General features: G+C 71.0%; 183 protein-coding genes, 1 tRNA gene, 1 other RNA gene and 4 pseudogenes (2 of these 189 running past the window's edge). 101 read left to right on the forward strand and 88 right to left on the reverse strand.

Features of this window, described 5'->3' with window-relative positions:
• Together WMF45_RS49005 and WMF45_RS49010 are read left to right on the forward strand one after the other, a co-directional pair.
• Positions 1-192 carry the 3' portion of an FtsX-like permease family protein gene (locus WMF45_RS49005; protein ID WP_437714090.1) on the forward strand. Its footprint begins 1,008 nt before the window's first position, so 192 of the gene's 1,200 nt are visible here — the last part of the coding sequence; the start codon falls outside the window, past its left edge; its stop codon occupies positions 190-192.
• Positions 189-1,547: a sensor histidine kinase gene (locus tag WMF45_RS49010; RefSeq protein ID WP_437714092.1), complete on the forward strand. Its 1,359-nt coding sequence runs from the start codon at positions 189-191 to the stop codon at positions 1,545-1,547. Before WMF45_RS49005 ends, WMF45_RS49010 begins: the two co-directional genes overlap by 4 nt.
• Here the strand turns inward: WMF45_RS49010 and WMF45_RS49015 are convergent.
• The 4 genes from WMF45_RS49015 to WMF45_RS49030 form a co-directional block, all read right to left on the reverse strand.
• Entirely contained in the window at positions 1,540-2,946 is a 1,407-nt protein-coding gene (locus WMF45_RS49015) for a sigma-54-dependent transcriptional regulator (protein WP_437714093.1), read from the reverse strand. The genes WMF45_RS49010 and WMF45_RS49015 overlap by 8 nt on opposite strands.
• 35 nt (positions 2,947-2,981) lie before the next feature.
• Positions 2,982-3,593, reverse strand: coding sequence for an NADPH-dependent FMN reductase (locus tag WMF45_RS49020; protein WP_437714094.1), 612 nt, complete (start codon positions 3,591-3,593; stop codon positions 2,982-2,984).
• A gap of 215 nt (positions 3,594-3,808) precedes the next feature.
• The gene (locus WMF45_RS49025; protein WP_437714096.1) at positions 3,809-4,336 is read right to left on the reverse strand and encodes an oxidoreductase; all 528 of its coding nucleotides are present in this window, start codon (positions 4,334-4,336) and stop codon (positions 3,809-3,811) included.
• On the reverse strand, positions 4,333-5,427 hold the full coding sequence (locus tag WMF45_RS49030) for a class I SAM-dependent methyltransferase (RefSeq protein ID WP_437714097.1): 1,095 nt from the start codon (positions 5,425-5,427) through the stop codon (positions 4,333-4,335). Before WMF45_RS49030 ends, WMF45_RS49025 begins: the two co-directional genes overlap by 4 nt.
• A gap of 31 nt (positions 5,428-5,458) precedes the next feature.
• Here WMF45_RS49030 and tam point away from each other — a divergent pair, with 31 nt between their 5' ends.
• Positions 5,459-6,229: a trans-aconitate 2-methyltransferase gene (gene tam / locus WMF45_RS49035; RefSeq protein ID WP_437714101.1), complete on the forward strand. Its 771-nt coding sequence runs from the start codon at positions 5,459-5,461 to the stop codon at positions 6,227-6,229.
• 18 nt (positions 6,230-6,247) lie between these two features.
• Here the strand turns inward: tam and WMF45_RS49040 are convergent, their stop codons facing one another.
• Positions 6,248-6,628, reverse strand: coding sequence for a hypothetical protein (locus WMF45_RS49040; RefSeq protein WP_437714102.1), 381 nt, complete (start codon positions 6,626-6,628; stop codon positions 6,248-6,250).
• A 217-nt stretch (positions 6,629-6,845) separates the two neighbouring features.
• On the opposite strand from WMF45_RS49040, the gene WMF45_RS49045 reads away from it, so the two are divergent.
• Positions 6,846-7,775: a hypothetical protein gene (locus WMF45_RS49045; protein ID WP_437714104.1), complete on the forward strand. Its 930-nt coding sequence runs from the start codon at positions 6,846-6,848 to the stop codon at positions 7,773-7,775.
• A gap of 19 nt (positions 7,776-7,794) precedes the next feature.
• On the opposite strand, the gene WMF45_RS49050 is transcribed toward WMF45_RS49045, so the two are convergent.
• Positions 7,795-8,079 carry a hypothetical protein gene (locus tag WMF45_RS49050; RefSeq protein WP_437714106.1) on the reverse strand — a complete coding sequence of 95 codons (285 nt, stop codon included), beginning with the start codon at positions 8,077-8,079 and terminating at the stop codon, positions 7,795-7,797.
• Positions 8,080-8,099: 20 nt separating this feature from the next.
• Between WMF45_RS49050 and WMF45_RS49055 the strand changes: the two genes are divergently transcribed.
• Positions 8,100-8,645, forward strand: coding sequence for an exonuclease domain-containing protein (locus tag WMF45_RS49055; protein ID WP_437714107.1), 546 nt, complete (start codon positions 8,100-8,102; stop codon positions 8,643-8,645).
• 178 nt (positions 8,646-8,823) lie between these two features.
• Here the strand turns inward: WMF45_RS49055 and WMF45_RS49060 are convergent, their stop codons facing one another.
• A complete protein-coding gene (locus WMF45_RS49060; RefSeq protein ID WP_437714109.1) occupies positions 8,824-9,321 on the reverse strand; it encodes a MarR family winged helix-turn-helix transcriptional regulator in 498 nt (165 codons plus the stop codon).
• Between the two features lie 50 nt (positions 9,322-9,371).
• Here WMF45_RS49060 and WMF45_RS49065 point away from each other — a divergent pair, with 50 nt between their 5' ends.
• From WMF45_RS49065 to eutB, 3 genes are all read left to right on the forward strand, one after another.
• Entirely contained in the window at positions 9,372-10,049 is a 678-nt protein-coding gene (locus WMF45_RS49065) for a DUF4336 domain-containing protein (protein WP_437714110.1), read from the forward strand.
• A gap of 79 nt (positions 10,050-10,128) precedes the next feature.
• Complete coding sequence (locus WMF45_RS49070; protein WP_437714112.1) at positions 10,129-11,541, forward strand: ethanolamine ammonia-lyase reactivating factor EutA; 1,413 nt, start codon at positions 10,129-10,131, stop codon at positions 11,539-11,541.
• Positions 11,542-11,580: 39 nt separating this feature from the next.
• Positions 11,581-13,791, forward strand: coding sequence for an ethanolamine ammonia-lyase subunit EutB (gene eutB / locus WMF45_RS49075; RefSeq protein ID WP_437714113.1), 2,211 nt, complete (start codon positions 11,581-11,583; stop codon positions 13,789-13,791).
• 226 nt (positions 13,792-14,017) lie between these two features.
• On the opposite strand, the gene WMF45_RS49080 is transcribed toward eutB, so the two are convergent.
• Positions 14,018-15,259, reverse strand: coding sequence for an ISL3 family transposase (locus tag WMF45_RS49080; RefSeq protein ID WP_437710533.1), 1,242 nt, complete (start codon positions 15,257-15,259; stop codon positions 14,018-14,020).
• A gap of 213 nt (positions 15,260-15,472) precedes the next feature.
• Between WMF45_RS49080 and WMF45_RS49085 the strand changes: the two genes are divergently transcribed.
• The 7 genes and pseudogenes from WMF45_RS49085 (at position 15,473) to tnpC (WMF45_RS49115) (ending at position 21,839) form a co-directional block, all read left to right on the forward strand.
• Positions 15,473-16,606, forward strand: coding sequence for a reverse transcriptase domain-containing protein (locus tag WMF45_RS49085; protein WP_437714115.1), 1,134 nt, complete (start codon positions 15,473-15,475; stop codon positions 16,604-16,606).
• Positions 16,491-16,817, forward strand: coding sequence for a helix-turn-helix domain-containing protein (locus tag WMF45_RS49090; protein WP_437719664.1), 327 nt, complete (start codon positions 16,491-16,493; stop codon positions 16,815-16,817). Before WMF45_RS49085 ends, WMF45_RS49090 begins: the two co-directional genes overlap by 116 nt.
• Positions 16,814-17,158: an IS66 family insertion sequence element accessory protein TnpB gene (tnpB, locus tag WMF45_RS49095; protein WP_437714117.1), complete on the forward strand. Its 345-nt coding sequence runs from the start codon at positions 16,814-16,816 to the stop codon at positions 17,156-17,158. The genes WMF45_RS49090 and tnpB (WMF45_RS49095) overlap by 4 nt, the downstream gene beginning before the upstream one ends.
• 145 nt (positions 17,159-17,303) lie before the next feature.
• Positions 17,304-19,295: pseudogene (gene tnpC / locus WMF45_RS49100) on the forward strand (IS66 family transposase); the annotation flags it as partial.
• A 109-nt stretch (positions 19,296-19,404) separates the two neighbouring features.
• On the forward strand, positions 19,405-19,746 hold the full coding sequence (gene tnpA / locus WMF45_RS49105) for an IS66 family insertion sequence element accessory protein TnpA (protein WP_437709629.1): 342 nt from the start codon (positions 19,405-19,407) through the stop codon (positions 19,744-19,746).
• On the forward strand, positions 19,743-20,114 hold the full coding sequence (gene tnpB, locus WMF45_RS49110) for an IS66 family insertion sequence element accessory protein TnpB (RefSeq protein ID WP_437709627.1): 372 nt from the start codon (positions 19,743-19,745) through the stop codon (positions 20,112-20,114). Before tnpA ends, tnpB (WMF45_RS49110) begins: the two co-directional genes overlap by 4 nt.
• A 42-nt stretch (positions 20,115-20,156) precedes the next feature.
• Entirely contained in the window at positions 20,157-21,839 is a 1,683-nt protein-coding gene (gene tnpC / locus WMF45_RS49115) for an IS66 family transposase (protein WP_437709625.1), read from the forward strand.
• Between the two features lie 1,239 nt (positions 21,840-23,078).
• On the opposite strand, the gene WMF45_RS49120 is transcribed toward tnpC (WMF45_RS49115), so the two are convergent.
• Complete coding sequence (locus tag WMF45_RS49120; RefSeq protein WP_437714118.1) at positions 23,079-23,969, reverse strand: AraC family transcriptional regulator; 891 nt, start codon at positions 23,967-23,969, stop codon at positions 23,079-23,081.
• A gap of 119 nt (positions 23,970-24,088) precedes the next feature.
• Between WMF45_RS49120 and WMF45_RS49125 the strand changes: the two genes are divergently transcribed.
• From WMF45_RS49125 to WMF45_RS49135, 3 genes and pseudogenes are all read left to right on the forward strand, one after another.
• On the forward strand, positions 24,089-24,739 hold the full coding sequence (locus tag WMF45_RS49125) for a glutathione S-transferase family protein (protein ID WP_437719665.1): 651 nt from the start codon (positions 24,089-24,091) through the stop codon (positions 24,737-24,739).
• A 123-nt stretch (positions 24,740-24,862) separates the two neighbouring features.
• Positions 24,863-25,879 (forward strand): aldo/keto reductase, encoded by a 1,017-nt coding sequence (locus tag WMF45_RS49130; RefSeq protein ID WP_437714120.1) that lies wholly within the window; start codon positions 24,863-24,865, stop codon positions 25,877-25,879.
• Positions 25,880-25,954: 75 nt separating this feature from the next.
• A pseudogene (locus WMF45_RS49135) lies at positions 25,955-26,668 on the forward strand (helix-turn-helix domain-containing protein); the annotation flags it as partial.
• A 33-nt stretch (positions 26,669-26,701) separates the two neighbouring features.
• On the opposite strand, the gene WMF45_RS49140 reads toward WMF45_RS49135, so the two are convergent.
• The 4 genes from WMF45_RS49140 to hisC (WMF45_RS49155) all read right to left on the reverse strand — a co-directional run bounded on the left by WMF45_RS49140 (position 26,702) and on the right by hisC (WMF45_RS49155) (position 31,776).
• Entirely contained in the window at positions 26,702-27,715 is a 1,014-nt protein-coding gene (locus WMF45_RS49140; RefSeq protein ID WP_437714121.1) for a zinc-dependent alcohol dehydrogenase family protein, read from the reverse strand.
• A gap of 233 nt (positions 27,716-27,948) precedes the next feature.
• Positions 27,949-28,761 carry an alpha/beta hydrolase gene (locus WMF45_RS49145; protein WP_437714123.1) on the reverse strand — a complete coding sequence of 271 codons (813 nt, stop codon included), beginning with the start codon at positions 28,759-28,761 and terminating at the stop codon, positions 27,949-27,951.
• A gap of 113 nt (positions 28,762-28,874) precedes the next feature.
• Entirely contained in the window at positions 28,875-30,446 is a 1,572-nt protein-coding gene (locus WMF45_RS49150; protein WP_437714125.1) for a DUF4832 domain-containing protein, read from the reverse strand.
• A 247-nt stretch (positions 30,447-30,693) separates the two neighbouring features.
• Positions 30,694-31,776, reverse strand: a complete 1,083-nt coding sequence (gene hisC / locus WMF45_RS49155; RefSeq protein WP_437714127.1) for a histidinol-phosphate transaminase — start codon at positions 31,774-31,776, stop codon at positions 30,694-30,696.
• A 221-nt stretch (positions 31,777-31,997) separates the two neighbouring features.
• Here hisC (WMF45_RS49155) and WMF45_RS49160 point away from each other — a divergent pair, with 221 nt between their 5' ends.
• The 5 genes from WMF45_RS49160 to WMF45_RS49180 all read left to right on the forward strand — a co-directional run bounded on the left by WMF45_RS49160 (position 31,998) and on the right by WMF45_RS49180 (position 36,161).
• Complete coding sequence (locus WMF45_RS49160; RefSeq protein ID WP_437547705.1) at positions 31,998-32,555, forward strand: glycine cleavage system protein R; 558 nt, start codon at positions 31,998-32,000, stop codon at positions 32,553-32,555.
• 174 nt (positions 32,556-32,729) lie between these two features.
• Positions 32,730-33,671 (forward strand): hypothetical protein, encoded by a 942-nt coding sequence (locus WMF45_RS49165; RefSeq protein WP_437714129.1) that lies wholly within the window; start codon positions 32,730-32,732, stop codon positions 33,669-33,671.
• Between the two features lie 443 nt (positions 33,672-34,114).
• Complete coding sequence (locus WMF45_RS49170; protein WP_437714131.1) at positions 34,115-34,561, forward strand: hypothetical protein; 447 nt, start codon at positions 34,115-34,117, stop codon at positions 34,559-34,561.
• Entirely contained in the window at positions 34,558-35,511 is a 954-nt protein-coding gene (locus tag WMF45_RS49175; RefSeq protein WP_437714133.1) for a hypothetical protein, read from the forward strand. The genes WMF45_RS49170 and WMF45_RS49175 overlap by 4 nt, the downstream gene beginning before the upstream one ends.
• 77 nt (positions 35,512-35,588) lie before the next feature.
• Complete coding sequence (locus WMF45_RS49180; protein ID WP_437714135.1) at positions 35,589-36,161, forward strand: hypothetical protein; 573 nt, start codon at positions 35,589-35,591, stop codon at positions 36,159-36,161.
• A 192-nt stretch (positions 36,162-36,353) separates the two neighbouring features.
• Here WMF45_RS49180 and WMF45_RS49185 read toward each other — a convergent pair whose 3' ends face one another.
• Both WMF45_RS49185 and WMF45_RS49190 read right to left on the reverse strand, forming a co-directional pair.
• Positions 36,354-37,742: an IS1380 family transposase gene (locus WMF45_RS49185; protein ID WP_437711387.1), complete on the reverse strand. Its 1,389-nt coding sequence runs from the start codon at positions 37,740-37,742 to the stop codon at positions 36,354-36,356.
• A 269-nt stretch (positions 37,743-38,011) separates the two neighbouring features.
• On the reverse strand, positions 38,012-38,797 hold the full coding sequence (locus WMF45_RS49190; RefSeq protein ID WP_437714136.1) for an HAD family hydrolase: 786 nt from the start codon (positions 38,795-38,797) through the stop codon (positions 38,012-38,014).
• 148 nt (positions 38,798-38,945) lie between these two features.
• Here WMF45_RS49190 and WMF45_RS49195 point away from each other — a divergent pair, with 148 nt between their 5' ends.
• Entirely contained in the window at positions 38,946-39,698 is a 753-nt protein-coding gene (locus tag WMF45_RS49195) for a Uma2 family endonuclease (protein WP_437714138.1), read from the forward strand.
• A gap of 54 nt (positions 39,699-39,752) precedes the next feature.
• Here WMF45_RS49195 and WMF45_RS49200 read toward each other — a convergent pair whose 3' ends face one another.
• The gene (locus WMF45_RS49200; RefSeq protein ID WP_437714140.1) at positions 39,753-40,517 is read right to left on the reverse strand and encodes an SDR family oxidoreductase; all 765 of its coding nucleotides are present in this window, start codon (positions 40,515-40,517) and stop codon (positions 39,753-39,755) included.
• Positions 40,518-40,621: 104 nt separating this feature from the next.
• Between WMF45_RS49200 and WMF45_RS49205 the strand changes: the two genes are divergently transcribed.
• The 3 genes from WMF45_RS49205 to WMF45_RS49215 all read left to right on the forward strand — a co-directional run bounded on the left by WMF45_RS49205 (position 40,622) and on the right by WMF45_RS49215 (position 43,655).
• Entirely contained in the window at positions 40,622-41,539 is a 918-nt protein-coding gene (locus WMF45_RS49205; protein WP_437714142.1) for a helix-turn-helix transcriptional regulator, read from the forward strand.
• 165 nt (positions 41,540-41,704) lie between these two features.
• On the forward strand, positions 41,705-42,817 hold the full coding sequence (locus WMF45_RS49210) for a M23 family metallopeptidase (RefSeq protein ID WP_437714144.1): 1,113 nt from the start codon (positions 41,705-41,707) through the stop codon (positions 42,815-42,817).
• 148 nt (positions 42,818-42,965) lie between these two features.
• The gene (locus WMF45_RS49215; protein ID WP_437714146.1) at positions 42,966-43,655 is read left to right on the forward strand and encodes an MgtC/SapB family protein; all 690 of its coding nucleotides are present in this window, start codon (positions 42,966-42,968) and stop codon (positions 43,653-43,655) included.
• A gap of 87 nt (positions 43,656-43,742) precedes the next feature.
• Here WMF45_RS49215 and WMF45_RS49220 read toward each other — a convergent pair whose 3' ends face one another.
• Positions 43,743-44,471 (reverse strand): helix-turn-helix transcriptional regulator, encoded by a 729-nt coding sequence (locus tag WMF45_RS49220; protein ID WP_437714148.1) that lies wholly within the window; start codon positions 44,469-44,471, stop codon positions 43,743-43,745.
• Between the two features lie 85 nt (positions 44,472-44,556).
• On the opposite strand from WMF45_RS49220, the gene WMF45_RS49225 reads away from it, so the two are divergent.
• A complete protein-coding gene (locus WMF45_RS49225) occupies positions 44,557-45,285 on the forward strand; it encodes a glutathione S-transferase family protein (RefSeq protein ID WP_437714150.1) in 729 nt (242 codons plus the stop codon).
• Between the two features lie 64 nt (positions 45,286-45,349).
• Here WMF45_RS49225 and WMF45_RS49230 read toward each other — a convergent pair whose 3' ends face one another.
• Entirely contained in the window at positions 45,350-47,857 is a 2,508-nt protein-coding gene (locus WMF45_RS49230; protein WP_437714151.1) for a beta-propeller domain-containing protein, read from the reverse strand.
• Between the two features lie 637 nt (positions 47,858-48,494).
• Between WMF45_RS49230 and WMF45_RS49235 the strand changes: the two genes are divergently transcribed.
• Complete coding sequence (locus WMF45_RS49235; RefSeq protein WP_437714153.1) at positions 48,495-49,337, forward strand: Uma2 family endonuclease; 843 nt, start codon at positions 48,495-48,497, stop codon at positions 49,335-49,337.
• Positions 49,338-49,423: 86 nt separating this feature from the next.
• On the opposite strand, the gene WMF45_RS49240 is transcribed toward WMF45_RS49235, so the two are convergent.
• The gene (locus WMF45_RS49240) at positions 49,424-50,065 is read right to left on the reverse strand and encodes a mannan-binding protein (protein WP_437714155.1); all 642 of its coding nucleotides are present in this window, start codon (positions 50,063-50,065) and stop codon (positions 49,424-49,426) included.
• Positions 50,066-50,633: 568 nt separating this feature from the next.
• Between WMF45_RS49240 and WMF45_RS49245 the strand changes: the two genes are divergently transcribed.
• Together WMF45_RS49245 and WMF45_RS49250 are read left to right on the forward strand one after the other, a co-directional pair.
• Positions 50,634-52,511, forward strand: coding sequence for a sigma 54-interacting transcriptional regulator (locus tag WMF45_RS49245; RefSeq protein ID WP_437714157.1), 1,878 nt, complete (start codon positions 50,634-50,636; stop codon positions 52,509-52,511).
• A 77-nt stretch (positions 52,512-52,588) separates the two neighbouring features.
• On the forward strand, positions 52,589-54,541 hold the full coding sequence (locus WMF45_RS49250; protein WP_437714159.1) for a protein kinase domain-containing protein: 1,953 nt from the start codon (positions 52,589-52,591) through the stop codon (positions 54,539-54,541).
• Positions 54,542-54,572: 31 nt separating this feature from the next.
• On the opposite strand, the gene WMF45_RS49255 is transcribed toward WMF45_RS49250, so the two are convergent.
• The 3 genes from WMF45_RS49255 to WMF45_RS49265 all read right to left on the reverse strand — a co-directional run bounded on the left by WMF45_RS49255 (position 54,573) and on the right by WMF45_RS49265 (position 58,140).
• Positions 54,573-55,667 carry a hypothetical protein gene (locus WMF45_RS49255; protein WP_437714161.1) on the reverse strand — a complete coding sequence of 365 codons (1,095 nt, stop codon included), beginning with the start codon at positions 55,665-55,667 and terminating at the stop codon, positions 54,573-54,575.
• A 245-nt stretch (positions 55,668-55,912) separates the two neighbouring features.
• On the reverse strand, positions 55,913-56,974 hold the full coding sequence (locus tag WMF45_RS49260; protein WP_437714163.1) for a tetratricopeptide repeat protein: 1,062 nt from the start codon (positions 56,972-56,974) through the stop codon (positions 55,913-55,915).
• Positions 56,971-58,140 carry a hypothetical protein gene (locus WMF45_RS49265; RefSeq protein WP_437714165.1) on the reverse strand — a complete coding sequence of 390 codons (1,170 nt, stop codon included), beginning with the start codon at positions 58,138-58,140 and terminating at the stop codon, positions 56,971-56,973. Before WMF45_RS49265 ends, WMF45_RS49260 begins: the two co-directional genes overlap by 4 nt.
• A 186-nt stretch (positions 58,141-58,326) precedes the next feature.
• On the opposite strand from WMF45_RS49265, the gene WMF45_RS49270 reads away from it, so the two are divergent.
• Positions 58,327-58,995 carry a hypothetical protein gene (locus WMF45_RS49270; RefSeq protein WP_044967360.1) on the forward strand — a complete coding sequence of 223 codons (669 nt, stop codon included), beginning with the start codon at positions 58,327-58,329 and terminating at the stop codon, positions 58,993-58,995.
• A gap of 18 nt (positions 58,996-59,013) precedes the next feature.
• Here the strand turns inward: WMF45_RS49270 and WMF45_RS49275 are convergent, their stop codons facing one another.
• Together WMF45_RS49275 and WMF45_RS49280 are read right to left on the reverse strand one after the other, a co-directional pair.
• The gene (locus WMF45_RS49275) at positions 59,014-59,868 is read right to left on the reverse strand and encodes a DUF4142 domain-containing protein (RefSeq protein ID WP_437714167.1); all 855 of its coding nucleotides are present in this window, start codon (positions 59,866-59,868) and stop codon (positions 59,014-59,016) included.
• A gap of 462 nt (positions 59,869-60,330) precedes the next feature.
• Positions 60,331-61,236, reverse strand: coding sequence for a class I SAM-dependent methyltransferase (locus tag WMF45_RS49280; protein ID WP_437714169.1), 906 nt, complete (start codon positions 61,234-61,236; stop codon positions 60,331-60,333).
• A 560-nt stretch (positions 61,237-61,796) separates the two neighbouring features.
• Here WMF45_RS49280 and WMF45_RS49285 point away from each other — a divergent pair.
• Positions 61,797-62,309, forward strand: a complete 513-nt coding sequence (locus WMF45_RS49285; RefSeq protein ID WP_437714171.1) for a hypothetical protein — start codon at positions 61,797-61,799, stop codon at positions 62,307-62,309.
• 85 nt (positions 62,310-62,394) lie between these two features.
• On the opposite strand, the gene WMF45_RS49290 is transcribed toward WMF45_RS49285, so the two are convergent.
• Complete coding sequence (locus tag WMF45_RS49290; protein ID WP_437714172.1) at positions 62,395-63,678, reverse strand: adenylosuccinate synthase; 1,284 nt, start codon at positions 63,676-63,678, stop codon at positions 62,395-62,397.
• 112 nt (positions 63,679-63,790) lie between these two features.
• A complete protein-coding gene (locus WMF45_RS49295) occupies positions 63,791-65,215 on the reverse strand; it encodes an ATP phosphoribosyltransferase regulatory subunit (protein ID WP_437714174.1) in 1,425 nt (474 codons plus the stop codon).
• Between the two features lie 285 nt (positions 65,216-65,500).
• On the opposite strand from WMF45_RS49295, the gene WMF45_RS49300 reads away from it, so the two are divergent.
• Positions 65,501-66,085, forward strand: a complete 585-nt coding sequence (locus tag WMF45_RS49300; RefSeq protein WP_231864596.1) for an RNA polymerase sigma factor — start codon at positions 65,501-65,503, stop codon at positions 66,083-66,085.
• A gap of 107 nt (positions 66,086-66,192) precedes the next feature.
• Here WMF45_RS49300 and WMF45_RS49305 read toward each other — a convergent pair whose 3' ends face one another.
• Positions 66,193-66,888 carry an HAD family hydrolase gene (locus WMF45_RS49305; RefSeq protein ID WP_437714177.1) on the reverse strand — a complete coding sequence of 232 codons (696 nt, stop codon included), beginning with the start codon at positions 66,886-66,888 and terminating at the stop codon, positions 66,193-66,195.
• A gap of 219 nt (positions 66,889-67,107) precedes the next feature.
• Here WMF45_RS49305 and WMF45_RS49310 point away from each other — a divergent pair, with 219 nt between their 5' ends.
• From WMF45_RS49310 to WMF45_RS49320, 3 genes are all read left to right on the forward strand, one after another.
• Positions 67,108-67,347, forward strand: a complete 240-nt coding sequence (locus WMF45_RS49310) for a helix-turn-helix transcriptional regulator (protein ID WP_437547733.1) — start codon at positions 67,108-67,110, stop codon at positions 67,345-67,347.
• 329 nt (positions 67,348-67,676) lie between these two features.
• Entirely contained in the window at positions 67,677-68,267 is a 591-nt protein-coding gene (locus WMF45_RS49315) for an RNA polymerase sigma factor (protein ID WP_437714179.1), read from the forward strand.
• Complete coding sequence (locus tag WMF45_RS49320) at positions 68,264-69,235, forward strand: hypothetical protein (protein WP_437714180.1); 972 nt, start codon at positions 68,264-68,266, stop codon at positions 69,233-69,235. The genes WMF45_RS49315 and WMF45_RS49320 overlap by 4 nt, the downstream gene beginning before the upstream one ends.
• 98 nt (positions 69,236-69,333) lie before the next feature.
• Here the strand turns inward: WMF45_RS49320 and WMF45_RS49325 are convergent, their stop codons facing one another.
• Positions 69,334-70,635, reverse strand: a complete 1,302-nt coding sequence (locus tag WMF45_RS49325; protein WP_437714182.1) for a glycoside hydrolase family 43 protein — start codon at positions 70,633-70,635, stop codon at positions 69,334-69,336.
• A 386-nt stretch (positions 70,636-71,021) separates the two neighbouring features.
• Here WMF45_RS49325 and WMF45_RS49330 point away from each other — a divergent pair, with 386 nt between their 5' ends.
• The 5 genes from WMF45_RS49330 (at position 71,022) to WMF45_RS49350 (ending at position 79,780) form a co-directional block, all read left to right on the forward strand.
• Positions 71,022-72,773 (forward strand): Ig-like domain-containing protein, encoded by a 1,752-nt coding sequence (locus tag WMF45_RS49330; RefSeq protein ID WP_437714184.1) that lies wholly within the window; start codon positions 71,022-71,024, stop codon positions 72,771-72,773.
• 3 nt (positions 72,774-72,776) lie between these two features.
• Positions 72,777-75,125 (forward strand): PKD domain-containing protein, encoded by a 2,349-nt coding sequence (locus tag WMF45_RS49335; protein ID WP_437714186.1) that lies wholly within the window; start codon positions 72,777-72,779, stop codon positions 75,123-75,125.
• Positions 75,122-76,531: a c-type cytochrome gene (locus WMF45_RS49340; protein ID WP_437714188.1), complete on the forward strand. Its 1,410-nt coding sequence runs from the start codon at positions 75,122-75,124 to the stop codon at positions 76,529-76,531. The genes WMF45_RS49335 and WMF45_RS49340 overlap by 4 nt, the downstream gene beginning before the upstream one ends.
• A 457-nt stretch (positions 76,532-76,988) precedes the next feature.
• Positions 76,989-78,329, forward strand: a complete 1,341-nt coding sequence (locus tag WMF45_RS49345) for a PAS domain-containing protein (RefSeq protein ID WP_437714190.1) — start codon at positions 76,989-76,991, stop codon at positions 78,327-78,329.
• A gap of 194 nt (positions 78,330-78,523) precedes the next feature.
• The gene (locus WMF45_RS49350; RefSeq protein WP_437714192.1) at positions 78,524-79,780 is read left to right on the forward strand and encodes a phosphatase domain-containing protein; all 1,257 of its coding nucleotides are present in this window, start codon (positions 78,524-78,526) and stop codon (positions 79,778-79,780) included.
• On the opposite strand, the gene WMF45_RS49355 is transcribed toward WMF45_RS49350, so the two are convergent.
• Both WMF45_RS49355 and WMF45_RS49360 read right to left on the reverse strand, forming a co-directional pair.
• On the reverse strand, positions 79,777-80,949 hold the full coding sequence (locus WMF45_RS49355; protein ID WP_437714194.1) for an aminotransferase class V-fold PLP-dependent enzyme: 1,173 nt from the start codon (positions 80,947-80,949) through the stop codon (positions 79,777-79,779). The two genes, WMF45_RS49350 and WMF45_RS49355, sit on opposite strands and share 4 nt — an antisense overlap.
• A 100-nt stretch (positions 80,950-81,049) precedes the next feature.
• Positions 81,050-81,796: a helix-turn-helix domain-containing protein gene (locus WMF45_RS49360; protein ID WP_437714196.1), complete on the reverse strand. Its 747-nt coding sequence runs from the start codon at positions 81,794-81,796 to the stop codon at positions 81,050-81,052.
• Positions 81,797-81,838: 42 nt separating this feature from the next.
• Between WMF45_RS49360 and WMF45_RS49365 the strand changes: the two genes are divergently transcribed.
• Positions 81,839-83,035: a cytochrome P450 gene (locus WMF45_RS49365; protein WP_437714198.1), complete on the forward strand. Its 1,197-nt coding sequence runs from the start codon at positions 81,839-81,841 to the stop codon at positions 83,033-83,035.
• Here the strand turns inward: WMF45_RS49365 and WMF45_RS49370 are convergent.
• On the reverse strand, positions 83,032-84,219 hold the full coding sequence (locus WMF45_RS49370; RefSeq protein WP_437714200.1) for a hypothetical protein: 1,188 nt from the start codon (positions 84,217-84,219) through the stop codon (positions 83,032-83,034). The two genes, WMF45_RS49365 and WMF45_RS49370, sit on opposite strands and share 4 nt — an antisense overlap.
• 478 nt (positions 84,220-84,697) lie before the next feature.
• Here WMF45_RS49370 and WMF45_RS49375 point away from each other — a divergent pair, with 478 nt between their 5' ends.
• Entirely contained in the window at positions 84,698-85,435 is a 738-nt protein-coding gene (locus WMF45_RS49375; protein WP_437714202.1) for a hypothetical protein, read from the forward strand.
• Positions 85,436-85,451: 16 nt separating this feature from the next.
• Here the strand turns inward: WMF45_RS49375 and hisC (WMF45_RS49380) are convergent, their stop codons facing one another.
• Positions 85,452-86,534, reverse strand: coding sequence for a histidinol-phosphate transaminase (hisC, locus tag WMF45_RS49380; RefSeq protein ID WP_437714204.1), 1,083 nt, complete (start codon positions 86,532-86,534; stop codon positions 85,452-85,454).
• A 130-nt stretch (positions 86,535-86,664) separates the two neighbouring features.
• Here hisC (WMF45_RS49380) and WMF45_RS49385 point away from each other — a divergent pair, with 130 nt between their 5' ends.
• The 5 genes from WMF45_RS49385 (at position 86,665) to WMF45_RS49405 (ending at position 95,456) form a co-directional block, all read left to right on the forward strand.
• Positions 86,665-90,615: a protein kinase domain-containing protein gene (locus WMF45_RS49385; RefSeq protein WP_437714206.1), complete on the forward strand. Its 3,951-nt coding sequence runs from the start codon at positions 86,665-86,667 to the stop codon at positions 90,613-90,615.
• A gap of 324 nt (positions 90,616-90,939) precedes the next feature.
• Complete coding sequence (locus WMF45_RS49390; RefSeq protein ID WP_012241528.1) at positions 90,940-92,310, forward strand: phenylacetate--CoA ligase family protein; 1,371 nt, start codon at positions 90,940-90,942, stop codon at positions 92,308-92,310.
• Positions 92,307-93,482 carry a glycosyltransferase family 4 protein gene (locus tag WMF45_RS49395; protein ID WP_437714209.1) on the forward strand — a complete coding sequence of 392 codons (1,176 nt, stop codon included), beginning with the start codon at positions 92,307-92,309 and terminating at the stop codon, positions 93,480-93,482. Before WMF45_RS49390 ends, WMF45_RS49395 begins: the two co-directional genes overlap by 4 nt.
• 277 nt (positions 93,483-93,759) lie before the next feature.
• A complete protein-coding gene (locus WMF45_RS49400; protein ID WP_437714211.1) occupies positions 93,760-94,428 on the forward strand; it encodes a hypothetical protein in 669 nt (222 codons plus the stop codon).
• The gene (locus WMF45_RS49405) at positions 94,425-95,456 is read left to right on the forward strand and encodes a hypothetical protein (RefSeq protein WP_437714212.1); all 1,032 of its coding nucleotides are present in this window, start codon (positions 94,425-94,427) and stop codon (positions 95,454-95,456) included. The genes WMF45_RS49400 and WMF45_RS49405 overlap by 4 nt, the downstream gene beginning before the upstream one ends.
• Before the next feature lie 128 nt (positions 95,457-95,584).
• Here WMF45_RS49405 and WMF45_RS49410 read toward each other — a convergent pair whose 3' ends face one another.
• Positions 95,585-95,794 carry a hypothetical protein gene (locus tag WMF45_RS49410; protein WP_437714214.1) on the reverse strand — a complete coding sequence of 70 codons (210 nt, stop codon included), beginning with the start codon at positions 95,792-95,794 and terminating at the stop codon, positions 95,585-95,587.
• Between the two features lie 517 nt (positions 95,795-96,311).
• Here WMF45_RS49410 and WMF45_RS49415 point away from each other — a divergent pair.
• Positions 96,312-97,340: a hypothetical protein gene (locus WMF45_RS49415; protein ID WP_437714216.1), complete on the forward strand. Its 1,029-nt coding sequence runs from the start codon at positions 96,312-96,314 to the stop codon at positions 97,338-97,340.
• Positions 97,341-97,435: 95 nt separating this feature from the next.
• Here WMF45_RS49415 and WMF45_RS49420 read toward each other — a convergent pair whose 3' ends face one another.
• The gene (locus WMF45_RS49420) at positions 97,436-98,923 is read right to left on the reverse strand and encodes a sigma 54-interacting transcriptional regulator (RefSeq protein WP_437714218.1); all 1,488 of its coding nucleotides are present in this window, start codon (positions 98,921-98,923) and stop codon (positions 97,436-97,438) included.
• A 248-nt stretch (positions 98,924-99,171) separates the two neighbouring features.
• Between WMF45_RS49420 and WMF45_RS49425 the strand changes: the two are divergent.
• The 4 genes and pseudogenes from WMF45_RS49425 to WMF45_RS49440 all read left to right on the forward strand — a co-directional run.
• Positions 99,172-99,489: pseudogene (locus tag WMF45_RS49425) on the forward strand (hypothetical protein); the annotation flags it as partial.
• Between the two features lie 213 nt (positions 99,490-99,702).
• On the forward strand, positions 99,703-101,490 hold the full coding sequence (locus WMF45_RS49430) for a glucosyltransferase-I (RefSeq protein ID WP_437719692.1): 1,788 nt from the start codon (positions 99,703-99,705) through the stop codon (positions 101,488-101,490).
• Between the two features lie 162 nt (positions 101,491-101,652).
• A complete protein-coding gene (locus WMF45_RS49435) occupies positions 101,653-104,721 on the forward strand; it encodes an nSTAND1 domain-containing NTPase (protein WP_437714220.1) in 3,069 nt (1,022 codons plus the stop codon).
• A 48-nt stretch (positions 104,722-104,769) separates the two neighbouring features.
• Entirely contained in the window at positions 104,770-105,759 is a 990-nt protein-coding gene (locus tag WMF45_RS49440) for a tetratricopeptide repeat protein (protein ID WP_437714222.1), read from the forward strand.
• A 48-nt stretch (positions 105,760-105,807) separates the two neighbouring features.
• Here WMF45_RS49440 and WMF45_RS49445 read toward each other — a convergent pair whose 3' ends face one another.
• From WMF45_RS49445 to WMF45_RS49455, 3 genes are all read right to left on the reverse strand, one after another.
• On the reverse strand, positions 105,808-107,073 hold the full coding sequence (locus WMF45_RS49445) for a DUF3237 domain-containing protein (RefSeq protein ID WP_437714224.1): 1,266 nt from the start codon (positions 107,071-107,073) through the stop codon (positions 105,808-105,810).
• Positions 107,074-107,151: 78 nt separating this feature from the next.
• Entirely contained in the window at positions 107,152-108,204 is a 1,053-nt protein-coding gene (locus WMF45_RS49450) for an alpha/beta hydrolase family esterase (protein ID WP_437714226.1), read from the reverse strand.
• Positions 108,205-108,425: 221 nt separating this feature from the next.
• Positions 108,426-109,619, reverse strand: coding sequence for a hypothetical protein (locus tag WMF45_RS49455; protein ID WP_437714228.1), 1,194 nt, complete (start codon positions 109,617-109,619; stop codon positions 108,426-108,428).
• A gap of 256 nt (positions 109,620-109,875) precedes the next feature.
• Between WMF45_RS49455 and WMF45_RS49460 the strand changes: the two genes are divergently transcribed.
• From WMF45_RS49460 to WMF45_RS49510, 11 genes are all read left to right on the forward strand, one after another.
• A complete protein-coding gene (locus WMF45_RS49460; RefSeq protein WP_437714230.1) occupies positions 109,876-112,110 on the forward strand; it encodes a substrate-binding domain-containing protein in 2,235 nt (744 codons plus the stop codon).
• A 124-nt stretch (positions 112,111-112,234) separates the two neighbouring features.
• The gene (locus WMF45_RS49465; protein WP_437714232.1) at positions 112,235-114,580 is read left to right on the forward strand and encodes a substrate-binding domain-containing protein; all 2,346 of its coding nucleotides are present in this window, start codon (positions 112,235-112,237) and stop codon (positions 114,578-114,580) included.
• A 43-nt stretch (positions 114,581-114,623) separates the two neighbouring features.
• Positions 114,624-115,724 carry a hypothetical protein gene (locus tag WMF45_RS49470; protein ID WP_437714234.1) on the forward strand — a complete coding sequence of 367 codons (1,101 nt, stop codon included), beginning with the start codon at positions 114,624-114,626 and terminating at the stop codon, positions 115,722-115,724.
• Between the two features lie 279 nt (positions 115,725-116,003).
• On the forward strand, positions 116,004-117,374 hold the full coding sequence (locus WMF45_RS49475) for a hypothetical protein (protein ID WP_437714236.1): 1,371 nt from the start codon (positions 116,004-116,006) through the stop codon (positions 117,372-117,374).
• 639 nt (positions 117,375-118,013) lie between these two features.
• On the forward strand, positions 118,014-119,102 hold the full coding sequence (locus tag WMF45_RS49480) for an SDR family NAD(P)-dependent oxidoreductase (RefSeq protein WP_437714237.1): 1,089 nt from the start codon (positions 118,014-118,016) through the stop codon (positions 119,100-119,102).
• Positions 119,099-120,391: a TIGR04295 family B12-binding domain-containing radical SAM protein gene (locus tag WMF45_RS49485; RefSeq protein ID WP_437714239.1), complete on the forward strand. Its 1,293-nt coding sequence runs from the start codon at positions 119,099-119,101 to the stop codon at positions 120,389-120,391. The genes WMF45_RS49480 and WMF45_RS49485 overlap by 4 nt, the downstream gene beginning before the upstream one ends.
• Complete coding sequence (locus tag WMF45_RS49490; protein ID WP_437714241.1) at positions 120,378-121,568, forward strand: glycosyltransferase family 4 protein; 1,191 nt, start codon at positions 120,378-120,380, stop codon at positions 121,566-121,568. The genes WMF45_RS49485 and WMF45_RS49490 overlap by 14 nt, the downstream gene beginning before the upstream one ends.
• Positions 121,559-122,758, forward strand: coding sequence for a CgeB family protein (locus WMF45_RS49495; RefSeq protein ID WP_437714243.1), 1,200 nt, complete (start codon positions 121,559-121,561; stop codon positions 122,756-122,758). Before WMF45_RS49490 ends, WMF45_RS49495 begins: the two co-directional genes overlap by 10 nt.
• A 69-nt stretch (positions 122,759-122,827) precedes the next feature.
• Positions 122,828-123,838: a UDP-glucuronic acid decarboxylase family protein gene (locus WMF45_RS49500; protein ID WP_437714245.1), complete on the forward strand. Its 1,011-nt coding sequence runs from the start codon at positions 122,828-122,830 to the stop codon at positions 123,836-123,838.
• Between the two features lie 126 nt (positions 123,839-123,964).
• Complete coding sequence (locus tag WMF45_RS49505) at positions 123,965-124,795, forward strand: DUF4328 domain-containing protein (RefSeq protein ID WP_437714247.1); 831 nt, start codon at positions 123,965-123,967, stop codon at positions 124,793-124,795.
• Positions 124,796-124,973: 178 nt separating this feature from the next.
• Positions 124,974-126,269, forward strand: coding sequence for a tyrosinase family protein (locus WMF45_RS49510; protein WP_437714248.1), 1,296 nt, complete (start codon positions 124,974-124,976; stop codon positions 126,267-126,269).
• Here the strand turns inward: WMF45_RS49510 and WMF45_RS49515 are convergent.
• From WMF45_RS49515 to WMF45_RS49540, 6 genes are all read right to left on the reverse strand, one after another.
• Complete coding sequence (locus tag WMF45_RS49515; RefSeq protein ID WP_437714250.1) at positions 126,245-127,303, reverse strand: AraC family transcriptional regulator; 1,059 nt, start codon at positions 127,301-127,303, stop codon at positions 126,245-126,247. The two genes, WMF45_RS49510 and WMF45_RS49515, sit on opposite strands and share 25 nt — an antisense overlap.
• Positions 127,300-127,983 carry a hypothetical protein gene (locus WMF45_RS49520; RefSeq protein WP_437714252.1) on the reverse strand — a complete coding sequence of 228 codons (684 nt, stop codon included), beginning with the start codon at positions 127,981-127,983 and terminating at the stop codon, positions 127,300-127,302. The genes WMF45_RS49515 and WMF45_RS49520 overlap by 4 nt, the downstream gene beginning before the upstream one ends.
• Positions 127,984-128,014: 31 nt before the next feature.
• Positions 128,015-128,611, reverse strand: a complete 597-nt coding sequence (locus WMF45_RS49525) for a DUF4291 domain-containing protein (RefSeq protein ID WP_437714254.1) — start codon at positions 128,609-128,611, stop codon at positions 128,015-128,017.
• A 77-nt stretch (positions 128,612-128,688) separates the two neighbouring features.
• Positions 128,689-129,534 carry an N-acetyltransferase gene (locus WMF45_RS49530; RefSeq protein WP_437714256.1) on the reverse strand — a complete coding sequence of 282 codons (846 nt, stop codon included), beginning with the start codon at positions 129,532-129,534 and terminating at the stop codon, positions 128,689-128,691.
• 118 nt (positions 129,535-129,652) lie between these two features.
• On the reverse strand, positions 129,653-130,156 hold the full coding sequence (locus tag WMF45_RS49535; RefSeq protein WP_437714258.1) for a tetratricopeptide repeat protein: 504 nt from the start codon (positions 130,154-130,156) through the stop codon (positions 129,653-129,655).
• A gap of 1,111 nt (positions 130,157-131,267) precedes the next feature.
• Entirely contained in the window at positions 131,268-132,218 is a 951-nt protein-coding gene (locus WMF45_RS49540) for a LysR family transcriptional regulator (protein WP_437714260.1), read from the reverse strand.
• 74 nt (positions 132,219-132,292) lie between these two features.
• Between WMF45_RS49540 and WMF45_RS49545 the strand changes: the two genes are divergently transcribed.
• A complete protein-coding gene (locus tag WMF45_RS49545) occupies positions 132,293-133,540 on the forward strand; it encodes an MFS transporter (RefSeq protein ID WP_437714261.1) in 1,248 nt (415 codons plus the stop codon).
• 109 nt (positions 133,541-133,649) lie between these two features.
• Here the strand turns inward: WMF45_RS49545 and WMF45_RS49550 are convergent, their stop codons facing one another.
• Positions 133,650-134,084, reverse strand: a complete 435-nt coding sequence (locus WMF45_RS49550) for a fosfomycin resistance glutathione transferase (RefSeq protein ID WP_437714263.1) — start codon at positions 134,082-134,084, stop codon at positions 133,650-133,652.
• Positions 134,085-134,756: 672 nt separating this feature from the next.
• On the opposite strand from WMF45_RS49550, the gene WMF45_RS49555 reads away from it, so the two are divergent.
• Complete coding sequence (locus WMF45_RS49555; RefSeq protein WP_437714265.1) at positions 134,757-137,201, forward strand: cellulose binding domain-containing protein; 2,445 nt, start codon at positions 134,757-134,759, stop codon at positions 137,199-137,201.
• A 58-nt stretch (positions 137,202-137,259) separates the two neighbouring features.
• On the opposite strand, the gene WMF45_RS49560 is transcribed toward WMF45_RS49555, so the two are convergent.
• Positions 137,260-137,463 carry a hypothetical protein gene (locus WMF45_RS49560; protein ID WP_437714267.1) on the reverse strand — a complete coding sequence of 68 codons (204 nt, stop codon included), beginning with the start codon at positions 137,461-137,463 and terminating at the stop codon, positions 137,260-137,262.
• A gap of 202 nt (positions 137,464-137,665) precedes the next feature.
• Positions 137,666-138,862, reverse strand: a complete 1,197-nt coding sequence (locus tag WMF45_RS49565; RefSeq protein ID WP_437714269.1) for an FAD-dependent monooxygenase — start codon at positions 138,860-138,862, stop codon at positions 137,666-137,668.
• Between the two features lie 194 nt (positions 138,863-139,056).
• Here WMF45_RS49565 and WMF45_RS49570 point away from each other — a divergent pair, with 194 nt between their 5' ends.
• Positions 139,057-139,641, forward strand: coding sequence for a hypothetical protein (locus WMF45_RS49570; protein ID WP_437714270.1), 585 nt, complete (start codon positions 139,057-139,059; stop codon positions 139,639-139,641).
• 88 nt (positions 139,642-139,729) lie between these two features.
• On the opposite strand, the gene WMF45_RS49575 is transcribed toward WMF45_RS49570, so the two are convergent.
• Both WMF45_RS49575 and WMF45_RS49580 read right to left on the reverse strand, forming a co-directional pair.
• Positions 139,730-141,112: an AAA family ATPase gene (locus WMF45_RS49575; protein ID WP_437714272.1), complete on the reverse strand. Its 1,383-nt coding sequence runs from the start codon at positions 141,110-141,112 to the stop codon at positions 139,730-139,732.
• A gap of 156 nt (positions 141,113-141,268) precedes the next feature.
• Positions 141,269-142,951 (reverse strand): DEAD/DEAH box helicase, encoded by a 1,683-nt coding sequence (locus tag WMF45_RS49580; protein ID WP_437714274.1) that lies wholly within the window; start codon positions 142,949-142,951, stop codon positions 141,269-141,271.
• A 227-nt stretch (positions 142,952-143,178) separates the two neighbouring features.
• On the opposite strand from WMF45_RS49580, the gene WMF45_RS49585 reads away from it, so the two are divergent.
• Positions 143,179-144,591, forward strand: a complete 1,413-nt coding sequence (locus tag WMF45_RS49585) for a CotH kinase family protein (protein WP_437714276.1) — start codon at positions 143,179-143,181, stop codon at positions 144,589-144,591.
• Positions 144,592-144,650: 59 nt separating this feature from the next.
• On the opposite strand, the gene WMF45_RS49590 is transcribed toward WMF45_RS49585, so the two are convergent.
• The gene (locus tag WMF45_RS49590; protein ID WP_437714278.1) at positions 144,651-145,817 is read right to left on the reverse strand and encodes a hypothetical protein; all 1,167 of its coding nucleotides are present in this window, start codon (positions 145,815-145,817) and stop codon (positions 144,651-144,653) included.
• A gap of 158 nt (positions 145,818-145,975) precedes the next feature.
• Positions 145,976-146,899: a nucleoside hydrolase gene (locus WMF45_RS49595; protein WP_437714280.1), complete on the reverse strand. Its 924-nt coding sequence runs from the start codon at positions 146,897-146,899 to the stop codon at positions 145,976-145,978.
• A 387-nt stretch (positions 146,900-147,286) separates the two neighbouring features.
• Here WMF45_RS49595 and WMF45_RS49600 point away from each other — a divergent pair, with 387 nt between their 5' ends.
• Complete coding sequence (locus tag WMF45_RS49600) at positions 147,287-147,601, forward strand: HEAT repeat domain-containing protein (RefSeq protein ID WP_437714282.1); 315 nt, start codon at positions 147,287-147,289, stop codon at positions 147,599-147,601.
• Between the two features lie 93 nt (positions 147,602-147,694).
• Here the strand turns inward: WMF45_RS49600 and WMF45_RS49605 are convergent, their stop codons facing one another.
• The 3 genes from WMF45_RS49605 to WMF45_RS49615 form a co-directional block, all read right to left on the reverse strand.
• On the reverse strand, positions 147,695-147,898 hold the full coding sequence (locus WMF45_RS49605; protein WP_437714284.1) for a hypothetical protein: 204 nt from the start codon (positions 147,896-147,898) through the stop codon (positions 147,695-147,697).
• 6 nt (positions 147,899-147,904) lie between these two features.
• On the reverse strand, positions 147,905-148,726 hold the full coding sequence (locus WMF45_RS49610) for a hypothetical protein (RefSeq protein WP_437714286.1): 822 nt from the start codon (positions 148,724-148,726) through the stop codon (positions 147,905-147,907).
• Between the two features lie 385 nt (positions 148,727-149,111).
• The gene (locus tag WMF45_RS49615) at positions 149,112-149,240 is read right to left on the reverse strand and encodes a hypothetical protein (RefSeq protein ID WP_437714287.1); all 129 of its coding nucleotides are present in this window, start codon (positions 149,238-149,240) and stop codon (positions 149,112-149,114) included.
• Between the two features lie 543 nt (positions 149,241-149,783).
• On the opposite strand from WMF45_RS49615, the gene WMF45_RS49620 reads away from it, so the two are divergent.
• A complete protein-coding gene (locus tag WMF45_RS49620; protein ID WP_437714289.1) occupies positions 149,784-150,158 on the forward strand; it encodes a mannan-binding lectin in 375 nt (124 codons plus the stop codon).
• Here the strand turns inward: WMF45_RS49620 and WMF45_RS49625 are convergent.
• Positions 150,091-150,342: a hypothetical protein gene (locus WMF45_RS49625; RefSeq protein WP_437714291.1), complete on the reverse strand. Its 252-nt coding sequence runs from the start codon at positions 150,340-150,342 to the stop codon at positions 150,091-150,093. The genes WMF45_RS49620 and WMF45_RS49625 overlap by 68 nt on opposite strands.
• Before the next feature lie 208 nt (positions 150,343-150,550).
• Between WMF45_RS49625 and WMF45_RS49630 the strand changes: the two genes are divergently transcribed.
• Complete coding sequence (locus tag WMF45_RS49630; RefSeq protein ID WP_437710533.1) at positions 150,551-151,792, forward strand: ISL3 family transposase; 1,242 nt, start codon at positions 150,551-150,553, stop codon at positions 151,790-151,792.
• On the opposite strand, the gene WMF45_RS49635 is transcribed toward WMF45_RS49630, so the two are convergent.
• Entirely contained in the window at positions 151,739-152,098 is a 360-nt protein-coding gene (locus tag WMF45_RS49635) for a hypothetical protein (protein ID WP_437714293.1), read from the reverse strand. The genes WMF45_RS49630 and WMF45_RS49635 overlap by 54 nt on opposite strands.
• 47 nt (positions 152,099-152,145) lie before the next feature.
• Positions 152,146-152,295 (reverse strand): hypothetical protein, encoded by a 150-nt coding sequence (locus tag WMF45_RS49640; RefSeq protein ID WP_437714295.1) that lies wholly within the window; start codon positions 152,293-152,295, stop codon positions 152,146-152,148.
• A 215-nt stretch (positions 152,296-152,510) separates the two neighbouring features.
• Between WMF45_RS49640 and WMF45_RS49645 the strand changes: the two genes are divergently transcribed.
• Positions 152,511-153,008 carry a hypothetical protein gene (locus tag WMF45_RS49645; RefSeq protein WP_437714297.1) on the forward strand — a complete coding sequence of 166 codons (498 nt, stop codon included), beginning with the start codon at positions 152,511-152,513 and terminating at the stop codon, positions 153,006-153,008.
• A gap of 28 nt (positions 153,009-153,036) precedes the next feature.
• Here WMF45_RS49645 and WMF45_RS49650 read toward each other — a convergent pair whose 3' ends face one another.
• Entirely contained in the window at positions 153,037-154,149 is a 1,113-nt protein-coding gene (locus tag WMF45_RS49650) for a hypothetical protein (protein ID WP_437714299.1), read from the reverse strand.
• A gap of 713 nt (positions 154,150-154,862) precedes the next feature.
• Here WMF45_RS49650 and WMF45_RS49655 point away from each other — a divergent pair.
• From WMF45_RS49655 to WMF45_RS49665, 3 genes are all read left to right on the forward strand, one after another.
• The gene (locus WMF45_RS49655; RefSeq protein ID WP_437714301.1) at positions 154,863-159,119 is read left to right on the forward strand and encodes an NB-ARC domain-containing protein; all 4,257 of its coding nucleotides are present in this window, start codon (positions 154,863-154,865) and stop codon (positions 159,117-159,119) included.
• Between the two features lie 132 nt (positions 159,120-159,251).
• Positions 159,252-159,431: a hypothetical protein gene (locus tag WMF45_RS49660; RefSeq protein WP_437714303.1), complete on the forward strand. Its 180-nt coding sequence runs from the start codon at positions 159,252-159,254 to the stop codon at positions 159,429-159,431.
• A gap of 388 nt (positions 159,432-159,819) precedes the next feature.
• On the forward strand, positions 159,820-161,016 hold the full coding sequence (locus WMF45_RS49665; RefSeq protein ID WP_437719666.1) for a glycosyltransferase: 1,197 nt from the start codon (positions 159,820-159,822) through the stop codon (positions 161,014-161,016).
• Positions 161,017-161,074: 58 nt separating this feature from the next.
• Here the strand turns inward: WMF45_RS49665 and WMF45_RS49670 are convergent, their stop codons facing one another.
• Positions 161,075-161,362, reverse strand: a complete 288-nt coding sequence (locus WMF45_RS49670) for a hypothetical protein (protein ID WP_437714305.1) — start codon at positions 161,360-161,362, stop codon at positions 161,075-161,077.
• Between the two features lie 424 nt (positions 161,363-161,786).
• On the opposite strand from WMF45_RS49670, the gene WMF45_RS49675 reads away from it, so the two are divergent.
• The 5 genes from WMF45_RS49675 (at position 161,787) to WMF45_RS49695 (ending at position 166,345) form a co-directional block, all read left to right on the forward strand.
• The gene (locus tag WMF45_RS49675; RefSeq protein ID WP_437714307.1) at positions 161,787-162,101 is read left to right on the forward strand and encodes a hypothetical protein; all 315 of its coding nucleotides are present in this window, start codon (positions 161,787-161,789) and stop codon (positions 162,099-162,101) included.
• Positions 162,102-162,265: 164 nt separating this feature from the next.
• Positions 162,266-163,474 carry a winged helix-turn-helix domain-containing protein gene (locus WMF45_RS49680; RefSeq protein ID WP_437714309.1) on the forward strand — a complete coding sequence of 403 codons (1,209 nt, stop codon included), beginning with the start codon at positions 162,266-162,268 and terminating at the stop codon, positions 163,472-163,474.
• A gap of 319 nt (positions 163,475-163,793) precedes the next feature.
• Entirely contained in the window at positions 163,794-164,690 is an 897-nt protein-coding gene (locus WMF45_RS49685) for a hypothetical protein (RefSeq protein ID WP_437714311.1), read from the forward strand.
• Between the two features lie 360 nt (positions 164,691-165,050).
• The gene (locus tag WMF45_RS49690) at positions 165,051-166,004 is read left to right on the forward strand and encodes an esterase/lipase family protein (protein WP_437714313.1); all 954 of its coding nucleotides are present in this window, start codon (positions 165,051-165,053) and stop codon (positions 166,002-166,004) included.
• Positions 166,004-166,345, forward strand: coding sequence for a hypothetical protein (locus tag WMF45_RS49695; protein WP_437714315.1), 342 nt, complete (start codon positions 166,004-166,006; stop codon positions 166,343-166,345). The genes WMF45_RS49690 and WMF45_RS49695 overlap by 1 nt, the downstream gene beginning before the upstream one ends.
• 319 nt (positions 166,346-166,664) lie before the next feature.
• Here WMF45_RS49695 and WMF45_RS49700 read toward each other — a convergent pair.
• A pseudogene (locus WMF45_RS49700) lies at positions 166,665-167,534 on the reverse strand (PA4780 family RIO1-like protein kinase); the annotation flags it as partial.
• A gap of 295 nt (positions 167,535-167,829) precedes the next feature.
• On the opposite strand from WMF45_RS49700, the gene WMF45_RS49705 reads away from it, so the two are divergent.
• Positions 167,830-168,330 (forward strand): VOC family protein, encoded by a 501-nt coding sequence (locus WMF45_RS49705; RefSeq protein WP_437714317.1) that lies wholly within the window; start codon positions 167,830-167,832, stop codon positions 168,328-168,330.
• Between the two features lie 40 nt (positions 168,331-168,370).
• Here WMF45_RS49705 and WMF45_RS49710 read toward each other — a convergent pair whose 3' ends face one another.
• Positions 168,371-169,627, reverse strand: a complete 1,257-nt coding sequence (locus tag WMF45_RS49710) for a PAS domain-containing protein (protein WP_437714319.1) — start codon at positions 169,625-169,627, stop codon at positions 168,371-168,373.
• Between the two features lie 219 nt (positions 169,628-169,846).
• Positions 169,847-171,685, reverse strand: coding sequence for a DUF459 domain-containing protein (locus WMF45_RS49715; RefSeq protein WP_437714321.1), 1,839 nt, complete (start codon positions 171,683-171,685; stop codon positions 169,847-169,849).
• 114 nt (positions 171,686-171,799) lie between these two features.
• Between WMF45_RS49715 and WMF45_RS49720 the strand changes: the two genes are divergently transcribed.
• Complete coding sequence (locus WMF45_RS49720) at positions 171,800-171,961, forward strand: hypothetical protein (RefSeq protein ID WP_437714322.1); 162 nt, start codon at positions 171,800-171,802, stop codon at positions 171,959-171,961.
• Between the two features lie 41 nt (positions 171,962-172,002).
• On the opposite strand, the gene WMF45_RS49725 is transcribed toward WMF45_RS49720, so the two are convergent.
• From WMF45_RS49725 to WMF45_RS49745, 5 genes are all read right to left on the reverse strand, one after another.
• A complete protein-coding gene (locus WMF45_RS49725; RefSeq protein ID WP_437714324.1) occupies positions 172,003-172,503 on the reverse strand; it encodes a hypothetical protein in 501 nt (166 codons plus the stop codon).
• 4 nt (positions 172,504-172,507) lie between these two features.
• Positions 172,508-173,023, reverse strand: a complete 516-nt coding sequence (locus tag WMF45_RS49730) for a hypothetical protein (protein ID WP_437714326.1) — start codon at positions 173,021-173,023, stop codon at positions 172,508-172,510.
• Between the two features lie 19 nt (positions 173,024-173,042).
• A complete protein-coding gene (locus WMF45_RS49735; protein WP_437714328.1) occupies positions 173,043-173,765 on the reverse strand; it encodes a hypothetical protein in 723 nt (240 codons plus the stop codon).
• A gap of 247 nt (positions 173,766-174,012) precedes the next feature.
• Entirely contained in the window at positions 174,013-174,936 is a 924-nt protein-coding gene (locus WMF45_RS49740) for a DMT family transporter (RefSeq protein WP_437714330.1), read from the reverse strand.
• A 61-nt stretch (positions 174,937-174,997) separates the two neighbouring features.
• Entirely contained in the window at positions 174,998-175,642 is a 645-nt protein-coding gene (locus WMF45_RS49745) for a DUF4291 domain-containing protein (RefSeq protein WP_437714332.1), read from the reverse strand.
• 400 nt (positions 175,643-176,042) lie between these two features.
• Here WMF45_RS49745 and WMF45_RS49750 point away from each other — a divergent pair, with 400 nt between their 5' ends.
• The 3 genes from WMF45_RS49750 (at position 176,043) to WMF45_RS49760 (ending at position 183,430) form a co-directional block, all read left to right on the forward strand.
• Complete coding sequence (locus WMF45_RS49750; protein ID WP_437714334.1) at positions 176,043-178,097, forward strand: beta-propeller domain-containing protein; 2,055 nt, start codon at positions 176,043-176,045, stop codon at positions 178,095-178,097.
• A gap of 38 nt (positions 178,098-178,135) precedes the next feature.
• Positions 178,136-179,065: a phosphatase PAP2 family protein gene (locus WMF45_RS49755; protein ID WP_437714336.1), complete on the forward strand. Its 930-nt coding sequence runs from the start codon at positions 178,136-178,138 to the stop codon at positions 179,063-179,065.
• 474 nt (positions 179,066-179,539) lie between these two features.
• Positions 179,540-183,430 carry a DUF4215 domain-containing protein gene (locus tag WMF45_RS49760; RefSeq protein WP_437719667.1) on the forward strand — a complete coding sequence of 1,297 codons (3,891 nt, stop codon included), beginning with the start codon at positions 179,540-179,542 and terminating at the stop codon, positions 183,428-183,430.
• Between the two features lie 263 nt (positions 183,431-183,693).
• Here the strand turns inward: WMF45_RS49760 and WMF45_RS49765 are convergent, their stop codons facing one another.
• Positions 183,694-185,499 (reverse strand): ATP-binding protein, encoded by a 1,806-nt coding sequence (locus WMF45_RS49765; RefSeq protein ID WP_437714338.1) that lies wholly within the window; start codon positions 185,497-185,499, stop codon positions 183,694-183,696.
• Between the two features lie 419 nt (positions 185,500-185,918).
• On the opposite strand from WMF45_RS49765, the gene WMF45_RS49770 reads away from it, so the two are divergent.
• The 5 genes from WMF45_RS49770 to WMF45_RS49790 all read left to right on the forward strand — a co-directional run bounded on the left by WMF45_RS49770 (position 185,919) and on the right by WMF45_RS49790 (position 191,159).
• The gene (locus WMF45_RS49770; RefSeq protein ID WP_437714340.1) at positions 185,919-187,907 is read left to right on the forward strand and encodes a methyl-accepting chemotaxis protein; all 1,989 of its coding nucleotides are present in this window, start codon (positions 185,919-185,921) and stop codon (positions 187,905-187,907) included.
• Positions 187,908-187,941: 34 nt separating this feature from the next.
• Entirely contained in the window at positions 187,942-188,940 is a 999-nt protein-coding gene (locus tag WMF45_RS49775; protein ID WP_437714342.1) for an FHA domain-containing protein, read from the forward strand.
• 56 nt (positions 188,941-188,996) lie between these two features.
• Positions 188,997-189,461 carry a hypothetical protein gene (locus WMF45_RS49780; RefSeq protein ID WP_437714344.1) on the forward strand — a complete coding sequence of 155 codons (465 nt, stop codon included), beginning with the start codon at positions 188,997-188,999 and terminating at the stop codon, positions 189,459-189,461.
• Between the two features lie 18 nt (positions 189,462-189,479).
• The gene (locus WMF45_RS49785; RefSeq protein WP_437714346.1) at positions 189,480-189,848 is read left to right on the forward strand and encodes a cupin domain-containing protein; all 369 of its coding nucleotides are present in this window, start codon (positions 189,480-189,482) and stop codon (positions 189,846-189,848) included.
• Positions 189,849-189,995: 147 nt separating this feature from the next.
• Positions 189,996-191,159 (forward strand): flavin reductase, encoded by a 1,164-nt coding sequence (locus WMF45_RS49790; protein WP_437714348.1) that lies wholly within the window; start codon positions 189,996-189,998, stop codon positions 191,157-191,159.
• Positions 191,160-191,191: 32 nt separating this feature from the next.
• On the opposite strand, the gene WMF45_RS49795 is transcribed toward WMF45_RS49790, so the two are convergent.
• From WMF45_RS49795 to rnr, 9 genes are all read right to left on the reverse strand, one after another.
• Positions 191,192-192,103, reverse strand: a complete 912-nt coding sequence (locus WMF45_RS49795; RefSeq protein ID WP_437714350.1) for a methylenetetrahydrofolate reductase — start codon at positions 192,101-192,103, stop codon at positions 191,192-191,194.
• A 40-nt stretch (positions 192,104-192,143) separates the two neighbouring features.
• Complete coding sequence (locus WMF45_RS49800) at positions 192,144-192,431, reverse strand: MSMEG_0570 family nitrogen starvation response protein (protein WP_437547865.1); 288 nt, start codon at positions 192,429-192,431, stop codon at positions 192,144-192,146.
• Positions 192,432-192,447: 16 nt separating this feature from the next.
• Positions 192,448-193,644, reverse strand: a complete 1,197-nt coding sequence (locus WMF45_RS49805) for an MSMEG_0565 family glycosyltransferase (RefSeq protein ID WP_437714352.1) — start codon at positions 193,642-193,644, stop codon at positions 192,448-192,450.
• Entirely contained in the window at positions 193,641-194,657 is a 1,017-nt protein-coding gene (locus WMF45_RS49810; RefSeq protein WP_437714354.1) for a sll0787 family AIR synthase-like protein, read from the reverse strand. The genes WMF45_RS49805 and WMF45_RS49810 overlap by 4 nt, the downstream gene beginning before the upstream one ends.
• Positions 194,657-195,163 (reverse strand): MSMEG_0567/Sll0786 family nitrogen starvation N-acetyltransferase, encoded by a 507-nt coding sequence (locus tag WMF45_RS49815; RefSeq protein ID WP_437714356.1) that lies wholly within the window; start codon positions 195,161-195,163, stop codon positions 194,657-194,659. Before WMF45_RS49815 ends, WMF45_RS49810 begins: the two co-directional genes overlap by 1 nt.
• Positions 195,060-196,391, reverse strand: a complete 1,332-nt coding sequence (locus tag WMF45_RS49820; RefSeq protein WP_437714358.1) for an MSMEG_0568 family radical SAM protein — start codon at positions 196,389-196,391, stop codon at positions 195,060-195,062. The genes WMF45_RS49815 and WMF45_RS49820 overlap by 104 nt, the downstream gene beginning before the upstream one ends.
• The gene (locus WMF45_RS49825; protein WP_012241613.1) at positions 196,336-197,364 is read right to left on the reverse strand and encodes a Nit6803 family nitrilase; all 1,029 of its coding nucleotides are present in this window, start codon (positions 197,362-197,364) and stop codon (positions 196,336-196,338) included. Before WMF45_RS49825 ends, WMF45_RS49820 begins: the two co-directional genes overlap by 56 nt.
• Before the next feature lie 14 nt (positions 197,365-197,378).
• On the reverse strand, positions 197,379-197,861 hold the full coding sequence (locus WMF45_RS49830; protein ID WP_012241614.1) for an MSMEG_0572/Sll0783 family nitrogen starvation response protein: 483 nt from the start codon (positions 197,859-197,861) through the stop codon (positions 197,379-197,381).
• 222 nt (positions 197,862-198,083) lie between these two features.
• Positions 198,084-200,456 (reverse strand): ribonuclease R, encoded by a 2,373-nt coding sequence (gene rnr / locus WMF45_RS49835; RefSeq protein WP_437714360.1) that lies wholly within the window; start codon positions 200,454-200,456, stop codon positions 198,084-198,086.
• Positions 200,457-200,559: 103 nt separating this feature from the next.
• Between rnr and WMF45_RS49840 the strand changes: the two genes are divergently transcribed.
• Together WMF45_RS49840 and add are read left to right on the forward strand one after the other, a co-directional pair.
• Complete coding sequence (locus tag WMF45_RS49840; protein WP_437714362.1) at positions 200,560-201,948, forward strand: vitamin K epoxide reductase family protein; 1,389 nt, start codon at positions 200,560-200,562, stop codon at positions 201,946-201,948.
• A 57-nt stretch (positions 201,949-202,005) separates the two neighbouring features.
• Positions 202,006-203,199, forward strand: a complete 1,194-nt coding sequence (gene add, locus WMF45_RS49845) for an adenosine deaminase (protein WP_437714364.1) — start codon at positions 202,006-202,008, stop codon at positions 203,197-203,199.
• Between the two features lie 85 nt (positions 203,200-203,284).
• On the opposite strand, the gene nadE is transcribed toward add, so the two are convergent.
• Complete coding sequence (nadE, locus tag WMF45_RS49850; protein ID WP_437714366.1) at positions 203,285-205,204, reverse strand: NAD(+) synthase; 1,920 nt, start codon at positions 205,202-205,204, stop codon at positions 203,285-203,287.
• A gap of 11 nt (positions 205,205-205,215) precedes the next feature.
• Positions 205,216-206,202: a hypothetical protein gene (locus WMF45_RS49855; protein WP_437714368.1), complete on the reverse strand. Its 987-nt coding sequence runs from the start codon at positions 206,200-206,202 to the stop codon at positions 205,216-205,218.
• Positions 206,203-206,431: 229 nt separating this feature from the next.
• On the opposite strand from WMF45_RS49855, the gene WMF45_RS49860 reads away from it, so the two are divergent.
• From WMF45_RS49860 to WMF45_RS49870, 3 genes are all read left to right on the forward strand, one after another.
• On the forward strand, positions 206,432-207,295 hold the full coding sequence (locus WMF45_RS49860; RefSeq protein ID WP_437547884.1) for a Crp/Fnr family transcriptional regulator: 864 nt from the start codon (positions 206,432-206,434) through the stop codon (positions 207,293-207,295).
• Positions 207,296-207,491: 196 nt separating this feature from the next.
• A tRNA-Leu gene (locus WMF45_RS49865) sits at positions 207,492-207,574 on the forward strand.
• 277 nt (positions 207,575-207,851) lie between these two features.
• Positions 207,852-208,562 (forward strand): DciA family protein, encoded by a 711-nt coding sequence (locus tag WMF45_RS49870; RefSeq protein WP_437719668.1) that lies wholly within the window; start codon positions 207,852-207,854, stop codon positions 208,560-208,562.
• Here WMF45_RS49870 and WMF45_RS49875 read toward each other — a convergent pair.
• From WMF45_RS49875 to purD, 4 genes are all read right to left on the reverse strand, one after another.
• Positions 208,453-209,301: an FHA domain-containing protein gene (locus tag WMF45_RS49875; RefSeq protein ID WP_012241622.1), complete on the reverse strand. Its 849-nt coding sequence runs from the start codon at positions 209,299-209,301 to the stop codon at positions 208,453-208,455. The two genes, WMF45_RS49870 and WMF45_RS49875, sit on opposite strands and share 110 nt — an antisense overlap.
• A gap of 3 nt (positions 209,302-209,304) precedes the next feature.
• On the reverse strand, positions 209,305-210,183 hold the full coding sequence (locus tag WMF45_RS49880) for an FHA domain-containing protein (RefSeq protein ID WP_437714370.1): 879 nt from the start codon (positions 210,181-210,183) through the stop codon (positions 209,305-209,307).
• A 199-nt stretch (positions 210,184-210,382) separates the two neighbouring features.
• Positions 210,383-210,832, reverse strand: a complete 450-nt coding sequence (locus tag WMF45_RS49885; protein WP_437714371.1) for a hypothetical protein — start codon at positions 210,830-210,832, stop codon at positions 210,383-210,385.
• Between the two features lie 9 nt (positions 210,833-210,841).
• Positions 210,842-212,176, reverse strand: coding sequence for a phosphoribosylamine--glycine ligase (gene purD, locus WMF45_RS49890; protein WP_437714373.1), 1,335 nt, complete (start codon positions 212,174-212,176; stop codon positions 210,842-210,844).
• Positions 212,177-212,456: 280 nt separating this feature from the next.
• Here purD and WMF45_RS49895 point away from each other — a divergent pair, with 280 nt between their 5' ends.
• Complete coding sequence (locus WMF45_RS49895) at positions 212,457-212,897, forward strand: deoxycytidylate deaminase (RefSeq protein WP_437547892.1); 441 nt, start codon at positions 212,457-212,459, stop codon at positions 212,895-212,897.
• A gap of 89 nt (positions 212,898-212,986) precedes the next feature.
• Here the strand turns inward: WMF45_RS49895 and WMF45_RS49900 are convergent, their stop codons facing one another.
• The gene (locus WMF45_RS49900) at positions 212,987-214,507 is read right to left on the reverse strand and encodes a sigma 54-interacting transcriptional regulator (protein WP_437719669.1); all 1,521 of its coding nucleotides are present in this window, start codon (positions 214,505-214,507) and stop codon (positions 212,987-212,989) included.
• Between the two features lie 378 nt (positions 214,508-214,885).
• On the opposite strand from WMF45_RS49900, the gene WMF45_RS49905 reads away from it, so the two are divergent.
• Together WMF45_RS49905 and WMF45_RS49910 are read left to right on the forward strand one after the other, a co-directional pair.
• Positions 214,886-219,253 carry a protein kinase domain-containing protein gene (locus WMF45_RS49905; protein ID WP_437714375.1) on the forward strand — a complete coding sequence of 1,456 codons (4,368 nt, stop codon included), beginning with the start codon at positions 214,886-214,888 and terminating at the stop codon, positions 219,251-219,253.
• 56 nt (positions 219,254-219,309) lie between these two features.
• Positions 219,310-220,779 (forward strand): hypothetical protein, encoded by a 1,470-nt coding sequence (locus WMF45_RS49910; RefSeq protein ID WP_437714377.1) that lies wholly within the window; start codon positions 219,310-219,312, stop codon positions 220,777-220,779.
• Between the two features lie 80 nt (positions 220,780-220,859).
• On the opposite strand, the gene ffs is transcribed toward WMF45_RS49910, so the two are convergent.
• Positions 220,860-220,949: signal recognition particle sRNA small type (gene ffs, locus WMF45_RS49915), an RNA gene on the reverse strand.
• A 337-nt stretch (positions 220,950-221,286) separates the two neighbouring features.
• On the opposite strand from ffs, the gene WMF45_RS49920 reads away from it, so the two are divergent.
• Positions 221,287-222,075, forward strand: coding sequence for a hypothetical protein (locus tag WMF45_RS49920; RefSeq protein WP_437714379.1), 789 nt, complete (start codon positions 221,287-221,289; stop codon positions 222,073-222,075).
• A 91-nt stretch (positions 222,076-222,166) separates the two neighbouring features.
• On the opposite strand, the gene WMF45_RS49925 is transcribed toward WMF45_RS49920, so the two are convergent.
• The gene (locus tag WMF45_RS49925; protein ID WP_437714381.1) at positions 222,167-223,090 is read right to left on the reverse strand and encodes a hypothetical protein; all 924 of its coding nucleotides are present in this window, start codon (positions 223,088-223,090) and stop codon (positions 222,167-222,169) included.
• Between the two features lie 104 nt (positions 223,091-223,194).
• Between WMF45_RS49925 and def the strand changes: the two genes are divergently transcribed.
• Complete coding sequence (gene def, locus WMF45_RS49930) at positions 223,195-223,770, forward strand: peptide deformylase (RefSeq protein ID WP_437714383.1); 576 nt, start codon at positions 223,195-223,197, stop codon at positions 223,768-223,770.
• Between the two features lie 168 nt (positions 223,771-223,938).
• Here def and WMF45_RS49935 read toward each other — a convergent pair whose 3' ends face one another.
• The 3 genes from WMF45_RS49935 to dnaK all read right to left on the reverse strand — a co-directional run.
• Entirely contained in the window at positions 223,939-224,364 is a 426-nt protein-coding gene (locus WMF45_RS49935) for a TraR/DksA family transcriptional regulator (protein WP_437714385.1), read from the reverse strand.
• Between the two features lie 225 nt (positions 224,365-224,589).
• On the reverse strand, positions 224,590-226,617 hold the full coding sequence (locus tag WMF45_RS49940; RefSeq protein ID WP_437714387.1) for a hypothetical protein: 2,028 nt from the start codon (positions 226,615-226,617) through the stop codon (positions 224,590-224,592).
• 235 nt (positions 226,618-226,852) lie between these two features.
• On the reverse strand, positions 226,853-227,544 hold the end of the coding sequence (dnaK, locus tag WMF45_RS49945) for a molecular chaperone DnaK (protein WP_437714388.1). It continues 1,228 nt past the right edge of the window; only the last 692 of its 1,920 coding nucleotides appear in the window; the start codon falls outside the window, past its right edge — the gene reads right to left on this strand; its stop codon occupies positions 226,853-226,855.

The raw sequence follows: 227,544 nt of genomic DNA on the forward strand, positions 1-227,544 counted from the left end.
GCCGCCGGCGCCGTCGCCCTCGCGGGGCTCCGGGCCGCGGCGCGCGCCGCGGCCCCCGAGCTCGACGTGCCCCTCGAGCCGCCGACGGCCCTCCTGGTCGCCGTGGCCTTCTGGCTCGCGGGCATGGCCGCGGCGCTCGTGCCCGCGCTCCGGGCGAGCGCTGTTTCCCCCGCGGAGGCGTCGCGATCATGACCTCCTTCCACGCGTGGCCCCGCGCGCGGTTCCGCGTGCCCCTCCAGGTCCGCCTCGCCGCCGTGGTCGCCCTGACCGCCGCCGCCGCTTGCGCCGGGAGCCTCGCCGCCGCGCGAGCGCAGGCGTCGCTGCCCGTGTCCGCCCTTGCGGGGCTCGGGCTCGCCCTGGTCGCCGGCGCGCTCGCCTCCCGCGCGCTGCTCGGGCGCGCTGTCGGCCTGCTCCGCGCGGTGACCGACGGCCTCGCGAGCTTCGCCGAGTCCGACTACACGCAGCGCGTCCGGCACGACCGCCGGGACGAGCTCGGGGATCTCGTCGAGCGCCACAACCGCCTCGGCGACGCGCTGCGGGCGCAGCGCGACGACCTCTACCAGAAGGAGCTCCTGCTCGAGACGGCGCTCGACGCCACGCCTGTCGCGATGGTGCTCCACGACGAGGCGGGCCGGATCGTGTACGGCAACGGCGCCGCGCGCGCCCTCTTCGCCGCGGGCGAGCGCATCGGCCAGAGGACGCTCTCCGCGCTGCTCGCCGGGGAGCCCGAGGAGCTCCGCGCCGCGATGATCGCCGGGCGGGACGCCCTCGTGTCCGTCGAGCGCCGGGGCGAGATCGAGACGCTGTACGTCGCCCGCCGCGCGTTCCGCCTGAACACCCAGGCGCACGTCCTCGTCTCGGTCCGGTCGCTCACGCGCGAGATCTCGCGCCGGGAGGCGGAGCTCCACAGGAACGCGATCCGGTTGATCAGCCACGAGCTCAACAACTCGCTCGCGCCGATCTCCTCGCTCCTCCACTCGGGCCGCCTCCTGCTCGAGCGTCCGGAGCAGCGGGAGCGCCTCGGGGTCGTCTTCGACACCATCGAGGAGCGGAGCGCGCATCTCGCCCGCTTCCTCGCCGCGTACGCCGAGCTCGCGCGCCTCCCGCCGCCCGCCCCCGAGCGGGTCGCGTGGCGCCCTTTCCTGGAGCGGCTGCGCGGGCTCGCGCCCTTCACGCTGGGCGACGCGCCGGACGAGCCAGGCTTCTTCGACCCCGCGCAGATCCAGCAGCTCCTCCTGAACCTGCTCAAGAACGCCGTCGAGGCCGGGAGCCCGCCCGACCGGATCGAGGTCTCGGTGCGGCGCCTCTCGACCGGCGAGCTCGCGCTCACGGTGGCCGACCGGGGCCACGGCCTCCCGGACGACGCCCCGGGCAAGGCGCTCCTGCCCTTCTACTCGACCAAGCAGCAGGGCCGCGGGCTCGGCCTCGCGCTCTGCCGCGAGATCGCGACAGCGCACGGCGGCGCGCTCGCGCTGCGGCGCCGCGAGGGGGGCGGGGCCGTGGCGGAGTGCCGCCTGCCGCCGCCGCCGGACGAGCGCGCTACTTGAGCTTCCGCTCGATCTGGATCCCGAGCCGGTCCATGCGCCTGTAGAGCCCCTGCCGGCTCAGGCCGAGCGACGCAGCGGCCTTGGCGACGACGCCCCGCGCCTCGACGAGCGCGCGCTCGATCTCGAGGCGCTCGGAGGAGGTCGCGGAAGGCGCGGACGACGCGGCGTGCGCAGCTGGCGCCGGCGGCAGGCGCGCGACCGCGTCGAGCCCCAGGTCGTGCGGCTCGATCGTCTCGCCCTTGCGCACAAGCGCCGCGCGCGTGAGCCGGTTCTCCAGCTCGCGGACGTTGCCCGGCCAGTCGTGCTCGGCGAGCGCGTGGCGCGCGCGCGGGCCGAGCGTCACCCGCTCGCCGCCCGCCGCGCGCGCGGCGAGGCCATCGAGCAGGTGGCTCGCGATCGGCACGATGTCCTCGGGGCGATCGCGCAGCGCGGGGATCGTCAGCTCGATGACGTTGAGCCGGAAGTACAGGTCTTCGCGGAAGGATCCCTCGGCGATCGCCCGCGGGAGATCTCGGTTGGTCGCGCTCAGCACGCGCACGTCGGCCTTGCGGGTGACGCTGCTCCCGAGGCGCTGGTACTCGCCTGTCTGGAGGACGCGCAGCAGCTTCTTCTGGCCGTTCAGCGACAGCGTGCCGATCTCGTCGAGGAAGAGGGTGCCGCCGTCGGCCTCCTCGAAGCGGCCGGCGCGGAGGCGGGTCGCGCCGGTGAACGCGCCTGGCTCGGCGCCGAACAGCTCCGCCTCGACGAGCTCGTCGGGGAGGGCGCCGGCGTTCACCTTGACGAACGGCCGGTCCCGCCGCCGCGAGTTGGCCTGGACGATGGTGGCGAGCAGCTCCTTCCCGGTGCCGTTCGGCCCCGTGATGAGGACGGGCACGTCGGCGGGCGCGACCTTGACGGCGAGGCTCACGACCTCGTGCATCGCGTCGCTCGCGTACACGAGCCCGGCCAGGTCGTGGCGCTCGGCGAGCCTGTGCCGCGCGCGCCCGCGCTGGGCCAGGAGGCGCGCGTTCTCCTGCTCGAGCGCCCGCAGCCGCGCCAGGTTGCCCACGGTGGCGACGAGCTTCTGGTCGTCCCACGGCTTGGGCACGTAGTCGCTCGCCCCGGCCTTGATCAGCTCGACCGCGCCCGCGATCGACGTGAACGCGGTCATGGCCACGACGGGCAGCTCGGGGTCGACGGCCTTGATCCGGCGGAGCAGCTCCATCCCCTCTTCGCCCGAGGTGGCGCTCTGCCGGAAGTTCATGTCCTGGACCACGGCGCCGAGCTCGTCGCCGAGCACCGCCGCCATCGCCTCGTCGGGCGTGGCGGCGACGCGGACCTCGTGCCCGTGCAGCTCGAACAGCGTCGTCAGCGCGACGCAGACGGCGGGCTGATCGTCGATGACGAGGATCTTCGGCACCCGGCGAGACTAGCGTGTTCGCCGCCGGGGGCCCGTCACATCCCGTAAGGGTACTTGGCCAGATCGATCGCGCCGCTCGCGCGGACCTGCTGCAGGGCCTTTCCGTACTGGAGGAGCATGCCCAGCGCGTAGCGGAGCCGCTCGCGGATGCGCTCGTCGTCCGGGGATTGCGGCGCCTCCGGGTCGTTGAGGAGGCCGCGGACGTTGCGCACGATCACGTGGTCCGGGATGTAGCAGAGGTACGTGTTCTTGTAGCTGCTCATGCGCAGCTCCGCGATCGGGTAGGCGCCGCCCGAGCTCGCGGAGACCCCGACGATGAGCGCGGGCTTGTGCGCGAGCTCGCCCCGGGAGCAGAGGAGGAAGAAGTTCTTGAGTCCGGCGGGGACCATGCCGCCCCACTCCGGCGCGATGACCACGAAGGCGTCCGACGTCTTCAGCTCTGCGGAGATGGGGCCCCAGACGCGCTCCCATTTCTCGGACGGCTGCCATACCTCCGGATCCCAGAGCGGAAGCGGGTTGTCGGCGAGATCGAGCGTGTACGTCGAGGAGACGTCCGCCGACGACGACAGCTGTTGCTGCACGTGGCGGGCGATCTTCCCCGATTCGGAGCCGTTGCGGTGACTGCCTGAGATGACAGCGAGCTTCATAGGGTATTGCGTGCGGCCGGCGACGGATCGCGCGGCGCTCCTCGGTGATCGGTGGATTGCGGGCGGCGCGATGCTACCCCGCGCTCGCGCGGCGGGTCGAGGAGTTCGTCGGCGCGGGGGACCCCCTCGGCCCCGCGCCGCGCAGCGAGAGGCGCCGTGGCGACAGGCGCCTCTCGCGTCGAGCGCCGCGGCCGGAGCCGCTTGAGGAGGACCATTTACGAAGGCTGGAAGGGGACGGGCCGGCCGCGGCGCCAGCCGCGCCCGAGGAGCCGCTCGATGAGCCCGATCGCCATCGCCGAGGCGAGCGTCAGGGCGGCCGTCTCCGCGCGCGCGGCGGTCAGCGCGGCGAGGAGCGCGCCCGCGGCGAGGACCCAGGGGCGCACCATCGTGAGCGGGCCCAGGATCGTCACGCTGGCGAGCACGCGCGCCTCGTGGATGGGCAGCGCGTAGGCGAGCAGGGCGGTGCAGACGAGGGCGGCGTAGGCGCCGTAGACGAGGATCAGGCGCCGTCCGGCCGCGAGCAGATCGATCCAGAGGCCCGCGGGGTCGGGCGCGAGCCCGAGCACGGCGAAGGTGAGGGCCGCGAGCGCGGCGATAGCGAGGAGCCCTGCGAGGGCGCCGCGGCGGACGGCGCGGAGGAAATAGGCGCGCTTTTCAATGCGCGGGTTGCGGCCGGCGGCGTCGCGAAAGCCGCAGAACGCCGCGTCGACAAGGGCGAGCAGGGTGAGCAGCGCGGGGATCACGTGAATGCCCCGAGCCGGCGGACGGCGCGCGGGCCGAGCTGCTCGAGCTGGTCGACGAAGCGCGCGCGCAGGTCCGGGCGGAGTCCGATCACCGCGTGCATGATGCGCAGGACGGGAAAGGGCCCGACGTGGCCGTCGAACAGCGCGGAGGAGAGGCCCTCGGCGCCGGCGCGCGCCGCCGCGAGGAGCGCGTCGCCGGCGTGGGCGCGGAGGGCGGAGAGGACGCCGTCGTGGCGGGAGAGCGGCTCGCGCATGCGGGCCTGGTGGAATATCCAGGCGCCGAGGGGAGACAGGTGGCTCGGCTTGATGTCGAAGTGGATGAACGCGAGGGCGCCGGCCCTGGCCTGCTCGCGGAAGAACGACACGAGGGCGTCGCCGCGGAAATGGTGGACGACGCCGGTGGACAGGAAGACGGTGGCTGGCTCGCGCAGCGTGAACGCGTTGGCCACGTGGAAGCGGCACGGGAGGCCCTCGTCGCTGGCCGCCGCGCGCGCGGCCTCGATCAGCGCGCGGTTGTAATCGCAGCCCACGAGCTCGACGTCGGCGCCCAGCGCCCCGCGGGCGGCGAGCCAGCGGACGACGTAGCCGAGCCCGCAGCCCACGTCGACGACGCGCAGGGGGCGGGGCGCGCCGGCGGCGCGCAGCGCGTCGAGCAGCGGCGCGAGCACGAAGCGGACGCGCGCTCCCTGGTCGAACTCCTCGGACAGGCGCTGCAGCTCGGCGTGGACGCGGAGCAGGAGCGCGTCCACGGCGGCCTCGTCGAGCAGATCGTCCCGCGCCGGGAGCCGCGCGGCGAGCCGGGCTGCGCCGGGGCGGCCCGCGGCGCGGAGGCGCTCGACAACCGCGCTCCGGCGCACGGGGAGGCGCGCGAGGGTGTCGGGATCGTAGTCGACGAGGAGATCGGAGATCTCCGGAGCATCCACCGGCGCGAGGGTGCCGCTCCCGTGCGGGGATGTCCAGCGCGGCGGCCTCGGCGGCTCCTGCGCTGTCGCGGGGGCGAGCGCCGCCGGGGGCGCCCCCGGTTTCTGCGTCGACAGGCGCGCCCGGATCTGCTGGAAGTAGGGAAAGCAAACGGCGGCGGGTGGGCTCACGCTCTGCCGCGCTGGATCGGTGGAGGGCGTGATGGCGGACTGGGATCCTGCGCAGTACCTGAAGTTCGAGGACCAGAGGGCGCGTCCTGCGATTGACCTGCTCGGCCGGGTCGACCTCGCCGCGCCGGGCGACATCGTCGATCTCGGGTGCGGGGCCGGCAACATCACCCGCCTCGTGGCCCAGCGCTTCCCGGGCCGGGGGATCCTCGGGGTCGACAGCTCTCCGGAGATGCTGGCGCAGGCGCGCGCCGCGCTGCCCGGGGCGCGGTTCGTCGAGGGCGATATCGCGCGCTTCGCGCCGTCCGCGCCGCCCGCGCTGATCTTCAGCAACGCCGCGCTGCACTGGCTCGACGACCACCAGGCGCTGTTCCCGGCGCTGCTCGGGCGGCTCGCGGCCGGTGGCGTGCTGGCGGTGCAGATGCCGAGGAACCACGGCGCGCCGTCGCACGCGGCGATGGTGGAGGCGAGCCGGTTGCCTCGCTTCCGCGACAAGCTGGCGGCGGTGGTGAGGGAGAGCCCGGTCGCGGCGCCGGCGGCGTATTACGGGATGCTCGCGCCGCACGCGGCGCGGCTCGACATCTGGGAGACGGAGTATCTGCACGTCCTCGAGGGCGCGAATCCGGTCGTCGAGTGGACCAAGGGGACGGCGCTGCGGCCGCTGCTCGCGGCGCTCGATGAGCACGAGCGGGCCGAGTTCCTCGAGGAGTACGGCGGGCGGGTGGCGGCGGCGTATCCGAAGGCGGCGGACGGGAAGACGCCGTTTCCGTTCCGGCGGTTGTTCCTCGTCGCCACGGCGCGGTGAGCGCGGCCGCCGCGCGGATCAGCGCGTGTACTCGATGGCGCCGACGCCTTCGGCTTCGGGCAGCACGGTCACGAGCGCCTGCGCTCCGACGGAGGCGGACGAGAGCGACGAGCGGACGGCGACGAGCCATGTCCGGTCGCTCCTGCGCGCGACGAGGATGGCGCAGCGCTCGCCCTGAGGCGTGCCCGCGCGCGCCTCGGCCTCCTGGACCACGCGCGCCTCGGAGGCGTCGCAGCCCTCGACGTCGAACTTGCGGTTCAACAGCGCGGTGAGCGCCATGCTGGCGGCCTTCTTCGCGGTGACCTCTTCGGCCGTCGGGGCCGCGGGGGGCGGCGCCGGGGCGCACCCGGCGGAGAGCGCTGCGAGGAGGGGTATCCACCGTGCGATGGTGCGTGTCACGGCGCTGTCTTATCGCGGCGGCGCGGCCAGGGGAAGCCCTCGTCGCGCGGGGCTGCTCGGCGCCGGCCTGCACGGTTGAGCCGCCGCGTGTGGAGCGACACGGCGACTTACGTGGTTGCACCATGGTTCATTTCGCTCATTTACGCTCATGGGAGACATGGCTGGAGGCGTGCGCGCAGCTTGCCCACCTCATGTAGGTGGCAGTAGCGTGCTGCCCATGCCGACGCTCGAGCACAACGGTTTCGTCGACATGTTCCGCGAGAATCCGTCGCTCGCGCCTCATTTTCTGGAGATCCTCTTTCACCTGGATCTCCCGCCGTATGCCACGGTCGCGGTCGTCGAGGCTTCGCTGGACCAGCTCCTCCCGGTCGAGTTCTGCGCCGACCTGGTGCTCGAGCTCCGCGACGGGGCCGGTGCGCTGGTGCTCTCCATCGTCCTCGAGGTCCAGCGCGACATCGATCGGCGCAAGGGCTACTCATGGCCTGTCTACGTTGCGGTCGTGCGGGCCCGGAAGGAGTGCTCGGCTGTCGTCCTCGTCGTCGCGCCCGACGCGGAGGTGGCCGCCTGGGCCGCGCAGAAAATCGATCTCGGGTTGGGGCTCGGGACGCTCCAGCCGCTGGTGCTGGGGCCGGCGAGTGTGCCGGAGGTGACGGATCAGGCCGAGGCGGAAAAGGAGACGGAGCTCGCCATTCTCTCGGCCGTGGCGCACGGCAACGGACCGAACGGCCTCGCCGTGGTCCAGTCTGCGCTGGGGGCGCTCGGGCGGCTCGACCACGAGCACGCGGCGGTGTACTTCCAGATCGTCTACAATGCGTTGCGTGAACCCATGCGGAGAGCCCTGGAGGCGCTGATCATGGAGCGGCAGACCGAAGGCAAGGCAACTTTTCCCCCGTTCGCCCAGCAGCTCATCGAGCGTGGCCGGATCGAGGGCATCCGGGAGGGCAAGCTCGAGGGCATCCGGGAGGGCAAGCTCGAGGGCATCCTCGAGGCCAAGCGCGACGCATTGCTCCGGCTGGTGGCGCGCGCCGGGATCGCCTTCACCGCCGACCATCGCGAGCGCATCCAGGCGTGCAAGGACCCTGCGATCCTCGATCGGTGGGTCGACAACGCACTCGAAGCAAAGGACGCTTCCGAGGTGCTCTCCTGACGAGCGGCGCTGCGCCCGATCAGCGCGGCGCGAGCCGCTCTCCTCGCCAGAGGAGCTCTTCGTCCTCGATCCGCCGCGCGATCTGAAGCGCTCGCGCCCGCGCCGCCGCCCCCTCCTCCTCGCCCAGGATGCGCGTAAGGACGAGCAGCGCCATCGCCCGTAGCCGGACGAAGCCGCTGTCGCCCGCGTGACGGCACGCCGACTCGGCGAGCGCGAGCGCCGCCGCGCGGGCGAGCCCGTTGAGGTGGCGTGTCCGGAATCGTGTCCGGGTGCTCCGGTCCTCGCGACCGCAGACTACCCGCAACGAATTCAAGGAGAACGCCGATGTCTTCCCTCACTCACTACCTGGTCATCGATCTCGAGGCGACCTGCAGCGACGACCCCGCCTTCCCCCGCGACGAGATGGAGATCATCGAGGTCGGCGCCGTGCTCGTCGATGCCGGCACCCTGCGACCCGCCGCCGAGCTGCAGTGCTTCGTGCGCCCGATCCGACACCCGCGCCTCTCGGCGTTCTGCATGCGGCTGACGAGCATCCGCCAGGCCGACGTCGACGCCGCCCCGCGCTTCCCCGCGGCGGCGGCGCGGCTGAGAGAGCTGGTGCGCGGGAAACAGGCGCTCTTCTGCTCCTGGGGCGGCTACGACAAGCGGCAGATCGAGCGCGACGCCCGCCGCCACGGGGTGGCGCTGCCCTTCGGCGGCGATCACCTCAACCTCAAGCGGGCCTTTGCCCGCCGCCTCGGCGCCGAGCGCGAGCTCGGCGTGGGGCAGGCCCTGCGCCGCGTCGGCCTCTCGTTTCAGGGGACGCAGCACCGCGCCATCGACGACGCGCGCAACATCGCGCGGCTCCTGCCGCACGCGCTGGGCCTCTAGAGCGGCGGTCACCCGCTTCGGATACGGGCCCATCTCGGCGTTTTCGGTGCTCAGCGCACAGGAGTGCGCTTGCGCGCCGAAAACGCCGATCTGGACCCGTCTCCTGTGCGGGAGACCGCCGCTCTGCGGCGGGTGTGCCCGTGGCGGGTGTGGGAACCGCTCCCCGCCGCGCCGGCGCTCACCGGCCCTCGGGCGGCGTCTCCGGGGCCTCCAGCGCCGCGAGGAGCGCGGTGAGCCCCTTCTTCAGCGAGGCCATCTGCTTCTCCCCCAGGGCTCGCGTGAGCTCGTCCTCCAGCTCCTGCAGCACCCCGAGCCCGTGGAGGAGCATCTTCAGCCCGTGCGGCGTGAACCGCACCCGCTTCGCCCGCCGGTCCTCCGGATCGGGCGTCCGCTCCACCACGCCCGCCGCCTCGAGCTCCTCCACGAGCTGACCCACCGCCTGCTTCGTCACGCCGGCGCGCTCCGCCAGGTCGATCTGCCGCGTGCCCTCGAGGTCGATGTACGGCATGAGCGCCGTGTGCGCCCGGCGCACCCCGGTCGCGCCGCGCCGGGCGACGCGCGCCACCGCCCGCTCGTCGAGCAGCCGCGCCGAGCGGAGCAGGAGCTGCCCGAGGCTCACGCGCTTGCGCCGATCGAGCTCGGCGACGTCGCATGGATCGAGGTTGTGCTTGGTCATGATAGTCAACTTGCTTGACCAAATGGTCAAGCTGGTTTACCAATTGGAGCATGCTGCGACGGCTCGATCAATCCCTCTGGGTTGCGGAAGACACGTTGAAGGTGGGGTTCCTCCGGTTTCCGGTGCGATCTCCGGTCGTGCGCCTCGAGGACGGCGGGCTGCTGCTGTTCTCGCCGCTCCCGAGCGTGGAGCGGGAGGCGGACGAGATCCGCGCGCTCGGCGAGGTGCGGGCGATCGTGGCGCCGAACCTGCTGCACCACCTCGGCCTCTCGCCGGCGGCGCGGCTGTTCCCGGGGGCGCGGCTCTACGGCGCGCGGGGGCTCCGCGAGAAGCGCCCTGACGTGACGTTCACCGGCGCGCTCGACGGCGCGCCGGACCCGCTCTGGTCCGCGGAGATCGACCAGGTGGCGGTCTTCGGGATGCCGAAGCTCGAGGAGACGGTCTTCTTCCACCGGCCGAGCAGGACCCTCTTCGTCTGGGATCTCTGCTTTCACATCGCGCGGAGCGAGCACCTCCCGACGCGCCTCTTCATGCGCCTGAACGGCGCCTACGGGAGGTTCGGCCCGTCCCGCATCGCGCGCTCGATGATGCGCGATCGCGCGGCGGTGCGCGCCTCGGTGGAGCGGATGCTCGCGTGGGGGCCGGAGCGCATCGTGGTGGCGCACGGCGACGTCATCGAGCGCGGCGGTCGAGACGCGCTGCAGGCCGCGTTCGAGCGGGTGCTCTGACGCCCCTGACGGGGAGCGGCGCGCGGGCGCCGGTGCGGTAGGACTGGGGCCTGGCCATGAAGATCAGGACGGTCCGGTGATGGGCGCCCAGGTCACCCTGCTCGGCCTGGATTTCGGCTCCACCACGAGCTGCGCCGTGGCCGCCTCGGCGACGCTCACGCGCGCCGCGGGCAGCGGCCGGGTGGAGCTCGGCGCGCTGGAGGAGCGGTACCGATCGGAGATGGCGCTCACGCCCCTCGCCGGCGACGCGCTCGATCTCGACGCCGCGGCGGCGCTCCTCGATCGCTGGCTCGCCGAGGCGGGCGTGGCGCCCGGGGCCCTCTTCGGCGGCGGGGCGATCATCACCGGCCTCGCCGCCCGCCGGAGCAACGCCGACGCGCTCGCGGCGCTGATCCGCGCGCGGGTTGGGGACGCGCTGCTCGCCGTCACCGAGGACCCCTGCCTCGAGTCCTGGGTGGCCTTCATGGGCAGCGCCGCTCCCCTGTCGCGCGCGCGCCCCGGCGAGCCCGTCGTCAACCTGGACATCGGCGGCGGCACCACGAACCTCGCGCTCGGCCTGGCCGGCGAGGTGCAGCGCACCGGCTGTCTTCTCGTGGGCGCGCGGCACGTCGCGCTCGATCCGCGCTCGCGCCGCCTCCGCGCGCTCTCGCCGGAGGCCCGCGCCGCCCTCGACCACCTCGGGCTCCACCGCGGCCCGGGCGAGGTGCTCTCGCAGGCCGAGGCCGAGGCCGTCGTCGCCTTCTACGTGGAGCTGCTCGAGGCGGCGATCGCGGGGCGCGCCGGCGCCTTCGACACACCCGCGGCCGCGCGCCACGTGCAGGTGCCCTTCGCGCTGCCGGAGGGGCTCGCGGCGCCCACCCTCACGTTCTCCGGGGGCGTGGGCGAGCTGATCTACGCCGGTCTGGCCGGGCGCCCCCTGCCCGAGCCGGCTCACCACGGCGATCTCGGCGTGGACCTCGCCCGCGCGATCCTCGCCTCGCCCCGGCTGAGCGCGCGGGTGGCGACGCCGGCCAGCATGGGCCGGGCCACGGCGTACGGCCTGCTGCGCCACGCCACCCAGCTCTCCGGCGCGACGCTGTTCCTCGCGCGCCCCGAGCGCTTGCCCCTGCGCGACCTGCCCATCCTGGCGCGCCTCTCGCCGGCCTCTTCCGACGCCGAGCTCGATCACGCCGTGGACCTCTTCCGCCGGAGCACCCGCGGCGGCTCTCTGGAGATCGCCCTCGACGACGTCTCGGCGGCCACCCTCAAGCGCCTCGGCGCGCGCATCGCGGGTGCGCTGCGCCGCGCCGGACCGATCCCCGAGCACCCCCTCGTGCTGCTCACCGCGCAGAACGCGGGCAAGACGCTCGGGGGCTACGTGACCGGCTGGGGCGCGCTGCCGATCGACCTCCTCGTCATCGACGAGGTGCAGGCGCACGGCGCCCGGTTCGTCCAGGTCGGCCGCCTGTGCGATCAGGTCCTGCCCGTCTCGTTCTACGGGATGACGCCATGACGTCGCTCGGCGAACCTTCCGTGAAGGGAGGAGCGCGCCGTGAAGGAACCGACCCCGCTCGATCGGATCGAGGTCCCTCGCCCCCGGACCGACGTTGTCTACGCGGCCCGCCTGCCTGGGCACGGCGGCTCGTTCCGCGGCTTGAAGCGGCTCCTCGGCGCCGCCGACTGCAGCAAGGCGGGCGATCGCCAGGCAGGCCTCGCGGCGAGCGACGACGCGGCGCGGGAAGCCGCGCGGGAGCTGCTCGGCGACCTGACCCTGGAGCACCTCCACGATCACCCGCTCACCGACGCGCGGGGCGAGATCGACGCGGTGATGCGCGTCAATTACGACATCGACCGAGACGCCTTCGCCCGGATCGCCTCGCTGCGCCTCGGCGAGCTCAAGGACCACCTGCTCGGCGCCCCCGGCCCGGAGGTGGCGCGCCTCGGCCGCGCCCTGACCGGGGTCATGGCCGCGGCGCTCGCCAAGCTCTGCGACGTGCACGAACTCGTGTATCTCGCCCGCAAGATCAGCCGCCCGACCCGCGCCCGCACGCTCCTCGGCGCCCCCGGCACGCTCGCCTCGCGCCTCCAGCCGAACCACCCCACCGACGATCTCCGAGGGATCACCCTGCTGCTCTACTGGGGCCTTTCCATCGGCGCCGGCGACGCGCTGCTCGGCGTCAACCCCGCGTCCGGCACGGTGGAGACCACCGCCGCGATCCTCCGCCACCTCGACCGCATCCGCCGCGCGACCGGCGTCCCCACGCAGATCTGCTGCCTGTCGCACCTCAAGGTGCAGCTCGCCGCGCTCGACCAGGGCGCGCCCGTGGAGATCCTCTTTCAGAGCCTGGCCGGCACCGAGTCCTGCTGTGTCACCGAGTTCGACGTCACCGTGGATCTCCTCGACGAGGGCTATCGCCGCATGGCCGCGCGCGGCCCGCTCGCGGGCCAGGCCGAGCAGTTCATGTATTTCGAGACCGGCCAGGGCAGTGAGCTCACGTACGGCAAGCACGAGGGCATCGACATGGCCACGGCCGAGGCGCTCTGTTACGGCCTCGCCCGCCGCTGGGACCCGTTCATGCTCAACAACGTCACCGGCTTCATCGGCCCGGAGACGCACCTCGACGACCGCGAGATGATCGTCGCGAACCTCCAGGACCATTTCATGGGCAAGCTCCTCGGCGTGCCCATGGGCATGGCCCCTTGTTACACCCTCCACGCCCACGTCACGCTGGAGGGCCAGCAGATGGCGACGCAGCTGCTCACCGCGGCGGGCGCCAACTACTACATGGATGTCTGCCTCAATACCGATCGCATGCTCGCCTATTTCGACACGAGCGGGCATGACGTGCAGACGTTGCGGGAGATCCATGGCCGCGCGCCCGGCGGCGAGTTCCTGGAGTGGGCCCTCGCGCGGGGCATCCTGGCGCGCGCGGGGGAGGGGCAGGGCGAGGCGGGCGCGATCACCCGCGGGCCGTGCTTCGGCGACGTGCGGCAGTTCTGCCCGGACGAGGCCGAGCTCGCCGAGCTGCTCGCTGCCACGCCCGCCGCCCACGGCTTCGCCACCGCCGGCCCGCGCCCGGCCAACGCCGTCAGCCGCCTCGGCCGCCGCGACGAGGCCATCGCGCGGGGGGCCCTCGAGAGCGAGCTGCGCGAGGAGGCGCTGGCCCGCGTCGCCGCGTTTCGGGTCATCACCACGACGGCGGTCAGCAAGGACGAGCACCTCGGATCCGCCGACGCGGGCGCGCGCCTGTCCGAGGAGAGCGCCGCCCGGCTCGCGCCGGAGGACGCGCAGGTGCAGATCGTGGTGTCCGACGGCCTGAGCGCCGAGGCGGTCCACCACAACGTCCCCGACCTGCTCCCGGTGCTGCTGGACGGCCTTGCGGCGCGCGGCGTGACCGTCGGGCGGCCGCTGCTCGCGCGGTACGGCCGGGTGAAGCTCGCCGAGGCCGTCGCCGAGCGGCTCGGGGCGCGGCTGGTCGTGATGCTGCTCGGCGAGCGCCCGGGCAGCGGCGAGCTCGCCTCGCGCAGCCTCTCGGCCTACCTCGCCTACCGCCTCACGCCCGGTGTGGATCAGGAGTCTGCCGCCGCCTTCAGCGGCAATCCAGCGATCGGCTTCGAGTACACGGTGATCGCCAGCATCCACGCCGGCGGGCTGCCCGCCGCGGAGGCGGGCGGGGTGCTCGTCGAGAAGGTCCTGCAGGTGCTCGCGCGCCGCGCGGCCGGCAACCGGCTGGAGGCGCTGCTCGCGGGCGACGCTGCGTGAGCGGCGCCTCCGGCTTGCCCCTGCGCCTGGGGTGTAATAGTCTCAAGATGCTGCGCCGGACGGAACGCTTAAGAAGCTGGTTGTTGTTACGCAACCAACATCGCATCAATGTCGCCTCACTGAGGCCCACCGCGTTTCGCGCGCGGTACTCCAACGTAGGGGGCAGAGGAAAACGTACGACGGCGCAGCGTTTTTACTATGCCCTGGAGACCTTTACGGCTCTCCTTTAGGTTTGGTGGATGCGTGGCCAGGTGTGAACCGGTTGCAGTGCGAGACCTGAACAGCAGAGGTGAATCAGCGCGATGAGGGAGGAGGCGCCGTGAAGGCCGTACGACCGTCGCGTAATGGTGCGCACCTTGCCATTGGTGCCTTCCGAGCGTGCGTTCGACAGCCCGCTTGCGACGTAGGCGACGATGCCATCGAGATGGCGACCAATTGTTCGCGCCGCTTTGGCGAAGGGCTTGAGGCCCGAGCGCGTCGCCCACGATATCCACTCTTCGAGCTTCGCCAGTGCGACATTCGGTTGACGCCGATCGAGAATGGCAGCGAACGACTCCTTGAGCAAATAGGCGCGGTAGAGCGTCGCATTCGCCTTCGGCAGTTCGGTCAGCTTCGCTCGCTCGATTCCAGTCAGGTTCCAAGGGTTTTTCTGCAGCGCGAATCGGGTGTGCTTCAGCGCGCTGCGCTCTTCTGGATCTTCGATCGTTCTCACCTCTGCACGGCGTACTTCGTCGAGCGCGTCATGAACCAGCCGCTGGACATGAAAGCGGTCGAAGATGATCTGCGCGTTCGTCGCCGACTCCGAGACCGCCGAGATGTACGCGTTCGACATGTCGATGGTGACCGCCTGGAGGAGCGCGCACCGCTCCGAGCCGAGCTCTTGGAAGAAGGTCCGGAGCGTGTCGGCGTTCTTCCCCTCTCGCGCCCAGACCACGCGCCCGGTGACGTGGTCGACCACGATGGTCACGTACTTGTGGTGTTTCCTGTAGGAGAGCTCGTCGACGCCGATGTGCGTGAGCCCGTCGAGGATGTCGTGGGGCAGCCGTCGCTCGACCACGCGACCGATGATCGCGCCGACCGTCGCCCACGCGACGCGCATCATCGCCGAAACGACGGTCTTCGAGGCCATCTGCGCCAGGTACCCGACCGTCTCCTCGAAAGCGTGCGTGAACCAGCTCATCGGGTCGGCCCAAGGCACCATCTCGGTGGTCACTCCGCACCGCGAGCAACACAGCCGCCGCGGCGAGTACTGGAGCTCCAGCGACATGCCAGCGAGGTCGAGGTGACGCCAGCGACGCGGTTTCCGCTGGTCGTACACCTTCCTCACCTGGTGACCGCACCCTCCGCAGCGAGGGATCTCCGTGGTCGGCTCGACGTCGCAGACCAGCCCGTCCGCCGTGAATTGCGCGCCAGTGACGCGAGTGAACTTGATTCCGAGGACATTGTTGAGCAAAGTGGTGGCGCGCACGGCCGATCGGGCTCCATGGGTTGGTGTGGTAACCCCCGAGGTAGCCCGTCGGCTGTGCGCGTTCCATCCCCAATCGCACCGTGCCCCTCCTGAGCCGGGGCCGCCTGCAACGCCGCGGGCGCCAGGGCGAGGTCACGCCGCCGCGCATCCACCAAACATCTCGGAGAGCCACCTTTACCTACCCAAGTCGCCCAGTTTTGCTCGATGCGTACAATGGCGGACGTTGCCTCGCTCCTTGGCACGAGCCCCGGATCGTTGGCGCATCAACTGTATGTACGAACTCCCTCTTATCAATGTTTCTACATTCCGAAGAAAGCGGGCGGCTCTCGAGAGATCAATGCTCCACAGGAGCCGATAGCGACCTACCAAAGAATAATCGCGAGCATTATTTCGGCGATTTATAGACCGCATCGGGCTGTGCACGGGTTCTGTCCGGATCGGAGCGTGGTCACCAACGCTCGACGTCATGTTGCCCGTCGCCTGGTTTTAAATTTCGATATACGCGATTTCTTTCCTTCGATCCCTTTCGGCAGGGTCCGTTGGGCGCTAATGCGACCTCCATTGGGATTAAATTCGCGGGTTGCTACCATTGTTGCGCAAATTTGCTGCTTTCAAGGGCGGCTGGCGCAGGGAGCGCCATCATCGCCCGTTCTCTCGAATCTCGTGTGTCGGAGGCTGGATCATCAGCTGTCGCGCCTGGCCGTCTTGGCGGGGTGTTCATATACGCGATACGCAGATGATTTGACACTGTCAACTCGGGATGCATCATTTCCAGCTGCGATTGTCGCTAATTCCGGGACTACGCCGCCAACGTTGAGCGCTGAGATCGCCGAGATCCTCCGGCAAAGCGGCTTTCACATAAATCCGGAAAAGACGAGGATCCAGGGGCCGGCCACGCGCAAGGTTGTGACCGGGTTGATTGTCAACGCGCGCCCTAATGTTCCTCGTGCATATGTTCGCGAATTGAGGGCAGCTCTGCACTCGTGGCGACGACATGGTGAATCGGCGGCCGATGCTCGCTTTGCAACAGTGTATGCCTCTGTAGCCGCTCCGCAGACCGCGTCTTTCCCCTGGCCAGATTCGGTTACACGCTACGCGACGCCAGATGAGGGCCGTGCCCTCGCCGAGCGAAGAGGAGCGAGCGATGCCAGGAAGCAGGGAGCTGGTACAGCTGCGTGCAGAGCTGTCGAGGTATCGAGAGCAGAAGAGCCGTGGGAAATTCCCGAGCGAGCTGCGGGAGCGAGCCGAGGCCTACGCCAAGGCGCGCTCCCGCTCGGGGGCAACACCGACCGAGATCGCCACGGAGCTCGGTGTCCACAAGATGACTGCCGACCGATGGGTGGCTGACGGTGAGCGCGCAGACGAGGGTGCGTCGCCAAGAGCCCCCAAGGCGGCTCAGCAGGTTCCGTTCCTACCCGTCGTGGTGCGCCCGGAGCGCCGCGAGGCGCCCCCTTTGCGGCTCAACGTCGCGTTTGCCGATGGGACGCGGATGCAGGTATGTGGGATAGGCGCGCGCGAGCTCGTGGAAGCGATCGAAGCGTTGCGGAGGGGACGGTGACCCCCGCGACGATTGCCGTCTATCTGGCGGTCGGTCCAGTGGACTTGCGTGGCGCGTTCGACCGGCTCGCCGCGATCACCCGGCAGGTGCTTTGCCTGGACCCGGCCAGCGGCGCGCTGTTCTTGTTCCTCAACAAGAGGCGCAACCGGCTCAAAGCCCTTTGGTGGGATCGCAATGGATACACGATCTTGTATAAACGTCTCTCGAAGGGTGCATTTGCTCTGCCTTCGTTCACCGAGGCCGACGGCAAGTGTATCGAGCTGTCAGCACAGGACTTCGCGCAGCTGCTCGCCGGTCTGCCTGTAGATGAGCTGGCAAGCCGCCGCCGGCTGATCCACTGAGGCGTCTGCGCCGGCGCTCGTTCACCGCGCTGCCGGCGCCAGCGCGGCCCGATGGCGGCCGGCGCAGCCCGATGCGGAGATGGAGCAGGGCGCGCGCTGCATCGCGCCCGAAGACCTCGCGAGAGCGCGCCGCCGATGGCGCACCATGGCGGTCCTGCATTCCCGTCTTCGACGAGAAATTCTCATCAAAACCAGCGAATTTTCTCTGCACAAGGTACTTGTCAAGAGCAAGCGCAGGGGGCATCCATGGCGCGCCTTGACCTCGACGACACGCCCCGGTGAGACCGCGCTGCCGCAGTCGGCGGAGACAGAGCGCCTTGACGGCGCGGCGCTCGTGCTCGGCTATCTCCAGGCCAGGGGACAAGGACAGGGGAGCCCCGCTGGCCCCGCGTCGGTGGTCGACGCGCTGCTCCGGCGGGTGCAGGAGCTCGAGGCGAGGCTGGCCGAGCTCTCGACGGCGGAGCAGCAGGCCCAAGAGCTCGCTCGCAGCGTCGCGTCGCTCAAGGCGTACAATCAACAGCTGCAGGAGACGATTCGGACCCTGGAGATCGGATTCCGGCGCCACGTCTCCGAGCAGGTCTCGCCTGACCAGCTGCGGCTTTCGCTGGCCGGGGAGCCAGGTGCCTGTCCGGCTCCGACTTCGTCGCAGGCCGAGAGCATCGACGCCGCGCCCGAAGCGGACCCGGGCGAGGCCAGCAGCCCGCCGCCGGGCTCCGCGAGCCCACCGGAGCACGCGGGGACGGCAGAATCCTCCTCCGGCTCCGATCCCGGAGGTGGCAAGCCAGTCAAGCGCCACGAGCACGGGCGCCGCCGCATCGGTGTCATTCCGAGGGTGATCATCGAGTCGCTGCCGCAGGAGGTGCTGCTCAAAGGCCTCGAGCGCTTCGAGCGTGTGGGCGCCGAAGACAGCTCGAGCATCGGCTACCGGCGAGGCGGCCTCCTCGAGCTCGTCACGCGTCGCCTCAAGTACGTGGCCAAGGCGGAGGCACCGGCGGCGAGCAGCGCAGCTGAAGAGGAGCCAGCTCCTTCGCCAGCCGCCGGGCCGGTCTTGAATCACAAGCGCGGCGAGCCGCTCGTCGTGCAGGAGCACGAGCTCCTGGGGATCCCCGCGGACACGTCCTTCAAGCAAAGCCCCTTCGTCGACGGCGTCCTTGTACGCTACACGCCCGAGTCGGACGCTGCGGAGGACAGCGGACCGGTGAAGATCGCGTCGCTGCCGGAGCGCCCGATCGACAGGTGTCTTGCCGATCCGAGCCTCTTGGCCCATCTGTTCGTCCACAAGCTCGACTACCACACGCCGTACTATCGGCAAGAGGTGGAGTCGGATCGCCACGGCTTCCGCATCGGCCGCGGCAACATGACCCGCTGGCAGTACGAGTGTGGCGGCATCGCGATGCGCATCGCCGATGCCATCTGGAGCGACGCCCTCTCGCGGTCGTGGTTCGCCATGGATGCGACGGGCACCGCCATCCGGGCCAAGGACAAGCACCGCTATGGGCATGTCTTCGTCCTGGTCGCGCCCGGCGATGGGGTGCTGTTCCGCTATACACCGACGTACGACGGCCCCACCGTCGCGAAGCTCTTCGGCGGCTACCAGGGGACGCTCGTCGCCGATGCCTCGGCCAACCACAACGTGCTGTTCGGGCCGGGCAAGGCGCGCGAGGCCGGCTGCTGGAGCCATGCACGAAGGCGCTTCTTCAAGGCGTTCAAGGCCGGGGCGGGCAAGGAGGCGGCGTTCGCGCTCCAGACCCTCCAGGCGCTCTTCCGCGTCGAGGAGGAATGCGCCCTGTGCAGCCCGGACGAGCGCCTCGAGATCCGGCAGCGCAAGTCCGCACCGCTGATTGAGAAGCTCTTCGCCTGGGTCGAGGCGCAGCGGCAGGTCGTCCCGGAGCATTCGCCGTTGCGCGAAGGGCTGGTCTATCTGCACAACCAGAGGGAGGCGCTCTGCGAGTTCCTCTCCAACGGGGAGATCCCCATCCACAACAATGCCTCCGAGAGGGCACTGCGCCGCGTCGTCAAGGGACGGCGCAACTGGCTCTTCCACGGCAGCGACGAGCACGCTGTCCGGTCTTGTGCCATCTCGTCGCTCATCGCGACCTGCCAGATGCACGGGCTCGACCCCGAGCTCTACTTGCAGGAGATCCTGACCGTGGCTCCGAGCTATCCGCTCAGTCGGTATCCGTTCGGCGACCTGCATGCTGTCCTGAGGCCCAAACGCTGCGTAAAACCCTGCGCCGGAGGTGTCGATGGACGAAAGCAGAAGCACCTGGCGCGATCGAGTGACGCGCTGGCACAAGAGCGGGCACTCAGCCCGCGTGTTCGCGGAGCAGGAGGGCGTCAACGCCGGGACGCTCTACTCCTGGAGCCGCCGACTGGGGATGAAGCGGAGCGAGTGCCGGCAGCGCCCAGACGCGGCGAAGCTGCCTTCATTCCTCCCGGTGGTGGTAGCCTCCCCGGAGGCGACGGCGCTCTCCTCGGGCGCACCGCTTGAGGTCGTCCTGCCCGACGGCGCGGTCGTCCGCGTCCCGCCGTCGTTCGACGAGGTTACGCTGGCGCGCGTTGTTCGTGCGCTCGGGGGGGCGCGATGATCCCTGGCCGCGTCTCGATCTACGTTGCCACCGAGCCGCTCGATCTGCGGCGCTCGTTCGATGGTCTCGCTGCCGTCGTGCGCGAGGTGCTGCGACAGGACCCGCTCTCCGGAGCCCTGTTCCTCTTTTTCAACCGGGCGGCCGACCGCTGCAAGGCCCTTTGGTGGGACCGCAGCGGGTACTGTCTACTTTACAAAAGGCTTGAGCGCGGGGCATTCCGAGCCCCGCGTGCCGTCACTCCGGGAGCCACGAGCGTCATCATCGACGCCGCCGAGCTCGCGAAGATCCTTGAAGGCATCGCCCTTGCGCCTTCGAAGTTGCGGAGAGCGGTCCCGTTCGCCGAGACCGCATCGCCTCCGGCGCTCTGATCCCACCTGACAGCTTCGCACGCTCCCGGGTAGCACCCACGGTTGCATTGCATCGAGCGGCGGAAATTTTCCTCAACAAGCCCCTTCAAAAAGCAGGAGCTCACGAGTACTTACAGCGCCGTGAGCAAGCCGGTCGAAGAGCAGATTCGCGAGCTCAAGGACAAGCTCGCACGCGCTGCCCACGAGCGGGACGAGTACCGCAAGCTCTACGAGCTCGCCAGCATCGAGCTGGAGCGGTTTCGCCGGCACATCTTCGGCCAGAAGGCCGAGCACGTCGACCCAGCGCAGATGCAGCTCGCCTTCGACGCGATCTTGCAGATGCTCGCGGGCGCCGGTGCGCAGCCGGACGCGGGCGCGACCGGCTCGCCAGACGGGCGCGATGGCGCGGCGCCGAACGGCTCCTCCGGAAGCGGGGACAAGGGGCGTCAAGCCCGCCCGCACGGGCGGCAACGCCTGCCCGAGCATCTGCCGGTCGAGCGGATCGAGCTGTTGCCGCCGGAGGCGCAGGACGAGCGCGCAACCGCGCTTGTCCGCATCGGCGAGGAGGTATCGGAGACGCTCGAGTGGCGGCCCGCGAGCTTCGTGCGGCTGCAGATCGTGAGGCCGAAGTTCGCGGTCAAAGGTGAGCCCGAGCAAGGCATCACGATCGCCGACGTCCCCGACAGCCCTGTTCCGCGCAGCCTCGCCGGTCCGGGTTTGCTCGCGCACGTGCTGGTGAGCAAGTACGCGGATCACTTGCCGCTTCACCGGCTGGAGAAGATGTTCGAGCGCTGGGGCCTTCACCTCTCGCGCTCGACGCTGTGCGGCTGGGTCGAATCGTGCGCCAACAAGCTCGCGATCCTTGTCGGGGCGATGGCCAAGGACGCCCTGAACGCGCACTGTATCGCCATCGATGCCACCGGCGTGCTCGTGCAAGCAAAGGACAAGTGCCGGCGGGGCCACTTCTGGGTCTTGGTGGCGGACCGAGAGCACGTCCTGTTCCGATTCACGCCGCACCACAACCAGGATGGCCCGAAGGAGTTCCTTCGCGGCTACAAGGGCTATGTCCAGGCCGACGCCTCGAATGTCTACGAGCAGCTCTTCCGCACCGAGCAGGTGACCGAGGTCGGTTGCTGGGCGCATTGCCGGCGGAAGTTCTTCGAGGCGATGACCTCCGACCGGGAGCGCGCGACGGTAGCCATCGGCTTCATTCGCAAGCTCTACGCGATCGACAAGGCGACGAAGGAGCTGCCTCCGAGCCGTCGAACCGAGCAGCGCCGAACGGATGCCGAGCCCGTGCTCGTGGCCTTCCGCGTGTGGCTTGAGACAGAGGACCTGCTCGTCCTGCCGAGGAGCCCCATCGCTGGCGCCATCGGCTATGCGCTCAACCAATGGACCGCGCTCAATCGCTTCCTCGAGGATGGTCGGCTCCGCCTGGACAACAACCGGAGCGAGCTTGAGCTCCGCCGTGAGGCCGTGGGCAGGAAGAACTGGATCTTCGTGGGCAGCAAGGACGGTGCCGAGTGGAACGCCACCATCGTGTCGCTCATCGCCTCCTGTGCGCTGCACGGTATCGAGCCCTGGGCCTACTTGCGCGACGTGCTGATCCTGCTGCCCACCTGGCCGCCTGAGCGGATCATCGAGCTCGCTCCCAAGTCCTGGAAGCAGACCCTCGAGAACGCCGACGCTCGGCAGCGGCTCGCGGCCAGTCCGTGGCCCCGGGCGCCGGCCGCGGCGCCCAGCTGATCGCAGCTCAGCGTCGCCGTCCGATGTGGCGGGCACGGACGCCACCTTGCCGCCCGCCGGGCGCGCCGCTCGCCGGCTTTGGCGCGCTGGCGACGCCTCGTCGATGCTCGCGCGGTCGACGCGTGGCTTCCGGCGCCTTGTCGACGACTCGGCCGAGGCATCGGTGGCACGTGGCTTCGCCGCGGCGCGCTTGCGGGCGACGTGCACGCGGGCGGCGACCTCGGCGTCGACCGCCGCTTCCTCCGCTCGCTGCTGGGTCCAGCCACCCTTCCTCGCAGGCCGCTCTTGCTCTCGCATCGCGCCGCGAATCTACGGCGACGGCGCGCACCACGCGAGGATGGGGTCTACAGAACGCATACCTCAGTCGCATCCTCGACCTGAGTCCCAAGAACTGGGTCGCGACGCGACAACGCCTCATCGCCGAGGGGCGGCTCAAGTACCTGGACCTGGCTCGGATCACCGGCTCGCGGCTCGCCTTCCGCGACCGCTGATCGCGCCGCGTCGCCCGCTTCCGTCGCGCCCACAGCGCTCGTCGCGTCCGGAGCGGCCGAGACCGGCGCGCGTCCTTTCCGCGCCGAGGTGCGTCGGCTCGTCGAGCCGGTGCTGTCGTCGCTTCGCCCGGCCGCCGTCGAGCTCGTCCTGGCGGGGCCCCTTCGGGTCGCATCGCTTCGGCGCTGCTTGTCCGCGTCTCGCGTCGGCCGCCGTCCGCTCACCTCCTCTGCGGACGGCTGGGCGGCGCTCTTGCGGCGCCGCACGCCGGCGGCCTCCGTCGCTCCCGAGCGCTCCTGCTGCCCGGCCGCGCGACGCGGGCGCCCGGTCGCGCGGCCGGGGGCGTCCTCGCGGCCTGGCCACGCGACGTGCGGCGCAGACAGCTTCAGCACCGCCGTCGTCAGGCTCGGGACTTCGACGCCTGCGTCCCCGCTCCGTCGCTCCGTCATCGCACCGCGACTCTACGCACGGGGCCGCCTTCCACAAGCACGCTTCGGAACGCGTTCTGCGGAGCGGCTACCGCCGAGGTGCGGGAGCGCGTTCTCACGAGCGCCAACCTTGACGAGCTGGATCGCTGGATCCCGTGGCGGCGGTGGTAAGTGAGTGTTCGCGCGCCTCTCGGCGACCCAGCGACCCGACGAGAGCTGGCGGATCGGGGCGGAGGTGAAGCGCGCCGGAGAGATCGGACCTCCTCGCCGCCCGCGCCGCCCGGCGCGGCCGCGCCGGAGGTGGCGCCCGAGGGCGCGTCTCTCACCGGGCAACACCGCGGGTCAGAGATCCTGCCGGGATGTCGTGCTTCGGCGATACGCCGAACTTGCGCGTGTAATCGCGGCTGAACTGCGCCGCGCTCTCGTAGCCGACGTCGAACGCCGCCGCGGAGACCGAGAGCGTGCCGGCCCGCAACAGGCGGCGGGCCTCGAGGAGCTGGAGGCCCTTTCGATACTGGAGCGGTGACGACGCCGTGATCGCCTTGAAGTGCTTGTGAAACGAGGACGCGCTCATCCCGACGCTGCGCGCGAGCTTCGGGATCTCGACCGGCGATCGAAAGTCACGCCGCAGCTGTGCGATCGCGCGCGCGATGGCGCTGGCGTGGCTGTCACGGCGGATCAGGTCGCGCAACATGCCGCCAAACGGCGCTGTCGCGAGCCGGTAGTGGATCTCGCGCGAGACGAGCGGACCAAGCACCGCTGCGTCCGTCCGCGCGCCCGCGAGCGCGAGATAGCGGTGGAGCGCGTCGACGAGCCTGGCATCGCAGGTGTGGACCGCGATCGAGCGAGACTCCGCGGCGGAGGGAGGCGAGTCGGCCATCGCCTCGTATAGGTCGCGCAGCGTCTCCAGCTCGACATCGAAGAGCAGCACGAGGTACGGGGCCTTCGTGACGCGCGCGATCACCGGAAGGTCGTGGCTGATGAGCAGGCACTCGCCAACGCCCATCGGAAACGAATCGGCTCCCAGCACCGTTTCTTTTCGCCCCTGGAGCACAAGACCCATGACCGGCTCATAGACCGCGGCTTCGAACGATGTCGGCCGGTGGTGCCGGAGGATGCCGAGGCTCTTCAGCGGTCGCACGTACTGGCTGGCGCGGTCCTTCGGGCGAGGGAGCTGGCTTGCAGCGAGCTCGGCGAGCGCCGCCAGGTTCATGCGGAGAGCGTAGCACCATCACGCCTTCTTGTCCCCGTGAGAGGATCGAGCAAGAAGCAGAGAGCTACCGGCAAGCACCCCGCGACGTGCGGTCGTACAGTGGGCTCATGGCGAACAACATGCTGACGGTGCACCACCTCGGGCGTTCCCAGTCGGAGCGGATTGTCTGGCTCTGCGAGGAGCTTGGGCTCGACTATGCGCTGAAACGGTACGAGCGCCGGAAGGACAACAGGATGGCGCCGCCGGAATACAAGGCGCTGCACCCGATGGGGACGGCGCCGATCCTCACCGACGGGCAGCTGGTGCTCGGCGAATCCGGCGCGATCGCCGACTATCTGATCGCGACCCATGGCGAGGGGCGGCTCGCCGTACAGCGCGGCCAGCCTGGATTCGCCGACTATCTCTACTGGTTCCACTTCGCCAACGGGACCTTGCAGCCGGCCGTCCTGCGGGTGTGGTCTCTGGAGCGCGTCGATGCGTCCGAGAAGAGTGCGGCGCTGCAGGCGGCGAAGGAGCGGTTCGACCTGATCTTCTCCACGGTGGAGAAGCGTCTGGGTGAGGCGCCTTATCTCGCCGGTCCGGAGCTGACGGCGGCGGACATCATGACGGTGTTCTCGCTGACCACCATGCGGCTGTTCAAGCCGTACGATCTCTCGCCGTGGCCGAACATCCTGGCTTATCTGCAGCGGATCGGCGCGCGCCCCGCGTATCGGCGCGCGATGCAGAAGGCGGACCCGGACATGACGCCGTTGCTCGGGGCCACTCCATGATCGAGGGGGCCGTCGGCCGCGGACCCGATCCGCGGGCCTGGTGCCCAGTTGGAGCGAAACGCCGGGTCCCCGAATGTCCGGTTTCTCCAATCGGAGGCCGTGGGCGCGTGGCATGAACACCCCATGACCCACCTCGACGCCACGATGAGCCGCTCCCCGCTCCGATCGACTCCGCTGGGCAAGACCGGGCCCAGCGTCTTTCCCGTCGGCCTGGGCTGCATGGCGATGTCCGGCGCCTACGGCCCGGCCGAGGACGCCGAGAGCGTGGCGACGATCCGCCGCGCCATCGAGCGAGGGATCACCCTGATCGACACCGGAGACTTCTACGGCAACGGACACAACGAGCTCCTCATCCGGCGCGCGATCGAGGGGGTGCGCGACAAGGTCCAGCTGTCGGTGAAGTTCGGCGCGATGCGCGGCCCGGACGGCGCCGCGCTGGGCATCGACACCCGCCCGGCGGCCGTGAAGAACTTCGCGGCGTACAGCCTGCATCGGCTGGGCGTGGAGGTCATCGATGTGTACCGCCCCGCGCGCCTCGACCCTCAGGTGCCCATCGAGGACACCGTCGGGGCGATCGCCGACCTCATCAAGGCCGGCTTCGTCCGGCATGTCGGGCTGTCCGAGGTGGGGGTCGAGACGATCCGGCGCGCGAGCAAGGTGCACCCCATCGTGGACCTGCAGATCGAGTACGCGATCGCGACGCGCGGGCCCGAGGCGTCCATCTTCCCCGCGCTCGCAGAGCTCGGGATGAGCGCGACGCTCTACGGGGTCTTTGCGCGGGGGCTGCTCACCGGCAGCAAGCCCTCGGGAAAGGGGGACTTCCGGCAGTACATGCCGCGCTTCGCAGGCGAGCAGGGGGCAAAGAACGCGAGTGTCGTCGAGAAGCTCCACGCCTTCGCCGGCGAGCGCGGGATGACGCCGGCTCAGGTCGCGCTCGCGTGGGTGCTGGCGAAGCAGCCCACGCTGGTGCCGATCGTCGGGGCCCGCACGCGAGCCCAGCTCGACGACGCCCTCGTGGCCCTCGACAAGCCGCTGTCGGCAGGCGACGTCGCGGCGCTCGAGGGCATCGTGCCAGCGGACGCGATCGGCGGCACGCGCTACCCCGCCCAGCACATGAAGGTTCTCGACAGCGAGCGGTAGCCGATCGACGCGGCCACCCGCGTCGGCTTGAACGGCCGCACGAGAGGCGTAAGAGTGACGAACGTGGCCGCAGCGATGGATCTCCCCACCCTCACGCTCCCGCGCTTCGTCGAGGACGTCCGTGATATCGCGGCACCCCCCGGTCAGGTGTTCGACGTCGCGTGGCTTCCCGACGGCAGAACGGGCCTCTATTTTCGAGCGCTCGAGGGGGGGCGCGAGGGGGACGTGTGGGTCGCGGGCCCCCGAACGCACGCGATATTCAAGAGCAAGACCGGCCTCGCGCGGACGGTCACCCTTCGGTTCAAGCCTGGCTGGTCGGTTCCGCTGCTCGGCGTGGCAGCGAGCGAGCTCACGGACCGGATCGTCCCGCTGGAGGACGTGTGGGGCCGCGCGGGGCGCGAGCTCGGCGGTGAGCTGCTCGCCGCGAGGAGCCGCGCGGACGTGATCGACCGCGTAGCCCGGGCGCTCGCCCTTCGCGCCGGCCAACCCATCGAGACGGCATCGGGGCAGCTCGCCCGTCGTGCGGTTTGCCTGCTCGAAGGCGGCGAGGTCCGGGTGGAGCGTGTCGCCGATCGGCTCGGCGTCACGGCGCGGCATCTTCGCCGCGCTTTCACCGAGAACGTCGGCATCGGCCCGAAGGAGTTCGCGCGGACCGTCCGCCTGCAACGCGCTGTGCGAATGGCAGCGACCTCGTGCGACTGGGCGCGTATCGCCGCGGACGCGGGCTATTATGACCAGGCCCACCTCATCGCCGACTTCCGTCAGCTCGTCGGGCTCACCCCGGGCGCGTTCTTCAAACGCGCGGGCGGCTGGGTGAGCCCGTCATCCTTCTGCGATATCGATCACGACCCTGCCCGCGGCGGAGCGCGTCGCGATCGCCTCGTGGGCGTCGTGAGCGGTCCCCAGGGTGAAGCGACGGGGATCCAGCAGCGGCCTCAGCGCGCCGGCCTCGGCGAGGCTGTTCGCCTGGCGCAGGATGTCGCCGTGATGGGCTCGCCCCTTCCCGGTCAGCAGCGGCAGCAGCGTGAAGACGCCCGAGTAGGTCGCGCCGCGGAATGACAGCGGCGCGAGCGCGTGGGTCCCCCATCCCAGGCAGCTGACGACGTGGCCATGATAGCGGCGCACCGCATGGAACGAGGCGTCGAGGACGGCGCCGCCCACCGTGTCGTAAATGACGTCAAAGCCTTCACCGTCCGTGTGGGCAGCGACGTAATCCTCCACCGAGCTCGTGGCGTAGTCGATCGCCGTCGCGCCGAGCTTCGAGAGGAGCTCTCTCTTGTCCGCCGAGCCGGTCGCGAACACCTCCGCTCCGCGCGCTCGGGCGAGCTGGACGGCGACATGGCCGACGCCGCCAGCCCCCCCATGAATGAGCACCTTCTGGCCCGTGCGGACATTGGCCCGATCCACCAGGCCTTCCCAGGCGGTGATGAACACCAGCGGAAGCGCGGCCGCTTCGCGGAAGGTGAGGTTGGCCGGCTTGATGGCCAGGAGGTCGGCGTCCACCGCGGCAAACTCGGCGAGGGAGCCCTGAAGCCCGCCGACGCCGCCTGTCATCCCGTAGACCTCATCCCCCGGCTTGAAATGGGCGACATCGGGCCCCACCGCCTCGACGACGCCGGCGAGGTCGATGCCCAGCACGGCCGGCAGCGGCATCCTCGCGTGCGCCGCCTGGCCCGCTCGGATCTTGAGATCGAGCGGATTGACCCCGCTCGCCTTGATCCGCACCAGCACCTGGCCCGTGCCGGCGACGGGGCGGGCGACGTCGGTCCGTCGGAAGGGGGAGCCGACGCCGTCCAGAACGAGCGCATGCATCAAGGAGGTGTTCACGGTCGTCATTAACGATGTTCCTCGCGGTGGGTGGAGCTGACGCCTGTACGATAGATCGAACGAAAATGAACCGAAACACGCGATATCGCACGTGCGCCGCGCGGTCGTCCTCCTGGCGCAGGACGGCGGGGTCGTTGCCCGTGGGCCCGCCGCGAGCGCCGTGGCCGTGCTCGGCTGCGGCGCCGGAGGGCTCGTCGCCCGCCGGCGGCGCCCGGTGAGCCGAGCGCGCAGGCCGGATCGCGCTATCCCAGGAGATGGAACCGCAGGAACCCCAGGAGGCTCCTGATCGTCTCTCGCGAAGCCCCGCTGTCGTCGAGCAGATCGAACGCGTGCGGCGCCGCGGCGTGGTTCACGAGCGTCACGGGCAGGTTGCGGGCCAGCGCGCCGGCGACGAAGTCATCGATCGTTTCGTTGAGGTGAGGCATCCTGTCCTGTCCTGCCCTGGCGATGAACAGGGGCAGGTCCGGAGGGAGGTCGTCGATCGACTTCCCGGCGCACGGGTTGACGAACCGGAACTGCGCCGCGGCCTCCGCGACGCGGGTGGACGCACCGAGATCGAGCATGAAGCCGTAGCAGAGGGCGGCGCACCGCAGCGAGCCGCTCGGTTCCCGCATCAGCGCCGACAGGGCCATGGGGACGTTGCCGGAGCAGGCCCACAGGCCGATCCGGCCCTCGTCGATCCCGAGCGTGGCGGCGTTCTGCCGGAGGTGCTCGAGCAGCGCGTGGAGATCGGACGGCTCCCGGTTCGTGTAATTGATGCCCACGAGGCCGGATGCGGCCACCAGCCGTGCCCACGAAATGGACTGCCCTATCTCCTTGCGTTTGCAGCCGAACACCGACTCGAACCCCGGATCCGGATATCCGGACACGAAGACGACGGCTGGCGCCCGCGCCACGGCCACCGAGGTTGGTGGAGCGTAGAGGTCGAAGGTCAGGGCGCCTGCGTCGGTCGCCTGGTACGCGATGTCCCTGCGGAGGATGACGGCATCCATGCCGGGGATCTCGAGGACCGCCGTCCTCTTCATCATCTTGTCTCGCTCGGATTCCTGGCTCATCTGTGCCTCTCCCTTGCTGCGCTCTAGCACGACGAAGCTCAGCGCTTGACGGCCGCCGGGTCAACCTGGGCCGCGGGGGCGGACGCTCGCGCGCGGCGGAGCCCCCTGGCCGGTCACTCGACCACCCGGACCGCAGCGTCGAGCCGGTTGACGCCGCTGGCGCCGTCCCACGACGCGCCGCTCGAGAGCCGGATGGCGTAGCGCGGGTCGTCGCGCAGGCGCTCGGATGCGTCGGGCAGCCACAGGCCGAGCTGGTAGTCGCCCGGCGGGAGATCGGCTGGAATCTTCGCCTCCAGGCACATCTCGCTCTCCTCGCCGGGAGCCCAGCGGCGCGGATCGGCGTCGATCTGGACCACGCGCCGCGCTTCGCCCTGCTGGAGCACGAGGTAGACCGGTCGCGGGTTATAGGCCCGGGCGTACCCGTCGTTGAACACGCGCAGCCGGAGGGACAGCGGCTGCCCGCGCGCGACCCGCTCGGGCGACTCGTGCTCCATCACGACGAAGCGGTACCCGAGGCGGCAGGCGATCGTCTCGAAGCAGCCCCCGGATCGCCAGTCATCGAGCACGTCGGGATGATAGTCGGTGTTGATGAAGCTGAAGTGGTGCGCGGACAGCTCGGCGAGCGCCGAGGCGCACTCGCTGCGCGGCGGGTTGCGGCCGCAGGTCTCGCCTCCGACGGGCGTGAACGCCGAGTCCGCGGCGGCATAGGCCTTCTCGCCGGGGAGCTGGTAGGTGCCGACGTCATCTTCGCTCGCGAGGAAGCAGTCGTTCAGGTGGCCGACCCGCGAGAGCGGCGCTCCGGAGAACGCCGTCTCCTCGGTCAGCGGGCCGCCGTACGCCTCGAGCTTGTGCGAGGGGCGGCGCGCGAGGGTCATCCGGTTCGCGGGCAGCGCCTGAAGCAGCGCGTCGAAGATCTGCTTGCGGCTGTCTGGACGGGTGAGATCGTTCGTCGAGGAGTGCCACTCGCCCCAGGCGCCGACGAAGCCGGGGTGCAGCACGGCGATGACGTCGGCGTTCGCCTCCAGGACGGGCTTGAGCTGGTCGATGTGGGACAGCACGCGGCCGAGCGGCGCGTCGTCCTCGCCGATGTCCGTCGCGTAGTAGAAGCGGGGGAGCACCTTGAGCCCCGCCGAGCGCACGGCGGCGAAGCTCTCGTTGAGCTGGTCGATGAGGGGCTGGTCGATGTCCCGCGCGCGGTAATCGTCGATGAGCGCCTGACCGTAGATCAGCGTGTATCCCTCGTCCCGGAGGCCAGCGACGGATCCGAGGCTCCGAAGATCCCTGAAATGGAAGACGCCGCGCTCGGGGTTGAGCACGCCCTGGCACTCGGCATCACCGGAGGGATCCGCGCCCGTCGCGAACAGCCTGGGCGCGTAGGTGCGCCTCACGATGGCGCCGCTCGCGCCGCAGCTGCCCGGCGGGGGGACCGCGCCGCCGCCGCTGCCGGAGCTGCCGCCGGCGGCACCGCTGCCGGAGCTGTCGCCGGTGCCGCTGCCGCCGCCGCTGACGGAGCCTTCCGCTGCCGCGCTGGACGTCAGCGAGTCGACCGGGCTGCCGCCGGAGCCAGCGCCGCATGCCGTCGCGAGCGCCAGGGAAAGACAGGGGGCGCCGCCGCGAAACAGGCGCGACAGGACATGGGATGATGACCGGATGCTCTGGTGATGCTGGTGACGCTGGTGACGCATAAGCAATCTCCTCTCCCGCCGTGAATCGACGAGGCTTCATGGCCCGACCTCTGGGGCACGCTGTCCAGTGAAGGGTCGAGGGGATTGCAGGGCCGATGCCACCGGCCCGGCCCTCCGGCGCGCGCGGCGCCGAGGCCAGGGGCTGCGCAAGGATCGTACACGTGCGCACGAAGCGGACGGCGCGCGAGGGCGCATGGCGCCCCATCCGCCACGGCGGCTCAGCTCATGATGCGCTCGCGGCGCGCCATCACCGCGCGGCGCGCGACAGCTCGTCGATCGCGCCGAGCAGCGCGTCGTTCTGCTCCGGCGTGCCCACCGTGATCCGCAGCCTGTCCTGGATGCGCGGCGCGTCCCAGTAGCGCACGAAGATCGCGCGGTCGTAGAGCGCCCGGTACATCGCCTGCGCCGACAGCCCTCCTCCCGGCGGACTCGCCAGGACGAAGTTGCTCTGGCTCGGCGCCACCGTGAACCCCTTTTGCCGGAGCGCCCCCGTGAGCCGGGCGCGCTCGGCGATCACCTTCTCCCAGCTCTTCCTCGCCTCGTCCCGCGCGGACAGCGCCGCGGTGGCCGCGGCCTGCGAGAGGATATCGGTGTTGTAGCTGTCGCGGGCCTTGTCGAGCGTCTCGATGAGCCGCGGGTGCCCGAGCCCGTACCCGAACCTGAGCCCCGCGAGCGAGTACCCTTTGCTCAGGGTCCGCAGCAGGAGCACGTTGTCGAGCCCCCGCGCCGGGTCGAGCAGCGGCGTCGCGTCGAACTCCGCGAAGTCGACGTACGCCTCGTCGATGAGGAGCACGCCGCGGAACGCCCGCGCGACGCGCTCGAGCTTGTCGAGCGGCTCCTGCCGCCCCGACGGCGCGTGCGGGTTGACGAGGAGCGCGAGCCGGCAGCCGTGCTCGTTCAGGCGCTGCGCGAAATCCTCAGGGACCGACCAGTCCTCCGCGAGGGGGACCTGGGTGATCGTCGTGCCGTGGATCTCCGCGAGCACGTCGTAGAGCGAGTAGGTCGGGTACGTCTCGCCGATGCCGCGGCCTCCGGGCTCACAGAACACCGTCATGGCCATGCGAAGCAGCTCGTCGCCGCCGTTCGTCGCGATCACCTGCTCGGGCGACAGGCCATGGAGCCGCGCCGCGGTCTCGCGGAACTGCTGCGCCCGGGGCGGCGGGTACCGGCGGAGCTGATCGGCCGAGACGTCCCGGATCGCCTCGAGCACGGCGGCCGGCGGCGGGTACGGGTTCTCGTTCGTGTTGAGCTTGACCACGTCGGCCCGCTGCGGCTGCTCACCGGGCGTGTAGGGCGTGAGTCGATGGATGTTGTCGCGTTCGTACAGCATGGGGATGGCCGTCTCTCGCCCACTGGCCCGCCGGAGACAAGCGCCTCGTCGCCGGCATGACGCACGCGGACGCGCGCGCGGCGCTCGATCCCGCCGCTCTCGGGGGAGCTCGGCCGGAGGACACGGACGGCGTTGCCCGGGCGCTCGTCGTCCGGGACGCGCACCTCGCCGCGCGCGCGGCGAGGTGCGCTGGCTGCGCGGATCGGACTAAGATGCGCCGCATGACGACGACGCCCGCGCCTGAAGTCTTCCTGGTCCTCTCCTGCCTCGGCCCTGATCGGACGGGCATCGTCGCGGAGGTGACCCACTACCTGACGGAGCGTGGCGCCAACGTGGAGGACAGCCGGATGGCGGTGCTCGGCGGCGAGTTCGGCATTCTCCTGCTCGCGTCGGGGCCCCCCGGCGCGATCGAGGCGGTCGAGCGCGAGACGGAGTCGCTCACCCGGGCGACGGGGCTCACGGTGCAGAGCCGCAGGACCAAGAGCCCCGAGTCGCACCGGCGCGCGGCGACCATCCCTTGCGTCATCTCCGTCGACGCGCTCGATCACGAGGGCATCGTGCGCGCGGTGTCGCGCGCGCTCCACGGCGTCGGCGTCAACATCGTCTCGCTCGAGACCTCGGCCTACGAGGCGCCCGTCACCGGCTCGCAGCTCTTCCGGATGGAGGCCCGCGTCGACGTCCCCGCCGGGGTGACCGTCACCCAGCTCCGCAAGGCGATGGATGCGGTCGCGGAGACCGAGAACCTCGACATCGACGTCCGCTCGCTCATCAAGGGCTGACCCGGCGAGGGCGGCGCCGCCGAGGGCCGGCGCTCCGGGCGGGGCGCGGCCATGTGCCGGCCGGGCGCGATCCGCCCCGGGGGCGTCTCCGGGCCCGCCTTGCGAGAACGCTGGCCCCGCGCCCGGTGAGAACGCTGGCCCCGCGCCGCGCGAGAACCGGTATCCTCGCGGGCCATGCCCTTCAGCAATCTGAGCTCCCCCCGCAAGGTGCACGGCCTGGACGCGGAGATCCGAGGCGCCGCGGTCCTCGCGAGCCCAGGGCTCGTCGCGATGATCTCGACCGATCCGGTGCGCCTCGGCGTCTGCCCGGTCGGCGGCTCCGGCGCGAAGACGACGAACCTGTCGCTGTCCTCGGCGCACGACGTGGCGCTCCTGTCGAAGGACGTCGCCGTGGTGCGGAGCGGCGACGACGCGGTGTGGGCGCTGCTCGGCATCACGCACGGCCCGAAGCTCGATCAGGTCGGCCGGGACGCGCGGCAGCTCGCCACGCGGCCGTCGGGCGAGACGGCGCTCGCGCTCGGCTGGGACGGCAGCGCGACGGAGCTCAAGCTCGACAAGACCGAGGTGAACGGCCGCACGTTCGCCGTGCGCGGCTCCGCGCGGGCGTTCGATCTCACCGAGACCGAGGCGCATGTCGTGATGGACGGCGCGGGGGAGGGCGGCGAGCTCCGCGTTCACCCCGGCGCGACGCCCGAGCCGGGCCCGACGCTCCGCGCCTCGTTGCCGCGCGCGGCCCAGAACCTCGATCGCGTGCGCGGCGGCGCGAAGCTGACGGCGGTGTACAAGCGCGGCGCGAGCGCGGTCTGCGCGGTCGTGAGGTCGTCGGGCAAGCTCACGGCCAAGATGCTCGCGTTCGCCGATCCCGTTGCCGACGTCGCCGTCCTCGAGTCGAGCCTCTTCGCGGCTTTCGCGGACGGCCGCGTCGCGCTGTTCGACGGCGCCGCCATCGAGGCCGCCTCCGGCGCGCCGCTCGCGCCGACCGCGAGCGTCACGCTCGGCGCCCGCGGCGAGCCGGCGGTGCTCGCGGTCGCCGGCAAGGGATCGCCGAGCCTGTGGGTCGGGACGAGCGCCGGGGAGATCTGGAGCCTGGCGATCGTCCGCAAGCAGGGCGGCTGAGGGGCGGCGCCGCTCCGGTACCGGGGCGTGGCGAAGGGCTGCTGGACCGGAGCAGCGCGGAATGTGGCGAGACTTGTCATCGACATTCCGAAGTTGCAGGTCCTAGCACTACTGCGGGAGGTCGCCCTGAGAAGCGAACCGCCAAGGCGCCGAGGGCGCCAAGAAACCAGGGAAATAGGAGGGGGAATGCCGGGACGGCCCTCCCCCTCTTCTCTTGGCGGCCTCGGCGCCTTGGCGGTATTTTTGCTGATCCGGGGCAACTTCCCGCAGTAGAGCTAGCGATCAGCGGCCTCTGTCTCCGGCGTTGTGCGGAGCAGCCGCGTAAGGGCACAGTTCACCTTCGGGGATACGAGATAGCTCGTGTGGAGCTGCGGCCGATCGACGAGAGTGTGAGCATTGGCTGCGGTGGCCTACCGATGTTAGATTTGTGATATAGTAGGGGCATGGTACCGTTCTTGCTGAATTTCGCTACCCCTGCGCCTGCTGGCGCCACAGCTCGACTCATTTACGTTCCAGAACGCCGGCTCAATCTCATTCTTTCTGGAAGTCCAAGAGGCGATGGAACCCTGATCACGAAATCTCATGAGGCGGCCGATCAGTCGGAAATCGCCGAAGACCTGCATGCAGCAACATCATGCGAAGGGACGTTGCTCACCTGCACTCGAGAAGCATCCGACTACTCCGAGGTCGTCGAAGACCTGCACGCAGCAGCATCGTCTAGCGGAACGCGGTTTGATGAACTGGCGGCTCTGTTGGGTACGAAGAAGACGGGGGCTGGGGAACAGAGCGACCCTTCTGATGTGGTCGTTGAAGACTACGCCGAAGACGTTCATCTTCCCATTCTTATTAGCATCTCGCCTTGGCCAGTGACGCGGTTAACTTTCGCATGATTGCGCTACTCACTCGGCAGCATGACCTCACGGCCGATTTGGTCGTCAATCGACTAGTTGAATTAGGGCGTGAGTTTGTTCGCATTAACGTTGATCAGCTGCTTAGCGGTTGTTGGTTGGAGGTCGTTGACTCCAAGCTGATCTACTGTGATGAAGCAGGTCAACAATGCGATCTCACCAATGTCAAGTCAGTCTGGTACCGTACGCATGAGCGCCCATTGACGAGCCCCGGAACGGACCATTCGTCAAAAGTTTTCGCCGGACGTGAGGCTCTTGCACAGCTCTTCGGATCGATGCTTGCGACAAGTGCGCGGTGGGTCAATCATCCTGCTAATTCGTGGTCGGCGTCGCAGAAGCCTTTTCAGCTGCATGTAGCTAGGCGGTGCGGACTTGCCGTGCCGCGCACCCTTATCACGCGACGTCCCGACGCTGCGCGCGATTTCGTGCGCGGAGCACCTGGACATGTCGTGGCAAAGCCGGTTTCGCACGGCCTCGTAGAAGAGTCAGGAGTGCGCGACCTGGCGATCTACACGACTCGAATTCCTTGTGGGCAGCAAGATTATGATGCTGTCGCGCTTGCGCCGCTGATCTTGCAGTATGAGATTTCTAAACGGACTGATGTGCGCGTGACGATTGTGCGAGATGAGATTTTCTCGGTCGCCATCGACTCTCAGGCGCAGCCAGAGACTACGACTGATTGGCGACGTTCAGCGGAGCGTGAACCTGCGTTGAGTGTCGTTGAACTGCCGGAGGCTGTTCGACACGGCTGCGTTCGTCTTCTTCGCGAATTAGGCTTGACCTTCGGGGCCATTGATCTCGTTCAATCGGATTCGGACGAATATTTCTTTCTCGAAGTGAATCCGACTGGTCAATGGGGATGGCTGGAGGTTCAGCTCGGTCTGCCAATTTCTAGGGCTATCATCTCAGCGCTGACTGATGGAGCGTGCTAGTGCCCGCGAAGGTACGGTCGATTCGTGGTATCTTTAGAGGCTTTGGACACCTCGCTCCTTCTCGAATAGACCGAGCGTTGCGTGGTAGCACCTTTGAAGAGCCCAAGCTTATTTATTATCAAACCAAAGATATCAATGAATTGCTTGAGCAGGCTGAGCCTTTGCTTAAAGAAGAAGTCTCGCGCGCAGAAGAAACGCGAAAGCGCAGCGACCAGCTTCTCACGCGCATTATTGTAGTGGCTCCGTTTTTGGTGGGAATCCTGGTTGTTGCGCTGCGTAACCCGCGATCATCGCTCAATGTTATTGGACTCGTGGGCTCATTCTTTGCAATTTGTTTTCTATTGGTATCTCTTTTTGCGATTCTTGGAAATCTGGGCAAGGAAATATTTTACCAGCCCATCGCAGTGTCGGATCTTATTCAAGGGTCGAATGCTGCACCTATGCCGCTTGGGCGCAAAGTCGCAGAGACCTTTGCGTCCATCCGGGACAGAAGTCAGCGGAATGAAGATGCTATCGATCGTTTGCATACATCCTACGCTGCCGTTGTAGTGGCGATAATCCTTGGACTGATTGCTGGCGCCTGTGTATTGGCCGTACCTCCACCGCCGGCGCCGCCTACTACCTCGGCGGGTCGTTGCACTCAGGCGTAACCTACGTACGAAGGCGCCAAGGTTTGGTCTCAGCGTGGATTTCGCGCCCACGGGGCACCAGTGGTGCCGACGGCGACGCGCGAGCGGCGTTCCGCCGACGAATGCGACGCCAATTACAACTGCGCGTTCCCAACGCGTCGCGAAGGCACACGCCCCCCTTACCCCCCGCAATGACTTTGGCTGGTTCCAAGCTCAATTGAGCTGGCGAGCGAGCTGCGAGCGCTCTGGCACGTGCAGGGTCGTGCCCCGACCCGACCGGGCCAACCTTCCCGGGACGAGGATCAGCGCGCGGCGCAGCCACGGCGTTCGCCAGCTCGCGAGGTGCGGAACATGGTCGAGCACATACCGGCGCATCAGGTTGGCGGTCAGGAGCTTCAGCAGCAGCGCGGCATGATTGGCGTTGAAGCTGTGGCTCGGCACGCGGCCGCAGCCCCACCCATGCTTGAGATCGCCGATGAGCGGCTCGATGCCCGCGCGCAGGTCATACCGCGCCGCGACGTCTTCCGGCGCTTCGACCGGCTCGTTGGTCAGGAAGACCTGCACCGTGTAGTCGAGGTCCTCCCAGAGGTAGATCTGCTTGCCATTGTACCGATCGCGTGTTCGTACGGCGATCACGCGGACGCCATCCGGCCAACCGCTGCGCCGGAAGGGGACCTCGGCGACCTGTCGTCGAGGACGACCATCGGCATCCCAGTCGATGGTACGCCATCCGGTGGCGTAGGCGACCATGCCCACCAGATCGGGGCTCATCCGCGCCTTGGTCAGGAAAAAGCATCCCTTCGCGGCGACGGCGTGCATCAAGGCGCTGCAATCCCCCGCTCCGTCGATCCGCACGTAGATGGCCGCGCTCGGCGCTGCGGCGCGCGCCCGGTCGATGCACTGCTCGACGAAAGGCACATCGGCTTCGCCGAAGCTCGTGTCACCCGGTCGCAGCTTGGCTCCGACGACGGCGTCGGCCTCGGCGATGCGCGCCAGGATCGGATGATAGCTCGGCCGGCCGTGGTATCGCGGGTTCGGGCCTGGAAGCGCCCCCTCCTGCATCCCGAAGAGCGGCTCCACGGTCGTGTCGACGTCGAGGTGCACGAATCGGTGCTTTCGCCGCGCAATGAGGGCGAGCCCGTGGTCGACGACCATGCCGTGCAGCGCTTCAACCGCCTCCTCATCGAAGCGGCACAGGTCCCGGTAGACGGTGTCGATGCTCGGGACGACCCCGCCGGCGAGGCGTACGAAGAGCGGATCGACGGCGAGCGCCTCGATGCCGAAGACGCGCTCCTCGCCGGCGAGCGCGCTGTCCATGAGCAGGCGCATCTGCGCGGCCATCGGGTAGATCACCGAGCGGCCCGTCTTCAGCCGGGAGAACCTGCGCCTCAAGGCCGCGTCGACGCCGAGCTGCCGGATGAAAGCGCCGAACGGGGCAAGCCCTGCGACGCCGGTCAGGTTCTTCTCCGTCGGTTCGACGTGGATTCTGCATGGGTCTGGCCGCCGGATTCGCTCCTGGTGCCGCCCGTCGCCTTTCCTCTTGAACCCGAGTTCGCGCCGGCGCACCTTGCAGGTGCTCGGCGTGTGCCTTCGTTTGGTCATAGCAACCCGGACGGGTCGCCACGCCGAGCCTTTCTTTCAAGGCGTTCCGTTTACGGCGTCGAATTTCTCACGCCTCGGACCGGCATCGTAGGCGCGAAATCCACGCTCAGAGCGATCGGAATATCGATGCATGAGAGGAGCTGCAGCATTGCTGGAGTGTATCCGTGCGGCGAAGGACGTCTGGCCGTCGCTTGCCGGTAAGCGACGGCCAGACGTCCTTCGCTGCACGGATTCCGTCCGCCACTCTCTCGCCGCCAGCCGCGCAACCCTCACGCCGCGCGTGCCGCGATCCGCCCCTCGACCAGCGCGTCCGGATCGAGCTGATCGAGCGTCGTCACGACGCGATCCGCCCCCGCGGCCGCCAGCAGCGCCTCGTCGGCGAGCCGCGCCACGCCGATCGAGGTCATCCCGGCCGCCTTCGCGGCCTGCACCCCGGAGGGGGCGTCCTCGATCACGAGGCAGCGCGGCGGCGGCACGCCGAGCGCGCGCGCGGCGGCCAGGAACAGGTCCGGCGCCGGCTTTCCGCGCGCCACCGCGGCGCCGCAGAGGTCGGCGTCGAACAGATCGAGCAGCGTCGCGCCCAGCGCGACCGGCGCGCGGCGGGGGTTCTGGTGCTCGACGAAGGCATCGACGCGGATCCTGCGGAGGAGCTCGCTCGCGTTCCTGGACGACGACGCCGCCGCGAGGAGCACGCCGCGCGCCTTGAGCTCCAGGATCAGCCGGGTCGTGTCAGGGAACACGACGAACTTCCCCGCCGCGATCTTCCGGAGCAGCACCTCCTGCTTGCGCTCGGCGTAGACCCCGGCGCGCTCCGCCGCGTCGGGCACGCCGAAGTGGTCGAGCGCTGCGCGCGCGCCGCTCTCGCGCGCCTTGCCGGCGACCTCGCTCTGGTAGACGGCCGTCGTGAACCGCTCGGGCGCGTAGCGTGTCTCGGGCGCGATCGCGCGCCACTCGTTCGCCATCAGCGCCTCCAGCGCCTCCTGCCAGGCGCGCTCATGCGGCGAGTCGACGACCACCCCATCCACGTCGAAGAGCACTCCCCCGAGAGAACGCATGCCGCCGACATGGCGCCCGCGCGCCGGATCGGGAGCCCCACGGCGACGCCGCGCGCGGTCGCGCCCGCCTGTGGCTCCCGCCGCTCCGCTCGGGGTGCTACCGTGTGGGCTCGTGCTGCCTGCCCGTTCCGGAGCCGCTCCCCCTGCGATGCGCCTGCCGCGCGCGCTCGTCGTCCGCGACCCGGAGCCCGAGGAGCTCCGCGCGACCATCGACTGGTCGGACTGGTACCTGGACGACGCGGACGGCATCGGCGCGTGGGGCGAGCACGACGAGATCTCCCGCCTGCTCCTCTCCTCGATCGCGCAGCTCGCGCGCGAGCGGGGCTGGACCGACCACCACGCCGGCACGGATCGGTTCTTCGCCTGGGTGCGCGAGGAGCCGCTCGTGCGCGTCTCGCCGGACGTCTACCTCCTCGATCACCGCCCCGCGCCGCCGCTGCCCAAGCAGTGGCAGACCTGGCTGCCCGGACACCGGCCCCCGCGCTTCGCCCTGGAGATCGTGGCGACCGACTGGCAGAAGGCCTACGAGGACGTCCCGCTCAAGTACTGCCAGCTCGGCTGCCCCGAGCTCGCGATCTTCGATCCGCTGGCCGCCACGCACCGGCCGCCGGCGGGGCGCGTGGCGCTCCAGGCCTACCGGCGCGACCCCGACGGCGCGTTTGTCCGCGTGTACGCCGGCGCCGGGCGCGTGTGGAGCCCCGCGCTCGACAGCTGGCTCTGCGTGATCGGCAGCGGGGCCGAGTCCCGGCTCCGCCTCACGCGCACCGGCGGCAAGGGTGAGCTCGTGCCCACCCAGGAGGAGGCCGCGGCGATCGAGGCCCGCGCCAGGGAGGCGGCCGAGGCGCGCGTGCGCGAGCTGGAGGCGCGCGTGCGCGAGCTGGAGCAGCTGGATCAGGGGTAACGCATGGCGCGCGTCACGGCGCCGCGAGCGTCTCCGGTCGCGAGGAGGCGCCGGTCACACCTGCTGGGTCGGCATGATGGTGACGTGCGCCAGGTTGACGTGCCGCGGGAGGCCGGCCGTGAAGGCGATGGTGCTCGCCAGGTCGTCCGCCGTGAGCCACGTGATCTGCTGCCTCGCCTCGGCGATCCACGCCTTGGCGGCCTCGTCGGTCATGTGGCTCTGGAGCTCCGTGTTGACGAACCCAGGCTCGATGACCGAGACGCGGACGTGCTTCGGTCCCAGCTCGGCGCGCAGGTTGCGCGAGAGGTGGGTGACGGCGGCCTTGGTGGCGCAGTACACGGCGAACGTCGGAAAGACGCCGTGCGCGGCGATCGACGAGATGTTGATGAGGTCCGACGGGCCGCCCCGCTTCGCGGCCGCGACCAGCGGATCGACGAACGCGTCGACGATCCGCATCGCGCCGGTGAGGTTGACCTCGATCATCTGCTCGAAATCGGCGATCCGGTGCTCCTCGACGCCGGACGGCAACATGACACCGGCGTTGTTGATCACGAGGTCGACGGCGCCGAGCTCGGCGGCGATCGACCGAGCGGCGCCGGCGACGGCGCTCCTGTCCCTGGCGTCGACGGCGAGCGCGAGCGCGCGCCCGCCCGCGGCGCGGATGCCTTCGGCCAGCGAATCGAGGCGGTCTTTGCGGCGCGCGATGAGCGCGACGGCGGCGCCCTGCGCTGCGAGCTTGCGCGCGGTGGCCTCACCGATGCCGCTGGAGGCCCCGGTGACGACGGCGATGCGACCTGCGAGAGGAAGATGTTGAGACATGGTGCCAGCTCCTGGTTGGGTCCCCGGTCGGGGGTGCCCGCAATCTGGAGCTCCGCGTCGAGGTTAGGCAGACGTGCCGCGAACCTAGGATTGGCAATCCCTGGATGGAGGAGCGCGAACAGCGCATCTTTCGACGCGTGCCCGGGGCGCGCGCGATCGTGAGCGACAGGCGGAGCGAGCTGGCGGATTTCCTCCGAGGGAGGCGCATGCGCGCGGCGCCCATCGCGGGCGGCGCGTTCGCGGGGAAGCGGCGGCGCACGCCGGGCCTCAGGCGCGAGGAGATCGCGCAGCTCGCCGGGCTCAGCGTCGACTGGTACACGCGGCTCGAGCAGGGGCGTGACGTGAACCCGTCGCGCGAGACGCTCGAGGCGATCGCGCGCGTGCTGAAGCTCGACGACGACGAGCGAGGTCACCTGTTCTACCTGGCGCGGCCCGAGCCCGCGCGGGCCGCGGCGCGCCAGGAGAGGGCCGAGCCGGCGATGGCGCGCGCGCTCGAGGCGATGCGCGTCCCGGCGCTCGTCTTCAGCCCCCGGTTCGACGTGCTCGCGTGGAACGGCGCCGCGCGCCGCCTGCTCGTGGACTTCGGCGACGTCTCCCCGCGAAGGCGCAACCTGCTCTGGATGACCTTCCGCCATGCGGCCTACCGCGCGCGCTACGCGGAGATCGGCGTGATCGAGCGGGAGGTCGTGGCCGCCTTCCGCTTCAGCGCGAGCTCCCACGTCGGAGATCCGGAGTTCGACGCGCTCGTCGCCGAGCTGCTCGAGACGAGCGAGGCGTTCCGGGTGATCTGGGCGCGCCACGAGGTCCGCGCCAAGGTGAGCGGCACGAAGGCCTTCCGCGTGGAGGCCGAGGGCGCGGGTGGCCGCGACGAAGGCGGCGCCGGGCCCCTCGTGCTCGAGTGGCACACGCTCGCCTCGACGACGTCGAGCCGCCAGCAGCTCGTCTACTACACGGCGCGCGCGGCGGGCGGACCCGAGGACGAGCGCCGCCTCGCGGCGCTGTGCGGGGCTGACAGCGGATGATGAGGGGCGCGCCGAGCCAGCTGCGCCGGCCGCTGAAGTACCCGGCGCGCGGGGCGACGCGGCCGAGGTTGACGCCGAGGGACGCTCGCGCATAGCGTCCGCATGTCTCGTGCCCCCGTCACTGCCGCCAAGGCTCGCCGGCGCCATGGCGCAAGGTGATCTCTGATGCCCGGTGGAAGCCTCAAGCGACCCGAGCCCTCTTCCGACGGCTGGTCGCCCCGCACCGAGGCCTCGGTGTGGCTCGGGCTAGGGCTGCTTGGCGTCGGGGTCCTGTGGTTCACGGTGCGCGCCATCGAGATCGACAGGTCGCTCGGCGCCGCGAGCCGGCAGCTCGCGAGCGCCGGGCCTCCGGACGCGCCGCCGCCGCCCGCGCCGGCTCCCGACGCGGGCGCAGAGCCGCACCTCGCGCTGTCCTGGACCGTGGGAGCCCCGGGCGAGCCGGCCGAGCCGCTGGCGAGCGTGCGGCGGGCAGCCGAGGAGCAGCTCGCGCGGCGCCTCCCTCGCGGGCTCCGTCGCGGGGCGGTGATCCGCGCCGTGGCCGAGGCCGCCAGGGCGCCGGACGAGCCTCGTGTCCTGGCGCTCGCCGTGCGGGCGGCCGGTCAGCCGGACGCCCGCTTCTACCGGTTCGACGGCGACGCCACGGGGCGGCTGGTCGACGAAGACGGACGCGAGCCGGTGCCGAACCCGTGGCAGGCGCCGCTCGCCACGCTGCGCCGGACGTCACCGTTCAACCCCAAGCGGATGCACCCCGTCTTGCACCGCGTGAGGCCGCACGAGGGCACGGACTACGGCGCGCCGTCGGGAACCCCGGTCTATGCCGCGCTCGAGGGCAGCGTCTCCTGGGTGGGGCCGCATGGGGGGCACGGCAACTGGGTCGCGATCCAGCACGACAACGGGGTCGAGACGGGCTACGCGCACCTCTCGAGGTTCGCGGCGGGCCTGAAGCGCGGGGACCACGTGGCGACCCATCAGCTCGTCGGCTACGTGGGGTCGACCGGGCGCTCGACGGGGCCGCACCTGCACTTCAGCGCGAGGCGCAACGGCGTCTACTTCGACGCGGAGACGCTGCTCGCGATGCGCCTGCGGGAGCTCCCCGCCGATCAGCGCGATGCGTTCCGCACCGAGAAGGGCGAGCTCGATCGCGAGCTCGACGACATCGAGGAGCCCCTCCCCGCCGTGTCGCGGCCCGGAGGCGGGGACGAGCCGGCGTCGCCGGCGAACGATTCGGTGTCGCAGCCGCGCGCGGCCGCGTCGGGCGCCCAGCGCCAGCGGCGGTGACCGCCGGCGAGGCCGCCCGGCGGCCTTGTCTCCCCCTGCGCGCCGGCGAGCTCTATGTAGGGGGACGCGTCGCCACGCGACCGGCGAGGACGCGCGCGGGCGCAAGCGCGCCGCAAGCCTCGGCCACCCTCGGGAGGTGCAAGCACAGATGGACACCATGCACGTCGACCTGTTGATCCGGATCGTCGTGGGCGCGGCGCTCGGGGGCGTCATCGGATACGAGCGCGATCGCCACGGCCGCCAGGTCGGGCTCCGGACGCACCTGCTCGTCTCGATGGCCGCGGCGACGTTCATGGTCATCTCGGTGAAGTTCGTCTACTTCCAGCATTACGGAAAGGAGGATCTGGTCGCCGTCGACTCCTCGCGCATCGCCGCGTCGATCGTCGCCGGCATCGGCTTCCTCGCCGGCGGCTCCATCCTGCGCACCGGGACCACGGTCCAGGGCATCACGACCGCGGCGGGCCTGTGGCTCGTGACGGCGATCGGCATGTGCTCGGGCGCGGCGATGTACGTCGAGGCTGTCGTCGTCACGCTCCTCGGCGTGCTCGCGCTCACGGCGCTCCGCCGCTTCGAGGACAAGGACGACCGCAGCACCCGGCGGCGGATCGCCCTCGTCCTGGGCGAGGAGTCGGCCGGCGTGGCCGACATCATGAAGGCGCTCGAAGCGCTCGGGGCCGTCGTCTCGGACATGGATTACGATCGCCGCCTCGACGACAAGCGGCGCGTCAACCTGACGCTCGACGCGAGGATCCCGAACACGATCGGCGTGGAGACGCTGATTGACCAGCTCGCAAAGCTGCCCGGGGTCCGGCGAGTCCACGTCCAGGCGCCCACGTGATGGAAGCCGCTCTGCGCACGGTCGCGCGCCTCGCCCGGCGGCCCCTCGCCGTCGACCGGCTTTCTGGCGGAATTGCTGACGGCGGATCTAGCGATTCTTGATCGACATCGCGTCGGCGCGCTCTCGCAGCTCGCCACGCGCGCGCATGTGCGCGCGCCACCGCGCGCGGAGGGCGCTCGGCTTCTCGGCGTAGCGCTCGTCGAGGAACCTGGCGCCTGTCACGCGGTCCGTGCGGAAGTGGCGGAAGTCCTGGCGGAGCTCGCACCACGCCGCGAGGAGCCGCGTCGACTCGCGATAACCCACGATCACGGGCCACACGATGCGCTCGCTCTCGCTCCCCGTCTCGTCGCGGTAGCGAAGCGCGATCTTCGTGCCGGCGCGGATCGACGCCCGCACCTCGGCCAGGTCGAGCGCGTCGGGCGCCTGGTCTTCCCCGACCGGCACGCCCGTCGCCGGCTCGAACACGAAGGGCCGCAGCCGCTCGGGGACCGCCGCGGCGATCTTCGCGATGAGGTCCTTCGCCGCCCGCTGCAGGGCGACGTCCCCGCGGTGGGCGACCCACTGCGCGCCGAGGACCGCGACCTCGATCTCGTCGGGCGTCAGCATCAGCGGCGGCATGTCGAAGCCGCGATCGAGCACGTACCCCGTGCCGGCCTCGCCGCGGATCGGGACGCGCTGGGCCAGGAGGTCCGCGATGTCGCGGTACACGGTGCGCTTCGACGTCTCGAGCTCCTCGGCCAGCGCCGCCGCCGTGATCGGCGCCCGCTGCCGGCGCAGGATCTGCAGGATCTGGAACAGCCGATCGGCGCGTCGCACGGGGATGCTGACACCAGGTTGTCAGCAGGGCGGGGCTACATCAAGCGCGGTCCACGGCGCACCCACAACCGCTCGGAGATTGCACATGATCACGCTCCACAGCTTCGGCCCCCTGTTCGGCTTGCCCGAGGCCAGCCCCTACGTCACCAAGACCGAGGTCCAGCTCAAGCTGCTGGGCCTGCCCTACACGAAGGAGCGCGCCCGGCCCGATCAGTCGCCGAAGGGGCAGCTCCCCTTCATCGACGACGGCGGCGCGCGCATCGCCGACTCGCACTTCATCCGCGAGCACCTCGAGAAGAAGCACGGCAAGGATCTCGACGCCGGCCTCGACGCCCGGCAGCGCGCCGAGGCGTGGGCCATCGAGCGCATGATCGAGAACAGCCTCACCCCGACCATGGTGTACGCCCGCTGGCTCATCCCGGAGAACTTCGCGAAGGGCCCGGCGAATTTCGTCAACGGCGCGCCGGAGGAGGCGCGCCCGAAGCTGCGTGAGGAGCTCGTCGCGCGCGTCCGAGAGGCGCTCCGCGCGGTCGGCCCCGCGCGCCACGCGAACGACGAGGTCGTCGAGCTCGGCGCCCGCTCGCTGGCCGCGCTCTCCGTGCTGCTCGGGGACAAGCCGTACCTCTTCGGAGCGCGCCCGGCGGGCGTCGACGCGACGGCCTTCGCGGCGCTGGCGGGCCTGCTCACGCCGTTCTTCGACTCGCCGCTGCGGCGCAGGGCCGAGGGGTTCGCGAACCTCACCGCGTACACCGCGCGGCTCATGAAGGAGTTCTACCCGGATCACCCGTGGGAGGCGGCGCGGCAGGGCGCCTGAGCGGCGCAGCGCCGCCGGCCCGGACGGGGCGGCGGCGCTGCGGCCGATCGTGGCCTGGTCGGCGCTACTCCTCGGGGGTGGGCGCCGGCTCGGGCGCCGGCGCGGGCTCCGCGACGCCGCCGTCGACGGCGCACGCGTACCCGAACGAGTCCGGGGTGGGCAGGGGCAGCGACGCCACCGGCGTCGCGAGGTCGTCGAGCGCGTTCACGAGCACGCCGCCCTGGGAGTACGAGTAGACGTAGTCCTCGATGAACAGGCCGCGCTGCACGGCGGCCCCGCCGTAGTAGCACCCCGACGGCACGCTGCTGAAGAAGCCGCTGTGGTCGACGGCGCCGAGCCGGCTGAACCCGTCCTCGATATCGACGTTGAACAGCTCCAGCGTGCTCGACATCGCGCCTGTCTGCCCGTCGAAGCTCACGAGCGGGAAGGCGAGCACGCCGAGCTCGCCGTAGTACGTGAACGCCTTGTGGTTGTACTCGGCCTCGGAGTGCATGTACTCCGCCCCGTCGAGCGCCTCCTTGTGCAGGAGCGCGGGCGCCGACGCGTTCGTGACGTCGAAGATCTGGAGAGCAAGGCCGGTCACCGTGCCGTCCTCCTCGCCATCCCTGCCGATCGTCAGGAGGTGACCGTCGTCGAGCGGGTGCATGTACTCGCTGAAGCCGGGGATCTTGAGCTCACCCGCGACGGAGGGGGACGCCGGGTCCGCGAGATCGATCACGAACAGCGGATCGACCCGGCGGAACGTCACGACATAGCCGCGATCCCCGACGAACCGGGTCGACTGGATGGTCTCGCCGGGGGCGAGATCGGTGACGGCGCCGATCTGCTCGAGATCGGTCCCTTGCGCCTCGAGGACGAACACGTTGTTGCTGGTCGTCCACCTGGGCTCCGCCGGCACCTGCGAGGTCGTCGAGACGCGGAGCTTGCCGTCGTGCTCATCGAGCGAGAACTGGTTGATGATGTGGCCGGGCACCGAGCCTGACGCGACGTAGCCGGGCTGGCTCGGGTCGGCGATCAGATCGAACTTGTGCAGGTGGGTGAGGTTCGTGCCGACGAAGATCTCGCCGGGCGCCGCCTGCTGCTGCCAGGAGCGCGCGGCGACGTAGAGGGCGTCGTGGCTCGCGTACACGGTGTCGGTCGCGCCGACGATCGATGTCGATTCCGGCGCCGCGGCGAGGTCGGCGAGGTCGATCGACTCGATCTGCGTCAGGCCGTACGACGTCGTGCCGGCGTCAGGAACATAGAAGTCCGAGCAGCTCGCGTCGAGCAGCGTGACCGCCTCTCCCTGCTTCTCGAAGCGGTACGGCAGCCACGTCGAGAGCGCGGCGTCCTCGATGATCGCCGCGTTCTCGGCGCGGAGCTGCTCGAACGCCGCGGTCCACGCCTCGGCGGTCTCGGGGTACTCGGTCAGGCCTGAGGGCCAGTAGCGGAGCGCGGGGCCGTGGGCGCCGCCGGTCAGCACCGTGCGCACGTTCGGGCCGGTGCGCCGCGCCGAGCTGTAGCCTCCCTCGAAGTAGACCTCCTTGACCACGCTGGGTGCGCCGCCGGCGAGGCTCAGCACGGTGATCTTCGTGAGCGGCGCCCAGACGCCGCCCGAGCCGGGCACGTCGACGCCCGGGTCGTTGGACGGCGGCTCATCGGCCCCGCCGCCGTCCGGAGGCGGGGGCGCCGGCGCGTCGGCGTCGGGGGGCGTGTCGTCGGAGGAGGGCGTGTCGCCGCCGGACGGCGCGCCATCCGAGGACGGCGTGTCGCCGCCGGACGGCGGCTCGCTGTCGTCCGGCGGCAGCGGCTTCGCGTCTCCGCCGTCGGCGGGGGTCCCCGGCGCGCCGCTCGGCGCGCTGGGGTTTCCAGGCGTCGGCGCGACGCCGCCGCCGCCGACCATGGTGTCGATGAGCAGGTAGTCGTAATACCCCGGTCGCGGCGTGACGCCCGCCTGCTCGTAGATCGCGGCCCCGTTGACCGACGAATAGACGACGACCTTGTCGTCTGACACGAACATCTCGAGGGGCGACCCCTCGATCGCGAGCGAGCTGCCCACAGCGAGCGACGACGCCGGCCACGCCGTCAGGGTGTAGAAGCTCTGGCCGTGGAGCACGTAGATGTTGTTGCCGTCGGTCTTGATGATATCCGCCTCATCGACGCCGGCGACCTGGGTGTTCGTCTCGGAGTGGGCAGGGTCGGCGCCGCTGCCGCTGGCGTCCCCTGAGGTCTCCTGGCCGGTTCCCCCGTCGTCTGCTGTGGGCGGCACCGGGGCGGGCGTGTCCGTGGGATCCTGGGCCCCTCCGGGGACGCCGACGCTGCCGTTGTCGACGCCGCCGACGGCGGCGCCGCGGGGGTAGCCGTACGCCGAGTAGCTCGCGATCGTCGCGTCGATCTGGGCGTTCATCTTGGCGAGCGCGTCCTGCTTCAGCAGCGCTTCGAGGTCGTCGCAGGACTGAGCCCGGTGGAGCGCCGCCCGCTGAGAGTCGACAGGCTCGCCAGCGCCAGGCGTTGATGCCGTCTCGCATCCGGCGGCGAGGAGGCCTGTTGCCAGGAGGAGCCAGAGAGAAGAATGGGTACGATGGGTTCGCATGGTGCCTGCTGCGTTCGCAAGGCCCGCGCCAGCCGCCCGCTCGCTCGGTTCACCGCGCTTCTCTCGCGCGCCGCTCGGGCAGCGCCGCCGAGGGCACGACATGCAAGCACTGGCCGCAAGCCGCTTGGCACACGTGTGCCAAGCGGGATGGTGGGACTGTTGATTTACGTCGGTGCGGGATGGCGCCGACGTTCATGGGACCCGGACAGCACACCTTGTGGGGTGAGCGCTCTGAAACGTCCTTCGAATCTCCGAGAAAATGAGACAGGGAGGCGAGGAGACGGGGAGAACAATCCATTGAACTCCCCGTCTCCCCGTCTCCCTGTTCAAACCTCCGTCATGAATGCCAATCCGACGAGGTCTTGCCGTCGATGGTGGTGGCCTCGGGCGACCCATGAGGTCAGCTATCGAGGATCCGTGCGACTGGCCATCTCGGACGCTGCCCTCGTCTCGGCCATGGGAGGGCGAGCAGGTGGGAGGGCATGACCCCTTGTCCCTGTCAAGCGTCCGGCAGGGGCACGTCGCGCGGCTTTGTTGCCGTCGGTTGCCGTCGGTTGCGTCGGTTGCGTCGGTTGCGTCGGTCGCGTCCGTTGTCTCTGCTGCCCCGCGGGGCCTGTCGGGGTGCTAGTTTCCTCGCGTGGCATCGCCGAATCGCATCGGGTTCCCGCTCACCCCTCGGCGTTCTCCCCGCGCGCTCGTGCTCCGCGATCTGTCGCCGGAAGAGGCCGGCGCCGCGATCGACTGGTCCGGCTGGCATCTGCCCGATGACGCGGAGCGTCCTGACAAGGCCGAGCGGTCCGAGGTCGTCCGCCTGCTGCTGTCGGTGATCGCGCAGCTCGCGCGCGAGCGTGGCTGGGCCGACTTGTACGCTGGTGCCGGGCATCTCTTCGCGTGGGTGCGGGGCGAGCCGCTCGTGCGCGTCCTGCCGGACCTCTACGTCCTCGATCATCGCCCGTCGCCGCCCGTCCCGCGGCAGTGGCAGACCTGGCTGCCGGGCCATCGCCCGCCGCGGTTCGCGCTGGAGGTGGTCGCGGGCGACTGGCGCCGTATTTACGAGGATGCGCCGGCGAAGTACTGGCAGCTCGGCTGTCCCGAGCTCCTGCTCTTCGATCCCGAGGCGGCAGCCGCCCGCGCGCCGCTCGCGGAGGAGCGGGTGCCTCTCCAGCTGTACCGGCGGGACGCGGACGGCACCTACCTGCGGGTCCACGGGAGCGGCGATCCCGTCTGGATCGAGGCGCTCGACGCGCACCTCGTCGTGTTGAAGGACGGCCCGCACCCGACGTTGCGTGTCGCGCGGAGCTCCCGCGCGACGGATCTCGTGCCTGCCGAGGAAGAGGCCCTCCGCGCCGAGGGCGAGGCGCGCGCCCTGGAGCAGCGCGCCCGCGTCGCGGAGCAGCGCGCCCGCGCCGCCGCCGAGGCGCGGGTCCGCGAGCTCGAGGCGCGGGTGCGCGACCTGGAGGCCCGCGTGACCCGGAGGTGAGCGCGGCGCGCTCGCCGGAACCCAAGGAATCCCCTTGGTTTGCAGCCCTTTTCAGCGGAGAATTTGAACAGCGGGTCGCCGTGACGTCAGGGCGTGCAAGCGCATCCGCAGACGGACATCTGGCCCGAGACGGTCGTGCTCCACTGCCCATTCCAGGCGCGGCCCGTGCCGCACGCGGCCGGGCACTTGCTGGGGGCCTCGGCGCTGCTCCAGATGGGCCCGGCCTCGAGCGACACCGTGGCCGGCGGGGTGAACGCGCACTCGCAGACGGACATCTGGCCCGGGACGGTCGTCCACCATTGCCCGTTCCACTTCGTCGCGCTGCTGTACGCGGCGCAGGTGTTCGGACACTGCGTCTGAGCGTGGGTGTTGCTCCAGATGGGGCCGGCCTGCACGACGGCGGCGGGGCGCGGGCTGCATTCGCAGACCGACATCGCGCCCGGAACGGTGGTCCACCACTGCCCGTTCCAGTTCATGTTCTGGGGATTGCAGACGTTAGGGCACTTCGTCTGGGCATCGCTGGTGTTCCAGATGGGCCCGGCCTCCAGCGCGAGGTTCCTGGCGACGCACGCAGGGCCGAGCGCCTGCGACGCCTCCTCGACGGTCTCCTCGTCGGAGAACGCCTGTTCGGAGTCGCCTTCTTCCATCGGCACGCTGCAACCCGCGATGAGCATGATGCCGAGCGCGCTGGAGGTGAAGAGTCCGGAGAGGATGTGTTTCGTGTTCATGGTCGGCTCCTGGAGTGGGCTGTCTGGTGGATGTCCTGGGTCGCGATGTTCGCCGCCCGTCAGCTTCTGGTTTCGGTTGTTTGCAGCCTGTGTGCCACCAGGGCGCGCTCTCCTCGGAAGCGCCAGGTCCTCTATGTCAGCGGGCAAATGCGAGCGGCATCCGCGCGTTTCCGGGGGCGCGGCGCGCCCTCCGACGGCCGCCTCGGCAAGATCTTGCCCGCGAGAGATCGCCGTCGCGAGTTGCCCGGCAAGAGGTTGCCGGCAAGGATGCGCCGAACGTAACAGCGGTGTCCTTCCCGCGACCGCGGCCTTCGTCCAGATCGTCGCTCCGCCCGGCACGTGGCACGTGAGCCGGCCAGAGCCTCCGTCCCTGGCTCACCGTGCATGACCGGGCGCGCCGATGAATGCTCGCGCGCAATGGAAGTGGAAATGGAGTCGGATCGACCGCCTGTGGCGACCTGGCGACACGAGCAGCAGCGGCGCGGCTGAGATTCATGAGCGGCGAGGTCCGTGGTGGCTCTTGGACCTCCCGAAGGAGCCTGATATAGAGACCGGCGAGGCGGAGCGCATGCGGTCAGGCAAGTCGGTGCAGGACGACGCGGCCAGGACCTGGACCTTGGCGGGGAGGTCGATCTCCGCCGTTCAGCAGACCGCGGCGCTGGGCATCGCGCTCGTCTGGCAATACGCCGGAAAGACGGAGAGACGTTTGCTCTCGCCCGATACGCCGCTTGTCGTGGGGCGCGCCGCGCCTGCCGCGCTCTGCATCGACGATCGTACCCTGTCGCGGGAGCACGCCCGCTTCCTCTTCTCGCGCGGGCGGGTGTGGGTCGATGACCTGGGATCCAAGAACGGCACGTTCCTCGACGGCCGCCGCGTCTCCCGCGCCGGGATCGCGGTAGGGGATGAGGTCGTGCTCGGCAGCGTCGCGCTGCGGGTGCAGGCGTTCGGCGCCGGGGGCGAGTCCCTCGATATCGAGGGAGAGGAGAAGCTCTTGCGCCGCGTGGAGGACGAGCTGACGCGCGCCCGACATTTTCGCCGCCCGTTCGCCCTGCTCCACGTGCGCATGAGCGCGGCGGTCACGGCAGAGGGCTGGATCAACGCCGTGCGCGCCTGTCTTCAGCCCGTCCATCGTGTGGCGCTCTACGGCACCTGCGCTGCCCATGTGCTCCTGCCAGAGGCCGGCGCCGAGGAGGCGCGCCGCACCGCGCAGGCCATCGCGGCCTCCTTCGTGGGCAGCGACGCCCGGCTCCTCGTCGGCCTCGCCCTCTACCCGGACGCCGGAAGCACCGCGGACGAGGTCTTCGCGGCCGCCCGCGAGGCTGCCCGCCACGCCTCGGCCGAGCGCCCGGTGGCGTGCGGCCCGGCCGCGACCTCGGTGCTCGCGCGCGAGGAGCCGGAGGAAGGGGGGATCATCGCCGGCCAGCAGATGCGCGAGGTGATCGAGACGGTGCGGCGCGTGGGCGCCTCGCGCATCCCGGTCATCCTTCACGGCGAGACGGGGACCGGCAAGGAGGTCGTCGCGCGGATGATCCACGAGGGCGGCCCGCGCAAGGGGCGGCGCGTCGTGCGCGTCAACTGCGGGGCGATCCCGAAGGACCTCGTGGAGAGCACCCTGTTCGGCCACGAGCGCGGGGCGTTCACGGGCGCGCTGCAGCAGCAGAAGGGCGTGTTCGAGGAGGCCGACGGCGGCACGGTGTTCCTGGACGAGATCGGCGAGCTGCCGCCGCCGGCCCAGGCCGCGCTGCTCCGCGTGCTCGAGTCGGGGTCGTTCAGCCGCGTCGGCTCGAGCCGCGAGATCGAGGTCGACGTGCGCGTCGTCGCGGCGACGCACCGGGATCTCGAGGCGATGGCCGCGTCGGGCGCGTTCCGGGCCGACCTGTATTATCGGCTCGGCGGCGTCGTGATCGACATCCCGCCGCTGCGCGCTCGAACGGACGAGATCGAGCCGCTCGCGCGGCATTTCTTGCGCGCGGCCAGCGCGGCCAACGGGCGACATGTCGAGGGCATCACCCCGGAGGCGCTCGCCCTGCTCTGCGCGTACGCGTGGCCTGGCAACGTGCGCGAGCTGCGCAACGTGATCGAGCGCGCGGTGGTGGTGACGCCCGGCGCGCTCGTCGGCCTCGAGGATCTGCCCCCGAGGGTGCGCGCGGCGGCGGCGCGCGGCGAGTCGGAGCGCCCCGCGGACCGGGGGACGGACGCGGAGCTCGGCCGCGCTCCGCCGGACGTGGCCGTGTTCTGCCCCACGCCGTCCGCCCCGAAGACGGCGCCCCCCGAGGGCGGGCAGGTCCGGGGGAAGGTGCAGCAGTACGAGGCCAAGCTGCTCCAGGACATGCTCGAAACCGCAGGCTGGAACCGGACCGAGGCCGCGCGCCGGCTGGGGATCCCGGTGCGTACGCTGTCCTACCGCATGAAGGTCCTGGGCGTGAAGCGGCCGTCTCCTCGGTGATGCGCGGCTGCCGTCGGCGAGCGCCCGCGTCTCGAACCTGAGCAAGCGCGCTCGGAGCTCGCTACGCTGCGCCCACCATGCTGAATCGGACGATCGCGCGGAAGTACGCGCTGAGACGAGAGATCGGACGCGGCGGGATGGGCGTCATCTGGGAGGCGTTCGATCAGGTGCTCCGGCGCCCCGTGGCGCTCAAGGTGATGACGCCCGAGCATGTCAGCTCGGACTCCGCGCGACGCCGGTTCGAGCGAGAGGCGACGGCGATCGCGCGGCTCCAGAACGAGCACATCGTCCAGATATACGACTACGGCATCGACGAAGATTGCCCGTACATCGTCATGGAGCTGCTCGAAGGGGAGGACCTCGAGGACAGGCTCACCCGGGAGGGGCAGCTCTCGCCGTCGGCGACGCTCGCCCTGCTCCGGCAGATCGCCACTGGCCTGCAGGTGGCGAGCTCCGCGGGGATCATCCACCGCGATCTCAAGCCGGCGAATGTCTTCCTGGCGCGGAAGGAGCCAGGGGAGTGCGTGAAGCTCCTCGATTTCGGCGTGGTGTGGACGGTCTTCGAGTCGGACGAGGAACAGCAGGGCTCGTTCGGCAGGGTCGTCGGCACGCCGTCGTACATAAGCCCCGAGCAGGTGCGCGCCGTCGTGCCCGATCACCTGAGCGATCTCTGGTCGCTCGGCGTCATCACCTACAGGGCCCTCACGGGCCGGCTCCCCTTCGCGGCGAGCGGGATCGGGGAGCTGCTCATCAGCCTCTGTACCGATCCGTTCCCGGCGCCGTCGAGCCTCGTGCCCGGCCTGCTGCCCGGCTTCGACCGCTTCTTCGAGCGCGCGCTGGCGAAGGACCCGGCGCAGCGGTTCCAGTCGGCCGCGGATTTCGTGGCGGCGTTCGCGGCGGTGATCGAGGCCAGCGGGGGCCCCGCCAAGATCCTCATCGTCGACGACGAGCCCGACGTGGCGCTCATGATGAAGCTGCTCTTCCGGCAGAAGATCCGCGACCGGGTCTACGAGTTCATCTTCGCGGACAACGGCGAGAACGCCCTCGACGAGCTCCGGCGCCACCCCGACATCGACGTCGTCGTCACCGATATCAACATGCCCGTGATGGATGGCCTCACCTTCCTTGGACGCGTCCCCGAGGTGAGCCCCTTTGCGAGGACGGTGATGATGTCCGCCTACGGCGACATGGGGAACATCCGGAGCGCGATGAACCAGGGCGCGTTCGATTTCCTGCTCAAGCCGATCCAGCGCGGCGATCTCGAGGCGACCATCGACAAGACCATCAAGCACGTCGCGGAGCTGCGGAGGAACGCCCGCTCGGACGAGGAGAACAAGATCCTCCGGCAGTTCACGAGCGCGACGTTGATCGAGCGGATCCGGGAGATGGGCCCCGCGATCGCGCTCGCGAGCGAGGCGGTCATGGCCACGGTAGCGTTCATCGACATCTTCCAGTTCACGCCCGTGACCAGGGAGAGGCTGCCCGGCGAGGCCATGAGGCTGCTCCGGGCCAACTTCGAGGTGATCGTCCCGGAGCTCGTCGCCAAGGGGGGGAGCGTGGACAAGTTCCTCGGCGACGCGGTGATGACGGTGTTCCAGGGGCCGGATCACCTGTCGCGGGCGCTCAGCGCGTGCGTGGCCGTCCGCGCGCAGATGGCGGCGGTGGCGCGCCGCGCCGGCGAGGGCTCGCCGTATACGCAGGGGATCTGCATCGGGCTCTCCACGGGGCAGGTCCTCTCCGGCACCGTCGGATCTCAGGCGTACGGCCGGCTCGACTACACGGTGCTCGGCGAGGTGGTCAACGCCGCCGCGCACCTCGCCAGGGCGTCGCGGCCCGGGGAGATCCTCGTCGAAGCGACGGTCCACGAGGCCGCGCAGCAGCTCTTCGATTTCGAAGAGGCCGGCGCGAGGAGCCTGCTGCCGGGGGCCCCTCCCGTGAGCGTCTTCAACCTGGTCAAGCGCGCTCCGGTCGACGTCATCGCGGGGGGCGAGCCGACCATCGGACTCCACTCGACGACCACCATGCGATGAGGTCGCAGTCTGAACGGCGCCGCGCAGCGGGCTACGCCGGCCGCAGGATCTGCCGCACCGAGTCCACGTCCGTGACCCGGTGCAGCACCGGCTGGAGCCCGGCGCCCGGGGCCTCGCCGAAGGCGCCGCTCGCGGCGACGGCGCGGGCGCGCGGGCCGTCGAGCACGAGGAACACGTCCCGGAGGCCCCCGGCGCCCGGCGCGTCGATCACGTCGACGATGCGCGAGCGATCGAGGTGCAGCTCCTCGTCGCCCCGCTGGATGAGCACGCGCCGGTCGGTGATGAGGTACCGCGTCCGCGCCGCGAGCCGCGCCGGGCGCACCACCGACATGTAGAGCATCGCCGCGCCCGCGGCGACGAGCAGCACGATCGTGAGCGAGAGGGACGCGACCAGCGCCACGAAGGAGACGCTCTCCGGATCCATGCCCGCCGCGGTCACGATGCGGATGCTGCGCACGGCGTGCACCGCCGTGACCACCGCGAAGCCGCCGACGAGCACGCCGAGCAGCACCGAGCCGACGCCGCGCAGGCCGTTCGGGAGCCACTTGTGCCAGCCGTCGGCCGGGTGCGCCGACCAGAGCACCCGCTCGCCCTCGTCGAGGCGCTGCGAGAGCAGGCGGTGACCGTCGCCCGCGGGCGCCGACGGGACCACGCCCCGGAGGATCGCCCAGACGCGATCCGGGGCCACGACCCCGGTCAGCACGATCGACAGCCGCCGCCGGAGGGCGCCGGTCGGCACCGCCCTGACGAGCTCGAGGTCGCCGACGCCGGGGTGCTTCGGGTTCCAGTGGATGCGCGCGTAGCTGATCGACCGCCGCTCGATGGAGCGCCGGAGCTTCCCGCGCTGCACGACGATGTGCCGATCGGTGAGCATGTACTCCAGCTCCGAGCGCCACCAGCGCGGCAGGTAGCTGAACGCCACCGCGAGGCTCGCCATCCAGGCCGCGAAGGCGAGCAGCTGGTTCGGCGACGCGTCGAGCGCCTTGCTCACGACGATGGCGGACGCGGTGCTGATCGCGGAGGTCACGCCGCAGACCGCCGCGCCCACGAGGTAGAGCATCGGCGTCGCGACGACCTTGGGACGTCCGGACCAGAGCACATGCTCATCGAACACCGAGTCACGCATCTCGATGGATCCTCCGTCCGGGGTGAGCTGGCCGGCGCCGCCCCCGCGCGCGAGGGCGACCACGTTAAGGTGAACCCGCCGGCCGGGGTCGTAAAGGGGGCTCTCGCCATCGCCCGCTGTACGCTGTACGACCAGAGCGCCATCGGTAACCACGCGCACGCGCGGCCGTCCTTCGCCGTGCGCCGCCGGCGCGGGCGGAAAGCGGCGCGCGGCCGTCCAGACGCTGACGCGCGCGGCGCCTCGGCTCAGCGCCGCTCGGGCGCCGCGAGCTTGCGCAGGCGCTTCAGCGTCTTCAACGTCTGCTCCGATTCCCTCTCGCACTGCGCCCGCCGCACCTTCGCCAGCGGCAGCCAGTGATCGTTCCCCGGCGCCCGGGCGATGTAGGACTCCCACGCGGTCACGGCCTGCAGGTAGGCCTCCGCGCGCGCGGCGCCGAGCTCGGCGCTCCGCGCCGCGGCCCAGTGGCCGAGCGCCGCGTACCAGGCCTCGTCGTGGGCAGGCACGTAGAACCAGCCCGCGCCGTTGATCTGCTGATCGGCCCGGTCGTAGGTCCTCGCGAGCCGGATGTTCTCGATGCCTCCCTCCAGGTCGCCGGACCGGTCGAGCGCCACCGCGAGCCCCCAGAGCGTGGTCACGCCGTAACGGACCATATCGAGCGACCCGAGGGTCGAGAGCGAGGCGCGGTACCCCTCGACCGCCGACGTGATGTCGCCGAGCGCCATGTAGGCCTCGGCCTGGTTGGCCAGCAGCAGCGCTCGCGAGACAGCGTGCGGCTCGAGCACCAGCGCCTCGTCGTACGCCTCGATCTCGTCCGTGTACCTGCCGAGCCGCGCGTAGCAGACCGCCAGCGCGTGCCACGCGTCGGCCCGGAAAGGCGCCGGAGGCTGGAGCCGCAGGAGCCCCTCGAGCGTCGCGGCGGCGCCCTGCACGTCGCCGAGGTGCTCCAGGATGTCGGCGTAGCGCAGCCGCACCGAAGGGGTGCGCGACGTCGCCGCGCCGGCGCGCTCGTACAGGGCGCGCGCCTCGCGCAGCCAGAGCGGGCCGATCTCCTCGACCCGCTCCAGGAGCGGCGAGCGCCGGAGCTGGTCGTACCGCGCGAGGAGCGCGTCCGCCTGGGAGATGAGCTCTTCGCGCTCGTCGGCCGCCGGATCGAGCGCGCGGGACCAGACGGTCGGCGCCGCGTGGAGGGGCCCCGCCGCGAGCGCGAACGCGAGGAGCGCCGCGACGCCCGGCAGGCGCGACCGCCGCGGCAGGCGCGAGCGCCGCGGCAGGGGCGACCGCCGGGGCGGGGGCGATGGCCGCGTCACCGCGCCCCTCCCGTGGTTGGCCGCGGCGCCGCGCTCCGCTCCTGCGGGGCGCGCGCGGGCCGGTGGCCTCCGCCGCCGGCGCCTCGCCGGAGCGCGTCGAGGCGCGCGCGCGCCGCCGGGGCCCACGGCCCCTGGCCGCCGGCGCCCGACAGGTACGCCTCCCAGCGCGCGATCGCGGCCGCCGTCATGGCCCGCTCCAGCGCGAGCGCCTCGAGGGCGAGCCTGTCCTCCGGGACCGCGAGGTACTCGACGGTGCGCAGGCGCGCCGCCGCGCTGGCGAGGTCGTCCGCGGTCCGCTCGCGCGCGGCCGCGCCGGCGCTCTGGTTTTCCGCGCGCCCGCGCGCGCCCTCCCCGCGCGGGCGCGCGGGCTCCAGGGCGGTCGCCTCGCCTTCGAGCGCGGCGTCCGCCTGGGCCTTGTCGCCGGAGCGGTCCAGCGCGAGCGCGAGCGACAGCGTGACGTCGCGGGCGAGCTGCGTCTGCGCGCGCAGGCGCGCCTCGCGCAGGTAGGCGATCGCCTCGTCGAGGTCCCTCCGGGCGGCCGCCTCTCCGTGCGCGCCTGCCGGTGGCCTCCCGCTCGCGTCGGCGACGGACGCCGCGCCCGCCGTGGCCATCGACAGGTGCGCCGCCTCGAGCAGCACGAGCGCGCGCTGGTCCGCGGTCCCGAGCAGATCGATCCGCGGGACGAGCGCGCGGTAGATCGCGATTGCCTCGCCGCGCTTGCCGGTGCGGGCGAGCGAGCGCGCGAGGTCGTGCATCGTCTGCGGATCCTCGACGCTGCGGGGATCGACGCTCCGCGCCCGCTCGAAGGCGCGCGCCGCGTCCTCGGGCGAGCCGAGCGCGAGGGCGGCGCGGGCGAGCAGGACCTGCGGCGCGGCGTGCCCCGGGAGGAGCTGGTCGGCGAGGCGCGCCGACTCGCGCGCCGCCCCGGCGTCGCCGCCGAGCTGCGCCTGGCCGCGCGCGAGCAGGTCGCAGTAGCGCGGGAGCTCGGGCGCCCGCGCGCGCTCCCAGACGGTGGGCCCCCGCGCGATGGCCCGGCCGGATCGCGCCGCGCACTCGGGCGGGCGCCCCGCGGCCGCCGCGGCGGCGACCAGATCGCCAGCCTGTCCGGCGTGCGCGGCGAGCGGGAGGACGAGCAGGGCCGTGAGCAGCAGCGGGCCGAGGTGCACGGCGAGAGTGTACCAGGGAGGCGCACTGGAGGCTCACGCCGGGGCCGACGGCGCAGGGCTGCGATCCGGTTGATCGGGTGGGCGTTGGTCCGTTATGGTGCCCGAGGTGACAGCGTCGACGGGGGGCGTTCGCGGGTCGTGTATCGCTGGACTCCGCAGCCTTGGAGCCTGAGGAGGATCGACATCATGGGCGAGGTGATTCGCAAGGATGCGCCAGCGGACGACATCATCGGTGACGTGCGCGCGACGCTCCACAGCGCTTCTGCGAAGGGCGGGCCCCTCCGGGAGCTCGCCGAGCAGCGGCTCGTGCCCGTGCTGACGCTCTTCGACGGGGTGGAGGCCCAGCGCAACGCCGCGCGCTCCGAGGCGGAGCCGCTGCTCGCCAAGGTCGAGGCCGAGTCCGCGCGCGCCGACGACGCGCTCGGCAAGGTCGCCGACGACGTCTGGAACGCCGTGGGGCGCCCCTCCGCGGATCCTGCGCTGTCGATCCTGTTCCCGGGCGGCGTGGCCTATTTCGCCGACGACGAGGACGGCGATCTCACGGGGCAGCCGGATCGGCTGGAGGTGCTCGCGCAGCTGCTCGGCTCGGGGATCCACCCGAAGCTCAGCCTGGACAAGGCGCAGGCCGCGGCGGCCGAGGTGAAGTCGGCGGCGGCGGCGGTGCGCTCGACGGTCGAGGCGACCCGGCTGCCGCTGGAGCGGCTGAGCGTGCTCGACCGCATCCGCGCCTCGGTGGCGAAGAGCGCGCACATCGAGCTTGTGCACCTGAAGCGTCTCTACAGGGCGGCTGGCTTCAGCGAGGCGGAGATCCACGCGGTCATCCCGGATCGCGGCCGGGCACGGCGCCGCCTGTAGCGCGCCGCGCCCCTCGGCTCACGGGCGGGGGTACGGGCCGGGCGCGCCGAAGCCGGACGGCGCGCTGCGGCCGTAAACCCCGTAGTACGGGGAGACGGCGGGCGAGTAGGGCCCGTTGGCGCCGAAGTAGACGGGGCCGTAGGAAGGCGCGCTGTTGGCGAAGCCGCCGCCGTAGTTGCCGTAGTTCCCGTAATTGCCGTAGTTCCCGTAATTGCCGTAGTCGACGTAGTTCCCATAGTTCCCGTAATTGCCGTAGTAGGGAACGCCAGGCGGATAGCCGCCCTCCGGGATGTACGGGCTGCCGATGAGCGCGAGGAGCGACGTGGCGAACGAGAGGTTCCGCTTCGTGGCGCTCAGGACCTCCGGGACGAGGTGAGAGAGCCCCGGGTGCAGCTCGGGCCCCACGATGGCCATCTGCTCCTGGATGTGGGCGAGGAACTCCCGGTGTCGATAGATCTGAACGTTGACGAACGTCCAGTCGAAGCTGGGCCCCGCGAGCCCCGTGAGCTGCTGCTGATCCGTCGCGCCCTGCTCGATCAGCGCCACGCTGATCTCGTTGTCCACCGGCGCCATGCCCATCTGCGTGAGCGCGAGCGCGAGCTGCTGGCTCGCGGCGGTGTGATAGTCGAACAGCTGCTCGGCGAGCTCGATGACGTGCGGGTCCGACGCCTTGGCGCGGGCCATCTGCGCGTCGCTGAGCTCGAGCGTGTTGAAGGCGGCGAGCACCGCGGCGAGCTGCGGCATGGTGAGCGAGAAGGCCTGTGAGGTGGACTCGACCGCCTCCTCCGAGCTGTCCTCGTCCGCCGCCACCAGAACACCGTCTCCCGCCGCGACGGAGCAGGCGCTGGTCCCCGCGAGCGCGAGGGCTGCCATCCATGCAAAACGAAGAGAGTCGACTCGAATGTTCATAATTCCCCCATGTCATTGACGGAAGCGGGGCCGGCGCTGGAGCGCTCGGCGGTGATGCCTGGCCCGCCCCGTCACGTATCTTGAACTGTTGTTGGGAGACGCAAGCCGCGAGAAGATCAAATAGGCAATTCTCACCAGCGCGCAGGATCGGCTGAATCGTCCGTGCCGCGCGACGGACCGGCGCAGAGGTGCCACCTCTCGACGTCGATGAACGGACGCGGGCACCCGCCCGGGCGGAGGCGCTGGAATCCCTGCCGGAGGGCGGGCGGGGGCCGGGAGCGGCGCTGTCGGAGGATCAGCGTTGTGCCATGTCCGGGCCCGACGGAGAGCGCAGGACGGAGTTTGCTGCTTTGCGGGAGGACGGGCCCGGAATCGGGATCTTGGTCACTGGCACCGTCACCTGGCCGCCCGGGCGGGAGAAGGACGTCAGTCGGAGATCCTGGCCGGTTTGCGGGCCAGGACGCCGACGGTGCCATAGTAGACACCCCACGCCGACGGATCGGCCGCGAACCGGGCGTAGCCGGCGAGATCTTCCGCGCTGACCCGCCCTGTCGCGAGGTGCCTGTGCTGGAGCTGGGTGGCTGAGAGGCTCATGATCTCGGACAGCGGGTGACCGCCCGGGCACAGCGGCGCCTCGTTCTCGACGGCCTCGATGGCGAGCCCTCGCGACGTCAGGATCGCGGGCAGGCGCAGGCCGAGGCCGGGGTCCTTGCCGTCGGCCTCGAACATCGCGAGGATCGACCGATTGACCCGATCGAACGCCTCGATATCGGGACCGGAGGCGCCCCTCGCCGCGGTGAAGTCCGGCTCCTCGAGCACCAGGTGGCCGCCGGGCTTCAGCGCTGCGAGCATGGCGTCGAGGAGTTCCTGGAAATCCGCATTGTGAACGAGCACGTAGCGGGCGTGCACCAGATCGAAGCGCGCCGCGTGGAAATTGAGCTGGCGAATGTCGCCCTCGATGATCCGGACGCCCGGCGGCGGAGAAGCGTCCATGAACCCGACATCGAGGTCGACCGCGACCACCTCGCCCTCGAGGCCCACGCGCTCTGCCATCCAGCAGGCGATCGACCCGGCGCCGGCTCCCACCTCGAGGCAGCTCCAGCCGGGCCCCATCCCGGACGCCTTGAGAAGGCGCCGGCTGCCAGGGTCGAAGAATCCCTCGATCCGCCGCAGGCGCTCCAGCTCTCGCGCACGCTCCGAACCCGCAAACACGTAGCTGTTCTCGGCCATAGGAATGGACAGAATAGTCGATCCCATGGAGGAAGAGCGAACTTCTCCCCGCTGACTTCGCCCCACCTTCTTCCAGCGGCGTCGATCTGTCGAGCGGCGCACAGCGGGTGAGCCGTTCGGCCCGGGCTGTAAAGCGTGCTTGTGCCGACGATATGTCCAGACGCCTTCAAGGGAGCGGGAGCGCGCCGTCACCGCCAGGCGAGCAGCCTTGGGCGGAGCACAAGAGGCCTGGCGCGGCGGGCGCAAGGGCCGCGAGCCCGAGGACCGCGGCGCGCAGGCGGCGCCCCCTCCCGCGCGGCTTCTGATGAGCACGCCGCTGCCCTGTCGCCGGAGCTGGGCCAGCGCGGCCCGGGCGCCGTGGCGTGTGGCGCGTGTGGATCGATTCGCTCGCTCCGTGACCGGCTGAGCGCCTGTCGTCGAGCGCGCGCCGGCCGGCGTCAGGCGTTGTTCGTGTCCCGAGGGGTTAACGGCTCTCGATCGGGCGCGGCCCGATGCGTCGTTCCGGCGTCGTCTCGATCCCGAGGGCCGGATCCGGCCCCAGCATGTCGAGCGCGGGACGCTACGCCGCCAGGCTCCGGAGGCGGCCTTCGCGCGCACGGGCGCGTCCGCATCGCCGGCGGCTCGGCACGAGCCGCAAACGCAAACGACCTGGGAGACACATCATGCGAAGCATGTTTCTGGTAGTCCTGACCGCGCTGCCGCTCATGGCCTGTGGGGGCAATCGAGGCGGAGAGGCGGCCTCGCCGGCGCCCACACCGGCGGGCGGAGAGACCCCCGGCGCGCCTGGAACCCCAGGAGCGCCCGAGAGCGGAACGCCCGGCGCGGGTACGATGCCTGGAGAGATGGGAGAGCCGGGCGGAGGCGCCCAGAGCGGGCAAGGCACCCAGGGCGGCACGCAGGAGTGGGGCAGCGGCACCCAGCGCAGACCGGGCACCGGCGGCACGACCGGCGGCACGCCGGGAGGCACGCCGGGCACCGGCGGCACGCCGAGCACGGGCGGCGCGCCGGGCACCGGCGGCACGCCGGGGGGAGGGGCTTACGCGCCGGGCGGCGGAACCGGCACGCCGGGCGGGACCACCACGCCGGGCGGCGGCAGCGGCCAGCGGGGCGGCACGCCCGGCGGCGGTAGCAAGAACGGCGGCTCCCACACGCCGGGCGGCGGCTCGGGCCAGTAATCTTCAACGCTGCACGTCGTAACAACCGTCCCACTGGACGAGACGGCGGCTCATCGCCCACTGCGGTGAGCCGAGGTCCCGCCCCTCACGCGAACGCGTTGCGCCGCACGATCGTCGCCTCGCGGTCCGCGCCGACCGAGACGACGTCGACCGGCACGCCGGTCTCCTTCTCGACCATCTCGACATAGTGCCGCGCTGCAGCGGGCAGCTCCGTCATGGAGCGGGCGGCGTCGATCGACTCGCTCCACTCGGCCACCGTCTCGAGCACCGGCTTGGCCGTCGCGATGTCGTCGATCGGGAACTCGCGCGTGCGGCCCGACGGCGTGTCGTAGGCGACGCAGACCTTGAGCTCCGGCATGCCGGTCAGCACGTCGAGCTTGGTGAGCGCGATCCCGTCGAGGCCGTTCACCCGCGCCGCGTAGCGCAGCGCCGGCAGGTCCAGCCATCCGGTCCGCCGCGGCCGGCCCGTCACCGAGCCGTACTCGCCGCCCACCGACCGGAGCCGCTCGCCGAGCGGGCCGTTGAGCTCGGTCGGGAACGGCCCCTCGCCCACGCGCGTGCAGTACGCCTTCGCCAGGCCGAGCACGCGGCGGATGCGCGTCGGGCCGACCCCGGCGCCGACGCACGCGCCCCCCGCGATCGCCGACGACGACGTCACGAACGGGAACGTGCCGTGATCGATGTCGAGCAACGTCCCCTGCGCCCCCTCGAGGAGCACGCGCTCGCCGCGGCGGAGCGCGCCGTCGATGAGCTGCGACGTGTCGGCGAGCAGCGGCGTGATGCGCTTCGCCAGCGGCGTGAGCTCGTCGAGGATCGCGTCGAGCGACGGCGGCTCGCCGCCCAGCGCGCGCAGCGTCGGCGTCCACGCCTCGATCGAGCGCGACACGAGCTGCGCGAGCCGCTTCATGTCGCGCAGATCGCCGAGCCGCGCCCCGCGCCGCGACGCCTTGTCCTCGTAGCAGGGGCCGATGCCGCGCTTGGTCGTCCCGAGCCGCACGCCGTCCGCCGCCGCCGCCTCGCGGAGCGAGTCGACGAGCGGGTGGAACGGCAAGATCAGGTGCGCGCGATCGGACACGAACAGCCGCCCCTGCGTCGAGCAGCCCCGCGCCTCCACCGCGTCGATCTCGGAGACGAGCACCCCGGGATCGACCACCATGCCCTGCGCCATCACGCAGCGGGCGTTCGAGCGGAGGATGCCGCTCGGGATGAGCCGAACGATGAGCTTCTCCCCGCCCACCACCAGCGTGTGGCCGGCGTTGGGTCCGCCGGCGTAGCGCACCACGAGGTCGGCGCTCTCCGTATAAAGGTCGACGACCTTGCCCTTGCCCTCGTCGCCCCACTGTGCGCCGACGATCACGATCGCGGTCATTCCGAAGCTCCTCTTGGATCACGTGGCCCGGCCTCGGCCCGCTCGTCACTCCGAGCGGCTCCGTCCGGGTCCAGGTTCGCCTTTACCCCAGGCTCGCTTGCCGAGCGAGCGTCTACTTGCCGCCCGGACGTCCTGCCCCCGTCTTCAGCACGATCGCCTGGGCCGCCGCGGCGTCGTCGAGGGCCGCCGGAACGGCGCTCGCGCTCGTCGCGGCCTCGCCGCCGGATGTCGCCTCGACCACAAGCGCCCCGTCCCGCTCCCGCACCAGGTGAGAGAACCGCCAGGACAGCGCGTACCCCTCCGGATCCTGGTCCGGCGCGTGCGTCACGGCCGGGAGGCCCAGCCCCCGCAGCGCCGCCGCGAGCGACGCGGCGCGCTCCGGCCGCACAGCGACGAGCACCCGCAGCGCCGGCTCGTCCGCCGCGCCCGCGACGTCGCGCGCCCAGGCGATCGCGTCGAGGTTCAGCGCGAAGCCGACGGCCGGCATCGGCAGGCCGAAGCGGGAGAGCAGCATGTCGTAGCGCCCGCCCGCCGCGATCGCCTCCCCGGGGCCATCGGCCAGCACGTGGAAAATTGCACCCGTATAGTACGCCAGACCGCGGAGCTCGCCGAGGTCGACCCGGAGCGCCGGGCCGAGCTCGGGGCTCGCCCTCGCCGCGTCCCAGAGCGCGCGGAGCTCGGCGAGCGGCGCCTCGGCGGGCGTGCCGGTGAGCAGGCGCGTGGCGCGGTCGAAGACCGCGGCGCCGTCCGGGTCGGCCGCGCCGCCGCCCGCGAGGTCCGGCAGCGCGGCGATGGCCGCGACGATGCGGCGCGGGACGTCGGCGGCCTTCGGGCTCGCGAGCACGGCGGCGAGGCGGGAGGCGTCCTTCAGCTCGAGCACCTCCGAGAGCTCGGCCGCGAGCCCCGCCGGGACGGCGTCGAGCAGCGCGCGCGCGATCATCGCGTGGCCGAGGTCCACGACGAAGTGCTCGAGGCCGGCCTCCCGCACCGCGGAGGCGGCGAGGCGGAGGATCTCGAGCTCACCGGCGAGCGTGCCGACGCCGTAGAGCTCGACGCCGGCCTGCGGGATCTGCCTGTGGCGCCGCGCCCGCCCCTGGCGGCGGCGGAGGACCGTGCCCTCGTAGCAGAGGCGGATGGGGCGGGGCGCGTCCGCGAGCCGCGTGGCCACGAGCCGCGCGATCTGCGGGGTCATGTCCGGGCGGAGCGCGGCCACCTCGCCCGACTCGGGCTCGATGAAGCGCAGCACGTCCGCGGCGTCGAGCGTGCCGAGCCCGCGCTCGAGCACCTCGGCGAACTCGAACGCGGGCAGCGAGACCGGCTGGTAGCCGCACAGCACGAAGTGATCGAGCACGCGCTTGGCGAGCGCGCGCCGGCGCCGCGCCTCCTCGGGGAGGAGATCGCGCATCCCGGCGGGCAGCGGGTGGGCCAGCGCACGCGGCGGGGCGGAGGCGGACGGCGCTGGCCTGTCCACCTCGGGCGTCGGAACGTGGCTGTTTCCCCCTCGGGGGGCTTCCCATCGCGGAGCGTCGCTGGACATCGTGGCCCCGCTTATACCGGCTGAGCACGCGGTGCGCACGCGGCGCGCACGTCCGTTGAGCTTGCCGTGGCAAGGCCTTTGCTGGTCGGTGCGCACCACCGGGCCCGTGGGCCGGAAGCGCACGCGGCGCCCTCGACGGAGAGATGGCTCATGGCTCTGACCGCCGTTCCGACCGATGTACCGAGCGCCAGCACGAGGCCTGAGACTCCTCCGGCGCCCTGCGGTCTCACCCCGCCCGGCGTTGTCGGGCCGCGCCCCTCGCCCCGCGCCGCGAGCGCGGGCCCGTTGGCCGAGGTCATCTGCCGTGCGAAGGACGGCGATCGGGAGTCGCTCGACGAGCTCACGCGGCTCATCCGCCCGCACGTGGAGCGGCAGCTCGCGCGCTACCCCGTGTCCGACGAGGACCGGCTCGACCTCGTGCAGTCGACGCTGCTGCAGGTGGTGCGGACGATCCGCTCGTTCCGCGGCGACTCGAGCTTCACGACGTGGCTCTTCCGCGTGACGGCGAACGAGGCGCTCATGCTGATGCGGTCGCAGCGGCGGCAGCGCGCGCGCATCGTCGAGGGGCTCGACTTCGAGGAGCTCGGCCTCTTGCCGACGATGCGCAGCACGATCGGCGAGGACGACGCCGCGTCCGCGGCGGAGCGGGAGGCGTACGTCCGCGAGGCGCTCTGCGAGCTGCCGGACGACTACCGCGACGTGGTGCTCGCGCACTACCACGAGGACCTCGGCCTCCAGGAGATCGCGCAGAAGCTCGCCGTGAGCGAGAGCGCCGTCCGCTCGCGGCTCCACCGGGCGCGCGTGCGCCTGCGCGCGATCCTCAACGCGACGGCGTTCGGGCGCGAGATCGCCGAGGGCGTCGCGGCCTGAGGGGCGCGCGGGCGGCGACGTCCTGCGCGTGCGGGGAGGGAGGTTGGCCGCGCGTGCAGGCCGGCCGCGCGCGCAGATCCGACGCGCACCACACCAGGGGTGTGCAGCTAACGAACGGTGGAGAGCCTGACCGTCGCGTCGCGCCAGCGGCGGAGGACGTCCCAGAGCTCTCCCATGGTACGGAGGAGCACGTCGGGGTGGGCGTCGAGGAGCTCGTCCTGCGATGCGAAGCCGCCGAGGACGGCGATCGACCGCGCGCCCGCGCGGCGAGCGCACTCGATGTCCTGGGGGCCGTCGCCGACCATCACCATCTTGTGCGGCTGGACGCCGACGCGCGCCGCGAGGTGGAGCAGCGGCGCCGGATCCGGCTTCTTGGCGGGGACGTCGCCGCCCGCGACCACCGCGCGGAAGCGCGCGCCGACCCCGAGCGCGGCGAGCACCGCGTCCGTGGTCGAGCGCGGCTTGTTCGTGCAGACGCAGAGCGCGAGATCGCCGAGGTCCGAGAGCCTCTCGAGCATCTCCTGCGCGCCGGGCATCCAGCGGGTGAAGTCGAGCGGGTGCCGCTCGTAGTAGTCGAGGAAGTGGCGGAGGACGTCCTCGACGCGCTCGGATGTCTCGGGGAGCCTGGCCGCGCGCGCACACAGCGCGCGCGCGCCGTCGCCCACGTACCGGACGATCACCTGCCCAGGCAGCGGGGCCCGGCCCGTCGCCACCAGCGCATGGTTCACCGCCGCCACGATGTCGCCCCGACTGTCGATCAACGTACCGTCCAGGTCGAACACGACCACCGTGGGAGTGAGCATCGCCAGAGAGCCTACGCTGGTGCCCTCGCTGACGGAAGGTACGGCGAGCACTCCGATGTCGCATAAACCGGACTTCATGTTTATTAATTGCGACTTTATGTATGAAAAATTTGACATTGGTTCGCCGGTCAGTTACCTGGTCCGAGGTTCCGGCGATCCATCGAGGGATCGCCGGCACCTCGAACCAGCGCGGCAGCGGAGCGGGCGCCGGAACGCGGCATGGGCAAGGGGCAACCTCGGATCACCAACGTCATCCGCACGCTGAGGTTTCATGCGGGCGAGATGACCCAGGCGGAGCTGGCCGAGAAGGTCGGCGTCACCCGTCAAACCATCGTCGCCATCGAGCAGGGCCGCTACTCGCCCTCCCTCGAGGTCGCCTTCCGCATCGCGGCGGCCTTCGGCGTGCCGCTCGAGCACGTCTTTCAGTGGAAAGGTGACGCGCCGGGCGAGCGGGGTTGAGAACAACGGTGCTTGCCTGTGTCGAGCAAGGGCACGAGAAAGAGAGCGTCGTCGTGACCACGAGCTCCGGCGACGACGAAGGCGCTGCGCGCGCGGTCGTGCTCCACGCGTGAAGTGACGCGCATGCGGCGCGCGGAGCCCGCGCCCAGCGCGCTTGTGCGGGTCGACGTGCACCAAGGACCGCAATTTCCGCTCATCCGGCGTTCATGCTTGTTCGAACGCTCGGCGCAGCTCATTCACGAAGCGCCCGCGGTCACCGGGTGCTGCAGCTCCGTGCTGGCCTGTCGATTTTGTGATCGAGTCGCCTCGATCCGGAGATTGCACAAGGCGTGAGCCGTGGTGAAGCGCTGACCCTGATGCAGCTCCCCGCCGCAGTTCCGCCCGACAGCCGGGCGGCGGCCGGGCGCCTCACCGGGCTGGTGATGGAGCATTCGGCGTTCGTCTGGCGCTCGCTGGTGCGGCTCGGCGTGCCGCGCGCCGACGCGGAGGACGCGGCGCAGCAGGTCTTCCTCGTGGCGGCCCGGCGGCTCGGGGACATCGAATCGGGCCGGGAGGCCGCGTTCCTGTTCAGCACGGCGCTGCGGATCGCCTCGCGCGCGCGGAGGACCCAGCAGCGGCGCCGGGAGGTGCTGGAGGAAGCGCCCTGCGAGCGCGTCGACCCGGCGCCGGACCCCGAGGAGATGATGGATCGCGCCCGCGCCCGCGCGATGCTCGATGCCATCCTCGACACGATGCCCCTGGAGCAGCGAGCTGTCTTCGTGCTGTTCGAGCTGGAGCAGATGACGACGGCGAACATCGCGGCGCTGCTCGATCTTCCGGCAGGCACGGTCGCGTCTCGCCTTCGCCGGGCGCGCGAGCACTTCCAGGCCGCCGTGAGGCGGATAGAGGCGCGGGCCCATTTCCGAGGTGAATCGCCATGACCGAGCCCGAGCGCCTTCTGGACGAGAAGGGGAGTGCGCTGCGAACGACGCTCCTCCGCGCGGCGCTCGACGAGAGTCCGCCGAGCGGCTTGACCCGGCGAATGCTCGTCGCGGTCGGCGTCGGGGCCGCCGTGACGGGGACGGGGGGCGCGGCCGTGGCGGGGACGGGGGGCGCGGGTGCGGCAGGGGGCGCGACCGCGGGGGCGGGGGGCGCGGGCGCGGCAGGGGGCGCGACCGCGGTGGGAACGGGGGGCGCGGGCGCGGCAGGGGGCGCGTCCGCGGGGGCGGGGGGCGCGGCCGCGACGGGGGGCGCGGCCGCGGCGGGGGCGAGCGCCGCGCTGAAGGTGGCGAGTGTGGCGGGCGGGAGCGGGATCTTGAGCGCGCTCGGGATCGGCGCGCTCGCGGGGGTCCTCACGCTCGGGGTCGCGGAATGGACGCACGTCGACGCGCCGATGCCCGCGAGGCGCGTTCAGGAGGCGTCCAGCGCGCCGGCTGCGCTCGCCGCGCCGCGCGCGCCTGGCGCGGCCGAGTCGGAGCTGCACGAGCGCGTCCCGGAAAGGCGAACGGACGACGCTCCGCTCCTGGCCGCGCCCGCCGTCACGGCTCCTGCCGCCACGGCGGTGAACAGCCCGCGCGCACGCGAGAGGAACGCGCCGACGCTGGCCGCCGAGCTGGCGCTGCTCGACACCGCGCGGCGCGCGCTGCGACGCGGCGATCCGGCGGCCGCCCTCGCGCTCCTGGCTCGCCACGCGCGCGAGTTCCCCAGCGCTCAGCTCTCCGACGAGGCCGCCGCGATCCGCGTCGAGGCGCTGGCGAGCAAGGGGGATCGCGCGGGCGCACACGCGGCGGCGCGGCGCTTCCTCGAGGCACACCCGGGCAGCCCTCACGCCGATCGCGTCGAGTCGGCCGCCGGGCTCGACACGAGCAAAGGAGCCGTGCAGCGGAGGAAGAACGGACCCGCAGATTGATACGAAAAGAGGCATCGCCATGGCGTGGCGAACGACCGCGCCCACGCGCGAGCACGCGTCACCCGGCCCTCGCCGATGCTCCCCTGGCGCCGTGCAAATCACCTGTGTGTCGGGACGATCTTCCGGATCGTCCCGTCGTCGTTGTAGTAGGCGCGATCGACGCACGTGGATCGCCGATAGCTACCTCCGGTCGGCAGCGCGGCGTTGTGGTACGTGAGGTAGCTGGCCCCTTTGAACTCGAAGAGCGACTGGTGGATGGTGCTGCTGTTCGGCACCGGATCCAGGATGACGCCTCGATGCTGCCACGGCCCCTCCGGTGACGAGCTGGTCGCGTAGGAGATGCTCTCCGGGAACCCCGAAGCGTACGTCAAGTAATAGAGGCCGCCGTGCTTGGACAGATAAGGCGCCTCGGTGTAGCTGGGGATGTTCTTGAGCACGTGAATCTGGGCGCCGCCGATGCTGCGGTTCTGCATCTTCCCGCTGCCGTCGGTCGTGTAGGTCTCACCCTTCAGGTGGATCATGTCGTCCTCGAGCTCGACCCAGTACAAGACACCATTTCCCCAGTACATGTAGGCCCGGCCGTCGTCGTCGACGAGCACCGTCGGATCGAGGTTCCGCCACGAATGGTCCGCCGTGCCGTCGGTGTCGGCCAGGAAGATGAGCGGGATCCCCCGTGCGTCCTTGAACGGCCCTTCCGGCTTGTCCGCGACCGCGACACCGATCGAGATCCCGTAGCCGGACTGGCCGCCCTCCACCGGCGCGTAGAAGTAGAACTTCGGGTTGCCGTCCTCGTCGTCGCGTTCGACCACCTGACCCGCATTGGCGTTGCCCGTCGAGTCGCCGCCGCGAGCCCAGGAGAACACATTGTAGCGCATCACCGCGCCCTTGTTCTCCCAGTGGATCATGTCGGACGATGTCCAGAGCCGCCAGTCGAACATGCGGTAGCCCTCTGCACCCTCGGCCTGCTCGTCATGGCCGGTATAGAGGTAGACCTTGTTGTTCCACGCCATGGCCGCGCCGTCCGCGGTGAAGATGTAATCTCCGGGGCCGCTGGTCGGATCTGGCGCATCGTACTTGATGATGGGATTGTCGAACTCTGTCGGGGGCGGCGTGCTGCCTGCGCCGCCGCCGCCGTGTTCCGCGCCGCCGCTGCCGCCTGCGCCGCCGCTGCCCGTCGCGCCGCCGCTGCCCGTCGCGCCGCCGCTGCCCACCGTGCCACTGCTGACGCCCTCACCGCCGCTGCCGCCTGCGCCGCTGCTGCTCGAGCTATTGCTGGAGCTCGATGACGACGTTCCTGGGCCAGAGGCCGCCGTGTCCGGCTTCTCCGCACCACCGTCGCAAGCCCCGAGCCATGCCCAAAGTAGAAGACCAGCAATCCGCTTCGAACGAGCGTAGTCCATCGAGCACCTCCTCATCAGCCTGTCCAACACGACGACCATGGCGACGGTGAGCCCCACCACGCCAAGCTGCACCGTTCGGACGTCCAGTATCCGGCCATCGAATGTGAACGTTCACATTTATAGCGTCAATCGAAATCCGGCGATTCTTGGCCTGCAGGGTCAAGCTGCCGGATCGCGTCAAAGCGCGTACGGCCGATCGCGCTTGACATTCGAAATGTGAACGTTCACATTCGACTTCGTCTTAACCGATTCATTTCAGGGGGCGCGTCGCGCGTTCGTGTACCCGTGTGCCCGTGTGCCCGCGCGATCGCGGTGGGGGCTGTGGGCTCCACCTTCCGTTGGGATGGCCACTTATCATGACTCATACGCTACAGAAGAGGTCAGGCATGCGTTCGACGAGGATGGGACTGCGTTGGCTCGGCTTTCCTTCGTTGGCCGCCCTGCTCGCGGCGTGCTCCGGCGGGGACCTCAACTCACCGGAAGGAAATGACGGCGGCAGCTCCGGTGACACCTCGTCCGTGGTGGTGGGCAGCGGCGGCGCAGCCCCGACGCCGGCGGCAGGAGCCACGAGCAGCGGGGCCACGAGCAGCAGCGGGGCCACGAGCAGCAGCGCCACGAGCAGCGGGGCCACGAGCAGCAGCGCCACGAGCGGCTCGGGGGGAGGCGCCACGACCGGAAGCGGCGGCGCGGGCGGAATCGACCCGGACACGATCACCGCCCCGGAAGGCAAGATTCCGAACATGCCCATGCCGGCGAACAAGGTCAACTTGCCGCGCAACAGCTGGCGAGACGGCCTGGTGTCGCCGACGCTCGAGGCGGGCCATCACCAGAACCAGCCGATCGTCATCAACGGCTACGTACAGGGCGCCGGCAACGCCGAGATCGTCTTCTACGACATCGCCGATCCGACCAACCCGAAGATGCTCTCGCGCATCCAGAGCCCTGGCTTCGATCCCAGGGGAGGGCCCAAGGGCGTCGGCGAGGCGGAGTCGCACCAGACGTCGCTCGGCCGCTATGGCGACAAGTTCTACCAGGTCACCACCTCGGGCACCGGCGTCGACATCTGGGACGTCACCGACGCCCGCGCGCCTCGTCACGTGAGGCTCGTCAAGCTCGCCGGCATCAACTACGGGGACTTCACCGACTCCGTCTGGGGAATGTACTGGCAGGGCAGCGTCATCTACGTCGGCGGCACCAACACGGGCCTGCACATCCTGGACGCCGCGGATCCCGAGGACGTGAAGTTCGTCAAGAAGATCCCGATCTCGCAGTTCGGCGGCGTGAGCGCCGGTCCGCTGTGGGCCGTGGGCAATACGCTGGTCATCACGACGCCCAAGGACAACGGCGGCATCGCGACGATGGACATCAGCGATCCGATGAACCCGGTCGCGCTCGACTTCATCACCCCGAGCAAGAGCTACATCTGCGGTCTGTACGGCAAGCACATCTACGTGCAGTCGCCGCTGCGCGTGTGGGACGTGCTGACCGACCCCACCGACATCGGCTCGGCCAATTCACCCATCGCCACGCTGCCCGACTCGGCGTTCAGGGCCAAGGGCTACCCCGCCGGCTCCGAGTACATGAGCTTCTCCGACGGCACCCTGTTCCTCGGTCACCTGCGGCCGGACGCCGGCGTCTCCAAGATCGACGTGCGCGACATCCACAAGATGTCGATCGAGAGCCGGGTCTGGGGGCGGCTCGAGTTCACGAACGGCGACGACCAGTTCTCGATCCCGGTCGGCAGCCTGCTGGTGCTGGCCGACGACGAGCTGCCCTACCGCGGCATGGTCATCGCCGCGCACTCGACCGAGCCGGACACCACGCCCCCGGCGGTCGACACGGTGCTGCCGAAGAACGGAGCGACGGGGCTGTCCAAAAAGTCGCGCATCGGCCTCAGCCTCACCGACAATGTCGAGATCGCCACGGTTCACAACGGCAGCTTCATCGTAAGGCCGATGGGCGGGCAGCCGTTGAAGGGGAGCTTCGGCCTGTACATGGGCATCGTCAACTTCGATCCCGACGAGGACCTGATGCCGAACACGACCTACGAGATCGTCCTGCCGAAGGACGGCATGAAGGATCTCGTCGGCAACGGCATGGCGGCTGAGTTCAAGTCGACGTTCACGACCGGTCCCTGAGCCATGCGCTCGCTCCCGAAGCTCCTCGGCCTGCTCGGAGGCCTCTGCGCGGCGGCGGCCTGGCCGGCCGAGGCGCGCGCCGTCACGGCCAGCGTCCCCGTGCGCGCGCCCTCGCTCGCCGGCGAGGCCGTCACGTTCGACCTGACGATCGGCGACGCGGTCGGCCCCGTTCAGGTGCGCTGGGACATGGGAGACGAGACGCGCACCGAGTTCATGGTCGATGACGTGCAGCAGGTCCACACCTACGCCGCTCCCGGCCACTACCCGGTGCTCGTGACGGTGAAAGACGATGTCGGGTTCACCAGCGTCGCCTTCGGGCACACGGTGCACCGGCCGCTCGTCACGGGCAGCGCGGCGGGCTCGACCGACCTCGTGTACGACCCGCCGAACGCGAAGGTCTACACGGCCAATTACGAGAACGACAGCGTGAGCGTGCTCGACGCGAGCGCGCTGACCAAGGTCGCGGAGGTGCCGGTGGCGCGCGGCCCGGTCGGGCTCGCGCTCACCGCGCAAGGCACGCTGTGGGTGCTGCACCGGGATGCGCACTCCGTCTCCATCCTCGATACCGCGTCGCTCTCGGTGGAGCGCGAGATCGCGCTGCCGTACGCGTCGCAACCGATGGGCCTCGCGATCAGCCCGACCGGGGACGCCGCGTATGTGACGCTGATGGCGGTCGGCAAGGTGCTGAAGCTGGACGTGGCGAGCGGCGCCGTCGTGGCCGAGCTTTCGCTCGGCGGTACGCCGCGGGGCGTCTCGGTGTCGCACGACGGCTCGCAGATCTACGTCACGCGCTTCCTCTCCGAGGACAGCCACGGCGAGGTGGCGCGCATCGACGCGGCGACCTTCCAGGTGAGCACGCGCTTCGCGCTCGCCGCGGACACCACGACGGAGGACACGGACCAACAAGGGCGCGGCCTGCCGAACTACCTGTTCTCGGTGGGGCTCTCGCCCGACGGCTCGTTCGCGTGGGTGCCGGGCAAGAAGGACAACATCTTTCGTGGTCCATTTCGCGATGGGCTCGACCTCACCGACGACAACACGGTACGTCCGCTCGTGGCGCTGCTGAACCTCGCGGAGGGCACAGAGGACGTCGCGCGGCGCATCGATCTGGACGATCGCAACCTGCCGAACCAGGTCGTGTTCACGCCGCTGGGCGACTACGCGTTCATCAGCGTCGCCGGCTCGGCCCTGGTGGAGGTCCGCGACGCCTACACCGGCGAGTTCGTGACCGCGCTGAAAGAGGCGGGCTTCGCGCCGCGCGGCCTGGCGCTGACCGAGACCAACAAGCTGTTCGTGCACGCGTCGCTCAGCCGCACGGTGACGGTCTACGACGTCGCAGACATCGTCAGCTCGCACGACCTCATCACCAAGAAGCTGGCCGACATTCCGACGGTCGCCGTGGAGAAGCTCGACCCGCAGGTCCTGCGCGGCAAGCAGCTGTTCTTCAACTCGGCCGATATCCGCATGAGCGACCAGGGCTACATCAGCTGCGCGTCGTGTCACTTCGACGGCGCGGAGGACGGGCGAGTCTGGGACTTCGGCAGCGCGGGGGAGGGGCTGCGCAACACCGTCTCGCTGCTGGGGCGGCGCGGCACGGGCCACGGCAACGTCAACTGGAGCGGCAGCTTCGACGAGATCCAGGACTCGGACGACAACATCCGCCACCTGTTCGGCGGGAAGGGCTTCCTGACCGCCGAGCAGCTCGCCGTGGGGACGGTCGGCACGCCGCGCGGCGACAAGAAGGCTGGCCTGAGCCCCGAGCTCGACGCGCTGGCGGCGTTCATCGGCTCGCTCGACACGCACCGGCCGAGCCCCTTTCGCAACGCCGACGGCTCGCTCACCCAGGACGGCGTCGCGGGTCGCGCCATCTTCAGGCGCCTGGGTTGCGGCTTCTGCCACACGGGGGCCGACGGGACCGACAGCGCGGGTGGCAAGCTGCACGACGTCGGCACCGTGAAGGCGTCGTCTGGTATGCGCGCCGGTGAGCCGCTGTTCGGCATCGACACGCCGACCTTGAACGGCGTCTGGGAGACGGCGCCGTACCTGCACGACGGCTCCGCGCCGACGCTGCGCGATGTCCTCGTCACGGCCAACCCCGACGATCGCCACGCCTTCATCAGCGGGCTCAGCGAGGCCGAGCTCGGGCAGCTCATCGCCTATGTGCAGCAGCTGGACGGCACCGTCGACCTGGAGCCGAGCGAGGGTGACACCGCGGTTGAGGAGCCGAGCGAAAAGGGCCTCTTTGGCTGCAGCGCGGCGGGCGGGCGCGGCGACCGCCACGCGCCGCTCCTGGCGCTCGCGCTCATGGCGGGGTTGATGACGTTCGGCGTCCGCCGAGGGAGGTCCGCGTGAGGCGCCTGCAGAGCCTGTGCCTGGCTTCGCTGCTGCTGGCGGCGTGCGTCGGCGAGATCGGCGGGGGCGCTGCCACGGACGAGGCGACGACCGACTGGGACACGCTGCCGTCCGTGAACGCTCCCGACCCGGAGCTGTCGGGCCTACCCACGCGCGAGGCGCAGCACCGCGCGCTGTGCGCGACGCCGCGAGGCGACAGCTTCTGGCAGGCGGTGTGCGAAGCTCCCCGCCCGAACATCACCGACTTCGCCAGCTTGCTCAGCGTCGCGAAGCTCGACGAAGATCGCGCCTTCGCGCTCACCGGCAACTCCACCTCGCTCGTGAAGGGCGCCGTCTCTGCGGTCAATCCGCGACTCATCGTCTTTCCCCGCGTGACCGAGATGCGCGAGAGGCCGGCTGAGATGACCGCGCTCGGCTTCGTCCGCGGCGAGCCCTTCGTCGAGATCGTGAGCCGCGACCTCTCGACAGGCGACTACAATTTCTACCTGTTCACGTTCGAGCGACCGTGTGATTACGACGGCAGCTGCGATCTGGCGAGCCTGCTCACCGAAGAGATAGAGCACGGCTGGACCGCGTTCAGCATCTACAGCGAAGAAGACGTCGAGAACACGTCGTTCGACTGCCGCTCGTGCCACCAGCCCGGCGGCCATGGCACGAAGAAGATCTTGCGCATGCAGGAGCTGGAGTTCCCCTGGATGCACTGGTTCCCGCAGCGCTTCGTGCAGCGGACCGAGTCCGATCGGGTGCTCACGGCGCAGTTCCTGGAAGCCCACGCAGTGGACGCGCAGTACGGCGGCATCCCCATTGCGGTCATCCAGAATGCCATCGACGAGGGCAGCGGCGCGCAGCTCGAGGCGTTGCTCGTCGCCGAAGGCCAGGCGGCGCAGCCGAACGCGTTCGACCCGCGCATCGAGGCCGAGGCCAAGGCCGGCTCGTCGAGCTCGATCTGGGAGGAGCAGTTCGCCTTGTCGCTGGCGGGTGATTCGATCCCTGTGCCTTACCCGCTCGTGGACGTGACGGAGCCCGCGCTCCGCGCGGAGCGGGCCCGGTCCTACCTCGACGTTGTGACGGGCGCGGCCCCGCGACAATCCCTGCTCGATCTGCGCAACCTCTTCTCCGAAGACGCGAAGGTGAAGCTCGGCCTGGTGCCGCCGCCGGGGGCGAGCGGGCGCGCCGTGCTCACGCAGCTCTGCTCGCGCTGTCACGACGGTCGCGGGAACCCGGCGCTGAACCGCGCCAGGTTCAACGTGAAGAACCTGGACGGCATGTCGCGAGAGACGAAGGACAAGGCCATCTTTCGCTTGCAGGAGCCCGCGACCTCGCCGCTGCGCATGCCGCCGTGGCGCGCCGCCGACGCGCTGCCCCCCGCGGAGCTCGCTGCGGCCATCGAAGAGCTGGCCAAGTAGCGCCGTCCGCGTGACCGCCGCGCGCCCGTTTGTGATTGGCGCCGGCAATGTGAGCGTTCACATCTGGGCGCTCCAGCACCTGCATTGCCTTGCCCGCTTCGCGCTGGCGTGACGTAACGGAGGCGTACAGCGGCCGGCGATCGTGGCCTGGCTCCGTTACTGGATCTACAAGGACACCGGTGGGAAGCACTATGTCTACGGTGATGATTGCGTGATGTGCATCTCCCCCTGGGTGAATCCCCAGCGCAAGAGCTGGGAATGACCTGGCGCTGAGGGAGACGGCATGGCCCCATCCACCATCGGAGCCGCGGAGCCCCGGACCCGTCCCATCGGTTGGTTGGGGAATGTCGCGATTCGCAGCGTCGTCGTGGGCTTGCGTACGGATCTTGCGTACATCTTCGGGGATGTCGACCTTGCCACCCCGGGCGCGCTCCGGATACAGTCCAGCACCTAGCGAATGACAGATGAGGGATTAGGGGAGATCGGGCGTCTCAGGGCAGAGATCGCAGCGCTGCACGCGCGCGTCGAGGAGCTGGAGAGCGCGCTGGCGGAGCGGTCGAACGGCGGGGCGGCCGGGGGAGCCGCGCGGCCCGACGCGGTGAGCGCGGACGCTCACGCCGCCTGCGGCGCGCTCGCGTGGCTGCTCACGCCGGCGCCGGCGCTGATCCACTGGCGTCCCGATGGCGTGGTGACGCGCTGGAACGAGGGCGCCGAACGTGTCTTCGGCTGGAGCGAGGGCGAGGCCGTCGGCCGCAGGCTCTCCGAGCTCGTGGGCGCAGATCCCGTGTCCCCGGACGCGGTGCGTGCGCTCCTGCTCGACTGGGCGGAGAACCGGTTCTCCTCGGCCACGAGCGAGGGCAGGACGAAAGACGGGCAGGCGCGCCTCTTCCGGTGGACCCACGCGGTGCTGCGCGACGACCGCGGCGGCGCGCGTGAGATCGCGGCGATCGTCGAGGACGCCGGCGAGCCACCGTGGAGCGAGCACGTGCTGCTCGGGCGGCTTCAGCTGCTCCTTCAGCTGCTGGATCACTCGCGCAATTCCATCTTCGTCAAGGACACCGACGGGCGCTACGTCTTCGTCAACCGATCTCACGCGGAGGTCCTCCAGAGGCACGTCTGCGAGATCATCGGCAAGGATGAGGGCGAGTTGAGCCCCCTGGCCCCCGAGGCCATCGAGCAGCTCGTGGCGAAAGAGCACGAGGTGATGGCCGGGGGAAAGGCGATGCAGTACGAAGAGGTGCTGCTGCTCGGCGACACGAGCATTCATTTCTCCACCGTCAAGTTCCCTATCCTCGGCGGAGGTGGCGAGCCGATCGGCCTCGGCGGCGTTGTCACCAACACCACCTTGCTGAGGCACGCGGAGGCCGAGCGGGCCGCGCTGCAGGAGAAGATCATCGTCGCCCAGCAAGCGGCCCTCCGGGAGCTGTCCACGCCGCTCATCCCGATCGCCGACCGGGTGGTCGCGATGCCGCTCGTAGGGACGATCGACAGCGCGCGCGCAGCGCAGATCATGGAGACGCTGCTGTCCGGCATCAGCAGTCAGAGCGCACACACCGCGATCCTGGACGTCACCGGCGTGCGCGCGGTCGACGAGCACGTCGCCGATGCGCTGACACGGACCGCGCGCGCCGCCCAGCTGCTCGGCACGCGCGTGGTGCTCACCGGCGTGCGCTCCGAAGTGGCGCAGACGCTGGTCACCCTCGGCGCGGATCTGTCCGGTATCACCACGCTGGGCACCCTGCAAAGCGGCATCGCGCACGCCCTCCGCCACCAGGCGAACCTGCGGTCAGCGGGCTGAATCCGTCGTAAAGAGCAGGAGCTCGGACCGCCTGGCAGCCGTGTCCTTCGACCGCCGAGCCACGCTGAGGCATTGCCATGTAGGCCTGCCGCGCGGCCGTCGCCGGAGGGGCGACCGGCGAGGCGCGTGGTCGGCCGGCGTGAGCTGGCCGAGACTACCAGCGCCCGCCGGATCGGTTACGTTGTCAGGACCCCATGACGATCGACACCTCTCCCGACGCGCCCATCCCGTCGGTGCTGTCGAAGCTCGACGAGATCCGGCAGCGCATGGCCTCCCACACCGATCGGGACGACGAGCGGCGGGTCCTGGAGATCCTCGCGGGCTCGACCGCCGTCGAGCTCGATCAGCTGCTCCTCCAGCTCGATCTGCCCGCGCTGCTCGGAGACATCGATGATCGCCTCATCGGCCCCGACAACCGCACGGCGCTGCTCGATCTCCTGACCGCCGAGCGCCTCGGCGACCTCGGGATTCCGGCCCGCGCGGCGCTCATCTCGGCGCTGCAGCGCGGCCGGACGGGCAGCCGCGACGAGCGGGCGCTGCGCCGCATCTGGCTCGGCACGCGCGGCGCGGACGTCACGCGGCTCAAGAACGCGCTCGACGGCCGCGGGGGCTACCGCGACCTTCACCAGCTCTTCTACCACGATATCGACGACGACTCCCTGCGCGAGGAGATCCTCGCGCACTTCGCGCGAGAGGCGGTCTCGGCGTCTGGCTCCCTTTCGGGTTCAGGTTCCGTCTCTGTGCGCGAGGTGAAGATCCTGTCCGATATCGACGATACGTTCTATGCGAACTGGAAGGACGCCCGGTACCCGAAGAAGACCGTCTATCCCGGGGTCCTGCAGTTCTATGCGGAGCTCGACCGCGGCCCTGGCCCCGTGCCCGGGCGGGCCGGCGATCTGACCTTCGTCACCGCCCGCCCCGGCGACCGCCTCGGCCTCGTGGAGGACGCGACGATCAAGGCGCTCGCCGAGCGCGGTCAGCTCACCGCGACCGTGCTCGCGGGCTCGTTCACCCGCCTCATCGGCAACCGCACGATCGCGGAGAAGAAGCTCGAGAACTTCCTCGAATACCGGCGGCTGTACCCGGAGTACGATTTCGTCTTCGTCGGCGACAGCGGGCAGGGCGATATCCACTTCGGCCAGCGCATGCTCGAGGTCGCGCAGGAGGCGGTGAAGGCGGTTTTCATTCACGACGTGGTCGCCACGCCCGATCTGGCGCGCAGGGAGCTCGCGGCCTCGGGCGTCCACCTGTTCGATACCTACATCGGCGCCGCGCTCACGGCCCTCGAGCGCGGCCTCGTCGGTCCCGAGGGCGCGGCGCGCGTGGCCGAGGCCGCCACGGTGGCGTTCGCCGCGATCGCGTTCCCGTCGCAGGCGGACCGGGAGGCGCGCCGCCTCGAGATGGCGCGCGACGTCGCACGCCTGAACGAGGCGCTGCCTCGGCCGCGCTAGGCCGCGGCGAGCGCGGCGACGAAGCGGTCGATCTCGGATTCGTCGTTGTAATAATGGACCGAGGCGCGCACCAGATCGGGAATCCCGCGATCCTCGAAGTCGAGCAGCGTCCCGGCGGCGGTCGACACGCTGACATGGATCGCCTGCGCGGCGAGCCGCGCCTTGATGGCCGTGGCGTCCTCGCCGGCCCGGGTGAAGGTCACGATGCCGCAGCGCTGCTCGCCGAGGTCGCGCACGGTGACACCCGGGATCTCGGAGAGCCGCGCGCGCAGGCGCTCGGCCAGCGCACTTACGCGGTCGCGGATCGCCGGCAGGCCCAGCCGGAGCGCATACTCCGCGGCCGCGCCGAGCCCGAGCCGGCCGGCGACATAGCTCTCCCAGTTCTCGAAGCGCCGGGCGTCGGGCAGCAGCTCGTAGCGATCCGGCGCCGTCCAGCGGGCCGCGTGGAGATCGAGGAACGGCGGCTCCAGCCGGTCGAGCAGCGCGCGCCGGACATAGAGAAAGCCGGTGCCGCGCGGTCCGCGAAGGTACTTGCGCCCCGTCGCCGACAGGAAGTCGCAGCCGATCGCCTCGACGTCGATCGGCAGCTGCCCGACCGACTGGCAGGCATCGAGCAGGAAGGGCACGCCCGCCGACCGAGCGCGGCGGCCGATCTCCTCCGCCGGGTTGACAAGCCCTCCGTTCGTGGGGACGTGGGTGATGGCGATCAGCTTGACCCGCTCGTCGAGCAGGCGATCGAGCGCAGAGAGCGACACCGCGCCGCGCTCGTCGCTCGGGATGGGGACGATCTCGGCGCCGGTGCGCCGCGCGACCTGCAGGAACGCGATGTAGTTCGAGGCGTACTCGGTCCGCGCGGTCAGGATGCGATCGCCAGGGCCGAAGCGGAGCGAGTAGAACGCCATGTCCCAGGCGCGCGTGGCGTTCTCGACAAGCGCGATCTCGCCGGGCGCCGCGCCGATCAGCCGGGCGATCGTGCCGTAGACCGCCTCGAGCCGCTCGCCCGCCTCCGCCTCGGCCTCGTAGCCGCCGAGGGTCGCCTCGCGGCGCAGGTGCTCGACCACCGTGTCGACCACCACGGCCGGAGGCAGCGAGGAACCCGCGTTGTTGAAGTGAAGGACGCTGGTGCAGGCCGGGGTGTCGCGGCGCAGCGCGGCGATATCCATCGTCATGACGTCGTCTCCTCGAGAGGCCGATACGCTGCCGGCTGGGCAGCTCCACGTCAATCGCGGCGGCCGCCGGCGGCAGATCGCCGGCGAAGCGCGGTGAGGGCTACTTCATGAGCCCGCCGCGCAGCTCGCTCGGGGAATAGCCGAGCATGCGGCGGCAGGTCCGCGAGAAGTGCGCCAGATCGGCGAACCCCGCGGCGTGGGCGGCGCCCGTCGCGTCGAGGCCCGCGAACGCCAGGAGCGCCGCGAGCAGCCGGCGCCAGAGCTGGAAGGTGCGGATCGGCAGCCCCACGTCGCGCACGAACAGCGCCTGCAGGTGCGCCTCGGAGACCCCGGCGCGCGAGACCGCGAGGCGCCGGTCCGCCGCCGGATGGCGCAGCGCCTCGAGGACGCGGGCGACCCGCCCATCCAGGGAGGCGCGCGGCGACTCCCTCGCGAGCCAGGACGCGACCTCGCGCGCGAGGCCGCCGAGCACGTCGGGGCGCGACAGGGACGCGCGGTGCGCCGCCACGGCGCCTTCGAGGCGCGAGAGGAGCCGGCCTTCGAGCGGACAGGGGCCGCCGCGCAGGCGCGCGTAACCCGCCACGTGCGGCATCGCCTCGGGGTCGTACAGGAACCCGAGCGTCGGCCCGGGGCTCACAGCGGCGTGCCACAGGTCGGGGGGCACCACGACCGCGCGCCCGCGCACGACCGCGCCGCCCGGCTCGGTCACGGTCACCTCGCGCTCGATCCCCACCAGGATCGCCGCGCCGTGCTCCGCGTGGAGGGTCGACCCCATCGCCGTCGAGGCGCGCACCGCGAAGGCGTCCGCGAGCACGGCGCTGATCCGGGATTCGTTCAAGCGGCCCACGTCGCCTGATCCTACCTTGGCCACCGCTGGAGGTGGTGAGCGATGAACCTGTTCTCGGAAGAGATGCGCCGAAACCCTTACCCCGTGTACGACCAGCTCCGGAGCCGTACTCCCGTGCTCCACTACCCGCCGTCCGACTCGTGGCTGATCTTCGATCACGACGGCGTGAAGCGGGCGCTCCACGATCACGACGCGTTCAGCTCGGTCGTGTCGCCGCCGGGCACAAGGACCGCCGAGTGGCTCATCTTCTCGGACCCTCCGCGCCACACCAAGCTGCGCGCCCTCGTCACACGGGCCTTCACCCCGCGCGCCGTCGCGGGGCTCGAGCCGCGCATCCGCCGGCTGTCGCGCGAGCTCCTGGACCGGACGATCGAGAGCGGCCAGATGGACGTCGCCGAGGACTACGCGGTCCCGCTCCCCCTCCTGGTGATCGCCGAGATGCTCGGCGCCCCGGCGGCGGACCAGCCGCGGTTCAAGCGCTGGAGCGACGCGATCCTGGACCTCAGTCATACCGTCTCCGGCAGCGAGGACGCGGCCCGGGCGCTCGACGAGTTCGCCGCGGTGACGGCCGAGATGCAGGCCTACCTGAGAGGCCTCATCGAGCAGCGGCGGGCGGCGCCGGAGGATGATCTCCTGACCAGGCTCGTCGAGGCCGAGGTGGACGGAGAGCGGTTGAACGAGGACGAGATCCTGGGCTTCTTCCAGCTCCTCCTCGTGGCCGGCCACGAGACGACAACGAACCTGATCGGCAATGCCATCCTGTGCTTCCTCGAGAACCCGGACGAGCTCGCCCGCCTCCGGGCCGAGCCCGCTCTCCTGCCCTCCGCGATCGAGGAGGTCCTGCGTTACCGCTCGCCGGTCCAGGCGATGTTCCGCGTGACGAGGCGCTCTGTCGCGGTGCACGGCCAGGTGATCCCGGCCGGCAAGGCGGTGCTGGCGATGATCGGCTCCGCCAACCGAGATCCAGAGCAATTTCGCGAGCCTGGCCGCTTCGACATCGCGCGGGATCCCAACCCGCACATCGCGTTCGGGCACGGCATTCACTTCTGTATCGGGGCGCCGCTCTCGCGCCTCGAGGCCAGGGTAGCGCTGGCGGATCTCGTCGCGCGGCTCGGCGGCCTCACGCTCGCGAGCGACGCGCCGTGGGAGCCGCGCCGGGCGATCCACGTGCACGGCCCGACGCGCCTGCCGATCCGCTTCGCGCCGGGGCCGCGCCTCGGCAGCGGCGCGGGGCCTTAGGGCGCCCGCAGCGAGGCAGCGACGTCGAGCAGCGGCACGAGCGCCTTGTCGTTCGCCGCGCCGGCGAAGAGGTGCACCATCAGGCCTTTGATCTTCGGGTGCGGAAGGATCGCCTCCGCCATGACGCGTGTGGGGCTCATGGGCCAGACTTGCCAGCTCATCGCCTTTCCGAACACCTTGCCTGGTCTGCGCGTGGGGGTCACCTTCGCCTCGTTCTGGTTGTACTGGAACGACGGGTGGTCACCGACATAGATGCCTATCGCGGACTGCGGCGCGCCGAGCTCCGCGGGCAATCGCACGCGGTGCACCGTGAAGTCCGGGCCGCGCTGCAGGGCGGCGCTCGCGCCTGCCGGGACCTTCACGAGGAAGCTGTCCTCGCTGCCCTGTCCCTTGAGAGGGCGCTCTCCTCCGCCCGCGTCGATGCGCCGCGGCCCCGCGCTCACGGTGGCGGCGATCGCGCGCGCGAAGGCCGTGCAGCGGGGCAGCTCGCCGGGCGCCTCTGGCAGATCGCCCGCGCCGGCCGCGAGCCCGCTGCAGCCCGCCGCGGCCTTCGCGGCAGGAGGATTGACGTAGAAGGCGAGCCTCTGAACGAAGCCGTCCGGGTGCAGGACGTACAGGCCGAGCACCGGGATCGCGACGCTGCCGCGATTCGTGCTTCCAGGGAACACGGCCCAGGCCCTGAGCTGCTCGTCGGACAGGCGGAGCGGCTCCACCGTGGCGCTGCCCCCGGGGAAGTCCGCGGCCACCGCGGCGCGAACGCCGCTTTCGGGGTCCTTGCCGCCAAGCGCGAAGAGCTCGGAGGCCATCATCACGAAGCGCTCATCGCCGGCGTCGAGCACCACGCGGGTCTCCTCTTCGTCCGGCTCCGCCGCGGCCATGACCGAGTGCGCGCGCGCCTCGAGCCGCGCTCCCTCGGGCAGCCGCACCGCGAGGCGACCCGAGAGCAGCGAGGTGGCCGGCCGCTTGCCCAGGAAGTCGGTCGAGGGCGCTGCGGGCCCGGGCGAGGCCTGGGTCGGCGCGATGGGCGCCTCGCCCTGCGCCGCGGGCGCGGGCGCCTCGCCCTGCGCTGTGGCCGGCGCCTTGACCGGCGCGCCGCCGCTGCCGGAGCACGCGGCGCAGGCGAGCAGGGCACCGCAGGCAAGCGCGAGCGCGGAAGGAAGGCGGGAGAGGCGGGCTCGACGCATGCGGTTCATCGAGCGCGACCGTAAAGCACCGCTTGCCAGCGGGCAATCGCGCTCGCGGCCGCATGTCACGAGGCGTCGAGGGCGGCGCGCCGCGAGCGTCTCGTTGCATGGATGGCCCGGTCGCGTGGTCCTCCAGCGTTCCTGATGCCTGCGGGGCTGATGCCCGCCGGCCTCACCCGTCCTGCTGTGCGGTCCGGCGAAGCAGGCAGACGCGCCGCGATAGACCGTCAGGTTCGTCGCGCCGCCGCGCCGACGAGCACGCCCGGGCCGGGCTGGCGCGTCGTGCGTGGCGCACGGCCGGAGATGAGGGGAGGACCGTGGCGTCATCGCCGCTCCTCGCACCGGTGGCACCACCATTGCTGGAGGTGTTCGCGCTGATGGCGCCGGCGCCGATCGCATGAACGACGCTGACGGCGCCCGGCGGACCGCCGTCCCGCCGCCGAGGCTGGCGTGGGGATGGGCAGGCATGGAGGATTCGATGAAAGACCAGACCGCCGTCGAGGTTCTTGTTCCACGTGAGATGTCGCCGGATCAGAGACAGCGCCTCATCGACGAGCTCTATGGCTTACGCCGCGTGATCTTCGAGGGCGCGCAGCGGGAGAAGAGCTTCGCCACCCACGTCATCGACGCTGGCGCGGAGCACGGCGCCGTCGTGGTCCAGAGGGGCGCCGGCGGCCAGATCACCGGCTATTTCGCCGTTCAGATCATGGATCCGGAGCCCTCCGGCGCGCAGATCGCGATCTTCCGCGGCGAGTCCGGGGCGCTCGGCGAGCACGTCGGCGACGATGACGTCCTCCGCCACGTCCTTTTGCGCCTGATCCGGTACATGCTCGCCCACCCGGGTCGACCCGTGTTTTGCCTGTGCTCGGTGGCTCACCCGTCGAGCTATGCGCTGTTCTCGCGCTTCGTCGATATCGCGCGCACGAGCCCGCCGGAGGGCGCGGACGAGCTCATGTCCAGGCTCGCCTCTTCGTTCGACCCGGAGGCGAACGATCGAGGTAGCCCGTTCGTCTTCGAGGTCGGGCAGACGGCGGTCGAGCCGGCGGGCGGCTGCGACTTCCTGCACGTCCACGAGAACCCGTCGCTGCGCTATTTTCTCTCGGCGCGCCCCGGCGCTGCGGAGGAGCGCGAGCTCATCGCGCTCGTGCCGCTGCGCCTCGGCGGCATGCTGCGCGCCGCAGTGGGCTGCGCGCCGCCTGAGGCGAGGCGCTGGTAGCGCGCCGCTCGCCGGGTCAGGCCAGCACTGCGGACAGGCTGTCGAGGAATCGCTGGTTCTCGCGCTCGGTGCCGATGGTCACCCGAAGGCTGGTCGGCAGGTTGCCGAAGGGCCGCACGATGACGCCCTTCCGGAGCAAGGCGTCGTACACGGCGCGCGCCGGCCGCCCGACGTCCACGAGCACGAAGTTCGCCTGGCTCGGCGCCACCGACAGCCCGAGCTGCGTGAGCTCGCGCGTGAGCCGGTCGCGCTCGCGGAGGTTCAGCGCGCGGCTCTTCTCGACGTGCTCGGCGTCGTCGAGCGCCGCGACGGCGGCCGCCTGCGCCAGCGCGCTCACGTTGAACGGCGCGCGCACCCGGTTCAGGTAGTCGATGAGCTGAACCGGGCCCACGGCGTAGCCGACGCGGAAGCCCGCCAGGCCGTAGATCTTCGAGAACGTGCGGAGCACGAGCAGCCGCTCGCGGAGCCCGCGGAGGCGCAGGGAGTCCGGGAAGTCCGGCGCGTCCGTGTACTGGATGTACGCCTCGTCCATGACCACGATCACCTCGGGCGGGAGCTCCCTGAGCAGGCGCTCGACGGCGGCGCGGCCCACGTGTGTGCCCGTCGGGTTGTTCGGGTTCGCGATGAACAGGAGCCGCGTCTTCGGCGTGACGGCCGCGGCCATGGCCTCGAGATCGTGCCGCTGGTCGCGCAGCGGCACGGCCGTGAACGGGACGCCGTAGGCGAGCGCGGCGAGCCTGTAGACGACGAAGGCCGGGTCGGCGAACACGATGTGCGACCCGGGCGTCGCGAAGGTGTGCACGATCAGGTCGAGCAGCTCGTTCGAGCCGTTTCCCTGGACGATCTCCTCCATCCTGACGCCGTGGACCGCCGCGAGCCGCTCGCGCAGCCGGTAGGCCGCCCCGTCCGGGTAGAGGTGCACGCTCTCGAGCGCCCGGCGCGCCGCCTCGAGGGCGCGCGGGCTCGGGCCGAGCGGGTTCTCGTTCGAGGCGAGCTTCACGGCGTCCGTCACGCCGAGCTCGCGCGCGAGCTCATCGAGCGGCTTCCCGGTCTCGTACGGCGAAAGCAGCTCGACGGAGGGCAGAACTAGCGCAGACATAGCGCGCACCCTATCACACCTCGGCCGTGGGGCGTGAGCCGGCTCGCCGGCGCCCTGCCGCGGGTTCGTCGCCGGGAGTTGCCGGGATCTGGCCTCTCCCACGGGGCTCCGTGTGATACTCGCCGTCCCGATGAAACCCGGGGACATCGTCGCCGACCGCTTCTTGATCGAGCGCCTCGCCGGGTCGGGCGGGATGGGCTCCGTCTACCGCGCCCTCGACCGGCACACGGGCGAGACGGCGGCGCTCAAGGTCATGTCGGGCCGCGGCCTCGAGCACGGCGAGCGCTTCGCGCGCGAGGCGCAGGTGCTCGCCGAGCTGCGTCACCCCGGCATCGTCCGGTACATCGCGCAGGGCGCCACGGAGAGCGGCGAGCCCTGGCTCGCGCTCGAGTGGCTCGAGGGCGAGAGCCTCGGCGACCGGCTGCGCCGGCGCGGGCTCACCATCGCCGAGAGCGTCACGCTCGGCCTCCGGGTCGCCGAGGCGCTCGCCGAGGCGCACCGCCACAACGTCGTCCACCGCGACCTCAAGCCGAGCAACCTGTACCTCGTCGACAAGTCGGTCGAGCAGGTCAAGCTCCTCGACTTCGGCATCGCCCGCCTCACGTCGCTGGCTCCGCTCACGATGACGGGCGTCGTGATGGGCACGCCGTTCTACATGGCGCCGGAGCAGGCGCGCGGCGAGCGCGACGTCGGCACCCAGGCCGACGTGTTCGCGCTCGGCTGCGTCCTGTTCCACTGCCTCACCGGGCGCCCGCCGTTCGTCGGCGACGACATCCACACCGCCCTCCTCCGCGTCGTGCTCGACGAGGCGCCGCGCCTCCGCGACCTGCGCGCCGACATCCCCGAGAACGTCGACATCGCGGTGGCGCGCATGCTCGCCAAGGCCCCGGCGGAGCGGCCCGCGAACGGCGCCGCCGTGGCCCTCGAGCTGCTCCGCGTCGGCGAGATCAAGAGCACCCCGCCCGCGCCCGCGAGCCGGCGCGCGAGCGCGCTCACGACCGGCGAGCGGCGCACGCTGTGCCTGATGCTCGCGCGCATGGGCGCGCCGGAGGTCCCGTCGTGGCAGGGGCCCACCATGCCGATGACGCTCCCGATGACGATGCCCCTCGCGCGCACCGTCCCGGAGGACGAGGTGAAGCGCGTGGCGTCGCGCTTCGGCGGGGCGCTCCAGACGCTGCCAACGTCGAGCGACGGGCTCCTGCTCATCACCCTCGAGGGGCGCGGCCTCATCACGGACCAGGCCGCGCGCGCGGCGCGGTGCGCGCTCGAGGTGCGGGACCTCCTGCCCGGCGTGCAGATGGCGCTGGTCGCCGGCCGCGGCTCCGCCGACGACCAGCTCCCGATGGGGCCCACCATCGACCGCGCCGTGCGGCTGCTCGACCGCGCCGACGGCGGGTCGATCCGCCTCGACGAGGTGATGGCCGGCCTGCTCGACGCCCGCTTCGAGGTCGGCGGCGACGCGACCGGCCTCGTGCTCCGCGCCGAGCGCGATCTCGTCGAGGCCGCGCGGACGCTGCTCGGGCGCACGACGCCGTTCGTGGGGCGCGACCACGAGCTCGCCATCCTCGACGCCGTGCTCGACGAGTGCCTCTCCGAGCCGACCGCGCGCGCGGTGCTCATCACGGCGCCCGCGGGGCTCGGCAAGAGCCGGCTGCGCTACGAGTTTCTGCGCCGCGTCGAGGAGCGCAAGGAGCGGGTGCAGGTCTGGCTCGGCCACGCCGACCCGATGAGCGCCGGCTCGCCCTTCGGGATGCTGCGCCAGATGCTCCGCCGCGAGGCCGGGCTCTCGGGCGGCGAGCCGCAGGAGGTCCGCGAGCAGCGCCTCCGCGCCCGCGTGGGCCGGTACGTGAGCGGCGCCGACCTCGACCGCGTGACCGAGTTCCTCGGCGAGGTGGCGCGGATCCGCTTCTCCGACGAGGGCCGGGTGGAGCTGCGCGCCGCGCGGAGCGACCCGATGCTCATGGGCGACCAGATCCGCCGCGCCTTCGAGGACTTCGTGCTCGCCGAGTGCCGGGCCGAGCCGGTGCTCCTCGTGCTCGAGGACCTCCAGTGGGGCGACGTGCCCACGGTGAAGCTCATCGACGCGGCCCTCGCGCTCCGCGACCAGCCGCTCATGGTGCTCGCGCTGGCGCGGCCGGAGGTGGAGACCGTCTTCCCGAAGGTGTGGGTCTCGCGCGGCGTCCAGGAGCTCCGGCTGCGCGAGATCGGGCGGCGGGGGAGCGAGCGGCTCGTGCGCGAGGTGCTCGGCGACGCCGTGACGCCCGACCTGTGCGCGCGCCTGTGCGAGCGGGCCGGGGGCAACGCGTTCTACCTGGAAGAGCTCATCCGCGCGGCCGCCTCGGGCCGGACCGAGGCGCTCCCCGAGACGGTGCTGTCGATGGTGCAGGCCCGCCTCGAGTCGCTCGACGGCGAGGCGCGGCGGGTGCTCCGGGCCGCGAGCGTGTTCGGCCAGAAGTTCTGGCGCGGGGGGCTGATGGCGCTGCTCGGCGGCGAGCGCCGCGCCCCCCAGGTGGACGGGTGGCTCGCGGTGCTCGTCGATCGCGAGCTCATCGCGCGGCGGGGCGAGGGCAAGTTCCGGAGCGAGCACGAGTACGCGTTCCGGCACGCGCTCGTGCGCGAGGCGGCGTACGCGACGCTCACGGACGAGGATCGCGCGCTCGGCCACCTGCTCGCCGGCGAGTGGCTGGACGCGGCCGGCGAGCGCGACGCGGCGCTCCTGGCGGACCACTTCGAGCGCGGCGGCGACGCGGAGCGCGCGGTCATCTGGTTCCGGCGCGCGGCGGAGCAGGCGCTCGGGGCGAACGACTTCCGCGCCGCGATCCAGCGCGCCGAGCAGGGGGCCGCGAGCGCCGACGTGGACGGGGAGTTCTTCGCGGCGCTGCGCCTCGTCCAGGCCGAGGCGCACAAGTGGCTCGGCGAAGCCTCCCAGGCCGAGCGGTGCGCCGTCATGGCGATGCGGGGCTTCCCCCGGAAGAGCGCGCTCTGGTACGCGGCGGCCGGGGAGGCCGCGTCGATGCGGGTGCGCCTCGGCATGGGCGACCGGCTCGCGGATCTCGTCGAGGAGCTCCGGGGGGCCGGCCCGGGCAGCGGGGACCGCGGCTCGTGGGTCGACGTCGCGGAGGCGACCGGCGCCTCCGTGAGCGCGCTGGCGCGCATCGCCGGGTCGCTCCTGCACGGGGGCCAGTACGCCGCGGCGGAGGAGATCGTGCAGGAGCTCTCCCGGGTGGCGGTGCCGCTCGCCGAGCGCGACGCGGCGGTGGCCGCGCGCATCCACGCGCTCCGGGCGTCGCGGGCGCTCTGCTACGGCGACCCCGCGGCGTCGCTCGCGTGCACGGAGCAGAGCATCCCCGCCTACCTCCAGACAGGCGACCTCAGGAACGCGTGCCTGAGCCGCGTGAACGCGGCGCACTGCCTGCTCCAGCTCGGGGTCTACGGCCGCGCCGAGGCCGAGCTGCGCGACGCGCTCGCGGAGGCGGGGAGGCTCGGGCTCTACAACGTGGCGGCGTTCGCCAAGCAGAACCAGGGCCTGCTCTGGATCCAGCAGGGCGACCTCGGCGCGGCGCGCGCGGCCACGGCCGAGGCGATGGACGCCTTCGTGGCGCAGGCGAACCGGCGGCAGGAGGCGCGCTCGCGGGCGTACCTCGCGGCGATCCTGACGCGGCTCGGCGACCTCGACGCGGCGGACAACGAGGCGGGCGCGGCCGTGGCGATGCTGGCGCACGTGCCGACGCTCCAGGCGCACGCGCTCTCGGTGCGCGCGCGGGTGCTGCTCGAGCAGGGCCGGGCAGAGGACGCGCTCGAGGCGGCCCGGCGCGGGCTCGGGCTGCTCGTGTCGGTCGGCGGGACCGAGGAGGGCGAGGCGCAGATCCGGCTCGTGTATGCCGAGTCGCTCCGCGCCTGCGGCCACCACGAGGCGGCGCGCGAGGCGATCACGGTGGCGATGCAGCGGCTCGTCGCGCGGGCGCAATGGATTCAGGACCCGGCGCGGCGGCAGAGCTTTTGCCAGGCCGTGCCGGAGAACGCCAAGACGTTCGCGCTGGCGGCGCTCTGGCAGCAAGAAGCGGAGCCGACGCTGCAGTGAGGCGCCGAGTCGCGGCCGCGCTGCGGACGGAAGAGCTCATGTGTGCTGGCCCGCCCGGCTGCGCCGGTGGGCGGCGAGGGGGGGGCGCAGCGCGCGTGTCACCGCGCGGCGGTGAGCGGATCGAGCTGAGCCGCGCGGCTGTCATGAGGAGTTCACTCACGCCATCTCCGCGGTAACCAATCGTGGCCGCGGGTGGCGTGGCGTGCGCAACATGTGGGTGGAGCGCGTGGGTGGCGCGCGTGGGTGGCGCGTGCGTGGGGAAGCGGCGACCCGGCCGCGGCAGCTTGACTGTGTGGCCGAGGTTCGAAAGAATCCTCAGCAGCCATGTATTCAACCCTCTTTCGGAACGTGCTCTTTCCGTTTTACGAGACGAAACTCCGAGGGAGAGCCACGCTGGCCTACCTGGGGGAGCTGGAGCGGTCCCAGTGGCGTCCGGAGCGCGAGCTCAGGGAGCTCAACTGGAGAAAGATGCTGGCGGCCCTCCGCTTTGCGGAGCAGAGCGTGCCCTTCTACCGGCGCCGCTTCGCCGAATACGGGGTGCGGGTCAAGGACGTGCACGCGCCCGAGGATCTCGCGCGCTTTCCGGTTTTGACCAAAGCCGATCTACGCGCCCACGGCAGCGAGCTCATCGCGGATGGGTGGCGCGGCAAGCTCTTCAGGAGCGGTACGGGCGGATCGACCGGAGAGCCGGCGCGCTTCTTTTACGATCACGCGACGTACGAGTGTAGAAGCGCCGCCGCCCTGCGCTCCGACGCGTGGGCCGGCGGCCGGATCGGGGACAAGGAGCTGTACATCTGGGGGATTCCGACCCTGGAGCCCCGCTGGAAGAAGGCGAAGCGCACGCTGCACGAGGCGCTGATCCGGAAGAAGACGGTGAGCGCGTGGAACCTGGCGGAGGAGCGGCTCGCGGGGGTGGTGGACGAGATCCGGCGCTACCAGCCGAACCTCGTTGTGGGGTACACGAGCCCTCTCTACTACACGGCGCGCTATGCGCTCGAGACGGGGCACCGGCTGCCCACGCCGAGGGGGATCATCGCGACGGCGGAGCGGCTCTTCCCTCACCAGCGCGAGGTGATCGAGCGGGCGTTCCAGGCGCCGGTCTACGACCGCTACGGGTGCAGGGAGATGATGCTGATCGGCGCGGAGTGTGAGCGTCACGAGGGCAAGCACCTCAACATCGAGAACGTCTTCCTCGAGGTGGTGCGCGGCGGCCGGCACGCGCGTCCCGGCGAGCCGGGCGAGGTGATCCTGAGCGATCTCGTGTGCCGGTCGATGCCGCTGCTCCGTTACAAGAACGAGGATGTGGTGGTCGCGGCCGACAAGGCCTGCTCGTGCGGCCGCGGGTTGCCGCTGCTCGCCTCGGTCGAGGGGCGGGTGCTCGACATGATCGTCGGGACGGACGGCCAGCTCCTCTCGTCCGTGTTCTTCCCCTACTTCTTCAAGGACAACCCGACGGTGGAGCGGTATCAGGTCCACCAGGACAAGACGCGGGCGATCACGATCAAGATCATCCCTGGCGAGGGGTACGGGCCGGAGACGTCGCAGGCCATCGAGCGCGATCTGCGCCGGTTCCTCGGGGAGCGGGCGGACATCCGGGTCCAGCTCGTCAGTGACATCCCGGTCACCTCGGGGGGGAAGTTCCGCTTCACCATGACCGAGGTGCCGATCGAGTTCGGCCGCGGGGCCGCGGCATGATCGGAGCGTCCGGGGTCCGGCCGGCGCCGTCCGCCGCGCCGGGCCGGCCCGTGAAGGTCGCCCACGTCGTGCTCTCGCTCAACGTGGGTGGGCTCGAGCGGGTGGTGCTCCGGCTGCTCGACAGGATGGCGCGCGACCGGTTCGCGCCGGTGGTGTGCGCGCTGCAGGAGCCCGGCGTGCTGGCCGAGGAGCTGGCGCGGCTCGGCGTGCCGCTCGTTGTGCTCTCGCGGAAGCCCGGCCTCGACCCGGGGCTCCCGTTGCGGCTCTCGGCGTGGCTGCGGCGCGAGGGGATCAGGCTCGTGCACACGCACAACCCGGGGCCGCACCTCTATGGCGCGCTCGCGACGGGCCTCGCGCGGGCGGCGGCGCTCCCTGGCGGCGGCGGGCCGCGCGTCATCCACACGAAGCACGGGCGCAACTACCCGAAGCAGAAGCGGAAGGTGCTGCTCAACCGGCTGGCCGCGGCGCTCACGGACCGGGTTGTGGCGGTGAGCGACGACTCGCGGGCGGTCGCGCTCGAGGTGGAGCATGTCGACCCGGCCAAGGTCGTGACGATCTTGAACGGCGTGGACACGGACGTGTTCCGGCCGGGCGACGCGGGCGCGGCGAGGGCGCGGCTCGAAGTGCCGGCGACGGGCTACCACGTGGGGTGCGTCGCGCGGCTGTCGCCGGAGAAGGATCACGCGACGCTGCTCGACGCCTTCGCGCGGCTCCGCGCGACGCGGCCCGACGCGCATCTGACGCTGATCGGCGACGGTCCCCGGCGGCCTGCGCTCGAGGCGCAGGCGGCGCGGCTCGGGCTCGGCGGGGCGGTGACGTTCACGGGCACGCGCGGGGACGTGGCGGAGCTCTTGCCGGCGTTCGACGTGTTCGCGCTCGCGTCATTGACGGAGGGGATCTCGCTGACGCTCATCGAGGCGGCGGCGGCGGGGTTGCCGATCGTGGCGACGCGGGTGGGGGGCAATCCGGAGATCGTGGTGGATGGCGAGACAGGGCTGCTGGTGCCGCCCGGAGCGCCGGAGACCCTGGCGGGCGCGCTCGAGGCGGTGGCCGTGCGGGAGGATCGCGCGGAGATGGGGTTGCGCGGGCGGGCGCGGGTGATGGAGCGGTTCGGGATCGACCGCATGGCGCGCGCGTACGAGGACCTCTATGACGAGGTGCTCGGGCGATAGCTTTCGTAGCGCACGACAGCTTATGTCTGCTCTATAGGTGAACGCGCGGCCTTCGATTTCGTCCACGCGGCAAGCAGTCGCGGGTGGCGCTGGGCCACGGCTCGCCGTTGAGCCTGGTGCGTGCCGCCGTCGCCGCAGGTGAGGGGATCACGAAGGCCGACGTTGCGAGCGCCGTGCTCACAAGGGGAGTCTTGCCGCTCGCGCTGTACGGCCCGCGGGACGTCTTGTCCTGCGACGCGGCGGGGTGTAGCGTGCGTCACGCTCAGGAGGGAGGGGTATGAGACGTCTGCGTGTCGCCGTGCTCGTTTCGCTCGTCGTCGGCTGCTCGATCATGGACCCTGAAGATCGCGAGGAACTGAGACGTCAGATCGCGGCGCTGCCGCACGACAATCTGACGCAGATGAAGCGCTGGACCATGCACGAGCTGGCGAAGGAATGGTTGCTGACAAGGGACCAGAACGACCAGGTGGGCAAGGTAATCTGCCGCGACAACGAGGGTGGCATGTGGAGCGGATGGTACGATCGTCCGAATAAGTACATCACCGTGGAGGATATGCTCCGCTGTCTCATGGAGAAGCCCGATCTTCCGAACTATCTCTTCTGCGCCGAAGACTTTGCGTCGTGGGTCATCCCTGACGCGGAGAATGAGATCAAGAAGTTGCTGCCCGCGTACACCGACATCGAGTGCAAGTACGTGTGGGATTTTCGATACGAGCCCGAGAAGGTGGATCCGAAGATGGTCGATATAGATGCGATCGAGTCGGATGATATCATCCAAGCCATGATCACCCTTCCGGGACCGCCTCCAGGGTGGGCTATTCCTCGGTTCGCGCCGCTCCTCTGCCCGCTCGGCGCAGGGGAGGGCTGGGGATGCCCTCCCAGACCGTCCGACTCGTTCCCTACAGGCGGAGAGCCCACAGACCCTCCTGGCGGGGATCAACCGTGAAACGATATCTCATCGTGCGCGAGGGGGGTAATGGGACGGTCATGTTCATGACCAAGGATCCGCGAAAATGGAAGTCCTACCTCCAGAACCTGGGCGAGGTGTGCGGCACGGCATGGCGAGACGATCTGTTAGAGGAAGAGGAACGCGCGTGGGCCGAGGCGTACCGGAGAGAGTTCAACCACTGGGTCGACGGCAGAGCCGCCCCGCCGTGGCCGATGCTGATCGCCGCCGTGAAGCGGGCGTTCGTTGCCGGTTATGGGGCTCTCGAGCGAAAGCCGATCACGCAGGCCGAGGCGCTCGCGCGCCTGGACAGGACCTATCTCTGGAAGCTGCTGACGGCCGACGATGTGGCCCAGGGCGACGGCCCCGAGGCGCTCCGCGCCTTCCAGCGGGGCTTCCGGCTGGGACGAGGCCAGAGGCCCTTCTCCACGAAGGGGAACATCCCCCGGATGGTGGATCCTCCCTATCACTGGTACCGCCAGCAGGCGGAGGCGAACTTGCAGGGACCGAGCGCAGCTCGCGAGCGAGCCCTCGTGGCCACGTGGCGCGCGAGCGGCGCGAGTCGGGAGGACGTGGAGGCGAGCCAGCGAGCGCTGCGCGAGCTCCACGCGAGCGCCTGGCGCGATGATGTACCCGAGGAGGATCGCGCGTGGTCCGAGGCGTACCGCGAGTCGTGCGCGCACTGGGTCGTCGTCCACCGGCGCGACGCGGTGGCGCAGAGCGCCTACCAGGCCTATCTCCGGAGCAGCGACGGAATCCTCGACGGGGCGCCTGCGCCACCCTCGTTGAGACCACTCCATGACGACGCGAAACCATGGCTGGCCTTCGCGGATCGCGTCGAGGACGCGCCCGAGGACGAGAGCGAGCTCGCGACGGCCGAGGCGGCCGCGCGCGAGTACTGGGACGCGCGCTGGCGCGAGGCGCCGCCGTGGGAGAGCGACCCGGACCAGGTCCACTGGCTCGCGGCGGTCCGCGCCGCGCGGAAGACGTCGGCGGAGATGGCCGACCATATCCCGAGGCCCTGGTAGCTTTACCCAGGACGCCCGCCGCCGTGGCCGTCGTGCCTCTGGCCGCCAAGAGCGTGGCCCGGGGCGACCTCTCGGATCCGTTCGGTTCGTCAGTCGCCGTGCCGGATCAGGGGGCTGCGCTGTTGCGCCTACGGGGCGCCGATGCGCCACGAGATGAGCGTGGGCCGCGAGCTGCTGTTCCGCATCGCCACCACCACGTCGCCGGCGCCCGAACTGCCGCCCGACAGGTCCGAGAGACGGCAGGCGCTGATCTGCGAGCCGAGATCCCCCGACGTGCCACTGTCCGCGATCCGGTATTCGGCCTTCGACGCCTCCTGCCGCTCGTCACGCTCCCACACGATGAGCTTGAGCCGGCCGAGCGATAGCTTTCGCAGCGCACGACAGCTTATGTCTGCTCTATAGCTCTACTACGGGAAGTCGGCCGGGGAAGCGAACCGCCAAGCCGCCAAGGACGCCAAGAAAAACGGGGAATAGGGGGGGGATGCCCGGACGGCCCCCCTTCCCCTTCTCCCCTTGGCGGCTTGGCGGCTTGGCGGTTTTTCTTCTGATCCGGGGCAACTTCCCGCAGTAGAGATAGGTGAACGCGTGGCCTTCGATTTCGTCCACGTGGCAAGCAGTCGCGGGTGGCGCTGAGCCACGGCTCGCCGCTGAGCCTGGTGATTGCCATCGTCGCCGCATGTGAGGGGACCACGAAGGCCGACGTTGCGGGCGCCGTGCTCACAAGGGGAGTCTTGCCGCTCGCGCTGTACGGCCCGCGGGACGTCTTGTCCGGCGACGCGGCGCGGTGTAGCGTGCGCCACGCTCAGGAGGGAGGGGTATGAGACGTCCGCGTGTCGCCGCTGGTTGGGATCAACCGTGAAACATCATCTCGTCGTGCGCGAGGCGGGCAATGGGTCGGTCATGTTCACGACCAAGGACCCACGAAAATGGAAGTCCTCACTCCAGAAACTGGGCGAGGTGTGCGGCACGGCATGGCGAGACGATCTGTCAGAGGAGGAGGATCGCGCGTGGGCCGAGGCGCACCGGAAAGAGTTCAACCACTGGGTCGACGGCAGAGCGGCCCCGCCGTGGCCGATGCTGATCGCCGCCGTGAAGCGGGCGTTCGTTGCCGGTTATGGGGCTCTCGAGCGAAAGCCGACCACGGAGGCCGAGGCGCTCGCGCGCCTGGACAGGACCTATCTCTGGAAGCTGCTGACGGCCGACGATGTGGCCCAGGGCGACGGCCCCGAGGCGCTCCGCGCCTTCCAGCGGGGCTTCCGGCTGGGACGAAGCGAGAGACCCTTCTCCACGAAGCGGAACATCCCTCGGCTGTTAGACCCGCCCTATTTTTGGCGCGGCACGTTGAACAGCTTGGAGCTTCCTGGACCGAGCGCAGAGCGCAATCGAACCCTCCTGGTACAGTGGCACGACAGCAAGGGTGTGGAGGAGAGCACGAAAATCAGACAGGCGCTACGTGAGCTCTATGCCAGCGCCTGGCGAGAGGACGTGCCCGAGGAGGACCGCGCCTGGGCCGAGGCGTACCGCGAGACCTGCGCGCACTGGGTCATCGTAAGCCGGCGCCGCGCGGTGGCGCAGAGCGCCTACGAGGCCTATCTCCGGAGCAGCGATGGACTCCCCGACGGGGATCCTGCGCCCCCTCGGTCGAAGCGGAGCCACCGCGACTCGGAACCGTGGCGGTACTTCGCAGATCGCGTCGAGGACGCGCCCGAGGACGAGAGCGAGCTCGCGACGGCCGAGGCGGCCGCGCGCGAGTACTGGGACGCGCACTGGCGCGAGGCGCCGCCGTGGGAGGGCGATCCGGCCCAGGTCCACTGGCTCGGGGCGGTCCGCGCGGCGCGGGAGACGTCGGAGGCGATGGCCGACCACATCCCGAGGCCCTGGTAGCGGTTGCCCCCTCGTCGGACCCCGACCGCCTTCAGTTCGTACAAGGTTGTCCCCTCGTGATTGGCCGAGCGAGCGCCGCACGCGGGCCCGCAGCCTCACCCTTCTTCGTTCCCGCCCGCCGCGCGTTGCGCGAGCCAGCGGTAGAGCTGGGTCCGGTGCATGCCGAGCGCCCGGGCCGCGCGCATCACGTTGCCGTTTTCACGGTGCAGCGCCGCCTCGATCTCCGCCGCGGCGGGCCGCGCCGCTGCCCGCCGCGAGGGCCCCTCCTCCGCCGCCGGCCGCTGCGCCTGCGCGGTGTCCCGCTGCGCCTGCGCGGTGTCCTTCACGGTCTCGCCCAGGACCCCGCCGGACATGCCCGCTGGTGGCTCAGGGACGCTCCGCCGCCCCGCCGACGGGGAGAGGTGCTGCTCGTGCACCACCGAGCTGCCCGCAAGGTGCGCCTCCTGCGCTGCTGCCCGGATCTCTGCGGTGAGCTCTCGAATGTTTCCTGGCCACGCCCGCAGGAGGCACGCCTCGATCAGCGACGCATGCGCCCGAGCGGGCGCGGTCGTCTCGGCGTGCGCGCCAGCCGGCGTCGCATGTCGCAGGGCCGCATCGACGAGCCACGGGATGTCCTCCGATCGCTCGCTCAGCGGCGGCACGCGGACCGAAGGCCGCGCGATGCGGAAGAAGAGATCGTCGCGCAGCTTCCCCGCGGCCATCTGGGCTCGCAAATCCCTGTGGGTCGCCGAGACCAGCGCGAAATCCACGCTCACCGGCCGCGAGGCCCCGAGGGGGATCACCTCCTTCGCCTCCAGCGCCCGCAGGAGCTTCGCCTGCACCCCGAGGTCGAGCTCGGCTACCTCGTCGAGAAAGAGCACCCCGCCGTGCGCTGCCTGCACGTAGCCCTCGGCGTCCGCCGCGGCGCCCGAGTACGCCCCTTTGCGCGCGCCGAAGAGCAGCCGCTCGGCCAGCACCTCGGGGATGGCGGCGCAGTTCACGGCGACGAAGGGCCCATCGCGCCGCGGGCCGAGGACGTGGAAGGCCCGCGCCGCGTGCTCCTTACCCGTTCCGCTCTCGCCGGTGATGTGCAGCGTCGTCCCGAGGCTCGCCGCCCGACCGATCGCATCCCACGTGCGGGCGAGGGTCGGGCCGAGGATCGTGCCCTCGGCGCGCGAGATCCCCGCGCGGAACGGCTCCACGTCGGCCTGGAGCAAGAACACCGACCAGCCTGTGCGCACGATCCGGAGCTCGGCGCCGGCGCGCGTGCCGATGAGCGGGACGCCATCGAGCCAGGTGCCGTTCCGGCTGTCGAGATCCTCGACCTGCCACTCGCCCTCGATCCAGCGCACGCGCGCGTGCGCTCGCGACATCCGCTTGTCGTCCAGGAGCACGCCCGCTACCTCGCATCGCCCGAGCTCGATCTCGCCGTCCTCCAGCGGGAGCACATCGCAGCGGGGGCCATCCACCGAGAAGATCAGGAGCAGCCCGGGCCTTGGCTTCCGGAGGCCGCGGTGCTCCGACGGAGGGCCGGGCGCGTCGTCCAGGGTCGTGTTCGGTGCAAAGGGCGCCACGATCACCGCGGAGTGTAACGCGGCTCGCATGTCCTGTGCAGGGGGCACCCGCCGCGGTGGACGGAGCTCAGCGCCGCCGCTCCTCGGCGAGGGGCGCGCTCAGGACGCCCTGCGCCTGGCCCGTGCGCCAGCCATGCGACGTGAGGGCGCGCAGGACGCGCCGATGGGAGGCTAGCTTCCAGGCGGGCATCCATGGCAAATGGGTTGCTCTCGATGGCGATCGATGGCGATCGATGGCGACAGGAGGGTTCCTCGTCATGAATCAACATGTGTTCTTGATGTCGAGCCTCCTCCTCGTCGCGGCCGCGTGCGCGAGCGACGTGTCCACTCCGTGCGGGAACGGCTACTGCCTGGCGGCTTACGAGTGCGTCGATTCGGATGGAGCGCCGCGGTGCGTGCCGCAGGATACGCCGCGGAACGTCTGCGGCAACGGGATCGTCGAGCGCGGCGAGGAGTGCGACGAGGGCGACGTCGCGGCGGGCGACGGGTGCGGCGCGACCTGCCGGCGGGAGGAGTGCGGCAACGGGATCGTCGATCCCGGCGAGGAGTGCGACGAGGGCGACGTCGCGGCGGGCGACGGGTGCGGCGCGACCTGCCAGCGGGAGGTGTGCGGCAACGCGGTCCGCGACCCAGGCGAGGCGTGTGACTGCGGCGCCGATGCCGTCGCGCCCCGGGAGCCGGTGTGCAGCGATCGCCAGAACGCGTCGGCGGGCGGGGTGTGCCGCCTGGACTGCCGGCTTCATTGCGGCGACGGCGAGGTCGCGGAGGAGGAGCAGTGTGACCCCGCCTTTCCTTTGGCCGCCTCCTGCGTGGATCTCCGTTACGATTTCGGCCGCCCTGCCTGCTCGCGCGCCTGCGACTCGCTGGACGTCGTGGGCTGCGGCGACTTCAATTGGCGCAAAACGGATGTGCCGAGAACGGCGTATCTCCTCGATATGTGGGGAAGCGGAGCGCGCGACGTCTACGCCGTCGGGGCCGGGGACACCCTGGCTCATTACGACGGCACCGTCTGGACATTGATCTCGTTACCGGTCGATGCGAGCGCATGGCTGAGCGGCGTGTGGGGCAGCGGTCCGAGCGACGTCTTCGCCGTCGGATTCGAGGGCCGCGGCGCCGGAGCCACCGGCCTCGTGCTGCACTATGACGGAGACTCATGGACTCGGATGCCCTGGCCCTACGAGGGGGCTCCTAGGGACGTGTGGGGCAGCGGCCCGAATGACGTCTTCGCCGTCGGCGCTGGGGGCACCTTGGCCCGCTTCGACGGCCGCTCCTGGACGAAGATGATTTCGCCGGTCGATGTGAATCTGAGCGGCGTGTGGGGCATCGGTCCGAGCGACCAGAGCGACCAGAGCGAAGTCTTCGCTGTCGGGGCGGGGGGCACCGTGCTGCATTTTGACGGAAATTACTGGACGAAGATGATTTCGTCGGTCGATGTGAATCTGAGCGACGTGTGGGGCAGCGCTCCGAGCGACGTCTTCGCCGTCGGAGAAGGGGGCGCGCTGCATTTCGACGGAAATTCCTGGACAAAGATGCCTTGGCCGTTCGAGGTGGGAGTTTACAACGTGTGGGGCAGCAGCGCGAGCAACGTCTACGCCGTCGGAAATGTCCTGGCGCACTTCGACGGCCGCGCCTGGACGAAGATGACCTCACCGCTCGATGAGATTGGGTCGGGCATCGAGGAGATCAGTGCCGTGTGGGGCAGCGGTCCGAGCGACGTCTTCGCCAGCTTCTTCGGCGGCGTGATGCATTTCGATGGCATCACCCTGGGAGAGCTGCCTGTCGAGGCCGATGACAAGACCATTCACGTTTTCGATCTATGGGGAAGCGGAGCGAGCGACGTCTTCGCCGTCGGATTGTGGGGCACCGTGCTGCATTTCGACGGCAGCTCATGGACGGCGATGGAATCGACGGTCGATGTGCATCTCACCGGCGTGTGGGGGAGCGGACCGAGCGACGTCTTCGCCGTCGGAACGCTGGGCACCGTGCTGCATTTCGACGGCAGCTCATGGACGGCGATGGAATCGACGGTCGATGTGCATCTCAGCGCCGTGTGGGGAAGCGGAGCGAGCGACGTCTTCGCCGTCGGGGCGTCGTCGACGGTGCTGCACTATGACGGTCGCTCCTGGACACCAATGTCTGTAGAGGGCATCGATCAGATGCTCAACGGCGTATGGGGGAGCGGGCCGAGCGATGTGTTCGCCGTCGGAGAGCGGGGCACCGTGCTGCATTTCGACGGCAGCTCCTGGACGACGATGGTATCGCCGGTCGATGTGGCCCTCTTCCACGTGTGGGGGAGCGGACCGAGCGACGTCTTCGCCGTCGGGGATAATGGCGCCATCCTGCACTTCGACGGCAGCTCTTGGACGGCGACGGCATCGGTGCGCGATTTTGCGTTTACCGACCTGTGGGGCAGCGGGCCCAACGACGTCTTCGCCGTCGACGGCGGCGTGCTGCACTTCGACGGTGGTTCTTGGCTGCCCATGCGTTGGGGAGCACAGGCGGTATGGGGTGATTCTTTGGGTAATGTGTTTTTTTTCGACAAGCAGAGCCTCGGCCAACGCAGCTATCGGCTCCGCCGGACAGCGCTCAGCCGCTGAAGGCCGAGGACGGATGCTTGGTTCCGGTTGGCTTCGCGCTGCGATGGACGCCCCGGAGCCTCTCTGCGCGCCGCGGCGCCGGGGACCGGCGTACGGCGGACGCGACGGCCAGGCTTCCGGCCCACAGGCATGAGCCTGTCGGGTTCGTGCGGTGAGATTGTCATGAGCCCGATGAAGGAAATACGCTTCGCTGCTGTGGGCGAATCCGCCGCCTCTGCCGTCGACGAGGAGGCGGTCGCCGCGCCGCCGAGCCGGAGGGGACGTCCGGAGTCAGAAGAGGGGATGTACCCGTCGGCGACCTGGAGCACCGACAACGATCTCCATGCGGTGGAGCTCACCGGGCCCAGGACCGGCCCTGCGCGGCGAGCGCCGCGCGACCTGCCCATCGACGCCGGGACGTCCCTCGGTCACTACGAGCTCATCCGCGAGCTCGGCCGCGGGGGCATGGGAACGGTCTTTCTGGCCCGCGACGTCCGGTTGGGCCGCCTGGTGGCGATCAAGCTCGTCACGACGCTGACCGGCTCCCGGCTCGACCGATTCCTTGTCGAGGCCCGCGCCACCGCGCTCTGCAAGCACGAGAACATCGTGACCATCCACGATGTGAACGAGCACAACGGGTATCCTTACATGGTGCTCGAATACATCGAGGGCCAGAGCCTCCGCGCGTGGATGGCGCAGCGGAGGCCGGCGGGCGCGCCAGCGGGCGTCGCGGCCACCTCGGTGTCGACGAGCGCCGCGGTGGAGCTGATGGTGCCCGTGGTGCGCGCCCTCGTGTGCGCCCATCAGCTCGGCATCGTGCACCGCGATCTCAAGCCGGAAAACATCATGTTGGAGCCGTCCGGAGCGATCAAGGTGCTCGATTTCGGCATCGCCAAGCTGCTCGACGTCGACGCCGCCGTCACGTGCGAGCCCCCTGCTCCCGGGAGCGAGCTGACCCTGACGCGCGAAGGGGCCGTCATGGGGACGCTGGCCTACATGTCCCCCGAGCAGCAGGCCGGAGAGGAGATCGACCAGGCGACGGACATCTGGGCCGTGGGGATCATGCTCTATGAGCTCGTGACCGGCGCGCGCCCGTTCGACGGGGCGATGACGGTCGGCGCGCGCCTCGCCGCGCTCGACGCGTCCGTCCGGAAGATCGGCGGGATGCGCGCCGAGCTGGGCGCGCTCGGACCGATCATCGAGCGGTGCCTGCGCAGGCGGACATCCGAGCGCATCGCCTCGGCGCGGCAGCTCCTGGCCGAGCTCCTGCCGCTCCTGCCGGGGCGCCGCGAGGTCGTCCTCGGCGCCGACGAGAGCCCATTCGCCGGCCTCTCGGCGTTCCAGGAGGTCGACGCGGACCGCTTCTTCGGCCGCGACGACGACATCGCCGGCATGGTCGCGCGCCTGAAGAGCCAGCCGCTCCTCGCGATCGTCGGCGCGTCGGGGGTAGGGAAATCATCGCTTGTGAGGGCGGGGATCATCCCGGCGCTCAAGCGCTCGGGGGCCGGGTGGGAGTCGCTCGTCCTGCGGCCCGGGCGCGAGCCCATGGCGGCGCTCGCCGAGCTGCTCCACCATCCATCCCTCCTGGAGCAGGGCGAGGTCGGCTCGCCGGCGGCGCGCGGCCGTGAGGCCGAGCGCGGGCAGGTGGCCGAGCGCGGGCAGGTGGCCGAGCGCGGGCAGGTGGCCGAGCGCGGGCAGGTGGCCGAGCGCGGGCAGGTGATCGAGCGGCTGCGCGCCGAGCCCGGCCATCTGGGCGCCGCGCTGCGCGCGTGGTCCGCCCGGACCCAGCGGCGCATCGTGCTGTTCGTCGACCAGTTCGAGGAGCTCTACACCCTGTCGTGCGGCGCCCGAGAGCGCGCCGCCTTCTTCTCGTGCCTCGAAGGCGTCGCCGACGACGCCTCCTCGCCCCTCCGCGTCATCCTCTCCACCCGCTCGGACTTCATCGAGCGGGTGGCCGAGGACAGGCGCTTCATGGCGGGGGTGACCCGCGGCCTCGTGTTCCTCTCGCCCATCGGCCGGGAAGGGCTGCGCGAGGCGCTCTTGAAGCCGGTCCAGGCGGCGCGGTACGAGATCGAGGACCCGGCGATGGTCGAGGGCATCCTCGATGTGCTGGAGACGACCCCAGGCGCCCTCCCCATCCTGCAGTTCACCGCGGCCAGGCTGTGGGACATGCGCGACCGCGAGCGGCGGCTGCTCACGCGGGCGAGCTACGAGGCCATCGGCGGCGTGGCGGGAGCGCTGGCGAGCCACGCCGACGCGGTGCTGGCCGGGCTCAGCGGTGGTCAGACGAAGCTCTGCCGGGCCATCCTGGAGCGCCTGGTCACGCCCGAGCGCACGCGGGCCATGGCCAGCCTGGAAGAGCTCCGCGAGCTGCCCGGGGACGGGGATCCGGACGAGATCGAGCGCGTCGTCCACCTGCTGGCCGACGCGCGGCTCCTCGCCATCGAGACGGGGGGCGACAACGCCGGCGGCAAGGTGGAGATCGTGCACGAGTCGCTCATCGCGCGCTGGCCGACGTTGCAGCGCTGGCTCGACGAGAACCAGGAAGACTCGGTGTTCCTCGACAAGCTGCGCGCGGCGGCGCGGCCGTGGGAATCGAGCGGCCGCGCGGATGACCTCTTGTGGCGCGGCAAGCTCGCGGAGGAAGCGCGCCGCTTCTCGGAGCGGTCGGCGCGCCGGCTGCCCGAGCGAGAGCAGCGCTACCTCGACGCCGTGGTCAGGCTGGCCGGCCAGGCGCAGCGCCGGAAGCGCAATCTCATCGTCGGAACCATCGCGAGCCTGGCCCTCCTGGTCGTCGGCGCCGCCGCGGGGATCGTCACGGTGGTCCGCCAGAACCGGGTCATCAGCGCGCAGCTCGCGGACATCCGCCGGACCGAGGACAGCCTCGAGGAGGCGCTCGCGAGAGAGACGGCGTCTCGACAAGCCGCCGAGCAGGCGAGGATGAGCACGGAAGAGCAGCGGAACCGGGCCGAGCGGCTGCAGAAGGAGGCCGAGGAGGCCAGGGACAGGGCCGAGGTCGAGACCGAGAGGGCGCACGCCGCGGCCGAGGAGGCTCGGACGGCGCGCGACGAGGCGCGGGCGTCCGAGGCCGAGGCGCGGCGCGCCGAAGCTCAGGCCGATGACGAGCGGGCCAGGACCGGCGTCGAGGAGCGGAAGGCCAAGCAAGCGGCAGACGACGAGCGCCGGAGCAAGGAGGCGCTGGAGCAGCTCATCCAGCGCTCCGTCGGGCAGGTCCGGGACCGCTTGAGGTAAAAAGCGCTCCGGGAGATCATCGAACCATTCCCCGTGCAGAGGACGCCGATGAGCACCCGAGCCGCGATCTGTTCATGGCTCTCGATCGCGATCCTCGCGTCCCGGGCCGTGCCCGCGTGGGCTCAGACCGCGCCGGCGCTGCCCCCCTGGCATGAGGGCGTCGCGGAGGAGCGCAAGCAGGCGGCGCTGGAGCTCTTCATGCAGGGGCGGGACCTGCACAGAAGGATGGTGCTCGGCGATGCCAAGAAGAAGTACGAGGAGGCGCTCGCCCTGTGGGAGCACCCGGATCTCCGGTTCTATCTGGGCAGGGTGCTCAAGATGATGGGGATGCCGCTGCTTGCCTACGAGAACCTGCGCCTCTCGCTCCGGTGGGGGCCGGCGTCGCTCGAGCCCGAGGACCTTGAAGAGGCGCGCTCGCTGATGAAGGAGCTCGTCGAGCGCGAGCTGGCCGTCGTCGAGATGCGCTGCGGTGAGCCCGGCGCCGAGGTGCTGCTCGACGGGAGGCCGTGGTTCCTCGGTCCTGGTTCGGCGCGCCGGTTCGTGACGCCCGGAGAGCACGTCGTCAGCGCGAGGAAGGCGGGGTATTTCCCGCTCGTCGAGCCCGTCGTCGTGCTCGCCGGGGTCCAGGCCTCGGGCGTGCTCAAGCTGAGCGCCGACGGCATCATCACGGTGCGCAGGTGGTCCGCCTGGAAACCCTGGGCCGTGGTCGGGGCCGGGGCGGGCCTCGGGCTGGCTGGTGCGGTGTTGCGCTGGCAGGCCGACGAGCATCTGGAGCAGGCGGAGCAGCAGTTTGAAGAGACCTGCACGTCGGGCTGCGCTCCAACGACGACGGACACGTCGAGTCGGGGTACGACGGAGAGCCGTGTCGCCACCGGCCTGTTCATCGCCGGCGGCGCGACCCTGGCGGCAGGCGCGGCCCTCGTGTTCCTCAACCTGTCGCGGACGTATCGCACCGAGGATCAAGGCGGCGTCGAGCTCCGGATCGTGCCCGGGGCGTCGGGCGCGGCGGCCGGGCTGTCGGCTCGGCTTTCCTTTTGAAGCGCCGAAGGCACCGGACGGCGCCGGTGTCACCGCGGCGCTGCCGTTCTATTTGCGCTCGTAGAAGGTGAGGCTCACCCCGCCGCCCGCCGCGCCGCCCGGGTCGGAGCTCACATATTGCTTCGTGTTGAGGATCGCATAGGGGCCGTCCGCGCGCGTCTCGAAGACAGGAATGAGCGCGCCGAACGGTCCGCAGTTCCTCACCACGATGACCTCGCCGTCCTTCGAGGACAGCGCGTACCGGGCGTCCAGCACCGTGGTCGATCCGATGAGCTGGTAATCCGCGCCTCCGGGGAGCACCGAGCCCGACAGGCCGCTCAGCAGCATTCCGCCGGTGACCGTGCCCCCGGTGATGGGAATGATGTTGCGCGTGCCGCGCTTGCTCGCGCCGACAGACACGGATCCGCCGAGCGTGACGGACTCGGTGAACACGCTCGAGCCCTTCGCTCCGGTCACCTTCGAGCACTCCCACGATTGGTTCGCGACGCCCTCGGGATCCTTGAGCTGGATCTTCGGCTCTCCGGCGGCCACCTCGCTGATGTCGTAGATGTCGAGCTGGATCGTGCCCGCCGCGGCGTCGACGACACGGGTGCCCGCGAACTTCCCGGTGTTGAGCCACGCGAGCGAGCTCGAGGTGGCGACCTCGAAGTCCGGGACGATCCGGACGACGTCATCGCCGGCGGCGGCCACGCCGCAGGTCCGCATCAAGATGCTGGTGCCATCGCTCGCTTTCAGGATGTTGATCTCCTCGAGCTCGACGGATCCGTTCGACAGCGTGAGCTCGAGGTCCATGCCGCCCGTGAGGAACGTGGCCTGGATCTTGTCGCCCGTGAGCGTGCCCCCCTTCACGTCGAGGAGGCGGCGGTGTCCGAACTGGGTGGTCCCGACATCGTGGGTCTCGCCGAGCTGGAGCGTCGCCCGGAGGACGAGCTCGCCGCGCGTGGGGAGCGGAATGCCGCCCGGCATCCCGCAGGTCCACGACGGATCGGGGACGATCGTCGCCTCACCGCTGCCGTTGTCGCTCCCGCCAGCGCCGGGCATCCCGCCAGCGCCGCCGCTGCCGCCGCTGCCCGTCTCCTCGGCGCCGCCGGCTCCCGTGGTTCCGCTGCCCGCGGTGGTTCCGCTGCCCGCGCCGCCCGTGCCGGCGTCGCCGCCCGTGCCTGTCGCTCCGACGGAGCCGCTCGACGCCGCGCCGCCCGAGCTGCTGCTCGTCGTCCCTCCGCTGGTATCGTCGGTCGACGAGCCACACCCTCCGGAGCAGATGCCCAGGATTCCAGTTATCAAGAGCTTCGCTGGCAGATTTTTGATCACCATGGCCGGACCCATCCATTCAATCGCACGCTGCGATTCGATGCACCCTGAGACGTGGCGCTGGTTCGAGCGACACCCGCCTCAGAACTGCGAGAAGAAGCTCCAGATCGACTCGCCGGAGTTGTTCTGCGGGGCGTGGCCCCCGTCGAACTCGCACCAGACGACCGGATAGCCCGCGTCGCAGCCCTCGTAGCTGACGCAGGGGCTCGGCTCGACCGGTGTGGTCTGCTGACCGCAGTGGTTTCGCTCGAGGAAGATATCGCGAGCGCTCTGACCGTTCTCGAGCGGAACCACGTTGTCGCTCTTGCCGTGGGCGCCCCACATGGCCACGGGATGGTCGCCGTCCTCGCAGCCGCTGTAGATCGCGCCGGACATGGAGGCGATGGCGCGGAAGTCGTCGCCCATCGCGCAGCCGATCGCGTAGGACATCATGCCGCCGTAGCTGAACCCCGTCGAAAAGATCCTGCTCTCGTCGATGCAGAGCTCGGCGCGGAAGCGGTCGAGCATGGCGCGGAGGAACGCGATGTCGCGGCCCCCCGTGTTCGCCCAGCCCTGGTCGATGCCCTCGGGCGAGACGAAGATCGCCGAGCCGTCGGCGCGGCTCTGGAGGCCGTAGTAGCCGCCGCCGAACCCGGTCGCGACCTGCTCGGCCGAGCCGCCGCGGGGATGCCAGGCGAAGATCAGCCGGTAAGGGTGCTTCGGATCGTAGCCGTCCGGTACGGCGAGGATGTACTCGCGCGTCGCGCCCCCGACATCGACGCTGAAACGGCCGCTCTTCGGCGCGGTCGCGCTGCCGCAGCCCGCGCTCTGCGCCGCTCCTCCAGCGCCGCTCGAGCCGGAGCCGACAACGCTCCCGCCGCCCGCGCCGGTTTCCCCCGAGCCCGGGTGCCCGCCGCTGCCGCCGGCGCCGCTGACCGTCCCCGACGAGCCACCGGTTGCCGACGAGCCACCGGTTGCCGACGTGCTCCCCGTGGCGCCGGAGGCGCTGGATCCGGGCCCAGCGGGCCCTCCGGCGGCGCCGCCGGAAGATCCCGCGGTCGTTGCTTCTCCCTGGCTGACGCAGCCCAGCGCCGCGAACGCCGCGAGCGCAACGAGCCCTGGACCGATCGCGCCGAAATTGCGAAGCGTTTTCATTCGTCCCCGCCTCTCTATTCCAAGATCGCCGTCCGTCCGCGCATCACCCGATGCAGGTGATCTGCGACGACGTCGTACGCTATGCCCCACGCCCGAGGCATAGGCATATTCGCCTATGCTTCGGGCGTGAGGCATAGGCAACCTCGCCCATAACGCGATGCGAGATGTCACGCCCGGAGGGCGGACTGGACGACGCGGGCGAGGGGCGAGCTCGAAGCGGCCTAGCCGCTCGGATCGAGCTGCACGCCGACCGTCCACGCGGCGCCGCCCACCTCGTCCTTCACGGTGATGCGCCCCGTCGCGGCGTCGAGCTCGAACGCCGGGTCGCCGCCGTTCGGGGTCGTGTTCCCGTCGTGGACGCGGACGACCTTGTCTCTCTCCACCGTGCACTCGGAGACGCCGGTCGTGCCCGCGCCGTAGAGCATGCGGCCGGCGCACGCGAGGCGCGTGAGGCACTTGCCGCCGCGCGGGAGAGGCGAGACGAGCAGCGCGCACCTCTGGCCCACCTTGACCGGGCTCGGTCCCGTGGACTCGGTGACGCGCGCGGACCGGCGCAGCGCTTTCCGGGTCGCGTCGAGGAGCGCCTCCCCCGCGACGGGCAGGCTCTGGTACGCCAGCGTGAGCTCGACGCGGTACCCGGGCGCCGAGTCGCGCCAGACGGCGCCGGCCTTGCGGATGCTGTCGAGCGAGACCTCGGCCCGCTCCCCGGCGCGTGAGCCCTTGTCCTGGTACGAGAGGGCATAAGCATAGGTGCCAGGCTCAGGACCGGAGTCCTCCTCCACGCCGCTGCTGAACATCGACATGCCGTTCAGCGGATCGCTCGACCGGTAGATCGGCTTGCCGCCGCAGAGGACCCGGAGCGCGGGAACGCGGATGTCGTCGCCCGAGCTCGCGAGCTCCGCCTCGACGGTGCACGCCGCGCCGGCCGCGAGGGGGAGCCCCGTGGCGCGCGTGACGGTCGCCTTCCAGGTCGCGGTCGCGGTCCGCGACGGCGCCTTGCTCGCCGGTGCGGCCGGCTCCGGCGGCGCTTGCGCTGGCTCGGGGACCGGCGCCGGCGGCTCCGGGGGGGGAGGGGCAGGCGGGGGCAGGGCCGGCTGCTGGACGATCGCCATCGTCTCGCGCGCGGGCCGCGCAAAGAGGTAGCTCGCGATCATCGCGCAGAGCCCCACGCCCGCCATCGTCACCAGGAGCGGCACCGCCGACGACCGCTTCGGCCGGCCGCGCACCGCGGCGAGCTCCCGGCCGAGCTGATCGAGCACGCGGCGGGCCTCCGCCATCTGGCGCTCGATCTGATCGACCCGCGCGGCCCGATCGTCGTCGCGGTGCTCCTCGAGCTCCTTCCTGGCCGCCGCGAGCTGCTCCTCGAGGCTGTCCACACGCCCCCGCAGCGCGTCTCGTTCGTCGCGGTATTGCATGGCTCGACGATACCACCGACCAGCTCGCCAGCGACGCCAGGCGCCGGCGGCGCGCCGGTCGTGGGAGCGCGTCGACGCGCGTCGACACACACGCCGCGCGTGGGGCGGCCATGTCCGCAGTCTGACGCTACGCTCCGGATTCCACGGCAGGACACGAGACTCCTCGCCCGGGCCGGCTGCGCAGCGTATACGATGTAGCCGGTCCTCAGCTGTCGTGGGGAGGGCGGTCAGGTTGTGGAGCAGGAGGCCGTCGGGAATGGGTCAGGGTCGCCAGGGCAGTGCGGTACCGTTGCCGGAGCAGTGGGGCGAGCTGCCTGGCGCAGCGGAGCGGAAGGCCAGGGGAAAGGCCGGCGTCTCCGGCCCTGATGCGCGCCGCTCCGAGGGCCCCCACGCGGCGGCCCGCCCTCCCACCCTCGGCATCGTCGCCCCGTTTCTCTCCGGCGCGTTCTGGGGCCCTGTCCTGCTCGGCATCCATGAGTCGGCCCAGCGGCGCGGGATCCGCACGCTGGTGCTGCGCGGCACGCCGTCCGAGGTCCTGGCCCCCTCGCTCGCCAGAGAGCAGGTGGACGGGTGGCTCGTCATCATCGAGTTCGGCGGCCTAGAAGCGCTCGCCGATGCGGGGGTCCCGTTCATCACGCTCGGCGCTCGACCCGCCGACGTCCGCTGTCCTGCCGTGCTCCCGGACAACCACGGCGGCATCCGGAGCGCGGTGCTCCACCTGATCGAGCACGGGCACCGGCGCATCGCTTTTGTCGGCAGCTTCGCCGCGTACGACGTGCGCGAGCGCCGCGATGCCTACATCAGCACGCTCGCCGAGGCCGGGATCCCCTTCGACCCCGATCTGGTCATCCCGTGCGACAACAACATGTACAGCGGAGGCCGGGCCGCCGCGCCGGCGCTCCTCGCGCAGCTGCCCGGGTGCACGGCGGCGGTCTTCGGGACCGACAAGAACGCGCTCGGGACGATGTCCCAGCTGAAGGCGGCGGGCGTCCGTATCCCGGAGGATTTCGCGATCATCGGCTTCGACGATGTCGTGGAGGCGCAGAGCACCGACCCGCCGCTGACCACGGTGCGCCAGCGGTTCGAGATGATGGGGAGCGCGGCGTGCGAGCTGCTCGCGTCGATGGTCGCCGGCGAGCCCTTCCCGCCCGAGGGCGTGCGCACGGCCAACGCGCTCGTCCTGCGGAGCTCGTGTGGTTGCAACGTGGTCCAGAACTTCCTCGACACGGAGGACGCGGCCTCCGAGGAGGACGCCGGCGACACCCTGGCCCGACAGATGGTCGAGCAGCTGCTCCTGCCGCGCCCGCTCCCGCCGGATACCCCGCCGGCCGCCGTCTGGCCGGCGGTCACGCGGGTGGTCGACATGTATTTCGCGGCGCTCCGGGGCACCGCGCCGGCCCCGGCCGCCGAGCTCGAGCGCGCCTATCGCCAGGCCGTCGCCATCACGCCCGATCTGGGGGCCCTGCTGTCGACGGCCCGCCTGATGGATCAGCTCCCGGAGCGGCGCCGCCTGTCCCTGGACGCCGCGTCCAGGCGGCGGGTCCAGGACTTCGTGGAGCTGGCGCGCCTCGCGAGCGCGCGGGCGCGGCTCGACGCCGAGACCCACTCCGTTCACCAGCTCGGGGTGCTCGCGAGGACCAACTACGATGTGAGCTTCGCCCTGCTCGGCGGCACCCAGCAGGAGTACCGGTCGCTCTCGTGGCTCGGCACGACCACGATGGTCTGGGGTTGCCTCGCGTTGTGGGATGACCCGGCGGAGCGCGCGGAGCTCGTCGTCGCGGGCGCCTACAGCCGCGACGGCAGCCCGGTCCCCGCGAACGGGAGCCGCCATCGGCTGGAGGCGTTCCCGCCGGCCGAGATGCTGCCGCCCTCGGCCGTGGACGGCACATACATGGTGCTGCTCCTGCCGATACGCTCCGTGGAGCGCGACTGGGGGATCCTCGTGCTCATCGGCCCGGCCGTCGTCGCGATGACCGGGGACGAGGGCACGGTCGCGATCTGGGGGACGCTGCTCGGTGCGGCCCTCGAGCGCGACGCGCTGCTGGCGTCGCTGTCGGCGCGGCACGCCGACCTGCAGCAGGCGTTCGCGAGCGAGCGCGCGCTGTCGCAGACGGTGCGGGAGCTGGGCTGCCCGATCATCCCGCTCCTCTCCGGCGTGCTGCTCGTGCCGCTGATCGGGATGCTCGACAACGGCCGCGCCCAGCAGGTGCTCGAGAAGGTGGCCGAGGGGGTGAGCCGGCACGAGGCGCTGTCCGTGCTGCTCGACCTCACGGGCGTTCCGTTCGTGGACCTCCAGGTCGCCCATTTTCTGGGCATGACCAGCCGCGCGGCGGCCCTGCTCGGCGCGCGGGTCTACCTGGTCGGCGTGCGCCCCGAGATCGCGGAGAGCCTCATCGACGTCGAGCTTGGCGAGCTGGCCACGTTCTCCTCGCTCGCGATGGCGCTCCTCGAGCTCGCGCCGGCGGCGGGTGGCGCGCACAGGGCGAGGTGATGGGCGCGCCAGGGCGTTGTCGCTTTCCTCACCTCCCGCCCGAAATCGATTAAGGATGGCGCTGGCCACGCAAGTGGAGACGCTCGGCCGGACGTGGGCGAGCAGGGCGGGAGGAAGCGCGAGAATGGGTCAGGAGCGCCGGGACAGCGGCATCGTGGTGCCGGAGCAGTGGGGCGAGCTTTCCGGCGCACCGGGGCAGGGGGCGGGCTCGGGGGGCGGCACCGGCTCTTCTTTCCCTCCGGCGCGCCTCTCGTCGCTCCCTCCGGCGCGCCTCTCGTCGCTCCCTCCGGCGCGCCGCTCGTCTCTCCCTCCGGCCCGCCGCACCGACGCCCCGCCGCTCCATGTCCCGGCAGCCGGCGCCGCGGCCCGCCCTCGCACCCTCGGGGTGATCTCCCCCTTTCTCGACGGCTCGTTCTGGAACCCTGTCCTGCTCGGCATCCATGCTTCGGCCCAGCAGCGCGGGTTTCGCACGCTGGTGCTGCGCGGTACGCCGTTCGAGGTCCACGCGCCGTTGCTCGCCGGGGAGCAGGTGGATGGGTGGATCGTCCTGATCGAGCTGCATGGCATCGAGGCGCTCGCGCGCGGCCGGGTCCCGTTCATCACCGTCGGCACCCGTTCCGCCGATGTCGCCTGTCCATCCGTGATCCCGGACAACCACGGCGGGATGCGGAGCGCGGTGCGCCACCTGATCGAGCACGGGCACCGGCGCATCGCGTTCGTCGGCCACTTCGACGCGTACGATGTGCGCGAGCGCTTCGCGTCCTACAAGGACACGCTCGCCGAGGCGGGCATCGCCTTCGACCCCGATCTGGTCATCCGGAGCGACAACAACTGGTACACCGGCGGCCAGGGCGCCGCGCCGGCGCTCCTCGCGCAGCTGCCCGGGTGCACGGCGGCGGTCTTCGGGACGGACAAGAACGCGCTCGGGATGATGCCCCTGCTGAAGGCGGCGGGCGTCCGCATCCCCGAGGATCTCGCCATCGTCGGCTTCGACGACCTCGCGGACGCGGAGGGCGCCGATCCGCCGCTGACCACGGTGCGCCAGCGGTTCGAGATGATGGGGAGCGCCGCGTGCGATCTCCTTGCGTCGATGATCGCCGGCGAGGCCTTCCCGGCCGAGGGCGTGCGCACGGCCAACTCCCTCGCCGTGCGGAGCTCGTGCGGGTGCAACACGATCCAGGAGTTCCTCGACAAGGAGGACACGGTGCCCGAGGAGGACGCCCGCGGCGTCCTGGCCCGGCAGCTGGTCGAGCTCCTGCTCCTGCCCCAGCCGCTCCCGCCCGACCTCCCGCCGACCGAGGTATGGCCGGCGGTCACGTCGTTGATCGACGGCTATTTCGCGGCGCTTCGGGGCAGCGCGCTGCCCTCGGCGGCCGAGCTCGGGGTCGCCTGCCGGCAGGCGGTCGGCCTCACGATGGATGTGGGGACGTTGCTGGCGGCGATCCGCCTGCTGGGCCAGTTTCACGAGCGGCGCGGCGCGTCCCTGGACGACACGGCCAGGCGGCGGGTGGAAGCGTTCCTGGAGCTCGTGCGCCTCGCGATCGGGCGGGCCCGGCTCGAGGCCGAGAGCCAGTATGTCCGCCAGCTCGGGGTGCTCGCGAGGACGAATTACGATGTGAGCTTGGCCCTGCTCGGCGGCACCCAGCAGGCGACGCGGTCGCTCTCGTGGCTCGAGACGACAACGGTGGTCTGGGGCTGTCTCGCGCTGTGGGATGACCCGCAGGCGCGCTCCCGCCTCGTCGTCGCCGGCGCCTACAGCCGCGACGGCAGCCCGACCCCGCCGATCGGCCGCCGCTGTCGGCCGGAGGCGTTTCTGCCGGCGGAGATGCTGCCGCCGTCGGCCGAGGACGGCACGCACATGGTGCTGCTCTTGCCCATACGCTCTGCCCGGCGCGACTGGGGGATCCTGGTGCTCGTCGGCCCGACCCTCGTTGCCATGGCCGGAGACGAGGGGACGGTCGCGATCTGGGGGACGCTGCTCGGTGCGGCCCTGGAGCGCGACGCGCTCGTGGAGTCGCTGTCGGCGCAGCACGCCGACCTGCAGAAGGCGTACGAGATCGAGCGCGCGCTCTCGGAGACGGTGCGCGAGCTGGGCTGTCCGCTCATCCCGCTCCTGCCCGGCGTGCTGCTCGTGCCGCTGATCGGGATGATCGACGGCGGCCGTGCCAGGCAGGTGCTCGAGAAGGTGTCCGAGGGGGTGAGCCGGCACAGGGCGTCTTCCGTGCTGCTCGATCTCACGGGCGTGCCGTTCGTGGACGCCCGGGTCGCCGACACGGTGGGCATGACCAGCCGCGCGTCCGCGCTGCTCGGGGCGCGGGTCTATCTGGTCGGCGTGCGCCCCGAGATCGCGATGAGCCTCGTCGGCGTCGATCTCGGCGTCCTGAGCACGTTCTCCTCGCTGTCGGCGGCGCTCCGCGAGCTCGCGCCGGCGGGGCGGCGCGCGCGCAAGGCGAGGCGTGGGGCGCGCTGAGGCGCCTTGACCTGCCGAGACGCGGCTGGCGTAGAATCGGTCCATGCTCGCCGTGCATTGCCCGCGCTGCGGGCGGCCAGCGCCTGTGTCCCTCGCCAGCCCGGATCTCATGGCCTGCGCGGCCTGCCACTACCGCGGCCCGCTGCCCGGGGAGGCGGCGCAGGGCCTGCGCGCCGCGGCGCACGTGGTCTTCCAGACCGACGTGCGCCGCCGCCAGCTCTCGGAGGCGCTGCGGCGGAGGCTGGTCACGGCGTCCCAGCGGCACGCGCGGCTGCTTGTCGTGTTCGCGCTCGCGTCGGTGCCGATCACCCTGCTCGGCGCGCTCATCGTGCTGGGGGTCTGGGTCAGCCCCGACACCGAGGGGAACGTCATCACCGGCGGCATGACGGTGGCGGCGTGGCTCGGCACCGTCGGGACCGGCGCGGCCGTGCTCGCGGTCATGCGCAGCAGGCAGCGGCGGCTCGAGGAGGCGTGCGCCGCGCGCCCCCCGGCGGCCCCGGGCGAGCCGGCGGCGTGCCACGTGTGCGGCGCGCCGCTCGGCGCGGGTGACGGCGCGATCGCGCGGTGCGGCTTCTGCGCCGCCGACAACCTGGTCGCCGCGGCCGTCCTCGAGCGGGTGCGCGCGCGCCAGGTCGTGATCCTGCGGTCGTTCGAGCAGGCCGTGAGCGCCGAGCTCGCCTCGTTCGGCCGGGCGACGTCCGGCGCCGTCGCGGTCGTCGTGGCGACCGCGCTCGCGGTCCCGGTCGCCTCGTTCGTCCTCGCCGTGGCCGTCACCCTGGTGGGCGAATCGAGGCGGTCGCCGGTGGACGCCGCCGTGACGTACGCGGTCGTCGGCACGCCGCTCGGGCAGTGCATCGGAAAGATCATGCCGGGGAAGGGCGGCGGCACGGCGGTGCGGTTCGGCGGGTTCCGGCGCGCGGAGCTGCCCGAGGAGCAGGCGATCGCGCCGGGAGCGCCGATCGAGGCCGTGTCGCCCGGCTCCCTCGTCGGCCGCTCCGTGACGGCGAAGCAGGGGGCGGGCGTCGTTCAGGGGGTGTTCTCGTCGCCGCTCACGGGCAACTCCGTCGAGGTCCGGCGCGAGGAGGGGACGTCGTTCACGAGCAGCATCGCCGGCCTGTGCCTGAGCGATCCGCCGCCGAGGTGATCTGCGCGCGTTTCGCGCCCGTGTGCAGCAATGGACGTCGAGCGGTCAATCGCTGTTGATCGCCGCATTCCGCGCGCGCTCCGCGATTGCTGCGCTGTCCGCAATCGCGGAGCGCACGCGGCATTGGGCCGTCGCTCCTCTACACCGCGCGCCGCGCGCGGTGCGGGCGCGCACGGGGGCGCCGCGCGCCGGAAGTTAGTTGTTCCGTGCCGGCGCCCTCCACGTATAGTGGGGGTAGTTGGTTGGGCGTAGTCGGTATTCACACCCAGTGGAGACAAGATGAGCCAAGGTGGCTGGGGCGGGGGATCAGGGGGCGGTCAGGGCGGTGGTGGTTACGGGCAACCGCCGGGGGGTGGTGGCTACGGCCCGCCGCCGGGCGGTGGCTACGGACAGCCACCCGGGGGCGCTGGCCCCGGTCAACCGCCGGGCGGTGGCTACGGCCAGCCGCCGGGGCAGCCTCCGGGCGGTAGCTACGGCCAGCCTCCGGGGCAGCCTCCGGGCGGTGGTTACGGCCAGCCTCCGGGCGGTGGTTACGGTCAGCCGCCGGGGCAGCCTCCGGGCGGTGGCTACGGTCAGCCGCCGGGGCAGCCTCCGGGCGGCAGCTACGGTCAGCCGCCGGGGCAGCCTCCGGGCGGCAGCTACGGTCAGCCGCCGGGGCAGCCTCCGGGCGGCAGCTACGGTCAGCCGCCGGGGCAGCCTCCGGGCGGTGGTTACGGCCAGCCGCCGGGGCAGCCTCCGGGCGGTAGCTACGGTCAGCCGCCGGGGCAGCCTCCGGGCGGTGGCGGCTGGGGCCAGCCTCCGGGCGGCGGCGGCTACGGCCCGCCTCCGGGTGGCGGCGCCGGCTGGGGCCAGCCTCCGGGGGGTGGCGGCTACGGCCCGCCTCCGGGCGGTGGCGGCGGCTACGGCCCGCCTCCGGGTGGCGGCGCCGGCTGGGGTGGGGCCAACCCCTACCAGCCCCCGGGTGGCGGCGCGGGCTATGGCTCGCCGCCGGGCACGGGCGTCGCGGGGCCGTGGGGAGCGGGCGATGCGGCGTCCTTCGGCTGGGAGCGCCTGAAGCGCGACCCGGCTGTCCTCATCGGCGCCATGGTCGTCGTCGGGCTTGCGTCGAGCGTCCCCAACGGCATTGGCGGAGGCATCCAGGCGGCGCTCGCGAGGGACGCGCCCTCCGCGGGGGCGGCCATCCAGCTCCTGATGCAGGCCGTCGCGCTCGTGGTCGGCGCCTACTTCGCCGGAGGCATGAACAATCTCCTGCTGAAGGTCGCGCGCGGCCAGCCGTACTCGTTCAGCGACGTCCTTGGCGGCGGGAGGTGGTTCCTGTCCATCCTGGGCGCCCAGATCCTGACCGGTCTCGCTGTCGGCGCCGGCATGATCCTCTTGATCGTCCCCGGCGTCATCGTCGCGCTCGGCCTGAGCATGACGACGCTGTGCATCGTCGATAAGAACCTGGGCGCCATCGACGCCATGAAGGAGAGCTGGCGAATCACGACCGGCCACAAGGGGGGCCTCCTCGTCTATGCCCTGCTCGCCTGCGCGCTCGTGCTGGCGGGCGTGCTCGCCTGCTGCCTCGGCACGCTCGTGGCCGCACCGGTCGCCGGCATCGGGCTTGCGTACATCTACCTGCGTCTGACGGGCCAGCCGACCGCGAGCTGAGCCTCCCGAGGGCGCGCGCCCGCGCAGCCCTCCTCCCTGCAAGCCGAGCCCCTCCCGCGCGCCATCGTCGCGCCGCCTCGCATCTCCCGCCTGACAGATCCCCTCATTCAGCGGGAAATTGAACAGGGAGGCGGGGAGACGGGGAGATTGGTGGGATCTCACTCCCCGTCTCCCCGCCTCCCTGTGAATTTCTCCGAAAAATTCCAGGAGAAGCTTCAGCCCTCCCTCTCCGCTTCCGTTTCCGCCCCGCGCCGAGCGCGCTCCTCCCTTCTCCCCCCCGTCCCCGCCCGCTCTCATCGCCTGTCCGAGGGGCGTTCCTCGCCTCAAACCCCCTTTGCGACACATCGAGTCTCCGCTGCCATCCGGCGGCGCCGTACCCTCTCCAGGAGGCGCGGAAGGCGCGATACCGATCGTCAAACAAAGCTCCTTCGATCGATTGCAGCTCTCCAGCTCGCATGTTAATCGGTGTCTCCTCAGGGACTCCCGCGCAGCGAGGCGCGGAGCCGGGGGGGACATCGCGCGGTGGGCGGGCGTTCGGTCTGCCTGCCGCGCTGCGCCGTCGTGCGCCGTCCGTTCGCGAGGCGCTCTCTCTCATCGCCCGCTCGCCCGCCGCTCGTCCAGACCGGAACGGAGCAACCTATGCCTGACCATGTCCTGATCACGGGGGGAGCCGGGTTCATCGGCTCTCACCTGGCCGACGAGCTGCTCCGAAAGGGGGAGCCGGTCCTCGTGCTCGACAACCTCTCGCGCGGGTTCGTCGAGCGCAACGTCGAGCGCCTCAAGGTGCGTCACGGCGCTGGCGTGGAGGTCCGGGTGTGCGACGTCCGGGACGAGCAGGCCGTGAGCGACGCCGTGCGGCGCGCCTCGTTCGTCTTCCACTTCGCCGCGCAGGTCGCCATCGCGAGGAGCGTCGCCGACCCGGCGCTCGACTTCGAGGTGAACGCGCGCGGCACGCTGAACGTGCTCGAGGCGCTCCGGAGGCTCGACCGCCCTCCGCCGCTCCTCTTCGCCTCCACCAGCAAGGTCTATGGCGCGCTGCCCGATCTGCCGATCGAGCGCGGCGAGGAGCGGTATCGCCCCCTCTGCGAGAGCGCGCGCGAGCACGGCATCTCCGAGAGTCAGCCGCTCGATCTCCGCAGCCCCTACGGGTGCTCGCGGGGCGCCGCCGACCAGTACGTCCTCGATTACGCCCGCACCTTCGGGCTCCACGCCGTGGTGCTCCGGGTGAGCTGCGTCTACGGCCCCCCGCAGTTCGGCAACGAGGACCAGGGGTGGATCGCCCACTTCGTCGCGCGCGCCATCCGCCGCGATCCGATCACCCTCTACGGCGACGGGCTGCAGGTCCGCGACGCGCTGTTCATCGAGGACCTCGTCGACGCCCTCCTGCGCGCGCGGCGCGCGCTCAAGCCCGCCTCGGGCCGCGTCTTCAACATCGGGGGCGGCCCGGACACGGCGGTGAGCCTCGTCGAGCTGCTCGATCTGCTCGAGGAGCTCGACGGGCGCCGCCCGGTCGTCTCGCTCGCCTCGTGGAGGCGGGGCGATCCGCGGTACTACGTCTCCGACTGCCGCGCCTTCCAGGAGCTCACCGGCTGGGCGCCGCGGGTCCCCCTGCGCGACGGGCTGCGCGCGCTCTATCAATGGCGCCTCGGCGTCGAGGCGCGCCTCGGGGCCGTCTATGCCGACATCCCCTCGTCTGTCCGGATGGACCGGCTGGAGGCCGCGTCGTGAAGGTCGCGCTGGTCAACCCGCCCTGGACCTTCCACGGCAGCGTCTACCTCGGCTGCCGCGAGCCGCACCTGCCGATCGAGCTCGGGTACGCCAGGGCGCTGCTCGAGCGCGCGGGCCACGAGGCCGCCCTCATCGACGCCCAGGCGCGCGGGATCGACCTCATCGCGATGCGCGCCGAGGTCGCGGCGCTCCGCCCGGCCATGACGGTGATCGCCACGGCGCCGAGCTACCTCTCCTGGCGCAGCCCCCCGCCCGAGCTGCGCGTGCCCATGGCGGCGGCCGCCGCGCTGCGGGGCCACGGCGGCCTCCTCGTCGCCGTCGGGCCTCACGGCTCCGCGACCCCGCGCGCGGCGCTCCGCAAGCTCGGCGTGGACGTCGTCGTCCTCGGCGAGTGCGAGGAGATCCTCGTCATGCTCGCCGGCGCGACCGAATCGCGCTTCTGGCAGATCCCGTCGATCGCCTACCGCAGGAACGGCATCGACCACGTGCAAGGAGGCCCCTACGCCGCCTGCCTGAGGACGCTGCCGGCCCTGCGGTGGGACGGCGCGACGCTCGCGCGGCACGTCCACCACCACCACCGCTTCGACGCCGTGCCCGAGGGGCCGAGCGCCGAGATGGAGACCTCGCGCGGCAGCCCCTGCCGCTGCGCCTCCTGCGCCAGGGACGGCGCGCGCGACAGGCTCCGCAAGCGCCCGCTCGAGACGGTGCTCGAGGAGCTCGACGCGCTCCTCGCCGAGGGCGTGCGCCACGTCTATTTCATCGACGAGCGCTTCCTGCCCGACCGGGCCCTTCTCGAGGAGCTCTGGGCGCGGGACATCGTGTTCGGCGTCCAGCTCAGGATCGACAGCTGGTCGCGCGAGATGCTCGATCTCCTCGGCCGCGCCGGCTGCGTCTCGATCGAGGCCAGCGTCGAGCGCCCGTCGATCGAGGGGATGGACGCGCTCGCCAGGCAGTGCAGCGCGTCGACCGAGGAGCTCACCGCGCTGCTCGTCCACGCCCGGCGCAGCGTGCCCTTCGTGCAGGCCAACCTGAGCGACGCGGGCCCCGGCGATCCGGCCGAGGCCGCGTCGTGGCGGCAGCGCCTCCTCGGGCTCGGCGTGTGGGCCAACGAGCCCGTCCCGGCGTTCCCGTACCCCGGCTCCGCCGCGTACACCCGGCGGTGGGGCGCGCCGGACGACGGCGCCTGGGAGCGGGCGCACGCCCATTATATCGCCGAGCACCGGACGTTCGGGGATCTGCCGGACAGCCGTCCGCTGCCGCTCACGGAGCTCGAGCATGGCGCGCGCTGACCGCGGATCCCCGGGCGCCGCGGCGCCGCGGCCCGGCCGGGTGCTGATGACGGCCGACACGCAGGGCGGCGTGTGGACGGTCGCGCTCGAGCTCGCGGGCGCGCTCTCCCGCGCCGGCGTGGCCACGGTGCTCGCGATCATGGGCGGGCCAATGTCGCCCGCGGCGCGCGCGGCGGCCGCCGCCATACCGGGCCTCGAGCTCGTCGAGAGCGCGTACCGGCTCGAATGGATGGATGACCCGTGGGACGATGTCGCGGCCGCCGGCGACTGGCTGCTCGACCTCGAGGAGCGGGTGCGGCCGGACGTCGTCCACCTGAACGGCTACTGCCACGCGGCCCTGCCGTTCCGGGCGCCCCGCGTCGTCGTGGCGCACGCCTGCGTGCTCTCATGGTGGCGCGCGGTGCACCGCCTGCCGGCGCCGGTCCGCTACGAGCGCTACCGCGCGCGGGTCGCCGAGGGGCTCCGGGCCGCCGACGCGGTGGTCGCGCCGAGCGCGGCGATGCTGAGCGCCCTCGCGGGCGAGTATGGCGCGCTCGGCCTGGGCCGCGGCCATGTCATCCCGCACGCGCGCGACCGCAGGCGGTTCGCGCCGGGGCTGAAGGAGCCGTTCGTCTTCGCGGCCGGCCGGCTCTGGGACGAGGCCAAGAACCTCGCGGCCCTCGAGAAGGTCGCGCCCCACCTCGCGTGGCCCGTGCTCGTGGCCGGGAGCGACGTCGCGGCGGGCGGCGTCGGCCGCCGCGCCGGGGAGAGCCTCTGCTCCCTCGGGTGGGTCGATGAGCCGGAGCTCACGTGGTGGATGTCGCGCGCCGCGATCTACGCCTCCCCGGCGCGGTACGCGCCGTTCGGCATGGCCACCCTGGAGGCCGCCCTCTCCGGCTGCGCGCTCGTGCTCGGCGATCTGCCCAGCCTGCGCGAGATCTGGCGCGACGCCGCCCTCTACGTCCCCGCGGACGATCCGCGCGCGCTCCACGCCGCGCTCGACCACCTCATCCGGGACGTCGCGCGCCGCGAGGCGCTCGGCGCGCTCGCCCGCCGGCGTGCTGTGCGCTTCAGCCCGCGCGCCATGGCCCGCCGCTACCTCGACGTCTACGCCCTCGCGCTCGCCGCCCGCCCGCCGGCCCCCCGGCGGGTCTGCCCTCCTTCGTCGCCTTCACCCTGCGGGACACCATGCGAATAGCCCTCTTCTGCCACTCCTTGCTCTCGGACTGGGACCACGCGGACGCGCACTTCCTCCGCGGGATCGCGGCCGAGCTCGACGCGCGCGGCCACGACGTGCTCGCCTTCGAGCCCGAGGACGCCTGGAGCGCCCTGGGCCTCGTCGCGGCGTACGGCCCGGACGCGCTGCGCGAGGCCGCCGCCGTCTATCCGCGCCTCCGCCCGCGCCGTTACGCGCTCTCCACGCTGGACCTCGACGCCGCGCTCGCGGGGGTCGACGTCGTGCTCGTCCACGAGCGGAGCGACCCGGAGCTCGTGCGGCGGCTCGGCGAGCACCGCGCCCGCACGGATCGTTATCGCCTCTTCTTTCACGACACGCACCACGGGCTCATCACCGATCCGGCCGCGATCGTGCGGCGCGATCTCTCGGGGTACGACTGCGTGCTCGGCTTTGGAAAGAGCGTTTGTGATCTCTACCTGAGCCGCGGCGTCGCGCGGCGCGCCGTGGTGTGGCACGAGGCCGCGGACGCGCGCCTGTTCCGGCCGCTGCCCGAGGTCGAGAAGGAGCGTGATCTCGTGTGGATCGGCAACTGGGGCGACGGCGAGCGCACGGCGGAGCTCCACGAGTTCCTCGTCGAGCCCGTGAGGGCGCTCGGGCTCCGCGCGCGGGTCCACGGCGTGCGTTACCCCGATCGCGCGCTCTCGGCGCTCGCGGACGCCGGCATCGAGTACGCAGGCTGGCTCCCCAACCACCGTGTCCCGGACGCCTATGCGCGCGCCAGGATCACGGTGCATGTCCCGCGGCGGCCGTACGCCGCGTGGCTCCCCGGCATCCCCACGATCCGGCCGTTCGAGGCGCTCGCGTGCGGGATCCCGCTCGTGAGCGCGCCGTGGACCGACGTCGAGCGCCTCTTCTCGCCTGGCCGGGACTACCTCGTCGCGCGCACGGGCGCCGAGATGACAGAGCACCTCCGCGCGCTGCTCGCGGACCCGGAGTTCGCGCGCGGCGTCGCCGAGCACGGGCGCCGGACGGTGCTCGCGCGCCACACGTGCGCGCACCGCGTGGACACGCTCCTCGACCTGATCGACGAGCTGCTCTTGCGGCCGTGTTACCGGCTCGGCGAGGCGGGGGACGACGACGTGGAGCGGAGCGGCCCTGCGTCCGGCGTTCGCCGGCGCGACCCGGGCCGCTACCGGAGCCCGCTCGCGTGAGGTGCTGCGCGGCGCGGGGGGGTCTCGGCGGTTCACGAGGGGCGGTGTTGTGACGACGGAGGTGTTCCTATGGGTGACGCGAACGGGAGGACGGTGGGGAGCGGCATGCGCGTCCTGGTGGCGGGGGGCGCCGGCTTCATCGGCTCGCACCTGTGCGAGCGGCTCCTCGCGGACGGCCACGAGGTCATTGCGCTCGACGATTTCTCGACGGGCTCGCCGGCCAACGTGGCTCATTTGATGCGCAACAGCCGCTTCTGGCTTGTCGAGCACGACGTGGCCCTGCCGTTCGACTACGAGGTCGACAGGGTCTACCACCTCGCGTCGCCGGCGAGCCCAGCGCGCTGGCGGGGCGATCCGGTGCGCTCCACGATCACGAACGTGATGGGCACGCTGCACGCGCTCCTGTGCGCCGAGCGGCACGGCGCGCGGCTCTTGCTGGCGTCGTCGAGCGACGTGTACGGCGATCCCGAGGTCGACCCGCAGCCGGAGGGTTACCTCGGGCGGGTGGACCCGGTCGGGGTGCGCGCCTGTTACGACGAGGGCAAGCGCTGCGCGGAGTCGCTGGTGATGGCCTTTCACCGCCAGGGGCGGGCGTCGGGGCGGATCGCGCGGATCTTCGACACCTACGGGCCGCGGATGGCGATCGACGACGGGCGCGCCGTGAGCAATTTCATCGCCCAGGCGCTCCGGGGAGAGGAGCTGACGGTGTACGGGAGCGGGTCGCAGGCGCGGAGCTTCTGTCACGTCGACGACCTGGTGGAGGGGTGTTTGCGGCTGATGGAGCACCCGTCGGAGGTGGGGCCCGTCAACCTGGGGAATCCGGTGGAGGTGACGGTGCTCGAGCTGGCGCAGGAGATCGTGCGGCTCACGGGGAGCGCGAGCCGGATCGCGTACCGTCCGCTGCCGGAGGGCGATCCGATGCGGCGGCGTCCGGCGATCGATCTGGCGCGGCGGGCGCTGGGGTTCGAGCCGCGGGTGCCGCTCCGGCAGGGGCTCTATGCGACGATCCAGAGCTTCCGGCGCGCGCTGGCGGGGCTCGACGAATGCGCGAGGCGAGGGGAGCCGGCGATGGCGAGCTGACGGATTGCCAGCCTGCGATTGTGGTGTCGGGGGCGGAGCGGGCACCTCGGAGCGCACGATCACCACGCGTGTTCCTCGGCCACGTCGCTTGCGATGCGGCGCGTTACGCTGATAGCCTCGCTCGTCGTGAGCGGTTGGGCAGAAGCTCGGGAGGGGTGGCGCCGCGACGTCCGCGTCGTGCGCCGGCGCGCTCGCGTGGCGATTGCCGGGCTGATCGCGATGGGGGCGGTGGCGGCGTTCACGGCGCTGACCGGCGCCTGGCACATTGTGTTGCTGGGCTCGACGGACGTCTCGGCATCGACGTGGCGGCTTGCCAACACGCTCCGTGAGGTCGGGGGTTTGCTCGAGCTGGGGCTCGGGCTCGTTGCTGGCGTGGTGTTCCTGCGCTGGCTCGCCAGGGCGGTCGCGCTGGCGGGCGTGCTGGATCTCGTGCGGGGGTTTTCCTGGACGCCGTCCGAGGCGGTCCTGGGGTTCTTCATTCCCGTCATGAACCTGGTGCAGCCGTACAGGGTGGCGCGCGATCTCCACGACGGCCTTGCCCCGGAGGCGGTGCCCGAGCCTGCGCCGCGCCCTCTCCTGGACGGCGGGGGTGGTTACCGGCGCGTCGAGATGGAGCACGCCCCGCGGGCGGGCGCGGTGCACCACGCCGCGCTCGGCGCGTGGTGGGGGTGTTATGTCGCGAGCCGCGGCCTCGGGTGGGTGGCCTCCACCATGCCGGATCTGACCGTGGCGGAGTTCATCCGGTCTCGCTATGCGTTCATTGCGTCCGACGCGGCGTCGATCGCCGCCGCGTGGCTCGGGGTGCGGATGATCCGGGCGATCGACAGCCGGGTCGCGGAGCGCCATCGACGGCTCGCGTACGCTTCCGAAGAGGAGCTCGACAAGCTCCTCGTGGAGCGTGATCTCCAGCTGCGGCGGGACATGGCGAAGATCGCCGACTTCGACGATCCCGAGTAGGGCCCGCGCCTCCGTTGCACCCACCGTTCGAGAGAGCACGACGCGCCCACGCGGCGACGTGACCGCCCGGTGGCGCGGTAGGCCAACGCTTTCGTCGCGCTCGGCCAATGTGAGGGCGCGCTCGCGTCTTTATAAAAGCCTCATGAACGACGGAGCTCCCGTCCGAAGGAGGCAGGTCATGACACGTGAGTTGCATCGACGAGCGTTCGTGCGTGGGATCATCGCGGCGGCGTCGGCGGCGTGGCTCGGGCTCTCGCTCGGCTGTGGCGCCGACACCTCGGGGGACGCCGGCGACGCGAGCCCGGGAGCCCAGGCGACCGTCCGCAAGAGCGCCTCGGCGATGACCGGCGAAGAGGTCGACAGGTTCAAGCGAGCCTACGAGTACGCCGTGGCGAACGGCTTCTTCGACGTCTTCAACGACGAGCACTACGACCACCACCGGCATCGCCACCACGGCGCCGATCTCCAGGCCACCTCGCCGATGACCGTCCTGGTCATGGACGAAACGTCGGGATACCGGCTCCTGCCGTGGCACCGCGCCTTCCTCCTCGAGGCGGAGCAGATGCTCCGGGCCGCCCTCCGCCAGCGAGACCAGGAAGAGGGCGTCGACCCGAGCGAAGCCGATCTCCTGTTCATCCCGTACTGGGACGCGGCGCACGATCAGGACCTGCCGCACTGGGTCCACGGCTTCGAGCCCAAGGGCGGGACGGCCGTCGTGCCGCCCGGCCTGCCCGAGGGGCACGCCGGGTACGGCAAGGAGGTGGGTGAGCGCTACGACATCGTCTTCAAGCGCTGGCCGGGCAAGAACCTGGTCTTCGATACGCTGCAGGCGCCTGAACACGTCCAGCGCATCCTTGCGAAGGGCACGTTCGCCGATTTCTACGACGCGCTCGACGTCACCCCCGAGCTCCGCATCGAGAACTATCCAAAGGCGCTGTCGGCGCTGGAGGTGCTGGAGGTGAAGCTGCCGGACAGCGCGGCCGTCCAGACGCTCGTCAACGCTTTCGGCGGCCCCCCGAGCAGCTCTCAGCAGGGCGCGGAGACGACCAACGCCCTCTTCGAGATCGGCTGGATCGGCGCCGTCGAGGCGCAGAAGGCGGCGCCCGACACCGAGCTCGTCGGCGCCGTCAAGGATGTCTATGGCCTCTTCAACTTCATGCCCCACGTCCGGATGCACCTGTGGGCGGGCGGGCTCGATCCGTCGAACGCGGACGTGCGCGGCACCGTGACGTATTTCAATGAGCTGACGGTCGATCCCGTGTTCTGGATGCTCCACGGCGAGCTCGATCGTTACTGGTATACATGGGAGAAGACGCACGCGGACAAGCCGCCGCTCCAGGGCGACGATGGGAGCTTCAACCCCCTCACCGCGAGCGAAGGCGCCTGGTACGGCGGCGGAAAGACGTACACGCTCGACGATCTCACAGCGCACGACGCGCTGCCGTACGTTTACGATGTGCTGTTCGAAGAATGACGCGCCGCCGCGCGGGGGAGCTCTCGCGGCGGGCGCCCCGCGCCGCGGCGGTAGGCGGCCGGCGTCGCGCCGGTCCAGCGCTTGAAGGCGCGGTGGAACGTGCTCACCTCGGAGAACCCGAGGAGGAACGCGATCTCCGAGATCGCGTCGCGCGACTCGCTCAGGTAGCGCGCGGCGAGATCGGCGCGCAGCCCGTCGAGCACCGACGAGAGCGATGTGCCCTCCTCCTTGAGCCGCCGCTGGAGGCTGCGCGGGCTCATGCGCAGTCGCGCCGCGATGGCCGGCAGCGCCGGCTCGCCGTGGGCGAGCTCGGCCGCGATCGCGGCGCGCGCGCGCTCGAGGAAGCTCGCCTCGGCCGGCAGCGCGGCGGCGAGCGAGGCGAGGTGCTGGTCGAGCACCTCGCAGAGCAGGGGCTCGGCGTGCGCCTGGGGCCTCGCGAGGAAAGCGCGATCGATCACCAGCTCGTCGTGGGCCTCCCCGAAGCGCAGGCCGGCGCCGAAGAGGCGGCGGTGCTCGTCGACGCGCGCGGGCGCGGCGTGGCGAAAGCGCGCGGCGCGCGGGGTGAACGCCGGGTCCGCGCCCCGCCGCGCGAGGACGACGAGGTTGCCCAGGAAGAACTCGACGGCGTGGCGTGAGGGCGCCGGGCTGCTCCGGGGCGGCTCGTGGCGGAGGCGGGCGACATCGCCGTCGATCCGGATCTCGAGCGAGGGGCCGATGGCCACGACGCGGAGGTAGCGAGCCGCGCGCGCGTAGGCTTCCCCGAGGGTGGCGCTGCTCCGCACCGCGAAGCCGAGCGCTCCGAGGCTGCCCACCTGCAGCCTCTGCGCGAGGCGCAGGCCGAAGCTGTCGTCGCGGGTGAGCCGGGCGGCTTCGCTCCAGAGCCGGGCCTCGATCGCCCGCGGAAAGCGCATGTCCGGATCGGCGAGGTCCCCCGGATCGACCCCGGCGGCGGCGAGCAGCTCCGCGGGCGCCACGCCGTCGGCCGCCGCGCCGGCGACGACGGCCTGGAAGACCTTCACGGAGATGTCGCTCATGGCTCTCCGCGGCTCTGGGCGGCATCGTGCCGCGCTCTCGATCGATACCTCGACACGGCAGCCTCCACGCCTGATCGCGAGCTGCTCAGAACGGGGATCCCGAGGTGACGGACCAGCTCGGCCGCGGGGGCCATCGACGCCTGAGCCAGGAGCACGAGATCGCCCGGGAGCGCCGTAGACTCGATCGTGCTGGCGATCTCGCCGGCATAGCCGGGAGAGTCACCCCTCTCGAAGAGCCGCCATGCGCGCCCGCACAGGACTTCGACGACATCGATCGAGCGACCCGCGTCGGACGCTATCTGACGCAGCAGCGCCCCGGTGGGCTGAAAGGTGCTCTGGAGCGCGGCCACGACGAGGATCCGGCGGCCGCTCGCGACGGCTTGCTCCGCCATCGGGCGATCGATCCGCATCACGGTACAGTCCGGGACGGGGACCGCCTCCGCGACGCCGCCGAGGGTCGAGCAGGTGCACACGATGACCCTCGCGCCCTCGTTCGCGAGCGCCTGCACGACCGTGGCGGTGGCCGAGCGGATGCCGCCCGTGATCGCGCCGGCCGCAAGCGCGTCCGCAAGGAGGCTCTCCTGCACCTCATGCCGGACCGGAATCGCGTCGTCTGCGTCCCGAACGAGACGGCTGAACGTCTCGACGTGGACGCGGGAAGTATGAAGAAATGCGAGCATGTTCCTCGGTATCCGGAAGCGGCATGCCTCGTCATGGGTCGATGAGCAGCCGCCTGGCAATCCTCTCGTCGACGGCGTAGGGCCTCTCGCGCGGCAGCGACTTCGCAGCGCTGTCCGCGTGGCCGGCCTGAATCTGCTGGTACATCTTCCGGACCAGGGGAGTCCGATCCTCGATGGCGACGACCCAGCTCTCGGCGTACTCGCGAATGAGATCGCGGCCTACGCCGACCTGGATGCTGTAGCAAGGCAGCGGGCCGCCCCGCAGGTTGCGCTCGGTGTCCCATTGAATGTGCACCTTCGCTTCGGCAAACGCCTTGCTCCACTCGTCCGGCGAGCGAAACACCGTCGCTTCCGGCGAGGTGAGGACGGCGAGGGAGAGCGCCTGCTCCCAGCCCGTCCGCCGGATGCGGACGGCGAGGATCCGCTCCTGCCCGGCCTTGCGCCCCCAGTTGCTGCGGTGCATGAGCCAGAGAAACGACGGCTTGATCCAGGTCATGCGACCGAACGAGAACGGGGCGACGAAGCGCTGGGCAGCGAGCGCAGGCTCGGCGATGGCCGGCGCGTAGGCCTGGTACATGACGATGGTCTCCGCGTCGTAGTCCGCTCGGATCTCGTGCAGCTTCGGCATGCAATCCACTCTTCGCGATCGGTATGATCTGACGGGAGACTACGCTACGGGGCCGTGGACCGCATCTCCCGAAGCGCTCATGCGAAGGACTTGATGAGCATCGCCTGTGAGTATATGGCCACGAGGCCCGCGCGCTCCAGGTTGCGCTGCGAGGTGCTCCCCGCCTCGGCCACCGAGTAGGCGAGGTCGCACCCCGCGTCGCGGGCGTAGGGGAGGCGGGCGTCGATGAGGGCGCGCTGCACGCCGCGGCCGCGGTGGGCTGCGAGTGTGCCTCCGGCAAACAAGAGGGCGACTCGCTCGTGCACGTAGACCGCGCCGACGCCGGCGACGGGGCCGGCGCCTGCGGCTGACGATGCCAGGAAGTACGCCGCCCCGGGCACGTGGAAGCCCGCCTCGAAGATGTCGGCCCGATCGGATGGAGGCTCACCCGGGGTGGCGAAGGCGGAGAGCGAGGCCGCGACCCACGCCGAGGCCTCCTCACGCGCGGCGCGCCGCACAATCACGCCGCCGTGCGCGGCCGGCTCAGGCGCGTGGACCTCGACCGCGGGGGCGAGGTGGCGCACGAGCAGGGTGTCGAGCGAGTCCAGGCGGAAGCCGCGCTCCCCGAGCCGCGCGAGCAGCGAAGGGTGGGCAAAGGGCGAGACCAGGATGCGCGCCGCGGTGCCTCGCGAGGCGTAGAAGTCCTCGAGCGCCTCGACGTCGCGCGCCTCGACCGGGCCGCTCAACCCGAGGCCGACCGCGCGCGAGAGCCGGGCGTGCGGGGCGACGAACGCGGCGCGACCGCCGGCGATGGCCGCGACGGCGGCGCGCCGGGCCGGGACCCGCGCGGCGACCTCGCGCGCGAGCGCCTCGATTTTCGCGGCCTCGGTCGCCTCGAGCCGGGCGGACAGGGCCTGATCGACGAAGACGGGTCGGGGCGTCATGCAGGAAGGATAGCGCCGGAGAGGCGGCGCGGACGCTCACCGCGGCCCGGCGCTTCGGCGGCATCGTGCTGCTTCGCCCGAACAGGACCTCAACGACCTCGCGCCACGGATGCGCTGTTCACCGCTTTCGGCCTTCTGCTTCTGCGAGGGAGCGCGGTCGCTGGCGGCGACCCGCGACGACGTCCTCGATCAGCTTCAGCAGGTTACGCGTGATGGCGTCGGTGGGATCGAGCGACAGCGCGGACGTCGCTTTGGCGAGCGCGCCCTCGACGTCTCCTGTCAGCAGGAGGATCAGGGCGAGGTTGCAGTGCAGCCCGGCATCATCGGGCCGAAGCTCGATCGCGCGTCGGGCAACCGGCAGGGCGTCGTGCGCGCGATCGAGCTCCAGGTAGACGGCGCCGAGCTCGCGACATCCGTCCGGCTGCTCGGGATCGATCGCGTGCGCGCGCTGAAAGGCGGCAAGCGCGGCGTCCGTATCGCCCAGTCGCATCTCGATCTTCCCGAGAAACCAGAGCGTCGGAAACGTGCCCTTTCGCTCGGCCGCCTGCCGGAGCAGCGCCCGGGCTCGCTCCAGTGCGTCTCGGTCCGCCGTCGCCAGGGGTTTTGACGGCGGTTCGAGCACGAGGCGTCCACTCATCTCGGTAGCCCGTGAGAAGAGCGCCTTTCCGTCGCGGAGATCGGTCGCGAGCGTCTCCGCTTCGGTGCGGAGCGACGCTGGGAGCGCCGTGTCGCACAGGAGCTCGTCCAGCACCTCGAACGCGTCGCGCTCCTTGCCGTTGAGAGCGAGGGTCCGCGCCAGAGGAACACGCACTCCTGCGAGCTTGCGGTCGGGGTCGGCAAGCACCGCGCGCCGAAACCAGGCTTCGGCCTCGGACCGATGGAGTTCCTTTGCTTCCGGACCTGTAGCCGCCTCGGCGCGTGCAGACGAGAGTTGACCGAGCTCCGCGTAGCCTGGCGCGCAGCCTGGCCATGAACCGATGATTCGCCGGAGCCAGAACTCCGCGTCGTCGAACTGCCCGTTCGACGCGTGGGCTGCCGCCTCTCGCCCATACTGGACGAACTCTTCGGCGCTGAGGAACCGCGGCATCGCCGACCACCCGCACCCTCGGCACATCCACCCATCGACAGCCAGCGGGTACTCTCGCCAGATCTCGACCTGAGCACCACGACCCGCGGTCGTGAACACCACCTGACGGAGCGGCCTGTCGCACCGCTCGCATGCCGCCATCTCCCTGCGGCCCGGCTCTCTCGGCTCCTGCGGAAACGCCTTCGCACGATGGAGATCTCGCAAGATAACGCGGTCCTCCTCGAACGCGACGTCTCCGGTGCTCGTGTAAATACCGAGAGCGGCGAGAGCGCGACTCCAGAGTGAGATCAATGAGGGCATAAAGGAGTGCCTCGACGACAGGGCTCGACGGGGTCGAAGGGGAGGACGTGGTGGACCTGTTACCTCTGCCCGTGCGGCACGGCAAGATCGCATCCGCGCTCGTCGGCCGAGCGTCGCGATCGATCGCGGCGCATGGCCTATCCCCGGCTTCCCGCGTGTCTCCTTCTTCGTTCGGGTCAGTTTCATCGGCTTGTTCGGCGGTGTCAGGTGAAACCACCGGTGGTGACTTTTGCTCGGAGGCCATGGCCGACCCGTCGCTCCAAGGTCGCCGCGTCCAGAGACCCGCGACTGCTCGACGCGCGAGGGTAGCCTGTTCGACGCTCGGGCCTGGGCACGCGCCGATCGATCAGCCGCGCCGCGCCGCCGCGCCGTCGACAACCGCCGGCACGGACGCCCGCATCACCTCGATGAAGCGACGCAGTCGGGCCGGATAGAAGCGGGCATGGGGATAGACCAGGTGGACCGGCAGCGGATCCGCCTGCCACGACGGCGCGAGGTGCAGCAGCCGCTGCTGCGCCAGGTCGTCGGTCAACAGCCAGGACGAGGCCACGCAGACGCCCAGCCCCATCAGCGCGGCGCTGCGCAGGGCATACAGGCTGTCGGTGCTCATGCGCGGGCGGATCGCGAGCTCGACCCGTTCACCGCCCGACGCGTGGGTCAGCGTGATCGTGTCGCGGTAGTAGGTGCGCAACGCCAGCCACGGCAGGTCGGCCAGGTCCGACGGATGAGCCGGCCGCGCGGCCCGGCCCAGCACCGAGGGCGCGGCGGCGACGATGCGCGGCACCTCGGCCAGGCGGATCGCCACCACGGCCGGATCGGCCACCGCGCCGACCAGGATCGCGCAGTCGATGCCGTCGGCGATGAAGTTCGGCTGCCGGTCATGCAGCAGCCACTCGACCGAGACGCGCGGGTAGCGGCGCAGGTAGTCGGCGAGCGGCTTGACCAGCTGGTGCTGGCCGAACGCGTGCGGCACGACCACGCGCAGCGTCCCGTCGGGCTGGTCGCGGTCGCCTCGCATGTCCGACGCGAACGCCTCCAGGCTGGCCAGCAGCGCCTTGGCGCGCTCGAAGCACCGTTCGCCGTCCTCGGTCAGCTTCATCGTGTGCGTGGACCGCTGCAGCAACGGCAGGCCCAGCGAGCGCTCCAGCGCCTGCAAGCGCCGGCTCACGGTGGGCTGCGTCGTCCCCAGCAGCGTGGCCGCGGCCGACAGGCTGCCGGACTCGACGATCCTCACGAACGTCTGCAGCAAGCCGATGTCGTCCAGCGACGAGGGCGAGGGAGGTGCCGGCCTGGTCATACGCCGACGGTATAACCATCGTGCGCTCCATGCCACTACAGCGCTGGAGCGATGCTTCCCATACTCGGTGTACCATGCACGCCATTCAGTTGACGCATACACCCCCCGCCCCCCAGCCGCTGCCCGCCGCGTCCGCGCCGCCCCTGCCCGCCGCCCTGGTGCTGCTGCTGGCCACCGGCGCGGGCCTGGCCGTGGCCTCGATCTACTACAGCCAGCCCATGCTCGGCGTGCTGGGGGCCGAGATCGGCGCCTCGGACCGCGCGCTCGGCCTCGTGCCCACGCTCACGCAGCTGGGTTATGCGCTCGGCATCCTGCTGCTTGCGCCGCTCGGCGACCGCTACGACCGGCGGCGCATCATCCTGGCCAAGGCTGCCCTGCTGGCGGGCGCGCTGCTGCTCGGCGGCGCCGCGCACGCGATCGGCACGCTGCTGGTCGCCAGCCTGGTCACCGGCCTGGCCGCGACCCTGGCGCAGGACATCGTGCCCGCCGCCGCGACGCTGGCGCCGGAGGCGCATCGGGGCAAGGTGGTCGGCACCGTGATGACCGGCCTCTTGCTGGGCATCCTGCTGTCCCGCGTGATCAGCGGCTTCGTGGCGGAGAACTTCGGCTGGCGCGCGGTGTTCGTCGCCGCCGCGGCCAGCATCGCCCTGCTCGGCGCGGCGATGTGGCGCAGCCTGCCGCGCTTCGAGCCGACCACGCAGCTGAGCTACGCCGCGCTGCTCGGCTCCCTGGCCGCGCTGTGGAAGCGCCACGGCGCCCTGCGCCGCGCGACGCTGGCCCAGGGGCTGCTGTCGGTGGGGTTCAGCGCGTTCTGGTCCACGCTCGCCGTGCTGTTGCACGGCGCCCCGTTCCACCTCGGCAGCGCGGTGGCGGGCGCCTTCGGCCTGGCCGGGGCGGCCGGCGCGGTGGCGGCGCCCCTGGCCGGCCGCATCGCCGACCGCAGCGGGCCCGAACGGGTGACGCGCATGGGCGCCGCCCTTTCGTTCGTGGCCTTCGCCGCCATGGCGCTGTCGCCCTGGCTGTCGGCGCATGGACGGCTGTGGCTGCTCGGCGCCAGCGCCGTCGCCTTCGACCTCGGTATCCAGGCCGCGCTGGTGGCGCATCAGACCATCGTTTATGGCATCGAGCCCGGCGCGCGCAGCCGTGTCAACGCCGTGCTCGTCGTCGGCATGTTCGTCGGTATGGCCTCCGGCGCCGCGCTGGGCAGCGTGCTCTTCGCCCGGTGGGGCTGGCTGGCGGTGACGGCCCTCGCCTCGTCGGCGGCGGCCAGCGCGCTCCTCGTCCGGCTCTGGCCGGCGACGCGCCCATCTCCGAGCGCGTGACGGCTCACGACAGCAGACGTCCCCCTGTCCTTCAGCCCTTCTTTGCCAGCGTGATCCGCGCGACGTCCTCTTCTGTACTCGACGATGTCGAGCGCCACGTGGTGATCGCTCAGCGCGCCGGCGCCTTGCTCTCTCCGTCGTCGAAGAACTCCATCCCTTCGTAGGGCTTCTCGCGGCAGGACATAAGGCGCGTCCGGAGGTCGCCGACGTGGATCTCGAGCTTGTGGCCGTCCGGGTCCTCAAAGTAGAGCGACGCCCCTTCGGAGCGATTCTCTTTCCAGATCCGGGCCCCGCTCAGGCGAACGGCCTCGCTTAGGGAGGCGAAGCCCTCTGCATCGACCGAGAACGCGAGGTGCGAGTCGTCGGCCTGCCGCGCGGCGCGCGCGTCGAGCTCCAGACAGAGCCAGAGCGTTCCCAGCTCGAGGTACGCGCCACTGGCCCACTGCGCCCGCCGCGTTCCGCCGAGCATATGGACGTAGAACTGCACGGCGCGGTCGAGATCTCGAACCGCGAGGGTCACGTGGTTGATGCCGCCGATCGCCATGGCTCCGGCAGCATAGGCGACAGCGGGCCCGTGAGGGAGCGTTCGATCTCCAGGCACCCGGTCGACGGACCGGCGCGGGGACGGCGAGCGCCGAGCCCCGGCGCGGCCTCGTCTCTTCACGAAGCGTCGCGCCGCCGGCAGACGCCCGGACGCAATGGATTTGATGCTCCTTTACATTACTTCACACGATAGTTTTCGAAATTAAACCACGAAATCGCTCCTTGCACATGGATCCATGTCGCCGCGGGTGGGTGGTACGCCAAGCGCATGAAGATCCGTGCTGAAGTCCGGAAGAACCCTACTGGCGCAGCCGTCGAAGAGCGACTATGCAATGCGCCGTCATCGGCCGTCCGGCGATGAGAGGAATGATTTGCACTGCTGAGCTTGACGAGGCTCCTTTGTTTGCCAATAGCGTTCGTCGCACCGAGAGCGACCGCTCTCCGCGCCGGTACGAGCGCGCGGCGGGCGTCGTCAGGTGTGAGCCCCGGCATCACGGCTGAATCACGGCATCGCGCATGCGCATCGGGTCATCTCCGGCGCTTGCCAGGTCATGAATCCGGACGCTAGATCGGTTCGAGTGTCAGCAGCTCGTCGTGACGAACGGGGTGGTTCGTCGCCCTGCCGAACGCGGCGCGACGATCGGACGCTTCATCACCAACTTGGGTAAGAACCATGCACAACTTCAGCTTCCAGAGCAGATGGAACACGTGGGCGGCGGCTGCAGCGCTGGCGCTGCTGCCGGCATGCAGCGACGGCTCGACGGAGCCGATCGGCACATCGCAGGCCGCGCTGGAGGGCGCGAACGGGATCAGCGCGGATCGCGTGATCGATTCGCAGTGGGGTCAGGGGTACTGCGCGCACATCGTCGTGAGCAACCAGCACCCGAGCGCCACGACGGGGACGTGGAGCGTCGCGCTCGACGTCGGCCCGGGCGCCATCTTCTCGTCCTGGGACGGCACGTTCAGCGGGAGCACGGGTCAGATCACGGTCACGCCTCAAGGCAGCAATGCGGCGATCCCCCCGTCGGGCAGCCGCCAGTTCGGGTTCTGCGCCAGCATCCCGAGCCAGGGGATCGAGCCGGTCGTGCTGTCAGTCAGCAGCGACCTGCCGCCGATGGGCAGCGGCGTCGCGATCGCGGAGTACAAGTTCCCGGCCGCGATCGACGCGATGGTCAGCCCTGACTACGCGACCGAGCTCTGGGCGTCCTTCTACCGCCCGACGAACCTGGAGGCCGGCAAGCAGTATCCGCTGCTCGTGTTCATGCACGGGAACCACCCCACGTGCGGCACGGGCGTGAATCCTCGCACGGACAACAACAACCAGTATGCCGCGACGGGGACGTGCCCGGCGAACTACGTCGTCGTCCCCAACCATCGCGGCTACGACTACATGGCCGCGGACCTCGCCGCGCGCGGCTATTTCGTGGTGTCCATCAACACGAACCGGGGTATCCATGCCGCGTCGGGCTCGCCCAGCGACGAGTTCGTCATCGGGCCGCGCGGACGCCTGCTGCTCCGCCACCTCGAGCGGCTGAGCCGCTGGGACAGCGGCGCCGAGCCGACGCCCCCGGAGCTCGGCGTGGATCTGCTCGATCGCATCGATTTCGACCAGGTGGGCTTGCTGGGGCACTCGCGCGGCGGCGAGGCCGTGCGGTTCGCCTACAACGAGTACCGCCGGAGCGGCAGCCCCTGGCCTGCGCTGATAGAGAGCCCCGTGAGCATCCGCGGGATCTTCGAGATCGGCCCGACCGATCAGGGCCAGAACGGCCAGCGCCTGAACGCTGACCAGACGGCCTGGAACGTGATCCTTCCGGCCTGCGACTGGGACCTGAGCGATCTGCCCGGGATGCGCCCGTTCGATCGCATGATGAGCATCGCCGAGCCGGAGCCCCTCTCCAAGTCCTTCTATCATGTGTGGGGCGCCAATCACAATTACTACAACAGCGAGTGGCAGCTCGCGGACGGGAACGGCGGCGGGATCACGGGCTGCATCGACCATGAGGAGCTCTTCGATCCGCTGGAGCATGGCTCGCCGGCGCAGCGCGAGACGGGTCGCCTGGCGGCCGTTCAGTTCTTCACCGCCAACGTGGGCGCGGAGCGCGACGAGGCCGCGAACGCCCTGTTCGACCCCGCCTTCCCCTTTCCGGACGTCCCGTACCGCGTCCGCCGCGGCTACCATCCCGGCGGCGGCTCCGCCGACAGCCTGATGCTCGAGGATTTCATCAATCCGACAGGCACGAGCTCGTACGGCCTGCCGAACACCACCGGCGGCACGCTCTCGGTGGAGCACACGCCCCTGAGCGGGCACGACCCTTCGCTCTCGGGCGCCTGGATCCACGACGTGGCCGAGGGCAGCGCGACGTTCTTCCAGTCGAACTGGTCCGCCGCAGGCACGGGCTTCGATCTCACGGGGTACGACACCCTCGATCTTCGCGCCGACCGCAGCTGGAGCTCCGACCCGACCGAGGCGTCGTTCCTCGTGGAGCTCGTGAACGCCGACGATACCCGGTCGAGCGCTGTCGCCATCGATGAGTTCCTGGAGCTCGGTCCGCCGCCGCGCGGCGGCACCACGCTGCCGACCGCGCGCATTCCGCTGTCCTCGTTCAGCGGCGCCACGCTCGCGTCGGTGCGCGGGGTTCGTCTGACCTTCACCACCCCGCTCGACGGAAACAGCCTGTTCCTGGCGAACATCCGCGCGACCCGCGTCACCACCGAGGCCCTGGCGGCTTCGGGGCAGCTCGCCTCCGTTGCGTCGAGCGCGGCGCCGCCCAGCGCCCGTGCGCGCGCCGCAGGCACGAGCAGGCCCGAGGCGCGGCGGATCACGGCAGGCAATGCCATCCAGAGCGTGAGGAGCAGCGGGTCCGACGCTGTCGAGCTCACGCTCACAAGCGCCGAGTTCTTCGACCTCCGCGCCACCAACCTGGTGCTCACCGTCGGCGCCGAGCGAAGCACCGCGGCTCGCCATCCGAACGGCGATCTCCACACCGTTCAATTCCTGCTCCCGCGCGCAGCCTTCGACCGCCTCGCCGCGCAGGAGCCGGTGACGGTCGACTACGGTCCTGGCTCCTCCGTGGCCTGGGACTTCGGGCACCTCGACAAGACGGCGCTCGCTCCCTGAGCCGAAGGCGGCGCGCCCTGGCCTGCACTCGGCGCGTTCATCCCCTGGTTCATCGACATCAACGACCTGGATTGACCTCCTCGATGAAGTAGGCCGTCTCTGCGGAGTCGTCGTCTGCATCGAGGAGGCTCCCCGCGTCGGCGATCGATGGTCCGACGTTCGTCTCCAGCCACTTCTTCACGTCGCCAGCGCCGGCGTCTTCGAACAGCAGGTCGGACGCTTCCGACGGCCTGAAGCCGCTGTCCGGTAGGTAGATGACCATGCCCAGGATAGGCCATGGTCGACGATGGCGGTGAAGTCTACGCCCATGTTGTGACTCCATTGCTCGGCAATACAGCGTGCTCGCTCCAGCCGACGTTCTGCAGCGCCGCCGGCGCTCGAAGCGCGGCCGGCAGCACGGCTTGTTTGCGCGGCCTCGCTCGTCAAGAGTCGCGGCGAGATCCGCCGCCAGGGTCATGCGGCTGTCAGCCTCCGTTCGAGTAATCGGGGAGCTCGATCTTGTCGGCCGCGGAGGAGCCGAACCACCCCTCGCGGCGCTGCAGCAGGGGAGTGGAAGCGAGCCAGAGGACCCGGTGAAGGAGCGAAACCCCGAGCCTTGACCTCGGGTGCGCGATCCAGGGGACGCCTGGCGGGAGCTTCTGGGCCAGATCGACATAGGGGCGCAGGAGCTTTTCATAGGCCGCGAAGGCGTCTCGATGGCCGGCGTGCCGCGACAGCTCTCCCGCGAGCACGTAAGCGCCGACGAGAGAGAGGCTCGCGCCCATCCCGCTGACCGGCGACGGGCAGTACGCGGCGTCACCCACCAGCGCGGCGCGACCGTGGGACCAGCGTGGCGCCATGACCTGGCTGACCGCGTCGAAATAGACGTCCTCGGCGTCTGCCAGCGCCGCGAGCACGCGCGGCGATTCCCAGCCGGCGTCGGCATAGACGCGCGCGATGACCGCCTTCTGCTCGGCGACGCTCAGCCTTTCATAGCCGCGCGGGGGCGACAGGAACCAGAGCGACGCCCGGGTGGTACCCGTATTGTCTGGACGCAGGAGCATCGATCGCCCGCCGGGGGCGTGGTACCAGCGCGCCCAGGCGCTGTCGGAAGCTCCGCGGGGAATCGTGAAGTAGCTGGCATACAGGCCGAGCGGGCGAATCCTGGGCTCATCCCCGACGATGAGCGTGCGGGTTCGCGAGCGGATGCCATCGGCAGCGACCACGAGGTCGAAATCGCGCGCCGCGCCATGCTCGAAGGAGACGGTTACCCGGTCGCCGTGGTCCCGGAGGCCCGTGATCTGGTCGCCAAAAACATACTCCGTCGTGTCTCGGGTGCGGTCGTAAAGGATCCTGGCGAGGTCACCGCGGAGGATTTCGAGCTCCTTGGTAAACCCACCGGTGTCCGATGTCTCCGCGGGGAACTCGGCCCTTGTCACGTCGTGTTCGTCGACGAAGCGGAGCCCCAGCTCCCCCGTCGTGGCGGCTCGGATGTCGCCTTCGATCCCCATGAGGCGCACGACCTTCCGCGCCGCGCCCTGGACGTCGATGTTCTGCCCGCCGAGCCGGAGCGCGTCGGCGCGTTCCACGACGACGGGTCGGAATCCGTAGCGCGCAAGCCAGAAGGCGAGCGCGGGACCGGCGATGCTCGCCCCCGAGATCAAGACCGTCCGATGTTCCACCGGTGGAGTGTCACCGGGCCGGGGCCGGTGTCAACCCCGTCCGGTTCGACGGATCCTCACCGCGGCTGGATGATCGCCGAGCTGTCGCGTCCCGGTCCGCTCGGCGGGGCTCGGGCCCTCGGGTATCGTCGGGGCGTCGTACGGGCGCTGGCCTGGCGGTGCGTTCGGGCGCCGCTTCGTCTATCCTTGTCGCCATGATCAAGCGCAGCGGGAGCAGCCGAGTCGCGCCGGCGGACGACGTGTTCGCCGCGAGGAAGCGCAAGCCGGTACCGCACGAGTTCGTGCTCGACGCGCTCACCCCGCTCGGGCCCGAGACGCGGCCGATGTTCGGCTGCCTGGCGGTCTATGTGGAGGACAAGATCGTCCTCATCCTGCGCGACAAGCCCGCGCCCGCGCAGGACAACGGCGTCTGGCTCGCCACGACGGAGGAGCACCACGCGGCCCTGCGCCCTGAGTTCCCGAGCATGAGGAGCATCGAGGTGCTCGGGAGCGGGGTGACGGGCTGGCAGGTGCTCCCGGCGGAGGCGCCCGATTTCGAGGAAGCCGCGCTGCGGGCCTGCGCGCTCATCGAGGCGGGAGATCCGCGCATCGGGAAGGTGCCGGGCGAGCGGCGGAAGCGGGGCGAGGCGCCGGCGAAGAGGGCGGCAACGAAGAAGGCGCCGGTGAAGAAGGCGCCGGTGAAGAAGGCGCCGGTGAAGAAGGCGCCGGTGAAAAAGGCGGCTGCGAAGAAGGCGGCTGCGAAGAGGGGCGGGAAGGCGACCGCAAAGAGGGGATCCTGAGCGTCCGCGGCCCGAGTTCCTTCGCCAGGTAGCTGTCGACGATCATCGCGAGCCGCGAGCGGCCGTGCCCATGGCGATGGCTGGGCGATCACCCTTGTTCGATCATCTTCTGCGCCGCGAGAAGGCTCTTCGTGAGGCCGCCACCGCACAGCACGAGCTCCCGGATCGCGTCGTCGAGGTGCCGATCGTCGACCACGATCTCCTGCCCCTCTTCGGCGGCGAAGACCGCCGCCTTGCGAAGCAGCTCGCGGATGAAGGCGCCGCTCGCCCCCTCGGTGCGCGCGATCCACCGGGGCAGATCGACCCCCTTGAACGTCAGCCCGCGTCCGTAGAGCTCGAACATCCTGCGGCGGCCCTCGCCATCCGGAAGCGGCACCTCGATGGCGAGATCGACGCGGCCGGGTCGGGATGCAAGCGCGGGCTCCAGGATATCCGGACGGTTCGTGGTCAGGAGGAACAGGACGTCAGCGTCTTCCCCGAGGCCATCCATCTCGTTCAGGAGCTCGAAGAGCACCCCATTGCACGACTGGTCCGGCCGCGTGCGATCTTCCGCGACGAGATCCACGTCCTCGAGCACCACGGTGGCGGGTTGGAGGAAGCGCGCCATGGCGCACGATTGCCGGATGAGGCCCTGGGAACGGCCCGTCAGCAAGATGACAGTCCGCCCCTCCATGCGGCTCGCGAGATACATCGCTGTGAGCGTCTTCCCGGTTCCCGGAGGCCCGTGCAGCAGAACGCCGCGCTTCAGGTGTCGGCCCGCGGAGAGGAGGGAGCGCGCGTGCTCTGAAATGCGAATCGTACAGCGCTCGATGCGCTGGAGCAGGTCTCCCGGCAGGATGAGGTCCCCCTCTCCGACCTGCCGCAATGGACGGAAGCTCACCCCGATGGTGCTGCGGTCCACCTGGTCGAGCGACACCACCTTGCCGCGGTAGACGTTGCGTTCGAGCATCGTCCGGCGGAGCATCGCGAGGAAGCGCTCTCCCGCCTCGCGCTCCGGCGCCATGACGCTCACCGTGAGGCCGCCGTCCCATGGCTTTTCGCTGCCGCCGATGAGCACGGCGAGGCGTTCGGGGGTGTGTACGAGGAGAAGGCCGCATCGCAGGCAGGAGACCTTCTGGCCTGCATCGAGATCGACCGTCGTGTATTCGACGGGGCCGATGGTGGGACCACCCTCGAACAGGCCCGCCTCCGTCGCCGTGGCGAGCTGCCCGAGCCGAATGCGGTTGTAGGAATCGCGTCCAGTGAGCCCGAGGAGCGCGTGCGATCGTCCCCCCTCTCCCAGCATCGCGTCGAGCGCTACCTGGACGTTCGGACGGTCGTACTCCGGAAAGCTCGCCTCCACGACGGGAAACGCTGCGGGGTCCAGCGCGAAGTGATCGCGAAGCTTCTTTCTTATGACGGACTCGTCCTTGCTGACGCGCTCGTGGGCGAGCTCGATGAGCTTCCGGAGGACGTTCATGCCGAATGACATGACTGCACTCTACATCATGCCGTCGGGCGTTGAAAGGCCGAGGCCGAAATGGGGCGAGGCGCCGGTGAAGAGGGCGGCGGCCAGGAAGGCGCCGGCGACGAGGGCCGGGAACGCGACGGCGAAGATGGGTTTTTCGCGCCGCGATGACGCTCCTGGTCAGCGCTGCTCGCGCGGCGCGGTGACCCTCGCCCACACCGCGAGGATCATCGCCTGTTCCATCGTGCTCGGCGGGGGATAGCCCCTCGGGGGCTCGACCGGCAGGGGCACAGGGGCCTTTGCCCTGCGCCATGCCGCGTCGTGGCGCGCCGAGGCCCCGGCCGCGGGGCCGCGGCGCGCGACCTCGTAATCGACCGCGGCCACCGCCTCTTCGAGGGTGGAGAAGCGCTCGACCTGCCTTCCGTCCAGCAGGACGTGCCACCGCTTCCCGCGAGCGCCGCGGGCGAGGACGACGACCTCGCTGAGCGCGCCGGGCTTCCTCTCGTAATGGAGCGCGAGCCCGAAGCGGCCGAGAGAGGCCCACGCATTGCGCGAGATGGCCATCACCTCCGGGTCGACGCGGAGGCTCAGCGGATCGAAGTGCGCGGCGCGCTCCTGGATCTCGCGCAGCGTGATGCGGCCCGCCTCGACCTCGAACCCGGGGTAGTCGAAGGTCACCTGCCGAAAGAAGCGGCTCGCCTCCGAGGCGTCCCTGCCCTCGAGATCGAGGTCGCGGGGCATGCCGAAGAGCGACGGCAGCGTGCACAGCTGGAGCGAGGAGAGGTCGACGAAATCGAGGATGAGGCAATCCTTCTTGCCTGGATGCAGGCGCGTGCCGCGCCCGACGCACTGGGCATAGAGCCCGTCCGAGCGTGTCGGGCGGGCCATGGCGATGCAAGAGACGCCAGGGTCGTCGAAGCCCTCGGTGAGGACAGCGACGTTGGTGAGGACCTGCACGCGCTCTTCCCGGAAATCGGCGAGGATCCGGCCGCGGAGGTCGGAGGGCATGTCGCCGTGGACATAGGCGGATCGGACGCCGAGGTGGTTGAGCGCCTTCGAGAGGTTCCTGGCGTGCGCGACCGTGACGCAGAAGGCGATGGTGCGGCGGTCGCGGGCGAGCTCTTGAATGGAGCGGGCGACGAGCGCGTTGCGCTCCTCCAGGTCCACGGCCTCCTCGAGCTCCTCCGTGGCGAAGTCGAGCCCGCCGGCGTCGAGGGGGGAGAGGTCGGTGGCGGTGGCGACGCGGTAACCGGTGAGGGGGGCGAGGTAACCGTCCGCGATCATCTCGGTGAGGGAGCGGCTGTAGACGATCGCCTCGAAGACATCGTCGAGGCCTTTGCCGTCGCCGCGGGCCGTCGTGGCGGTGAACCCGAGGAGGGTGCCTGTCCACGCGGGGTCGAAGGCGCCGAGCTGGCGGAGGACGCGGCGGTTGTCGTCGGCGGGGGCGTGGTGGCATTCATCGTAGATCACGAGGCCGATATCGCGACCGCCGGTGACCTGCTCCAGCCGCTTCTCGTGGAGGGAGCGTATGGAACAGACGATGACGCGGGCGTCCGCCGGGGCGCGGAGCTCGCCCTGCTCCACGGCGACCGTGGCCTGTCCGGCGAGGGCGCGCTCGATCTTTTCCTTGGCCTGGAAGAGGAGCTCTTCGCGGTGGGCGAGGACGAGGACCTGCCGCCTGGCGAGGCGGGCGAGATGGGAGAAGATGACCGTCTTGCCAGCGCCGGTGGGGAGGCACACGACCATGCGCCGGACGCCGCGCCTGCGGGCCGCGAGGACGGCATCGACGGCGGCGCGCTGGTACGGGCGGAGGGCGGGCGCGCCGGGGCCCATCGGTGCTGAGGCGGTCGTCGGGGTGGTCATGAGCTCTCGCGCGGGCGTCGCGCACGCGTCGCGCACCATAACCCGGAACCCGAGTCCGTGCTCATCGGCGATCGGCAGCTCCCGCACGCCATCCAACGAGGGGACCTCCGCTCGACGCGGCGCCCGCGAGAAGCCCCGCGGCCGGGTTGATTGGAATTGACATCGACCATGTGAGCGAACACATTTTCACGAACGGTGTCCTTTCTCTTCGCCTTGGGTGTGTCGTCATGCGCATCGAGACCTTCGTCGGCTGTGTGCCGACAGCGCTGCTAGCCTCGGCCCTGTGCGGCCTTGTCGTCGCTTGCTCCGAGCCCGCGGGACCCGGAGCGGCCGGAGCGGGAGCGGGGAGCAGCGGAACCGGCGCTGGCGCCAGCGTCAGCGGGACGACGGGCGGCAACGGGAGCCAGGCGGGTTCGAGCGGAGGTGCCGGCGCCGGGACGGGCCAGGCGGGGGCGGGTGGGCACGGGTCGGGCGGAGCAGGAGGTGGTCCTGATCTCAGCGCGGAGATCTACGACCGCACCAACCTGCCGCGCTTCGACATCGAGCTGCCCCCGGAGTCGGTTCAAGCCCTGCAGCGGGTGTCGGGCCCGGACGATCCGCTCCAGGACGAGTACGTCTCGGCCACGCTGCGCTACGGGACAATCACCGTTTCGAACATCGGGCTGCGCATCAAGGGCGAAGGCAGCTTCCGCGGCCTCGACGAAAAAGCGCCGTTCAAGCTCAAGTTCGACGAGTTCGTGGACGACCAGACCTTCCTCGGCCTCGAGCGCATGACGCTCAACAACATGGTCGAAGATCCGTCGTTCCTCGCGGAGCGCCTGGCGTACGACCTCTTCCGCCACGCCGGCTTGCCCGCCCCGCGCTGCAACAGCGCGCTCGTGGTCGTCAATGGCGAGTTCTACGGCGTGTATGCCAACGTCGAAGCCGAGGACACGACCTTTCTCTCGCGCTGGTTCGCGAGCAACGACGGAAACCTGTACGAAGAAGGGCAGGTCGACTTCGTGCCGGGCGCCGAAGCGGAGTTTGATCTCGAGACCAACGAGGCCGCGAACGACCGCACGGACCTCGCTGCGCTGATCGCCGCCGTGGACACGGCGAAGAGCGCGACGTTCCTCGAGGACATCGGCGGCTCGCTCGACACCGATCACTTCCTGCGCTTCACCGCGGCCGAGGCCGCGGTGAATCAGTGGGATATGTACGCCTACACGGTCTTTTATCCGAACAACTTTCGCATCTACAACGATCCCGCTTCCGGGAAGTTCGTCTTCTTGCCGTGGGGGATGGACCTCTCGATGAAGCCCTTCCGCGACTCGGGCAAGCCCTACATCGCGCTGTTCGAGCTCGCGCGCCAGGGGGACTTCCCGAACGGCGCGATCTCGACGGGGCTCCTCTTCCGGCGTTGCCTGGAGAGCCCAGGCTGCGTGACCGCCTATCGCGGCGCGGTGGAGAGCATCATCGAGGCGTACGAGAGCGCCGACCTCGAAGGGCTCGCCAGCAGCTACTACGAGCAGATCCGCGAGCAGGTCGCCGCCGACCCGCGCAAGGAGTACTCCCAGCGAGAGTTCGAGCGGGGCTTCCAGAGCTTGCTCGACACCATCCGCGAGCGCCCGGACGCGTTGCGCGCGGATCTGGCCAGGTAGCGCCGCCCGGATCGGGCGGCTTCGCTCCGGTCCGGGCTGCGATGGCGCGTTGGATCCGTTCAGCGGCGGTCGCGACGCCGCCGCGCGCGGCTCGCGAGGGACAGCGCGAGCCCGATCGCGGGCAGCGCCCAGCCGGACGAGGCGCCGCTGCCCGCGCCGACCGAGCAGCCGACGCTGACGTGATCGCCATCCGGGTCCTCGGGAGCGTCACTGCCACCACCCGCCCCGGATCCCCCCGAGCCGCCGGCACCCGTATCGGGGGCCTCGCAGGAGCTCACGTCGTTGTCGGCGCAGAGGTGGGGGGCCTCTTCGCAGAACGCCGCCCTCGCGCTGCACCAGGCCTCCTCGAAGCCCTGGGGCGGAGAAGAGCACGCCCCGATGTTCGCGGCGATCTGCGCCGGGTCGGCCGGGAAGACGCCCGTCGCGCCCGCGTCGCCGTGCGGAACGCAGGCGCGCTCCGTCTCGACCGTCGTGCCGTCGATGAGGCTCTTGTAGGTGATCTGGTAGCAGTACTCCGTGGCCGCGACGTCGTACGTATGGCTCGGGTTCCCGTCCCAGAACGTCTGCGTGTCGAGCTCCTTCCCGTCCGGGCTCGAGAAGGTGACGATTTGCACGTACTGGCGCACGCCGCTGTCTTCCTCCCCGGTCAGATCGAGGGAGACAGTGACATAATGCTCCACTTCCTCGGCCACGCAGGCCTCTAGCGGACCGCAACTCGCTGAGCCCAGGTCGGCGACACAGCAGCTCGCCTCGCCGCGCCAGCGCTCCTGCACGGCGACCCAGGTCTCGACGGGGATGGCGCCCACGTCCATGTCGACAGCTGCGCTGGCCCGGGTCTCCCAGGGGACGGTGCCGCGCTGCTCTCCCTCGAGCGCGATCTGGTAGGTATGGCCTTCGACGAGCGGGGCTGCGGGGCGAAAGGCGAGCACGCTCTCGCGCTGGCCGGCGACCACCTCGGCGATCTCGGCGACCTCCTCGAGGGTGCCGCTGACGGCCTCGCCCGTGATCTTGTCCGTCACCAGGAGCACGGGCGCGCTCTCCGGACAGTTGGAATAGCAGCTGAGCCGGACCACGATGACCCCGTCGAGCGGCATGGCGCGCGAGGCGTCGTACACATAGCGCCCGTCCGGCACAGGCGTGCAGGCGGAGCTCGGACGGGAGATGCAGAGAGCGCCCAGGCTTCCCATGACGGCGAGCGTCAACGCGGTGAAGCGAGAATGATGCATTGAAGTTCCTCCTCGATGACCCGACCCGGGTCAGCTTCGCGGGGGCGTGTGCAGATACCATGCCGATGGCGACTCGCGCGACCGCCGCGAGGTCGTTGCGGGCACCCGCGCGCGTCGCGGATATGACCGCGATGTCACCCTGTGCCGGCCTCCCGGTGTCACCTCGACCATTGGGCGAAGAGATATCCGTAGAATTGCTCGAGATCCACCTGGTCGAGCGCCCGTACCGTGCGACCGCCGGGCACGACCCTGGTGCGCCCTTGAGAGGGGCCCGCGGTGACGATCTCCGTCTCCCACGCGCGGAGGGCGAACATCTCCGGCTTGCCGAGGTACGATGTCGTCAGCACGTCCCACGCGAAGTAGTCCTGGTGGCCGGCGAGCGCGTAGCAGGTGCCCGCGAGGTCGGAGAGGGGGTATCGGCGCTGGCGGGACAGGCGGCGGAGGAACGCCTGGGTGACGGGGACGAGGTTCGTGAGGTCCAGCGGACACAGGGTGATCGGGATGGCCGTCTTCCAGATGCGGTCGGCGGCGATCGGGTCCCAGTAGACGTTCCACTCGGCGGAGCCGTCCTGTCCGCTCTCGAAGGCCGTCTGCACGTTCCCGTGCACGTTGAGCGCGCCGCCCATCCAGACGATCTCGCGGATGTTCCTCTCGATTTGAGGATCGATGTCGAGCGCGGCGGCGACGGTGGTGAGCGGCCCGGTCACGAGGAGCGTCACGGGCTCGGGAGCGGCGCGCAGGGCGCTCGCCATGAAGGCCTGGCCCGCCTCGGGGACGCGCCGGGTCAGGATCTCCTCGCGCTCGTTCAGGATCGGGATCTTGTCGATGCAGAAGGCGTCGCGCCGGAAGATGGGCGGAAAGGGGTTGAGCCCGCGGACGGTGCTCTCGGCGACGGGCACGTCGTGGCGGCCCACCAGATCGAGGATCTTGCGCGTGGCGCTGACGGCGGGCTCGATGTAGCAGTCGGCGGGGGTGACGACGACGCCGAGGACATCGACGTGGTCCATCGTCAACAGGAGGAGCATCGCGAGGTAGTCGTCGACGCCGCCGTCGTGATCCAGGAGAACGCGCGTTCGTGTCATGAAGAGCTCCTTGCGGGCGCGGAGGGGTGGGTCGCGCGCCAGCGATCCCGGCGGGGTCCGGCGCGCGGCGAGGAGGAGAATTTCAACGCAAAGGCGCAAAGACGCAAGGGCGCAAGAAGGCATGAAAGTGTATCTCCGCTGCCGAGGAAGGTCCTGCGTCCTCACGATGGCCGGGTTTCAAGACGGCCTGGCGCGCCCCGACCGCTGTACGCTCGGAGCGACGTCGCGGTCGGACAGCTCCCTGAACGAGCGCGCCGCGCCGTGATCCTGCGGCGCACGACAGCGCCGGCGCGCGGGTGACGATGTGGCGCGCTGGGCCGCCGATGCCCGCGCCATGCGTCGACGACGCCGACGGCTCGATCGCTGCGGCGGCCCTCCGCGCCCGGGATGCCGCGAAGGTGGAGGACGCTGGCCGCGCTCCTGCCGCGCCTCCGTGACACGCTCGTCCGGCAGGATCGCGCCGCGGGCTTCGACGCGCTGACCGAGCTCACGCGGCACGCCGATCCGTTCATGCGCCAGGACGCCGCGCGCACGCTGGGCGAGCTCGGCGACGCGCGGGCGCGGCCGGCGCTCGAGCGACTGCTCGAGCACGAGACCAAGCCGTTCGAGCGTACCGCGACCGGCACCCGCACCAACATTTACCGCGCGTGCGACACGGCCCGGATGGCGATCGAGGCGATCGATCTCCGCGCCAGGGCATAGCGATCGCGGCGCGGCCTCAGGGCGCGTGCTGTGCGGATCGGCGAGGGCCATGGCCGATCCACCGCGCGCGCCGCGATGGAGGTCTCCGCGGGCTCACATCCGGCGGATGTCGCTGCGGAAGCTCACGAAAAACATGCCGCTCGAGATCACGCGGTCGGCTCCGCGACGATCGGCGAGACGTCGGCCATCACCGCCACCGGCAGGAACCGCGGCGGCTCCGTCAACGTCGGCGGCGAGGTTGCGAAAGCCTGTTAGCCTCTCTAAGCTCAGCGTTGATTTCGGTGATCGATGCAGCATGCGCGGCTACTTGGCAAACCCGTTCTTGTAGCGGACTTGCCAGGAATCCTGCGCGATAACAATGCTGGACAAGACCTGATCTACATCCCGCCAGAACTCGGTTGCTCCCTTGGAGTCGGTGTACTCGGCGCATGTAATTTGCAATTGAACGTCCGGGACTATACGAACCCAGTATAGTTTGATTCGCATCTTTCTCGCGCCCGTCGGCGTTTCATAGTCGAAGACCTTTCCGGTCATTCCAGATATGCTGACATCGCCAACTTGAACGACTGAGATCTTTTCAAGGACATCTAATTGGTTCTTGACCTGGGAAGCAGGGTCGTTGATGTAGTTGGGTTGTACAGGGCGGAGCCTGAAGTTCATTCCAACGGCGCCCTTGGTGTCTTCGTATCGCTGAACGAGATTGAACTCGCCTCCCGCGAGACGTGCAGGGCTGTCCTCCATCGTCCAGGACACTGGAGCAAACAGAGAGAGCCCATAGTTGGGGTAGCTCAGTCGTTTGAAATTAGGGTTCTCGGAGAATTGTAGCGTGATATTCTTCGCGCTTAGCTCCGCCTCGGCCTTCGCGGCATCGGTGCTCTTGGATCCCTGGAGATACCCCAGTACCGCCGTTAGACAGGCTGGTAAAGCACCGATTGCGGCGATCAGAACAGTGCTCTTCCCACGCGATTTTGACGCGGGTTGAGATGTCGGCTGCTCCCGCGGCTTGGGCTCGGCCTCGGCCGCGGCTTCGACCAGACGATCCTTCTTCTGAGCCTTCACGGTCTTGCGTGCCACCATGCGCGTCACCTCGTGACAAAGGATCCACAAACCCTCTGCGACCTGCATCGCCGACGCAGTACTCAGCTGTTAAATGTTGCTGTTCATGCAGCTGTACATCTGCCTAGCGGCGCCGCGCTACGGTCCGAATGATTCATACCCTGCTCGGCCACAAGGATGTGCCGACGCACCCGCGTCATCGACCGCGGCCCCCTCGGCGGCATCCGCCCGCCCGACAGCCGACCGCCGCCCCGACGTGGAGCGTCTTGAACTCCGACCCACCGCGTCGTCCCGCTCCACTCATTGCGGAAAGATAGCGTACCCTACGGCTACCCCGCCTTGTCAAGGTGACCGGGGCGGGCGCGTGCCGGCTAGACAGCGGACGACGGCGTGAGCGGGCCTCCGACTCCCTGCCCCTCCGAGCCGAAACGTGGAAGATCTCGGTCGTTCTTCTTCAGGGCGTTGGCCGCCGGGCGATCTCCACGCGCATCTTCATCGCGCGATCGTCGACCTGCATCCGCTGCTCGAACAGGCTCCGGTGGGCTTCCTGCGCGCCAAGGTGCTCCTGCTCGGCCTGCGCCACGAGCAGCACCTCGGCGCGTCGTCCGGCAGGTTGAGCGCGCCGGCGTCCGTCGCGCGCAGCACCGCCACGTCGCCCAGGAGGCCCGTGTAGCTGGGCCGCGCCCTGCGCAGGCGCGCGGTCTGCTCGGGCTGGAGAAGCGGTGAGAACGTCATGCCCAGCAGGTCGGCCACCTCGCGGGTGCTCGGAGGCCTTGCCTCCCTGGTGCTGATCGGCTCGGTGGTGGGAAGCGGCTCGGGGGCTGATCCCGGATCCTCGGGGCTGATGACGATCTGGAGCGGTTGGCGAAGACGCGGGGCAAGCGTGTGCCCGAGAGGACACCCGGAACGCCTTGCGAGGGGCTTGACACGGTGGAAAGGTCCTTGGGTTTCCTGCCCCTCCAGATGATGCGAGCGCCGGCATCGTGCGAATCTCGTCGAGATGTTGACGTCATGTCGGCTGGCATAAGGTGGTTTGTAGAGTGTCGTGCGCCGCTCGATTCAGCGCGGATGGACGACGGTTCCATCGCAGAGAGCCGCCAGCGAGAGCGAAGGAGAGTAGTCGATCATGAAAACGAAGCACGAGGCTGCTGTACTTGCGATCGCTGGCAGCGTGTTGTCCCTCCGCACGGCCGTGGCGTTCGACGTCAACGCCGGTCCGATCTGGAACAACGACGACGCCCAGACGAAATGTCCGAGCCAGCTCCGCCGGGTGACCTGGAACGGTCAGTGGAGGACCACCGAGCCCGGCCGCATGTCGGTCTGTGGCTGCAACCCGCCGCCCCGCGGCGATGTGACCGCGACTGGGGTGGCAACTCTTGACGTGCCGAACCGGCCGATGCAGGTCACCTGCGGGAGGGCGCGCGCCGCGCGGCTCAGCCTGGGTGCTGCTGCAGGCGGTGCAGGTGGTGCTCCTCGCCGTTCAAGGTCAGCACCGCCATGAACCCGTCACGCGCGAGCTCTTTCTCGATCCTGAACTCGTGCGTTCCCTGGGGGACGGAGGTGTCGACGATGCGCGCGACCTCCGGCTCCAGGGCGCCGCCGGGGTAGCTGTAGATGTCGAGGCGCAGCGTGCAGGCGCGCTCGATCGTCGCGCGGGCGACGAAGGTGTCATTGGCCTCCGTCACCGAGAAGGCGCTCCCGAGCTCGCCCTCGACGGAAGATCGGCTCTCCGAGATGTTTGGTGGATGCGCGGCGGCGTGACCTCGCCCTGGCGCCCGCGGCGTTGCAGGCGGCCCCGGCTCAGGAGGGGCACGGTGCGATTGGGGATGGAACGCGCACAGCCGACGGGCTACCTCGGGGGTTACCACACCAACCCATGGAGCCCGATCGGCCGTGCGCGCCACCACTTTGCTCAACAATGTCCTCGGAATCAAGTTCACTCGCGTCACTGGCGCGCAATTCACGGCGGACGGGCTGGTCTGCGACGTCGAGCCGACCACGGAGATCCCTCGCTGCGGAGGGTGCGGTCACCAGGTGAGGAAGGTGTACGACCAGCGGAAACCGCGTCGCTGGCGTCACCTCGACCTCGCTGGCATGTCGCTGGAGCTCCAGTACTCGCCGCGGCGGCTGTGTTGCTCGCGGTGCGGAGTGACCACCGAGATGGTGCCTTGGGCCGACCCGATGAGCTGGTTCACGCACGCTTTCGAGGAGACGGTCGGGTACCTGGCGCAGATGGCCTCGAAGACCGTCGTTTCGGCGATGATGCGCGTCGCGTGGGCGACGGTCGGCGCGATCATCGGTCGCGTGGTCGAGCGACGGCTGCCCCACGACATCCTCGACGGGCTCACGCACATCGGCGTCGACGAGCTCTCCTACAGGAAACACCACAAGTACGTGACCATCGTGGTCGACCACGTCACCGGGCGCGTGGTCTGGGCGCGAGAGGGGAAGAACGCCGACACGCTCCGGACCTTCTTCCAAGAGCTCGGCTCGGAGCGGTGCGCGCTCCTCCAGGCGGTCACCATCGACATGTCGAACGCGTACATCTCGGCGGTCTCGGAGTCGGCGACGAACGCGCAGATCATCTTCGACCGCTTTCATGTCCAGCGGCTGGTTCATGACGCGCTCGACGAAGTACGCCGTGCAGAGGTGAGAACGATCGAAGATCCAGAAGAGCGCAGCGCGCTGAAGCACACCCGATTCGCGCTGCAGAAAAACCCTTGGAACCTGACTGGAATCGAGCGAGCGAAGCTGACCGAACTGCCGAAGGCGAATGCGACGCTCTACCGCGCCTATTTGCTCAAGGAGTCGTTCGCTGCCATTCTCGATCGGCGTCAGCCGAATGTCGCACTGGCGAAGCTCGAAGAGTGGATATCGTGGGCGACGCGCTCGGGCCTCAAGCCCTTCGCCAAAGCGGCGCGAACAATTGGTCGCCATCTCGATGGCATCGTCGCCTACGTCGCAAGCGGGCTGTCGAACGCACGCTCGGAAGGCACCAATGGCAAGGTGCGCACCATTACGCGACGGTCGTACGGCCTTCACGGCGCCTCCTCCCTCATCGCGCTGATTCACCTCTGCTGTTCAGGTCTCGCACTGCAACCGGTTCACACCTGGCCACGCATCCACCAAACCTAAAGGAGAGCCGGAAGATCTCCTGAGCGCCCGGGCGATCTGCTGGCTGGCGATCGGGGCGTACACGTCCAGCACCATCACGTCCTTGTTCTGCTCCTTGAAGCGCGCGTGGAGGCGCGCCCGGGTGGCGGCGTCCACGCCGCCGCCGATCGTGATGAGGTCGAAGTCGCCGGCGTGGAGCTCCGTGTCCGGCGATGCGCTCAACGTGCCGACGGCCGAGTGCCCCTGCTTGTTCAGCGCTGCCACACTCCGCTCGAGGACATCGGCCCTCTTGCCGATGACGAGGATCCTTGTCGCTCTCGTTGCCATGCTCTCTCCTCCTTGGCGATCTGCCGCCGCACCTTACTGGAACGCTTTCACGTGGCGTTCAAGCCATTCGTCGAACGTCCAGTCCATGCGCCCGAGGAGATGCGAACGAGCTGCTCGAGCACCGCACCACCCACATTCCCTGTCGCTCCGGTCACCAGGATCATCTGCCGCTCCCTTTCATCGCGTTCACCTTCCATGACGCACCGCCCTCGCCTCGTCGGCGGGCCGCGCCCGAAGAGCAGCGTGCAACGGAGCCTCCCGCATGTCGGATCTCACGCCAATGGATTGGAATAGCTCTGCTCGTTTGTTTCCTGCCCACCGTGCGCTTCCGAGCGGGAAGTGCTCTGCCGGCCGAGAACAATCGCCCGGCAAGCTTGCGGCGATCGCCTCCGCTTGTCGTATCGTGGGCGTCGTGCGGCCTAGCCCACCCGCCTCGCCCTCCCGTCTTCGCGAGTACCTGGCCATCCTCGCTGGCGCGCTGGCCGCGGGCGCCTGTGGCGCGCTCTTCGATCAGGTCACCGCCACGATCTCCCCGGAGTATTTCCTCGACGGCAAGGGCCTCGCCGCGTCGAGCTTGCCGTTCCGGCTCGCGGTCGCGTGGACGGGGTTCCGGGGAGGTCTGCCGCTCGGCGCCCTCGTCGCGGGCGTGGGCCTCCTCCGCGCCGCGCGCAGCGACCGGTTCTCGTGGCGCGCCTGGCTGGTCAGGATGATGGCGGCGCTCGCCGCCGCGCTCGCGCTCTGCCCGGCCGTCATGGCGGCGCTCGACCCGTTCGGCGTGCGCGAGGCGAGCCTCGGTGTGTCGTCCCGCGACGCCGCCACGAGATACCTCGTCTGCTGGGGGCTCCATGCCGGCGCATACCTCGGCGTCCTCGTCGGCGTCTTTCTGAAGGGCCGACCCGCCCTCCCGTGATTCCCTGGCCGGCGCGCCACGGCCCGCGCTATGCGGCCACGCCGAGGGTGCCGATCTCCTCGAACTCGCGGATCATCCGAGCGAGCCCGCCCTCGTCGACGCGGAGGCCGAGCGCCGCCGCGGCGTGGACGAGGAGCTTCCGCTCCCGCAGCGACGCGACCTTGTCCACGGCCGCCGCGATCTCGAGCGCGCGCAGCAGCGGAGCGCGCGCGCCCTCCGGCACGTCGCGGAGGCGCTCGATCCAGGTGATGTCGTCGGCGAGCCGCTCGTTGAGGCCAGCGCGCGCCGAGGCCGGCAGCCGCCGAAGCACGGCCGCGAGCAGCGCGGACTCCTCCGGCGTGAGGCGTCCATCGGCGGTGAAGATGAACCAGAGCCCGTCGAACAGCCGATCGAGGTGCGGGCGCAGCGTCTCGTCGCAGAGCGCCTCGTCGAGCGCGCTCCGGTAACGCAGGTATCGACGTGCGGTATCCCCGAGGCGACGGGTGACTACCCAGCTCGTGATCGACGAGGAGGCGACCGAGAGCACGGGCACCAGGTTGCGCGCCACGCTCTCGCCGGCGAGCCGCGCCGCGAGCTGCTTTGCCACATCCGAGCCCCGCCCGCGCGCCGAGCGCACGAGCACGCCCGCAGGATCGTCGGTGTCCTGGGGGTGCTCCACGACGCCGAACGTGAGGGCGAGCAGCGCCCACACGTCGGCCGGCTCGTCCGGATCGAACCGGAGCCCGAAGAGATCCGCGAGCTCGCAGAGCATCTGCACGTGCAGGAGCAGCCGGAGCACCGTCTCACCACCGATCGCGAGCATGGCCGCAGGGATCGCGACGAGCCCGCCGAGCCCGTTCGTCTCGGCCGTGGCCACGGCCGCGCCGGTCGAGAGCGCCCCGGTCGCGCCGCCCGCGAGCGCCGAGCGGATGCAGGCGCGCCGGATGACCGCGCGCGCGTCGGTCGACTCCGTCACGCCGGTCGACGCCGCGATGCTCGCGGGGCGAGGCCGCCGGTTGTAGCGGCGCACCGCGCGGGACAAGAGCTCCTCGAGCCATGCATCGACAGGGCGCCCGCCCACGCCTGCTTCGCTCGTCGCCTCGCTCAGCGGGAGCGCCGCGGCCCCCGCTGCGTCACCAGGATGCGCAGCCTCGTCGCCCATGGATCAGGGCGGTTCAAGATGCATTCCGCGCCCCGCGGGCGCCGACGCCGAGCCCGCTCGCAGCCCTGCCGAGATCGGCTATCGCCTTGGTCGAGCGGATAAGGATTCACCCGCTCCCTAACCGAGCAGGAGGAGCGCCTTCCGCTCAGACGGCTCGACAAGCCAGCTCAGCCCCAGGAAGCTCCGGCCGTCTGGTCCTGAACGGATGATCCGTGGTACGGGCGTCCTCGCCCCGTCTCCCGCTTCAGCATGTATACCGGAACTCAGGCGTTGATACGATGAAAAAACGCGTCTCCGGTGCCATCGTCGCCTCCGTCATCCACGCGGCCCGCGTGGTGGAAGGGAGAGAGACGATGCGGGTATTGCTGACGGGAGTCGGGACTCGCGCCGCTGGAACGGTGCTTGACAACGAGGGGTAATCATCGGTTACGCTACCACCACAACGAGTGGAAGGGGCATGCGAAAATGGAAACATGCGGGCGTTCCGCACGGGAACGGCGGTTAGTGGTCGGAGGGCTGATGACGCCGAGCGTGCCGCGAACAATGGTATGGGTATAGAACGCCCTGATCTTCACGTTGTCACTATTTCATTCTTGTGGCCCTGCAGTATCGAAATGGCCCCGATACTGATGCCCGCTGCGCCACAACCGGTTGTGGCGTCGGGCGAACGATGATGAGCACGTAAATTCCGATCAGAACACTGCTGCGCGTTCATGAAGCCGCGAACCACTGTCTTCATCAGCTATAGCCATCAGGACGAAGTCTGGAAAGGCCGCCTGCTTAGCCATCTCGGGGCTCTGGCCCGTGCGGGGCGGATCGATATATGGAGCGATAGCCGCATTGTTGCGGGAGCAGACAGACGTGACGAGGTCCGGAGAGCCATCCAGGCAGCACGCGTCGTCGTCCTGCTCATCTCGGCAGACTACCTCGCCTCCGAGTTGCTCCAAAGCGATGAGCTACCTAGCTTACTCTCGCGCCGCCGGCACGGCGGCATCCGCGTGCTACCGCTGATCGTCAGGCCTTGCGATTGGGAGGCCGCGGAATGGTTGGAGGGCATGTCAGTACGGCCGTGTGGCCGTCCGCTCTCGGAGCGCCCCGACTATGAGTCCGAGTTGACCGCATTCGCCCAGGAGATTCGGCGCGAGATCGCCGGAGAACCGAGAGTCGATGCAGACACGCGTGCCGAGCATGCGCTCCCTGTGACGCGGCCGCCTTCCACGGCGCAGCCCATCCCTACAAGGTTCGTCCCCCGGCCCGGAGAGTTCGATGCGCTCCGTCGCGTTGTGCTCAGCGAGGACACGATGCGCAGGGTGAGATTGATCAGCATCCATGGGATGGGAGGAATCGGGAAGACAACTCTGGCTGCTGCGCTGTGCGCCGACGAAAGCGTCCAGAGCGCGTTCCCCGATGGCATCGCGTGGGCAACCATCGGACGTGAACCAAATGGTTTGATCGAGCCAATGAAGGCAATCGGGACGGCATTGGGAGATTCTCCTGCGTCGTACCCGTCGGAGCTCTTGGCGGTTGGTCGCTTGAGGACACTCCTCGCCCAGCGTACCGCCTTGGTGGTGTTGGACGACGTATGGGACGCTCGACACGTCGAACCATTTCTGGTGAACGCGCCTCGTGTGAAGGTCTTGTTCACGACGCGTGATGCAGGGATCGCTCTTGGTCTGGGCGCCACCGAGCTCCGGCTTGGAACAATGCTGCCTGATGAGTCCGTTGCACTGCTGCGAGAAGGGGCAGGACGCGAAGATGATTCCTTTGGGACCCTCGCCCGACGACTCGGCCACCTCCCGCTGGCACTGAAGATCGCCGGAGCGTGCATGCGCGACGGAATGAGCGGTTCAGCGTGGCTCTCGATGTTCAAAAGTACTAAGCAGATCAAACTGGAAAGGCGCTCGCGTCGGCCCGAGGAGAACGTCCGCATTTCGTTGGAACTGAGCTTGGAGCAGCTACCCCCCGAGGACCGCCCGCTGTACTACGCCCTTGGGATCTTCCCGGAAGACGTGTGGATACCCGAGTCCGTTGTCATACAGGTATGGCAGGCGCTTGTTCCGAGCCTTGGTGTCCACGAATGTCGAGAGCTCGTGATCGCGCTGAGACGCTTAGCGCTGCTTGAGCGGAACCCAAATGACAGCACGGTCCGTCTGCACGATCTCTTGCGCGATCTCGCCCGTGAGGCGCTGGGTGAGGAGCTGCCGGCGAAGCATGCGGCCTTCCTCAACGCCGTTAACCCGCAACGCGTGCCATGGCATACCGTAGCCGATCCATACCTGTTTGAACACCTCGTCTACCACCTGCGCGGTGCGCGAAGGGATCAGGAGATCGAGACCCTATTTGTGGATGACGTCTGGATGCGCGGGCGGCTTCGTGCCGCGGGCTACCTGTGGCCGGGGTATATCAGCGATCTGATGGCAGCCTGGCATGAAATCGCGAATCCGACGGCGCTGCGTGAGATAGAGGCAGGCGCGCCACCGATAGCGCTGGCGCGATGTTTTCGCTATGCATTGATCCGGACCACGATCAACTCCCTCGCGTCGAATTACCCCCCCGCGCTCCTCTCACGAGCTGTAGCAACCGGCGTATGGGCGCCAGCGCGGGCCGTCAGTGTCATGGCCCATATTCCAGATGCGCTCAGCCGCCTGGAAGCGTTCGCCGATCTGGTGGCCAGCGGCAGTCTGCGGCCGCCGGAACTCGACGAGGCAGTGCGGCTCGGGTTCGAGGCCGCGGTAGCCGCCGGTAACTGGAAGGTAGCCGACCTTCGGGATGCCTGGCTTGGTAGCCTCGCTGGGGCACTGGAAGGATCGCGCCGCAAGGCCGTCGTTGCTCGTGGGTTGGTGTTGGCGTCCAGCCTCGAATCCCCGTTCTCCCGCGTGGGCTTGCTCGTCGCGCTATCGTTTGCCGATGAGGAAGAAGCGTGCGCGGCACTTGCAGAGATCGAGTTGAAACAGGTGCTTGATCGGTCTATTCCCGAGTGGGAAGATGTTCTGTGTTTTCTCGCACCAGTGCTGCGGGGCTCGCAAGTGGCGCGCGCCTTCGACGCCGCGCTTACCGTTAGACGCGAGTTCACGCGCACGCTGATCTTCGAAAAGCTAGCGCCGAGGCTAGACGAAGGACGATTAGAACTGTCGCTGCACGCCGCGGGTTGCTTCGAGAGTCAGTCGAACCGGGCCACGGTTATTGCTGCAGTCGCCGCACGTTTCGGAGATCCGCGACGCACTGAATTGCTCGGCGAGGCACTAGCGCTCGCGGGTGAGTCGCTGGTGCTCGCGGATATGGACAAAGGGGGAGGGTGGACCAACGCGCTCGCGAAGCTGGCGCCCCTACTGCCGGAGAATCTTCTGTCGCTAGCGCTTGAGGGCACGCTAGGGATCGACCTCAACAAACAGCGAGGTCCGGCGCGCCACGATCTGGGCCCGCGCCACAGGAAGATATGGCGCCTTGATCTCGGCGACCAGAAGGCGCAGGCATTATGTCACCTGGCCCCCTATCTCACAAGAAATCTCTTGAGCAAGGCCACGGAAGCTGCGCGAGAGCTGCGAGATCCCGCGGCACAGTGCATGGTGTTGTCCGCCCTTGCAAAGAGGTGGCAAGGCGTGGAGCAGACAGCGATCGTCGAGCAGGCTTTGAGCATTACGCTAGGCCTAGAGGATGAACAAGCGCGCATCGACGCCATCCGGGATCTCACTCTCCTACTCACGGACGAAATGCTGCTCCGTGTGCAAAATTCGTTTCATGGGTTTCCTTTCCGGCTCCTGTCAGCGCTGGCTCCGCGACTCTCGGGGCCTTACCTTCGGCGTGCACTGGACTCGGTGAACACCGCAGGCGATGAGGATGCGTATGCTTGCGCACTCAACGCACTCTCACGCCATCTCGAGGGGGCGCACACGCTCCGAGCACTCCAGGCCGCCTTCGACATACAAGACCATAAAGACCGAGCACAAGCGCTCGCCGCTCTCCTTCCCAACCTTGACGACGAAGAGCGAATGCGTGCGGTCGATGCGGCTCTCGACACTACACTGGATGGCATACAAGATATCAGCAGCCAGTCGATTGAAACGCTTAAGAGACTAGCGCCGTTCCTGAGCGATGTGCAGCAACAGCGCGCGCTAGAACGCATCGCTGGCTTCGAGTATTGGCCTGCCCAAGCCCATGCCCTTGCCGCGATCGCAACTTCGCTTGCGAGCGACATGATCCCGGCCTGCATGAATTTCCTCCCGCGACTAAAACGGCGATGGGGTCGCGAGGGAGTCTTGCTCGGTCTGGCTCCTCACTTGAGCGGTGCGCTGCTCGACCTGGGGCTCGATACCGCGCTGAAGCACCCAGACGTGTCCGGCTCTACGCTGGCGGCCTTCGCGCCGGTACTCGAAGGCAAGCAACTCAACCACGTAATCGAAGTGGCCCAACGCGTTCGACCTGCGATGGAGCGCGCGGTTGCGCTAGCCGCGTTGGCCGTGCGGATGCCCGTTGGGGCACGGGAAGAACTTGTCAAAGTGGCTGTTGATGCACTGCTCACCTCCACTGAGTCCGTATCCATCCACGGTCGTGTGCTTGAAATTCTTTCTCCGCTCATGACCAACGAGCAACGACGAGCTTGCTTCGAGCACATCTTAAGCGTGCTCGAGGAGCCCGCTCTGTGCGAGAGCTTGATCGCGCTGGCGCCGCACCTCGACACCGCGGCCAGGGAGCGGGCTATTGAGGTGCTGTGGCACTCCGAGAAGGGTGTGAGTCGCATTAGGGTATTGGCTGCGTTCTTGCCTTTCTCTACAGATCCAGCCGCCGTCCGGCGGGAGATCCTAAGATCGATCGTGGATCATCTAAGGGCCGCCGCGCATGGAGACCGTGCATCGTTGCTACGGTTCTGCACTGAGGAAGGTGTGTTCAGTCCGTCCGTTCTACCGCGAGATGTCCTATCCGAGATTGCGCGATATATTATCGAGATCCGTTCGGAGTGGCAGTGGACATAAGGGGGAATCCGGCAGCGCTCGTCCGGGAGCGCTACCAATGCTACGCATGCCGAGACCCCTGGAGACGACAGTGTAACCGCTGCATGAACGCCGGCTTTCTGGCACCCTGCTCCCCAGCGACGCTCTCGGGCCATGAAGAGGAAAACGGACGACATCTGGCGTGAGCGCGTGAGGGCGTTCCAGGCGAGCGGTAAGACGGGCTGCGTGTTCACGAAGGAAATCGAACTCCGCGAGACGACGCTTTCGCGACACGTGCGTCGGTTCGCCGCGGGTACCGCGCCGGCGAAGACGGTCACCATGGCGCGCGTCTAGCGCGCTGCGTTCACGTTGCCGAGCGTGTCCATCGCAGCACGGGAGCGGGCAGTCGAGATCGTCGCCGGGCGAGGCCATGCCGCAGATGGTCTCAGAGACCCGAGGGAATTCGGTGAAGCTCACCAGTGAAATCTGGGTCCAACGCTGGTGCGTCGCGGTGGGGATAGGCGACCGGCACCGCCAGGCTGGTCACGATGGCGTCGGTCGGGCGCTTACCTCCAACCGGTCTCAGCCTGAACGGATGAACCGTGGTACGGGGGTCCCGCCCTGCCTCCCGTCTCAGCATGTATACCGGAACTCAGGCGTTGATACGATGAAAAAACGCGTCTCCGGTGCCATCGTCGCCTCCGTCATCCACGCGGCCCGCGTGGTGGAAGGGAGAGAGACGATGCGGGTATTGCTGACGGGAGTGGGGACTCGCGGTGACGTGCAACCCGTGGTGGCCTTGGCCGTCGAGATGCGGCGTCGGGGGCACCATGTGAGGTTGTGCGTCCCGCCGAATTTCATCGGCTTGGTGGGCGGCATGGGCTTCATGGCGACCCCGATCGGAATCGCGATGCGGCAACCGAGCGGGGCCACCGCGCCGGCCGCCCCGCCGACGCCGGAGCAGGTCCGCGCGCTGGTCGATCACCTCGCGAGAGACCAGTTCGACGCGACCGCGTCGGCCGCCGAGGGATGCGACGTGATCGTGGCCGGCGGAGCGCACCAGTACGCCGCGCGGTCCATCGCGGAACGGCTGGGCATCCCGTCCGTGGTCGCCCTGTACGCGCCGGTGGCCCTGCCGTCGCCGGACCATGCGCCCGGCGGGGAGCCCGGGGGCGACCCGGAATCGAACCTCCGGCGCTGGCAGGACGAATCGCGGAGCTGGAACGAGCGCCTCCTCGAGCGGCTCAACGCCAACCGAGAGCGCCTCGGCCTGGGTCCGCTGAGCGACGTCTTCAGTCACGTCCTGGGCAAGGCGCCGTGGCTCGCGGTGGACTCGGTCCTTGGGCCGCTGCCGGCGACGCCCGGCCTTCAGGTCACGCAGACGGGAGCCTGGCTCCTTCCCGACCAGGCGCCGCTCGTCCCCGAGCTGGAAGCGTTCCTCGCCGCCGGCGAGCCGCCCGTCTACATCGGCTTTGGCAGCATGCCTGTCGACGAGAAGACGGGCCGTGTCGTCATCGAGGCCGTGCGGGCTGCGGGGCGCCGGGTGGTGCTGTCGCAGGGGTGGGCCGAGCTCGGTCTCGTCGACGACGCCCCCGACGGCATCGCGATCGGCGACGTCAACCAGCAGGCCCTGTTCCCGAGGGTCGCCGCGGTGGTGCACCACGGCGGGGCGGGTACGACCACGACGGCGGCGCGCGCGGGCGTCCCGCAGGTGATCGTCCCGATGTTCACCGATCAGCCCTACTGGGCCTCGCGCGTCCGGGCGCTCGGGCTCGGGACGTCGGTGGCCCGTGGTGGGCTGAGCGCGGAGTCCCTTCTGGCCGCGCTGAAGGGCGCCCTCGACCACGGGGTCGCCGCCCGCGCGGCCGCGAGCGCGGGCGCCGTGGCGGTGGATGGAACGACCGTCGCCGCCGACCTCATCGAGCGGGCTTCCATGTGAAGCTCGGGTGACGGCCGCGCTCGTCCGGCCGTATCCGCAGGTCAACCCGTGGTGATGCTCAGCTCGAACGAGCCGGCAGAGACGTTGTTGTCGCTGTCGACGAAGATGTTGTTGTAACTGTCGACGAAGATGTCGAGAGGGTCCCCGCGGCTACATCCAGCGTGACCGACCCGGGGTCTCCGGCGTAGCCGGCGTCCTCGGCTGCAGCGTGAAACTCGTCGTCCGGCGTCGTCAGCAGATCCGCCACGGCGGCCCGCGCGAGCTCTTCGGGTTGCAAGCCGAGGCTCTTCGCGCGTTCCTGGAGGCGGTCGGCTTGCGCGGGCGACAGGTCGATGGCGAGCCTCATCGGGCGCAGTGTGCCTCGGGCGACCCTGGCTCGTCACCCGGTATACGGGTGGGCCGGCAAGCGATGAACCCCGGCGGAGAAAGGCGGTCCCATCCGTCCCGGGAGCGCGGCGGCCGAGCGGCGGCTCGGGCAGCGCCGCGCCGAGGTGGTGCCGCCGGCAACGCGCCGCCCCTGCGCGAAAGAGAGCACGAACGACGGGGGGATGAGCTTCTGCGAAACGACCCGCCCGCTGCCGCGTAGAGGTGGCATCTCCGCGCCGCCAACGCCGAAAGCAGCGCCCTACGGGTCGCTCGCAGGCGTACCGCTCACCGCTGCGGCGCGGGGAGACGCCTTTCTGTGGGCGCTTCTGCCCGCAGCGGGCTGTTCTCGGCCGGCGCCCCTGGCGCCTTCACGTGGGCCACGAGGCCCGAAGGAGACAATGACCATGAAGACGATCCGATTCGCTCTCTGCTCTCTCCCTCTCATGCTCGCCGCCTTCGCCGTCACCGCGACCTCGGCGGCCGAGACCGGCCCGACCTCTGCCGCGAGCGCCGTGCACCTCGAGTCCACGGCCGTGGACGCCTCGGCGGAGCTCGGGGGCGCTGCGGACGATGCGGCGTGCTCCGGTGGTGACGTGACCGACGCCGACGACACCTCTATGATGAGCACCGCCGCGCGCTCCGATCGTCCCAATGCCCCTGGCCTGAAGCTGTGCTGCGGAACGGCGGGGGACTACGGCGTCATCTGCTGGCGCTGCTGAGCGGGCGCCGGACGTTAGCTGTTGGCCGCGGTGCGCTGGCGCGCGATCGACCCGATCTCGCGCCAGCGCCCGGCCAGGGATCAGATGTCAGGAGGGGGTCGATGAGCTGTTGCCAAGTGAGCAGGGCCAGCTAGGGTGCGGGCCTCAACGGACGGAAGGCGCGGATGAAGGACACCCTGTCGGCGGCGGAGGCCCGGCGCATCGCGCTGGCGGCGCAGGGCTTCCGGGCGGAGCGACCCGGGCCGGCGACGACGAAGCAGCAGTTGACCCGGCTGATCGAGCGGCTGGGCGTTGTGCAGATCGACAGCGTCAACGTCGTCTCGCGCACCCATTACCTGCCGGCCTTCTCGCGGCTGGGGGCCTATCCGCGGACGATGCTCGAGGAGCTCGCGTGGGCGAGCAAGCGGCCGCTGTTCGAGTACTGGGCGCACGAGGCGTCGCTGTTGCCGCTCGCCACCCAGCCGCTGCTGCGCTGGCGGATGGCCGACGCGCGCGACGGGGTGGGCGTCTGGAAGGGTGTGGCGCGCTTCCTGCGCGAGCATCGGCCGATGGCGGACGGGGCGCTGGAGCAGATCCGCGAGCGCGGGCCGCTGGCCGCCTCCGAGCTCGAGATCGGCAAGAAGGGGCCGGGCGGCTGGTGGGGCTGGAGCGACGCCAAGCGCGCGGCCGAGTGCCTGTTCTGGAGCGGCGAGCTGACGACCGCCACCCGGCGGGGGACCTTCGAGAGGGTGTATGACCTGCCGGAGAAGGTGCTGCCCAGCGCGGTGATCGAGGCGCCGACGCCCGCGCGCGAGGACGCCCAGCGCGCGCTGATCCGCATCGCCGCCCGGGCCCTGGGCGTGGCGACCGAGCGGGACCTGCGGGACCATTTCCGCATGGGGGTCGCCGAGACGAAGGCGCGGGTCACCGAGCTCGCCGAGGCCGGTGAGCTGATCCCCGTGGGCGTGAAGGGCTGGCGGGAGCCGGCCTTCCTCGATCCCGCCGCCCGGCGGCCGCGGCGGATCGAGGCCTGCGCCCTCCTCTCGCCCTTCGACAACCTGATCTGGTTCCGCGAGCGCACCGAGCGGATGTTCGGCGTGCGGGTGCGGCTCGAGATCTACACCCCCGCGGCGAAGCGGACCCACGGCTATTACGTGCTGCCGTTCCTCGAGGGCGACGCAATCACCGCGCGGGTGGACCTGAAGGCCGATCGCAAGGCGGGCGTGCTGCTCGTGCAGGCAAGCCACGCCGAGCCCTCGGCGGGCGCGCAGACGCCGGAGCGGCTGGCAGGCGAGCTGCGGACCATGGCCGCGTGGCTGGGGCTGGAGCGCGTGCGGGTGGAGCCGAAAGGCGACCTGGCCAAGCGGCTGGCTGGGGCCCTGTCGGGCAGATAGCCACGAACAACACGCTGCGTGTAGCCACGCGCCCAGCGGGCGAGCTTCACACGTCTCTCCAGGTGGGTCGGGTCGCCGCCGGAGAGAGCTTCAAGGCTCGCGGACGTATCGCGCAACCCCGAGCGCCACGCTCGCCGGGTCCGTGCCCTGGTGTCGGAGCGCACGCAGGTCACACGGCGTGACAACTCGAGGGAGGTGCCCGGAATTGAAGAGCAGGACACGGCTGCTCCGGCTCCTGCGGGCCCCACGCATGAGCTTGGCATACCGCCTGGAGAGCCAGCATGTCCAGCATGGCTGTAACCACCCGAGAGACGACCCGATGCCCTCCGTGACCCATGAAGCCCTGGTGGAGCTGTTCAAGAACCGGCCGACGCTCGCCGCCGAGATGCTCCAGGACGCGCTCGGCCAGCCGGTCCCGACCTTCACCGAGGCGCGCGTCGAGTCCTCCGATCTTGCCGAGATCGTGCCCTCCGACCGTCGGGCGGACGTCGTGGTCGTGCTTCTGGTCCGCGAGCAGCAGCGGCGCGCGATGGCGATCGTGGTCGAGGTCCAGCTCAGCGTGGACCCGGACAAGCCGTACGTCTGGCCGGTGTATGTCACCCAGACGAGGGCCCGGCACCGCTGTCCGACGTGGCTGCTGGTCGTGACGATCGACGCGGGGATCGCGCGGTGGTGTGCGCGCCCGATCGACGCGGGCCACCCCGGCTTGACGCTGACGCCGCTGGTGCTCGGGCCCGCGGGCGTCCCGGTCGTCACCGATGCCGAGCAGGCGAGGGCGGCGCCCGAGGTGGTCGTGCTCTCGGCGATGGCGCACGGGCAGGGCGAGGCGGGGGAGGCGATCGGCGTGGCGTTCCTGGCGGCGGCAGCCGGGCTCGATGAGGAGCGCCGCGCCGTCTACGGGGACCTGGTGCTATCCTCGCTGAACGGTGCGGCGAGGCGGATGTTGGAGGCGATGATGAAGAGCGGATACGAGTTTCAGAGCGAATTCGCGCGCAGCTACGTGGCCAAGGGCGTGGAGAAGGGGCGCCAGGAAGGGCTCCTCGAAGCCAAGGCGCAGGCCGTGCTCGCTGTCCTGGAGGCCCGCGGGCTGGAGGTCCCTGCCGAGGTCCGGGAGCGCGTCCTCGCGAGCACCGATGTGGCCGAGCTGGACCGCTGGATCCGCCGCGCTGCCGCCGTCAGCGACGCCCGGGAGCTGCTGGCGACGACCGGCTCCTGAGCCACCGGCTCAGGCAGCGTCTTCGACGCCTGTCGGCTCGCCGGTGGCGGCGACGTCGTCGTCGTGACGATCAACTTCCGGCTCGGCATCTTCGCCCCGCTCCGGACGGTTGTCGGAGCGCGGAGGGCGGGTCAAGGGCGGCGGAGCTGCCGCGCCCCCGGCGCGGGCACCCTTGATGCGCCTGAGCACTCCGGCAATCTCGGCCGCGGGATGGGCCGACCATCACGGCCGTGACCGGGAGCGCTCACCCTCGTGATGGCCAGCAAACAGCCTGCGCAATCGAGCAGATACCATCGTGAGCGTCGACACCCGGCGTCGCCCCCGGCGCCGATCCGTGCCAAAATGCGGCCGGATCGTCGCATGGGAAACCACCTGGAGCGGGTCGTCGGGGTGCTCAACGGGGTCCTCGGCGACTACCTGAAGCGGACCAGCAACGGCCTCGCGACCGCGATGCAGCTCGTCCGCGACGGGCACCCCGTGCCGATTGCCAGGGCATTTCCCCCGGCCGTCTCTGCCCAGGCCACGCCCCGCGTCGTCGTGCTCGTGCACGGGCTGATGAGCACCGAGGAAGTCTGGACGATGCCGGACGGCGAGACCTACGGATCGCTGCTTGCGCGCGACCTCGGGTACACACCGTTTCATGTGCGGTACAACAGCGGCCTTCGTGTCTCCGAGAACGGCGAGGCCCTGGATGTCCTCCTCGAACAGCTCGTCTGCGCCTACCCTGTTGCGGTGGAGGAGCTGGCCCTCATCGGCCACAGCATGGGCGGCCTCGTCGCGCGCAGCGCCGCGCACGCGGCGAGCGGCAAGGATCGACGGTGGCTGCCCCTCGTCAAGCGGGCCTTCTATCTCGGCACACCGCACCTCGGCGCCCCGCTGGAGCGCTTTGGCAACGTGGTCACGTGGGCGCTCGCGAGCATCGACAATCCGTACACGAAGCTCATCGCCGACATCGTCGACCTCCGCAGCGGCGGGATGAAAGACCTGGCGTATGCCAATCTACGCCGCGAGGACTGGGAGGGCGCCAGCGCGAACGCCCTGCTCCAGAATCGCCGCCATCCCGTGCCCTTGCTCCCCCACATTCGCCATCATCTCATCGCCGGCGCGCTCACGGCCGACCCGAGGCTCTCCCTCCTGTTCGGGGACGCGATGGTCTCGCTGCGGAGCGCCACGGGGCGGGCGGTCGCCGAGGACCGGTGCTCGCCCTTCCCTCAGGAGCACGCGCGGATCATGCCGTCGCTCGGGCACCTGCGCCTTGCTCACGACCCGGACGTCTACGCGCAGATCCGCGCGTGGTGCGAGGAGGCGGTGTGATGGACCGGTGGCGCGGCCTGAAGGACCTCGTGCAGGACGCCGTCGACCACGGCTCCCGGCGCGTGGAGCGCATCCAGAAGGACGCGGCGAAGCTGCCCTTCGACCTGCTGGAGCAGATTCCCCCGATCAAGGCGCCCGTGAGGGGGATCCGGCTCATCCACGATACGACGCTGTCCGGCGTCCACGGGGCGATCCGCCTCGTCAACCGCGCCGTGGGGGGCGCGGTGGATGTGGTCCTCTTTCTCGTGGAGCAGAAGGCACGGCCGGCGGAGCCGCCGGCCGGCAGCGCGGGCGCCACGCCGGACGCGCCCTCCGGGAGCTCGGACGACAAGGTGATTTGAGCCCGGCGGCTCGGAGACTTCAAGCCCGGCGGGTGTTCGCTGCCCCGCCCGCCTGTGCTGGGCGAGAGTTCGCGGCGCCGCCCGCCTGTGCTGGGCGAGAGTTCGCGGCGCCGCCCGCCTGTGCTGGGCGAGAGTTCGGGGCGCCGCCCGCCTGTGCTGGGCGAGTGTTCGCCGCGCCGCCCGCCTGTGCTGGGCGCGTGTTCGCGGCGCCGCCCGCTTGTGCTGGGCGCGTGTTCGCGGCGCCGCCCGCCTGTGCTCCCTGAGCGTTCCGGCGCGCGCGGTCTCGCGGGCTGCTCGGTAGAATCACCACCTCGACCTTGCGAGGCGGGGACGATACGCCCCGCATGCTCCGCCCCTGCGCCTCACGGCGGCGGCGCTCGTCGCGGTTGGCATCGCCGATGAGCTCCAGGACCGCTTCGGTATCGACCCGCCGCGAAGACGCCCGGAAACCGCCGCTCAGCCGTGTCTCGGGCGTGAGCTGGCTGCACGCGTAGAGCTCCCACATCTCCTGCGCGTAAGGGCGGGGCTGTCGATTGGGAGCGAACCGAGAGAGGAAGCGCTGGAGGTTGTCGACGTCGCGCAGCAGCAGCTTTCGCGCGTTCTGATTGCTGGAAGCGTCCACTGCCTGCGGGAAATCGATGACGACGGGCCCGTCCGCGCCCATCAGCACGTTGAAGTCGGACAGATCGCCGTGCACGACCCCGGCGCTCAGCATCCGGACCGCTTCTGCCAGCAATCGGTCGAAGACCCTCACCGCCTCGTCGGGGTTCAGTCTCACCTCGGCGAGCCGCGGGGCCGGGCCGCCGTCGGCGCCGGTGATGAGCTCCATGATCAGCACACCGTCGATGAAATGGTGAGGTATCGGGACGCGCACCCCCGCGCTGTGCAGGCGGAAGATCATGTCCACCTCGGTCGATCTCCAGGCGGCTTCGTCCTGCGCACGACCATGGCGCGAGCGCTTGTTGATCGCGCGCTGATCGCGGCTGTTGCGCACCTTGCGCCCCTCCGTGTACTCCGCCCGGTTCTTGAAGGTCCGGTCCTGCGCCTCTTTGTACACCTTGGCCACCCGAAGCTCGCCGCCGGAGCGCACCAGGAAGACCTCCGCTTCCTTGCCGCTCATCAGCGGGCGCACGACCTCCTCGATGAACCCTTCGTCGGCCAGAGACATCAGGCTGCTGGGAATTCGCATCTCGTTCTTGCTTCTCCGCCGGGGATCGTTCTCCGCCTTTTTAGCCACACCACCCGGGGCGCCGCAACTGGATTGGTCCTCCCCGCTTCCGCGGACACCCCGGACGACACCAGGGAGCAGGAATGGGACGGTGAAAGAGGACGGCGTTCACGCCCGAGTCGAAGGCGGAGGTGTTACGGCTGTGCCCGAAGCGCCCGTACGCCGTGGAGCTGGTACGGCGGACGCAGTCCCGCCTTGCGCGTGGTCCTGCCACGAAGCGCGCTCGACCGACCGGAGCTCGGCTACCGTGATCGCCATGAACCTCGCCGGAATCGCCCACATCCAGCTGTCGGTCACGGACTTCCCGCGCAGCCGCGCGTTCTACCGCGCGCTGTGCGAGCACTTCGAGATGCAGTGCCAGTACGACGATCCGGGCAGCGAGAGCGAACGGCCCATGCTCTATTACATCGGCGGCAAGACCGGCCTGTTGATCCGCCCCGTGAACCCGGAGCACGCCGGCGCCCGCTTTCACCAGTACAAGCCCGGGCTGCACCACCTGTGCTTCCGCGCCCGCAGCCGCGAGGATATCGACGCATTCCACGCCTTCTTCGAGAGCACCCTGGCCGCGCTCGGCGGCAAGCTCGTGCAGGCGCCGCAGGACGGTGCGTGGGCGGCAGGCTACTACTCGATCGTGTTCGAGGATCCGGACGGCATCCGGCTCGAGATCAACCACGTCCCCGGCAAGGGCAACCTGTCCGAGGGCGTCGAGCTTCCGCTGCCCGCGCGCGTCCCGGGGGGCGTGCCCGAGCAAGCGTGAGGGACGCTGATCTCCGTCCCACGGGCACCTCCGCGTCCGCTCAGCCGGGGATGGCCCCCCCTCTGCGCTCCCTGGTCCGCAGCGCGTAATCGATGCCGCTGCGCAGCGTGGCCTCTGTCACGAGGCCCTGCCAATCCACGCCGAGGTCGATGAGCATCCGCGCGATGGCCGGCTGAATGCCCGTGAGCACGACCCTCGCCCCGAGCAGCCCCACCGCGCGGGCGGCCTGCATGAGCACCCCCGCCACCTGGGCGTCGACCGACCTCACCCCCGTGATGTCGATGATGGCGATGGTCGCCTGGTGCGCGCCGACCCCGGACAGCAAGGTCTCGATGATCCGGCTCGCCCGCTCGGGATCCAGCGTGCCGATGAGCGGCATGACGAGCACCCCGTCGGCGATCGGCAAGAGCGGCGTCGCGAGCTCCCGGATGATCGCCTGCTGCGCCGCGATGACCGCCAGCTGCGCCTCCTGGCGTTCGGCCTCCGCCCGCTTGATGGCCGTGATATCGACGGCCGCGCCCCCGACCGTCCCCTCCGGGATGCCAGGACCCCGGACGGGAAACTTGACGGCGTGGAAGTGCTTTATCCCTTCTGTCGGGTGAGGGACGCTCTCCTCGAACACCGTCGCGACGCCGGTGTTCCTCACCGCGTCGTCCGCGGCCTTCACCTGAGCGACGATGTCGTCCGGGAGCATGTCGTGGTCGCGCATGCCAGCGCCGCTCCCCGGCTCCATGCCCATGAACCGCTCGAATTGAGCGTTGAGCACGACATACCTGCTGTCCGAGTCCTTGGCGAACATCATGGCAGGCATGTGCTCGAGGAACGCGTGGAACAGCGCTTCGCTCTTCTGCAGCTCCATGTCACGGCGCGCTCTCTCGGTGACATCCTCGGCCGAGACGAGGATCTGGTGCGCCGCCCCGTCGTCGCCGCGCGTGAGGACCACACAGCGCAGGGCAAAGGAGCGCTCGACGTCTCCAGCGCACCGCGCGCGCAGCGCGCGTTCGAGGGGCTGGCCGTCCAGTGAAGCCGTGAGCTGCCGCCCATGACCCGCTGACGCATCGAGGTCCTCGGGGTGGATGCGAGAGACGAGGGTCTCCCAGGCGCGCTCTGGCGACTCCTCGTCGCTGATCCCGAGCGCCCGGACGAAGGCGCGATTGCGGGCGACGATCCGCCTGTCCCTGACATCGAGGACACAGAGGATGGTCGGCGCCTGGTCAAAACTCTGCTCGACCAGCGCGCCCTCCGGCCCCTTTGCCCGCGCGGCCATCGAGCCGTTCGAGGTAGGCGTATCCGTCATATTGTCCGTGCCCTCCTTGTTGACGCCTAGCGGATTTCTTCGCCTGCGTGGTGCGAGAATTCGGTGCCGCGCGGCGGAACAGGCGGGCGAACGAGCGCATGGCCCGCAGGGCAGAGCGCGTGGGGCTGTGCCGATCGATAGGGGCAGTGCTTCACTTCACCGCAGCTGCGATTCCGGCTCTCGAGGCCGCCCGGCGGCTCATCCAGGAGGCGTGCCCGCTCAGCGGGGCGGCCCGGGATCCGCCGCAGCGCGCTCTGCGCGGAGCTCCGCGAGCGTCCACTGCGCCACGCCGCGCGCCCCCTCGATCGTGAAATGCACGCCGTCGGGCCGGATCGCCACGTCCTCGTACATGCGCCGGCACTCGCCCCCGGGGCAGATGTTCTCCTGGAGGTCGAGGAGCGCCACGTCGGGCAGCGCCGCGACGACCTTCCGGATCGAGCGGTTGATGCACGTCACCTGTTCGCGGACGTCCTTCGTCTCCCAGTCGCCGAGCGCGTAAGGGACGGTCGCCATCCAGACGCGCCCGTGCGGGTTCCGGAGCTTGTCGAGGTTCGTGACGAGGTTCGTCTCGAAGCGCTCGTGCCACGCCGGCTTGCACGCCTTCGTCCACTCGTCGTTCACCGTGATGCCGTGCATGAAGGCGCCGCCGAGGTAGAGGACCGCGGCGTCGGGCTTCGCCTGCGCGAGCAGCGCGGGCCACTCGGTCATGCCGCAGAGGTCCGCCATGATGGTGCAGCCGTCCCGCCCGTGGAGGTCCACCGCGAGCCCGCGCTCCTGCAGGCCGCGGAGCGCCCAGCCGAGCGTGTTCGCTGTCGAGTCGCCGACGACGACGACGCGGAACGTGACGTCGTCCTTCACGACCGCGGTGACGAGCGCGTCGATCATCGCGGAGCCCTTCGGCGCCTCGCCGTCCTGCGCGTGGGTCGCGCGGACGGCGATGAGCAGGCCGAGCGTGACGCCGGCCGGCACCGCCCAGAACGAGCGCCCCTTCGGCAGCCCGCGCTCGCGGATCGGCCTCTCGAGGAAGCGGTAGGAGACGAGCGCGATCGCGAAGGTGACCGCGAAGCGGAGCGCGGTGAGGGCGGGGCCGTGCAGGCGATCGCTCGACACGAACACGTGCACAGGCCAGTGCCAGAGGTAGACGCCGTAGCTGATGGTGCCGACCCACGCGAGCGGGCGCCACGCGAGCGCGCGCGCGACCAGGCTCCGCGAGCCCTGCACCGCGCACGCGATGAGGACGAGGGCCCCGAGCTCCGTGAGCCAGAACCCGCCGTGGTAGAGGAGCCACGACTGGCCGTCGAACGTGGACCACGCGATCGCGAGGCCGATCCCCGAGACGACGCCGGCGCCGTCGAGGAGGCGCACCGCGCCCGCGGAGAGCTCGGCGCGCGGCGTGAGCACCGTCGCGAGCGCGGCGCCGAGGAGGATGCCGGATGCGCGCGTGTCCGTGCCCATGTACACGCGCGTCGTGCTCTCCGGCGCGAAGAGGGCGAGCATCGCGATCGCGGAGAGCGCGGCCAGCGCCAGCGTGAGGACGAGCACGCCGCGGCGCGACCACCGCGAGAGCACGAGGACGATGACGAGCGGCCAGACGACGTAGAACTGCTCCTCGATCGCCAGGCTCCACGTGTGCTCGAGCGGCGAGCGCGACGTGAAGATCTCCCAGTAGCTCTTGTGCGCGTAGATGGCGCGCCAGTTCGCGACGTAACCGAGCGTCGCGAGCACGTCGGCGCGGAGGCCGGCGAGCGCGCTCGGCGGCCCGAAGAGGCGCCCGTGGAGCACGACCACCGGGACGAGCGCGAGGAGCGCCGGAAGGAGCCGGCGCGCGCGGCGGATCCAGAAGTCCTTGAGCGAGATCGCGCCGCGCGCCTCGTGCTCCGCGAGGAGGAGCGACGTGATGAGGTAGCCCGAGAGGACGAAGAAGAGATCGACGCCGAGGAAGCCGCCGCGCAGCATCCCGTTCGCGTGGAAGAAGAGGACGCCGAGCAGGGCGAGCCCGCGCAGCCCGTCGAGCGCGGGCAGGTGAGGGAAGAGCGGGCGACGGGCGGGCGTGTCCACGAGAGGGGGGCGAGACTATCAAAACGCCCGGGCGGCGCCTCCCCTGGCGCGCGCTCGCGTCGCGCGGATCGCGCCGTGGTCGAGGTTACTCGTCAGTAATGATCGCCCTTCTTCGTGACGCCGAAGGGGATGAGCTGCGACGGCTGGCCGTTGATCGTCGTCCCCCCGGCCTGGATCATGTGCGCCAGATCGAGGAGCTCGGCCGGGAAGTTCAGCTTCGGAGCGGTGAGCCCGTCGAGCGCCGCCGACTGCTCCGGCGGCTCCTCACGCGGCTGACGGGGGAGCGCGCTCGCCCGCGCTGACGGCCGCCCTCGGGCTCACTCGTAGTCGCGCCGCAGCGCTTCGTAGAACGCGTCGCTCATGAGGTAGTCGGCCCACCACTGCTCGATCGGCGTCGCGCCCCGGCGCTGCTGGAAGAGCACAAGATCGTCCAGCTCGCCGTCGTACCAGCCCCACAGGAACCGGGCCCGCAGCACGTCCACGTTTCGCCTGCGGAGCTCGGCCACCGCGTCCTCGAGCGACTCGTCGTCGAACTCGTCGACCAGCGCCTCCGCCTCGTCGATGATCTCGCCGAGGTAGGCCAGCCCCTTCTTGGTGAGCTCGAACCGCGCCTTGCGGCGGTTGACCTCGACGAGGTCCGCGTTCACGAGCTCCTGCAGCACGTCCTCGAGCGGGCTCAGCTCGGACGGCAGCACGAGCGGCATCTCCATGCCTCCGTCGGCGGGCTTCAGGTCCATCTTCTTCAGCACGTAGATGCCGGCATAGACCAGCTTCTGCTCGCGCGACACGATCGGCTGCTGTCTGCGTCCTTCGAACATCGCCTCACTCCGCGGTGCGCCAGGCCTCCGCCTCGAGGCGGATGTGCCGGCGACCGTCTGCGTCGGTGTCGAGCCACGCGTCGACGTCGCCGTCGGCGTAGTACACGGGGGTGGGCCCCGCCGCCTCCGGCCGCCGGATGCGCGCGGCGTGGGGGTTGCACATGGCGAGCACGATGGCGCGCTCGCCGGAGAGCGCGGCCGGCAGCCAGCGCTCGAGGAACGCCGACAGGAGCACGGTCACCGAGTAGTCCTTGGCGATCTCCTCGACGAAGAACTCGAGCTCCACGTCATCGGGCAGCACCTCCGGCTCGTCCGCGGCGTGCACCGCCACGACGAGCGCGTCGGTCACCCGGAGCGGCCCTCGATCCGCGCGGCCATCCAGCCAGAGCGCGTCCACCCGGCACCAGCCGAACTGCGTGGACTCCACGTCCGGCTCGTCGCGGTGATGTTCGAGGTTCAGCAGCTCCAGGGCGGGACGGCAGCGGAAGGGGAGCTCGGAGATGCTTCGCAGGGGCTGCATCGCGGCGGCCGGCGCGCCGCTACGCGACCAGGCGCTCGGGCCTGCGGCCTCGCTCGCTGCGGCGGACGCCGAAGCGCGAGCCGGCGCCGGACTTGCCGCTCCCGAAGCGGCTGCCGCCGGCGTTGTTGTAGCGCCGCCCGGTCTGCGACGACCGGCTGTGGTCGACGCTGGACGGGTTCGAGGCGCGGTACGCCTCGCGGTGGGATCGCAGATCGTGCGAGCGGCCGGGCGGCGTTGTGTACGGCTGCGTGTACACCGGCACGTAATTCGGGCGCAGCGCCGACGACACCATGGCGCCGAGGAGCATGCCCGACGCCAGGCTCATCACCGGCGAGTGGTAGTACCCGTAGGGGCCGAACCCGGACGTCTGGATCTGCGCGGCGCCGTCGCCCGAGACGTCACGGCGGATCGAGAACACCTTCTCGGGGTCCTGCACGCTGCCGTCGCTGTTCTTGTCGAAGAACCCGGTGACGACCTGCGTCTTGGCGTCCAGGTCCTGCACGGCGACGCTGATGACCTCGCTCCCCTGGTAGATCTCGTTGACGCGCCGCTCGAAGTCCTCGGGCCCCTCGGCCGCCTTGAAGGCCTCGTTGACCTTGTCGAAGTCGAGCTCGACGTTGGTGTTCTCGGTGGTCGCCCATCGCTCCCTGGACCGCCCGCCGCTGCCGCTGGTATCGCAGCCGGCGGTCGCCACGGCGAGGGCTGTCATGAGCACGACGGGCAGGGTGGTCTTCATCATCATCTGGAGGGATCTGTCTGGTGCTGATGGAGGATTCTGTCAAGCAGGCGCCGAGCCCAGCACCGGGAGCCCGCAGGCGCCAGGAGAGAACCTGCGCACGAGGGGGCGCCGCGCAAGATCCGCAAGATCATGGAGGGCGCGACGCGTCAGCGCGCGCCCCGGCCGGAGCGGCCCCCGGGGCCGCCGGGCGGCGGCGGCTCGGCCGGGCGCAGCCGCTCGGGCAGGGGTCGGGTCGCCAAGCGCGGGGTACTCAGGTCGTCTTCGGCTTGTACGTGGCGAAGAAGAGGCCTGGCAGGACGAGCGCCGCGCCGAGCCAATGGTAGAGGGCAAAGGCCTCTCCGAGGAGCAGCCAGGCGAGCACGGCGGTATAGACCGGCGACAGGTAGAGCAGCAGGCCAGTGCGGCTGGGGCCGAGGTGTTCGGTGATATAGCCGTACGTGGCATAGGCGCCGACGCCCGGCACCAGGACCAGCGTCAGCACGGTGGCGATGGTGCGCAGGTCGAAATGCGGCGCGCCGCGGCTGGCCAGCTCCCAGCCGAGCAGCGGCAGCAGGAGGATCGCGCCGGCCAGCGCGATCGCGGTGAGCCGCGCCTGGACCCCCAGCGGATCGGGCCAGCGCTTCAGCAATACGGTGTAGAGCGCCCAGGAGATCGCGGCGCCGAGGATCATCAGGTCACCGGTGCTGAAGCTGAGCGCCAGCAGCGCCGCCGGGTCGCCGCGCAGCACGATGACCAGCACGCCGGCCAGCGCCAGCGCCGTGCCCAGGCCCTGGCGCCGGCTGAGCCGCTCTCCGAACATGGCGCGCGACAGCAGGATGATGATCACCGGCGAGACGGCGTAAATCAGGCCGATATTGGTGGCCGTGGTGGTGGCGGCGCCGTAATAGACGCCGGCGCCGCAGATGCCCATGCCCAGCAGGCCGAGCAGGGCATATCGGGCCCAGTCCCGCCGCAGCGCGGCGCGGGCGCGCCACAGCTCGCGGCCGAAGAAGGGGAGCAGCACCAGCACGACGCCCATCCAGCGCAGCTCCGCCAGCGCAACCGGCGGGATGAAATCGGCCGTGGCGCGGGCCAGCAGCATGTTGGCGGTGAACAGCGCCGGGGTGACGAACAGCAGGACGTGGGCGATGCGTCGCTGGCGGGACTCGGCGGAGCCGAGAGAGCTGGAAGCCATTCGCGCCGACAGTAGGGGAGCGCCGCTACCCTGGCCAGGGCTCGTCGTCCCGCCACGCCCCTCAGCGCTCTATCCCAACCCGCCTCGCTGCCTCCGCCGCTGTCGGCCAATACACCTCTTCCCGCGGGATCTCGATCGGCCCGGCACCCCCGCCGCGCAGCACCTCCCTCTGCTCCGCCACGAGCGCCGAGATGTCCTCCACGCCCACCGTCCACTCCTCGGCGAACCGCCGCAGCGTCGCGCCCCGCAGGCCGAGCTGGATCGCCCTCCGCTCGACCGGCGCGCCCGACGGATGGTGGTCCGGATCCCACTGGAGCCGCACGTCCGAGCGCTGGAGATCGCTCTTCCACGCCTCCTCGCTCGGGTAGAGCTCGGGCACGAAGCTCGACGGCACCGCGGCCGCCAGCATCGCGTCGAACCCCGCGCGCCGGATGCGGATGGCCAGCACCGCCTCCTGGTCGGGCTTCGTGCCCCAGCCCGAGCGGAACATCATCCAGAGGAAGTTCGGCTTGATCCAGCTCATGCGGCCGAAGCTGAACTCCGGCCCTCCGAGCCGCTGGTGCAGGGCCGCGTGACGCGCGATCGACGGACGGTACGCCTGATAGACCACGACGGTCTCGGCGTCGAACTGCGCGAGGATGTGGCGTCCTGCCGAGGGCCAGCGGGCGGACTGCGCAGCATACGACTCGAGATCCAGCTTCTTCATCACGCCTGCATCACTCCCTCCTCGTGCTCTCCTCGACCCACCCTGCCTCGTCCGAGCTCCCGTGTCACCGCGGCGCTCCTCTTCCTCCTCCCTTCCTTCTGGGGCCCTCTGGCGCCTGCACGCCGACCCCATCCGCTGTCAGGCGCAGTTTGTGCCGGCATGTGCCAGGTGGTATCCGCCGTATCTGCCCGTAATTGCTGATGAAATGTCTCGGTATGTCGAGTGCTTCTCCTGAGGCCATCGATCCGAACGACAGACGGACACGGAGACTCACATGCGATCATTCTACAGAGGTTGTACGCTTGTTTCTCTGCTTGCGCTCGGCGCCAGCTTCGCCGCCTGCTCGCGCGGAAGCGGCTCGGGCGGGCCCGCGGAGACGGGCCTGGCACAGAGCGCCCTCATGCCCGCGACGAGCTGCGACGATGTCGAGGCGCTGCTCCGCGAACGGCTGAAGCAGAACATGATCAAGTCGGTCGACGTGGCGCGGAAGTCCGCCCTGCAGCAGCTCGAGGAGGGGTGCTACTGGTCGGGACCGGACGGCGGGGTCGTCGCATCGGCCTCCTCCTCCACGGGCGCCACGGGAGGGCCCATCTCGCCGCCGGCCGAGGAGCCAGGGGGGGACGACGGGGCTGCCACGGAGTATTCGACGACCAACACGCAGGAAGCGGACGTCGACGAGGCCGACTTCATCAAGAACGACGGAGAGCACGTCTATATCCTGGCCCACGGGCAATTCCAGATCTTCGACGCGTGGCCCGCCGCCGACACGCACCGCGTCGCGTCGGTCGTGATCGAGGGGGATCCGAAGAAGCTCTTCGTCCACGAGAAGCGCGCCCTCGTGTACTCGTCGCTGTCCCCGTCCTCGTCGCCTGACGGCGAGCTCCCTTATTACAGGGGTGAGTGCACGTACGGATACGATTGCGAGTTCACGGGCGACGGCACGCCGCTCCTGGTCACCGAGCTCGACATCAGCGATCTCACGGCGCCGACCGTCGTGCGGACGCTGAAGTTCTCCGGATCGTTCCTCAATGCCCGGCGCATCGGGAGCGCTGTGCACACGGTCGTGGCCTCCCCCGAGCCGGTGGTGGAGGGACTCTCTACCTGGCCAGAGGGCATCGATGTCTGCACCCTGTCCGAGCAGGGGGTCAACCCGTCCACGGTGGCCGCCGTGAACAGCGCGTACGACAAGCTCGTGGAGAAGAACCTCGCCGTGATCGACGCGGCCCCGCTCGACATCCAGCTGCCCACCGTGGAGGACACGCTGTACCGGGACGGCGTGGCCTCGACGAGCAGCCACGCCCCGTTCGCGAGCTGCGAGAACTTCTACCTGTCGAACACGGGCGACGGGCAGAGCTTCCTCTCGGTCGTCTCCACCGAGCTCGGCACCGAGGCGCTCGGCCAGACGACGATCGTGGGCAGGCCCGGCGCCGTCTACGCGACCGCGGACTCGCTCTACGTGGCGAGCCGGCACCAGTACGGAGAGACGTACGGCTGGTTCTACGACGACGGCGAGACGACGCCCGACGCGACGACCGTCCACAAGTTCGCGCTGAGCGAGCGCGCGGCGCCGAGCGCGTACCTGGGGAGCGGCGTCGTGAAGGGGCGCGTGCTCAACCAGTTCGCCCTCAGCGAGCACGAGGGGTATCTCCGCATCGCGACCACCACCGGGCACCTGCCCGACCCGGACACGCACAACACCGTCGCGTCGCTGAAGCAGGAGGGCGGCGAGCTCGTGGTCAAGGGGATGGTGGACCAGCTCGCTCCCGGCGAGGACATCCGATCCGCCCGCTTCTACGGCGACGTCGGGTTCGTCGTGACCTTCAAGAAGACCGACCCGCTCTACACCATCGACTTCTCGGATCCCGAGGCGCCCAGGGTGCGCGGCGAGCTGAAGATCCCCGGCTTCTCGACCTACATGCACATGATCGACGAGGGGCACGTCATGAGCATCGGCTACGACGCCGACGACCAGGGCGACTTCGCGTGGTTCCAGGGGATCCTGCTCCAGATCTTCGACGTGACGGACCTCGACGCGCCGAAGCTCACGCACAAGGAGGTGATCGGGACGCGCGGCTCGGCGAGCGACGCCGCGACCAACCACCTCGCGTTCAACTACTTCACCCAGCGGGGGCTGCTCGGGATCCCCATGGTCATCTGCGAGGGCGGGAGCGGCGGCGACTTCGGCGACACGATGACGTTCAGCGGGCTGCTCGTCTACAAGGTGGATACCGGCGCGGGCTTCACGTCCGTCGGCGGCGTGCCCCACCCGTTGCCCGACGCGAGCGCGGGCGGGAACGGCCCGAGCTGCGGGAGCTGGTGGAGCAACGCGACGTCGTTCGTGAAGCGGAGCGTCTTCATGGAGGATTACGTCTACTCCGTCTCCGAGGACGAGATCCGGGTCGCCAACATCAGCGATCTCGCGACGCCGGAAGCCGTCGTTCCGCTCGTCCCCTGAGCGGGATCCGCGGCGCGGCCGCGTGCTAGAGCTCCCGCATGGAAGCGCTGGACCTCCCCGCCGAGCAGCTGGCCTCGGCGGTCGGCGCGCGGCCCTTTCTGCTGCTCGCGCTGCTCCTGATCGGAACGGTGGGGGTGCTCCTTGGGCTCGTCGGCGTCGCGCGCTTCTCCGACCGCCACGCGCGGGCGCTGTGGGCGTGGGCCGTCCGGGCCTACGCCGCGGCGGCCGCGCACCCGGTCACGCGGCGCCTCTCGGCCCGGTTCCCCGCGGTCGCGAGGGTGCTGCGCGAGCTCTCCGCGGCCGAGTACCTCGTGATCCACCTCGGCCTCGGGCTGGCGCTCAGCATGGCCGCGCTCGTGTTCGTCGCGCTCGCGGAGGGGGTGCGCGGGGGCGAGCCGATCGTGGACGTCGATCTCGCGCTCGCGCGCGCGCTCCACGCGTCGTCGAGCCGCGCCGGCGTGGCGGCGCTCCGCGCGTTCACCCTCCTCGGCACCTTCTGGGCGCTCGCGCTGCTCGCGGTCGTCGTGGCCGCGGCGCTGCTGAGGCGGGGCCGGCGCGTCCTCGCGGTCGGGTGGCTCTTTGCGCTCACCGGCGGTGGGCTCCTCAACTTCGCGCTCAAGGCCCTGTTCGCCCGGCCGCGGCCGACGTTCGCCGATCCGCTCGCGGTGGCCGCGGGGTGGAGCTTCCCGAGCGGGCACTCGATGGGCACGTTCGTCGCCTTTGGCATGCTCTCGTACCTGGGCCTCCTGCTCCTCCGGACGCTGCGCGCTCGCCTCGCGCTCGTCGCGCTCGCGCTCGGCTGGACGGTGGCGATGGGCTTCAGCCGCATGTACCTCGGCGTGCACTACCTGAGCGACGTGCTCGCAGGGTTCGCCGCAGGCACCGTGTGGCTGGCCGTCTGCATCTCGGGGATCGAGGTCGCGCGGCGCAGGCCAGGTCGGATCGACGGGCAGTCGCCGCCTGCCTGAGACGGCCAGTCGCTGATCACCGGGTGAGCGGCGGCTGGCCCGCGCGAAGCTCGCCGGCGCCGCCGTGATCCGCAGCGAGCCCGGCGATGTCAAGATCGAACTCCGGCCGCGCCCGATTCGACATCAAGCCGCGAGCTCGTCGGCAGAAGCCGAGTTGAGCCACGGTGGAAATAGACATTATTATCGAAATTGCGCCAAGACGCCAGGACGCCAAGACCAACGCGCAGGACCGAGGTGGACGCCTGGGCGCAGAACCAAGGCGCAGAACTACAGCGGCGACTGGCGATGAGGGCGAACGAAGCGCGAATGAAGACCCACCCGCGCCGAGCACAGCAGCGCCGCCAATTTCGCCTGGAGCCGGGGTGCACTTTTACGATAAAGTGTGTCTAGCGCCGTTTGCTCGGGAAGAGCGCAACGTGCGTTATCGAGGTGGCCGTGGGTTTAAGGACTTCTTATCTGGCTTTGGCGGTGGGATTGCTTCAGATCACGGTCGCTTGCGGCGGGGGCGGCGCGACCACGAGCGATGCGACCGGCTCCGGGAGCGGCGCGAACTCCGGCGGCGGCTCGCCTGGCGTCGGCGGCGCCGGCGGCGCCGGCGGTGTGCCCGAGTTCACGGTGGGCAGCGGCATCGGCCTCGGCGGCAACGGCGGCGGCGAGCCGGACCCGTGCGACGTCGCCGATCCGCCCCCCGAGTGCTTCCTGCCTCCCGACCCCGCCTGCGGAGACGCGGCGCTGAACCAGGCGTCCGAGGCCTGCGACGACGGCAATACGCTGCCGGGCGACGGCTGTTCGGGGCAGTGCCAGATCGAGCCTTACTGGGAGTGTCCGACGGCCGGTCGGCCTTGCGAGCTGACCATCGCGTGCGGCGATGGCGTCGTCGACCCCGGCGAGTTCTGCGACGACGGCAACAACGTCGATGGCGACGGCTGCAGCGCCGACTGTTACTACGTCGACCCCTCGTACGTGTGCCCGAAGCCGGGCGAGCCGTGCATCCTGCTCTACGACTGCGGCGATGGCCGCGTGAACGGCTCGGAGGAGTGCGAGGACGGCGACGACCCGCCCGCGTCCGGCGACGGCTGCAGCGCGGAGTGCAAGCGCGAGGCGGGGTTCCAGTGCAGCCGGCCCGGTCAGCCGTGTACGCGGCTGCCGGTCTGCGGCAACGGCGCCAAGGAGACCGGCGAGGGGTGCGACGACCGCAACACCGAGAGCGGCGACGGCTGCTCGAGCCTGTGCCGGCAGGAGCCCTATTACAACTGCCCGACCCCCGGATCGCCCTGCGTGCGGCTGATCGAGTGCGGCGACGGCAAGGTGCAGCCGGGCGAGCTCTGTGACGACGGCAACGCCGTGGGCGGCGACGGCTGCTCCGCCGACTGCCAGGTGAAGGACCCGGCGTACGTGTGCCCCGCGCCCGGTGAGCCGTGCATCCCGCTCTACCTGTGCGGCGACGGCCGCGTGAGCGGCAACGAGCAGTGCGACGACGGCGACGACCCGCCGGCGAGCGGCGACGGCTGCACCGCGGACTGCCGGCTCGAGGAGGGCTGGGTCTGCAGGCCCGGCCAGCCCTGCACCGTGAGGACCTATTGCGGCGACGGCGTCGTGCAGCTCGGCGAGCAGTGCGACGACGGCGGCGGGACGTCCCCCGAGGGCGGCGACGGCTGCACCGCGCAGTGCAAGATCGAGGTCGGCTGGACGTGCCCGCCGGCGGGCGGGCGCTGCACCCCGCCGCCGCCGCCCGTGTGCGGCGACGGCAAAATCGGCGGCACCGAGGTGTGCGACGACGGGAAGCAGCCCCCGGCGAGCGGCGACGGCTGCAGCGCCGATTGCCAGACGATCGAGGTGGGCTGGGACTGCTCGCGCGTCGGGTTCCCCTGCAAGACCATCTGCGGCGACGGGCGCAAGCGCGGCGCCGAGCAGTGCGACGACGGTGATCTCGTCTCGGGCGACGGCTGCGACGACACGTGCCGCATCGAGCCCGGGCGGGTGTGCAACAGCGCCGTGCCCCAGGACTGCACGGGCTACTCCGTCTGCGGCAACGGCATTCGCGAGGGCACCGAGGCCTGCGACGACGGCAACGGCAACTGGCGCGACGGCTGCACGCCGGACTGCAAGGGCGAGCCGGACTGCAGCGGCGGCGCGTGCATCTCGAAGTGCGGCGACGGCATGCTCCTGCCCGGCGACGCCACCGAGGCGTGCGACGACGGCAACACCGTGAGCGGCGACGGATGCTCCGCGACGTGCACGATCGAGCCGGGCTACACCTGCGCCGTTCAGCCCACCGAGATGCGGCTGCCGATGGTCATCCGCGACTTCATCGGCTGGTGCCCGGCCGACTACAACCGCAACGTCAGCAACACCGCGTGCGACGCCAACCTGAACGACAGGCTCGTCGGCCACTTCGATTTCGAGATCACCCCCAGCGGCAATCAGATCGACAGGATCGTCCAGCCGACGCTCGACACCGCCGGCAAGCCCGTGAGCAGGTTCGGCCCCGACTTCGTCACGCCGGACGATTCGAACGGCTGGACCACGGGGCAGAACAACTTCCAGTGGTGGTACCGGGACAACCCGGACTTCAACAGGACGCTCGTCACCACCATCGAGCTGACCCCGCAGGCCGGCAGGTACGTGTACCAGCGGAACCCGTTCTGGCCCGTGGACCGCACCCCGCCGAACGGCGATCCCGTGCTCAGCAACAACCTGGTCTCCGCCGGGCTGGAGCGGGCGCAGCAGAGCAACCCCTCGCACAACTACTACTTCACGAGCGAGGTCCGGTACTGGTTCCAGTTCACGCCGAACGGCGCCGCGGCCGATCCGGTGCTCACCTTCTTCGGTGACGACGACGTCTGGGTGTTCATCAAGAACACGCTGACCGCGGACATCGGCAGCATTCACGCGCAGCTCCAGGAGAGCGTGACCATCCTGGACAACGGCGACGCCCGCGTGACCCCCTGCCCCGCCACCTCCGGCTGCACGGACCGCGGCACCAACTACGTGGTCGACCTGAACCTCGAGCCGGGCAAGGTCTACGAGATCGCGGTGTTCCAGGCCGAGCGCCACGTCACCGGGTCGAACTACCAGCTCACGCTGTCGGGCTTCAGCGCCGGCACGTCGGTCTGCTCGCCGCAGTGCGGGGTCGACCCGCCTGTCGTGACGCCGGGCGAGGAGTGCGACGACGGCACCGAGAACGGGGCCGGCTACGGCGGGTGCAACAACTGCCAGCTCGGGCCCTACTGCGGAGACGGCCAGAGGAACGGCCCGGAGGCGTGCGACAACGGGCTCAACAACAGCGCGTACGCCAACGCCTCGAACGCCTGCGCGCCGGGGTGCGTGGCCCCGCCCCGGTGCGGCGACGGCGCGGTCAACGCGCCGTACGAGGCGTGCGACCTCGGCGCCGGCAACACGGCCAACGGCTACGGCGGCTGCACGCTCGAGTGCGAGATCGGGCCGTACTGCGGCGACGGCGCGACGAACGGCCCCGAGCAGTGCGACAACGGCAGCAACGACGGCTTCTACGGCACGTGCAACCCGAACTGCACGCCCGCCCCGCGGTGCGGCGACGGCAACGTCGACGAGGAGTGGGGTGAGGAGTGCGACGATCCGTCCGACCCGAACTGCGTGGGCTGCCAGCTCGGGGCGCTCTGCGGCGACGCCGTGGTGCAGGCGAGCTACGGCGAGGAGTGCGACGACGGCTCGAACGACGGCGGCTACGGCGAGTGCGCGCCGATGTGCCTCTACGGCCCGCGCTGCGGCGACGGCGTGGTGCAGCCCGACGAGGAGGACTGCGACCTCGGCGAGGCCGACAACAACGGCGCTTACAACGGGTGCACGCAGCACTGCGCGTACGGGCCGTACTGCGGCGACGCGAGCGTCAACGGCGCTGAGACCTGCGACGACGGCGTGAACGACGGCTTCTACGGCAGCTGCTTCCCCGACTGCACGCCGGCGGCCAAGTGCGGCGACAGCCGCGTCGACGAGGACTGGGGTGAGCAGTGCGATCCCCCGAACGCGGCGGCCGGCTGCAGCGAGAACTGCCGCCTCGGCGCCCAGTGCGGCGACTCGGTGGTGCAGGCCAACCTCGGCGAGCAGTGCGACGACGGCGTGAACGACGGCGGCTACGGCGAGTGCGGCCCCAGCTGCCTGTACGGCCCGCGCTGCGGCGACGGCGTTGTCAACGGCCCCGAGCAGTGCGACGACGGGGACGGCAACAACACCGGCGGCTACGGCAAGTGCGCGCCGGGGTGCATCTACGGCCCGTACTGCGGCGACGGCGTGCGTCAGAGCCTGTACGAGGAGTGCGACGACGCGAACAACACGAGCGGCGACGGCTGCAGCTCGGCCTGCAAACACGACGGCCAACCCCAGTAGTAGAGACGGTCACCCGCTGCGGATCCGGGCCCACCTCGGCGTTTTCGGTGCTCAGCGTACAGGAGTACGCTTCCGCGCCGAAAACACCGATCTGGGCCCGTCTCCTGTGCGGGTGACCGTCGGCGTCGGTCGGTAGAGGGCGTCGGCGTCGGTCGGTAGAGGGCGTCGGCGTCGGTCGGTAGAGGGCGTCGGCGGCGCTCGGCGGAGGGCGCACGGGGGGCGGGAGAGCACCCTGGATGGGGCTCACCTGGGAGCGGGAACGCTCACGAGCGCGGCGCGTCGGGGGGGCGCGGGCGGACCGTGGTGTCGCCCAGCGGCTTCTCCAGGAGAGGGGGGCCCGCGATGGGCAGCCAGATCTCGAAGACAGCACCACCCTTCTTGGCCTTGCGGTAGGTGATCTCTCCGCCGTGCTCGAACACGATCCGCTGCGCGATCGCGAGGCCTAGACCCGTCCCCTTCTCCTTGCTGGTCGCGTAGGGCTCGAACAGACGCGGCACCATGTCCTCCGCCACGCCAGGGCCGTTGTCGCGCACAACGATCCGCACGCGGTCGTTGGGCAGCGGGCCGATGGTCACCGAGACGCGTGGGTCGCGCCGGACGGCGCTCGCGGCGTCCAGGCCGTTCTGGACCAGGTTCGTGAGCACCTGGATCAGCTGATCGCGATCGGCCGAGACCTCCGGGATCGGATCCGCCACGAGCTCCACGCGCGGCGACGGCGCGCCGGAGGTCACGCCGGTGCCGGACGACAACCCCGCACCGGAGGACAACCCCGCGCTGGAGGTCGCCTCGGCCGACGCCGGCGCGGCGTGCAGCGTGATCACGCCGCGCGCGACCGCGACGAGGTCGATGGGCGTGAGGTTCGGGGGCGGCAGGCGCGCGAACTGGGTGAACTCGGTCACGATGTTCGCGATGCGGTGCACCTCGTTCAGGACCGTCGACGTCGCCTCCGCGAAGTAGTCGTCGAACGCCGGGTCGTCACGCTGCCGGAGCCGGCGCAGCGTCTCCACCGCCGCACGGATGGGCGCCAGCGGGTTCTTGATCTCATGGGCGATCTGGCGCGCGACCTCGCGCCGCGCGGCGATGCGCTCCGTCGCGGCCAGGCGCTTGCGCATCGCCGCGAGCTCGTCGATGGTCGCGTTGAACGCCGCCGCGAGATCCGCGATCTCCCGCCCCCCGCGCCCCTCCACACGCCGCGGCGCGCCGCTCATCACCTCGCGCGTCTCGCGGGCCAGCGCCACGAGCGGCCGCGACAGGCTGCGCGCCAGCACGACGGCCATCGCGACGGCGATCGCCAGCACCGTGGCGCCGGTCAGCGCGATCGCACGATCGAGCCGGGCGAGGGCCTGCCTCAGCGGATCGCGCGGAACGGACGCGACAACGTCAAGGCCCGGGATCTCGGCGAAATGGAGGACGCGCACCACCTCCGCCTCGCTGCTCCGAGGGGCGAGCTCCCCCTCCCGCGCCGCAGTGAGGCGCACATGGTACGCTTCGCCGATCCGCGCGAGGACCGGGCCGATCCGCCGCGCCCCGACGAGGCCGATCGTCACGCCGTGGTTCGACAGGGCGCAGTGGACCTCCAGCGACGGCTCGCCGCCCGCCTTCGCCGGCCGGAGCCGCGGCGCGCCCCCGGGGGCCTGGATCAGCTCCGCGAGCCGCTTGTCGCGCGCGCCGAGGCGCGCGGCGTCCTCGGCCCCCAGGACGCTCCCGTCGCCCGCCACGAGCGACAGCTCGTCGAGGCGCAGCGCCTTGGCCTGGCTCGGGACCAGCCGCCCGAGGGCGATGCGGCTCCCCGGATCCATCGCGTCCGGGTCGCCCTTGGCGCGCTCGAGCTCGACGTGGGCCTTGTCGACGAACGTGTCGTGCCGGCAGAGCGGCGGCAGGAGGTCGCGCAGCGCGTCGGCCTCCCAGGCGAGCTGCTGCCGGACGCCTGCATGCGCCGCGTCGATCCGCTCGGCGAAGCCGCCCTCGATGATCTCGCGCGACGCCTCGCGGAGGGTCAGCCCGACGAACGCCGTCGCGATGATCGCGACGAGCCCGAAGGCGAGAAGGAGGCGAGCGGCGAGGGACATGGCGGGACAGCCACGCCCGCCCGGCCGCGCCGCCGCCGGTACGGCCGGGCGGCCGCCGCGGTCCGCGGCGGTGTTCAGGGTCGGTGCGGTCGAACCTAGAGGAATCGGCGCCGGTGCCGAGCCCCCGCGGCGGGCTCCCGCTCCGCCGCAACCCCCGTGCATACGCCATCGGGTCGAGATCGTCCAAGTTCATCGCGTTTCCCCCAACCGCGCGGGCCCGCCCCCTGCGCCTCTGCCCAGGAGATCTCGGTTCACGGCTCGCCTGCCCTCGGTAGCTTGCCGGCGCTTGCCGCGCCTCTGCCGCGCGCTCTCCTTGCACCGGGGGGCACTCGCCTCTTACGCTCGGTCGTCCTTCGGGGTCGCCCTCGGCGCGCCGGCCAACGCGCGCGCCGCAGCTCGACCGCGCTGGAACGCACGAAATGAACGCCAAGCAGCTCTCCATCCCCATCGCCGCAATCCTCGCGTCCATCGGCCTCGGGCTGAGCTTCGCGTCGAAGTCGCTGGCGGAGTTCTCGGGCCAGCTGTTCATGGTCTTCGGCTTCTCCGCGGCGGGGGCGGTGCTGTACGCGAGCTTCGGGCCCAAGGGCGGCGTCCCCCTGGGAGGCCTGCGCGACGCGCTCCGCGGCGCCGCCCGGGGCAAGCGGCCCAAGCTCCCCGAGGGCGCCCCCGCCGACGTCGCCGAGACCTACGAGCAGATCGCCGAGATCGCCGGCCGCCAGCTCGAGCTCGCGGAGGAGCGCCACGCGCTCGCCGAGGAGCGCGACAAGCTCGCGAGGGAGCGCGACGGCGTGAGCCGGGAGCGCGACGGCATCGCGAAGGAGCGCGACACCCTCGAGCGGGAGCGGGACACCGTGAGCCGGGAGCGCGACGGCATCGCGAAGGAGCGCGACACCCTCGAGCGGGAGTGCTCGACGCTCACCCGCAAGGTGAACGAGCTCGCGCAGCGCGGCCCCGACATCGACGTCGACGCGCTCGTGGACGCCGTGCTCCGCGCCACTGCCGGCGAGCGGGTGCGCGTCCCGGCGGGCGCGCCGTCCGAGCTCTCGCGCCTCTACGCGGAGCTCAGCGGCATCGCGGAGCGGATCACCCAGGCGGAGCTGCGCGACAAGCAGCGCCGCTCGGAGCTGTCGCAGGCCACGGGGCTCCTCGACGAGCTGCTGCCCAAGCTCAGCGACGGCGTGAGCAGCGTCATGCACGCGAGCGAGCAGGCGACCGTGTACATCCGCGAGATGACGACCGCCCTCGCCAACATCGCGCAGTCGGTCGAGTCGCTCGCGTCGAGCGCCGAGGAGTCGAGCTCGAGCATCCTCGAGATGACGGCCACGAACGAGGAGGTCGCCGAGAACGTCGGCGAGCTCGGGTCGAGCGTGCGCGAGACGGTCTCCTCGATCGAGGAGATGGCCTACTCCATCCGCGAGGTCGCGAAGAACGTCGACGCCCTGGCGCTGACGGCCGAGGAGACGAGCTCCTCGATGAACCAGATGGACGTCTCGATCGACCAGGTCCAGTCGAACGCGAACGAGACGGCCCGGCTCTCCGAGGAGGTGGCGACCGACGCCGAGAAGGGCGCCGAGGCGATCCTGAAGACGATCGGCGAGATCTACCGCATCAAGGAGTCGAGCCAGGAGGCCGTGGCGGTCATCTCGAACCTCGGCTTCCGCATCGAGGCGATCGGGCAGATCCTCGCCGTCATCGACGACGTCGCCGAGCAGACGAACCTCCTCGCGCTGAACGCCGCGATCATCGCCGCCCAGGCCGGCGAGCACGGCAAGGGCTTCGCCGTCGTCGCCGACGAGATCAAGGACCTCGCCGAGCGCGCCGGCGGCAGCACGAAGGAGATCGCCGAGCTCATCAAGACGATCCAGTCCGAGTCAAAGAACGCGATCGCCGCCGTCGAGCGCGGCGCTCACAACGTCGACCGCGGCGTCGAGGTCTCGAACGAGGCCGAGCGGGCCCTCAAGAAGATCCACGAGAGCTCGCAGAAGTCGACCAACATGGTGCGCGCGATCGCCCGCGCCACGGTCGAGCAGGCCAAGGGGTCGAAGCAGGTCACGGACGCGATCGGGCGCATCGCCGAGACGGTGCAGCAGATCGCCGCCGCCACGGCGGAGCAGGCGCGCGGCTCGGAGCTCATCATGAAGAGCGCCGAGAAGATGCGGACCATCACGCAGCACGTGGAGCGGTCGAGCCAGGAGCAGGCGCGCGGCGGTCGCCAGATCACGAGCGCGATCGAGCAGATCTCGCACGGGGTCAACAGCCTCAACGCCTCGCACCGCAGCCAGACGCGCGGCGGCGAGCAGCTCGTCGAGGCCGGCAAGCGCATCGAGGAGGCGGCGCGGCAGCAGGACCAGGCGGTGCGCCAGCTCCTCAGCGCCACCGAGCGGATGCGTCGTACGGCGGCGATTTGAGGCCGAGCCGCCCCCTCGCGCGCAGGCAGCATCGATGGCATTGACGATCGTGGTGCTCGCGCCCGACGGGGCGGGGAAGGCGGACGGGGGCGAGCTCTCCCTGACGCTGGACGCGCCCCGCGTCATCCTCGGCCGCGCGGAGGGCTGCGAGGTGCGCCTCCCCGACACGAGCGTGAGCCCCCGGCACGCGTCGATCCGGCAGCGGGGCGCCACGTACCTGCTCCTCGACGAGGGCAGCGAGAACGGCACGTTCCTCGGCAAGACACGCATCGCCCTGCGCACGGCGATGCCCCTGAAGACCGGCGACCGCATCCGCATCGGGCGCGTGTGGCTCCTGCTCCGGATCGAGCCGGCGGTCGCGAAGGCCGCCCCGGCGGCCGCCGCCAAGGAGCTCGCCCTCGAGCTCGTCGCGCGCGGCCTCGCCGCGCAAGGGGAGGATCCCGCGCCGCGCGTGGTCGTCGTCGAGGGCCCGGACACCGGCCGCGTGTTGCAGATCGAGGAGGCGGCGCGGCCCTACATCCTCGGGCGCGCCAAGGACACCGATCTCGTCCTCGACGACCCGGACGTCTCTCGCCGTCATCTGGCCATTACCCGCAGGGGCGATCAATTCTCTGTTCAAGATCTAGGATCGCGCTCGGGCGCTTCGCTCGACGGCGTTCCGGTGCCTCAGTTCGATACGATCTGGCGTCCTGGACAGGTGCTCGCGATCTCGGGTGATCGGCTCATCTTCGAGCATCCGGCGGCCGAGGCGCTCGCGGAGATCGAGCGCAGCCCGTGTGAGCCGCTCCGTCCAGACGCGGTGTTCGAGCCGCCTTCGCTCGAGGAGCCGAAGACAGCGCATTCCACGCCGACGCCTCCGCCTGCCTCGGTGAGCACGAGTTCGCCGCTCGCGCAGCCCGCTGAAGCGGCTCCGGCGTCTCGCGCGGCGCAGGGAAGTGGGTGGGGCTTCACAGAGGCGCTCATTGCCCTGCTCGCGCTTGGTGTGCTGGCGCTCAGCATTGCTGGCCTGTTGTGGCTGCTTGGGCGCTCTTAGCGTCTTGACGTCGCGCGCGCGCAGGGTTCGAAAAGCGCAGTCCCGGAGGGGTGCGCATGCGTGCGATCCGAATGAGAGCTGACGGCGAGGGCGAGGCCACCGAGGCGGAGCTTGAGGCGGAAGGGATCCGGTGCGGCGCGTTCGACCCGGGCGCAGCTGCGCTCGCCTTGCAGCGCGTGGTCGCGGACCGCGGATGGACGGAGCACGAGGACGTCCGCCGCGACGGGAGCAAGCCGCGCGACGAGGCGGAGAGCGCGAGAGAGGCGGACGAGCACTGTCACCTGGGCGACGAGGTGCGGCTCTTCGTGGAGGGACAGGGCTGTTACGACATCCGTTGCACGAACGACGATTGGCTGCGGGTCTGGGTCGGCGCGGGCGATCTCATCGCCGTGCCGGCGCGGCGCTACCATCGCTTCATGGCGAGCAAGGCCGGCGCGATCCGCTACCTGCAGCCGTACGGCGGCCGTCACCTGCTCATGCAGCTCTACCGCGTGTCCGATGATCGGACGCGCGCGATGTGATTGAACGCGAGGTACCCCATGGCGCATCCCTACCGTCTCGTCACCTCCAGGGCCCGGATCCCCGTCCCAGGCGGCAAGCTGATCGAGGAGCTCTTCGGCCGCGTGAACACCGGCACGGAGGGGTTCAGCCTGGCGCACATGGTGGCCCCGCCGGGCTGGGGCGAGCCGGCGCAGACGCCTTCGTTCGGCGAGCTGACGCTCGTGATCCGCGGCCGTGTGCGCGCCGAGATCGCGGGCGAGGTGGTCGACGTCTCGGCCGGCCAGGCCCTCTGGACGGAGCCCGATCAGCGCGTCCGCTACAGCAACCCGTTCGACGAGGAGAGCGAGTACTTCGCGCTCTGCATACCGGCCTTCGCGCCGGACCTGGCGCGGCGCGACGCCGAGTGAGCTCCGCAGTGCGCGGCGCCGGCGCGTGATCTGAGCGGCGCCGTCGCAGGATGCGCGCATCGCGGTGCGCGGCGCGCGCGCTGGCGCCGCCCACCGCTCCGCGCAGATCCTCGATCCCTGGTGGGCGCCGAGCGCGTACTATGGCCCATGCTCTTCGATCCCGCGGAGTTCCGGAAGGTGCTGGGCCAGTTTGCGACCGGGGTCACGCTCGTGACCACGGTGCAGGACGGCACGCCGCAGGCGATGACGGTGAACTCGTTCAGCGCGGTCTCGCTCGACCCGCCGCTCGTGCTGTTCTGCGCGGACAGGCGGTCGCGCACGAGCGCGGCCATCGAGGCGTCCGGGGTCTTCGCGGTGAACATCCTGCGGGAGCAGCAGCGGGAGTTCTCGGACCTGTTCGCCGGCAAGGGCACGGACATCGATCGGCAGGCGGTGCTCACCGAGGCTCACGTGGCCGAGTCGGGCAGCCCGATCCTCAAGGACGTGCTGGCCTTCCTCGACTGCAAGGTGGAGCACACGTACGACGGGGGCGATCACATCATCTATGTCGGTCGCGTGCTCGCGTCGGGCCGGGGGGAGGCGGGCGCGCCGCTCCTGTATTACCGGGGGACGTACCAGGCCCTCGACGACGTCTGGCGGTGGCGCGATCGTTATGCGGCGCGAGAGCAGGCGACCCCGTTCCACGAGCTCGTCGACTTCTTCGATCGCATGCAGGCGGAGGGCCCTTATGCGACGCTCATCGACGAGCTCGTCACGCTGGTCGATCCGGGCGTCGAGGAGCGGTGCCTCGACCTCGGCTGCGGCACGGGCCGCCTGACGCGCGAGATGGGTCGCCGCTGCCACGAGTCGATCGGGATCGACGCGACGGCGGCGATGGTGGAGCGCGCCGCGCAGCGGGCGAAGGCGCTCGGCCTGGACAACGTGACGTTCCGGGAGGCGCTGGCGACGCGGCTGCCGTTCCCCGACGCCTCGTTCGACGTGGTGACCGCGTCGAACCTGCTCCTGCACCTGCCCGAGCCGGGCCCGGTGCTGGCCGAGGCGGCGCGCGTCCTCCGCCCGGGCGGCCGCCTGGCGCTGCTCGAGCCCGCGGCGACGATGAGCCGCGCCGCGATGGCCGGCTACCTGCGCGGCCACCGGTACAACCCGTCGACGGCCCACGCGATGCTGGCGTGGGCCGACGCGGCGGAGGTCACCTACCGTCACACCGAGGACAAGCTCGGCGGCGAGCTCGGCGGCGCCGGGCTCCAGGTCGACCGCCGCGAGCGCCGGATGAACGGCCTCGCGCTGCTCTGGATCGCCCGCAAGGCCTGAGCGCGCCGCCCGAAGCGCCCCGCGCTAGAGGCTCATGCCGGCCGCCGGAGCCCTGCCTCGTCGACCAGCCGGGGCACCCAGTCCTCGGCGCCGATGGACCGCATGTGGATGCCCGAGAGCCCGGGGATGTCGCGGAGCCCGCGGATGAGCTCCAGCGTGATCCGGTAGCTCTCCCCCTCCGCATCGCCGCTCTGGCGGACACGCTCGATCAGGTGCTCGGGGACCACGAGGCCCGGCACCTTCTGCAGGAAGCTCAGCCGGTCCACGCCAGCGAACGGGAAGATCGCCGCGATGAAGTGCGCCCGCTCGTGCAGCCCGCGCTCCACCACCGCGGCCATCCAGCGGCGCATCGACGCGAGCTCGAACACCGCCTGCACCTGGATGAAGCTCGCGCCCGCGTCGATCTTCGCGGCGAGCCGGTCCATCGCCCCGGCGATCGCCTGCTCCGCGCACGGGAAATCGATGGTCCCGACGTGGAAGTAGGGCGCGGGCGAGACGACGTCTCCGTTGAACAGCTTCCCCTCGCGCGTCAGCCGGCGGGTCAGCTCGATCGCCGCGAAGCTGTCGACGTCGCTCACCTCCTTCGCGTCGGGATCGGAGCCGATGGCGCACGGGTAGCCGCCGAGGACGATGATGTTCGAGAGCCCGAGCGCCGCCATCCCGAGGAGGTCGCCCTGGAGGGCGATCTTGTTCTTGTGGCGGAGCGAGAACTGGAGCACCGGCTCGAGCCCCTCCTGCTTCACGAAATGGCCGACTGCCATGTTGGCGCAGCGCGCCTGCGAGAGCAGGTGATCGTTGATCTGCACCACATCCACACAGCCCGCCATGTTTCGGGCGTGCTTCAGCAACTTCTCCAGATCGTAGTGACGCGGGGGCGTCAGCTCGGCGGAAACGAGGAACTGGCGCTCGCTGAGGAGGCGCTCCATCTTCGACTTCGTCACCATCTCCTGCTCCTTCCGTCACTCGACGAACCTGAGGACTCCGTCACTCGACGAACCTGAGGACCCGGACCTTGGCCCCGCTCCGGCCGTGGAACCGCGCGGCCGCGCTCGCGATGCGCGCCGCCTCGGCCCGCGCCAGGCTGCAGGGGAACCCATACTTCTTGAGGACCCGCTCGCTCGCGATATCGAGCGCCGTCCGGCAACGCGACACGAAGTCGTCGAGATCGTAGCTCTCCCCGACGTCGAGGTGCTCCTTCACGACGAGCGACGGAGAGTAACAGACCTGCTGCTCGCCGCTCGGCCACTCGATAACGAAGCGCATCTCCGGCATACGTCGCTCGCTTGTCCTACGTTTGGCGGGATCCAAGGAACTCGCGGTACACGCCGGCCGCGATGCGGGCCGAACGATCCCACGTGTACCGGGCCGCGGTCTCGAGCCCCGCGGCGCGGAGGCGCCGCCTCACGCCCTCGTCCAGGATAGCCTCCATTGCGCCGGCGAGATCGTCTGTTCTCGAGGGATCGACGAGCAGCGCGCTCTCCCCGTCGGCGAGGAACTCGGTGAAGGGAGGTTGCGCAGAGCTCACCACCGGCGCCCCCGAGGCCATCGCCTCCAGCAGGACGAGCCCGAACCCCTCTCGGACGGACGGAAAGACGAACGCGTCGGCCAGCCGATAGAGCGGCGGGATCAGCGCGTCGGCGAGCACGCCCGCGAGGACGAGCGGCGGCGGCGACGCGCCCGCGGGCGAGGGCCATACGCCGCCTTCGCGCGCGATCGCCTCGAACTCGCGCTGGTAAGGTTCGTAGTCGAACAGCGTCTCTCCGCCGGCGATGAGGAGCTGGGCTCCGGGCAGCCGCTTCCGCACCGACAGGAACGCCTTGAGCAGGCCGATCGAGTTCTTGCGCGGCTCGACGCCGCCCACGGTCACGTAGAGCGGCGATCCGGTCGCGCCGAGGCGCGCGCGCAGCGCCGCGTCCCGCTCGTCGGGCGTGGCCGTGTAGCGGCGCAGGCTCACGCCGTTCGGGACGATCGCCGCGTCGACGCCGTGCTCGGCCCGGAGCGCCTTCCTCCACGCCTCGCTGACCACGAGGCACGCGTCGGCCTCGCGCACGGAGCGGTCCTGGCAGGCGCGCAGGTACGGGCTGTCGTAGTCGTCGAGGTGGTGCACCGTCCGGAGGAAGTGGGGGACGCGCCCCTCGGCGCGCAGCGCCGCGAGCGCGTTCGCGCTGATGCAATCCTGGGAGTGCCAGACGTCGTGCCGCGCCCCGAGGCGGCGCAGCCCGTCCTCGAACTCCGCGATGCGCTGCTTCACGACCGCGTCGATCCCCGCCGGCGGGGGCCCGGCGGGCACGAGGACGGAGGGGCAGCGCGGCGCGCGGTAGAAGCCGCCCTGGTCCTTGTTCAGCGCGTAGATGCAGACCGAGACGCCGAGGTCGTGGAGCGCCTCCGCGAGCTCGACCGTGTGCACGACGCCGCCGCGCGGCTTGGTCGAGTAGGTGAGGAGCGCGACCGAGAGCGGCGCGCCCGAGGCAGCGCGGGCGCTCATCGCGCGCCCTCGCGCGCGAGCCCGGTGAGCGGCTCTGCGGAGAGGTCCCAGAGCGTCTGCCGCTCGCCGGCGGCCTGGAGGGTGAGCCGGCGCGAGCCGTCGACGGCGCCGACCGTCGCGCTCGCGATGCCCCGCCGCGCGAACGCCGAGAGCACGTCGCCGGCGACCCCGGGTCGCACGCTGAGCAGGAAGCCGTAGCTCGGGAACGCGAGCAGCCAGCGCGCGAGCGGGACGTCGCGCGGCCGCGGGACGGCCTCCAGATCGAGCACCGCGCCGGCGCCGGACGTCTCCAGGAGCATGAGCAGCGTCCCCGCGACGCCGCCCATGCTGATGTCCTTGCCCGCGTCGCACAGGCCCGCCTCGGCGAGGGCGGGCAGGACCTCGAGGTCCCCGCGCAGCCGCGCCGGGTCCGCGCCCGTCGAGGCGTTCCAGAACGGGTGCTCCGCGTGCATCTCGCCGCGCAGATCGATCGCCGCGACGAGCACGTCGCCGGGGCGCGCCGCGAAGCTCGTGATGAGCCGCCGCGCCCGGCCCGCGATGGCCACGGCGAGGGCGTTGTACGGGCTGCGCGCGCTCGTATGCCCTCCAACGATCGGCACGCCGTAGGCGCGCGACGCGGCGACCATGCCCTCCCAGATCGGCTCCAGCGCGCCGGCCGAGGTCCCCCAGACGACGTCGACAACGGCGATGGGGCGGCCGCCCATCGCGTAGACGTCGCTGACGTTGACCATCACGGCGCTGTAGCCGGCGAACCGCGGGTCCCCTTCGAGGAACGCGGGCCAGATCCCCTCGGCGGCGAGGAGCAGGTAGCCGTCTCCGTCGGGGATGGCCGCGCAGTCGTCGCCGAGCGCCGCGGGCAGCGCGACGGAGCCGGCCGCGCCCGCCGCGTCGCCCGCGCTGGCCGCGAGCGCCGCGCCGGCCGCGCCCGACAGGTACCGCGCCGGGATCTGCACGTCCCGCTTCGCGAGGACGCCGATCGCGCCGCGCAGCTCGGCCGCGATGCCGCCGAGCATCAGCGGAACCTCTGCCCGGGCGGCGGGCGGGGCTCGTCGCTCGGCGGGTAGCTGTCGAGGTCGGCCTCCATCAGGTGGTGCGGCCGCTCGCGGTGCGATCGCTCCTCGAGGGAGCGCCAGTGGATGCCCTCGAAGAACGGGACGTTGGCCGCCTGGACGAGCGCGAGGAACCGGCGGCACCCCCAGCCGTGGGCGGTGGTGACCGCCTTGTGGACGAGGCCGCGGCCGACCACGCCCTGCTTGCGGTGGGCGCGCTCGACGCCGAGCCGGCCGCCGTACCAGAGGCCGGGCTCCGCCTCGTAGATGCGCACGGTGCCGACGAGCCGCGGGTCCCCCGGCGCCCCGTGCTCCAGGGCGGCGATCGGGAACGCGGAGCCGTCCCAGTCGTCCTCGTCGGTGGTCTTAAACAGCCCTTGCTCGTCGCAGAAGATGGCCCGGCGCAAGCGGAGGTACTCGAGGTACGTGTCCCTGCTCTGCACAAGCTCGAAGCTGTAACGTGGCGTCATCGGAGCTCTCCGAGGTTGATGTCCATGTCGCGCCGGGTCCCGGCCGCGCCGCGGGCCGGCCTTCTGCCTCGAAGCCCGAGAGCCCCGAGCAGGCGCCGCAGCGGGCGCAGCCCGCCTTCACGTCGGTCGAGCGCAGCCCCGCCCGCGCGAGCAGCGGGCCGATGTGCTCGTAGAGCGCCCGCATGAAGTCCCCCGAGGGCGGCGCGCGATCGGCCCCGGGCGTCCCGGGGATGGGCACGAGCGGGACGAGGAACGGATAGACCCCCAGCGCGATGAGCCGCTCGCTCGCGTCGAGCAGCGACGCCAGGGAGTCGCCGAGCCCCGCGATGAGGTACGTCGACACCTGGCCGCGCCCGAACACGCGCACGGCCGCCTCGAACGCCTCGAAGTAGCGGGCCACGCTCACCTCGGCCTTGCCCGGCATCGCGGCCGCGCGCACCTCGTCCTCGACCGCCTCGAGGTGCATGCCCAGGCTGTCGACGCCGGCCGCGCGCATCCGCTCGAACCAGGCGAAATCGTCGGGCGGCTCGCACTGCGCCTGCACCGGCAGATCGACGCGCGCCTTGATGCCGCGCGCGCAGTCGGCGAGGTGCGCCGCGCCGCGATCCGCCGACCGCGGCGTGCCCGTCGTCAGCGTCACGTGCCGCACCCCGTCGAGCCGCGCCGCCGCCTCGGCGACCTCGCCGAGCTGCTCGGGCGTCTTCTTCGCGGTGGTGCGCCCCGCCGCGAGCGACTGCCCGATCGCGCAGAAGGTGCAGGCCTTCTCGGGCTCCGCGTACCGGATGCACGTCTGGAGCACCGTCGAGGCGAGGACGTCCGCCCCGTGCAGCAGCGCGATCTTCGGGTAGGGGATGCCGTCCTTCGTCGAGAGGGCGTAGAAGCGCGGCGTCTTCACGAGGGCGATGGGCGCGAGCGCCTGGCCGTCCCGCTCCACCGTCCCCGCGCCGTCGCGCCCGAGCCGCGCGACGAACGGCGACGCCGCCGCCTGGTCGGTGTGGATCGGGATCATCACCGTGGCCCCGCGCAGCGTCGCCGCGACGTGCTGGGTCGGCCCCGCGCCGCCGCGCCTCGAGGTCCACGCCGCGCGGCGGCCGTCGCCCTCGCCGGAGGCCTCGCCGGAGGCGGGCTCCGGCGGGGGCGCGGCGCCCGCTTCGGGGGCGCCCTCGGGGGATTCAGCCAGCCTCAGGCCGAACGACTGGAGCTCGGTGATCAGCGTCTGGGTATCCATGGTCCACCGCCGCAGGGGCAAGGGAGGAGGCCTTGGGGCTGCCCGCGCCGAGCGTTATCGAGCGCTCCGCCGTATCCATCCAAAGCCGCAGCAAGTCGGGCCGGGCGTAGTGCCCCGCCGCATCCATCATCCGCTTTCGCTTCGTGATCAGGGCGAAATCGAGCTCCGCGACGGCCATCCCCTCGCCGTCGGTCACGGGCGGGCACGCGTGCACGCCCTCGGGCGTCACGATCGCCGTCATGCACCCGCCGCGCAGCACGCCCTGGATCTGCTCGTTCGGAGCGACCTCCCGGACCTGCTCCGGCGTCAGGAAGGCCGTGGCGTTCACCACGAAGCAGCCCGACTCCAGCGCGTGGTGCCGGATCGTCACCTCCATCTGCTCGGCGAAGATGGGCCCGACAAGGGAGCCGGGGAACTGGCTGCAATGGATCTGCTCGTGCTGCGCGATGAGCGCGAACCGCGCGAGCGGGTTGTAGTGCTCCCAGCAGGCCAGCGCCCCGAGCCTCCCGGCCGCGGTGTCCACGGTCCTGAGCCCCGAGCCGTCGCCCTGCCCCCAGATCATGCGCTCATGGTAGGTCGGCGTGATCTTGCGCCGGTGGAGCACCAGGGAGCCGTCGCTGTCGAAGACGAGCTGCGCGTTGTAGAGCGTCCCGTGATCGCGCTCGTTCACGCCGAGCACGACGACAACCCCGTGCGCGCGCGCGGCGGCCGCCACGGCCCGGGTCACCGGGCCGGGGACGGTGACCGCCTCGTCGTAAAGGCGCATGTGCTCCTTCCCCATGGCGGGCGGCGGGAGCACGAAGGAGAAGTACGGGTAATACGGGACGAACGCCTCGGGGAAGACGCACAGCTCGGCGCCTTCCTTCGCGGCCCTGGCGATCGCGGCGACGACTCGCTCGGTCGTCCCGTCCCGGCTGCCGAGGACGGGACTGGCCTGCACCGCGGCCGCCCGGACTTTGCGGTTGAACTCCATGGACCGCGCTCGGATCAGAGCGTCCAGGAGTGGACCATGAACGCGTTGTCCCGGCGGTGGATCAGCTGGATGTCGAGCACGTCGAGCGGGCTGATGGGCTTGATGCCCGGGATCAGCGCGTGCTCGCCGTGGCCATAGAGCGCCTGCAGCGCGAACCGGCAGGCGTACACCTTGCCGCCCTCCTCCATGAACCGGCCGATCTGCTGGTTCACCGCGAGGTGCCCGGAGAACGCCTCGCTGCCGAGCTTGGGGAAGCCGCGCTGGAGCCCCAGGGTGACGCCCGGCCCATAGAGCAGGATGGATGTCTCAAACCCCTTACGTTGCAGGCGGATCGCCGTCAGCACGTTGACGAGGCCGATCGACCCTTCGAAGGCCACCGTGTGAAAGGTAACCAGCGCCTTCTCTCCCGGCTTCGCCTTGACGTCTTCGAAGACCTTCTCCTCGTAATCGACCAGGAAGTCACCAGCGTTGTAGGCGGGATACGTCGGCTTGGGCATTGGTTACCTCTCTCCTAGAATGAGTTAGTTGAGAACATAGTGGTTTTCTGGACGCAAGGAAAATGCAGGAGCCCTCTCTCTTTATGAGCGGGCCGGGGCATCTCGACGATTTCGACGAGGTTTCGCGCGTTTGTCCGCGAGAACGAGCGTGGCTGGGAAGGCGCTGCGCGCTCGTGCGGTCGAGCGCAAAGCCTGCAGAGAATCGAGCCCTCGGGCGGGCTGCTACCGCTGCTTCTTTCGCACCTTGGCGCTCTTGCCGCCCTTGGTACGCTTGCTGGTCTTAATGCCCTTCAGGGGCTTGGTGCTCTTGCTGATCTTGACACGACGGGGGGGCCGTGCGTCCGCCGCGTCGCGCCGCGGCCGGCGCGGCTTCGCCTCGTCCGCCGCCGGCTCGCCGGCGAGGCGCCGGCCATAGACGGCGCGCCGGAGGATGGCCACGTCCTCGATCTGCACGAGCATCGCGTCGCCGATCGCGATCCGGTCCCCCGAGCGGCGGCCGATGACGCGAAGCCCCTCGTCGTCGATCTCGTACTGATCCGGGCCGAGCGACTCCATGCGGACGAGCACGTCGACGAAGGGATCCTCGATGTTGACGTAAACGCCCCCTCCGACGATGCCCGTGACGGTGCCCTCGAAGGTGTCGCCGAGCCGGGAGCGCATGAGGAGCGCGCGGTGCAGGTCGACCACCTCGCGCTCCACCTCCATCGCCTTTCGCTCGCGCTCCGACGCCGTGATGGCCGCCTCGCGCAGCCGCTCGGTGGCCGCCTCGCTCCTGTCGACGCGCTCGCCGCGCAGCACCGCGCGTATGGCCCGGTGCGCCGTGATGTCCGGGTACCGCCGGATGGGCGAGGTGAAGTGCAGGTACGCGCTCGAGGCGAGCCCGAAGTGGCCCACGTTCGCGACGTCGTACACAGCCTGCTTCATCGCGCGGAGCAGCAGCATGTGCAGCACCTGCTTCTGCGGGTGCGCGTCGAGCTTCTTCAGGAACACCGACAGCCGCTTGGGGTCGGCCGCGTCCTCCGGATCGAACGCGAGCCCGAGCTCGCCGCACATCGTCGCGAAGCGCTCGAGCTTCGCCTGGTCCGGGGGCGCGTGGTACCGGAAGACCGTGGGGATGCCCTGGTCGACGACGAACTGCGCGCACGTCTCGTTCGCGAGGAGCATCATCTCCTCGATGAGCTGGTAGGCCTTCGCCACGCCGGGGTCGTGGCTGCGCTTCTGCACGTCGACGGGCGCGCCCGTCTTCGGGTCGAGCACCACCTTCGCCTCGGGCAGGTCGAGGTCGAGCGCGCCCCGCCGCATCCGCTTGCCGCGGAGCAGCCGGGCGAGGTCCCACATCACCTGAAGGTCGTTCCTGAGCGCCTCGGCCTCGGGGCTGCGCGGCGGCTCGGGGGTGAAGCCGAGCGCGCGCGCCACGCCGGGGTAGGTGAGCTTCGCGATCGAGCGGATGTACCCCTCGATGACGCGGGCCCGCCGCACCGTCGCCGTCGCGTCGAGCTCGACCTCGACGCACAGGCAGAGGCGGATCACGCCCGGCAGCAGCGAGCACAGGTTCGATGACAGCGCCCGCGGCAGCATCGGGATCGCGCGATCGGGCAGGTAGACCGAGTTGCCCCGCGCGAGCGCCGCCTTGTCGAGCGCGGTGCCCGGCCGCACGTAGTGCGAGACGTCGGCGATCGCGATCCAGGCGCGGTACGAGCCGTCTTCCTCGCGGATCACCCACACCGCGTCGTCGTGGTCGCGCGCGTCCTCCGGGTCGATCGTCGGCATGGGCAGGTGCGTGAGGTCCGTGCGCCCCTCGAGCGCCTCGGCCGGCACCTCGCCCCCGAACGCCTCGGCCTCGGCGATCGCCTCGGGCGAGTGCTCCTCCTCGATCCCCTCGCGCACCAGGATCTTGGCGACCTCCACGTTCGGGTCGCCGGGCGTCCCCAGCACGGCCTCGAGCACGCCCTCCGGGTTCTCGTCGGCCAGGTCAGGGAAGCGGGCGATCGACACGACCGCCGCGGCGCCGTCCTCCGCGTCGGGCGGGACGAGCGGCCCACCCGGCTCGCGCGGCACGATCACGATCGGCCCGCGGACGCGCCCGTCGTCCGGCTCGAGCCACGCGCTCCTGCCACGCCGCCGCAGCACGCCCGCCACGCGCGCGTGGCGCCGCTTGACGACCCGGACGATCTCGCCCTCCACGCCGCGCCGCGAGCGGGTCGAGATGCGCACGGCGACGGTGTCGCCGTGGAGCGCGCCGCCCATCGCCTCGGGCGAGATGTAGACGTCCTCGGCCGCCCCTCCGAGCGCCACGAAGCCGAAGCCGCGCGGGTGCACCGTCAGCGTCCCCTCGCGCTCGGCGCCGCGCGCCTCGACCTGCTTCTGGCTCGTGCGGAAGCGCTGCCCGGGGAGCGCGACGATGCTGCCCTCCAGCGACAGCTCCTCGAGCAGCCGCTGCAGCTTCGCGTAGCGGCCCGGCTCGACCCCGAGGCGCTCGGCGATCTCGTTGGCGTGCAGGGCCCGCTTGAACGAGGACAGCAGGTCGACCACGGCCTCCCGGCGGCGCGCGCCGGAGCCGGTCGTCGGGGGATCTCCGCGAGATGAAGAACGCATGAAACTCGACTAGCACGAGTCTCCTCGCGCTGGCTGTCTCCGCCCGGGTCCGGTATGCCTCGAACCCACTCCTCCTCCACCTGCAACGCACCCGCAACGACCGATGCTGCTGAACTCGATCGCCCTGCTCCTCGCGCTGGTGCTCCTCGTCGCCCTCGCCGGCAGGGGCAACGTCTTCGCGGTGCGTCCGGCCGGTGACCGGCGTGAGGGACGCGAAGGACGCGACGGACGGTCTGGGCGCGCGGAGGCGTCTCAGGCGAGCCCCGAGGCGCCTGCGTCGCTGTCCTTGAGCGACGAGCGGCAGGCTGGGCGCGCCCGGTTCCTCGTCACGCTCTTCCGGCTCGCGCTCTTCGTCGCCATCGCGGCGAGCGCGGCGCTCGTCGTCGAGTACCAGAACGCGGGCGATCCCGCGTTCTGTGGCGTCACGTCGGGGTGCTTCGCCGTCAGGATCTCGCCGTACAGCCGCTTCCTCGGCGTCCCGCTGCCGAACCTCGGCCTCGCCGCCTTCACCGCGCTCCTCACCGCCTCGCTGCTCGCACGGGCGCGCTGGCACCACGCCGCGATCGCGGCCGCCTCGGCGGTCGGCGGCCTCGCCGCCGCGGTGCTCCTCGGGCTCCAGAGCTTCGTGATCGGCGCGTTCTGCGCGTGGTGCATCGCGGTCGATCTCGCGGCCTTCGCCGCGGCGGTCACGTCTGCCCTCGTCGCGCGGCAGGCGTGGCGCATGCCGGCCGGGGCGTTCGAGCGCGCTGCCCAGGGCGGGTCGCTGGGCGTCACGGTGTGGGGCGCGGCCGCCGCGGCGGCGATCGGCCTGCCGTTCCTCTGGGGCAGCCACCCGGTCATTCCGCCGCTCCCGCCGGAGCTCGCGGCGCTGCAGGAGCCGGGCAAGATCACGATCGTGGCCTTCACCGACTTCGAGTGTCCCTTCTGTCGCAGGCTGCACCCCGAGCTGAGCAAGATCGAGGAACCCTACGGCGACAGGGTGCGCCACGTGCGCAAGATGGTGCCGCTCCCGATCCACCCCGGCGCGCTCCCCGCCGCGAAGGCCTACGTCTGCACGCCCGAGGACAGGCGCGAGCAGGCCGCGGCGCTGCTCTACAGCGCGTCGCCCAGCAAGCTCACGGACGAGCGCGTCGCGTCCGTCCTCTCGCCGCTCGGCCTCTCCGCCGCGGAGCTCGCGGCTTGCCTCGCCGCCCCCGAGACCCAGGCCGCCATCGACGCGGACGTCGCGCTGTATGGGCGGATGGAGGCGCGCGGGCTCCCGACGACCTACGTCGGCCGGCGGCTCGTGGTGGCGTACAACCCTGAGCGGATCCGCGATGCGCTGCGCCGTGAGGCCGCCGGGGACGACATGAGCTTGCCGCTCCCGTGGCTCTTCGTCGCCCTCTTCGGTGTGGCCGCCGTCGCCGTGCTCGCGGGCGGAAGGGATCGCTCGCGCGGCGTGGCGGACGAGGGCGGCGCCGCGCCCTCGTCGTCCTCGCCAGAGCGATCGTGAGCGACGTCGCGCCCCGCGCTGCCTTTCGCGGCCGGTCGCCGGGTGACAGAATAGCTCATGAGTGATCATCCCGAGCTAGCCGGCAAGCTCCCCCTGGAGTTCTTCCGGCAACTACCCAAGACCGATCTGCACGTCCACCTCGACGGCTCGCTGCGCCTCGAGACGATCATCGAGCTCGCTCGCACCCACCACGTCGAGCTCCCCACGTACGAGCCGGCGGAGCTGCGCAGGGTGATGAACCTGGGCCAGAACTGCGGCTCGCTCGTCGAGTACCTCAAGGCGTTCGACATCACGCTGCGCGTCCTGCAGACCGAGGAGGCCCTCCACCGCGTCGCCTACGAGCTCGCGGAGGACGCCGCGCGCGAGAACGTGCGCTACATGGAGGTCCGCTACTCGCCGATGCTGCACACCCGCCTCGGCCTGCGGCTCACGAGCGTGGTCGAGGCGGTGCTCTCCGGGCTCAGGACGGCGCGCGACGCGCTGGGCATCGAGAGCAACGTCATCGTCTGCGGCATCCGCAACATCTCGTCGGAGTCGTCGCTGGAGATGGCGGAGCTCGCGGTGGCGTACAAGGGCCGCGGCGTCGTCGGGTTCGACCTGGCCGGCGCCGAGTACGACCACCCGGCGAAGCACCACAAGGCCGCGTTCCAGCTCGTGCGGCAGAACAACATCAACTGCACCATCCACGCCGGCGAGGCGTACGGCCCCGAGTCGATCGCGCAGGCGCTCCACGTCTGCGGCGCGCACCGGATCGGCCACGGCTGCCGCCTGCGCGAGGACGGCGACCTGCTCCACTACATCAACGATCATCGCATCCCGCTCGAGTGCTGCCCGTCGTCGAACGTGCAGACCGGCGCCGTGCGCGACCTCGCCTCGCACCCGCTCAAGCTCTACCAGAGCCTCGGCCTGCGCGTGACCGTCAACACCGACAACCGGCTCGTCACCGACACGACGGTGTCCCACGAGCTCTGGCACTGCCACACGAAGATGGGGTTCGGGCTGAAGGAGATCAAGGCGACCATCGTGGCCGGCTTCAAGAGCGCCTTCCTGCCGTTCCACATCAAGCAGGCCTATCTCCGCCGCGTCACCGAGGATCTCGAGCGCTTCTCCGCGGACGGCTCGATCCGCCCCGCGGCAGCGCCCGGGGCTCCTGGCGCGGCTGCCGGCCACGACGGGATAGAGATCGCCTCGAGGGACGGCAAGGACGGCAGGCAGGGGCCCCCGGCCTCCGTCGAGAAGGCCGCCAACTGACGCGTTGCCCGCCCACGCGCCGCGCGCCGCGGATCGAAGCGCCGATCGCGCGGCGCACGGCGGCGGCCGCGCCCTGGCGTCGGGCTCAGCCGCCCTTCCACTCGGTCCGCTGCACCACGGGCAGCTGCAGCGCGCGCTCGCGGTCGAGGTCGAGCGAGCCGAGGTGGATCGCGATCGGCGACTGCACCCACTTGAAGATCGATCTCGAGAACAGCGTCGCGAACTTCTCGGCCCAGGCCCGCAGCGCGGCGGGGTCCTTGTCCGGGAACAGGCTCGGGAGGGCTGCCGCGACCTCGTCGGCGGCGAGCTTCTCGGCGCCGTAGAGGTGCAGGCACGCGTCGAGGACCTCGAACGGCATGAGCTCGGCCTCGCCCGACTGGTTCTCGGCGAGTTCCGGCCCGGCGGTGGTGGCGAGCGTCTGCTGGATGCCCTGGAAGCGGAAGCGCTGCGAGAGGCGCTCGAGCAGCGCGATGACCACCGTCTTCGGCAGGTTGGCGATGACGCTGAACGCCCCCTCCAGGTCGCCGCCCACCGTGGTGTAGCCGAGCGCCTTCTCGCTCATGTTCCCCGTCTGCAGGAACAGCGCGCCGCTCGTGTTCGCCCAGTTCCACATGCGCCCGCCGCGGATGCGCGCCTGCACGTTCTGCTTCGTGAGCTCGGTGAGCTGCCCGCCCTCGCCGACCATCGCCTGGGCGGCCTCGAGCTCCCGGGGGAACGCGTCCTCGATCGGGATGACCGCGAACGACACTCCGAGATCGTCGGCGATCTGCGCGGCGGCGCGGTGCGTGGCGTCGCTGGAGTAGCGGGATGGCATGAAGAACGCGTGGAGCGACGCCCCCATCCGCTCGCGCAGCGCCGCGCCCTCGAGGCCCGGGTGGATGAGCTGCACCGCGCGCCAGGCGACGAGCAGCGTGAGGAGCGAGTCGCGGCCGCCCGAGAGCGCGAGGCCGATGCTCTTGAAGGCGCCGATCTTGCGGTAATAGTCGGCGACGCCGAGCGCGAGCGCCTCGTAGAAATCGTCGAGCAGCTCGTCGCGCGCGGAGATCGCGGGCAGCGCCGCCGAGGGCAGGAACGGCGTCGTGCCGGCCGGCGGGGCGGGGTAGGCGAGGCGCGCGCGGTCCGCGGTCTCCCCGTCGATCCGGAGGACCTGCACCATGCGGGCGGAGGCGCGGCGGAACTCCTCGAGATCGCTGCGCCAGGTGCTCGCCTCGCGGCGGCAGCGGGTGGTCCGGTCGAGGTCGACGACGGCCGCGGAGAACCCCTCGCGGAACCGCGGCGCCTCCAGCATCGGCCGGCCGTTCTGGTTGATGAACCCGCCGCCGTCGAAGACGAGCCCGTCGTTGCCGCCGACCAGGTTCGCGTAGGCGATCGTGCACTGGTTGTCCGAGGCGCGGGTCGCGATCATCTCGCGCCGGGTGCTCGTCACCCCGGCGCGGAACGGCGACGCCGAGATGTTGCACACGATCTCGGCGCCGGCGTAGCAGCGGCGCCGCATCGGGCCGTCGGGCGACCAGATGTCCTCGCACACCTCGACGGCGATCGTGCCGAAATCGAAGGCGTAGACGCGATCGCCGCAGAGCACGCCGTCGGCGTCGAGCTCCATGAACGGCATGCCGCGCGAGAACGTCCGCGCCTCGTAGAAGATGTTGTAGGTCGGCAGCTTCTCCTTGGGGGAGAAGGCGAGCACCCGGCCGGCGTGGACGACGGCGCCGGCGTTGAAGAGGTCGCCCCCCACGCCGACGGTCACGCCGATGACGAACACGGTGCGGAGCTGCGCGGTCTCCTCGGCGAACCGGCGGAGCTCGCGCTGCTGGCTCGCGACGAACGCCGGCCACTGCACGAGGTCCTCGGCCGCGTAGCCGCCGATCACCTGCTCCGGGAAGACCGCCAGGGTGACGTCGTCGCGCGCCATCGCGCGGGCGAGCGAGAGGCACCGGTCGGTGTTCGAGCGGACGGCGCCGACGGTCGCGTTGACGTTGGCGATTCCGATCTTGACGAGTCGCATCGGGCGGCAGCCTACCGCGGCAGCACGGCGCTGAGCAGGCCGAAGAGCTTGTCGAGCTCCCCGGGCGTCACGCGCCGGTTCGACTTCACGCGGTCCCCCTCGGCGGAGAAGACGATCGGGTCGACGACGCGGACCGTCACGATGGCGATGCGGAACGAGGTCGCGCGCTCGATCTCCTCGTTGAGGAAGGCCGCGTCGCGGGCGGCGAGCTCGGGGCTCTCGCTCGCGCCGTCGAGCGCGACCGTGGCGCCGCCGTCCTTGGTCAGCGTCACGGTCGCCTCGAGCGATCTCAGGGTGGGCGGCACCCGGGGCGCCTCCCGCGGCCCCTTCAGCGTCCGCGCCGGGTCGATCGCCGCGGCGATCGCGGCCTCGTCGCCTGTCGGATCGGGGAAGCCTCCCGTGCCCAGGAAGCGCCGCGCCTCGCGCGCCCGCGCGACCGGCAAGACCACGAGGAAGTCGGGCTCCACGGTCGCCACGACGCGCGTGTGCCCCTTGATGGTCACGCGCACGGCCGGCACGCCGAGCCCGCTCTCCCGGGCCCCTGGCGGCTGGCTGCGCGAGAGGAGCGCGTCGAGGCCGGACGCCAGCCTGTCCGGCGGCACGCTGTGCTGGACGACGACCACCGCCTCGTGGGCCGCGTCCGCGCGCGGCGCGGTGACGAAGGCGCGCTCGACGTCCCGCTCCGGATCGAGCCCCGTGCCGGTGAGCACGGGGCCCCACAGATCGAGCGCCGCGAGCCGCGCCATGATGGGGTGTCCCCGGGTCCTGTCCCCGTAGACGAGCACCGAGACCTTCCCCCCGGCGATCGACTGCGCGATCGCGGCCGCGTTGCGCGGCTTCGGCGGCGGCGCCGTCTCCACGCTGACCGGCGCTCCGGACGACGCGGAGCCGCACGCGGCGGCGAGGAGGGCGAGGCCGATGACGGCGAGCTGCAGCAGCGAGCGGCGCAGCGGCGAGGCGCGCACCGCGGCGGGGAGCCCCTGGCGAACGGACGGCATCACCCGAGCGACGTTACCGGCACCTACCCGATCCTGCCAGCGGGGCAAACCTCCACGGGGCCTGGGCGCGCACCTCGCTGCGGCGAGGCCATCCCTCTTCCTCGGCTCGGGACCTGGAGTAGGATGCCGCTCCCGCGGTCCACGCAGAGCTCGTGCGCGCCGCAAGGCTCCGTATCCCGCGACGCCGCGGACGCGGAGCCCGACCCATGTTGAAGAGGAGTGTCATCCCATGGCGGTCCGCCCATCCGACCTGCACGCGATCCCGCTGTTCGAGAGAATCACGGAGGATCACCTCGATGACCTGATGAAGGCGTTCCAGCGCCAGGAGGTCCCGTCCGGCCACGTGCTCTTCGAGGCCCGGAGCGCCCCGGCGCACCTGTTCCTCCTGGTCCGGGGCGAGGTCGCGCTGCTCGAGGCGGGCGAGACGCGCTTCCGCCTGAGCCCCATCTCGCCCATCGGCGAGCTCGGCGCGCTGACCGGCTTCCGGCGGACGACGACGGCGGTGACGACGCAGCCCTCGGAGATCTGGCGCATCGGCGTCGCCGAGCTCCAGGACTTCTTCGAGGACCACGGGGACGTCGCGTACCCCTTCTACAACAACCTGCTCAACGTCGTGGCGGGCAAGATCCGGCGCGACGCGCGCCGCCTCGAGGAGACCCGCGCGAACCTGATCCGCACGCAGAAGGCGATGAAGCGGCTCCTCGATCTCGTGCTCGACAGCGAGGAGACGCCGCTGAGCAAGGTCATCTGCGCGACCCTCGAGGAGCTCATCGAGAAGAACCGGCGCTCCCACTACATGGTCGAGCCGGCTCACACGCTGAAGAGCTCGGTCCGTCTGGACAGCGGCGCCCTCGTCCCCGTCGTCGAGCTCTCGGATGGCTGGCTGCGCCTCGCCGGTCTGCGCGACGTCGCGAAGGACGCGCACTGGAGCGGCGTGCTCGTCCTGCCCGCGCGCGAGATCCCGGTGAGCGGGACCATCGACGCGGTCGACGATCACGGCGCGCTGGTGAAGCTCGATCTCCTGATCGACGAGTACGCCTCCGCGCTCCAGGACTATCTGACGCGCCTCCAGATGCTGGATTTCGTGGTCTGACCTCGCGCCGCGCCGCGATCGCGGGCCGCGCCTCGATGCGTGGCGGCGGCGGCGCGGCGGCGCTGCTCCTGGCTTCGCCGCGCCTCCTGCCCGCGCGACCGCTCTCAGGCTTTCAGGCTCTCAGGCGCTCAGACGGTTGCCAGGATCGTGCCCGGTGATCTACGGTTCCAGGAGCTCGCTGACATTGCAGCGCTGAGCCGAAGTGGCGGAATGGCAAACGCGGCGGATTCAAAATCCGCTGTCCGCAAGGGCTTGTGGGTTCGAGTCCCACCTTCGGTACCGAGAGCGCCTCTCACGATCGTTCGCCGCCAGGCAGCCGAGGGCGGGTGGTTCGCTCTGGCGGGCGGCCGTCTTGGTCACAAGGCGACGCCGTAGGGGCTGACCGTTCGTGACGCTGGGCGAGCCTGGACGGCGCGCTCTGCCGGAGCACGGCGCTGTCAGGCTGCTACGCTCGGCGCGCATGTCGCGTCGGAGCGGAGGTGGGATCGAACGGCTGGGTGCGCTGATCCAGCGCGGGTCCTCGCTCTCGGCGCCGGCGGAGATCGACACCTCGCCGATGCCGTTCCGCGAGTGGGAAGCGGCCGTGGGGTCCCGGATCGCCGCGCGCGCGCGGCCGCTCAAGCTGGAGCGCGGCGTGCTCCACGTCCGCGCGGCGAGCTCGATGTGGGCGCAGGAGCTCTCGCTGCTCGGCGACGCCATCACCGCGCAGCTCCGGTCGCGCGGCCTCCCGGTGCAGTCCCTCCGGTTTCGCGTCGGCAAGGTGGAGCCGGTCGCGCGGCCGCCGTGGCGCGAGGAGGTCCGCCCGACCCCGAAGGAGGCGCCGCTCCCGGTCGAGGTACGGCGAGAGCTCGGGAAGGTCGCCGACACCGAGCTGCGCGATGCGATCGCGAAGGCCGCCGCGAGGAACCTCGGCTGGCAGGAAGCCGAGGCGAGCGCGCGTCCCCGCAACGCACCGCCGCCGCTCCAGCCCTCCGCGGCGCCGACCCCCCATGTGTCGCCGCCGCCTGCCCCACACGGGGCCGGCCGCGCGGCGCCGCCGCCGGTCCCGCGCGCGGCGCCGCCGGCGGCTCCGCGCGCGGCGCAGGCGCCGGCTCCGCGCGTGTCGCGCGTGTCGCCAGACGCCGCCGCTCCCGCGACGCCCGGCGGCGATGCGGAGGCTACTTCGCCGCGACGAGGCGCTCGAGACCCTCGATCCGCTGCATCAAGAACCGCTCGGTCGGACCGAACGACGGAGCCATCCGGCGCAGGTCGTCGAGGTAGATCCTGAGCGGCTGGATATCGAGCGTCTTGACGCGCCGGACGACGGTGTAGAGCTCGTCGACGACGGGGCCGGGCAGCGGGCGGCGCGCGATCGTGAAGAGCTCGAACGCGTAGTTGACCCACGTCCCCTTGGTCGTGGCGCCCGCGAGGCGCGCCGCGTAGCGCGCGGCGAGCTCCGCGGCCGGCATCTCCAGCGGCACGTTCGTCCGCGCGCGGCTCAGGATGTCGATCAGCACCGTCTGCAGGATGCGCTCGGCCTCCTCGCTGCGGCCCATCGCCAGCGCCTTGTCGGCGAGGCTCGCGAGCAGGCGCAGCGACTGAAAGCCCTTGGATCCGCCGTCCCCCGTCGGGCTCGTGAGCTCCGTCGGGTCGTCCGACATCTTGCGCATCTCGGTCAGCGCCATCGCGCCGAGCGTCGCCGTCGCGCGGCGGAACTCGACCCCGTAGGCGTCGTGGGGGCGCGACTCCTCCCCGCCGTAGAGCAGCATCTCCTGGCTGCCGATGATGATGCGGTCGCCGTCGGTCAGCTCGCGCTGGCCGGAGATGCGCGTGCCGTTGACGTACACGCCGTTCCTGCTCTCGAGATCGTGCAAGGCCACGCCGTCGTTGCGCACCTGCAGCGTCGCGTGGCGCCGCGACACCAGCGGGTCATCGAGCGAGAGCTGGCAGTCGCCGCTCCGGCCGATCACGAAGGGCCCTTCGGGGAGCTCGAAATCGTGCGCCAAGTACCGGAGGCGGAAAGGCATGGTCTATTTCAGTGCGCCGAGGCGCTCGAGCCCTTCAATGCGCTGGAGGATGAACCGCTCCGCCGGCGTACGCTCACCTGCGCGCTCGCGGAGCCGCTTCGCATAGCCACGGAGAATGGACATGTCGACGGCCTTCACCTTGCGCAGGACACTATACAGCTCATCGACGAGGTAGGCGGGGAGGAGGAGCTCGAGCCGGGTATTCAGCTCGAAAATATAGTTGATCCACGAGCCTCGACCCGTCGCCGAGGCGAGGCGGGCCGCATACATGCTTGCCTTCTCGACCAGCTCGGGCTGCACGGCGCCGACGCCCCCGTCCCGCGCCTTCGTGAGGATGTCGCTGAGCGAGCGCTGGAGGATGCGCTCGGCCTCGTCGACGCGCCCCAGGGCGAGCGCCTTGTCGGCGACGCTGCCGATGAGGCTGAGCGCGTGCACGCGCTTGTCCGGGTGCTGGGGGACGAGCCCGGGGAGCGACCTCCGGGAGGCGATGGCCGTCGCGCCGTCGTCCTCGCCGGCGGGCATCTCGCTCATGTCGACCGTGCGCGCGTTCTGCTGCCTCGTCCAGAGCGGCGCGCTCCGCGGCGAGTGCGCCGAGCTCGGCTCGATGGCCCCGAGCAGGAACATCTCCTGCCCGCCGATCGCGATCTTGTCGCCGTCCGTCAGGACCTGGCGCCCCGCGATCCGAGCACCGTTGATGAGCACGCCGTTGCGGCTGCCGAGATCCTCGATCGCGACGCCGCCCTCACCGACGGTCAGCAGCGCGTGCCTGCGCGACACCAGCGGGTCGTCCAGCGACAGCTGGCAGTCCGCGCTCCGTCCGATGAAGAACTCGCCGAGCGGCACCTCGAGATCGTGGGCGAGGTAGCGCAATCGGATGCCCATGATCGAGCCATACCAACAGCCCAACAGGCCGTCAAAAGACAGCTTTCGGGCCGCGTAGCATTGGTTTGCAAGCCCACAAGAACGGCCGTGCAATGGGGACGGGACGTCCGCTTCCGTCTTACAGTATCACACCAGTCATCGTTCTCGTCGCCGTCGTCGCGTGTCGTCGCGCGCCGTTGCTACCGGCCTGGGCGGGGCTCTAGGGGAGGCGAGAGAGGACCCGGAGCAGTCTAAGGAGGAGCCTTGGGTGCGCGACGAGCCCGTAGATCTTGAGCTCCCCGCGGGCCACGAGGCGCGCGAGATCGCGCAGGGGGCCGCTCTGTCGGCGGTGCAGCACCCCCAGCTTCGGGAGGCGCAGCCAGCGGTGGAACGCGACGTCGGGGAGCCGGCGGAGCGCCGACTCGTCGCCGCAGAACGTGACGGACGGGATGCCGATGGCGCCGTCGTGGATGGTGAGCCGCCCGTGGTCGAAGCGCATCGTCATGGACGTATCGGCGTCCTGCGCGACGACGAGCACCGACCCGCGCAGCGCACGGAAATCGGAGGCGCGCTTCGGGTCGCTCGCGAGGTGCTCGCGGATGAGCTGACCGAGGTAGGCCGCGAGCGGGTTCTCCTCAGCGCCTGGGGCGAGATCGACGATGGGTTCCATGGTGCCGCCTCACCCGGCCGCGCGCGCTCCGTCCACCCCGATGTCGCGGCGGAGCACCTTGCCGTCGAAGTCGATGGCGCCCGCGGCGCGGAAGGCGCGCTCCCGCGCCTCGGCGAGCGAGTCGCCCGCGGCGGTGACGGCGAGCACGCGGCCCCCCGCGGTCACGACCGCGCCGTCCCGCTCGGCCGTGCCCGCGTGGTTCACGAAGGCGCCCTCCACCGCGGCCGCGGCGTCGAGGCCTCGGATGACGTCGCCGGTCACCGGCGCCGTGGGGTAGCCGCGCGCCGCGAGCACGACGGTGAGCGCGTGGCGGCCGGGGGCGACGCGCGCCGCCGCGGGAGCGAGCGCGCCCGCCGCGGCGGACGCGCAGAGCTCGGCGACGTCGCCCTCGAGCAGCTCCATCAGCGCCTCGCACTCGGGATCGCCGAAGCGGACGTTGTGCTCGAGCAGCATGGGGTCCCCGGCGGGCGTGATCATCAGGCCCGCGAACAGCACCCCGCGGAAGGGCCTCCCTTCCGCCCGCATGCCGTCGATCGTCGGCCGGAGGATCTCGCGCTCGACGCGCGCGGTCAGGGCCGGGGTGACGCGGGCGCTCGGCGCGAACGCGCCCATGCCGCCCGTGTTCGGCCCGGTGTCGCCCTCGCCGACGCGCTTGTGATCGCGCGCCGCCGGCAGGACGAAGATCGCCTCACCGTCGCTGATGGCGTGCACGCTGGCCTCCTCGCCCAGGATCGCGTCCTCGAGGATCACGGTCGCGCCGGCGTCGCCGAAGCGGCGATCCACGAGCATGTCCTTCGCGGCCGCGAGCGCCTCGTCGACGGTCGTCGCGACGACCACGCCCTTGCCGGCGCAGAGCCCGTCGGCCTTCACGACGATGGGCGCGCCGCGCTCGCGGATGACGCGGGCCGCCTCGTCGAAGGAGCGCACGATCCGGAACGGCGCGGTCGGGATCCCGTGGCGGGCGGCGAACTCCTTGAGGAACGCCTTCGACCCCTCGAGGCGCGCCGCCTCGCGGCTCGGCCCGAAGACGGCGACGCCCTCGGCGGCGAGCGCGTCGGCGACGCCGGCGCAGAGCGGCGCCTCGGGGCCGACGACGACGAGGTCGGCGCGCTCGCGGACGGCCAGCCGGGTCGCCTCGGCGGGCGACAGGGACGGGAGGTCGACGCGGCGGATCAGGGCGCGGCCGGCGCCCGCTTGCGCTTGGGTCCCGGCGTTCCCGGGCGCCACGATCACCTCGGCGACCGAGGGCGATCGGGCGAACGCACGCGCGAGGGCGTGCTCGCGCCCCCCGGAGCCGAGCACGAGGATGCGGCGATCTGACCTTCGGGGGGCGGCGGAACTCACCCCCGCGCGCTACCACGCGCCGGGCCTCGCTGTCGAGGCGCCTCGCGCGGTCCCGTGCCCGCGGGGGGCTCCGCGGCGCCCGGCGTCGTGATAGAAGCGCCCGCTGGGCGCGCGGCGCGGCTCAGCCGGGGCCGCGGGCGCGCGCCGCCGGGCCCTTCGCGAGGGGGACCGGAGGGCGGATCCCTGAACATTCTGGAGGGATCGGCGAGCGCGGGTCGCTCGGCGTCGAGGGGACGTCGAGGGGGCGGCGGGCGCGGATCCCCCGTCGTGGAGGTGAGCGATGACGCATCGGGCTTCGTGGGATGAATATTTCATGCGCATCGCCGAGGTCGTCGCGTCGCGGGCGACCTGCGATCGGAAGCACGTCGGCGCGGTGATCGTGCGCGACAAGAGCATCCTCGCGACCGGGTACAACGGCTCGATCCGGGGGCTGCCTCACTGCGATGAGGAGGGGCACCTGATCGAGGACGGCCACTGCGTGCGCACGATCCACGCGGAGGCCAACGCCGTCATCCAGGCCGCGCGGAACGGGGTGCGGATCGACGGCGCGACGGTCTACGTCACGGCCTCTCCTTGCTGGGGGTGCTTCAAGATGATCGCGAACGCGGGGCTCTCGCGCGTCGTCTTCGGCGAGTTCTACCGCGACGAGCGCATCTTCCGGTTCGCCACGGAGCTCGGGATCGAGCTCGCCCCGCTGGAGCGGCGCGAGACGCCCGCCTGAGGTGTTGCGCGGGCGGCCGCTCGGTTGAGCGAGCCCTCGCGCAATCGACGCCATATCGACGCCAGGTTGCGCGGCGATCTGCGCAACGCTCAGGCCTTGCGCGGCCGCGGCAGCCCGTACACGCGGATCCGCTCGACCAGCGTGCGCCGTGAGATCCCGAGCAGCGCCGCGGCGCGCGTCTGGTTCCCCATGCACTGCTCGAGCGCCTGGACGATGCGCTCGCGCTCGTGGGCCTCCATGGCGTCGCGCAGCCGGGTGGGGCCCGGGTCCACGCCGTCCGGCGCGCTCTTCGCGTCGTCAGGCACGCTCCTCGCAATCGTAGACGCGGACGCGGACGCGGACGCGGACGCGGACGCGGACGCGGACGCGGACGCGGACGCGGACGCGGACGCGGACGCGGACGCGGACGCGGACGCGGACGCGGACGCGGACCCTGACGCCGGCGCCGGCGCACGCGCGTTCGGGGGCGCCTGCGGCGGGCGCGCCGGAAGGGGCATGGCATGCGATGGACGGGTGGGATCGGCCAGGGAGGAGAGGAGCAGGTGCTCCGGCCCGATGGGCGCCCCGTTGGCGAGGATCACCGCGCGCTCGATCACGTTGCGCAGCTCCCGGATATTGCCTGGCCAGCTGTGGCGCTGGAGCTCGGCCAGGGCCGCGGGCGAGATCGGAACGGACGCGGCGCTCGCCTCGCCGGGGAAGAGCTCGTTCGCCGTACGCTCGGCGAAGAGCTGCGCCAGCGCCGCGACCTCCCCGGGCCGCTCGCGCAGCGGCGGGATGGAGAGGGTCACGCCGTTCAGCCGGAAATACAGGTCCTGCCGGAACGCGCCGCGGCTCACCTCGGCCTCGAGGTCGCGGTGCGTGGCCGAGACGAAGCGGACGTCGATCTTGATGGGGGTCAGCCCGCCGACCCGCATCACCTTCCGCTCCTCGATGACCCGGAGCAGCTTGGCCTGGATCGAGGGCGGCAGCTCGCCGATCTCGTCGAGGAACACGGTGCCCCCTTCGGCCGTCTCGAGCAGCCCCGGCTTCGCCCGGACGGCGCCGGTGAACGCGCCGCGCTCGTGGCCGAACAGCTCGCTCTCGAGCAGCGACTCGGACAGCGCGACGCAGCTCAGGCGCAGGAGCGGGCGGCTCGCGCGCGGCGAGGCCCTGTGGATCGACTCGGCCAGCACCTCCTTGCCGGCGCCCGTCTCGCCGAGGAGGAGGATGTTGATCGGGCCGTTCGCGACGCGCTGGGCGAGCTCGTAGACGGCGCGCATCGCGTCGTCCTTGACGATGACGTCCTTGCCCGCGTCCCGCTCGCCGCCCTTCTGGCGGAGGACGACGCGCGCGGCGCCGAGGTAGATGACGTCGCCGGGCGAGAGCTCGACCGCAGCGCCCCGCGCGGGCGTGCTCTTGCCCACATCGATCAGGCGCTCGGTCGCCGCGCTGCAGTGCCGGGCGCGCACGCGGGTCCCGTTGCTGCTGCCGAGGTCCTCGATCCGGAGCGGCGGGCCGAGGTGCAGCACCGCGTGCCGGCGCGACACCGAGGAGTCGGGGACGCAGATGCCGGCGTCCTCGTCCCTGCCCAGGACGACGCTGCCCGAGCCCGGCAGCTGTCGGGTGCTCATCGAGCTCTGGGTGATGATCAGGAGCTCGAGCGAGCCACCATCGCGGGAAAGAATCTCCGGCTCAGCCACATCGCACCCCTGAGTCGCGCCGGACAACGAGCGACGCCCAGCCGCCGCGCGCGTGCGATCCGTTCCGGGGACCGTTGCGGCAGCGTTCGCGGGACGGTCGCCAGGACCGAGGGCACGCCCAGCAGCCGGCTGCGTAGCACGGACGCGCGCGCAGGGCGACCGCCGTCGCGCTCGCCTCGCGCCCGCGGGGCTCGTGGGGCTCGCGGGGCGTGGCGGTCGCGGTGGCCCAGCGCGCGCGGGGCAGCGATCGTCATCGCTGCGAGGCGGCGCGCTCCCGGCGCCGCGGCGCGGGCAGTAGAGTTTCCGCCGATGATCGCGCGGGACCCGTTCGGCTGGGTGGGCAGCACCATCGGCGGCAAGCTGCTGGTGGACGCCGTGGCCGGCGAGGGGACGTTCGGCGTGGTCTACCGGGCGACCCACCTGGGGTTCCAGGAGCAGGTGGCGGTCAAGTGCCTGAAGATCCCCGCAGATCTCGTGCCGGAAGAGCGGCAGTCGCTGCTCGACACGTTCGAGCGCGAGGCCCGGCTGCTGCACCGGCTCTCGCGCCGGACGACGGGCATCGTCCAGGCGCTCGACGTCTCTGCCGCGACCTCGCCGGAGGGCTGCTGGACGCCGTACATCGTCATGGAGTGGCTCGAGGGAGAGACGCTCGCGCAGCACATCGAGGCGCGGCGCGCGTCCGGGCGCGCGCCCTACTCCGTCGACGAGGCGATCGCGCTCCTGGCGCCCGCGGTGGACGCGCTCGCGATGGCGCACGACGAGCGGGTCTCTCACCGCGACGTCAAGCCGGCGAACCTGTTCCTCGTCGAGATTCCCGGCGCGACGACGATCAAGGTCGTCGATTTCGGCATCGCCAAGGTGATCGACGCGTCGCTGCCGCTGTCGAAGGAGCTCGCGGAGACGAGGCGAGCCGTGGCCGCGGCGCGGGCCGTGAGCCCCAGCGACACGACGCAGGTGCTCGCGACGTCGCCGATGTTGCACGTGTTCACGCCGCTCTACGGCGCTCCGGAGCAGTTCGAGCCGAAGCTCGGCGCGACGGGGCCCTGGACGGACGTGTTCGCGCTCGGGCTCGTGCTGCTGCAGCTGGCCTCGGGGAAGCAGCCGATCGACGGGCGCGACTGGGCCGAGCTCTACCTCGCCGCCGTGGACCCGCGCAGGCGGCCGTCGTTCGCGGGGCTCGGCGTCAAGGCGAGCCCCGCGCTCGAGGCGGTCGTCGCGCGGGCCGTCGCGGTCGAGCCCGCAGCGCGCTTCCGGGACGCGCGCGAGCTCGGAGAAGCGCTCGCGTCCGCGCGCGCCGGCTCCGCGCTCCGGCCGCCGGCTGCCCCGCTCTCCGCGATCTCGCCGAGGGCCGACCAGGCGTCTCCGCGGGGTTCGAGCGCGGCGCTCCCGGCCGCCCCGGCGCCCGTGGACGCCACGAAGGTCGCGGCGCCCGCGGGCGGGACGAAGGTCGCGGCGCCCGCGGGTGAGTACCGTGTCTGCACCGTGCTCTCCGCGGAGATCGTCGCCGGCGACGACGGGCAGGAGCCGCTCGATCCCGAGCAGGAGCTGGAGCTCCGCGAGGCATGCCGCGAGCTCGTCCGCGAGCGCGTCGAGGCGCTCGGGGGCGTCGTGCAGGGCAGGAGCGAGGGCGTCGTCACGGCGCTGTTCGGCGCGCCGCGCGCGAGCGACAACGACGCCGAGCGCGCCGTCCGCGCCGGGCTGGAGCTCGCGTCGCTCGACGCCGGGTCGCTCCCTGTCCAGCTGCCGCCGAGCTCCCGGCCGAGGTTGCGCGTGGGCATCAGCACGGGGAGGCTGTTCGTCAGCGGCGCGACCGGGCGGGGCGCCCCGGTCGACGCCTCCGGCGAGGCCTTGAAGGCGGCCGCGCAGCTCCAGCAGGCCGCCGTGCCCGGCGCGGTGCTGATCGCGCAGCCCACGTTCCGGCAGGTGGCCGGGCTCTTCCAGGTCGAGCCGCAAGGCGACGGCGCGCCGGGCTTCCGTGTGCTGAAGCTCGCGAGCGGCTCGGGCGCGGGATCCGATTTCCTCGGCCTCGACACCCGTTTCGTCGGGCGGGCGGCGGAGGTGCAGCGGCTCTCGGAGGCGCTGGAGACGGTCATCGCGGAGCGGCGCGCGACGTTCGTCTCGGTGATCGGCGCGGGCGGCATCGGCCGCAGCCGCCTCCTCGCCGAGGTCCGGACGAGGGCGCTGTCGCAGGCGGAAGCGTGCGCGGAGCCGTGCATCGTGCTCGGCGCGGCGTGCTCGTCGCTGTCGATGGATGCGAGCTACCACCTCGCCGCGTCGCTCCTTCGCGCTCATTTCCGCGTCCAGGACGGCGACACGCGCGACGTCGTGCTGCGCAAGCTCGCGAGCGGCGTCCTCGGCGCAGACGCCGGAGGCGAGGCCGGCGGCGCGCCGCACCCGCTCGCCCTGGAGGACGCGCTGGCGGAGGTCGCGGCCGTGCTCTGCCCGTGCCCGGCGGCGCAAACCGCGCCCGCGACGGCGATCGTCCCCGACGAGTGCGGCGCCGAGGTGGCGAAGCGGGTGGCCGCGGCCGTCGCGATGCTGCTGCGAGCGATGGCCGCGCGAGGAGCCGTCGTCGTGCTGCTCGACGACATCCACTGGGCGGACGACGCCAGCCTCGACCTCTTCGACGATCTCGCCGTGCGCCTGTCGGACGCGCCCCTGCTGCTCGTCGGCGCGGCCCGGCCCGAGCTCTACGAGCGGCGGCCGCACTGGGGCGAAGGGAAGGCGAGCCACGCGCGCCTCGATCTCGGCCCGCTGCCTCGGCGGCACATCGAGGACATGGCGCGGGAGCGCCTCCGCCTCGTCGCGCGCTGCTCCGCCGAGGCCATCCGCGCCTTGGCGGAGCGCGCCGAGGGCAACCCGCTCACGCTGACCGAGACGCTGTACCTGCTCATCGACGCCGGCGCGCTCGAGCGGCGCCTCGGCGAGCCCTGGATCCTCCACGAGGAGCAGCTCGCCCGGCTCTCGTTGCCGGCGACGATCCAGGGCATCGTCCAGGCGCGGCTCGATCGGCTCGACGGCGAGGCGCGCGCGGTCCTGGCGCAGGCGGCCGTGGTCGGCAGGACGTTCTGGAAGGGCGCGATCGACCACCTGCGCGGCGCGGCGCCGCTCGACGGCGGCGGATCGAGCACCGCGGACGTGCTTCGGCGGCTCCGGGATCAGCAGATCATCCAGGCGCGTGACGCGTCGACCTTCCCCGAGGACTGCGAGTACGTCTTCGCCGAGGCGGCGACCCAGGAGATCGCCTACGAGACGCTCAGCCTCAAGGTGCGCCGGGCCATGCACCGCGCGGTCGCCGCCTGGGTCGACGGCGTCTCGGCGGGGCGCTCGCCTGCGCGCGCGCCGCGGCGGCTCGGGGAGGCGCTCGCGGCGCTCCACCATGATCGCGGCGGCGACGCGCGGAGCGCGGCGCTCGCCTACGCGCGCGCGGCGGCGAGCGCGTCGTCGCTCGGGCAGAACGCCGAGGCGCTGCGGCACTTCGAGCGGGCCCGGGAGATCCACGCGAGCGCGGCGGACGGCGCCCCGGCGAGGGGCTCCGCGGCGCGCCTCCCGTCGGCCGCCGCGCCGGGGGGCGACGAGCGCCGGCTGTTCGCCTGGCACGAGCGCGCGGCGCTGTTGCTCGACGTCGGCGACGCCCTCCGCAGGGCGGGCCGACTCGACGAGGCGGAGCGCGCGTACCTCGAGGCGCGGACGCGGATCCTCCGCGTCGAGCGGCGCGCCTCGGCCCCGCCCGCGCAAGGCCCGGAGGCGGCGCTGTTCTGGGATGCGCGCGTGGATTTCCGCCTCGCCCTCGTGCTCAAGGTGCGCGGCGCGACGGCCGACGCGCGCGCGCTGGTCGAGCGCGCGATCGCGCTCGCGGAGCGCGGCGGCGCCGCCCCGGAGACGCTCCCCATGTACGGGCTGCTCGCGGCGCTCCACCGGCGCGCCGGCGATCTCGACGCGTGTCGCGCGGTCGCGCTCCGGAGCCTGCGCATCTGCCGGACGCTGCATCGAGGCGACGACCGCCGCCGCGTGGCGGCGTCGCAGCTGCTCCTCGCGCTCGGGACGGTGTTCTACTCGCGCGGTCGGCTAGCGCAGGCGGAGCGCTGCTACCGCCAGGCCGCGCGGGCCGTCGACGAGCGCGCGTACCCGGAGGCGCTGGGCTTCGCGCTGAACGGCGTCGCGGCCGTGCTGTTCGCGAAGGGCGATCTCGGCGGCGCGCGGGAGGTGTTCGCCCGAGCGCTCGCGCTGAAGGAGCGGCTCGGCGATCTCCAGGCGATCGCGTCGGGGCACAACAACCTCGCGGAGGTCGAGCTCCGCCTCGCGCGCCCGCACGCCGCGCTGGAGCACGCGCGGCGCGCCGTGAGGCTGGGCGAGCAGGCCGGCGCCGGCGCCGATCTCCCGGACGCGTACCGCAACCTCGCCGCCGCGCTGCTCGCGGCCGGCCACCTCGGCGAGGCGCTCGAGTCCGGCTGTGCGGCGCTGCGCCTCGCCGAGGTGGGCGGCGGGCGCGTGTACCTCGCGGACGTCGCGCTCGGCCTCGCGCGGATCTGCCGCGCGGCCCTCCGCGACGCCTCGACCCGCCCTCGCGCCGAGGCGGCCGTGGCGCAGCTCTCCGCCTCGCTGGCGGCGCATTTCCGGGACGGCGAGCTCGCGGCGCGGGCGGGCGAGTGCCGCGCGCTGCTCTCGGATCCCTGAGGCGCTGACCCTTTTCTCGTCAGGTAGCGCGACGTGCCGCGCGGGAGACGTTCGTCATGATCAAGGCTTGGAATCAGGCAGCTATCGTTCTGACCGCCGCGGCCGCGCTCGGCTCGGCCGCGCTCGGGTGCGCGTCGGATCCCGCGCCGCCGGGCGGATGCCCTGGCGCGCGCGCGGCGTCTGGCGCGTGCATCGGTGTCCCCGCGGGAGCGCTCTGCGACGGCGACTTCTGCGCCGCGTCCGTCGATTGCGCCGAGGTGATCGAGGTCTCGAGCGCCGCCGCGCTCGCGCAGGCCACCGAGGCCGCTCGACCTGGGGCGTGCATCGCGCTCGGCCCCGGCGCCTACGGCCCGATCGATCTGCCCCCCGGCGTGAGCCTGCTCGGCCGCGGCGCCGGCTCCGTGAGCGTCGCGGCGGTCTCGCTCGCGGCCGGTGACGGCGCCGTCCTCCGGGCGTTGACCGTGGGCGAGGGCGGCGTGCGGATCGCGGCCGGCGCCCGGGCGCGGATCGAGGCGGTGCGCGTCGTCGGCAGCGCGTCCGACGGCGTCACGCTCGGCCTCGGCGCGTCGCTCGACCTCGTCGCGTCGGCGATCGAGGGCTCCGCGCGGTACGGCCTGAGCGCGTTCGACGCCGGCCGCGTCTCCGTCGTGCGGTCCGTCGTCTCGGGCTCGCAGGGGCCGGGGCTGTGGGCGCAGTGCACCGGCGGCTGTGACTGCGAGGCGCCGGTGGAGCTCCACGTCGAGGACGCGCTCGTCCGCGACAGCAAGGTGGTCGGCGTGTCGCTCGTCGGGGCGCGCGCCACGATGTCTGGCCTCGAGGTCAGCGGCAATGGCCTGAGCGGGTTCGATCCGAGCGGCGGCGTCTCCGTGTCCGGCTGCTCGACCCTCGACGCGGCGGCCCTCAAAGTCGCCGACAACACCGGGTTCGGTCTCCTGATCGATCGAGCGAACGCAGCCCTCGGCGAGAGCGGCGAGGGCTTCGAGGTGAGCGGCAACCAGCCCGGGATCTGGATCCAGCACACGACGCCGGAGCAGACCGTCCAGCTCACGGGAGGCCTCCTCGAGAAGAACCGGGCCATCGGCCTGGGGATGAGCGGCGACGCGCGCGGCATCATCATCGACGGCATGCGCATCGCCGGGACCTTCGCCGACTCGGCGGTGGTGAGCGCGGACGGCGGGCTCGCCCAGGAGGTCGTCGGCGACGGCGTGAGCTGGCAGGAGCGCGCGCAGGCCGCGATCTTCGGGCTCGTCCTGAGCGGCAACGGGCTCGAGTCCCTCAACCCCTCCATCCGCCCGTCACGCCGCGCGAGCGTGCTCATCGACGGCGGCGTCGGTGTGGACAGCCGCCTCTCCGCCGTGACGCTGGAGGGCGGCGACGAAGCGGCGGGCATCGTGCAGCAGCGCCTGCCCGCTGACGGCATGAGCCCGCTGCGCGACGCGGATGTCCCGCGCATCGTGACGAGCCCGGAGGCGCTGTTCTCCGTGCCCGTCGCGCCCATCGCGCCGGCGGCGCTCGACACCCCTTGAGGCCTGCATCGGCCCGGCTCTGGGACCGCGTCCCGAGGTGAGCGCGGGCGCGCGTCGGGCCCACAACTGGACCGACAAAAAGTAAGTGGGCCCGCCACACTCGCTTTCCGCTACCGTTGCTCCCTTCCGGGCCTGGCGGGGTTCACGGCGCGCTGTCGGCGGACCCATGAGGTCCAGGCGCTGTTGCCTGACGCAGGGACTTCGTAGTCGAACCTCGTCCCTCTGTCGAGCCCCATGGCGCGCGCGGCGGCGATTCGTGGGCCATGGCGTCTCGGCTCCTTCGCGAACGCAGCGCCGCCGCCCACGTCGCCCAGGTCGCTCACGTTTGGTTCCTCCTCGGAGCCATCGGGGGGTGAGCGCGGTGCGAGCGTGCGAGCGAGGTGTGAGCGTGAGCAGGGTGCGATCGGGGTGTGCAAAGGGTGGTGGTGTGAGCGCGGAGCGATCGACCTGGAGCGGCATCGGCCAGGACTTGCCTCGTTCAGGAAGCCCCGTACGCTTGGAGGAGTCGTGAATCCGTTCGATTCCGAGGACGAGGGACGGGGCAGCCGGCTGATTCCGGTGCTTCTCTTCATCGGCTCCGCAGCGCTGGCAGCGGCCACGCTCCGGTTCGCCTGGCAGCAGCCGGTGATCATGGCGGCGGTGCTCAGCGTGGTTCTCGTGTTCGCCGCGGCCCGCTGGCTCGCGCGCCGCAAGCTGCGCCGGCTGCTGCGCTCGGGCGATGTGGGCTCGGTGCTGCGGCGCTGGTCGTCGTCGCTTCACCGCGTCCCGCACCCCGCCACGATGGCGCCGCTCATGACGGCGACGGCGTTCGCGGCCTATGGTTGGGTCGAGAAGGCGCGCGCGGCCATGGCCGCCGCCGAGCGGGGGCCCGCATGGGAAGCGGCCCTCGAGCACCGCCTCTTCCTCGACACGCTCCTCTGCACCTTCGAGGGCGATCGCGACACGGCGCTCGCGCAGGCGGGTCGCCTGGCGCGCCTCCCTCTCCCGGACATCGGCTCGCCCTTTCGCAGCCGGGTGGTCACCCTGCGATCGGCGGCCGGCGCGCTCGCCCGCGCCTTCGCTCACACGAGCGTGCCGGGCGACCGCGCGCTGCTGGAGCGCGCGAGCGAGGCCAGCCCGCTCGTCTTCTGGGCCATGCGCTACGCCGCGGCCGTCGTCGCGATCGACGAGGGCGAGCTCACCCGCGTCGAGGAGCTCCTCGCCGACGCGCCGTCATGGCCCCAGGAGTCGACGTTCCGCGCCTTCCACGACGAGATCGCCGATCGCGCCGGCCTTCCCCGCACGGTGAGCGCGTAGCGGGCCGGTCATCGCGCGCGCCGCTGCGCGCGGCGCCGACCCGGAAGGCCGGTCCTTCCAGAGGGCGCGCCGTCTTCGCGTTCGCGCCGGCTCAGCCCTGGAACAGCGTGCGGATGTAGCAATAGGCGCGCGCCCCGGGGGCTCCGCTGACGAAGTCTTCCGGCGCGTCCGGCACGAACGCGCCGAGCGCGCCGAGCGCGCCGCCGACGGTGAACGTGCGCAGCATGATCCTCGCCTGCGTGCCCGCGAAGCACGGCTTGCGGTAGGCGATCTCCACCCTCCGGGCGAGCACCGCCGCGCTGTGGCCCTGCGCCGAGAGACGCCGCAGCGCGGCCTCCGCGAAGAGCCGCGGGTACACGAGCGAGTTCACGTGCTGGTTCCCGTCCGTGTGATCCAGGCCGAACACCACCGGGATCGGATCCAGGGTCGGCTTCGCGTCGAGCGGCTCCGCGCCCTCGGGCAGGCCCATCAACGCCTCCGGCGAGCGAAAGTCGTAGCGCTCGGGCGGCACCGCCGGCAGATCCGGGGACTCGAAGCGCAGCACCTTGCGCGCCTCGGGCGCCGCGAAGGGCCGCGTGAAGACGTGCTCCGCGAACACGCGACCGACCTGGATCGGCTCGCCCGCGCCGGGCGGCGGCGGGCCGTAGGTCCGGCTGCGGCGCCCGCTGGCCGAGAGCCACATGGCCAGAATCAGCCGGTTCACCTGGGAGGTGGCGTCCTCCGTGTGCGCCAGCTGGTAGCGGCCCTGCAGCTCTAGCGGCTCCCGCGTCGCGATCGGCCCCTCTCCGCCCTCGATGATGAGGCGGGTGAGGATCGGGACGATCCCTTGCGTGAGCATGAGCGCCTCGACGGGGCTCGCCCGCAGGAGCTTCACCCAGACCGCGGGCCCGAGGCCGTGCGGCAGCGCGTCCAGCATCACCCGTCCGTTCTGGCTGACGTCTTCGAAGCGGAGATGCATGACGGCGGTCCCCTGCTGCTGCTCGGGGACGCAAGGCTCGTCAGGGAAGTGGTGCATGCCCCGTCTCCATAGCTGACGCCGCCGCGCGCCGCATGGGATCAGCGCCTGGGCGCCGCCATGGCCGGCAGGCCGACGGCGCGCGTCCATGGTACGATCGCCGCGTGACGCTCCTGAAAATCGCCCACATCGGCAACCCTGTCCTCAGGCAGCGAGCGCGTGAGGTCACGCCAGAAGAGCTCTCCTCCCCTGCGATGCAGGCGTTCATCGACGACCTGGTGGAGACGATGCGCGACGCGAACGGCGCGGGCATCGCCGCCACTCAGGTCCATGTGCCGGTGCGCATCTTCGCGGTCGAGGTGCAGAACAACCCCCGCTATCCGTACAAGCCGAACATCCCGCTCACCGTCGTGGTCAATCCGGTGATCGAGCCGCTCACGCAGGAGACGTTCGAGAACTACGAAGGGTGCCTGAGCGTCCCGAACCTGAGGGGTGTTGTCGACCGCGCCACCGAGATCCGGCTCACCGGCCTGGATCGCGATGGGAGGCCGATCGACCGCATCGTGCGCGGGCTGTCGGCGGGCACCTTCCAGCACGAGAAGGATCACGTCGACGGCGTTCTCTTCGTCGATCGCGTGAAGGATCCGCGGACGCTCTGCACGTGGGCGGAGTTCGACCGCTATCACAAGCAGCCCTTCGTCGAGCGCATCGTCCCGTTCATCCAGCGGATGGGCGGCTGAGGGGCCTCGTCGCGCGGGTCTTGCTCGTGCGTGGGATCGCTGCGCGGACCAGAGCGCTCGGCACGAGCTCGAGCGCTCCCGCGGACATGCGCCTCCGCTAGCGCAGGCCGCACGTCTCTCGCCCGCGCTGGCGGGGAGGGACGTGCGGTGCCTGCTGGCGCGGAGCGATCAGGCGCCGCCGCCGGTCCGTTCTTCGCGCTCGATCTGCTCCTGGTAGGCGACGCTGTAGCGCGCCCAGGGACGCAGCTTGAGACGGCGGTAGCCGATGGGTTCGCCGGTGCCCTCGCACATCCCGTAGCTCCCCTCCTTCATCTTCACGAGAGCACGGTCGATCTCGGCGAGCACGCGGACATCGCGCTCCAGGAGCTTCGACGTCAGCGACGTCGCGCCCTCGGCGTTGGCCTCGTCCATCTCGTCGCCGACCTCGCGCGAGATGTCGCGCTCTGCGTGCTGCCGCTCATCGATGTTGGCGACGAGGCTCGCCCGGCGCTCCTCGAGCGCCTTCCTGAGCTCGTCGAGCTGCTCCTGCGTCAGATCGGGCAGATCGGAGTCGTCCGTTTCGGGCGTCGCGCGGCGCACGGGCGGCCTCGGCATGGCGCCTGCCGTCGTGGCAGACGTCTCTGGCTGCGCCGGGCTCATTCCGTCGCGACTCGCACCTTCACGGTTGTTCATTGTTTCCTCTCATCTTTTCGGTGGCAATTCGCGTACCGATCTTGAACGTGGGCGGACGAAGCACGCGCGGCGCGGTGACCAGGGAACACGAACGAGCAGGAGCAGCCGCGCCAGCTTACTGGCTGTGGTGATAGCGCATCCACGAGCCTATGGCTTCGTGATGCCGGCCATTCGAAGCCCTGCCGCGACGAGCGCGCCGATGTCCTCGAGCACGGGCTTCGACACGTTGATCGAGATCTCGGCCCGCGGCGCGGCGCCGCCCTGCTGCTGGGTCGTGACGAACATCAGCCCTTCCCCTTTGTGGGGGAGCTTTGCCAGCGCTTCGCCGAAGATTCGAGCTTCCTGAGGCAGCGCCACCGGCGCCGCGCCGGGCTGATCCAGCGTCGAGAGCACGCTCTGAAACGTGCGGGTGATCGGGGCGAGCGTCGAGAATCCACCCCAGGCGAACTTCCCGGTCTTCAGCTTCTCGAGCCCCGGACGTGACGCGAGCGTCGCTGCGGCGGGCGCGTCCGCTTTCACCGTGGCGAGCCGCCTCAGCAGGTCGCCCTTGTCGTTTCCGAAGGCGACCCACGTCGTCTTCTCCTCACCCATGAGGAGCAGGTGGAGCGTCATCGTCAGCTTGGGCCTCTGCTTGCCCTTGGCGGCGGGGGTCGAGCTCGCGTCTCCGTCGAGCGCCGGGAGATCGCGGACGATCTGGATCTCGACGGCGAGCGACGTCTTCCCGAGCTCCTTCGGCGCCTGAACCGTCTTGACCGTCGGCAAATCCTTCGGATCGACGTCGATCTCCGGGAGGCGCTTGCGCAGCCCGGGCGTGTTGTAGGCGGTGACGGCGTTCTTCACGTACTTGATGAGCGCGTCGGGCGCCTCCTCGAACCCGAACAGGTTCCAGCCGACGAAGCTCCCCATCATCTTGTCGAGCGCCTCGTTCGGCGTCGGCTTTCCGGCCTGGGGAGCGGGAGGAGGCGCGTCCGGGTACCCGTGGGCGGACACGCTCGGCCCCTGGTTGACCGGCAGCGAGAGGAGGTCGGCGAGCGCCTTGCGATCGGCGGGCTTGCCGATCTTCTCCTTCTCCAGCCACCCTTCGAGCATCTCGCGCAGCGTCTTCAGGATGCCGCCGTAGTGCGCCGGGTCGTAGCCGTGGTCGAAGAACGCGCCGGCGCTGTCCTTCGGCGCGCGCCAGTACAGCGCCGGCGCGGCCCCGGCGCGCTTCGCCCTGTCGGCCATCGTCTTGGCGACCCACGACGACTGGCCCCGGAGCTCCAGGGCAGCCGTGAGGTTCACGCAGGACTGGTTGTCGACCTGGAGATCGACGACCGCCTTGCTCGCGTCGTTGATGAGCGCCTCGAGCTCCTGCTGAACGGAGGTCGCCGCGTCGGTGAGCGCCCGGTCGAACTGGGGCTGCCCGATCGAGAGCTGGCTCTGCGCGAGGATCGGGAGCCCGCCGAGCTGCTGCTTCGCCATGCCGCCGAACTTCGTGCTGAGCGGGACGAAGCGGACCTCGCCGTGGAGATCGCGCGCCTCGGGCGCGAGCGTCGGCAGCGTGCGCGCGAGGTACGGCCCGAGCGTCGTGACGTCGCGGTCCCGATCGCCGCAGAGGAGCCGCGCGGGCGCCGAGCCGGCGGACGCGGCGAGGAAGCAGCTTGATGACGAGGGCTCCTTGCCGCCGATCTTCCACATGCCGGGCTTCACCTCGGTGAGGGCGGCGCCCGCCTCGAGCGCGCCCCTCGCCCGCTCGAGCGACGTGAGCCCGAACGACACGGCCGCCACGGGCTTGCCCCGCTTCGAGCTGTCATCGAGCGCGACGATCAGGTGCACCGGCGCGTCGAGCGCGAGCACCGTGGCGAGCTGATCCGTGTCGATGGAAGGGCTCACGAGCTCGCCCAGCACACCCGAGGAGAACGCCTGCGCGCCCGTCTCCGCGAGCGCCGGAGGCAGCCCCGCGCACGTCGCGATGCTCGACAGCGTGGCCGCGGGGTTGCTCCAGCGGAGCACGCCGACGACGTCGGCCGGCTCGGCGACGGGCGATAGATCGAACGCTGGGCTGGCGGCGACGTGGGCGGGCCCGGCCTTGACCTCGCCTTGTCCTGCTGTCGGCGCGACAGGCGCGGGGGACGGCCCGCAGGCGAGGGAGCCGGCCATCAGGACCAGGGGGGCGATCGGCAGGAGGGTTCGCATGAGCGCCGGTTATACGGCTCCCGGACATCCGAGTCGACGCCCAAGGAGCGCGCCGCGCAGGCGACGGCTGCGTGCGCCGCCTCCCGCGCGGCGGCCGCTCCAAATGCGAACGAGCGCGGACGAATCCGCGCTCGTTGCGCTTGGCGCTTGGCGCTTGGCGCTTGGCGCTCGGCGAACGAGCGCGGAGGAATCCGCGCTCGTCGCACACCGTCGAGGAGCGGGCTCCTCGCGGCGATCAGTTCGACTCTTCGAACTCGGCGTCGATGACCGAATCCTTCCCCTTGCCGCCGGCGGGGGGCGGCGGCTGGCCTCCCGGCGCGCCGCCGGGCGCGGCGCCGCCGCCGTCCTGCGGCGGGCCGGCCTTCTCGTACATGACGCTCGCGATGCGGTGCGCTTCCTTCTCGAGCTTCTCGAGCGCCGCGCTCACGGCCGCGTCGTCCTGCTTCTCGATGGCCGACCGCCCCTCGGCGATGATCCCGTTCAGCGCCGAGACGTCGCCCTCCGGCAGCTTGTCCTTGTTCTCGCTGATCGTCTTCTCCAGCGTGTAGCAGAGGTTATCGAGCTTGTTGCGCCGCTCGATCTCCTCGCGCCGGCGCTTGTCCTCGGCCTCGTGCGTCGCCGCCTCGTTGACCATCCGGTTGATCTCGTCCTCCTTCAGGCCGCCCGACGCGGTGATCGTGATGCGCTGATCCTTGCCGGTGGCCGTGTCCTTGGCGTGGACCGAGAGGATGCCGTTCGCGTCGATGTCGAACGTCACCTCGATCTTCGGCACGCCGCGGGGCGCCGGCATGATCCCTTCGAGGTGGAAGCGGCCCAGGGTCCGGTTGTAGCGGGCCTCGGTGCGCTCGCCCTGGAGCACGTGGACCTCGACGCTGGGCTGGCTGTCGGTCGCGGTCGAGAAGATCTCCTTCTTCTGGGTCGGGATCG

It is taken from the genome of Sorangium sp. So ce448, assembly GCF_051520915.1.
GTDB lineage: Bacteria > Myxococcota_A > Polyangia > Polyangiales > Polyangiaceae > Sorangium > Sorangium cellulosum_B.

What these genes read in the sequence shown, in the direction of transcription:
- WMF45_RS49705 (WP_437714317.1), top strand. Translation starts at nt 167,830, where the DNA reads ATGAACCTCGCCGGAATCGCCCACATCCAGCTGTCGGTCACGGACTTC.
- WMF45_RS49245 (WP_437714157.1), top strand. Translation starts at nt 50,634, where the DNA reads ATGCGGTCAGGCAAGTCGGTGCAGGACGACGCGGCCAGGACCTGGACC.
- WMF45_RS49250 (WP_437714159.1), top strand. Translation starts at nt 52,589, where the DNA reads ATGCTGAATCGGACGATCGCGCGGAAGTACGCGCTGAGACGAGAGATC.
- WMF45_RS49500 (WP_437714245.1), top strand. Translation starts at nt 122,828, where the DNA reads ATGGGTGACGCGAACGGGAGGACGGTGGGGAGCGGCATGCGCGTCCTG.
- WMF45_RS49560 (WP_437714267.1), bottom strand. Translation starts at nt 137,463, where the DNA reads ATGGTCATCTACCTACCGGACAGCGGCTTCAGGCCGTCGGAAGCGTCC.
- WMF45_RS49495 (WP_437714243.1), top strand. Translation starts at nt 121,559, where the DNA reads ATGCGAATAGCCCTCTTCTGCCACTCCTTGCTCTCGGACTGGGACCAC.
- rnr (WP_437714360.1), bottom strand. Translation starts at nt 200,456, where the DNA reads ATGCGTTCTTCATCTCGCGGAGATCCCCCGACGACCGGCTCCGGCGCG.
- WMF45_RS49230 (WP_437714151.1), bottom strand. Translation starts at nt 47,857, where the DNA reads ATGCGAACCCATCGTACCCATTCTTCTCTCTGGCTCCTCCTGGCAACA.
- WMF45_RS49365 (WP_437714198.1), top strand. Translation starts at nt 81,839, where the DNA reads ATGAACCTGTTCTCGGAAGAGATGCGCCGAAACCCTTACCCCGTGTAC.
- WMF45_RS49475 (WP_437714236.1), top strand. Translation starts at nt 116,004, where the DNA reads ATGAGCCAAGGTGGCTGGGGCGGGGGATCAGGGGGCGGTCAGGGCGGT.
- WMF45_RS49145 (WP_437714123.1), bottom strand. Translation starts at nt 28,761, where the DNA reads ATGAGCCAGGAATCCGAGCGAGACAAGATGATGAAGAGGACGGCGGTC.
- WMF45_RS49635 (WP_437714293.1), bottom strand. Translation starts at nt 152,098, where the DNA reads ATGGCAACGAGAGCGACAAGGATCCTCGTCATCGGCAAGAGGGCCGAT.
- WMF45_RS49550 (WP_437714263.1), bottom strand. Translation starts at nt 134,084, where the DNA reads ATGGCGATCGGCGGCATCAACCACGTGACCCTCGCGGTTCGAGATCTC.
- WMF45_RS49790 (WP_437714348.1), top strand. Translation starts at nt 189,996, where the DNA reads ATGCTCTTCGATCCCGCGGAGTTCCGGAAGGTGCTGGGCCAGTTTGCG.
- WMF45_RS49325 (WP_437714182.1), bottom strand. Translation starts at nt 70,635, where the DNA reads ATGGACTACGCTCGTTCGAAGCGGATTGCTGGTCTTCTACTTTGGGCA.
- WMF45_RS49725 (WP_437714324.1), bottom strand. Translation starts at nt 172,503, where the DNA reads ATGTTCGAAGGACGCAGACAGCAGCCGATCGTGTCGCGCGAGCAGAAG.
- WMF45_RS49390 (WP_012241528.1), top strand. Translation starts at nt 90,940, where the DNA reads ATGTATTCAACCCTCTTTCGGAACGTGCTCTTTCCGTTTTACGAGACG.
- WMF45_RS49440 (WP_437714222.1), top strand. Translation starts at nt 104,770, where the DNA reads ATGAGCACCCGAGCCGCGATCTGTTCATGGCTCTCGATCGCGATCCTC.
- WMF45_RS49320 (WP_437714180.1), top strand. Translation starts at nt 68,264, where the DNA reads ATGACCGAGCCCGAGCGCCTTCTGGACGAGAAGGGGAGTGCGCTGCGA.
- WMF45_RS49710 (WP_437714319.1), bottom strand. Translation starts at nt 169,627, where the DNA reads ATGACGGATACGCCTACCTCGAACGGCTCGATGGCCGCGCGGGCAAAG.
- WMF45_RS49175 (WP_437714133.1), top strand. Translation starts at nt 34,558, where the DNA reads ATGATTGCGCTACTCACTCGGCAGCATGACCTCACGGCCGATTTGGTC.
- WMF45_RS49020 (WP_437714094.1), bottom strand. Translation starts at nt 3,593, where the DNA reads ATGAAGCTCGCTGTCATCTCAGGCAGTCACCGCAACGGCTCCGAATCG.
- WMF45_RS49750 (WP_437714334.1), top strand. Translation starts at nt 176,043, where the DNA reads ATGCCCGCGACGAGCTGCGACGATGTCGAGGCGCTGCTCCGCGAACGG.
- WMF45_RS49515 (WP_437714250.1), bottom strand. Translation starts at nt 127,303, where the DNA reads ATGAGCGACATCTCCGTGAAGGTCTTCCAGGCCGTCGTCGCCGGCGCG.
- WMF45_RS49290 (WP_437714172.1), bottom strand. Translation starts at nt 63,678, where the DNA reads ATGACCGCGATCGTGATCGTCGGCGCACAGTGGGGCGACGAGGGCAAG.
- WMF45_RS49445 (WP_437714224.1), bottom strand. Translation starts at nt 107,073, where the DNA reads ATGGTGATCAAAAATCTGCCAGCGAAGCTCTTGATAACTGGAATCCTG.
- hisC (WP_437714127.1), bottom strand. Translation starts at nt 31,776, where the DNA reads ATGCTGTACGAACGCGACAACATCCATCGACTCACGCCCTACACGCCC.
- WMF45_RS49780 (WP_437714344.1), top strand. Translation starts at nt 188,997, where the DNA reads ATGCGTGCGATCCGAATGAGAGCTGACGGCGAGGGCGAGGCCACCGAG.
- WMF45_RS49130 (WP_437714120.1), top strand. Translation starts at nt 24,863, where the DNA reads ATGACCCACCTCGACGCCACGATGAGCCGCTCCCCGCTCCGATCGACT.
- WMF45_RS49730 (WP_437714326.1), bottom strand. Translation starts at nt 173,023, where the DNA reads ATGCAGCCCCTGCGAAGCATCTCCGAGCTCCCCTTCCGCTGCCGTCCC.
- WMF45_RS49255 (WP_437714161.1), bottom strand. Translation starts at nt 55,667, where the DNA reads ATGCGTGACTCGGTGTTCGATGAGCATGTGCTCTGGTCCGGACGTCCC.
- WMF45_RS49840 (WP_437714362.1), top strand. Translation starts at nt 200,560, where the DNA reads ATGCTGCTGAACTCGATCGCCCTGCTCCTCGCGCTGGTGCTCCTCGTC.
- WMF45_RS49240 (WP_437714155.1), bottom strand. Translation starts at nt 50,065, where the DNA reads ATGAACACGAAACACATCCTCTCCGGACTCTTCACCTCCAGCGCGCTC.
- add (WP_437714364.1), top strand. Translation starts at nt 202,006, where the DNA reads ATGAGTGATCATCCCGAGCTAGCCGGCAAGCTCCCCCTGGAGTTCTTC.
- nadE (WP_437714366.1), bottom strand. Translation starts at nt 205,204, where the DNA reads ATGCGACTCGTCAAGATCGGAATCGCCAACGTCAACGCGACCGTCGGC.
- WMF45_RS49165 (WP_437714129.1), top strand. Translation starts at nt 32,730, where the DNA reads ATGCCCTTCAGCAATCTGAGCTCCCCCCGCAAGGTGCACGGCCTGGAC.
- WMF45_RS49055 (WP_437714107.1), top strand. Translation starts at nt 8,100, where the DNA reads ATGTCTTCCCTCACTCACTACCTGGTCATCGATCTCGAGGCGACCTGC.
- WMF45_RS49665 (WP_437719666.1), top strand. Translation starts at nt 159,820, where the DNA reads ATGCGGGTATTGCTGACGGGAGTGGGGACTCGCGGTGACGTGCAACCC.
- WMF45_RS49295 (WP_437714174.1), bottom strand. Translation starts at nt 65,215, where the DNA reads ATGTCCAGCGACGCTCCGCGATGGGAAGCCCCCCGAGGGGGAAACAGC.
- WMF45_RS49305 (WP_437714177.1), bottom strand. Translation starts at nt 66,888, where the DNA reads ATGCTCACTCCCACGGTGGTCGTGTTCGACCTGGACGGTACGTTGATC.
- WMF45_RS49190 (WP_437714136.1), bottom strand. Translation starts at nt 38,797, where the DNA reads ATGCGTTCTCTCGGGGGAGTGCTCTTCGACGTGGATGGGGTGGTCGTC.
- WMF45_RS49775 (WP_437714342.1), top strand. Translation starts at nt 187,942, where the DNA reads ATGGCATTGACGATCGTGGTGCTCGCGCCCGACGGGGCGGGGAAGGCG.
- WMF45_RS49490 (WP_437714241.1), top strand. Translation starts at nt 120,378, where the DNA reads ATGGCGCGCGCTGACCGCGGATCCCCGGGCGCCGCGGCGCCGCGGCCC.
- WMF45_RS49370 (WP_437714200.1), bottom strand. Translation starts at nt 84,219, where the DNA reads ATGCGTCGAGCCCGCCTCTCCCGCCTTCCTTCCGCGCTCGCGCTTGCC.
- WMF45_RS49910 (WP_437714377.1), top strand. Translation starts at nt 219,310, where the DNA reads ATGATCAAGGCTTGGAATCAGGCAGCTATCGTTCTGACCGCCGCGGCC.
- WMF45_RS49285 (WP_437714171.1), top strand. Translation starts at nt 61,797, where the DNA reads ATGCGAAGCATGTTTCTGGTAGTCCTGACCGCGCTGCCGCTCATGGCC.
- WMF45_RS49185 (WP_437711387.1), bottom strand. Translation starts at nt 37,742, where the DNA reads ATGACCAAACGAAGGCACACGCCGAGCACCTGCAAGGTGCGCCGGCGC.
- WMF45_RS49070 (WP_437714112.1), top strand. Translation starts at nt 10,129, where the DNA reads ATGGGCGCCCAGGTCACCCTGCTCGGCCTGGATTTCGGCTCCACCACG.
- WMF45_RS49065 (WP_437714110.1), top strand. Translation starts at nt 9,372, where the DNA reads ATGCTGCGACGGCTCGATCAATCCCTCTGGGTTGCGGAAGACACGTTG.
- WMF45_RS49770 (WP_437714340.1), top strand. Translation starts at nt 185,919, where the DNA reads ATGAACGCCAAGCAGCTCTCCATCCCCATCGCCGCAATCCTCGCGTCC.
- WMF45_RS49450 (WP_437714226.1), bottom strand. Translation starts at nt 108,204, where the DNA reads ATGAAAACGCTTCGCAATTTCGGCGCGATCGGTCCAGGGCTCGTTGCG.
- WMF45_RS49480 (WP_437714237.1), top strand. Translation starts at nt 118,014, where the DNA reads ATGCCTGACCATGTCCTGATCACGGGGGGAGCCGGGTTCATCGGCTCT.
- WMF45_RS49820 (WP_437714358.1), bottom strand. Translation starts at nt 196,391, where the DNA reads ATGGATACCCAGACGCTGATCACCGAGCTCCAGTCGTTCGGCCTGAGG.
- WMF45_RS49545 (WP_437714261.1), top strand. Translation starts at nt 132,293, where the DNA reads ATGCACGCCATTCAGTTGACGCATACACCCCCCGCCCCCCAGCCGCTG.
- WMF45_RS49745 (WP_437714332.1), bottom strand. Translation starts at nt 175,642, where the DNA reads ATGAAGAAGCTGGATCTCGAGTCGTATGCTGCGCAGTCCGCCCGCTGG.
- WMF45_RS49605 (WP_437714284.1), bottom strand. Translation starts at nt 147,898, where the DNA reads ATGCTGCATCGATCACCGAAATCAACGCTGAGCTTAGAGAGGCTAACA.
- WMF45_RS49060 (WP_437714109.1), bottom strand. Translation starts at nt 9,321, where the DNA reads ATGACCAAGCACAACCTCGATCCATGCGACGTCGCCGAGCTCGATCGG.
- WMF45_RS49855 (WP_437714368.1), bottom strand. Translation starts at nt 206,202, where the DNA reads ATGCCGTCCGTTCGCCAGGGGCTCCCCGCCGCGGTGCGCGCCTCGCCG.
- WMF45_RS49160 (WP_437547705.1), top strand. Translation starts at nt 31,998, where the DNA reads ATGACGACGACGCCCGCGCCTGAAGTCTTCCTGGTCCTCTCCTGCCTC.
- WMF45_RS49795 (WP_437714350.1), bottom strand. Translation starts at nt 192,103, where the DNA reads ATGGTGACGAAGTCGAAGATGGAGCGCCTCCTCAGCGAGCGCCAGTTC.
- WMF45_RS49810 (WP_437714354.1), bottom strand. Translation starts at nt 194,657, where the DNA reads ATGCTCGGCGGCATCGCGGCCGAGCTGCGCGGCGCGATCGGCGTCCTC.
- WMF45_RS49200 (WP_437714140.1), bottom strand. Translation starts at nt 40,517, where the DNA reads ATGTCTCAACATCTTCCTCTCGCAGGTCGCATCGCCGTCGTCACCGGG.
- tnpB (WP_437709627.1), top strand. Translation starts at nt 19,743, where the DNA reads ATGATCCCTGGCCGCGTCTCGATCTACGTTGCCACCGAGCCGCTCGAT.
- WMF45_RS49690 (WP_437714313.1), top strand. Translation starts at nt 165,051, where the DNA reads ATGGGAAACCACCTGGAGCGGGTCGTCGGGGTGCTCAACGGGGTCCTC.
- WMF45_RS49330 (WP_437714184.1), top strand. Translation starts at nt 71,022, where the DNA reads ATGCGTTCGACGAGGATGGGACTGCGTTGGCTCGGCTTTCCTTCGTTG.
- WMF45_RS49470 (WP_437714234.1), top strand. Translation starts at nt 114,624, where the DNA reads ATGCTCGCCGTGCATTGCCCGCGCTGCGGGCGGCCAGCGCCTGTGTCC.
- WMF45_RS49620 (WP_437714289.1), top strand. Translation starts at nt 149,784, where the DNA reads ATGAAAACGAAGCACGAGGCTGCTGTACTTGCGATCGCTGGCAGCGTG.
- WMF45_RS49345 (WP_437714190.1), top strand. Translation starts at nt 76,989, where the DNA reads ATGACAGATGAGGGATTAGGGGAGATCGGGCGTCTCAGGGCAGAGATC.
- WMF45_RS49270 (WP_044967360.1), top strand. Translation starts at nt 58,327, where the DNA reads ATGGGCGAGGTGATTCGCAAGGATGCGCCAGCGGACGACATCATCGGT.
- WMF45_RS49660 (WP_437714303.1), top strand. Translation starts at nt 159,252, where the DNA reads ATGAAGAGGAAAACGGACGACATCTGGCGTGAGCGCGTGAGGGCGTTC.
- WMF45_RS49870 (WP_437719668.1), top strand. Translation starts at nt 207,852, where the DNA reads ATGCCGTTCCGCGAGTGGGAAGCGGCCGTGGGGTCCCGGATCGCCGCG.
- WMF45_RS49120 (WP_437714118.1), bottom strand. Translation starts at nt 23,969, where the DNA reads ATGAACCTGGCGGCGCTCGCCGAGCTCGCTGCAAGCCAGCTCCCTCGC.
- WMF45_RS49595 (WP_437714280.1), bottom strand. Translation starts at nt 146,899, where the DNA reads ATGACACGAACGCGCGTTCTCCTGGATCACGACGGCGGCGTCGACGAC.
- WMF45_RS49785 (WP_437714346.1), top strand. Translation starts at nt 189,480, where the DNA reads ATGGCGCATCCCTACCGTCTCGTCACCTCCAGGGCCCGGATCCCCGTC.
- WMF45_RS49170 (WP_437714131.1), top strand. Translation starts at nt 34,115, where the DNA reads ATGGTACCGTTCTTGCTGAATTTCGCTACCCCTGCGCCTGCTGGCGCC.
- WMF45_RS49460 (WP_437714230.1), top strand. Translation starts at nt 109,876, where the DNA reads ATGGGTCAGGGTCGCCAGGGCAGTGCGGTACCGTTGCCGGAGCAGTGG.
- WMF45_RS49695 (WP_437714315.1), top strand. Translation starts at nt 166,004, where the DNA reads ATGGACCGGTGGCGCGGCCTGAAGGACCTCGTGCAGGACGCCGTCGAC.
- WMF45_RS49195 (WP_437714138.1), top strand. Translation starts at nt 38,946, where the DNA reads ATGCGCCTGCCGCGCGCGCTCGTCGTCCGCGACCCGGAGCCCGAGGAG.
- WMF45_RS49940 (WP_437714387.1), bottom strand. Translation starts at nt 226,617, where the DNA reads ATGCGAACCCTCCTGCCGATCGCCCCCCTGGTCCTGATGGCCGGCTCC.
- WMF45_RS49140 (WP_437714121.1), bottom strand. Translation starts at nt 27,715, where the DNA reads ATGACGACCGTGAACACCTCCTTGATGCATGCGCTCGTTCTGGACGGC.
- WMF45_RS49530 (WP_437714256.1), bottom strand. Translation starts at nt 129,534, where the DNA reads ATGACGCCCCGACCCGTCTTCGTCGATCAGGCCCTGTCCGCCCGGCTC.
- hisC (WP_437714204.1), bottom strand. Translation starts at nt 86,534, where the DNA reads ATGTCTGCGCTAGTTCTGCCCTCCGTCGAGCTGCTTTCGCCGTACGAG.
- WMF45_RS49455 (WP_437714228.1), bottom strand. Translation starts at nt 109,619, where the DNA reads ATGCAATACCGCGACGAACGAGACGCGCTGCGGGGGCGTGTGGACAGC.
- WMF45_RS49675 (WP_437714307.1), top strand. Translation starts at nt 161,787, where the DNA reads ATGAAGACGATCCGATTCGCTCTCTGCTCTCTCCCTCTCATGCTCGCC.
- WMF45_RS49575 (WP_437714272.1), bottom strand. Translation starts at nt 141,112, where the DNA reads ATGTCATTCGGCATGAACGTCCTCCGGAAGCTCATCGAGCTCGCCCAC.
- WMF45_RS49010 (WP_437714092.1), top strand. Translation starts at nt 189, where the DNA reads ATGACCTCCTTCCACGCGTGGCCCCGCGCGCGGTTCCGCGTGCCCCTC.
- WMF45_RS49735 (WP_437714328.1), bottom strand. Translation starts at nt 173,765, where the DNA reads ATGATGATGAAGACCACCCTGCCCGTCGTGCTCATGACAGCCCTCGCC.
- WMF45_RS49590 (WP_437714278.1), bottom strand. Translation starts at nt 145,817, where the DNA reads ATGCATCATTCTCGCTTCACCGCGTTGACGCTCGCCGTCATGGGAAGC.
- WMF45_RS49045 (WP_437714104.1), top strand. Translation starts at nt 6,846, where the DNA reads ATGCCGACGCTCGAGCACAACGGTTTCGTCGACATGTTCCGCGAGAAT.
- WMF45_RS49335 (WP_437714186.1), top strand. Translation starts at nt 72,777, where the DNA reads ATGCGCTCGCTCCCGAAGCTCCTCGGCCTGCTCGGAGGCCTCTGCGCG.
- tam (WP_437714101.1), top strand. Translation starts at nt 5,459, where the DNA reads ATGGCGGACTGGGATCCTGCGCAGTACCTGAAGTTCGAGGACCAGAGG.
- WMF45_RS49225 (WP_437714150.1), top strand. Translation starts at nt 44,557, where the DNA reads ATGATCACGCTCCACAGCTTCGGCCCCCTGTTCGGCTTGCCCGAGGCC.
- WMF45_RS49310 (WP_437547733.1), top strand. Translation starts at nt 67,108, where the DNA reads ATGGGCAAGGGGCAACCTCGGATCACCAACGTCATCCGCACGCTGAGG.
- WMF45_RS49650 (WP_437714299.1), bottom strand. Translation starts at nt 154,149, where the DNA reads ATGGGCGACGAGGCTGCGCATCCTGGTGACGCAGCGGGGGCCGCGGCG.
- WMF45_RS49765 (WP_437714338.1), bottom strand. Translation starts at nt 185,499, where the DNA reads ATGTCCCTCGCCGCTCGCCTCCTTCTCGCCTTCGGGCTCGTCGCGATC.
- WMF45_RS49510 (WP_437714248.1), top strand. Translation starts at nt 124,974, where the DNA reads ATGACACGTGAGTTGCATCGACGAGCGTTCGTGCGTGGGATCATCGCG.
- WMF45_RS49125 (WP_437719665.1), top strand. Translation starts at nt 24,089, where the DNA reads ATGCTGACGGTGCACCACCTCGGGCGTTCCCAGTCGGAGCGGATTGTC.
- WMF45_RS49925 (WP_437714381.1), bottom strand. Translation starts at nt 223,090, where the DNA reads ATGCACCACTTCCCTGACGAGCCTTGCGTCCCCGAGCAGCAGCAGGGG.
- WMF45_RS49805 (WP_437714352.1), bottom strand. Translation starts at nt 193,644, where the DNA reads ATGAGCGCCCGCGCTGCCTCGGGCGCGCCGCTCTCGGTCGCGCTCCTC.
- WMF45_RS49585 (WP_437714276.1), top strand. Translation starts at nt 143,179, where the DNA reads ATGCGCATCGAGACCTTCGTCGGCTGTGTGCCGACAGCGCTGCTAGCC.
- WMF45_RS49540 (WP_437714260.1), bottom strand. Translation starts at nt 132,218, where the DNA reads ATGACCAGGCCGGCACCTCCCTCGCCCTCGTCGCTGGACGACATCGGC.
- WMF45_RS49205 (WP_437714142.1), top strand. Translation starts at nt 40,622, where the DNA reads ATGGAGGAGCGCGAACAGCGCATCTTTCGACGCGTGCCCGGGGCGCGC.
- WMF45_RS49375 (WP_437714202.1), top strand. Translation starts at nt 84,698, where the DNA reads ATGAAAGACCAGACCGCCGTCGAGGTTCTTGTTCCACGTGAGATGTCG.
- WMF45_RS49755 (WP_437714336.1), top strand. Translation starts at nt 178,136, where the DNA reads ATGGAAGCGCTGGACCTCCCCGCCGAGCAGCTGGCCTCGGCGGTCGGC.
- WMF45_RS49350 (WP_437714192.1), top strand. Translation starts at nt 78,524, where the DNA reads ATGACGATCGACACCTCTCCCGACGCGCCCATCCCGTCGGTGCTGTCG.
- WMF45_RS49860 (WP_437547884.1), top strand. Translation starts at nt 206,432, where the DNA reads ATGGCGGTCCGCCCATCCGACCTGCACGCGATCCCGCTGTTCGAGAGA.
- WMF45_RS49885 (WP_437714371.1), bottom strand. Translation starts at nt 210,832, where the DNA reads ATGGAACCCATCGTCGATCTCGCCCCAGGCGCTGAGGAGAACCCGCTC.
- WMF45_RS49815 (WP_437714356.1), bottom strand. Translation starts at nt 195,163, where the DNA reads ATGACGCCACGTTACAGCTTCGAGCTTGTGCAGAGCAGGGACACGTAC.
- WMF45_RS49555 (WP_437714265.1), top strand. Translation starts at nt 134,757, where the DNA reads ATGCACAACTTCAGCTTCCAGAGCAGATGGAACACGTGGGCGGCGGCT.
- WMF45_RS49600 (WP_437714282.1), top strand. Translation starts at nt 147,287, where the DNA reads ATGCCGCGAAGGTGGAGGACGCTGGCCGCGCTCCTGCCGCGCCTCCGT.
- WMF45_RS49895 (WP_437547892.1), top strand. Translation starts at nt 212,457, where the DNA reads ATGACGCATCGGGCTTCGTGGGATGAATATTTCATGCGCATCGCCGAG.
- WMF45_RS49655 (WP_437714301.1), top strand. Translation starts at nt 154,863, where the DNA reads ATGAAGCCGCGAACCACTGTCTTCATCAGCTATAGCCATCAGGACGAA.
- WMF45_RS49520 (WP_437714252.1), bottom strand. Translation starts at nt 127,983, where the DNA reads ATGCTCGCATTTCTTCATACTTCCCGCGTCCACGTCGAGACGTTCAGC.
- WMF45_RS49355 (WP_437714194.1), bottom strand. Translation starts at nt 80,949, where the DNA reads ATGACGATGGATATCGCCGCGCTGCGCCGCGACACCCCGGCCTGCACC.
- tnpA (WP_437709629.1), top strand. Translation starts at nt 19,405, where the DNA reads ATGGACGAAAGCAGAAGCACCTGGCGCGATCGAGTGACGCGCTGGCAC.
- WMF45_RS49740 (WP_437714330.1), bottom strand. Translation starts at nt 174,936, where the DNA reads ATGGCTTCCAGCTCTCTCGGCTCCGCCGAGTCCCGCCAGCGACGCATC.
- WMF45_RS49670 (WP_437714305.1), bottom strand. Translation starts at nt 161,362, where the DNA reads ATGAGGCTCGCCATCGACCTGTCGCCCGCGCAAGCCGACCGCCTCCAG.
- WMF45_RS49680 (WP_437714309.1), top strand. Translation starts at nt 162,266, where the DNA reads ATGAAGGACACCCTGTCGGCGGCGGAGGCCCGGCGCATCGCGCTGGCG.
- WMF45_RS49825 (WP_012241613.1), bottom strand. Translation starts at nt 197,364, where the DNA reads ATGGAGTTCAACCGCAAAGTCCGGGCGGCCGCGGTGCAGGCCAGTCCC.
- WMF45_RS49570 (WP_437714270.1), top strand. Translation starts at nt 139,057, where the DNA reads ATGATCAAGCGCAGCGGGAGCAGCCGAGTCGCGCCGGCGGACGACGTG.
- WMF45_RS49905 (WP_437714375.1), top strand. Translation starts at nt 214,886, where the DNA reads ATGATCGCGCGGGACCCGTTCGGCTGGGTGGGCAGCACCATCGGCGGC.
- WMF45_RS49275 (WP_437714167.1), bottom strand. Translation starts at nt 59,868, where the DNA reads ATGGCAGCCCTCGCGCTCGCGGGGACCAGCGCCTGCTCCGTCGCGGCG.
- WMF45_RS49385 (WP_437714206.1), top strand. Translation starts at nt 86,665, where the DNA reads ATGAAACCCGGGGACATCGTCGCCGACCGCTTCTTGATCGAGCGCCTC.
- WMF45_RS49640 (WP_437714295.1), bottom strand. Translation starts at nt 152,295, where the DNA reads ATGGAAGGTGAACGCGATGAAAGGGAGCGGCAGATGATCCTGGTGACC.
- WMF45_RS49900 (WP_437719669.1), bottom strand. Translation starts at nt 214,507, where the DNA reads ATGAGCACCCGACAGCTGCCGGGCTCGGGCAGCGTCGTCCTGGGCAGG.
- WMF45_RS49830 (WP_012241614.1), bottom strand. Translation starts at nt 197,861, where the DNA reads ATGCCCAAGCCGACGTATCCCGCCTACAACGCTGGTGACTTCCTGGTC.
- WMF45_RS49150 (WP_437714125.1), bottom strand. Translation starts at nt 30,446, where the DNA reads ATGCGTCACCAGCGTCACCAGCATCACCAGAGCATCCGGTCATCATCC.
- WMF45_RS49880 (WP_437714370.1), bottom strand. Translation starts at nt 210,183, where the DNA reads ATGGGCATCCGATTGCGCTACCTCGCCCACGATCTCGAGGTGCCGCTC.
- WMF45_RS49685 (WP_437714311.1), top strand. Translation starts at nt 163,794, where the DNA reads ATGCCCTCCGTGACCCATGAAGCCCTGGTGGAGCTGTTCAAGAACCGG.
- WMF45_RS49800 (WP_437547865.1), bottom strand. Translation starts at nt 192,431, where the DNA reads ATGCCGGAGATGCGCTTCGTTATCGAGTGGCCGAGCGGCGAGCAGCAG.
- WMF45_RS49525 (WP_437714254.1), bottom strand. Translation starts at nt 128,611, where the DNA reads ATGCCGAAGCTGCACGAGATCCGAGCGGACTACGACGCGGAGACCATC.
- WMF45_RS49465 (WP_437714232.1), top strand. Translation starts at nt 112,235, where the DNA reads ATGGGTCAGGAGCGCCGGGACAGCGGCATCGTGGTGCCGGAGCAGTGG.
- WMF45_RS49435 (WP_437714220.1), top strand. Translation starts at nt 101,653, where the DNA reads ATGAGCCCGATGAAGGAAATACGCTTCGCTGCTGTGGGCGAATCCGCC.
- WMF45_RS49935 (WP_437714385.1), bottom strand. Translation starts at nt 224,364, where the DNA reads ATGCCGAGGCCGCCCGTGCGCCGCGCGACGCCCGAAACGGACGACTCC.
- WMF45_RS49215 (WP_437714146.1), top strand. Translation starts at nt 42,966, where the DNA reads ATGGACACCATGCACGTCGACCTGTTGATCCGGATCGTCGTGGGCGCG.
- WMF45_RS49875 (WP_012241622.1), bottom strand. Translation starts at nt 209,301, where the DNA reads ATGCCTTTCCGCCTCCGGTACTTGGCGCACGATTTCGAGCTCCCCGAA.
- WMF45_RS49420 (WP_437714218.1), bottom strand. Translation starts at nt 98,923, where the DNA reads ATGCGAGCCGCGTTACACTCCGCGGTGATCGTGGCGCCCTTTGCACCG.
- WMF45_RS49395 (WP_437714209.1), top strand. Translation starts at nt 92,307, where the DNA reads ATGATCGGAGCGTCCGGGGTCCGGCCGGCGCCGTCCGCCGCGCCGGGC.
- WMF45_RS49580 (WP_437714274.1), bottom strand. Translation starts at nt 142,951, where the DNA reads ATGACCACCCCGACGACCGCCTCAGCACCGATGGGCCCCGGCGCGCCC.
- WMF45_RS49610 (WP_437714286.1), bottom strand. Translation starts at nt 148,726, where the DNA reads ATGCAGGTCGCAGAGGGTTTGTGGATCCTTTGTCACGAGGTGACGCGC.
- WMF45_RS49210 (WP_437714144.1), top strand. Translation starts at nt 41,705, where the DNA reads ATGCCCGGTGGAAGCCTCAAGCGACCCGAGCCCTCTTCCGACGGCTGG.
- WMF45_RS49400 (WP_437714211.1), top strand. Translation starts at nt 93,760, where the DNA reads ATGAGACGTCTGCGTGTCGCCGTGCTCGTTTCGCTCGTCGTCGGCTGC.
- WMF45_RS49085 (WP_437714115.1), top strand. Translation starts at nt 15,473, where the DNA reads ATGGCGGACGTTGCCTCGCTCCTTGGCACGAGCCCCGGATCGTTGGCG.